The sequence below is a fragment of the Rhabdothermincola salaria genome (assembly GCF_021246445.1).
GTDB classification, from domain to species: domain Bacteria; phylum Actinomycetota; class Acidimicrobiia; order Acidimicrobiales; family Acidimicrobilacustridaceae; genus Rhabdothermincola_A; species Rhabdothermincola_A salaria.
Genome location: NZ_JAJQXW010000004.1, coordinates 1 through 230,686 on the forward strand (window position 1 = coordinate 1; position 230,686 = coordinate 230,686).

Consider the following 230,686-nt stretch of genomic DNA (forward strand, 5'->3'; position numbering starts at 1 on the left):
GCACAGGGTCTCGAGCACGGTCACCTCGACCCGCTCGCGCAGGCTGAACAGGTCGACCACGTCGGCCGACACCGGGGCCACGGTCAACTCGCCGACCGCCTCCTCCAGTTCCCCCAGCGTCGTGGTGACCATGCCCGCCATGTTATCGAACGTGCGTGCGGCTGACAACCCCAAGAGGCATATTCTTTCTGCCTATCCATGGGTGCTCAGCGGCCGCTGCGCTCGCCGGATCTCCGGGGATGGTCTCCCCCGCGACCTGTCGCCCTCGAGCGCTCAGAGGAACGTGTCGTGTCGCAGGGCGTCCCTCGCCGCGAGCACCTCGGCCATCGCGAGCCCCGCCCGAGAACTGCTCGGGAGCGGGCCATGCCGCGACCCACCTCGAGCCGCCGGGGCCACCGCACCCACCGGCCCCGCGCTATCGAGCTATCGGGCTGCCGACGGTCTGGTTCTGCGGCCCCGCGGGTGCCCGGCTGCCCGGCCCGGGATCATCTGGCGCGCTGCGCCACGACCGCACACGCGCCTTGGCGCGCACCGGTAGCCTCCGGCGGGCTCCCAGCAGTCCATCGCACCCGGAGGGCGACGTGGCCTGGATCACCGTGAAGGAGCCGTTCGCCACGCCGCCACGGCTCACCGCCATCGGCCCCGGCGACCCTGCCTTCCCCGAGATCGAGGGGACTCGGAACCAACGCTGGGCGGAGGTCGATCGAGACGGCACCGAACCGCTGCCCGACGATCTGGCGACGTTGCGCCTCGAGTCCTGCGCACTCGTCGGTGTGGCGTTCAGCCACCTCGCCGGCGCCGAGATCGAGGGGCACTGGTCGAGCTGGGCGGCGTGCGACCTGAGCGGCGCGAGGGTCGAGAGCCTGCGGGAGTGCACCATCGCCGACACCAAGCTGACCGGGACCGACCTGTCCGAGGCCGACCTCTCCGATGTGGTGTTCGAGCGCTGCGTCCTGCAGCTCACCAGCCTGCGTATGGCCCGTCTGCGCCGGGTGCAGTTCAGCGACTGCACGCTGGTCGAGGTCGACGCCTACCAGTGCCACATGGAGGACGTCTCGTTCGACGGCTCGGAGATCACCGATCTCAACGTCGATCGCGTCACGGCCGAGCGGGTCGACCTCCGGGGGGTGCGCTCACTGGGACTGCAGGCGGTGGGGCGCCTCGACGGGTGCCTCGTGGACGAGGCCCAGCTGGCGGCGCTGGCCCACGACCTGGCTTTCGCCGTGGGCCTCGACCTCGAGCGACCTCACGACGCCGAGCGATAGCCGTCGACCCTGGGGCGAGGCACGCCGCCGTGCCGTGCCCGACCGGCGCGATCGAGCGGCGACGCTCAGAAGCCCTGGACCTCCAACAGCGCCAGGTCCTCGTCGGCCGGCGGCCCGGATGCCGGCACCACGAACGGGCACTGCAGACCGTCGGCGGGGACGACCAGGTCCAGCATGTAGTCGTTGGCGGCGTCGTTGACGCACGTCGACGGGACGAGGTTCCACACACCGTGCTGGGTGCCGCCGTAGGTGATGCGCACGGAGCCGGGCAGGAACTGCTGCATCCGGCCCGACCACTCGTAGGGGGTGGCGGGGTCGTTCACGGAGGACAGCAGCAGCACCGGGGCGATGCCCGAGGGGCTCTGGGCCGGAGCCGGATCCGGCGGCAACGGGAACCCGCTGCACAGGTCGAGGCCGGCGGCCATTTGCCAGCCCATGCGGGGACCGTCGAGCACCATCTGCTGAGCCGCCGCGGTCATGGCGGCCAGCCCGGGCCGGTCGGGGAGGTCGAGGCAGTTCACCTGCTGGAGCACCGTGCCGAAGTTGTCGGTCTGCTCCTCGACGATCACCTGGGCGGTGGGTCCGCCCTCGAGCTGCTCGAGCACCGACACCAGCTGGTTCTCGATGGCCGGCCACAGCGATTCGCTGGCCACGAGCCCGGCCACCAGCTGGCTCAGGGCATCGTCGGCGGTGATGGTGAGCGTCCCGCCGGTCACGGCGTTGGTCACCTCGATGGGCCCGGTGACGGCCAGCTCGGCGGTGATCTGGTCGATGGCGTCCTCGGTGCCGGGCATCTCGGTGAAGAAGAAGTCCAACGCCCGGTCGAAGCTGCCGCCTCGCTCGCTGGTGAAGGTGAGCGCCGTCGAGCGCGGATCGACGTTGCCGTCGAGGATCATGGCCCGGATGTCGTCAGGGAACAGCTGGGCGTACACCTCGCCGATGCGGGTGCCATAGGAGATGCCCCAGTAGGTGAGCTTCTCGTCGCCTACGGCGCGGCGGAGCAGGTCGAGGTCCTGGGCCACCTGGACGGTGCCGTAGCGGGCGCCGGTGCGGGCCCATGCCATCTGGCAGGCCGTGTGGCTCGCGGCCTTCACCGGTGCGTTGGCGGCGAAGTAGGCCCCCCAGTCCGCCGGTGGGGCGGATGCCTCCTGCTCCTGGGGGCACTCGAGGGAGGGGGCGCTGCCGGCCACGCCTCGGGGGTTGAGGGCCACGATGTCGAACGCGGCGGTGACCGCAGGGTCCATGGCCGGCACCACGGCCGCGGCCACCTCGAGAGCGTCGCCGCCGGGGCCGCCGGGGTTGAGGAACAGCGAGCCGATCCGGGCCCCGGGGTCGGTGGCCGGATGGCGCAGCACCGCCACCCCGATGGTGGGCCCATCGGGGTCGGCGTGGTCGACGGGCACCTGGTAGAGCCCGCACTCGAACGGAGCGGGGTAGGCCTCGCACGGCCCCCAGTCGACGGGCGAGACGGTGTCGTCGGCACCGGCCGGGAGGGCCCGAGGGGCGACGACGAGGAGCGACAGGCCGAGGAACGCCACGGTGACGAGGGCCAGGAGCCGTCGGGTAGGGAGGACGTTGGAGAGCGACATCAGCCGGTGAACCTCGGGGTGACGACGGGCCCGCTCGGCCCGGGGGTGGTCGGCTGGGGAGCAGGGGCCGGAGCGGGGACGACGCCCTCGTCGTAGGTGAAGGTCGGTTCGCCGCCGGCGACGGTGCACGCCGCGTCGACGGTCTGCCACCAGACGGCGGCCCCGTCGACCAGGACCTCGGTGTGGATCGTGTAGGTGAAGGGCAGGCTCCCGGTCCAGGTCGGACCGAAGAAGACGTCGTCGAGGTAGGCGATGGTGGTGGCGACCGGGGCGGTGGCCTCGACGAGGCTCTCACCGACGACGACCTGCTGGCCGCCGCTCGTGACCGTCTCGGTGCGGCGCTGGGCCATGCCCGCGTCGACGTCGAGCTGCAACTGGCCGTCGAGGCCGATGGATGCCGATCCGCACACGCCCTGGAGCTCGGCGAGGGCTGCTCGCGGCGTCGTCTCCTGGGCGCCTGCGGGCAACAGCGGGGTCAGCACCATCGCCCCCGCAGCGGCGCCGGCGAGAGCGAGAGCGCCACGACGCGCCCGTGGGACCTTCGTCGAACTGGACAAGAGCGACACCCCCGGGGGTCATCGGGACATGTCGGGGCACGTTAGGCGACGTCATCAGGATGGTTCAGTCCCGTTAGCCGGCACATAGCCTTGGGGCACACGACCCGCGCCGCTCACCGGCTGCCGGTCCACCGGGCGGGGCGATGTCAGGCGGACTCGTCGATGAGGCATGCTGGGTCCGGCGGTGCTCGGCTGGACCCGAGCCGACGGAAGGACCCGATGGGGCGGACGACGACAACAGCGGTGATCCTCGGCACTCTCCTGGCCCTGGCGGCCGGCTGCACACCGGGCGAGGGGGCCACCCCCTCCACCTCGGTCGGAGCACCCACCAGCACCTCGGTGCCCGAGGAGCCCGAACCCCGCTGCCAGACAGCCGGCCCCGGCCTCGCTGGCTTGGTGAGACCGCTCCTGCGTGACGGGGCGGTCGCCCTCGGCGAGGCGTACCGCACCCAGTCCGAAGGCGGCACCGTCGTCGCCGCCAACATCTACGACGACGAAGGCACCCTGCTCGGTGAGGGCGAGGTGTGGTTCGTGACCAACGGCTTCCCCTTCGCCATGACCGAGGACGCCGTCCGGTACAGCTTCACCCCGGCGGCGGAGGGCCTGCCCGCCCCGCCGGAGTGGACGGACGCGATGGCCGACCTCGTGGACGAGTGCGTCCTGGGCGCAACCGACCAGCCCTGACCCTTCTCCGGCACCGGAGACCTGCGTCTCCACCTTCGGGAGTTCGGTGACGAGCACGCCCAGGCGTCTTCGGCGGGAGGTCGATGCCTCAGGCCTGCGTATCTTCATCTCCGGCGTCACGCCCGAGGAGCCCTGTACCGTCGACCCGGATGGGTGTGCTGCGACGGTCACGAACCGACTTCGCCTGGGCGGCGGCGCTGGTGGCGGTGCTTGTGCTGGTGTTGGCCGTGTCGGGGCTCACGGCGTGCGGCGGCTCCGACCGCGTCGGGGACGACGGCGCGTCGGTCCCCCCAGCATCCGAGATCGAGCCACCGGTCGAAGGGCAGCCGACGACGGGGGCATCGGCCTTCTGCGAGCAAGCCCCGGACCCGGCTGCAGAGGTGCCTGCGAGCTACGTCGGTTCGACGGATCACGTCGAGGACCTGCGACGTCTGCGCACCGTGGCTCCCGACGTCCTCGGCGATGACCTCGACATCGTGATCCGCCACTTCGACGAATCGGTCGACCCGTCCGACCCGGACTCGCAGCTGATGGAGAACTTCCCCGACGAGGTCAACGAGGCGAGCGGCCGGCTCGTGGTCTACATCGAAGAGAACTGCAGCACACCCGAACCGGGGTCGGGCCGGTGAGCCGCGACGGGTTCGAGGTCATCGACGTGCACCACCACGTCGGCGGTGTCCCGTCACTCATGGCCGACGTCGCGACCCACGACGCGATGGAGACCCGAGCCGAGCCGACCGACGACGTCGAGAGGTCGACCCGACTGGAGATCATGGACGCCAACGGGGTCGACGCCGCCGTCGTCATGCCCACCCACGAGTACCTCCGCCCGAACGGCCACGTCGACACGATGGCGCTGAACGACGCCATCGCCGCGTACCGCGATCGTCGTCCCGATCGGTTCGTGGCCGCGGTGGGCATCGTCGAGCCCCTCCACGGTGGACGCTCCCACGAGGAGCTGCGGCGAGCTCGGGACGACCTGGGGCTCGTGGGCGTGAGCTTCCACAGCCGCTTCCAGGGCGTGGGCATGGACAGCCCTCTCATGAGCGGCCTGGTGCGAGCCGCGGTCGAGCTGGGCCTGGTTCCGTTCGTCCACGCCTACGCCGACAGCATCGACGAGGCCCCCTGGAAGATCGTCGATGTCGCGCGCGAGCTGGCCGATGCGCCCATCGTGGTCCTCGACGGGTTCTCGGGCTTCGAACGCACCAAGGACATCACCCGGGCCGCGCGCGATGCCCCCAACCTGGTCTTCGACACCAGCCTCGTGTACTCGTTCGACTTCGTCGAGCACTTCATCGAGGCGTTCGGGCCCGATCGGGTGCTCTTCGGGACCGACATGTACTCGGTGCCTCTCGCCTACCGCCGCAGCTACACGCTCGACCAGGTGCTCGACTCCCGCCTCGATGCGCCGACCAAGCAGGCGGTGCTCAGCGGGAACGTGCGTCGGTTGCTCGGTCTCGGCTGATCTCGTCTCCCGAACGGGGACGCGGGACCGCGGTCATCCGAAGGCCGGGCGGATCTCGGCGGCGAACTCGTCCATGAACCCGATCTGGTCGTCGACGAACTGGCTGAGGATGAGGTTGGTGGCGCCGGCGTCGACGCACTCCCGGATGCGCTCGATCCGGCGCTCCACCGGCCCGGCGATGACCGACCGACGGGCCAAGAAGTCGACCAGACCGAGGTCCTCGACCAGTCGGGCGTTGGCCTCGGCCCGGGCTGGCGTGGCGTGGGCCGAGGAGTCGTAGCGGCGCTGGAGCTCGGCGATGGCGTCGCGGTGCTCGTCGGGCAGGCCCTTCCCATCGGTGTGGAACCGGTACACGTGGTTGGCGGTGCCGGCCAGGAGGAAGCGCAACCGGGCGATGCCTTCTGCCTCGCTCGGCGCAGGGCACATGGCGGCCATGCACCAGATCTCGATGTCGTCGATCGAGCGTCCGACCGATGCCGCGCCCGCGGCGATGTTGGCTCGGGCCAGGCTGAGGACCTCGGCGTCGAGTGCGTTGGAGAGGACGACCCCGTCGGCGATCTGTCCGGCCAGGTGCTGGGTGCGTGGCCCCTCGGCTGCCATCCACACCGGCGTCGGGTGGTGCCCCCACCGCAGCACGAGGTCGTGGCCCTTGTACTCCACCGTCTCCCCGGCGCAGAGGCCCTTCACCGTCCGGCCGAACTCGGAGAGGGTGGCCACGTCCGCCGGCGGGACTCCGATGTTGCGCAGGGCGCTGTCGCCGCTGCTGAACCCGTAGACCATCCGACCGCCGGACACTTGCTGGAGGGCCACCAACGAGCTGGCCACCACTGCCGGGTGGCGGGTGCACGGGTTCGACACCGTCAGCCCGAGGCGAGGCCGGGTCGTGTGCTGAGCGGCCACGCCCAGGATCACGAAGGGGTCCGCCCACAGCGACTGTGAGTCGCCGGTGGTGAGCATCTCGAAGCCGGCGCCCTCGGCCGCATCGAGCCAACGGCGATACCAGTCGAAGTCGGTCACCGTGGTGCCGGTGGCGAAACGGACGGACGGGGTCGAATTGGCGGTCATGGCCTCAACGCTCGTAGCGGTTCCAGACGATGGACTCCTCGACCGCAGCCCGCGGTGACGGGACGAAGTCGCCGCCGGTCGTGTGGGCGACCGGCAACAGCGCCGTCTGGTCCCAGGTGTCGGGGATGCCGAGGATCTCGGCCATGGCCGGCTGGTCGGACTGGTGGGCGGTGGTGAGCACCGAACCCAGACCGCGGCTGCGCAACGCCAGCAGGAAGCTCCACACCGCCGGGTAGATCGAGGCGTACATGCCCGGCTCCATCCCGGTGGTCTCGCGGTCGGCGCCGATCAGACGCCCGTAGCGACCGGCGGCCGCCTCGAGGTCGTAGCAGGGGATGACGAGGACGGGGACCTCGCCCATGTGCGCCGCCAGGTAGAGGATCGAGCGCGAGATGCGGGCACCGGCCTCGTCTCCCGCGGCTTCCTTGGCCGCCAACATCGTGGACACCACCGCTTCGGTGGTGCGCCGGTACTGCTCCCCCACGGCCCGGCGTTGATCGGGGTCATCGACCACGACCCAGTGCCACTCCTGGGCGTTCGAGGCGTTCGGCGCGTAGGAGGCCAGTCGGATGCAGTCCACTACGACGTCTCGGTCGACGGGTCGGTCCAAATCGAGGCGCCGCCGCACCGCCTTGGTGGTCATGAGCAGTCGGTCGATCTCGGCGAGATCGAACGGTGGGTTCGCAGCCACGGTCCCCCCGGAACTGATGACATCAGGTCGAGAACCGACCCTATAGCCGGCGTCGCCAGCGCTTGCGGCGAACACGGACTGCCGCGTCGTCCCAGAGGCGTGTGCGAATCGACGGAACCTCCGGCTTCGCGCCATGAACCCGTCCGCCGTGCCAGTGGGTGGAGGACCCGAGGGCATCCGACGCCCATCGCGGCAGGCAGGCGGCCGCCTCAGTCCGGCACGTAGTCGGTGTCGATCACCCGGCGGCAGACGTCGGCGATCTTCACGCTCTGGCGGCGAGCCGATGCCCGGATGCGCTGGAACGCCTCCTCGGTGGTGATCCGGGCTCGCTCGGCGAGGACACCTTTGGCCTGCTCGATGACGACACGGCCGGCCAACGCCCTCTGGAGCTGCTCGGTGGTGCGCTGGCTCTGGAGCAGTTCGCTCGCGTTCACCACGTAGGCGGCCGCTACGTCGGCGAGCACCAGCGCGGCGTTGACCTCGTCGTCGCTCCACGACCGAGGTTCGTCGCTGTAGACGTCGAGGGAGCCGACTCGCCGGTCGTCCAGCACGAGCGGGATCCCGAGCACAGCGTGCAACCCGAGCTGTTCGACCACAGGCGCGTACCCGGGCCAACGTTCATGGCACTCACCGATGTCATGGACGACCACCGGCTGATTCTCTCGAATCGAGTCGAGGCAGGGCCCGTCCTGGAACCGCTCCTGGGCTCGTTCGGCGTCGGTGCCCAGGTCGCTGGTGGCGGTGACGAAGCGCAGTTCCTCTCCGTCGAGGAGGGCGACGCCGGCGGCCGTCGCGTCCAACACGTCGGCCACGCTGCCGGACAGGTCGTAGAGGACCTCGGTGATGTCGTAGCTGCCCGTCATGGTGCGCGCGAACTGGCGCAGCACCCGGGACAGAGCTTGTTGATCGGTCATCGGCTATCGCTTCTCTCGCTGTCGGTGTGCCGCTGGGCGAAGTGCCTCAAGGCGGCCCCACCGACGGGTGGAGAGCGACTTGCGAAGAGCCCCGGGGGGGGTCTGGGGACAACGGTCCGACCACCGGTCGGATCCATCTCGTTCAGCACCCTCACCGTAGTTGGCCCCGACCGCTTCGACTCCCGGACCCACCGTCAGTGGGCCTCGCGCTCCGTGTCACCAGCCCTCTCGACGTCGTCGCGCTGTTGCCACGGGTGATCGGGGGCATGGTTCGGCTGATGCGCCGTGCTCCCCTGGTGGCGGCCCCGGAGCGGCCCGGCTCAGCAGGTGCTGTCACCGGGCCGCTCCCGCGGGGCGATCGGTTCCGAGGCAGGGGATGCCTCGGCGATCCGGGGGGAGAACGTGGGGTCCTGGTCCTCGACGAGGCGGACGATGCGCTCGACGATCGGCGGTGCGCCGTCGAGACGGAGTCGGAGGTCGCCGCCGCGCTCGTGGAGCCGGCGGTCGATGTGGTCCAAGACGTCGAGGCCGTGGGACGTGCAGCACCGGAGATCGCGGAGATCGACCGTGATGGTGACGACGCCGTCACCGATGAGCCGCTCCAGCTCGGACCGCAGTTGCGGGGCGGTGGTGGGGCAGAGCTCGCCGTGGAGGTCGACGCTGGCGACCAGCCGCCCGTCCCGAGCAGTCACGAGGATCCCGGTGCGCAGCCGCGTGCCCAGGTGGAGTGCTGGGGTGGTCACGGGTCTCGGCGCCATCCCAGGCCGTAGCCGTCGTTGGCGAAGGTGCGGGCCTGCAGCGCATCCTCGAGCTGGTGAAAGACGGCGAATCGCAGCATGATGCCGGCGCGGTCGAGCAGGAGCCGGCAGGTGGTGCGGCGGCTGACGAAGCAGGAGTCGACGCGGTCGTCCCTGTCGTTGGCGAGGTCGGCCAGCGCGTGCGGGTCGGTGAGGACGCAGCTGTTCAGGTCGATGAGGATCGGCCGGTCGGTGAGGGCGGCGGCCGCGTCGCGGAGGTGCTCCACGCCGTCACGGTCGAGTTGACCCAAGGGCTCGAGGACGACGACATCGCCGCGTTCTTGGGTGCGAACCGCGGGTTGCGGTCGGTCGTCGTGAGGTGGTCGCCCGCGGGACGGATCGATCGTTCCTCTCAGGTTCTGGCGGGGGACGGGGGCGCTCATGATGGCCTCTCGTCGGACTGCCAGGGGTCTGGGGCTCGACCGATTTCTCGTGTGAACTCTGTCATGAGGCTACGAAGATCCCCTTCGATCGTCCAGGGACCTTCGTCCTCTCGGAGACGGGGGACGGAGCCGCCTCGCCGCGGCGACTGCCCACCCCGCCAGAGGTCGGGTTCTCCCGGGTCCTTGGTCACCAATCTCGCCGGGGAGGCATCAGCCGGCATGGCTCGGGTAGCAGGTGTTCAGCGAGGTTCTCGAACGGGAACCTCACCGAGTCGGGAGGCTTGACATGGCTGAGGCACAGGATCGACGGGATGCACAGCTCGAAGGCCAGTGGGATCAGATGCGTGGGCGGGTGCGCGAGGCGTGGGGCGCCCTCACCGACGACGACGTCGATCGGGCCAAGGGCAACTGGACCCAGCTCATCGGGAACATCCGCGAACGGACGGGCGAGGCCGCCGACACGATCGAGTCCAAGCTGAGCGAGATCCTCGACACGGTCGAGGAGAAGGGCTCACCCCGACAGGAGTCCTAGGAGCGCCTCACCGGGTCGGCACCGCCGCCCGGGAGGCCCGGCCCGGCGCACCGGCGTTCCCGTGCAGGAGTCCACCCACGACGACGCCCGGAAGCACTGCGGGAGCTACGCCTGTTCGGAACCGACGGCGGCGGCAGCGACGGACGCCCGAACCCACTCAGCTGAACGCACTACTCGGGAGATCCGTCGCACCGCTCTCTACGGCATCGCAGATCACCCGAGCCACGGTCGCCGGTTCCAATCCGATCCCCATGGGCGGCGCGGTTCCGGCGATCGCCCGCCCGGCGAGCCCGGTCTCGGTGTGCGGGGGCCGGGCGTCGAGCACCCGCAAGCCACGTCGCCGTGCCTCACGGGCCAGCCCTTGATCGAACGCGCAGACGGCCGACTTCGACGCCCCGTAGGCCGCCATGCCGGGAAGGTTCTGCTCGGCGATGACCCCAGAGATGTTGACGACCACACCACCAGCGGACAGAACGGGCATGGTCTCGCGGGCCACCATGATCGGCAGGAACGTGTTGGTCAGGAACAGCTCCTCCATCACATCGGTCGACAGCGACTCCACGTCGCCGAACGCGACCACCCCGACGGCGTTGATCACGATGTCGAGGTGGCCGGTGTGATCGACGGCGGCTCGCACTGCGGCAGCACACGAGTCGGGTGATCGCAGGTCCAGCGCCACCCGTTCACCAGGAAGATCGAGCCGATCCAGCCGGTCCTGGTCCCGGGCCACGAGCGTCAGCCGGGCGCCCCGTCCTGCGAGCTCGAGTCCGAGCGCTCCGCCGAGACCACCGGTCGCTCCCAGCAGAAGAACGGATGCCCCATCGAGGGATGTGCTGGTCATCACCACGTTCTATTGCATGGGCGCTCACCCGCTCCGACCCGGCGCACCGGCCAAGGGCCCGATTCGTAACGACCGGCACCCTCTGGTGTGGGGTCCGACAGCTGCTCGAGCGGCATGCCGGCCGAGCCGTCGCGGTGGCACCGCCCTGGACCGGCCGGTCCCGCCGCCCCGCCCCGGCTCGGCGGTGTTCCGGCCCCATCGGACCGAGTTGTCCTGCCTCCGCTCATTGCACGAGCCCGACACGGCGCTGGGCGTCGGTTTCTTCGGTAGGTTCCGACGATGACGCCGAGCGAACTGGTGGCTGCCGCCCGAGAGTGTCGATCCAACGCCCACGTGCCCTATTCCAAGTTCCGAGCCGGAGCGGCGGTGCACACCGACTCCGACAGTGTCGTCCCCGGCACGATCGTCGAGAACGTCTCACTCGGGTTGGCCATGTGCGCCGAGCGTGTCGCCCTCTTCTCCACGGTTGCGCTCGGTGCCCGACCGCTTGCGCTGGCCCTCGTCGCACCACGCACCGGCGAGGACCTCACGTGGCCGTGCGGAGCCTGCCTCCAAGTGGCGCTCGAGCTCGGGGGTTCGACGATGCCGATCTACGTCAGTTCGGTTGCCAACGACGCCCCGATCAGCGAATCGACCGTCGGCGAGCTCCTCCCGAACGGGCCATTCGTCCGTCGCTGAATCGACGTGGAGTCCCGCCCTCCACGTCGCCGTCTGCCGGGCCCTCGTCGAGGTGGTGCACGCGCAGGGCCGACCGGTGCGCTCGGGTCCATCGTCGCGTGTGCCCGACTGCGGTGGGCCGACGAGATGCTGGCACAGCCGGGTCCCGATCCACCGGCGGATGGCGACGGGATCAACCGGCTCGCAGAGGAAGGCGCACCGCGACGACCGTGTCGCCGGGGATCGAGGCGATCGAGATGGACCCGTGGTGGCCCTCCACGATCCGGTTGGAGATGTCGAGGCCCAGCCCGGTGCCCTTCCCGACGGGCTTGGTGGTGAAGAAGGGCTCGATCGCCCGGGCCTGGACGTCATCGGACATGCCGGGTCCGTCGTCGCCCACCTCGACCAGCAGGTCCTCGCCGTCGACCCGAACCGAGAGTCGGAGCGTGCCTCGGCCTTCCATGGCATCCACGGCGTTGTCCACGAGGTTGGTCCAGACCTGGTTCAGCTCGCCTGGGCGGGCTTCGATGCGAGGACGGTCGTCGGCGTACTCGCGCACGATCCGGATGCCGTCGACGAGCTTGTGCGAGAGCACCGTCACGGTGCTCTCGAGGCCGTCGGCCACGTCGATGAGCTGGGTGGACGCCCGGTCGAGCTGCGAATAGGACCCGACCTCATCGACGAGAGCAGAAACGCGACCCGTCGACTCAGCGATGTCGTCGATCAGGCTGGCGGTGGCGAGCGTGCTCGCCACCCACTGGAGGCCCGGTCCCAGGGCGTCGTCGCCGAGCACCCCGCGCACGCGCTCGCACCACTCGACGTCCACGGCGGCGGCCGCGAACGCCGGGGCGATGGTCCAGGCGTCGTCGATCCCGCGCCGCTCCAGCCAGCCGAGCAACTCGTCCTCGCGATCGGCGAGTCCGATCGAATCGGTGATCGTGACCGCCGGACCGATCTCGCGTCGGAGCGCGTCGAGTTCGACGAGTCGTGCACTCGGAACGTGCTGGGCGAGCTCGAAGAGCGACGAGTTGATGCCGTCGCAGGCGTGCTGGAGGGACCTCGCGGCGCGAGCGGAGGCGGCCGCCGGGTTGTTGATCTCGTGTGCGAGCCCGGCGGCGAGGGTGCCGAGCGCGATGAGGCCGGCGCGCTGGCGAGCCATGGCGTCCATCTTCCGCACGGTCTGGAAGAAGCCGTCGATCAGGTGCCCGGCGAAGGGGAACCATCGGCAGACCGCCCCACCCAGCGACGGCGCGTCGACCCGCAGCACCCGACCGGCCTCACCGCCCCGGCCCGTCGAGATGTAGCCCGCGGCATCGGTCCACGCCCGGAAACCCCCGGCCCACAAGCCCGGCCGGTCGAGCGCACCCACCACCGACTCGTCGCGACCGGTGCGACGGTAGAGGTCGATGCGGCCGTCGAGCACCACCCACCAGTGGTCGGCCGGCTCGCCCTCGACGAACAGCTCCTCGCCCTGGGTGTAGCCCACCACCGTGCTGAACGACGACAGCTCGGCCAGCCGGGCGTCGCCGAGACCCTCGAACAGGAAGAGGTCGCGGATCTCGTCGAGGGTCATGCGCTCGGCTCTCTCACATCGTGTCCAGGTAGCGGTGGACGAGATGGACCGCCATGGCCCCTTCGCCGACTGCGGACGCGACCCGCTTCATCGAGTCGAGCCGTACATCACCGGCTGCGAACACCCCCGGGACACTCGTCTCCAGGGTCAGCGGAGCTCGTTCGAGCGGCCATCTCAGGCCGTCGACCCTGTCGAGATCGGGGCCGGTGAGGACGAAGCCCTTCGCGTCGCGCATGACCTCCTCGCCGAGCCAGTCGGTGCGCGGCAACGCGCCGATGAAGATGTACAAGCCCTCGGCGGGCACCTCCTCCTCGGTGCCTGCTCGGCGGTCGGAGAGGGTGATCGCCTCGAGGTGCCCGTCGCCGCGACCGCCGATGACCTGGGTCTCGAACCGAACCTCGACGTTCGCGGCGGCCTCGATGCGGTCGGCGAGGTACTTCGACATGGAGGTCTCGAGTGAGTCCGAGCGCACCAGCATCACCACCCGACGGGCGAACCGGGCGAAGTTGAGCACCGCCTGGCCCGCCGAGTTGGCGGCGCCCACGACGTACACGTCATCGCCCTCGCAGCTCCTGGCGTCACCCGCGGTGGCGCCGTAGTACACGCCCCGCCCGACGAAGTCGTTCACCCCGGGGGCATCGATGATGCGGTACGACACGCCGCTCGCCACGAGGACGGCGCGGGCCTCGATGCTGGAACCATCGGCGAAGCACACCCCGTGCACCGGTCCTCGGACCTCGAAGGTCGTCACGTCGCGCGCCACGATCATCTCCGCCCCGAACCGTCGCGCCTGGGCCACGGCGCGGTTGGCGAGCTCCTGGCCCGTCAACCCACGAGGGAACCCCAGGTAGTTCTCGATGGCGGCGCTCTGCCCGGCCTGGCCACCTGGCGCCTCGCGCTCGACGATGACGGTCCGGAGTCCCTCGGACGCGCCGTAGACCGCCGCGGCGAGTCCGGCAGGACCCGCACCCACGATGCACAGGTCGTACAACGGCTGCTCGGCGGCGGTTCGCAGACCCAGTGCGTTCGCCAGCTCCAGGATCGAGGGGGACCGGAGCGTGTCGCCGTCGGGAACGAGCACGAGGGGAAGCTGGTCCGGCCCAACCTCGGCGAGGTCGACCAGCCGGCGCGCCTCGTCGTCGCGCTCGACATCGAGCCACCGGTAGGGGACGTGGTTGCGAGAGAGGAACGTCTTCACCTCGTGTCCGCCCTCGGACCACCGATGACCGACCACCCGCAACTCTCCGGACGTGTCGGGATGCGCAGCCTGCCAGTCGGCCAGCAACTCGTCGGCGACCGGGTAGAGACGCTCCTCGGGCGGGTCCCAGGGCTTCATCAGGTAGTGGTCGAGGCCGATCTCGTTGATGGCACGGATCGCCGCTTCGGTGTCGGCATAGGCGGTCAGCAACACCAGCTTCGCCTCGGGTGCAAGCTCCTGGGCCCGCTCGAGGAACTCCACCCCCGTCATCTCGGGCATCCGCTGGTCCGACGCGATCAGGGCCACCTGGCGGTCACGCAACCGGTACTCGGCCAGCAGCTCGAGGGCATCGGCGCCCGACAGCGTCCGAACGATCTGGAACTCTGCGCCGTACTTCCGACGCAGATCTCTCGCGATGGCCTGCGAGACCCCCGGATCGTCGTCCACCGTCAAGATCGCCGGCTTCGCCACCTCTCCCCCCCGGGGTCACGACAGCACTGCCGACCCTACAGCGCGGCCCGACGACGAGGAGCCCAGATGGGCTCCTCGTCGTCGCGTCCGAGCTCGCCCGACCGGCGGTGCGGAGCGGCTACCCGGTGAACGCGGGGACTGCCTCCACCGGCATCGCCCGCACCTCAGGAGCGGCGATCGGGGCAGGAGCCAGGACCGTGTCGAAGGCCACCGACGGCGAGTAACCCGTCCTGGCGGTGTCGTTGATGTAGGGGCACTCGGCCCAGAACCAGTAGCGGAGTTCGGTCGGTGCCCGATCGAGCCAGGCCTGGAGGGTTCGGGTCGATGACACCGGCCCGGCCGGGGCCTCGACGGCGGTCCGGTGCACGACGCGGCCGATGTCGCGCCGGTCGCTCGACGTGGACACCACCACGGACGCCTGACGAGCGGAGTCGCACGGCACCGCACCCGACGGGAACGGCGGCTCGACGGTGACCCGAACCTCGGAGACCGCGCCGCCCGAGGCCGGGTGGAGGTCCAGCTTCAGGGCCACCGGGATCTGCGACTCCGTCACCGTGAACGGCACTGCGTCGGTGTAGCGGCCCCCCTCCGGGCCCGTGCAGAAGCCCTGGAACCAGTAGGTGCCGGCCTCGTAGGCCGTGTTGAAGAACCACTCGTCCACCGACTGGGTCATCGACGGCTCACTCGTCGCTACGAGGGCGCTGCTGACGATCCCGGTACCGGGCGCCGGGTCCGACTGGAAGTTGATGCCGACCGGGTCGTCGAAGTCGACCTCGCACCCCGACACCCATCCGTCGTCCAGGGTGGCGCTCACCGGCTCCGCGCCGCTACCTCCGCTCGGGTCGACCGTGAGAGGCACCGCAGCCGGCATCGAGTGATCACCGGGGAGCCGAGCGGCGTCTGACGGTGCAGCGGGGAGGGCCACCAAGACGGTCGCGCTCGCCAGTACGGGCAACAGCTTCAGGACCATGCGTCGCTCCCCCACAGGTAGACACTCAGCCACTTGTCTACTTGTGATGGGGCAACCCCCGCACGATGCGCTGGGGGACCTGCGCCTGTCCGGCACTGGCGGCGGGCTGTGGCACCTGGTCCCGGCCGGGCACACCCAGATGGCGGGAGGCGTCGGCTCCTGAGCCCGTCGCGCAACGGCTCTGGATCCTGTTCTCCGCCGACTGCGACCGATGCCGCCGCCGGGTCCGCTGCGACCCGACTGGCCGGCCACGACGGCACGACGCGCCCCGGCGCCGGAGCCCGTCGGACCGGCATGTCAGTGGCCCCTCAGCGGTAGGCGCCGCCCCAGGCGGGTCCGCCGGCGACGTATTCCACGACCTCGATGCCCTGGCCGTCGGGGTCGACGATGAAGAACATGCGGGTGCCGTGCAGGTCCACCGGTGCGGTCACGCAGGTCACTCCGAGGTCGCGCATGGCGGTGTGCGCCTCGTCGGCGTCGGATACCTCGAGGGAGAGGACGCGTAGACCGAGGCCGTTCCCGGGAAGGACGGCAGGCGTGTAGTTGAACGACATCAACTCGACGCGCAGGTCACCGATGCGTCCGCCGCTCGCTCGCCCTTCAGCGCCGGGCGTGCCGGTGATGGTCTCGAAGTCCTCGCCGGCGAGGTGCTCGTCGAAGAGCTCCTCCCAGCCCAGCACGTCGCGGTACCAGTCCTTCGACCGGTCCATGTCGGAGACGTTGATCGACACGTGCGACACGCCCTTCAGACCCGGTATCGCCACGATGCCCTCCCCGACGCCCGACCCCGGGCCCCGCATGCTCGGATGCTAGGCCGGTCCCTGGCGCGAGCCAATGCAGTGCGCGCCTCGTCGGGGCCGAGGGCGGGTTCGTCGAAGGTGACAGGCGCGTGGAAGCAGCCTGCGGTCAGCGCCGGGTGAGATGGCCGGCCGTCCAGCCGGCGTCGCATCGGGCACCTCGGGGTCTCATGGGAGCCCTGGACGACCCGGGGCCAGAGGCCCACAGGCAATCAGCCAGTGAACGCAGGCCGAGCCGCCGTCGCCTGCGCCACGGGCGCAACCGGCGCGGTGGGCGTGGTGGACACAGCGGCGTCGCAGCCCGGATCGACGGTGTAGGAGATCTCGACCATGCCGTCGCCGGAGCTCACACCGGTCTCGAACACGACACCGGGGGGACCGAAGCCAGACCCTCCACCACCTCCACCACCACCGTCGGTGGGCGGGTCGGCGTTGTCGTCCTCGCCGGCACCGCCGCCGCCGCCGTAGTAGCCACCGCCGCCACCACCGCCGGCGTCGTCAGGGCTGACCTCGACGGAGGGGTTGCCCTCCCCGCCTTGACCGCCCTGGCCGAACGTGCCCGGAGTGGCCGTCGGGTCGGTCAGTGTGGGTGCAGTGCCACCTGCGGTCTGGGTGCCGCCGCCTCCGGGAAGACTCGGATCCTCGGAGTCGCTGGGTGCTCCATCTCCGCCGACGCTGCCACCGCCTGCGCCACCACCGCCGAAGCCTGTTGCGCTGTCGCCACCGCCACCACCACCGCCGCCCGCAACCACGAGGCGCTCGGACAGCCCGTGTGGCGCTCGGCGCACGTCGGAGGCACCGCCACCGCCACCGCCGTCCTCCTCGTCGGCCACGCCGCCGGACCCCCCACCGTTGAAGCCCCCGGTCGACCCGACGCCTCCACCGCCCACCACGACGTGGAGGACCTCACCAGGAGTGACGGAGATCGTTGCAGTTGCACGGCCACCGAGCCCACCAGGGGGTGGCGTGCCGTCCGGGTTCTCTCCGGCTGCGCCTTCGGCCCCAAGGGCATCGACCGTCACCGCACAGACGTCGGCCGGCACTGTGAACGGCGTCGCAGACCCCGTGTAGTCGAACTCCACGACCGTCTCGGCGCTCTGGGCGCCGGCTGCCGCCGAGAACCCGACACAAGCCAAGGCGAGACCGCCCACGGACAGCGCTGCTCGTCCTGCCGTTCGTGCACCATGCATCGTCGACCTCCACGCTCGAATCGCCAAACGATAGCCAACGAAGGTTGTTCGTTCACGGAGATCGACCCGGGGCCGTTTCGCGACCGACTGGCCTTCGCTACGGCCCCTCTGCCTGCGACGAGCCCACCGCCTCGGCGCCGCCCGCCAGCACCTCGACCTGCTCGGCTACTCCCTCGTCGTGAACGCCGTCGCCGTCCGCCGCCATACCCGGCGACGAGCCCCCGACACCCGAGCGGCCTGAACCGCTTTCTGTTCGGGGGAGCCGCTCAGACCGCGCTGGCGCAGTCGGATAGCGTCCGGCTCGTTCGACGTACCGAGAGGCCGGTGATGAGGCTTCGCCGTCGACCGAAAGGGACACAACGCCCATGAACCTGATCGGCAAGATCGCCCAGACCGCCGCCGCTCTTTGGATCTTGAACGTCTGGTTCAACCGGTTCAACAAGGACACCGGCTACCGGGGCGGCAACGCGACGAACATGAAGGAGGAGTTCGAGGAGTACGGGCTCTCCGAGCCAACGATGTATGCGGTGGGCGCGGCAAAGGTGAGCCTGGCGGGCCTGATGCTCGTGGGACACGGCGTCCCGCGAGTCACCCGACCGGCCTCGATCGGTCTTGCGATGTTCATGCTCGGCGCCATTGGGATGCACATCAAGGTCGGAGACCCGGTGAAGCGATACCTGCCCGCGCTCTCGGTCTTCTCGCTGGCCACGATCTCAGCGGTACTCAACGGCAACGACCGCCGCCCGGCGCATCACTGACACATCACTGGGGCCGGTCCCGCCGACCCACCGCCACTCCCCGGCTCGGCGGTGTTCCGGCCCCATCGGACCGAGTTGTCCTGCCTCCGCTCATTGCACGAGCCCGACACGGCGCTGGGCGTTGGTTTCTTCGGTAGGTTCCGACGATGACGCCGAGCGAACTGGTGGCTGCTGCCCGAGAGTGTCGATCCAACGCCCACGTGCCCTATTCCAAGTTCCGAGCCGGAGCGGCGGTGCACACCGACTCCGACAGTGTCGTCCCCGGCACGATCGTCGAGAACGTCTCACTCGGGTTGGCCATGTGCGCCGAGCGTGTCGCCCTCTTCTCCACGGTTGCGCTCGGTGCCCGACCGCTTGCGCTGGCCCTCGTCGCACCACGCACCGGCGAGGACCTCACCTGGCCGTGCGGAGCCTGCCTCCAAGTGGCGCTCGAGCTCGGGGGTTCGACGATGCCGATCTACGTCAGTTCGGTTGCCAACGACGCCCCGATCAGCGAATCGACCGTCGGCGAGCTCCTCCCGAACGGGCCATTCGTCCGTCGCTGAATCGACGTGGGGGGACTCGACGAGGCCAGCGCAAGACGAAGAGCGTTGTTCTCCGGGGGTGCGCGACCGCTGTCCAGGCGCTGCGAGGGCGAGTGTTCGGTCCGAGCATCTCCGTGGGCGACCGCGGCGCGGTCCGACTCCTCATCGGGTCTCGAAGCGCTTCTGGAAGGCCTGTTCGACGTTGTGGATGTCGACGGGGAGGCTGTCCGCGGCGGCGCATCCTGCGACGACGAGCTCGGCTTGGTGGCGAAGCGACTCGGCCCGGTCCGTCTTGCTGTCGTCGATGGCCTCGGTGAGCAGCTCGAGGGCCTCGAGAAGGTAGATGCACACTTCGGGCATGCTTGCGGCGGTCTGGCGGACCTCGTCGAAGGCGAGGCGGATCAGGTCGTCGTGGGTTGGCTGATGGACCAACACCACTCGAGTGCCGTCGCCGTTCGACCTGACGGACGATGGTGGTTCTCGCCGGAGCAGCTCGGCGAGTACTGCGGCGGAGTGGAAGATCGCGTCCTGGGCAGTGGTGGGGTCGTTGATGCTGGGCGAAAGGGCCTTGAGTGCGATATCGGCGAGTTGGCGCAACCCGAACGAGACGTCCTGTTGCATGGTGCGCGTGTCGCCAATCCTGATCGCAGCAAGGACCTCGCGCTCGAAGGCATCGGCATCGTCGGGCACGCTCGAGAGGTCACCGATGGGTGTTCCCTCGATGGCGTAGCGGCCCGGGTACGTCTCGACCCACATCGTCTGTCCGGTCGGGATGGAACCGATGGCCTTGTCGAGATCGATCTGTTGCACCCAGCCGCTGCGGTCGAAGCGAACGACGTGGACGGGGTCGGACGGGCGCGGCGGCGGGGGCGTCGGGGTGGTTGCGGTGTCGGGCGTCTGCCACTCGCGGCGGATCTGCGTGATGGCTTGGTCCTCGACGTCCTCGAGGATCGTGCTGATGTCCATCGAGTGGGCGCTGTGGTCGATGAAGGCGACGATCGCCAGAATCGTGATGATGCCGAACGTGACCCCGATGGCGACCGAGAGGTTGGGGATGACCGGATCGCCCCCTTGTTCGAGCGAGGACCGGACCGAGCGCAGAATGAGGAGACAGTAGGTGAAGGTGCCCACCACGAGACCCATGACCCGCTTGTTGAACGGGTCACGGAACAGGGTGCGCACGACCCGGGGCGAGTACTGGCTCGACGCCTGTTGGATGATCAGCAACGAGACCGAGAAAGCAATGGCGGCGAAGGTGATGGTGGCGCCGGCCACGGTCCCGAGCAGGGCCCGGGCACTGTCCACCGTCGAGGTGAACCCGAGGGGGAGATCTGAGCCGTCCTGGTCGATCCGGCTGTCGAACGCGATCGCCATCGACGCGACGATCACCGCCACGACCACACCGAGCATGGGGATGAAGAAGAGGCTGGCCCTGATTCGCTCGACAAAGGCGCTCGTCCGCAACGTCACGGACCGACCCTCCCATGGACCGACTGGTACGAAACTGCAACCGCTCCGAGCGAGGGCCCGGTGCGCACTGTTGTCGCGCCGTCGGAGGTGATCTCGGCCTCGACCACCAACTTCGACGGATCCTGGCCGAGCAGCTTGAGCCAGCGGCCGTGCGACCGCAACGCGGCCCAAACGGACCGATGGACGTGATACGGAAGGGCCTGTTCGGCACAAGTGGCTCGGAGCCGGGTCGCCATGGCCGGATACAGGGTGTGCGGCAGCCGGGGGGAGAGGTGGTGCTCGATCTGGTGGTCGAGGCCACCCATGATCCAGCGGACGAACCCGCCGAGCAGCGGCGCCCGACACTCGATGTTGGCGGTCGTGCGCAGTTGACGCATCTCGAACGACTCGTGTCGCTCGGCGTCAGCCCCATCGAGGAACTCGACGGTGTCGGTGCAGTGGGCCAACTGGAACACCATGGCGAGGGAGAAGCCCACCAGCCACGATCCGACCAGGTAGAAGAGCGCGACCCCCCACCACGGGTGGAACAAGAGGGGGATGAAGACCGCCCACCCGAGGTGCACCAGCTTGCCGCCGGCGACGACCGCAACCTCGCGGCGTCGGGGCGGGCGAGGGAACCGGTCGGTGCCGAACCCGCCCTTCAGGAGGGCGGCGACGTCGGACGCGAAGAACCACTTCACGGTGAGGAAGCCGTACAGGACCCACATGTACACATGCTGGTAGCGGTGCCACGAGCGCCACGCCTGTTGGGGGGCCAGACGAGCGAACGGCGACTGCTCGATGTCGCTGTCGCGACCGACGACGTTGGTGTGGGCATGGTGCAACGTGTTGTGCTTGAAGCGCCACACCCACGAGCTCGCGCCGAGCACGTCGGCGCTGTACGCGACCAGGCGGTTCGTGCGCCGCGACGCGCTGAACGCCCCGTGGTTGGCGTCGTGCAGTATGCCGGTGCCGACCGCCACGACACAGACAACGAGCAACCCGGTGAACCCGATCCGACCCAACCAACCGGTCGAGGAGAACACGAGACCCCAGTAGGCGACGATGACGAGCGCAGCGATGCCGACGGCCTTGGCGTGCAGGCGCCGACGTCCGCGCCGGATATCGGCGTCGCCCGGGCGGACGGCGCTAACCAGGGACAACCGGGGCCGACCGAGCGCAGTTGGGTTCTCGGCCGTTGGGTTCTCGGCCGTTGGGTTCTCGGCCGTTGGGTTCTCGGCCGTTGGGTTCTCGGCCGTTGGGTTCTCGACGGTTGGGTTCTCGGTCGCTGAAGACATAGTGATCTCGGTTCTCGCCCGTATCGCTTCGACGCACTGCCAGGGACCAGAGCAGGGAATCATGGGCAGCCAACTCGATGATGGTGAAGAGCAGCTGTACCCCGGTCCTACCCCGCCGCCGCCGACCGCGGAACTGTCGCCGGCGGCGAAGCGATCGAGAGAGGCGGAGCGCGGGGCCGCCGACTTGAATGACCTGGGCGGGACCGCGAGCGGGGTATGTCGCGTTGTGCTCCGGCGCCAGCCTCGGCCACCTTCGCGCCGATCGGGGGTGGGGCCAACCGCGAGGTCAGGCCCGTCTCTGCTGCCGCTGGGAGCGCCAATCTGGCTGGTAGGCGGGGCCAGGCGAGCGACGGAGCCTCACGGGGGTACACCATCCTCGACTGGCCGGAAGGATGCAGGCCGCTCGGGTGTCGGGGGCTCGTCGGCGCTTGTAGCGGTGGGCGGCGACCGCGTTCACGACGAGGGCGTACCCGAGCGGGTTGAGGTGCTGGCGGGCCACACCGAGGCTGTGGGCTCGTCGCAGGTACAGGGTGTCGTCGAGGTCGCGGTTGATGCTCTCGGCGTCGTTGCGACGCGGGTAGGGCCGAACAAAGTCTGGAAGCGAGCCTCCTGCGTAGTATCTCGCCCACGGGGGCGCGACGAGGGGTCGAACAATGACGATTTCGCTGGACGAGGTCAGGTCCTTCGGTGAGCGCTTCCATCACGTCGTCGGCACGGAGAAGGGCGATGGCGAAGCGCAGGGGGCGTTCTTCCTGCACCCCGAGCCGCGCCTGATCGTCGCCCACGGCGAGGACATCTCGATGGACGGCAACTGGCGGATCCATCAGCGCATCGTCGAGGAGCGGATCACCTGGCTCGAACCGTGGGACCTGACCCAGCTCTGTGACGAACCCGAACGGGCCCGCGCCACCGGCGCCGTGCTGTGGGAGGGTCGTTCGCTCGACGACGAGGCCGGTCTGGTGCGTGTGGTGGTCGGCGAGGACTGGATCGTGCAACGCCACGCCGACGGTGGTCTGCGCTTCGCGCTCTACATCAACACCTACCACCGGGCGCTGCCGGGCTCCTCGGCGATGGATATCCGCCCCGGATCCTGACCTCGCTTCTTCGTCGCGCTGACCTGGTCGGGACCGTGGGGCGGGCGCGACGGCCACGTCACTACCCGCCGTTCATGGCCCTCGCGTTCGACGCGTTGTTGTCGGTGTTCGGCTCCGCCCGCCAGGTCGAGGCCGAACTGGCCCACCCCCTGGTGTGGGGCCTGATCCGCGACACCGCCGCCCGACACCGCCCCGAAGTGACGCTGCCGGCGCGGCCGATGCGCAAGCACCACCACCGGTACCTGCGCGACCGCTACCTCACCGACCCCGCCATCTTCGCCTCGACTCCCGAGCGGCCTGAACCGCTCCGGTCATCGAGCGCATCGCTCCGAGGGGAGTGAATCGGCGCGCCTCGATCCGCACCACGGGCCCGATTCGCGCTCCGCGCCGACGACCGAGACCGGCCGGACCTCCCGGTTGGCCCCACTACGCTGACCCCCGATCGGCGAGCAGTGGGTTTCGCGCCACCTTTTCGCCATCCCCCGCCCTCGTAGGGGGTGCGCAAAACCCTGGAAGGCCAGGTCCGCGCAGAGCCCTACCACGAGTGCGTAACGGATCGAGCCGAACCGGGAACGTTCGGTGTCCTCAGTTGTCCAGTTTGTCCACCCAGGACTGGCCGACGATCCGATTGCCGGCCTCGATGACGTGGATCGAAAGGTCGATGGGGATGTCTCCTACATCCAGGACCGACGAGAACGCTCGCACCCGAGCCGCCCTACCGGTGGGCAGTTGGGTTAGCCCGACGGGCAGGAGCGCAGAACTCGGTCGCAGCACGATCGCGTCGAGATCGGAGCGCAGGCCTCTTCCCAGGTCCGCCCCGAGCATGTCCACAACGAGGCGCCATCGCATCCACGTCGCCGTCAAGATTCGTGGCATCGAAGAGTCCTCAAAGATGGCGCTGGAGGTCAACTTCATGCGGTACCCGTACCGCCCGAGTGCACGGACAAAAGCCGAGGGGACCGGTTCGTGCGCTGGAACTGCGAGGACCCGAGCAGCCATCGCGAACGGGAGCACGTCGGGGGGCATCTGCTCTTCGGTCAAGTGGCTGTTGCGCAGCAAGAAGGCGGTGGCCCACAGGCTGGCCAGGGCGTGGTCGGCGACCACTGACTTGACCCATGCCAGGTGCCCTTCGTCGACTCGACCCATCTCGATCGCCTTGAGCACGTCGTTGTCGGAACGGATCAACTGCGGGACGGTGCCCTCGAGGTGTCGAAGGCGGGACTCCAGGGTCATCGGTGATCCTCCTCGTCTGGCATGGCGGCGATGAGTTCCTGGTATTCGGCCATCTGGTCGGCCACGGCCTCGGCCTGCCGGTGGATGCTCTCGAGCTCTCGCAGCCGGCCCCCCACCTCGTGGTCAACCGAAAGACGGGTGTGAGCCCGAAGCGCCAAGGCAATGGCCTGGACAGCTGCCCGGTGCTGGACGCCCTCGTCGTCTGATTGGAGGAGGCCCGCCAAGACGCTCGTGGCGCTGTCGGCCAGCGAGACCAGCCCGATGGTGAGCTCCTCCATCCGGTCGATGCGACGTTGGTGGACCTCTTGCTTCACTGCGGGACGGGCGAGCAGACGCTGAACGGTCTTGCGCGAGACACCGAGCGCCGCAGCGATCTGTAGATGGGTCGCTCCCGCCGCACGGGCCTCGACAACCGCTGCGATCTCATCGGTCGAGCGGCCAGCGGTCATCAACGGTTCGGCGGGATTCTCATGTGGCTTCTGAACCATCTGTGCTCCTCCTGAAGGTTGCTTGGGCACCTTCGGAGGAGAACCCGCCGCTTCGACAGCATCGGTTCGACAGGTTTGTTCGCGCTGCCGGGGCCGGACCCGTCGCCCATGGGCGGCGCGCCGCAGCGTGAATGCGGCATTCATGGCCTTGTCTCGCCGGGCCGGCACAGCGTCGAGACCCCAGACGCTCTGACTCAGCTTCCCGGTCGAGCTTGCAAGCCGAGCCGTGGCCGGGTCACCTCCCTGGACAGCCGCTCGCTGCCAGGACGAGTTGAGCAGTGAACCGGCACGCGGCCCCGGGATCAGCGCACGCAGCCGGCCACCAGGGAGACCGTGGCCTGAGCGGCGGTGGGGAACGACCCGGGTGGGGCATGCACCAGGGTGGCGGCGCCGCCGAGCCGAAACGAGTGCATCTGTACCATCCTCCCTCCCCCACCGCTGAGCTCGCCCCCCGGGTCGGCCAGCGCAGCGAGGACCGCCACGCCCGCGGTGCGCGACAGACGTCCGAGGGCAGCGACCACGTCGGAAGGCGGTCCGTAGCGCTCGGCGTCGACCACGACCACCAGATCGACATCGGCCGACGACACCACCCGGGCCAACGCCGTCAACGACCCGACGTCGCTCACCGACAACGCCGAGGCGCTCATCATGCCCACCGCGGCGGCGACGGTCTCCCACTCCGCCTCGCTCATGGCGCCGTCGGCTACGGCCACCGCCGCCACCTCGGCTTGTGAGGCCAGGAGCCGAGCGGTGAGCACCTCGATCGGCTCCGGGCTGGCCACCAGGCAGGGCGCTTCGGTCGACGTGGCCGCCGACAGCGCCAGCGCCCCCGCCTGGGCCACCAGGTCAGCCAGCACCACCGTCACCTCACCGCGCTGCACGCCCCCGTCCAGCACGGCGTCGAGCGGCACCACCCCGGTGGCCACCGGCTCGGGATCGATCACCCCGGCAAGCGGTGGGGGTGCTGACCAGCGCTGATCGAGTCGGTCCAACCACCGATCCAACGCCAGAGCGGCCGAGACCACTCGCTGCTCCATCGACCACATGCTTCCCACCCTCACTGCCGCTCGACAAACGTCTGTTCTACTCTTGAAGGCCAAGTGATGCGAGACCACCTCTTGGGCCGAGGGCCCGCGGCGTCGTGCGCCGTGGCGTTCGACCGCGGGTTGCGGACCCACACCACTGCCTGCGCGTCCAAAGCCTCCTACGATCTCGGCCATGCGGAGCTTGAAGGTCGTCGTGGTGGACGACGACTACTGGAAGCGCTCGTCGATGGCCCAGAAGCTCAACGAGCACCCGACGATCGCGGTGACCCACGCCCTCAGCCAAGACGAGACGGCCACTTGGCCGCTCGAGAACTGGAGCGGGATCGACCTCGCAGTCGTCGACATCTTCGACGAGCACGCCCCTGGAGAGGTCGGCACGGACGTGTTCTCGGGCATCAAGGCCATCGAGATCTTGAAGCCGCTGCCCGTGCGGACCTTCGCGATCACACCGCACTGCCAGCACCCGCTGGTTCGTCTGCGGCTCCACCACGCCGGCGCCGACTGGCTCTACCACCGCTGGGAGATCAACGACCTCGACCTGCTCGTCGAAGCGCTGCTCGAACCCGACGACGACCACCGTCCACTGACACCCTCGCCCTCCGAACTCGAGGACATCGGGTGCAAGGCATCTCGACCCAACGACGCCATCCGGCTCTATGAAGCCTCGCCGCTCTACGGCCGGTTGCGCACCGAGATCGGCCTGAAGGGTCTCGGCGTCCCCCGCCGGAAGGTCGACCAGCTCCGGGTCGCGGTCATGGAGACCGGCTTCGAGGGCACCGAGGAGCGCAGCGGGGCCGGCGAGCGAAGGATCCGAGCGCCTCGATGGCCGGACATCCGCGATCACCTCCTCGCAGCCCTCGGTCGAAGCGACGTGCCGGCCACCGAGGTCGACCGACTCGACTGGGGCGCCGGCCATCGTTGAGGCGCGGACCGGGCCGGCGGGCTGCAGCCCGCCGGCCCTCGGGTCCGCCGCCCGACCTGTCACGTCCTTCCCGCGGTGCCGGACCACCACACGGGCGTGGACCCTCGGTAGATGACGAGGTTCCCGTCGGACTGCACCGAGAAGCGGCCTGCTCCGCTGCCGCCCGTGTGGGTGTGCCAGATGGCGCGACCGCCGCCGTAGGTCACCAGGTTGCCGTCGCTTTGGAACACGACGTACTCCTGAGCTCGCCAGTTGCTCGTCTTCCACGACGTGGCCCACAGGGCACGGCCGCTGGGCCCGTAGAGCACCAGGTTCCCGTCACCCTGCATGACGAAGCGGTACCGACCGTCCGCCGAGCGAACCGACATGCCCCGACGGAGGGTGCGGTTGTGACCCCACTCCGAGCCGGAGGCGACCCAACGGCCTCGCATGTCGGGCAGCTGGTCGAGGGTCGTGGCGCCGAGGCTGTGGGGGCCGGAGGTGCCCCGTCGCTTGAGCTCGTTGTACGTGCCGCCGTCCGGGACCCAGAGACGGGTGCCGTCGGGCGCCACGTACCAGGTCGTGACGTTGTCGCCGCTCCAGCGGACCAACGAGTTGCGGTACTGGGACACCGATGTCGAGGGTGCTGGCGCAGGGGCGGGTGCGGGTGCCGTCGTCAGGTTCGGCACGTAGATGTAGGCATCAAAGCGGCCGGTGCGAGTACCGAAGCCTCCATCGCTGCGGTGGTTGTACTCCGACACGTTCACCGAGCCGTCGGCGTTGACGCTCTCGACGAAGGCCACGTGGCCGTAGCCGCCGTTGGTGACCGCGATCGAGCGAGCCCGTGGTGTCGCCGACACGGTCCAGCCGAGGGCTCGGGCGTTGTCGTCCCAGTTGGTGGCGTTGCCGAAGCGCTTGCCGCCCATGGTGTTGGCGAACGGCACACCGAGGCTGTTGATCTTCCACGCCACGTAGTCGGTGCAGTTGCGGTACGAGAAGCCCCACTGGGAGTACTGCTCAGCGGAGCTGAACCACCCACTGCGGTCTCGGTCGACGCACCACGAGTAGATGCCGAACTGACCGGCGCAGTTGGTCGCGCTGCTGTGGGGGTAGCCACCGGTCGCTGCGGCCTCTCGGGGCGTCGTCGCCAGCCCGGTGCCGGCCAGCAGCGCCGCCAGCGCAGCGGTCGAGGCCACCCGCTTCAGGGTGCGGTGCACAGGTCGGTCCTTGGTCGTCATGGTGAACCCCTTCTCCGCCTGCGATGAGGCGCTCGTGGTCGGCCACGACAGGAGACCGCGGGCCGGCGCGCACTCATACGGGCCCGTGTGCGCGTCCTCGGTCCTCGTTCGTGGCAGAGGGGAGCCACCTCACTGGGGGGCGTTGCGACCTCGAGGCGACCTCGACGGCGGCGCTGTGCAATCGAGCCCCTCCCACTGCTCGCGGGTCGGTGGTCCTGTGCTGGTGGCACCGATCAGTGCGCCGTCGACGAAAGGTCCACCACGATGCGCTACTCCCCGTCTCACCGGCTTCGCCTGAGCGTCGCTGTCCTGACGGTTCTCGCTGTCGTCGGCATCCTGGCCTCGCCGGCCTCGGCCTCGACCGGGTCATACATGTCGACCCAGGGCGCTCACTACGGCTGCACCAATCGGAGCCTCCCCGGGTGCAATGCCCAGGGCTCCATCGGCGCTGGCACGCGGGTCAAGATGCACTGCTGGATCGACGACTCCTGGGCCGATGGTGCCTACCGGTCCAACCGATGGTTCTTCGTGACCACCTCGAGCGGCATCCGCAACTTCGTCCACTCCAGCCGGGTGAGCAACCAGACCTCGGTGCCGCACTGCGGTAGCCACCGCGGCATCGCCGCCTCGCGGTGGGCCGCCATGCAGATCGGTGAGACACGTCCCTCCAACATCGCCGAGAAGGCCAACAACCCGACCATGGACCGCTGGAGCGGGTGGTGCTACGTGCTGGCCTGGGACTCCCACGCCCTCTCCCACGGAGCCCGACCTCTCAGCGGCTTCGGCAGCGCCAAGTCGACCTTCTACGCCTACCAGTCCCGGGGCAAGGTGAGCGGCAATCTCAACCACTCCGCCATCAGCATCGGCTCGATCGTGTTCTGGACGAACGGCACGTACGGTCACGCCGCCATCTACGCCGGTCAGGGCATGGTCGTCTCCACCCAGGGCAACGGCTCGAGCCTCCCCCCGAACGCCCGCCTGCCGATGAGCCACTTCGGCACCCCCGCCGGCTGGGTGAGCCCTGGCAACATCTGATGCCACCAGCAGCCGCTTGCCCTCTGGGGCCGCTGATCAGGCCGGTGGCGCGCCCGCTACGTTGCTCCCGGAGCAGAACAACCAGCTGGAGCCCGCTCAGTGCCGGGAGGAGCAACGGACACCGTGTACTCGGAAATCTGGTAGACGTGCACCGGCGACGGCCGGGATGGGGAGCGGTGGCGTGAGTGGCGGAGGTATCGAGACGAGCCAGATGCACCCGAGAGCGCGCACCCGTTGGGCCGTCGGCGTAGCACTCGGCGTCGCCGTGGTGGCTGCGGGGGTCGTCGCCGTGGTCGCCTTGGCCGGCGACGCAGGGCACGACGATTCAGCTGCCGGGCAGCCCTCCGCCGCCCCCAGCGATATCGATCCCGCTGTGGCTCGGGCCACGCTCGAGTACCTCGAGGAGCCAGGGCGGACGGTTCTGGTGTTCGACGAGGTGGCGGCGGAGGGCATCGTCGAGATGGGCCCGACCGCCGAGCCGGACGTCTGCGATCGGATCGCCGGCGAGCTGTCGGCCCAGGTCGGCAGCAGTGCCCAGCTCCGAGACCTGACCCTCGCCGTCCCCGACGTGGAGCTCACCAACATCGCCCTCGGAACCCAAGCGGCGGCGCTCGATGCGCTCCTGTTCTGCGACGACGCTGCGGCGTTCACCTCCGAGCACGCCGCGGTGACGTCCGGCCGCGAGGCCATGGACGCCCGCCTGGCCGACCTCGAGGTAGCAGCCCGATGAGTGGCAGCCGCGCCCAGCGCCTCGCGCTCGCGACGCTCACCGTGCTCGTCGTCGCCAGCACCATGTTCGGGGTCTCGCCATCTCCGGTGACAGCCGACGAGCATCCTCAGGACCTTCGATGGCTGGCCATGGGCGACTCCTACTCCTCGGGCGAAGGCACCGTGAACGTGGCCCCCGACGGACCGGACAAGTGCCAACGAGCCGACGGCGTCGGTGGCGAACAGCCCCCGTCGAGGGCGTGGCCGATCGTGGCAAGTGACTCCCTCACCGACGCATCGGTTACCGATCTGGTCCTCCGAGCCTGCACGGGGGCCACGACCGCCAACCTGTTCAACCCGGAGGTGCACTTCGGCCTCTTGAACCTCACGACCACCACTCGAGAGCCGCAGTGGACGCCGGCGGATGGCCGCTTCGACCTCGTGACCCTCACGGCGGGCGGCAACGACATCGGCTTCGCCGACACCCTCGCCAAGTGCCTCGCAGGCGGGTTCACGGTGATCGGCGCCACCAGCGTGCTGCGCCGGGTTGCGCCGGTCGCCGACTTCCTCGCGCCTGGCATCGACAGCTGCCTCCTCCAGCCCGAGGAGACCCAGGCCGAGATCGTGCAGCTGGGCGACGACCTGCGACGCTACTTCGAGCACCTCGCTGACCAGGTAGTGCACCCAGGCGGCCTAGTTGTTGTCGCCGGCTACCCCAACCTGGTGAGCGAACCCGACGCCTGGAACCCACAGAAGGTCTTCGCAGGGCGCTGCGAGACCATCAGCCCGGGCGACGCCCGAACGCTGCGGGGGCTGGCCGGCACACTGAACGCCACGATCGGCCAGGCCGCGGCCGACGTGGACGGACGCAACGGCGTCACGTTCACCTTCATCGACCAGCACGCTGAGCTCTACGAGCACGACGGGGAGCACCACAGCCTTTGCGGCCGCGACGACCCTTGGCTCAACGGGTTGACCGCCGGCATCACCAGCGGAGACCGACCACGCAAGGAACGCTCCTTCCACCCACACGACGTCGGCCACACCAGGCTCGGCGAGCTGGCCGCGACACACATCGACGACCACGACTGGAGCAGCCTCGATCGCCGGAGCCCTGCGGAGCGAGCCGCTGCCGGGCGACCGGAACGAACCCAGGTGCTGTTCAGCGACTACGACCGCGCCACAGGTGGGAGCACGGTGTACGAGTTAGACGGCACGACCGTGGCCCGCATCCCTGATGTGGGTGACGTCACGGCGGGCGCGTGGAGCGACGACCGGCGATGGCTGGCGATGATGGGCCACGACCAGATCACCTTCAGGGACGCTCGAACGACAGACCAGCAGGCGCAGCCATGCCCCGCCTGCGACGGTGTGGCCTTCGCCGCCGACGGAATCGCCTGGACGATCACCACCGACGGTGAGCTGCTCGGATTCGACCCGGCCCTACCGAACGACCCGCGTCGGGTGGCAACCGACCTGGCGACCCTTCGCCAACAGGACGTCTTCGACACGGTGGCGGTCCGCGGAGTTGCCGCCGACGGAGGCATCGTGGTGGTGGCGAACCTCGAGCCTCCGTCGGCCTACGGCGGCCCCCAGAGCATCTTGAAGTACCGCACCGACGGGTCGCTCGCGGCCCGGCACGACTCCCAGGCCAACATCGCCCTCCGACACCCCCGGATGAGCGCCGATCGAGGTCAGATGTTCTTCGCATCCGGTGGACGCTCCGGATGTGCGTACCACTTTGAGGAGATCTACCGGCTCGACCTGGCGACGTGGCAGGTCTCGACCATCGGCATCCCCGAGGAACCAGACAGCGTCCGTGTGGCCAACATCATCCCTGCAGGTTCGGAGCTCTGGGCCGTGGTGAGTCTCAACCGCAGCTCCGATGCGTGCGACGACTCCCTCGCCGACCACGAGCTCTGGCACCATGCGAACGGCACCTGGAGCCTGGTCGACCCTGGACCGATCGCCGACACTTGGCCCATGGCGGCCAACCAGAAGTGGGTGTCGATCCCCGAGGGCTACGAGCGCGCGACCTTCAGCGAGGTCGACGGACAGGGCACCCGGATCGCCGATGACGCTCGATTCATCGCCGCGACGCCGGTGGACGATCCAGCGCAGGTCGCAGAGGCCCTGGGACCATGACGTCTGCTGATCCTGCGGCGCCCGGGCCGCAGTTCGACATCCTCATCTCGGAGCTGGCCGAGGCCCGTGACGACGAGCGCTCGATGGTCACCCAGTACGTGGCTCTGGTGAGCATCGGGCTCGCGTTGGTCCTCGCCCTGGCCGTTCTCTTATTCCGAACCTGCCCGGCCGGGTACTGCGAGGATCCATTGGCCTCTGCGGTGCCGGGGAGTTCGTCGGTGGCGGTGGCCGGAGACGCAGCCGTACAGGCGAGCAACCCTTCCACGGGTTCGGTCACCGCGCGCGGCCTCACCATCGTGCCGTCGTGGGTCTACTTTGCGGCGCCACTTCTGCCTGTGGCCCTTCTGTCCTTCGGAGCGCTGCTGTCGGCGGAGCAGACGCTGCGCTCGTACTACGTCCGTCGACTCGAGACGCAGCTGCACGACCTCTCCGGCCAGGCCGAGGATGAACTGCCGCTTCCTTCGTGGGAGCACCTACAGCTCGAGGTGCACGGCCAACGCGACGGGTCCCGTCTTGCCCTGGCGAACTGGAGCCTGCTGTACGTGGTGTTGGTGGGGCTCTTGTTCGGCATCGTGCTCATGGCCACGATCAAGCTGCCGACATGGAGATTGCGGGGCGCCGGCCTGCTGGTCAACGTGGCGATCACGCTCGTTCCGGTGCTGCTCGCGAATCGAGCCCGCAACGGCTATCGGTTGTGGCACGACGCGGAGGCGAAGCTCGGCGAACGCCTGGAGCGGACCCGAGCCGATTTTCCGGACCCTCGGTCCGCGCCTCCCGCGCGTGCTGATTCGAGCTCGTCCATCACTGGGGTGCCAGCCGAACCCGGCGATCCTGCTCCCGCCGACAAGTCGATGGCCGCTGATCGACCCAAGGAAGTGAAGCAGCGCAGTTTCATCGGTTGGCTTCTCGTACCGAGAGCCGGCGAGGAACTGTTCGTGAAGCCGCTCATCGGTCCGATCCTCGCCGTTCTCACGACTCTGCTCGTCGCCGGGCAGTTCGACGATGAGTGGTTCTTGCGCCTCGCGACCGTGTTCCTCGTCTTCGAGTTCGGCGTGTACCAGGCGCGGTACCTGCTCAACGATGTCCGCGACCGCTACCAGGACCGGGCATTGGGAAAACGGCGGATGCCGCTCACTGGAGACGACCAGATCGACAGAGTGCGGGTCGAGCAGGCCTTCCTCGCCTTCGTGGCCCGGCTCACCGGCGCCCTGGCGCTCGCTGTCCTTCTTCCACCCTCGGGTGGCCTCGGACTGCCGTTTCTGGTCCTCATCTCCGTGGGCGTGTTTGCGATCGCCGCGCCGTACGAGCGCCTGCGGAGCGCGATCGACACACAGCAGCCATCACCGACCCTGGTGTGGCTCCTCACCGCCATGGTCGGCCTGGGCTACGGCCTTCGGACGCTGGCGGGACTCTGGGTCGTCGGCGGGCTCTCCCCTCTCAGCCTGGCGGTAGGGGCCATCACCGGCGCCGCGCTGGGAAGCCTCTTCGTCGCCCTGACCTGGGCCCTCGAGTCGACCGGTCGATCCAGTGCCGCGTGGCAAGAGTCCACCAACCACCGGCACTTCGCCATCTTCCGGACCTGGATCGAGACCCGTTGCACCACAGCGATCAACACCAAGACCGCAGTGCTCAAGTCCCGACAGGGGCTAATGGTGCCGTGGTCGATCTGGCTGCTCGTCGCCACGCCGTTCGCATCGGGATTCGTGCTGATCACCGCGGATGAGACGCCATCACCAGCGATCGTCGGAGCGGTGCTGCTCATCGCGTTCGGCGTCGGATGGGGCGGAGCCCTACCTCGAGTCGAGGTGTCTGGTCTCGTCGCGATCAGCGGATTGGCGCTCACGACCGCGTGCCTCTGGTCGCTCGGACCTCGGACTGCGGTCCTGTCCGGGTTGATCCTGATCGGACCACTTGTGGTCTCTGTTGCGTTCAGGAGTCAGTCGTTCGACCAACTGCGAACGCCGCCCATCAAGCTTTCGTGGTTCGTCGTCGGCTGGAAGGTGATGCAGGCATGGTTCGCAACGACCCGTGACGGAGGGCAGAAGAGCGGGGACGAGGAGCCGTCGAGATCCGAGGGTGAACCGGATGCGGGCGCTCCAGTACCACCACACCACTGATCTCGACACGGCGTTCCGCATGGCACGCGACCTGGGCGCGAGCGTCGTCGTCCTCGATGTCCACGGCACCGTGGCGTCCTTCGACGTCCAAGGGGTGTCTCTGCAGCACGCCGCCGCCGAAGCGATCGAGCTCGCTGGGACCTTGGGGCTCGCCGACATCGTCCTGCTCTCCAACGCTCGGCTCCCTTTCACCAGCCGAGACATCGGAGTGCCGGTCACTGAGCGGGCCAGGAAGCCCTGGAGGCGCCTACCGAGGCTCCGCCACCGTCGCGATGCCGTCGTCATCGGTGACCAGCTCATCACTGACGGGTTCCTCGCCTGGCGACTCGGCGCCCCGTTCGTCCATTGCACTCCGTATTCGAGGCAGGCTCCAGCGCTGCCCCGGGCTCAACACCTCATCGGAAGGTGCCTCAGGCGAACCCTGATGAGCGGCCACCAGAGTGACGGCGTCGAATGATCGGCGTGAACTCGTCTGGGATGGACCCACGGGACGGTGACATCACTCGGACCGATGGCCGTCACAGGGGGTCGAGGAGCTCGTCCTTTCTGAGTGAACACAGAGGTGTTTGACTTCATCCCGAGAGAGCCGAAGGGGCCTGCCGCCGGGCGGTGCGAGCTGCTGCTCGGCCCTCGCCTCGACGGAGACCACCGCCAGCACCTGGTCGAGCGCGACCAGGCCCGTCGAGAGCGGCAGGAGCTCGTCCAGCACCTCGGCACCTGGCTCCGCAGGAGTGTCCAGGCGCTCCTCCAGGAGATCCAGGATGCGATCGAGGCCGTGCTTGATCGGTAGCGCCCGCGCGGCACCGCGCCAGGTCTCGCTGATCAAATGGGGCTGTCTGGTCACACCCCTTTCCTAGGACGAACCCGCGCGCGGCCGAGCCCCTCCAATCGCGCGGACAGATCCAGGGTGCGCGCATGCGATCCGGCAACCGAGCGCCCACTCCGTGTTGGATTTTGAACGGCCGAGATCCAGCTGGAAACAGGCCCTGGAAGCGCCAGACGGTGATCTGCCCGAAAGCCCTTACCAACCCTGAACCGACCTGTCATCGTCAGCGGTGCTGCATCTGAGACGCACGGCGAGACCTTCTCGTCGAGCGTGAGCCCAGGAGGCCCAGGAGGCCCAGGAGGCCCAGGAGGCCCAGGAGGCCCAGATGCACGATCCCCACACCACCCCCACCGACCGGGTGCGCCGCGCGCGGGAGCTCGCCGTCAGCGCGGCCACTCTCGACGTCCAGACCCGGCTGCTGCTCGCAGCTGCCGAGGCAGCCGACGCCACCGTCACGACCGAGTTGCGCGCCCGAGTCGCCTGCGCCATAGCGGACAAGGCCCAGCACGACATCGCCGCCGCGTCTTCGGTGCGCGAGATGCACACCGCCGTTTGCGACGCTCTAGCGTCCGACGACCTCGCGGGTATCGTGCCCGGCGGCGCAGTCGTCCGGTTGGTATGGCGTCTCGTCTTTGACCTCTGGGGAGGACCCGAGCGGTGATCGGGTTCGGGGGGGGTGGCGCCGCCTACTGGCGTCATCCCACTCGACGAGTTCGTGGGCCTCGGTCGCGCGGGGACTCGCCGCCAATGCTGTGGGGCCACGACCGGTTTGAGAACCACGCGGCCGGACGCTCGCCGGACCTCGACGACCTCAATCCCACCGAGGTCGAGGCCGCCTACTACCGCGACCTATCTCAGCCCATCGCGATATGAGACAACCCCCCGACGAGGCTCCGGAGACGTAGACCGAATCACGCGGCCACACCCACCCCAGCATCGGAGCGACTATGAGCCGTCCGTCGAATGCAGCGGGCTGTCGGCGCGACGGCGGTGGCGATGATCGAGATCTCCCACGCCAGGACGCTGGAGGACCTGGATGAGGGCCGAAGCGATGCGATTGACGAGCGCTCACTGGAGATCACGGGCTCAGATCAGGTCGTTGGCGTCGGCCGCCAAGCCAGGGTCTTCAGCATGGACCTCGTCTGGTCGTGGCGCTGGTTGCGGGGCCGCGGCTTCGACTACGCAGCCACCCGTGCGGAACGGTGCCAAGAACCTGATCGGCTCAGCGGCTTCCCAACCGGTGAGCGTCTTATCCACGATCGATAGGGACTTGAACGCTGCGCTATCGCCCCCGTGGTCCCGTGCGATGGTGCCCAGCCCTGCTTCGGCAACCTCGTTCAAGAAGGTTTGCGGGTCCTTCAGCGACAACTCCGACTCCGACCCTGAGCGCAGCCGGAGGGGCGGGGGAGTGGCGCCATCGGTCAGCTCCCCGATCTCGGTGAGCCATCGGCGGAGGGCGTCGACAGGCACGGCAAAGCTCAGATAGTCGGCCGCTCGTTGGTCGTCGTCGGCCTCGGCCCCACCTTGATGAATCCCGATGACTACGCCCGAGGAGTCGAAGACCGGCGAGCCACTCGCCCCACCGGTAGCGGCGTAGGAGGTCTGCACCACCTCCATCTGACCTGCTCCGTAGGTCACGAACCGGCGGGCCGCGGTGACCTCACCCGACGAGAACGTTGGATCTCCATCGAGCAACTTCGGGAACCCGAGGGTGAACACTCGGGTTCCGATCGAGAGATCAGACGACGTCCCCAGGCGAACGACTGGGAGATCGATCGACGAGTCGACCTCGATCAGTGCCAAGTCAGTGTCACTCGCTACCGCATGCACCCGCCCTGGAACCCACTCCCCGCCATCGGTCGCGACTTCGACCTTCGCGGCCTTCTCGACGACGTGAGCGTTGGTGACGACGAGGCCAGTCCCCCGCAGCACGAAGCCAGTCGCGCCGCCACCTCCGCCGTCCTCACTCTCAACCCGGATACGGAGGACGGTTGGACGGAGGGTGTCGGCCACCACCGCGAGGTCTGTCGAATCGGCGAGCCATGCCCCCACTGGTGCCAGCCAGTGCTCGCTTCCTTCTGCCACCAGTGCCACTCCATCGATCACCTTGGTGAGCGGACGATTCGACAGCTGCTCGAGGAGCGCTGGCGACATCGGGTTGTCAGTGAGACGCCGACCAGTTCCCTTCCGCGCCTCGGTGACAAGGTGGCGCCGAAGCGAGGCCGCACCCCGCGTGTTGTCCGCGAAACCGGTCGGCCGGGCCTGTTCGCTATCAAGGCCTCGCTTCTCCTGCCAGTCCTTGACCACAGCCTCTCGGACTGTCTCGTAGTAGGTCTTCAACCAGGAAACAAGGAAGAGCCTGGCCCTCGACGCCTGACAGATCGTGTCGAACGTGGTGAGGCCGACGTCCCCCAAGCCGGCTCCGAATGCGGCAGGAACGGACTCGGGGTCGAGTGCGTCGGCCATGTCAAGGTCTTCGCCTTCGCGTCCGACGAACGGGCGATGGAGGTACCAACCGGTGATCTCGGCCCAATCGAGGTACTCGGCGTAGCGCCATCCGAGGCGCTCGAAGTCCGCTTCTCGGACGAGGGCGAGGAACAGTTGGTGCAGGAGCTGTTCCGATCGCTCAGCGGCACCATCCTCCAGTGACTTGATTCGCCCACTGGTGCGCTGCCAGCCACGTCCCAGCAGGTAGAGCCACACGAGCCACACGACCGGGGGACCGGCGAGCTGCACCCACACCGGGAGGTCGCTGAGAACGAGAGCGAAGCTGCCCACGATGGCCAAGACGGTACGGACGAACAGCCAGGCGAAGTACCGGCGCCGGAGCTTACCGGTCTTCTCCTCGACTTCAGCAGCCAGTTCCTCGAGGTTATCCCAGTCCTCGGTCGACGGCCGGACCTGCTCGAGCTCAGCCTGGTTGAGCGCTTGGGCGATCCCCACCCCGATGCGCCACAGCAGCGAACGCGAGCGCGGCTCGTACCAGGCCGCCATGGCGGGACTCCCCTGCTCGTCGTCGTCCGGGCCTGGCCCGGCGAAGAAGGCAGACGACACGAGCGGATCGAGTCGCTTGGGGTCACAGGAGCGGACCCCGGCGCGGTCCCGCGTACCGGGCGGCCGGTCCTCGGGATCCGGGACGATCAATCTCGGGTCTGTCTCGAGCAACCGCCTCTGACCGGACACGAGAAACGGCAGCTCCAACGACGTTGGGAGCGCGGTGCCATCGACAAGACCGATCGACATGCGCCACATGTCTTCCCAGGTCGGACCGACTGCACCCGGCTCCACCTTGAGCCTGCGAGCAGCTAGCTCATCGAGCAAGGCGCGGGGAGCTTCGCCGGCTTCGCGTTCCCTCCACCGCCTGACCGTGACGTCGGCCCCCATGCCTTCGACACGCTCGGCGACGGTGTTGTAGAGGTTGCCGATGCGATCGTCGAGCCACCGCGCCGGTAGTCGCCGCAACCGGTCCACCATGAATCGGAAGACCGCCTTGATCGCTTCCCAGAGGCTGAGTTTCGATCGTTTGTGAACCAGCGGTTGTACCTCGGTGAGGCCCAGCGTCGGAGCGTGGACCCGCAGGAACTCACTTGCGACGGCTTGGTTCTGGTCGTCCTCGAGGTCGACATCGTCGAACTCGTTGACCTCGGGGTTGGGCCACCGCACCCCGGGACGGAGTACCTGCGCAGCGACGTGATCCGCGAGATAGCCCGCATCGATCAGACGGGTGTAGCAGCGAACGAGGTTGATCGCCCCGGCAGGGGCAGCGCCAGCGGCTCGCGCCTTTGCGACGTAGTTCGCCTCCACGCCAGAGGTGAACGACCAGGCATCGGCGAGCGCGACAACGGCATGTGCGGCATGTTGTGCCAGGTGGGTGTCGGAAGGGTCGATGAGGGTGTTCACTCCTGCCGGGTGAGCACGGTCTTCAGCCGCCACCACGATCCACGGATCGAATGTTGGGAGCAGCAGGTCTGGGCTGCAGGCGCGGCCCGGCTCGTCCGGGATTGCTACGAGCGCAGACGACTCCCACGCGTCGGCTCCGATCGCCCGCTCCAGCAGCGATGAAGCGAGGTCGTATGCCGCGATGACTCGGTCAGGATTCTCGACCTCTGACCCGATCGCAACCGTGACCTGCACGATCGACTCCAGATCCACACCACGGAGGGCGTCGATAGCCGACACCTCAGCGGCGTCGCCGTGCGTGATGGCGCGGGATGTGAGTGCCTCGTCGTCGTTCGGGGTCAGTAGCAGAACAGGGGCAAGGAGCTGCGACGCGCTCCACGCTCGTAGCGGCCCTGCGAGCGCGGCCCCGCTCTGCTCCGTTGCGATGATCACCAACACTCGTCAGCCCGCCCTTGCTCAGATCAGTGGATCGCCATCGTGGTCACCGCCGCTCGGCAGCGACTCGACGGTAACGGAGAGCGCCTCGGCCACGAGTCCGGTGATCTCTCGCAGACCATCGATGTCTCGAGGAGGAGTGCTCGACTTGAGCGGCTTACCCGAGCGGTCGCTGAGCGTGGCCGCAATGCCGTTCAGGCGCTTTGCCAAGGCCTCTCGCCGCTGGTCGGCATCTGATGCCGAGTCCACCTCGAGACCGGTGATGCCGGCCGGATGTGGGGCGGTGCCGGTCTCCCGCTCCCCACTTTTCACCCACTCAGAGACCTCCCCGTGGCATCGACCGTCGTGGGTGCTCCCCAGGTCCATGAGGCGTTCGTAGGCAGGGAGGACCGAGTGATCCGCTGTGACCGCCAGCCACGTCAGCGGGAAGCTTTCGAGCAATGCTGGGAGCACTTCCTTCGCCGATCGCGGTTCACGCCCCTGCGCGCTGAGCAAATAGCGCGGCAGGGCCAGCGGGCCGTCCGGTGACCAGACATGACGCTGCTTCGCCGACCAGAGCTCGTCGGCGGGCAGGTCGACGTAGCCGAGCGTCGCCGCGAGGAAGTAGCCACTGACGAGGCTCATCAGCTGCTCGCGTGGAAGGGGCACGTACGCCTCGAGGGTGCGGGACCGTCGGCAGTTCCAGAAGTCGGCGCGACCGACGTCCTGGCCCTGGCGATTTCCCCAATCCTCGGCGATCGGGCCCGTGAATGACTTCAGAGCAGCAGGGTGGAACTTGATCGTCGGGTAACGGATGACGTCGACGTCGGCTGCCCGGTTCGAGGCGTCGAACACGATGCCGCCGGGATCAATACCTGCCGTCGTGAGCGCTTGGACGAGAGAGTCGTACAGGGCCGTACCCGGTTCAGCTGCGACAGGGATCGTCGAGACCGATGTGTAGGTGTCTTCACCGGTCGCTCCGTGCAGCTCGAGGCTCACGTCGGAGTCAACGAAGACGAACGGCCGCGACTTCGACAGCGCCAGCGTGAAGGCATCGAGGAACGCACTCGTGTTCCTCCCCGCTGCTGCCTGGTCGTTAAGAAACTCGGCGAGTGATTCGGCGAGGAATTCGCTGACAGGGCCCTGCCGCTCGGCCAACCATTGCGCAGCACGCCTCGGTAGCTGATCCGCGGTGAGCCCGATGCGGAACTCAGCCGTCGAGGCTGCGGCATCCGCCCAGCGAGCTGCTCCCGCCTGTGGCTCCCAGCTGGCCATCGAGCTGATCAGGGTCTGCCCATGCGGGGCACCGTCATACGCAGGCCAATCACCGGTGATGATCTCCTCTGCACCCTTCTTGACCGCATCGATTGCTTGGGTGCCCTCGAACAGCTCGCTGAGCAGCCGTTCGAGTGTGGCGGGGAATCCGCTGGCTGGCTCGATGAGGAGCTCGTTGGCTGCCGGTTGCAGATGGGGTGGCACTTCGTTGGAGCTCCACCTCAGCATCAGCGACTTGGTGGGCTCCTGCGTTGCAGAGACCTGCAGCCGGTCCAAGAACCCCTTCAGCGACGTGCGGAGGGGCGGAAGGAGGTTGGCCCGGACGTCGGTCAGGAGTTCGGCGGCGAGCGACGCGGTCTCGGCCTCGAACCGCATGAGGAGCGCAGACCCGCGGAGCTGGCTGCTCTTGTCATGCTCCTCCGCGTTGCCCTTGAACTCGGCCACGAAATTCAGCAGGACGCTCTTGGCGTTGCTCGAGTACTTGCGCTCCTTCTCGCGGTGCTCATCGACCTCTCTACGGAGGTCTGCGATCGAGTTCTCGATGTCCTCGTCGAGCCGCTGCAGGAGCCGCAACGCTACGGGCACGCCGTAGGTAGCGACCTCCTGCACGACGGCGTCGACGAGGCGGACCTGGATGGTGTCGGTCCACTCCTTGGCCCGACGATGTCGCTCGCTCGTCTCGAACTGTTCGAGTTTGAGCGCAGGAGTCTTGAACTCGCCCTCGTGCGCGGTCAGCCAGTCCTTGCCGGTGAACTTGTTGACCCTGCCGCGAATCGATTCGAGCACGTCGTTCTTCATGGCCTGGACGCGGTCCTTCACCTCGTCGAGGTTCCGTAGCGCGTCGATGACCTGGTTGGACTCGGAACCCAGTTCGTTGAGGCCCGTTGCGGCTAGGAATCCGCCGTCCCAACGAGCATCGACCGCCCGGGCAAGTCGGACCTCAGATGGCACATCTGGGTCCCGCTCATCGTGGCCGGCGACGAGTCGGTCGTAGACGCGGCGGGCCATCCGCTCGGCCGCGTACTGCTGGAAGAGGTGGCGGCCGAGGCCCACCACTGCATATCCGACCGAGGTGCAAGCCGCTGCCTCCCCGAGGCTGCGCCGCACCGGCGTCACCGCAGCATTGACGTCGATGTACTGGTCGAGCGGCTGCTGGTGCCGGGGGCTCAGCGCGAGCGCTCCGAGCATTCGACCGACGGCCTCGTACACCTCTCGGACCGAACCGAAGGTCACATCGCCGTTCGATGCGCCGACGACGAAGTTCGAGCGACCCAGGCGGGCGCCCGCGACATCTCGGAGAGGGCCGCTGCGAAGCTCCTGTTCCGGGGAAGGAAGAATCCCTGTGCTCTCGGACGCATTGACCAGCTCGGCGAGCGCCGCAAGGGCGTTCGGGTAGATGCCTGCGTCCGGTCCGAGGTTGGTGAACACGTCGGGAGCCAGGAGGATCGTTTGTGGGTCCGCGTTGCCACCGAAAGCTGTCGTCGCCTTGCTGACCGATTCCACGACGTCCAGGAAGATCCCCGAACCGGATCCACCGGCCAACGACCCCACCACAACAACGTGGCCGGAGCCACCGAACACGTCGCCGTCGGACAGCGTGGTCGCCAGCTGCCGCAGGTCGCTGTGCGCGTCTCCCTCGACCAGGGCGTCCATGGCTTGGGTGACCGCGGCCGAGATCTGCTCGTGCTGTAGCACCGAAACGACGCGCCCGACGGCACGCCGTTGGCCGGCCCCCTTGCCGGGACTAGGGATGCGCTTCGGATCCCAGGGGCGCCACCGAACCAGACCCTCGACGCGGGTTCCCTCGGCCGCTCGTCGGTCCCAGTTCGCGTAGGGCACATCCTTGCTTCCAAGTCCCAGGTAGTGGGTGGTCTCGAGGTCCTTGACGATGGGGATGTCTGTCTCAGCACCCCCGTCGTACTCATAGGGGAGGTCGATGTGCAGGAAGCCGAAGCAGCGCGGCAGGTGTGCCTTGTCCCAGCCGTTGGCCACAAGACGGCGGTCCAGCTCACGCCAGACGTATCGCAGGGTCTTGCCGCCGGAGCCGCCAACACCGATGAAGAGATAGGGCTGCACGAAGTCCTCCAGATTGCCTATGAGATGGGAAGGTCGGGATCGTCGTCACCCAGATCGTCGATGACGGCGTTGTCGGAGTCCGGTGTCGATGACTTCGACAACGTGGGACCCCACCGCCGGCCTGGCCGCTTGACCGCAGGCCGACGCTGGGTGAGCTGGGACGCGGCCTCGGCGATGCGCTCCTCGGCATGAACGGCTAGGCGTTCGGCGTCGGTGTCGAAGTGAGCGCCGTCCGCAACGATGTAGGTCAACGACCCGTGCATCGTTCCCGGGCCTTCGCCGGTGTCGTCCTCATCGCTGGTGATCGAACGCAGGGCGAAGATCCACGTGGACGCCATGGCCAGGGGTATCTGGTGGGATGGCTCGTCGGGGTAGGACCTGAGTGGAAGGCCCGGCGAACCAGCCACGAGCGGGAGACCACTCGGGTGCGACACCGTTGCTTCGCCACCCGCGAAGAGCCCAGCGATCGCACGCCAGATCGTGGTGCCGAACCGCCGCTGAGCCTGAAGCTGTCCAACCGACACAGAGGGCACACCTCGCTTCCGCTCGCTGGTGGCGTCCAGAACGACGAAGTCATCGGGAACCAAGGGCGAGTCACCACTGGGCTCCAGGCCTCGGGCGATACTCCACGTCACGTCCGCCGCCGCCCATCGAAGCAGCTGGGGAGGTCCGAGCAGGGTGCTTCGCCTGGCTGTGAGGACGAGCACCCCGATCGGGATCCCGACGCCCAGCAACATCAGCAGGCTGAAGATCACCCAGCGACGGAGCTCGTTGAGCGGCGGCCGCATGTCGAATTCGACTTCAACTGGCACTCGTCGGATCTCTTCGCTCGCGTCGCTCTTCAGGAAGACGGCAACTTCGCCCGTGGCCACCCCGGCTGCCGACCTCGTCGGCTCGACGGTGATCTCAACCTGGCGACGCTCCCCCGTGGGGATCGGGAGACACGACGACTCGGCCGGCGGAGCTGGTGACAAGAGGATCGGCACCTCCTCAGTCGCGGCGTCGGCGGCCTCGGCCGGGAGCGTGACGGGACCGCCTTCGATCCACACGCATCCGTCGCTGATGTCACTGCCGGCGATGGTGAGAGTTCCCGTCGTCGCGGAACTCCCCCGAACTCCCGGAAGACGCAAGGGGACCGGACTGACAGATGGATAGGTGGCAGGCGGGAGGACATCGACGGTGACGGTTCGTCCAGCCACTGAAACGTCGGTCCCGTCCGGTGGCGCGACCGTGGCTTCGAGCACCACCTCGATCGACGATCCCTCGAAGTCCTCGGGGATCGCGATCGTCGTCTCGAATCGACCGTCGGTTCCAGTCACGGCGAGTGGTTCAGTGTCGCCAGTCTCGGGATTCCGAAGGCTTGCCGTGATCGATGACCCGGCGAGCACAGGCGAGGCATCGATCGGGCTTCCATCGAGCCGTTCGAAGCCGACCTCGACGTTGACTCGCTCACCGGCACGCAGGGTCGGATCGGCGCGAAAGCCGGGGACGATGTCAGCCCGAAGTCGGACGTCGATCCTGCCTGCCGCGCCCGGGTCTGGCGGCCCGTCGGTGACGAAGCGGAGGGACCACTGCCCCACGATGGAAGCCCCAGCCGATTCGTCGGCCGTCACCTCTGCCTGGCGATCCCCGAACCAACGCACTCTGACCTCGGTGTCCGCGAGCTTCGTCTCGCGGTTGTCGCCAGGTTGCACCATGACGGTGGCCCCCGACGGAGAGGTCAGTTCGAAGGCCGTCCCTTGAGTGGGCGTCTGTGCCCGTAGCGCGAAGCCGTTGAAGCCATCAGGAACGGCGAAATCGCACTGCGGCGAGTCGGGTGTCGGGCAGAACAACTCGAAGAGCGCAGGATCGATCGCGCCCAGCTGGAAGAAGAGATCGTCCGCGTTCAACGCGGTGAGGAAGAGACCCGTGGCCTCGGACCCAGTGGTTCCGCATGTCTCGCCACCTGCTTGGCCGACGGTCAGCGCCTCGAGGAAGCGCAACGACCCGTCGTCGAGCCCTGAAGCGAGGCCAACCGAGATGGTCACGACGCCGTCAGACCGAAGACCGTCGGTCACGCCACCGTCGGCGCAGAGCAGCTGGCGACCAGCAGCCTCGTCGGCGTCGAGGGCTAGGTCGTATCGGCCATCGGTGAAGAAGACGAGGAGCTTGCACGGAGGCGGCCCTCCGTCGGCGGTGAGCTCGGACGACTGGATCGCGAGGTCGCGGCGCGCGCCACTCAGTGCCGACAAGTAGTCGGTGAAGGCACCGCCGTCTCGATCGGCCAACTCGCCCGCCTGACCACTCAGTTGGTCGAAGGTCGTCTCGTCGAGAACGTTCCAGGCGGGCTCTGCATCCGCGCTTTCGGGGACCAAGGGCTGGTAGCCCTCGGCGAACGTCACCACGCGGACGAGCACCTCGAGGTCATTTCCGCCGGGCTGTTGAGACGTCAAGCCGGCAAGTCCGCTGAGTAGCGCCCGAACACCCGGAACTCGCTGATCGTCAGGGTCGGTGTCCCTGAGCGATCCCGATTCGTCGACCACCACCAGCGCGAGCAGTCGCGCGGTGCCGTTCGACTGCTCGAGACAGGAACGAAGTGTCGCAAGGGCGGGTGGCACGGCGGGTTGCTGCTGGGCTTGGGCCGGTGCTGTGCCAGTGAGTGCCGCCGTCGCGAGCAACGTCACCACCATGGCCAGAAGCGCGAGTCTGACCCTCATGACAGCTCCCAGGCGACGAAGCTCGCATGGAGGATCGAGATGGCGAAGCCGACTGCGACCAAGGCCACGCTCGCGACCGTCTGCCACTGCGGGGGCACTCGGCCTGTCTGCGCGCTCCACCGCGTCGTCGCACTGCGGTTCATCGCGACGAGGGTCGTGGCGACCGGTCCGGCCAAGAACCATCCGATGGCCCGCACCGCCACGTCATCGCTCACGAACGCGAGCGCTGCGATCATGACGGCCACGACCGCGCCCGCGAGCAGGAGGAGTCGGCTCTCAGTGAATCGGGAGCTCATCATCCCCACTTTCGAGAGACGCGACTGTCGGTCCGATCGCTGCGACATCTGCACCACCGACACCGGGAACTCTCCTCAACCCGCTCCGCACCGCCCCGGGGCGGACCAACACCACCACCCAGCCGATCGGACCCAAGAGCGCTCCCCAGAGGAACCCACTGAGTGCTGTCCTGCCACGCCGACGAGCGAGGATGGCGCCGGTCCCACCGAAGACCACAAGCCACACGGCGACCACGAGCAGCAGGACCACCGCCAGAACGCTGAGCGCAGTGCTCATCGGATCTCACGTTCGGACCAGTAGACGATCGCCATGCCGCAAGCGGCAGCAACGCACCCAGTGGCGAACATGAGCCACGCACCCCAACGGACCTCGACCGACGGCCCGTACCGCTCCACAGTCGATGGCAAGTACTGGTTCACCTTGACGCGAGCCAGCGTCGACGTTGCGAGAAGTGCGAGCGCCGCGAGAAACGACAACGCCCACCCAGACACAACGAGCACGAGCGCCGCGACGAGGTTCCGTTGGACTGTGAGGACGACGGCTGCCGCACCCAAGGCCACAACGGCGATCAGACTCCCCGGACCCACGAAGGGCAGCGACCATCCAGGCACCTCGATGCGCTCGATGCCGGCCGAGCCTGCCGCCCATGGCTGGTAACGCGACCACGCAGCAACACAGACCGAGACCCCGACGAGGATGAACGCTGCCAGCCAGCGAAGCGGAAGGCGTTGGACTCCCATCCACACCTTGTGTGCCACCCCGATAGCGCCGCCATCGATTCGCGAAGTGACGACCAAGGCGAGGCTCGCGAACGCGGCCATCCAGATCCCAAGCCCGCCGTAGACATCCACCGTGAGTCGCCGAACCGACGTCGGCAGGAACGAAGTCGGGATCAGGCTGGCGGCGACCTCCTCGAGTATCAACAACAGCGCGGCGAGCACCAGGACGACGGAGCCGGCGATCGCAGGAACGGCGAGGGGCCAGCGATCCAGAACCAAGCCCTCGATCAGAACCCCGAGCAGAGCGCAGGCCACCAAGGCCAACAGGACGTAACGCAGGATCGGCACCTCGAGGCCCGCGAATCGAGATGTGCTCGAACCGGTTCGGACCGAGAGCCACACCGCCGTCAGGGACCCCGCCAAGAGCGCGACGAGCGGGATCAACGAAGCGCTCGCAAGGCGCGAAGAGACGGCACCAGCCGACGTTCCTGCCGTCTCGCAGGTCGACGGCAGAGCAGCGTCCCGGAGCTGGGGCTCCTTCAGCCTGATGTAGCTGCTCCCGTCCACTTCACATCCCGTCTCGTTGAGCGTCCCGCCTCGCCCCAAGGGACCGAAGGCTGCTTTCTATCGTAGGAAGCCGGTTTGTGCAGTCAGAGGGGCACGAGTGAACACGCCAAGCGAGCTCGGACCGCTCGCCACCACTGCACTTGCAGTTGACGAGGTCGTGCCAACGCATGTCCACCGTGCCACCTGCCCGCCGTTCTGGATCTGACCGGTCACTTGTCGAGTGGGAACCTACAAGGCTGATTGAGCCTCGCTCGGCGTATGGGCCTACCGGCGTGAGACTCCGTGCGAAATGCCACCGTCGTCGCGGTCGACTTCCGTCGAGGGCGTTGAGTGGCGACCGAGGAGCGTCAGCACGAAGTCGCGGACATCAGGCCATCTCGGCGCGCGATGAACGCGCGTCGCCGTCGACAAGTTCTCCGTTCCCTCGAATCCGCTACAAGCCACCTCAACCCGAAAGGCGTCGACGGTACGGCGTGGCAGGTGCAACGACTTGATGCCGATTCCAGGTCGAAGGAGCCCCGAGAGCGCCGAGCGTTGGTACAGCCCGACCGCCTGGTTGGTGTGCGCCCGATGTGATCCGTACTGCCGAAGGACCGCGTCATCGGGACGCTGCGGAACGTGGTCGGGCTGGGGGTCGAGTAGAGCGGCGACCAGCCGATCCGGGTCATTGACCTCCCATCGGTGGTAGAGCCAGTCGGCTTTGGCCTGATGGATCCTCAGCTGGATCAGGGGGTGCTGGCAATGAGGGGTGATGGCAAAGGTCCGCACCGGCAGATCTCCGAGGCGGTCGAGCGCGGAGATGCCGGAGAAGACGTCGGTGCCGATCTCTGCCGGAGCGTTCTCGTCGAAGACGTCAACGATGGCGACGTCGATCCCCTCCCACCGTTCGAGTGGCCACTGGACGGCCTCGTCCTGGTCGATGACGTGGACGACCCCGATCCGTGGGTCGGCATCGAGTTCCTGAGCCATCGCCGTTCTCTTCCAGTGATCGTCATCGATCACGACCACTCTCAATGCCCGCACGGCGGAGATGGTAGGGCGAAGAAGGTTCCCACCGCCGGAACTCGTTGCGAAGCGAGACGGGGCAGGTGGCTTTCTCGGCATGTCTCGACCGGGGGGGTTCAGCCGATGTGGCGGGCGTCGAACGCCTGCCACACGGCGGATCGGACGACGCGATTGTCGCGAAGGAGTTCGAGCCCGAGCGGAATCCGGACAGGGTCAGAGGTGAACAACGCGACGCGCGCTTCGTGAATTGTCAGCAGCCGCTGGCGTTCGCCGTCATCGAGCAGGTGCATCGGAAGTCGGATGACCGCCTCGCCCGCCGTCTCAACGAAGCCAGCAAGGTCGAGCAGCGCGGAGCGAGCGCCGGCGCCTCGTTCGGGATCAGACGCAAGGTGGGCGAGAAGGTTGAGGGCCAGCTCGAAGGCCGCCCGATGATGCTGGCGGCTCGCAACCTGCCCGTCGTGGGCATTGGCCGGCGACGCGGCGTCGCGAAGCGCATCGACGAGACCGAGCCGATACGCGGTCCGGAGGATCTGCTCGGCTGCGCTACTGAGGGACAACAGGAGCCGGTGCGAGCGAACACCGGTGCGGCACAGGTCGGTGAGCTGGCTGGCGGCGTCGGCATCTCCTCGTTGGGCGGCGGACTCCAGTGATTCGAGGAGGACGTCAAGGCGAGCTTGAACGAGATCGATCAGTTGGTCGCCCACCACCCGCTCGTCGAAGTACTCGATGAGCACGGGATCCTTCACTCCGTCAGCACCAGCTATGCCGGCCACCCCTTCGCGGGCGTACTCGATGATCAGGTCGATATCGGCGATGCTCGCCGGGCTGAACCGGACGAAACGAATTGTCGTTTCGCAGATCTTCTCCACGCCCTACAACGGCAGGAGCACGCCGCGCCGAAAGGCCGACTGTGCGTCATCGATGAGCTCGGCTGCCTCGTTGAGGTCCAGCCCCCACGTCTCTTCGCCCGGTGCCATTTGACCGGCCATAGTGCATACCTCTCTGAACGACGGATCAGCGCCCGGGCACGGATGCCGTCCACCCGACTACAACGCTTAACCTCCCACGTCGACGTGCCCACTCAAACCCCGCTGTTCGCGCACGAGCGTCGATACCAACTAGCTGAGGAGACACTCCTCCAGGTGCTCCGGGGAGGTGACCAGGATCGTCTTCCACCCGAGGTCAGCCGGGACCGTGAGGTTGCGTTCCTGGTCGTCGGCGAAGACCTTCCGTGCGTCGGGACCGAAGTGGCGGGCGATCCTCGAGCTGACTTCGTGGTAGAAGGACGCGTCGGGCTTGCAGACTCCGATTGCAGACGAACAGACGATCCGGTCCGGGTCGAGGTTCACCGACGCCGCCGCCAGCGCCGGCATGAGCCACTCAGTCCGGTGGTTGCTGGCGAGCAATAAGCGATCGAGGTGCTGCGCAGCAAAGGCCGCGCCAGGCAGCGGCATGCTCGCTACGACGATCCGGGCGTCCATCTCCGCCGCTGGGGGGAAGCGACGATCGGCATGGGCTGCCAGCGCAGGCCAGAACTCCTTCGTCGAGATCTGACCCCGCCACAAGCTGTCCCGGAGCCCCGAGCCACGGTACGCGGTCTGCAGGGAGTGCTCATTGGACCCACACTCGATAGCCAGCTCGCGCAGTACTTCCCGCATGGCGTCCACGAGGATGACGCCGCCGACGTCCAGGACCAAGACGGGCGTACTCATCGGACGAGCCTTCGGATGCCAATACCGATGAGCGTTGTAACGAACACGAGTCCCAAGGTGGTCAGGAGCACTGCGGTGATCGCCCAACCCGGTCCTCGGGCCGCCTCGGGCAACCCGACACCGACGTTGAACCACAGTTGTGCTGCCAACGCGACCGTGCGTCCCCAGCTGGGGTCGTCGTTGGGGCCAACAACTTCGGGGGCGGCCACGCCGATGACAACGGCGGTTAGTATGATGCCGCCGACAAGGAAAGCAAGCGGCTCGGCAAGTCGCACTCCGTAGCCGAAAGTCCACCGCTGACCGAGCTCGGGAACTCTTCCCCATCCTCGGCGGCCATTGGCGCAGCGTTCAGCGAAATACACCTGGTCCTGCTCTCTTGGTCGATCGTCGAGACTGCGGCGGAGTGTCGCGAGGGCGGTCGGGCCGTCGTGACCGAGCAGCGCTGTTGCGGTGGCCAACGCCTGGCGACGGTTGCGGATCCTGGTCTCGGGCACTTCGACGGTCGCGATCTCGAACGCTGAGTCGGCGACGACAGTGGTGCCTGAATTCCGGACATGGTCGCGTCGAAGTGTCCCATCGACTCGGCCGGTCTCCAGGGCGACGTGCATGGAGCCGGCAACCAGCAGGTCCCCAGAGACACGAAGGCCTCTCATCGTCAGATCCACCGCAGGGCGGTCAGTGCTGGCTGCCTGAATCTCGACCGAAGAGGTCACCGAGCCACCGATCGTGACCGGACAAGTCTTGCCCGCAGCTGCACGCAATCTGGTCACCGAGACCCGAGTTGCGTGCGAGTCAGCGACCACGACCTCCTCGGCGATGACATCGCGAAACAGGATTGCGCCGGCAGTGACGCGGCGTGTGGCGACATTGACGGCCGTAAGATTCTCGAGTCGCAACTCGTCGCGAACCTTCAGGTCAACCAGCGACACGGAAGTCGTGTCAGCGCCGCTGCTCTCGGCAATGCGCAGCGTCTCGCAGGTCAATGCGGACACATCGACGGCGTCCCCGATGTCGGTGACGCGCACATGGGTGGCGATGACGTCAGAAGCAGCGATCTGTGCAGCTCCGTGTACGACCAGCTGTCCGATCTGGCATCGGTTCAGGGCAACCCCTCCCCTCAACTCGCGAATGTCGAGGACGTCGATCGTGCAGTCCTCGATGACGATCACGTCCGCGCTCCTGCAGCGGCGCATCGAGACGGTGTCGAGTCTGGACCGCGCCAGGATGAGCCCGCAGCGCCAGACAGCGTCGGTCACGTCGAGTTCCGCAGCGTAGAGATGCTGGACCCTTGTGAGTCGGTCGTTGCGCCAATTAGATGCTCGCAGGACCTGGGCGCCAGGAGCGCCGAAGTGCACCAGTTCGCCGCGATCCCAGTTGGCGATGAGTTCGTCTGATCCGGTGACCACGACCGGGGTGGTCGCCGTCATCGCTCCAGGGCCTTTCGGACACGTTCGTCGTAGCGGCGTCCCTCACCCGCATCTGCCCGCTCCGACGCAGCGAGCCGCAGGACATCTTCCCAGCGACGGGGGAGCGGCAAAGTCGCCGCTGCCGCTAGTGAGGCGGCAACGATCGCGTCCGCATCGTTCTCGAGCGCAGCTGCTGCGGTCCGCGTGGACGCGTGCCACCAGCGCAGCTGCTCCCGGCACGCCACAGGGCGGTTCCCAGGTCCTGCGAACTTGACGGCGAACGGGATGGCACCAGGCTCTGGAGCGTCGATCGGCAGACTCCAACCGCTTTCGGCTCGGCTGTAGACGACAGCGTCGGGAAGCGCGCGCCCGACCTGGGCGAGTCCGTAGGCGCCCGGCTCTACCGGAACGACGAACGGTCGCGGTCGCCCCGGCACCGGTCCGGGTACTGTGCCATTGAGATGGCCTGCGACAACCCGGGCTGGACCAAGGGCATCGCACCACACGTCGATGAGGCGGGCGCGATCGGGCTCGGCAATTCGTGCACCTTGCCCAGCGGTCCCGGCTACCAGGACTGACACGCCACCGGGCCGTACCGCTGCCGCATAGTCGGCGTTGGCCTCCCAGTCCAGGTCACCGTAGGCGTCTCGCAGCGTTGGGACCGCCACGACCAAGTCCGGGTCACGGACCGCGTCGTCGACACCACGAGCGGCCGAAGTCCGGTCCGGCGCGGCGAGGACACGCTTCGCGACCGCGCTCGCGCTGAGCCTGTCGGTGTCAATGAAGTGGTCGAACTCGGCAGGAGCGGTGGCAAGTTCGCGCAGCATGTTCGAGCGCAGGTCGAGCCGGGCGGGTAGATCGAGATCCTTGCGACCGCGAAGCCGTCTGGCTGTCACCCGCCGACTGGCCCATAGGCCGCACACCCTCCAGCCAGGTCGCGCAGACAGGGCGTTGGCTTCTTCCAAACTGGCAGTGTGTACCACGGGGGTGAGCCCGGCCTCCTCGAGACGCTCGATCTCGGCCCAGTCAATGGCGTAGGCATTTCCGTAGCGAGCGACCACCGAAAGCAGCTTTCCGGAGCGCTCCAGCTCGTCGAGCGCGGCGGCTTCGGTGCGTCGGTACCCTTCCATTCGCCCGGCGCCAGCTTTCAGCTTTCGAAAGTGCACGATCCGAGGATCCTCGGTAAGGATGGCGGTGACCGTGTCCTTCCCAGTGGCGGGCGGCCCATAGAGGATCAAGCCCTTGGGTAGTGCGCTCATCGGACAAGCCCCCACGCCTGCAGAAGGCTGGCCGCATGGTCGACGATCGTCCCTTCGCCGTCGAGGGAGTTGTCGAACACGTCGTGCGGTCCTTCAGGTCGGAAGGAGAGGTCGATGGCGGCACGGTAGGCGTCCCAGTTGGCGAGTTTCCAGCGGTCCCGGCCGGCACCGCGATGGGTGAGCCGTCGGCGCATCGTGTCGAGGTCCGCGTGGACCCATACCAGATGGACACTGATCCCATCGAGCTCTCTGCGATCATCCATCCAGTCGTAGAAATCTGGATCGCGAAGCTCCCTAAGGAACGGTGCGGTGACCACCAAGCTGGCGCCGAGATCGAGGACCTCGTTCACCGTGTCGAGCAGGATCCGATACTCAAGGGGGCGAATCTTCTCCAGGTAGATGTCGGTCTGTCGGTCATCTGGGTCGCCGCAAAGTAGAGCGGCATGCTCCTCGACAAGTGGCCGGGTGAGCGTGTCCTTGTCAATGAGCGCCCATCTGGTGCGCGATGCCAAGACTTTCGCCAGTTCCGTCTTCCCCGACCCCGCGTAGCCTCCGACCAGTATCAGCGTCGTCGTCTCGTTCCTCACTCCGCTCCCTCACCAGCCTGCCAGCAAGTGACGGCACGTCTGCGTCAAACGGAAGCCCCGCATCGCCAGTTCAGTCCTCATGCTAGCCAACTGAATCGGGCAGCCTCTACTCCCCGGGAGGGGCCTCAATACGAAGGGACACTCGCTCACCGACCGACTCGACGTGCGGGGAACCTCCGGCGCTTCGCTGCAGAGATGGTGTGGAGTTGCCCCGCTTTGGTGGACACCTGATTCTGGGGGAGACCCTGGAGGAAGTCTCGGCCACTGGATCGGACACCGTGACGATCAGCCCGGCGGAAAGGTCGATCTCCTCCCCGAACCGTCCAGCGACCGCGTCCTCGACTGCGGCTTCCGCCGCGACCTCAGAATTCGAACGCAGATCACCGTCGGAGATCTCCCGGTCCTCCGAGGACGGGGAGTCACCCGAGAACTCACAGTCAACTGTTCGCCAGGACCCGTCCTCGTAGACGTAGGGTTCGAAACCGCCGCCGTCGTCGAACGGCTCGCCATCGAACAGAAACTCGATGGCGACCTCCCCGGTCGTTTCGGTCACCTCGCGAGTGAGGACCTCGCCGACCTCCGCCTCCGAGAGGTCAATACCGAAGCCCTCGGCCATCGCAAACGCCACCGTCATCTCTGCGTTGAAGTCCGCCCGCGAGAGGGAATCCCGGCACTCCTCGGTCAACCGCCCGTACAACACGCCGAAGTCTTGCGCGACAACTGCCGCGGCGACCTTCTCCCCTGCAGCCTGAAGACCAGCTCCGTCAGCCGACTCACCGCCGCCATCCCCTCCACCGCAGGCAGCCACCACGAGACCACCTGCCAACAGAGCTGCTGTCACCGCACGACGCGCCACCGCCATCACACCTCGCCTGGTGTCTCGACCTCTCGGGTCGCACATTGGTCTATCAGCCAACGTGCCAATTCGGGTCGTTCGTCGTTGGTGGTGCCCCCGTCGTTGGACACCGGATTCTCAAGGAATGGTCAGATGACCCCGGGCTAGGTGTCGAGGGCTTCCAGGACGCCGTCCTCCCAGGCCCACACCTGGCAGGCAGTCGGGAAGGTCTCGACCTCGAGTGGCACCTCACCGGGACGGTAGACCTCGATGAGGGTGCTGAGCAGGGAGTGGGCCGAGCGTGCGATGGCGTCAGCCCCGCCAACGTCTTGCCACCAGTGCCGGGCGATGTCGGGCTTGTCGTCCCAGTCGGGGGGCCGTAGGGAGGGGTCCTCAGCAAGGTTGGGGGCGTCCACCCGAGGCGGGCGAGGTGGTCGTGCTGCGCGTGGGTCAGCGCCCAGGGGGTACCGGTCAGGTAGGTGTTGGAGACCGCTTCGAGGTGCGCGCCGACCTCGGTGACGATGCACTGCACGAACACCTCGGGTCGCCCTACGGGGGCGATGATCACCACCCACGCCCCGTCGGCCTGCAGCTGGCCGAGAAGCGCCTCCAGCCGGTCGAGGAGGTTCTCGCCGGACTCCTGGGCGCTGAGCGGGAACCGCCCTTGAAGTGGGCGCGGGCTGGGTAGCTCTCGGGGGTCGTCGAGCGGGGAAGCTGACGTGGCCATGGTGTCCTCCAAGGATGTTCGTGGGCACCGAGGGCTGTGCCACCTTTGCCGATTACCCGACCAGCTCTTACCTCGGAGCACCGCTGGTGGACGGTTGCTGGGGTGCAGGCCGAGTACCTACAGGCGCACCCACTCGTTGAAGCGCCTGGTGCGAAACAGCCTCCGTAGCAACGCACGAGGCGTCCGAGGAACGCGGGCAAGGCTCCGACCAAGCGACCGGGGGGATGCGCCGCTCACCGTCAGCGAAAGGCCGTCGAATCGAACTCGATGCGGGAGGAGATGCCGCTCGGTTCGATGTCGACCCAGCCCACTCCGTCTACCAGGCGGGGCATGCCGGCCGACGGCGGTTGCTCGATGAGACCGGCGGAGCCGAGGGCGCCGAAGAGCCCGTTGGCGTCCCAGCCGGGGGCGTTGTCGAGCACCCACGCCATGGCGAAGCCTCGGGTGATCGGGATGAAGTGCAGGAAATGCACGACCGTTCTGGCCGTGTCCCCGTCGAAGCGCAGAGGGCGCCGGCCCGACCGGTTGGCCGGGTAGCCCGCCGGGCGGTTCACCAGGTAGCCGTTCTCGTCGGTCTCGTAGTGGCGGCCGCCGTCGGTGACCACGATGCGCTGGTGGGCTGGCGGTAGGTCGCTCTCTTCGACCGGCACCCCAGGGACGAGGGTGATCTCGCACTGGGGTGCGTCGAGGGTGAGGCCCGGCTCGACGTCGGCGCGCTCGGCGACCAGGGAGATGACCCGTGCCTCGGCCCCGGCGAGGGTCTCGAGCAGGCGGACGGCGACCCGGGCCTGCAGGATCGTCGCCGAGGAGCCCTCCAACTCCCCGAGCCAGTCGGCCGCGCTCTGGGGACCAACGACCTCGCACTCCCCGACCTGCAGCTCGATCTCGAAGCTGGAACCGGAGTCGTCGACGACCCAGCCGTCGGCTTCGACGTCGATGCCCTTCGCCCCGAGATGCAGGAGCCCAAGAGCGAACCTGACCATGTCTCTCGGGTCGTCGTCGAGGTGCACAAAGCTGCCTTCGCGGCGCTCCCACCCGTCCCGGTAGGTGCCGTCCTCGATGGGCTCGATCTTGGGGCTGAGCTTCACGAGCCGGTCGATCTGGGTGACGAGAGCATCGAGGTCGGTGACCTTCACCATGGCGCGGGCAGTGACGGAGTACGGGCTGGGGTTCGACATGGTGTCCTCCTCATCGGTCCTGGCGGTGGCACCGTGCGCCGAGGCGTCGGTTGCCCGACCGTCACAGGGCCAGGCCCCTCAGGTCGTCAAGATGAGATGCAAAGCCAGCGCATGACTGCGTCGGATAGGTGCCGCACAGTCGCCGGCGGAGTGTGGGTGGGTGTCACTCGAGGCTGTCGATGTACCCGCCGAAGGGTTCGGTGGGGTCGTCCACCCACTCCCACTCCTGGCAGTCGGCGGGAAAGACGGTCACCGACACCGGTTCGTCGGCCGTGAGCCCGTACACGCCGATCAGCGTCGACAACAGCTGATCGGCGGTGGCATCGAGATGATGCGGGCCCGGCTCCTCGATCCACCAGTTCTCGGGTGCGCCGTCGTGTTCGTCGGGATCCAGGGGCGGCTGCCAGCCCCGCCGGGTGAGCTCGTCGATCTGGTCGCCGCTGAGCTCGAGACCTACGGGTTCGAGGTAGCGGTGGCCGACGGCTTCGACGTGGGCACCTACTGGGGTGAGCAGGGCCTGGGTGTAGTGGCGCTCTAGGAAGGTGCGCTCGAGGATCACGCAGTGCGAGCCGCGTCCCACGAGGTCGGCGAACTTGCGCACCAAGGCGCAACGGAAGGCGTCGACCCCGCCGCCCCCGCTGATGCTGACGAGGAACGATTCGCTGACGGGAGCGCGCTGGTCGGCGTCGGCCTCGCCGAGGAAGCCGTGGGGGTCGGTGTGCATCGAGGGTCCTCTCTGGGACACCTCGGGTGTCCCACCTTTGCCGTGACAGGGGCCGGCTCTTCCCTCGGGGCACCGTTGGTGGACGGTTGCCGGGACGACAGGCCGAGTACCTCTCACGCCGTCCGCTCTTGAGCCACCTCTCACACTACAAAGGGGGTGTGACACTTCCGCCGGACCGTGGCAGGAGGGTTCTGCTAGGCACCCGCGCCGCCGCGCCCCCGGCATCACCCAGGCTTCGCACCACTCCTCGTAGTGCTGCAGGGCCTAGGAAGTCATGGCGACGGGGACTCGGCCACCTTTTCGAGATGCGCGTTCAGGACCCACCACTCGATCGGCCATGGTTGCTCCCGGTCCAGATGCTGGTCTTCTCGGGGGTACCGGCCAGCGGAGACGATGACCCCGCGAAGGGACTTGCCCTGCGCCATGTCGGTCTTGGCGAGGAGGTTGAGGTAGTCGATCACCTGCCCGACCGTGCCCGATGGGCTGCTCAGCTCGAACTCGACGACGACCAGGCCTGTCCACCGGCCAGCGGAGCCCCTCTCCTTGAGGAGCAGATCGATGCGCTGCTTGCGACCAGGAATGCTGAACTCGACCTGGGGACTGTCGCAGTGAACGAATGGCCCGGGTCGGCCTACCCGACTGAGGACCCAGCGCCGAAGGTCGTTCTCGCTGGGCACAAGAAGACCGACGTCGGCGAACGGCACTTTGGCGAACCGGACCCAGCAGTCTGGAGTCAGGGTCGGATCTGACAGCGGCCGATCGGTCTCGAGCCCGGCCGCTGCCGCTGCGCGCGCAAGCTCCTCACGGAGCTTGGGCGACATCACCTTGTTGCCCCCTGCCCGAATGAGGCTCGACACCTTCCGCACGGTGCTGCATGAGCTGTCGGCCACGTCACCCCAGGGTTCTGGGAGCGATACCGCCAGGTCCTGCATGTAATCGACGAGGGACGGCCGAACTGGGGCGTCTTCGTTCATGGGAGGGAGTCTAGGAATGGGCATCTGCAGGGATCAGCGAGGTCACCAGATCGTCACGACGTCGATGCCCGGGACCTGGTGTCCGACCCACTCACCCAGAACCGTCTCCAACAGGTTCACGACTCCCTCCTCGGTGTCGACCCTGAAGACATAGTCAGACGTCGAGAGCACCACATCGACCGTGCTGACCTCGTCGTCCGCGTCGATGCCGAACTCGCGCCGCAGCTCGGGCGGCGGAGACCAGGCCGGCTCAAAGCTGTAGCCGTCCGACAGCCGGCCAACAGCCCACTCACGCAATGCGTCGACATCGTCGATGATGACGCCGATGTCGATTGTCAGCCGGCGTTCCGTGCCTGCCGACGCCTGTTCTTCGGAAATCTCTGTCAACCTGACTCCCAGGTTCCGGGGTTCACCACCACGCCAGCTGCTCGGACGCCAGAGCGGCGTTGCCGCTCGCCCTCGAGAAATCTGACCGTTCGCCCCTTCGTTTGATCCGCTGTACAGCCGCTCGAGCACCTTACGCAGCGAATAGTGAGGCCGCTTCGGAGCTAACCATGATGCCGGTCTGTCCACCCGCTGAGGTCGTGGTCCGTGGCGAGCTCGTCGTCCTCGAGCGGGCGCCACGATTCGTCCTCGATCCGGATGATGGGTGAACGGCCGGCGTTCTCGAAGCCGTTGCCGTGGATGGCAGCCAGTTCGACGAGCCGGACCGGCACGGGTTCGGCCTCGAGGTAGATCGTGCCCTCGAGCTCGGCCCAGGTGGTCCCGTCCGGGTAGAGAAGCTTGCCGACGTCAGGGCGGTCGACGATGCCGCTGGCGAACGAGAAGGCCCACTCCACCGGCACCTCGCCTGCCAGGCGGGCCATCACCTCTTCGGCGACGCCGTGCTCCCGGGTGCCATGCAACCGCAGCGCAGGCCGGGTCCGGCCGGGCGTGCGGACCAGCGCCATCGACCATTCTGCGGTGCCCTCGCCCCGTCGTGTGCTCGGGTCGACGAGCGCTCGGGCGAGCACGACGGCTCGTCCGAGGTGGTCGTCGGCCACGACCACGACGAGACCTCCGTTCACCTGCCCGGTGACGAACATGCCCATCCTCGACAGCCCGGATTGGGAGTGGGCGGCGAAGCCACGCTGTCCGCGCTCGAGCGCCAGCCAGCTCGTCGAGCACCATCGAGCGCCCTGAGTGAGGTCGGGATCCGGTCGGTAGGGCACACGATGTCCGTTAAACCGGACGTCACGTTGGCCGGGAGCGACGTAGCCGAGGACGGTGTTGCAGCCGAACACCCAGTCGACGTCGGGGACGGGCTGGGACTCGTGGGTGCGCATCGGGTGTCCTCCTCCGGGACACCGACGAGGCGTCCCACCTTTGCCGTGTGGAGCTGGCCGGCTCTTCCCTCGGGGCACCGTTGGTGGACGGTTGCCGGGACGACGGGCCGAGTACCCGAGTCGTCGTCCGCTCGTGAGCCACAGACCACGCTACGCAGGGGGTGCGACAACGCCGTCTGTCCCTGGCCTCGTCACAACCGACCGGCCATGATGGGTTCTGCTCCATGAATGAATCGGAGGGTGTCGTGCCCGAATCCCGACCCGACGGCGATCGGCCGCCCCAGATGACGCAGCGCTACACCCGAGCGTTCGACCAGGCGCGGGTGCTCCACGCCGACGACGTCCGCAAAGGCACCCAGCTCCCCTACCTCAGCCACGTGATGGCGGTGGCGGCGCTCGTGCTCGAGTACGGCGGAGATGAGGAGCAGGCGATCGCCGGGCTCCTCCACGACGCGGCCGAGGACAAGGGCGGCTGGATGAGGCTGGATGCCATCGAGGCGGAGTTCGGATGCGGCGTCGCCCGGATCGTCGAGGCGGTCAGCGACTCGTTCACTGACGACAAGGCCACGAAACGCGACTGGGTGACAAGGAAGACGGAGTACATCGAGCACGCGAAGTCGCTCGATGCCCGGGCCGCGCTGGTGTCCGCCGCCGACAAACTCCACAACCTCAACGCCATCCGCTCCGACCATCGCACCCTGGGCCCGGAGCTGTGGAAGCGCTTCAATCAGGCCGCCAAGAGGGACGGCACGCTCTGGTACTACCGGAGCCTGGTCGATGCCCTTGGCCCCACCCTCGAGGCCGAAGGCGGACGTTCCGAGGCGATGGCGAGGGATCTCCGAGCTGCCGTGGTCGGGCTTCTGGCTGAGGTCGTCGCCCAGCCAGAGGAGTCAGTCACCCGAGAGAAGCTGGAAAAGGCGATCGAGAAGCCGCCGTTCACCAACTGATCTCCTGCGGCGGACGGGTCTGCTGCAGGTTCGGTTGACGGTAGTTGAGACTATTCAGGCCGCGTGAGCGACCTCGGTGGGTGTGAAGGCGAGCTCGAACTCGACCGGGGTGAGACGACCGAGGGCTCGTTGGCGGCGCCGGTGGTTGTAGGTGTGCTCGATCCAGGTCACGACGGCGTAGCGCAGCTCGGAGGGGGTGTCCCAGCGCTGGCGGTCCAGGACGTTCTCTTGGAGCAGCGAGAAGAACGATTCAATCGCAGCGTTGTCACCGGCCGAGGCGACGCGGCCCATCGATCCGGTGAGCCCGGCAGCGCCGAGCGCGGTCCGGAAGACTCGGGACCGAAGCGGTGGGGTGCTCGGTGATGTCAGTCAGCCAGATCTGGTAGGGCCGCTCGGCGGTGAACTCGCGCTGGACGAGGTCATCGTGAACGGCCGGGCCGGGTCGGCCCTTGCCCCGCCGGCCTTTGCGGGTGGTGGTCGACCACAGCCGCTGGTCACGACACAGCCGCCACACCCGCCGTTCTCCGAGGTCGTGGCCTGCGGTCTCGAGCTCATCGGCAGAAAACCGGGTCAACTCCACACGGGGTCGTGGCTTGTGGTGTTTGTAGATTCCCCGTGTGGCCAAGAACGTCAGCTACTGGTTAGCCAACTGATCGACCCGTGAGCGGCTGATCGCCAAGGCGTAGGCGATCTCGCCCAGGCTCAAGTTGTTGGCTCGCAGCTCACGCACGGCGGCTCGTCGGTGGACGGCCACCGTGTCCTTCATCTCCTCGAGCTGATCGAGCAGCCAGCCAGCGGCCAGAGCCCGAGCCTCAGGGTCGTCGGCGAGTGAGTTGAGCCAGCCCTCGAGTGGTCCGAGGGCGTTGGCCACCAGCTCATTGTTCGTCACCTCACGAGGTGGGGACTTGCCGTTGTTGTTCCTGCTCATGACGCGTGCTCCTTGTTGAGCGTGTCGCAGCGGGTGATGGAGGCGGCCAGCTTGCCGACGACCTCCACCAACGAGGTGCTGTAGAAGGGTGGCCGAGGGAGCGTAAAGACGGCCCAGCCCTGGTCGGTCAGCGTGGGGACGTAGACCAGCGTGTCCTCGTCCTGTGAGCGGGCCCACTCCAGCAGGGAAGCGGGCATGTCGTCCATGGGGACGGGCTTTGCTCGTGCCATTAGCGCACCTTTCTGATCTGGTCGGTGGCGACGTAGCGGAAGCCCCGCATGCCGCCTGGATCCTTCGTGCCGCCGTACACGGCCACCCAGGGGTCGCCCGTGTCCTTGCGTTCCACGTGGGCCATGAAGTGGTAGTGGCCACCTCGTTCGCCCTTGATCTTCACGTCGTCGCCCCTCGTGTAGATGACTAGGTGAGGCCGACGTCGCTCGTGGCGTGCTGGAGGAGGACTCGGCGCAATTCGAGGCGGACGAGCTCGTCGATCCCGACCTGGTCGAGCTGGGTTCGGCTATGGGAGCGCGAACTCGACTCCGGATGGTTCGGGCACGCCGAGGAGCTTGGCCAGCTTCTCCCGCGCTGAGCTCGACGGCGTGCCCACGGCCGTCTCCCAGATCGACACCGTCGCCTGGTCGACCCCCAGCCCATCGGCGACTGCCTGCTGAGTGAGGCCTCGCTCGAGACGAGCGGACCGGATGGCCGCGGCGTACTCGGGCGATGGTGAGGGCCGCTTCGCTCGGCCGGTGAACTCCTTCTCGTTGGACCGGATCGTCCACTGATCAGGGGCTGTGCGCATCAGGAGCGGCGAGAACTGCGTGAGCTGGGAAGCGGCTGCTTTAGACATCCCGGCGCTGAGGAAGGCCTCGCAGAGATCACGGTAGGTACACCAGCCGCCTCGCAGCCGAATGGTCTCAATGGCGGTTCGCTCAGATTTCGAGAGCAGCTCCATGGGCTCAGCGGTCGCTGAGGTCACGAGGCCATCGGCCAGTTCAAACCGTGGGTGGTCGTCGAAGAATCGCTCGAGGACCGGAGTCGGCGGAAGCGGATCGAGTCGACGTTGGCCCACGACCCTGGTGAGGCCTCGCTCTATGGATTCGACCTTCATGGGTCCGCATGCGCCAAGGAGCTTGCGGGTGAAGTTGACGAGAGTCGACTTCGTATCACTTGCAGTGGGGTCCCAAAACCAGTCCGCGTCGAGCCAGCGTACGGACCCGAGCGAGTCGAGCACCGATCGCAAGTCGTCGACGTCCACAGCGCTGTCCCCGAGGTCAGTCAGCGATGCGAGCGCGAGCGGAGCCGGGGTGCGGCTTCGCCGGCGGACCAGCTCCAAGAGCTCGGCGTGGGCCCTTGCTTCGTCGACGGACGCGCCGACGACCCCATCAACGACCACTGGCAAGTCGACGAACTCGCAGATCTCACACGCGATCAGAAGGCCTTCGATCGACACGTTCGTGAATCCGGCGTGAGCGAGAGTCTGCAGCATGATCGGTTCGGTGCTCGGGCACCGTTCCCAAATCACTTCCAGAGCCTGCTCCAGGAGGGGTACGGGACCGGGACATGCCTTCAGAGCGTCCCGGACCGCGTTCTCCTTGAGCCGCGCGCTCTCCCGGGTCTTCTCCACGAGCCGGCCAGCCTCTTCGAGGGTGAGGCGCGTCGCAGTGTTCCAGCCGAGCCGGCCAAGCACCGGCTCGAGCCATCCTTCCTCGGCCGTGCGCGGTCGGGCAGCAACGATCCACGCCGCCAGCGCTTCGTCGAGAGCTTCTGGCTCAGAGAGCTCACCGGGTGCACCTTCCGCTGGCTCGGTCGTCTCAGACGTCCTCGATGACGGGCGGCGACCGGTCTCCTCGTCGGCGGCGTCGTCGATGACGCCTTGCGGGGCGACACGTGCGGCGCAGGCCACCATGAGTTGGGCAATCGAGGTGGTCTTTGGTAGCTGGCGTCCTTCCTCCCACCCCCGAATCGAGGTGACCGAGACGCCAGCGGCCACTGCGAGGTCATCGCGCGTGTAGCCAACAGCACGGCGGAGGGATCGGATCGCGATCCCGATCCGACGGGCCTGCACGGTGGGGTCGCCCCCGGCAGGGTCGACCGAGAACGGCATGAGGACGGTCGGTCCGGCGGATGGCACAGTTGACTCCACGTTCGTTGGGGACAGGCTTGACAGTGGTGGCAGGACCATAACCTCAGGCTGACTTCCCGAGCCGTCGGCCTGCGCTCGCGAGATGTCGCGGGTTAGACGTGGTTCGTTGGTCCTTCTGAAGCGGCCGGCGCACAGCCTCCTGCATGAGGGGCCCCATGGTGGGTCGAGTCGCACACCATGTCAGACGACCTTCCAGTTCCGGCAGAACCAATCTGCTCCGGTGCCGTCACATCTCGAGCTCCTCCTCGTCATCAGGGCAGCTACCGCCGATCCGGTAGCCGACGCACCGGCGCTTGCGGCCGCGTCTCCGTCGTCGGTGCCCGCCAGGCGGGTACCGCATCCCACGAGAGGTTCCCGATGACCGTTCGCTCCCCCAGCCCCACCCGACCACCACGGACCGTCGATGCGGCCGAATGGCACCGACGCCCGGGCGAGGTGTGTGACTGGCTCGTCGTGTGCGGTGACCTGCACCATGATCCGGACAGCGCCGAGGCACAGCTCACCGCATGGGATCGCCTCGGTGTCACCCGCATCGTCGACGTCCGCAGCGAGTACAGCGACGAAGACCTCGTGGCGAGACTCGCCCCCCACCTCGCCTACCACCACCTCGGGACGCACGACGACGGGACCGGTCAGCCCGACGAATGGTGGCAGGCAGGGCTCGACGTGCTGACCCAACGGACTCACGGCGACCGGCTGCTGGTCCACTGCCACATGGGGGTCAACCGGGGGCCCAGCATGGCCTTCCGCCTGATGCTCGCCGACGGGTGGGGTGTGGCCGCGGCACTCGACGCCATCCGAACGGCGCGACCGATCGCTGCGGTGCTCTACGCCGATTCGGCGTTGGCTCACCACGCCCGGTCGACCGGCATGGCGACCAGCGAGGTCCGCTCGGCCGTCGCGGAGCTCCTCGACTGGCAGGACCGGAACCCGGTGGACGTGGCGGGAGTAATCAGCCGCATTCGTCGGGCCAGCTGACGACCGCACGGGATGGCCCGATCGCCCCACAGGACGCTGGCTTCGGGTCCCTGTCGCCCCTGTGCGCGTCACATCTCACGCCTAGCTCCGTTGCCCTCGGTGTCGGCCCGTCCGCCACCGAAGGGAGCCGCTGATGGGGACAACGCACGAACCCTGCACCACGTCGATCCAGACGACCGTCTCGCAACGGCGCGCGCAGCGGCGCCGTCGAGAAGCCAGCCAGGCACGTGAGCACTACGCCGGTGAGCTGCACGCCATCGCCGTCAGACGCCTCGCAGCCCGCAACGTCAGAGGTGACGACGCCCTCGACGTCGCCCAACGGATCGCTCTCGGATTCGCCGTCGATCCGGCGGGCGTCATGGGCGCCTATCCCCAGCCCGGCGCCTTCGTGGCCGTGTCGCTCGCCCAACGCCTGATCGATCACCGCAAGACCGACAGCCGCCAGCGTGGCCAGGGCTGGTCCCGACGTCGCAGCGACGGCTCCCACAGCTCCAGCCGCCAGGTGGTCGCCATCGTGGTGGCCGATCCGGAGACCGGCGAAGAACGGGAGCGTCTCGAGGGTCGCCAGGTCCACGACGCCGTGGTGGCCGCCGCCCGGGCCGAGGATGCTCTGTTCGATCGTCTGGACCTCGACCCGGTCATGGACGGGATGCCCGCCGAGGACCGATGGGCTCTGTTCCAGGTCGACGTCGTGGGCCGGGCAACCGGGGAGGTGGCCGCCGAGCTCGGTCACCGCCGGGAGTGGCTGAGCCGTCGGCTCACTGCCGTGCGCCGACGGCTCGCCGCAGACCTGACCGCCGCCGGGTACGTCAGCGCCGCCTGACCCTGGAGGCTCGGCGCGCACAGCATCGGCGGCACGTGTCGTTCATCACCCATGAACGAGAACCCGAACCCCAACAGTGCTCCGATCCCCGAGGGAGAGGACACTCCGCACGTCCATCTCTACGTGCTGGTCGATCGGTCCGGATCGATGTCGACCATGGTCCGCGACGTGATCGGCGGGTTCAACCGGCTGCTCGCCGAGCAACAGGCGGAAGGCCCCGACGCCCGCATGACCCTCGTGATGTTCGACAGCCAGGACCCCGAGGAGGTCGTCGCCGACGCCGTGCCGATCAGCGAGGTCGTCCCCCTCGACGAGCGCACCTTCGCCCCCCGGGGCGGGACACCGCTGCTCGACGCCACCGGGCGCATCCTCGTGCGGGCCGCCGTGCACGCCGAGCACCTGCGCGTGACCGGTCAGCCCGCCGAGCGGATCGTGGTGGTGACCATCACCGATGGCGAGGAAAACCAGTCTCGCGAGTACTCACTCGACACCGTGCGCCGTCTCGTCGCCCAGCGCATGGAGGACGGGTGGACCTTCGCCTTCCTCGGTGCCGGCCTGGATGCCTACGGCGAGGCGGGCAGCATCGGCTACGACCCCCGGTCGGTGCAGTCCTTCGCGGCAGACGGGGCCGGTGCGGCCGCCGCCTTCGACTCCATGTCGAAGTCGACCAGCGCCCTGCGACGCAAGAACCGGGCCAAGCAGGCCATCGACAGCGGCGACTTCTTCGACGGCAAGAAGCACGCTGAGCTCGACCGCCTGCAACGCGAGCGCCGTCGCCGTCCCTCGTGACGGCCGGCGGTCGTGGGTGGCGGGTGCGGCGGCCCGCCACCCACTCACTCTCCGAGGACACCGGTTCATGACCAGGCTGAAGACCGCCGGCGTAGACGACGAACGGCAGTCGGCACCTGACCTACTGTGCGTCACGTGGCGGCAGGACTCCTCGGGTGGTGATCGGTGGATGACAGGCGTCAGACGCTGACGGAAGCGACGGACGAACCCTTCAGCATCCAGCTCGAGCGTTGGTTCGCGTCCCCCGAGGCACTGGCCACGGCGAAGCGTCTCCTGCGGGGAGCGCAGGGCCCCATCCGTGCCGAGGATGTCGTCCAGGATGCCTTTCTGAAGGTCGCCATACTGCGCAGGGAGGGCCGTATCGACGACGAGGCCCTGGCCGGCCGCCGCGTTGCCAGCTACGGCTGCACGGTGATGAAGCGCCTGATCGCCGACGTGTTCCGGGGGCGCCGCAAGCCGGACGTGGAGCTCGACGAGCGAATGGGCCTCGCCCCACCAGACGGCGACGATGAGATCCCGTCGGAAGGGGACACTCCCACGCTGGATGCCCTGCGGACCATCGTGGAGACGAGGGGACACGAGGCATGGGCCACGTCGGGGGCGCTCACGTGCCTGACGCTGGCCGCCTATCCGGCGTGCGACACCGGGGGTGCTCCCCTACCGCAGGGCGGCGCTCGACCGGACCAGGCCCGGCTGTGGCCGTGCCTGTGGTTCGCTGGGCAACGCGACGGGATCTTCCCCGACGCTGATGGTGGATCTGCCGCGCAACGCCAACGGCTGTCGCGCCGAGCACGCCGGATCACCACACTGGTCGACGAGGCGACGGCCCTTCACTTCGCGAGCAGCGGGACATGAGCGACCCCGTCTACCCCCAAGACCTCGTGGTCCACGTCGACCCCGATGGCAGCCGCGAGCTCGTCTCGTTCGTGCCCGGCCCGGCTGGTCACGCCGAGCTCCACGTCGACGACGGCATCGACGTGTACGTCGACTACGCCGACCCGGTGCAGCTGTCGTCGATCGCCGTCGACGGTGACAGCGCTGCTGGGTTGCTGAGCCATCTCATCGGCGACGACCGAGCCGTCGAAGCACTCGAGACGGACGACGACACCCGACCCCGGCGGTTGGTCGGCGAGAGCCCCTCGATGGGCCAGCAATCCGACCCTCGTTTCGGCACGAACCGCGCACGCGATGCGTTTCGCCCAGGAGACGCCCAGATCATGGGCCGCCTCGCGTTCCTCGAGGCGCTCAGCACCGACGAGGACCTTCCACCTCTGGTCCGCGCCACTGCAGCGCTGGAGGCGGCGTACGAGGCCGAGGAGCGCCCAGAGCTCACTCCATCCGTCGTTGCGGGGAGGCGGGCCCGTATCACCGAAGCGGCCGAACTCCTCGACCAGGTGCAAGCGGACATCGCCTGGGTGGCGAACGGGAAGCCGAAGCTTGCCAGTCGGTTGGCCTCACTGTGCTTCGGCGCCCTCAACGATGCGCCCGGACTCCGCGAGGTCGCCGACACCCTCACCGGTGGGAGGACTCGGTCCGCAGACCGCATCGCAGCGCCCGCCGCGGCGCGGGCCATGTCGATGGCGTTCTGGGAACCGGCGGTGCGCGCAGCGACCCTCACCGACGGCGGTCTTCTGCGAGTTCGCACGGTGGGGCCGACCGACGACCTCTGGATGCGTGTGACGGCCCGGGGCTCCCAGGTGCTGATCGCTCTCGTCCCCGTCCTCAAGGCGGACCGCGGCGGCACGGCGGAGGCGGTCGTTCCCCACGACCTTCGCCTCGACGACCTCGAGCTGACGCTCACCGTCGACCCGCTCCCGCTGCCCGCATCGTCGCTCGACCGGGCGATGCGCGCTGTGCGCCTTGGACAGAAGGCGGTCCTCCTGCGTTCCTCGGACCCGGCTGCCGCACGGGAGCTGTGGGAGGACTGTGCGGCGATGTGGGAGGACCTGGGAGACCCGACCCGAGCTGCCCAGGCCCGGCAGTACGCAGAACACGGGATCCCGCAACGCCCTGCCACGCTCGCCGAAGAAATCGCCAGGGCCCTGCGCCGACGCTGAGACGTTCCGACAGGTCCCCGGAGCTTCGAGGTTCGGGGGCCGCTCAGTGGGCGGCGTCGGCGTGCTCGACGAAGCTGCACAGCGTCGACAGCAGGCGCATCTCGTCGACACTGCGGGCGCGGCTGTCGAGCAGTTCCTTCGTGCACACGAGGTAGGCGAGGCACCGGGCCCGGCTCACCGCCACGTTGAGCCGGTTCCGCGAGAACAAGAAGTCCGGTCCGCGTGACGCGTCGTCGGACGATGAGCTCGTCATCGTGAAGAACACCACTGCGGCTTCGCGGCCCTGGAACTTGTCCACCGTTCCGACCGGCACATTCCGGGTGTGCGTGTCACGATCGAGGCGCTGCCTGATCAGGTTCACCTGGTTGTTGTACGGGGCGACCACCATGACGTCCCCGACGCTCAGCGGGGCCTCGGTCCCGTGCTGGTTGACCCACGGCGTGCCGAGGAGACGGCTGATCTCGGAGGCCACGAGCTCGGCTTCTTCGGGTGCTTCGTTGCTGCGGTCGCTGTGGTGGGCTTCCATCCACCGCAGACCCGTGCCGGCGCTCGTCCTCTGACCCCAGCAGCTCGGGTGGCTGGTGAGACGTCCTTCGTAGATCTCGTCGGAGATGAACGAGCACACGTCGGGGTGCATGCGGCGGCTCTCGGCCAGGAAGATGCCCCGATCGGCGGGCACCGTCACGTCCTCACCGAGGACGTGTTCGAGCACGCTGGCTCCTCCGCCGCCGGGATGGGAGGCCTTCTCCACCTGGGCGAGCTGCAACGGGTCACCCAGCAGGACCATGCTCTTCGCGGCTCTGGACGCGGCGAGGGCGTCGGCGAGGGCGAGCTGCCCGGCCTCGTCGACGATCAACACGTCGACCGGGGCGTCACGCATGCAGTCGTTGGCGAAGAGCCAGGTGGTGCCCGCAACGAGGTTGTATCCAGGCTCGGCGCAGGGTGGGTTGAGATCCTCATACGCCACCCCGGACACGTTCTCCGGGCGTTTGGCCGGCTGGCGCTTGATCGCATTCAGCTGGCCCGAGAGTCCATTCTCGGCGAAGAGTGCCACCGAGGCTTCGAGGAGGTTGTCGATGGCGTGGTGGCTCATGGCGGTGATCCCGACCCTCCTGCCGGCCAGGATCAGATCGCGGACGATGTGCGCACCGCGATACGTCTTGCCGGTACCGGGCGGACCCTGGATGGTCAGGTAGCTGTGGTCGAGGTCACGAACCCAGTCGGCCATCTCGTCGAGGTCGTCGCTGAACCGCCCACCCGCGGGGCCACCTCCCGGGACGAACGCCGGTAGGTCTCGACGGAGTAGGGCCATGGACACTTCGTTCGGAGCGCCGCCGGTCGGATCGAGAACCTGCGCCGCCAGCGCGGAGAGCGCCTGAGACTTTGGGGTCTGGCGAGCCGAGTCGTCGATCACCACCAACGATGGGACGACGCCCGCCTCCTGAGACTTCTCGTTCCACACGAGGTCGAGAACGCGATCGCCAAGATCGAACTGCCTGACTCTTGCACCCGCCAATTGCCCATCCCCGACGGCGTAGACGACCCCGTCATCTCTCGACGGGAATCCATCAGTGGACTGGGCTGGGAAGCGGAACCTCATCGCGGGCCACTTCTGCCTGCCCGACGGCGCTTGAAGCCCGACCGGTTCGAGACCGGCAAGAGCGTCGGAGGCGTCGAGCTCGTCCGCTGCCTCGCCAGCACACCGGGCGGCCATCTGGGCACGGTGCGCGAAGAACTCCCGGCGCCAGTAGCCGCGTACGTCTCCGAGCAGGTACTCGGGGGTGCCGGCTCCGAAGGCGTGGAGGCGGCTTACCTGCTCATCGAGCTCGGGCAAGTCGTCGGGCGGCTCGAGATATGCCGAGCGCCACTCCATACCGGGGGGCCGCTGCTCGATCAGCCAGTCGCGCAGCGCTCGGGTGGCGCGGACGTCGTCCTCGTTGTACGCCGCGATGCGTTCCAGGATGCCGGCGTCGAGAGTCTTGGTGTACTCCTCATACTCGACGACAGCGCCCGCTCCCTGGTCGATGTCGTGACCGCGCCGAAACGCGGCCAGCCGCTCGAGATCCTTGAGCCCGTAGGACTCCACGCCGACCTGCACCGCATTGTGCGCGACCGTGAAGAGGTCGACGAAGAGCCCGGTCTCCACGAGCTCGGCCAGCTCGATCTCGGCGACACCGTGGGATGCGGTGAGCCGTTCGAGCTGCGAGCGTTCGGTGTGGTTGTAGTGGTAGACGTGCATCCCGGGGTGTTCGGCTCGCCGCTCGGCCAGGTATCCGACGAGAGCGCGAACCGCCTCCGCCTCCTCGTCCAGGTCGTGTGCCCAGTAGGTGCGGTACTGCCAGCCACCGTCGCCGCCGGCCTCGAGAAATCCGAAAAGGAAGAACAGCCCGCCGTCGGCCCGCCAGAACGGGTGACCCTCGAAGTCGAGGAAGACGTCGCCGTCATCGGGTTCGGGAAGCGACTCGAAGCCACGACCCCAGGCCGGCTCGTCCGAGGCCTCGATCATGCGATACGGCGGCGGCGCGTCGGAACTCAAGCGGGCCTCGACCTGAAGAGCGGCTTGCTGGACGGCTCGTCGGAGGCGTTCCTCTCGCACCCCGTCGACCGGCGCCTCGTTGGCGGCGAGCGCAGCGAGCGTTGCGATCCCGCCCGCCTCCAGAACGCGGCGGTCAGTACTGCGCAGATCGGCCACGTAGATCAGCGAATCGTCGTTCCGCCACTGGGCTTCGCAGCGTTCCGCGAACTCGCAGAACTGGCAGTGGCTGCATCGCTCGGGGACCGTCTCGGCCCCAGTCGGGTCGGCGTCGAGGGCCGCGGCGAGCTGGGCCTTCAGGCGGTTCCAGTAGGGCCGGAAGTCTTTGGCGACGAGTGGCTCGACCTGACCGGAGCCGAGCCAGAGATGCAGATGGCGGGGGGCGTGCCCCGTGATGGCCTCCAGCGCATCGGCGTAGAAGCAGAGCTGCAGCACATGACCGGGCTTGGCCTCCTGACGGGCCAGCTTGGCGTCGACCGGCTCATAGACCACCGTCCCGGTCGTGGCGTCTTCGGTGCGGACGAGGAAGTCGGCCACGCCTCGCACCCCGTCGTGAACCAGCGGCATCTGGTAGATCACGTCGTAGCCCTCGTCGAAGGGGCTGCCCACCCGGGTGACCCATGCAGCAAAGGTCTCCCTGGGCTGTCGAGGCGGAATCTCGAGGATCGACAGACCCTGTCGTCGGTACTCGTCGAGACAGTCCGCTTCGTGTTGCAGACCCTTGTCGGCCAGGAGTCGGGCGAAGGAGCCGAACGGGCGGTGCGCCGGCGCTGCCCCCGACTTCAGATCCTCGTGGGTCAGCGTCAGGTAGTGGGCGCAGTCCAGCCACGCCGTGATCCTCGTCGGGGTGAGCAGCCGGTCAGTCAGCGGGGTCTTCTCCAGTGGTGGGTGTCAGCACTCGACGGGTCGCCGACGGTGGGCAGTGGACGACGGCCATGGCCGAGCTGGCGGTCGGCGACGCAGAAAGCGAAGGCGTCAGGCAGTCGGGGCAGGTCAAGGCGGGCGTTCGCTCAGCGGGTCACGTCGGGAAGACCGAGACGAGGATCATCTCGGCCTCGACCAAGGTCTCTTCGGCCTCTCGCACCCGAGCAATCGCGTCCTCGATCATGCGGCGCTGTATGGGTCGGTCTCCTGGCGCCGTCTCGGCTCGGTCGAAGTCCGCATCGATGGTTCCCAGTCGATCCTCGAGGGCGGCAGCGAAAGCGCCTGTGCATTCCGATGCTCCGGCCATGTGTGCGCCGATCAGCGAGGGGCGGTCGATGTAGTGGTCCTGGATGTACTCCCACGGGCCCCAATCAGGGGTGGGTTGACCCCATTCGACAACTACCGCTGTGGTCATGTCATCGACCACGGTGGCCAATTCGGTGGAGTTGGGTGCCTCGGGGGCCTCGAGCACAGCGACTTCCCATCGAGACGAGCTCACGCGAATCACCTCGAGCCAGGTGCGCCAACCTGATCGGCCAAAGAGGGCGGCGTCGAACCTTGCCCTGTTCTGGGTGAACTCGCCATCCCTCCACAGGGTCGGGTCGGGCGCAATCGATTCCCACGAGGAGATCTCATCCCCGTCGCGCAGCCTCGACACCACTGGGTCGAAGAAGTACTCCCGCAGCACTTCCAGATGTTGGTTGTCGGACGATCCGGTCGTCATAGCCGTCTCCTCGAGCCAGAGCACATGGTTGTCCAGATTCCGGGCCGTGTCGCCGAAGCTGGCGAGGCGGCTAGCAGGTCGTCGGCGGCATCAGCCGGCGGAATTTCGCAAAGGTCTCTCACGCGACGCTCTCGACCGTGTGAACAGGTCATGCGGCAGCCAGCGCGGCGATGGTGTTGCGGTGCAGTCCGACGAGGTCGTCGGTATCGAGACGGGCGCCTTCGTAGCCGCCGGCCAGGACGGCGGCGATGGGCAGTCCGTTGGCGACGGCCCAGTCGGCGACGAGGGCGTCTCGTTCGGCCAGCGTGGCGGTGGTCAGGCCCCGCAGGCCACCGGTCGGGCAGTCCTCGTGGGGGTCGACGCCAGCGTTGTACAACACGATGTCGGGACGGGGACCGTGTTCCAGCCAGGTGAGCCCGAGTCTGACGGTGGCCAGGTACTCCCCCGCGTCGCCCACCAGCATCGGCGTGGCCTGCGACGTCGGCGCATAGGAGTCGAACGCCGAGGTCGACACGTCGAGCTGGCGGACCGAGTCGAGTTCGCCGACGATGGACTGGGTGCCACCCCCGAAGTGGGCGTCGAGGTCGATCACCACAACCTCGAGGCCGCGTTGAGCGGACAGCACTGCGGCCAGCGCCAGACCGTTGACTGTGCAGAATCCGCTGCCCCGTTCGGCCCGAGCGTGGTGGAGCCCGGCTGCCAGCCCGAATCCGCGCCCATCGTCGAGCGCCGTACCGAGGCTGCTCATGACTGCCCCGGTGGAGGCGAGCACAGCCGGGTACAGCTCCTCTGACCAGTCCAGCCCGTTCGACTCCGCGAGATCTGAAGGGTCGCCGGTGCGCACCGCCTCGATGTAGGCGTGGTCGTGCATCTCGGTCACCAGTGACTCCTCAGCGGGTTCAGCGACGCTGACCGTGACGCCCGGGATCGGCTCGTTGGCCAGGGACTGGGCGATGAGCGCCGGCTTGCGAGTCGTTTCGTACTCTGCAGGGGCATTCTCGGCGTGGGCGGGGGCGTGGACGTGGATCGCGGGCTCCTCGGGTCGGCGGACACTGGACCTCCGCACCTGTCGACTCCGGTCGGAGGTCTGACGCGCGGCTGGTCCAGGGGTTCAACGCCGAGGTCTGGGAGATGTGACAGGCCCCTCTGGATCAGGCGCCGGGCCGGTCCGCGGAGCCAGCTAGTTCCTCGTCCAGCCGGATCATGAGTGTCCTGTCCGACCCACCCACCACCCTCTTCCCTCAGCGAGCCGCGGCTTCCTTGGCCGACCCTCAGAGATTGCGTTCGAGGAACGACAGAGTCGTCTCACAGGGCGCGTAGCCGCTCTGAGCGGCGTGGTCGCAGATCTCCGCCGCTTGCGCGACCAGGGCCTCCAACTCGTCGACATCGCCGTCGCCCCTGCGGACCATCCGCCCAGCGACCTGCCCGAACAACGTCAGTGACGAGAGGAGCTTCAGGTCATCAGGAGTCCCCAAGAGACTCCGGAGTTCCTGTCCTTCTCCCACCGTCCTCTTCCACACAGCTCGGGTGATGGTCCGGTAGTTCGGACCGAGTATCGGGTGGAGCAGAAAGGCCTCGGCTTCCGCTGGCGAGCGGATGGCGTAGCTGCGGGCGGTGTGGCTAGAGCCGAGGCCGTCGACCTGGGGGAAGACGAACCACATCCAGTGACCGGTCTTCCTTCCGCCTTCGATCTCTGCCAGTGCACCGGCGAACGTTCTGCGGTGCTCGTCGACGAAACGGCTCAGATCCTTCGAGCTGGTCATCCGTTCAGAATCCTCTCTTCGTCGCAGTGTCTGCCACGCCGATTCTGGACGTCATCATCGGCGCCCCGGTCACCGGCCGACACTCACCGAACCCCGCTCTGATGGTCGGCATCTCGTTGATGTCGGAATCTCGCCGGCTGCGACGTGGAATCAGAACGTGAACCATTCGTAGCGAGGGTCGTCAGGGTCGTCCACCAGCTCGAGGGCATGCCGGCGAGCGCTGTGGGTGTCGTCGCCGTAGCGAGCTCGCCAGAGCCTGGCCTCCTCGATCTCGTCGGCATACGTCGTGCGGGTGCGCAGGTAGACCTGCTCGGGGGCGTCGATCTCGGCCAGCCGAGCATGGTCCCTCTGGATCGAGTCACGAAACTCCCTGTAGAAGGCCCACTCGACGGTGAACGGCGGGTAGGCCAGGAGCTGGCTGAGCTCGGTGTGGTGCTTGACGACGGCCTGCTGGAACTCCGCTGGGTCCGTCATGGTCCCTGTCTCCACTTCTCTGCACCGGCGGCACTGACCAGATTCTTGGGGGTCAGGGTAGGAGATGCCGTTTGATCACTGAAGCCTCGCTCGTCGGGTCATCACGCCCGTCAAGCAGGCACTCTCTCGACCCATCCGCCTCACCTCACTGCGAAGGGCTGCGAGTACGAGGGGACGGGCCGGGGGTGAAGGTGACTTCCTGGGCTGTCAGGTCGACGTGGTGGGCGTGCCACCCGGCATCGAGGATTGCTCGTGCGACTGCACTCCCCTGGTAGCCGTACCAATGAGCGAGGTGGACTCGACACGAGTTCGGGAGCGCGACGCCCGTTGCTCGCTCGACCTCCGCGAACGTCGTTCGGAACTCGACGGGCTCGTGTGCGACCAGCCATTCCCAGACCGGCCTGTAGCGACCTTTGTGGTCAGCCCTTCCAACAGCGGAGTCGTCGGTGAGAGCGGGACCGCCGCTACTCGCTCCGGTCGACCCCCTCGGGCCAGGCGCGTCAGCGTAGAGAAACAGGTCGCTCAGCGGATTGTGCCAATTCTCGTTCAGCAGCGCGCGCCAGCTCGTTCGAGCGTGGGCCTCGATGTGGGCCGCAGCACCTTCGGTCGCCACGACCGCGTCGAACGCGTCATCCAATGGAACACGCACTATCCGAGAGTCTGCGACCGCAGAGAAGCCCGAGTGGACCGAAACGGCGTCGGGCAGGTGTGCGAGTTCCTCCGGCGTGGCGAGGACGGCCACCTCGGCGTCGCCATCGGCCTTCACGTCGAGCAGGGCGCGTATGCCGACGTTGAGCCGGAGAAGGGTGTCGGCGTCGGGGGCCAGCGTGACCCCCCATATCTCGCCGAGGTCATCGAACGACAGGTTTGCGGCATCGGCCACCGCGAGGCACGCATCGATTGCGGCGTCAGCGAGTTCGGAGTCGCAGAACAGCTCGTACTTCTCCCGCTGGGCCTCGGTCGCGCCCGCAGCGTAGATCGCCTCTATTGCTGCGGTGCCCGGATCCTCGGTGAGCACTACCTCGTTGGCCTCGCACCACGCCTCCACGGCAAGGCAAAAGCCGGCGAGGAGATCGTCGATCCACCTCCCCTCTTCGTCGGGTGACTCGTCGCCCGGGTCGACCGCTTCCTGGACGATCAGTGCAGGCCCGGCGCTCGCCGGTTTCGGCGCGCATCTCAGGTAGAACTCGAGGATCTGCTCGTTGTCGGGACGAGTCGGGTCGCGAATGTCCCACACGACTTCGAGTTCGTCGCTGACCTCCTCGTTCATGCTGCCTCCTGTGCTGAGTGCCCGCATCGGTGCGCGATCCAGTCCGCCAATGTGACGACCTCTGCCTCGAGCTCTCGATGTGAGCCGGCCAGCGGAACGCGGTAGGTGTGAAGCAATGTCCCAGCGGTCGTGGTTCTCACCGTGTGCACACGAGGCGCATCGGCGGGGCTGTCCGGGTCCTCGGCATAGATGAGGATTCCTTCGTCGAGGCCCGTCACCGTGGAGTAGGTGAGCAGCTGCTGGTAGTCGCCCATCCGAGCGGCTCCGGTCGAGAGCTTGTACTTCACGTCGCCTACGTAGACGCGAACGCTGTGTCGCTCGAAGGTGAGGTCGGGAAGCAGTGTCAGCTTGCGGGAAGGACCAGCGATGGTCTGACCCAGCGGAACTGACGGCTCGGGGCGCACGGTCAGCCGGCCGCGCAGCGCCGTCGTGAGCCGTTGAGTGACGAACGCTTGGAACAGGGCGGGCATGTCGACGAGGAATGTGGCGCCCCGGGAAGAACCGTGGCGATCAGCTAGCGAGAGGTTCTTCATGATGAGCTGAGCCAGCTGCACTGAGAACCGGTAGTGGCGATCGAGCCGCCCGGGTCGCCACCTGTCCATCGCCGTTGCTTCGACCGGGACACGCGTTACCTCGTCGAACCGGTTCATCAACCGCAGTAGGTCGGCCCGTAGTGGGGCCGGGAGGCCAGGCACACGACGGACCCGTTCGAGCGCCGCCACCAGGAACTGGTTCAGGGGCACGTCGGAGGTGAACTCGTCGAATCGACACGCCATGGGCGACGGCATGGCCGGCCGCCGGAGCTGCGCGGCGATGTCGATCCGGCCTCTTGGTGCAAGGAGACGGTCTTCGGTGTGGCGGTAGCTCCGATAGACGCCCCGGGCGGTGGCATCCTCCACCGCCCGGGCGAACACGGCAGCCATGGCGCCGAGCACGCCCAGGTCCTTGCCGAAGTCGAAATCGAACTGGCCGAAGTCAGGCAGCTTCACCCCCAGCAGGTAGAAGAGATTGCGGAACGGGACTTTGGGCCGAATGAGCACCGCCTGATCGCCCGCGACCACCGTGCCCACCTGGGAGTCCGCCTTGAGGTCATACGCCCCGGGCTCACCACCGATGCTGACCGACAGCGCCTGCCCGCCGGCTCGACGCAGATCGACTGCTTGCTCCTGGGTCAGGGCAACCTGCTTGCTCTCGTACTCCAGGAGTTCGATCAGCTGGGTCACCCCAGGTCCTCGGCCGGAAGCGCTGGCGAGCCAGCAGTGACTGCCCCGCCCTCAGGCTCGACGACCCCAGCGACGGCGGCCTGTGCTCGATACCGGGACAGCACCGACGGCCAACGAAAGTCTCTGATCTGCGTGTCATCGCCGTAGAAGAGGTCCTCGATCCACGGGTCGATGTTGTACTTCCAGATCTTGGCCATCTGCGCTTCGTCGAGGCCGGCTCGCATGAAGTGGCTGTGGCCGATGAGCTGGTCGCCGTTTCCGAGTTCCGTCCTGAGCTCGTCGTTCACCATCGCCACGACGTCAGCCCACGTCGTGTCCCCCTCGACCGCCTCGAGGTAGCGCTCCAGGACGCCCTCCATCGGTCCATCGTCGGGGAAGATCGGAACGAAGTGGAAGCGTCGCCGCAGCGCCGCGTCGAGGCTGGCGATCGAGCGGTCCGCGGTGTTCATGGTGGCGATGATCCAGAGATTGCCCGGGAGAGCGAATCCTTCGGGCCGATAGAGCGGGACCACCGTCTCGTCTCGGTACTCGAGGAGGAACAGCAGCTCGCCGAACACCTTGGGCACGTTCGCCCGGTTGAGTTCGTCGATCACCAGAAGATGCCGTTTCGAGTCCTGCGCTGCATGCTCAGCGATGCCCGCCAACGGGCCGGCCTGGAGCTGGTAGCTGAGGTTCCCACTTGCGTCGGCGACCGGGCGATAGCCCTCGAAGAAGTCCTCGTAGGACGTCGAGGGGTGGAACTGCACGAAGCTCCGCCGCTTGTCATCGGGCGCCAAAGCCTCCGCCAGCTTGCGGGCAAGGTAGGTCTTCCCCGTTCCGGGCGGGCCATAGAGGACGATCTGACGCTTGTCGTCGAGGAGCTCCACCAGCTCCTCCAGCCACGACGTGTTCGGCAGGTGGCACTCCTTGGCCACTCGCTCGAGCGGGTCTTCAACCGTGGCTCCCTCGGCGAGCCGGTCCCGCAGCCAGAACGCGAACACCATCTGACCCCACGGGTCATCTGGCAGGAACGGATCGAAGAGTGCCCGCAAGGCGTCGTTGGCCTGGACCTGTCGCGTACCCCGAGAGAGCCTGGGATCTGGCACGTCGCGGCCCAGCGCGTTGAGTATCGCCGCCTTTCCGTTGTCCCCCCGCAGTGGGTACACGGGGATGAATCGCTCGGGGTGGGTGAGAGCGAGCATCTTCATGATCACGCCCTCGCCGAGGCCCTTGAGCCCGAGGTCGTCCGGGTCGAGGAGACGGTCGATTCGATCCTCGACCGGGGCATCGCCCCACAGCAGGACGTCGAGGGCCTTCATCATGCGGTCGACCATGGCCGGGCTGGCGTTCATGAGGGTCGTGTTGAGGATGGATTGGAACCCTGGAAAGCCGTAGTGACTCGAGTTGTAGATGCGGCGGAAGTCGTCGAGCTCGAGGTCGAGCAGTGCACTCGGCTCGAGAAGAGCGGCCATCGAGTCGCGGTGGAGCTTCTGGTCTTGGTCCTTCGGCGTCGGGTAGCTCGTCTCGACCAGGAACTCCTGGAACAGTGCCGCCAACTTCTCGTCGGGCGGGTTCGTCGGCTTATCCGGCCCGGAGCGCTCACCCGCCGCGAGGTCCATGAGTCGGCCGAGGGCCGGCTGCAGCTGGGCGGCCACCCTCACCACCTCGTCGGCGAACGCAGGGTCGCCCAGTACAGACGAGCCCTGGAAGCCCTTCCCGAGCATGAACTCGCCATCTTCGGTTGGTTCCTGGATCCCACCGCCGCCCCACATCCCGGTCATGTTGATGGGAGCAAGATCGGGGAGATCGAGGTCGGCGAAGGCTTCGCGCACCTTCGGGAACCAGCCCGCACCCTTCCTTCCGGGGTAGAGGCCGACCAGCGCTCCGTCAACTGTGACGAAGACCCGGATTCCGGGGGCCCAGGTGAAACCCTCGACCTGCTTCGGCCGCCAATCGACCCAGGCATTTGCTCGATAGCGGACGGGCGTCCACTTCTCACTGCACACGGCCCGACGCAGCGGCCGCCCTGCCGCGTCGCTGACCGCCGACTCGAGGACGTCGCCGAGGATGCGGACGTCAGCGACCACGGCCGCCGCGTTCGCTCGAGCCAGTTCCTCGAGGCCGTCGGGATACTCGGTTTCGGCATCCTGGTTGAGTTCCATCCCCCATCGGAAGCGGTCTTGGAGCGTCAGGTCCAAGCCGACCCAGGGATTGGCGTTGAACCAGTAGAGGGCGCTCTCGACGGTCCAGCTGTCACCCAATGCCAAGGAGAGCTCCCGAAACGACTGATACAGCTCGGTGAGCTGAAGGCCCATGTCCAGCCAGCCGAGCCGGGTGAAGGACTTCTCCGCACTCGCCCAGAGGCAGGGCCAGGTGTCGGCGTCCTGCAGGAACCAGAAGAAGGAGGCGAAGAACAGCGCCCGCTTGGGGCCCGGGTGTGCGCCCTTCTTGATCGACTCGACGTAGCGGATGAAGCGGTCGAGCTTGGCGATGGCGTCCGCCTCGCTCGAGGGCACCGCCAGCACGTGGATGAGCAGCTCGGTGAGCGCGTCCTCGTCCTGGCTCTGCTTCACCAGCTGGTTGACGAACATTCCGCCGGTGACACCAGCGAGCCCCTCATAGCCCGGCTTCTTGGTCCAGTCTGCGAACGAGCTCTGGAACTCCGTGATCGATCGGTCGGCTCGCAGAGCGTCGACGATCTGGAGCAGCTCCTCGGCGCGCTCGCGCCGATGTTCGGCGCTGATCTCGCGCTCCGCCATGTATGCCGCATCGGCATGCATGGCCTCGACGATCTGGACGAACCGGGTCCTCCGGAAGCCGAGTTCCTCTTCGTCGATCATGTTCGTCTCCTCCCCTTGTCGCTCACGTCGTCGCAGCATCGACTGACCGTTGGCATGGTTCAGATCCCCAAGACGGGGGTGAGAAAGCGACTCGGAGAGCCGGACCACGCCACCCAGAGGTCGTCGCGAGCTCTCGTCGAAGCGACGTAGAGAAGCGAACGCTCTCGGCGAATCTCGGCCTCATGCTGCACTGGGTCCTCGGACTCGGGCGTGAGGAACTTCGGGTTCGGGAGCTCGTCGGAGGACGCGTCGATCACCGCAACGCAGCGGTACTCGAGGCCCTTCATCCGGTGCATCGTGCCGATGGCCACACCATCGGACGCGCTGAGGTCGGGGCCCAACTCGAACGCCAGCACCCCCACGTCCCGGAGGGCTCGCTCAACAGCAGGGAACGTCCCCTTGGTCCGAGCCGCGATCCCGATCGCAGACTCGTCGACACCCTCGGCGATCCATTGCTTCACACGCTCGGCGAGGCCTTCGATCATCTCGCCTCTAGTGGCGAAACCCACGCACGTCGGGACCGCGCCGTCGAGGAAGCTGTGGTAGCCGGCGACGTCCTGGTTGTCCGTCCCTTCGTCGAGGTCGTCGTACTCGCCTTCGCCGAGCACGGCGAGCGACCACCGCAGGATCTGGCGGGTGGTCCGGTAGTTGATCTTGAGCTTCTTGGAGCGGCCGCGAATGTTGATGCCGACCTTGCTGAGCGAGCTGCGCCGGCCGTAGATGCGCTGGTGGGAGTCACCCACGATGAACAGGTCGTTCTCGCCTTCCCCCACCACCGCACGCAACAGCCGCCACTGCGCCTCGTGAAGGTCCTGGGCTTCGTCGACGATCACGTGCTGGTACGGCTTGATCTGCTCCTGCTCCATGTAGCCCGCCGCCTTGGCCGCCACCTGGAGGTGGGTGCGGACGTTGCGTGACTCCATCTCCCGGGTTGCCGCCTCGATCACCTTCCACACCTGGGCCCGCTGCTTGCGGTCCAGCCGGGTGCCTCGGCCGGCTCTGCTCGCCCGGAAGTACTCGTCGCGCGAGTCGAGGCCCTGGGCCAGGACGACCTGCTCCCATTCCTGGAGCACGAACGTCGGGGTGAGGTCATAGCCGAGCTCGAGGATCTTCTCGTCCCAGAGCTCGAGGAGCCGACTGTCCTGGATGATCTGAGGCGCTGACCCCTCGATGTCCTTCACCATTTGGTTGGCCAACCGGTCGACGTTGACGACGTCGGTGACGTCGAGCAGGTCGGAGCCGCCGAGGAGGCGGAGGTCACGCTCGATCGCCTGGGCGAGGTTCCGGGTGAAGGTGGTGAACAAGATCGGCCTCGAAGTGGAGCCCTCGAGGTTCTCGGCCAGGGCCTTGGCCCGGTGCATCGCCACGACCGTCTTGCCCGTGCCGGCGCCGCCCGTGACGCGGGCCGGGCCGTTGTAGGTGGGCCGGTAGGCGATCTCGTGCTGGGACTGGTGCAGATAGGTGCGCCATTGGGCCAACGGACGGGCCAGCATCTCGGCGAGGTCGTCCTCGTCGGTGACGACGTGGAAGTGCGCCCGCGAGGCCGGCGCGACGATGGCGGCAGCGAGGTCGTCGGTGTCGATCTCCTCAGGGTCGATGTTTCCCGCCACCTGGGCGTAGATGACGTCCACCGACTCGTCGCCCGTCAGGAGGATCAACGCCTCAGCCTGCCCCTGAGGCAACACGAGCATCAGGGCTTCGAGCTGCGACTCGTCATCCATCACCCGCAATAGAGGCAGCATCGATTCGTCGATACCGAGCTGAGTGAAGTCCTTGTCTTTGCGATGGTCGTACAACAGGGCCGCCGGCTCGGGAGTGGCAGCCACTCTCTGTCCGACAGCTTCGATCTGCGAAGCGATCGCGCCGGCGTCGAACACCTCCAACGCCCCGGTAGCGGCGTTCACCTTGAACTCGTTGTTGAGCATCCAGCGGTCAGCGTCGTCGTGGGTCATCACGTCGACGAGCACCACCCGGTCGGACCCGTCGGGTACGAGGACGATTCCGCGGTGGTTGTCACCGAGCCGGATCGTCCTCGCCCGCTTGTCCTTCTGGTGCTTGTAGGTCTCGAGGTGGATGCCCTTGGCCTGGTTGAGCTCGGCCATCGACAGGAGCCGGCACTTCCCGGCCAGGTCGTGCACCCGGTTCTGGATGACGCGGTCCAGCTTCGAATAGTCGGAGAGGAACTCGCGTGCCACGGCCAGCGTCGCCATCAGTTCCACCCTCGGAGTGCGTCTTGAAGTTCGTCGATCGTCCAGTCCCGCACCGGTCGAGCATCCCAGCCTTCGGGGACCTCGTCGCCCACAAGCACCACGCCCACCTTGCGGTCGGGGAACGCCGCTTCCACGACAAGCCCGTCGCTGGTCTCGAACCCAGCCACGAAGTTCGGGCTGTCGGCCCCGAGGACCGCTTCGACCAGCACCCGCACGTCGTCGTCGATCAGCTCGAGCTCCTCGCGTTGCTCCTCGGTGAGGGTGGCGACCATCGGCGAAGGAGGCTCGCCCACCCCGTCGGCCACCGATGCCGTCACTCCAGTCAACGCGACGGCTCCAGCTCGGTGGCGGATCCAGAGGTCGTCGTGATCGCCGCTCGTCGCCTGGGTCGACCCCGCGATCACGGCGCCGGTGCTGTCGTCGGGCGTACCCAGGAACTGCAGAACATTGGCCCAGGCCAACCAGTCCGACCACCGGGCCCGGTGCGAGAGATCGGTCACGGCGGCATCGTCGTCGGGCAGCACGGCGAAGGCGGTCCACCGCTCGGCATTGGGATCGGCGAGGTCCAGATAGAGCACCAGGTCAAGACCGTTGACAGTCGACGTCGTCGCCACCATCCCTATGGTCGCCTCGGGATCGGCCGTGCCTGCGACATCGAACGGCTCACTCGCCAACACCGCATCCAACACCGAGCTCATCTGCTCGGCATCGACCCGAGGAGGGCCGGATGCGCCGGCGAGACCCGCGACGGAGGAGAGGGCGAGTCGGCGCCAATCCTCATTACTGGGGCGGATCAGGTACTGCAGCAGCAGGTCCATGGGGTTGCGCTGGATCTCGCCGACATCGATGGTGCCGTGGCGGGCCAGGTGGACTTGCTGCGCCTTCCCCTTGGCGTCGGTGCCGAGCAAGGTGCGGTGTGGGGGGATCTGGGGCGGGTCGGCGGTGACGGCGGTGTGGAAGCGTTCGACGTCGTCCCACGACAGGTTCCACACCAGCCGGCCGGACGCCCGCACGCCGGCGCGTTTGCGAGCGTCGTCGGCGATTCTGTTGTGGTCGGCTGAGGCGTGGAACTGGTAGCCGTCGAGGTAGATGGTGACCTCAGGTGCAGCTGCGTCCATGCGCTTGATCAGAAAGTCGGGCGCCGTGTTCGGCGAGGTCATCAGGCCGGGCTGCTCCTCGATGCGGTACCGGATGACGTCGGCGCCCCGGGTGATGGTGAGCTCGAAGGCTTCGTAGCGACCCTTGCCCGGCACCCTGATGTAGTCGAGCTCGCCGCTGGTGTCGTGCTCCACCCACTCGCGAAGGGCCACCTTGAACCGCCGCTCGAGCTCGGACTCCTCGACCTGGGCGATGCTCACGTCGCCGATGGTGGCCACCTTGATCGGGTCCCAGTCCTCGAGCAAGGCGTCGAGCAGTTCCTTGGCCAGCTCACGCCGGGCCAGGTCGTACTCCCACCGGTCGATGACGCCGAGCAGGCAGCGGTGGCACGCGGGGCGGCCCTCGGAGCGGCACGGGCACCGCACGATGTGCTCGCGTGCGGCGAGGAGGATCTGGTGGACCTCGTCGGGGTCGGCGAGCGGTCCGAGATATCCCGTGCCACCGGGTACCTGGTCATACAGCACAAGAAACCGGCGCCGGCCCTGGCCACTCACGTTGGGGGCGTCTGCGGTGGCAACCGTGAGGTGCTCGGGGTTGCCACCGAGGCGGGCCCGAATGCCGAGCAGTAGCGCTGCCTTGAAGCTCACCAAGCGCTCGTCGACCTCGAACATCGAGACGGGCACCACGAAACGGATGGCCTCGGTGGTGAGCTCGTGCAACAGCACCACCGGGTCCCACTGCTCGCCGACGGAACCTGACCGGACCTTGCACCAGCCCTGGTGCAGGCGCTCGGGGCGCCTGCCACCACCGTCGTTGCGCGCATCCTTCACCGCACCGCAGTGGCGGCACACCGTGAACGACGCGACGTGGCGGTCCTGGCCCGCCACTGGACGTTGCTCCCCGGGCCGTTCGCTCATGCCCAGGTTGAACGTCCGCAGCCGGGTGCGGTGGCACAGCTCGGCGCCGAAGGTCTGCGCCTGGATGAGCCACGCCCCGCTGACCTCGGTCGGCTCAGGGTCGACGAGCGTGACGACCTCGTAGCCCTCTCGGACCCGTTCGTCGGTGTCGTCGTACACCCGGGACTGCTCCTCGGATCCCGAGGCCAGCGTAGTGCGCAGACGTAGCACCCAATGCTGGGAACCGACGTCGGCGATGCCGGCCCGGCCGCACCGGGGGCAGGTCGTGGGCGGTCTTCCCTCCTGCTCGAGGTCGGCGAAGGCGCAGTCGGGGCAGAGGCGCCAGCGCTCGTAGAGCGGCTCGGCGGCTGCGCCGATCTCGAGCGCGTCGACGACGTGGCGGTGGCCGTCGGCGTAGAAGGTGTTGCCGGGGGCGAACTCCCGGATGGCGATGCGGCCGGGTCGGTCGTAAGACACGACCTCGGTGCGGTACTCGTCGTCGACCTTCGACCACATGGTGGCCGACAGCTCAACCGAGTCGTCGACCAGCGTGTAGTTGGGCAGCACGCCGATGCGTTCGAGGGCGCTCAGCGAGTACTCGTCGCGGTGGTCGCGCAGGAGGCGAACCACCGCCGACCGCTGGCCCTTGAGCGACTTCAGCTCCTCCTCGTCGGGCTCGCTGCGGTTGCCGATGGCCTCGAGCTTGTCGATGGCGGTGTTGAGGCGGTTGCGGCGCAGGTCGAGGTCCTTGCGGTGCCCGAACCAGTCGTCGGCCGCCTCCTTCAAGCGCGGCTCGATGCCGCCACCGGCAAAGTCCCGCAGCTTGTCGGCTGCGGGTTTCGTGAGCTGGGTGCCGAACAGGTCGATGAACGCGTCTACGTGGGCCGGTGTCCCGATCGAGGCGTCGACGATCACCCGGAAGAGGCCCTCGGCCTCGAACGCCCGCTTCATGAGATCGCCGACGCGGTTGGCCAGGGGCGGGCCGGCGACAGTGCCCTTGGCGATCAGGTCGATGAGGTAGGCGACGTACTGACGCTCGAGCGTCTCGGTTGCCTCGAGGTAGCAGTTCGGTGGGCGGACGACCCCGGCGAGCATGGCCTCGGGTTCGGCCAGGTAGTACAGCCCGTGGGTGTCGCTGCGAACGAAGGTAGTGACGAGAGCGTTGCCCGTGGCCCGGCCCGCCCGCCCGACTCGTTGGATGTACGACGCCGGGTTGCGGGGCACCGAGGTGAGCATCACGGCGGAGAGGTCGCCGATGTCGATGCCCATCTCGAGCGTGGGTGTGGCTGTGAGCACGTTGGGTGCGTCCGGCGCGGTGCCGACCTTGAACGCGGTCTCGACCGCTTCACGCTCGCGGCGGTTGAGCAGTCCCGTGTGCTCGGCGGTGACGACCCGGCGAGGTCGGCCCTGGCGGTAGAAGCGGCGGTAGTAGCCGCTGTCCACCACCGTTTGGGAACGGAGGTGACCGGGGCAGCGGTAACGACGGCAGGGCACGCCGATCCACCGGTCGTGTATGTCGGGAAGTACCGTGTCGGCCGCGCCGCACAGATCGCACCGCACCACGACCGGGTCCAGCAGCTCGTCGCCGGTGCCGGGGATGTCGACGGCCACGACCGCACGCCGGTCGAGCCCGTAGACCCGCTGACCACCGGCGGCGTCGACGCGCCGGATCACTTCGGTCGCTTGTGCCAGCGTGTCGACGACCCGCTGGTTGACGGCCTGTGCATGCACCGGGTCCAGCCCGAGGGTGCGCGCTGCCCAGTCGATGAACCACGTCGGCGTCATGGCCATCGCGGTCAGCGAGTCGAACTCGCTTCGTCCTGCGGTGGTCGCGAAGATCGGGCGGCCCTGGCCTTGGGCGAACGGGGGCAGCCCGGCGGGTCGGCCGCCCCAGATGAACCACTGCTTGCCGCCGTCCTCGACGTACTTCTGCAGCAATGGGTGGAAGAGGGCGCCGCTGGTGCGCAGCCGCTCGCCCAGCCCGAGCACGTAGCCCTCGAGCCCGCGCTCGACCGTTTCGGCCAGGTCGCCGAGAACGTCCCGGACCGCTTCTGCCGCCAGGTCGACCGCCTCGTCGAGTTCGCCCCACGCCACCCCGCTGGCTGCGGCCACCGATTGCTCGAGGGTGCGGCCGACCCGGGCCCGCAGGCCGAACTCGAGGTCGACCTCGAAGCCGACCCGGCTGTCGAGGACGGCTAGTGCATCGGCTGGTGGGTCCTCGGTCCACACCGGCCGCACCCGGTGATCGCGAAGCAGATCAGGGGGCACGAGCCCGAAGCGGTCGTGAGGCGTATGGGCCTCGGCCATGAGCGCATCGCCCAGGTCGACCAGGTTGATGCCGTCGGGGTGGTCCTGGAGTACACCCGAGATGAGCGCCCGCAGGTTGAAGCGGTGGCTACGGCCTGCGAAGAAGGCCGCTCGGTGCGAGGCGTCCTGCACCGAATCGGTGAAGGCCAGGAGCTTGCGCTCCTCGGCCTCGACATGGGCTGAGCCGAACATGGTGTTGATCGTCACGGAGGCCAACGAGGCAACGGCGAGGCCGACGAAGCGGATGGCGTCGGTCTCACGGCACGCCGGGCAGGTCTGGCGGCGACCGTCGTCGTCTTCGACGCTCACGTGGACGGCGATGGTGTGCTCGTCCGCCGTACCCGTCACCCGCAGAGCGATCGGGTCGAAGGGCACTGCGGCGGGGTCCTCGCCGTGGGCGCGCAGGACCACCCTCACCAGTGGCGACCGGTCGATGGCGGCGCGGTAGATGGCGCCGGGGTTGTCGGAGAACGTGTCCCGTAGTTCGGAGCGCAGGGTCATCCAGCCGGCGTGGCCGCACCGGCGGCAGTAGACGGCCGGCAGATCGACCGCGGCTGCCATGGGGCCTTGGCCCACTACACCCTCGCCGTTCTCGGCGAGGGGGGCCGGAAGGGCCGCGGCCGCCGGCGCGTCGGCCCAACGGAACGACGTAGTGGCATCGACGCCTCGCAGCACGCGTGACACCTCGCGCACCCAGAGCTGCACTTCGACCGGCAGCAGAGGGGTGATCCGGGTGCCGACCCGTCGCCGGGCGATCGACAGCAGGGCGAGGTAGCGCGACACGGCGATGGCGACCCGTTCGGGGTCGTGTTGGGCCACCCGTCCCCAGTCGGGTGCCCGGGCCACGATCTCCACCACTGCGTCGTCGAACGAGCGGGTGCGCTCACCCACCGCGCTGAGCACGGCCCGGGTGAGGGGGTGGGCGAGCAGGCGCACCCCGAGCTCGACTGGGTCGCCCACCGGGGTGTGGGTGGGATCGTCGGGCCGGTGGCAGAAGGCGAAGGCCAACGCCTCGAGGTCGTCCTCGTCGATCTGGAGCACATCGTCGACACTGGGTATCGGGAGCTCGTAGTCGACGCGCCCGCAGGCCTCGTCGACGGTCTGACGGGTCTCGCCGATCACCGCGTCGGCACCGACGTCGACCCCGAACACCTTTGTGGCGAAGTCGCGCAGATCGGCCTCGGCCGACCGCTCGCTACCCATGGTGGCCGACGTCGCCACCGGCGCCGCCGAGCCCAGGGGCCGGTCGGGCGTCGCCATGTCGAGCGTCGCCCCGAGTCGGCGCAGGAGCATGGCCACGTCGGTGCCCTGGGCGCCGTCGTAGGTGTGGAACTCGTCGAGCACCACGTAGCGGAGCGTCTCCGGCTCGTTCGCTGCCCACAGGTCGTGGTCCTCGCGCCGCAGCAACAGGAAGTCGAGCATCTTGTAGTTGGTGAGCAGGATGTCGGGAGGGCTAGTGCGCAGGGCGTAGCGCTCGTCGACCAGGTGGTCGGGTCCCATGGTCGTGTGGCTGCCGTTGTCACCGATGTACAGCCCGGCGGTGAGCCCCGACAGGCGGGGGTCCTCGGCGATGAGCCCCGCGATGCGCGTTGCCTGATCCGATGCCAGGGCGTTCATCGGGTACAGGATCAACGCCTTGATCCCCTTGCCGCCGATGTCGCGCTGACGGGCACAGTGGTCGAGGATCGGCAGAAGGAAACACTCGGTCTTACCGGACCCGGTGCCGGTGGTGACGAGGGTGGCTTCGGGGTCACGCCCGCCGACGCTGGACAACCGCTCGAAAGCGGCAGCCTGGTGCTGGTACGGAACGAGCCCCTCGGGTAGCCAGCCCAGCGGCGACTTCCAGTCCGACCCGACAGGCCGGAACGGCGTGCGCACCCGCAGGTAGGGCCCCCGAAAGATCCCCTGAGCCGGATCGGTCAGGAACGCCTCGAGCGCGTCCCGCACGTCGTCGTCCGCCAGCGAGAAGGTAGTGGCCAGGTAGTCGACCAACGCTCGGCGGACCTCGCCTGCCACCAGCGAAGGGATCATCCGTACTCCCCCGCGTCGAGGCGACGCTGGAACTCGACGTAGGCACGGGTCATCTCCGCCTCACGATCGGGCCGGGTGAAAGGCGGCGTGTACTGGCCCTCCCAGTCCACCGAGTCCGGGTCCTCCTCCCACTGCTCGAACATCTTCCACACGCTCTTCCACTCCGGCCCCCGCCTCTTGTCCTTCGCCTCCTGCTGGAGCTGAGCTTGGCGATAGCCGGCCGACTGGTGGTGAGCGCAGATCTTGCGCCCCTCAGAGTCGAACGCCATGGCGTACTCGTACTTGCGCAAAACCGCGAACTGCGTCCGGTACATCGCACAAAGCTGCTCAGCTGTGAGGCCAAGCATGAGCGCTGCGAGAGCATCGATCTCGACGAGTGCGAGCCGGCGCTCGAAGTCGCCGCGTAACGGCGTGTCCATTGTCCAAGCGGTCTGCCCTACACCAAGCAGGACCCGACGTAGGAGCGGGTCCGTCCAGCGGTCGTTGAGCCAGGTCGGAGAGTGAAGGTCTTCCCAAAGGGGAGCATAGGTAGAGGTCAGGCAGTTCAGTCGAGCAGTTCGAATGAGGATCGGCTCGGCGAATGGCGTGTAGAGAGGAAACACAGAGCGGGTGACGGTTGTGTCCTGGATATTGGACTTTCCTACTTGCTTAACCAGATAGTCGTATGGAATGGACGACCAGAGTCCCGCTAGGAGCACCGTCCTAGATGCATCCTGCATCGCGATTGTGTGACATGCATTGACGTGAGTCGGTCCTGGCATGATCAAGGCCGGATGCAACGACCGCTCCAGCCCAGGCTGAGTCATTGAGCGGTAAATCATTCGGACGTACGACGAAGAAGGACGTCCATCCCAGTGCGTGTAGCGACTCAAGAAGGTATCCCGGTCGGTTCGACGTTGGTAGTTCGTCCGTGGGACCACGTCGGCCAACAAGCCAACGAGATCCCACTCCTCGTAGTCTTGGTTGTGTCGACATCCTTCGTTGGGTTGTTTCGCAAAGGGCGTCGCAACAGTGAAATGAGGTCCCTGGAGAATTACATCATCCCATGTACCCGGCACTTCCGTATCCCACAAGATAGAACCGTCTTCCTTTGCCCCTTTCTCATGCCAGCCGGCACTCCAAAAGTACCCGTGATCGTTGAGCCTTACAGGTTGACTCGCGAGGGCTGATAGAGCTCCAAGGTCTTGGCTGCTGACGGGGCGCATCAGTCGGGCTTGGCTCGGGGCCGTGCCAGGCTCGTCGAAGAGCTGAGCCCAATCCGACAGAACCTCGATGTCAATCCGTACAATTCGACTTCGATGAACTCGAAGATCCCACCCGCCGGCGGGCAGTTGCACCCCAGGGGCGGGGCCCGATCCGTCGTGGTCGAAGGAACCGTCGACCTGGATGGGGTGGACGAGGCCCGCAATCTGTTGGAATGACACTTCGCCAGCCGGCCCATATATGGCGACGGCATACTCTACCCAGAAGTCAACTTCCTCAAAAAGTAGAAGTGCGTTAAGGAACAAAAAGTGCCGACAAAACCGTCTGTAAGCGAGCTCGCGGAGTTGCCCGGCCTTCGGATCGACCAGATGGCGAATTGGCTGGGCCAGACCTATGGCCCCCAGAGCACCCGCATGACGCCAGACGGTGTCCATGAAGACCATGTAGAGGTTGGTTTGGACACCAGCGAGGACTGGGCGGAGCTGAATCGACCCTATCGACTGGACGAGCCCTTCATGTGACGCAACCTCCGCCAGATAGGTCGACTTGCGTTCGAGGGTCTCTAGACCCGCCCGCCGCCGTGCTTTGCGCTCTCGCTCGGGCGCCTTTTCCACTATCCCCCACCATGGTTCCCACTCAGCGAGAACGGTGTCATCTAGCCATCTCGGTCGCACCCATGGTGGGTTTCCCACTTGAAGGCTGAATCCGCCTGCGCGGAACAGGGGCGCGTACTCAAGCTCCCAGTGCCACGCTCCTTCCTTGCGGGCGAGGTCGGTCGACCGACGGAGCCAGGAAAGTTCATCCAAGGCCGCCAAGAGGGATTCGCGACCCGCTGCTCGCAACTTCTCAGCCGCCTGAATCGCCTCCAGGTCGGCAAACAGATCGAGCTGCCCGGTCGGTTCCGTCGGCTTGGGACCGATGATCCGTTCCAGGGTCGTCAGCCACTCGTTCCACGTCGGAAGCTTCACCTCGCCGTCGAGCGTCCAGAACCACAGGCCGACCCATGCGTCCATCACCAGCCGAAGCCGCCCCAGAGCGGACTCGGGGTTGTTCAGGATCTTTTCGGCGGCTCGGCGATCGTCTGCCGGCGCTCCACCATCGCCGTCGGTGCCGTAGAGGCCGAGCGGCCGGCGCATGCGTTGGTTGAGGCGGTCGAGGAGGTCGGTCGCCTCCTCCCACAGGCGCTCTACTCCGGCGGCGAGGGCGGTGAGGCGATCGGCGTCCTTGGCGCTCGGCGCCTTGAGGATCGTCTTGCGCCACTCCGCCAGCGCCTTGGCCTGGTCGGGGGCGAGCTCCTTGGCTTCTTTGCGGCCGGCGACGGCACCCCAGCCGTGGCCCGGAAGGAGGAAGTGATGGATCTCATCGGGCTCGAGCGTCTCGGAGAGCGGCCGATCGGTGGGCGGCACGGCCTCGGCGGCCTTGTCCTTGGCCCAGAGTTTGTCCTTCAGACGACCGGCGTTCCACGTGGCCCGTCGGCAGCCGACGAGGCTGTTGCCGCGGCGGAGGCGGAGACCGAACCAAGGGGCCTTGAGGCCGGGATACATGCAGTTGAGCCAGAGGCTGACCTCGGCCAGCTCCACGGCGGTGGTGTTGAGGTCGACCCCGTAGCTCTGGTGGAGGGCGAAGTGGGCCTTCACCTTCTGAAGCTCGCGCTGGTAGCGCTCGGCGTCGAGGGTCTCGCCGAGCTCGGCCTGGCGGCGTTTGAGGTACTCGGCCGAGAGCTGGTTGATGGCCTCGTTGAGGAACGCTCCCGAGCCGAGCGCCGGCTCGCAGATGGTGAGGTCGAGGATCTGGCGGGCCTCAGTGACGCCGGCCGACCCGCCGGGGACGCGGGCGTGGTCGTCGGTGCCGAGCAGCTCGGCCAGGGCGTGGCGCACCACGCACGAGGTGAGAACCTCGGGCGTGTAGTAGCTGGCCGAGCGTTGCCGGTCGCGGCCGGCCAGGCGGTAGACATAGCTGCCGCCGGGGTGACGCACCCGTTCGGTGCGTCCGCTCAGTGGGTCGGTCTCGCGGACGAACACCTCGTCGGGGAAATCGTCGGCGTCGCTGACCGGCACCATCCAGGTTCCGCCGGAAGGGTCGCCGCCCTTGGCCACCTCGTAAAGGTCCTGGTCGCGCTGGGCGAAGAAGCCCGTGTAGGCCATGAGCCCCTCGTACACCGCGCCGAGCTGGTTGATACCGAGCTGGGCGTAGGAGATGAAGCCGCGTTGGTCGGTCTTCTTCTTGCCCTCCCGGTTGAGCATGAGCAGAGCCAGGACCCGCTGGAGGGCCTCGTTGCGCAGCGGCACCGAGTCGAGCAGCGGCGTGGAGCCGGGGTCGAAGATGGTGGCGTCGAGGCCGGGGAACTGCAAGTAGTCCTCGGCCGAGCGGGTGGCGCCCGGGGCTTCGGGCTCGAACACCAGCATCTGCTCAGCGACCTCGGCGTGGTAGCCGTCGTTCACCAGTCCGAACAGCACCCGCAGCGATTCGTCGAGGTGGGTGCCGGTGCGGGCGTGTTCGTCGTCAAGCTCCACCAAGACCAGCTCGCGCAGCCGGTCGAGGCTGTAGCCGGCCAGGTAGGCGTCGTCGTTGGTGGGCAGCACACCCAGCTCGGGCCGCGATTCGGCGTAGAGCAGCACGATCAGGCGGTAGAGGTAGCGCAGACACTGGCGGGTGAGGGCGGAGGGATCGACCTTGTTCTCGCCCGAGTAAACGGCGAGATTCTTGGCCAGCCGCTGGGCGATGACCTCGTTGGCCAGCACCTCGACCGAGCGGCGCATGCCCTCGCGCAGTTCCTTGGACACGCCGACGGCGTGGCGGTTCTGCTTGTCGTCGACCTCGTCGAAGAATGACGTGGAGCCATCCTCCTCGCCGGCGAGATGATCGGGCACGAGAGCATCTGCGGAGAAGAGGGCGGCGATGGTCTCGAGCTCGCCCTTGGCCTTGGTATCGGATCGCTCCAATGCGGCGTCGAACTGGACTGCGAGGAAGCGACCTTCGGCCCACTTCGACCGCTCGGCCAGCAGCAGCGACGAACCGCCGCACAGGAGCACGAACCGAGGCGGGTCGTCGACCGAGAACAACTCGCCGGGCACGTCGGCCACCGACGTGACCTTCACCTTGTCGCCGTCACGGCGCAGCGGCTCGAGGAGACAGCCAGGGGGCCGCCCCTCCTCGCGGGCGTCCGTGTCGAACAGCTCGTCGACTTCCGATGCGGCACCGGCGTCGACGGCCACCAACAGCGGCCCGGTGGCGGTGTCGACGCGGGCGGCGATAGGCACGACGAGTTCGTCAGTGCCAGTGTTGCGTTCAAAGGTGGCGTCGGCGCGCTCAGGGGAGAACCCGAGAGCGGTGAGCACGACATCGTTGAGCGTGCGCACGGCATTGGGGTACGCAGCCGTGCTGGCCTCGGTCACCGCCGCTCGGGCGTCGAAGAACGCCCGGTGTAACGACCGCAAGCCGGTCCGAGCGGTGGGGCGGCCGCGCCCCTCTGCTACGTCCCACCCCTTCCTTAGGTCCTCGAGGTCGCTGGCCAAGCGCGCATCGAGGTAGTGGTCGGAGAAGAATTCGGCCCGGTTGACGATGCTGTCGAAACTCATACCCGTACGTCCTTCGGCACCAACACTGCGAGGACCCGCACCAACGGTGAGCCGGTGGTGCGCAGTGACTCGATGAGCCGGGCGGTCGAGGCCTCGACGTCGTCGATCTGGCGCTGCTTCTCGGTTCGGCGGCGCTCGATCTCGAGCTCGAGGGCGAGCTGGTGGGAGCGACCCACCCAGGCCTCGAGTCGATCGCGAGGGCCGGTGAGCAGCTCGTCCACCCGATCGTCGTGCTCAGACCGGCGGCGATCCAGCTCGGCGCGGGCGGCCTCGACCACACCGGGGAGGGCATGCTGAAGGAGCAGCGGGTCGGAGGCCAGGCCAGGGTTGGCCATACGGGGGCCGACGCCGGCCGCATCGAGCACGTCAAACAGGTCGTCGATTCGATGGTCGCCACCGGTGCCGAGGCCGATCGCCAGCCAGTCCACGAGCTGGGGTCGCCCCCGGCCGTTCGACCACACGCCCTGGACGCAGAACGTCGGGGTGCCGACGTCGGCGGCGATGATCGGCGCCTGATTGCGACCGATGCCGACCAGCACCTTGTCGACGAGCCAGTCGACTAGCGGGTGCAGCGGCGAGAGGAACCCGACCTCGGGCCACTGCGAGTCCTCGGACTGCCGGGCGCGGTCGAGCTGGGTGTTGGCGGTGTGGTGGTCGGCGGTGACCTTCAGGCGGTCGACGACCTTCTGCTCGGAGAGGTAGGTCTGAGGCAACGCCGAGAGGCGGCGGACGAGGTCCTTCGGTGGGGTGAGGGAGAGGAACGAGGGGTCGGTGCTATCGCCCCGCAGCTCGAGGGTGCCGGGGTCGGCGAAGGCCGATGCCATGGCCTCGGTGACGAACTCGTGGTCGGAGGCGAAGAGCGACGGTGGGTTGCGTTCCGCCACTGGATCAAGGCCGGTGCCGCCACTCATAAGGGTGAGCAGGTCGAACGGCTTCTCTGGCTTGATGGGGATCACGTCGTCTGCGTCGACGCCATCCTTGAGCGCCTGCATGATCGCCTCTTCCTCGGCATCGGGGGCGTGAAGGCCGAGCAGCGACCCGGACTCGCCGAAGGCCCGGTGGGCCTCGTCCTCGCGATGGAGAAGGCGAGAGAGGACCCGGACGTCGCCGACGAGGCGGGGGTGGTCGGGGGTGACCACGAGGGCTCGAATGTCGGGCGGATGCTCCTGGCCATAGCGGTCGATGCGGCCGTTGCGCTGCTCGATGGTGATGAGCGACCACGGCAGGTCGAAGTGGATGAGGTGGTGGCACTGGCGGTGGAGGTTCACGCCCTCCGAAGCCATATCGCCGGTGAGCAGCATGCGGACCTTGGAGTCGCCGAGTCCGAACTCCTCGATGACGTCCATCTGCTTCACGTCGGCGAGCCCGCCGTGCAGGACTCGGACGTGCTTGTCCGCGTCGAGGCCGAGCAGCTCCGGGAGCATGGCGTGGAGCCAGTCGAGGGTGGCGATGCGTTCGGAGAAGATGACCACGCGGATGTCTGAGCGGGGACCGATGTCGATCGCCTTCAGTTGCTCGACGAGCGACTGAAGCTTTGCCGCCCCGGTGTCGTCGACCGCTTCGGCCAGCTCGCCCAGGCGGGTCAGGGCGTCGTCCTCGGCCTTCCTCGCCGGGTCCTTCAGCTCCCCGTTGCTGTTGTGCAGGTTGCGGCGCCGGTTGCGGATGGTCTCGGCCAGTGCCTTGTGCGACGACAGGGCGGCCTTGAAGAGCGTCCAGGGAAAGAGGCTCGAGCCCTTGCCCGTGACCGGCGCCGGGCCGTCGGGATGGATCCAGGTGTCGGACAGCTCGGCGAACATGGCTGACTCGGCCCGGTCGGGCGTAACCGGGATGGGGCGGGGCGGGAGGCGGTCGGCCCACTGGTGGCCGACCTCGGCCGAAACCTCCTCGTGAGCCTTGTGGCGGCGGATGTAGAGGTGCTCGATGTCACCGGGCTGGATGTTCTTGGGATCCACGATCGCGGTGGGGTCGAGAAGACGGATGAGCTCGGCGAAGCTCTCGGGGTCGCCGTTGTGGGGTGTGGCCGACGTGAGGATGAGCGCCTCGGTGCGAGGAGCGAGCACCCGGGCGAGCTGGTTGTTGAGGGTGCCCCGGTTCACGAGGTTGTGGCACTCGTCGATCACGACGGCGTCCCAGTGGATGCCCTCGAGGTGGTGGCGGTAGCGGCCGGCGTTCTTGAGAGTGTCGATCGAGATGATCGCCCGGCGGTAGTGAGCGAATGGGTTCCGGTTGGCGGGGATCTTGCGTCGCACCCGCTGGATGCCCTCGGAGTCGAGGCGCACGAGCGGGATGGCGAAGCGGGTCCACAGCTCGTGCTGGAACTGCTCGAGAATGTGGCGCGGCGTGACCACCAGGATGCGCTCGCCCCTCCCCCGCCGGATGAGCTCGGACAACAGCAGCCCGACCTCGAGCGTCTTGCCCAGACCAACGGCGTCGGCGATGAGCACCCTGGGTTGCAGGTTGTCGAGCGCCTTGTGGACCGCTCGCCGTTGGTACTCGAGGCGGTCAAGGAGCTGGCGGCTGGCGACGGCCAGTTCGGTGTCGCTCGACGGCACCGGGGTCTTGCGCAGGATGGCCTCGAGATAGAGACGACTGCGCCGGAAGTTGGGGGAATCGTCGTCGACCAGACGCGTCTCTTCAGGGCGCAGCGGCTCAACGCTGTCGAGCTTGGTGAAGAACGTCGCCTCGGCGTCGCGCACGAACGACGACGTCCCGATGCACCGGACCATGAGCCCATCCGACGGGGTGTGTTGCACGGCGCGGACCAGCCACTCCTCATCACGTACCAGCACCTGAGCGCCACTGGCGATGTGCGGCAAGAGGTCGTCAGCGGTCCGGGTGGGCATGGCTCAGACCACCACCTGAGCGTTGACAGCGGTCCAGATCTGTCGATCTGACGCGCCGGTCCTCCGAATGACCGGCGGCTCATCGACGAAGCCATCGACCCCGAGGACGTCAGACTCGCTTGCCGCCATTCCCGTCACTTCGCCAAGGTCTCCTTCGCAACTCCGTGCACCGTAGGCCAAGAACCGCAAACGAGCCTGAGACTCTCGCGCCTGTCTGACACCAGGACGTCACCGAGACCCGTTCGTGATATGGCCGAGCGGCTCGAGGTCCCCCGGCGCCGAGCCCGCTGAACCCCTCTTGGTACGTTAGGCACGCCCGTCGACGGTCCGGAAAGACGCCGTCAAGAGGCGAGGCACCGGCGAGTCCAGATCGGGCAGCCGACTGAGGGGCGGGGCGTGGATCACAGCGGACAGTTCGATGGGCAGCCGGCCGAGAGTTCTGGGACTGAACCGGCTGTGGCGCCAGGCCGCTCCGGGGTGAACCTCGATGCCCACCCCGGAGAACCAGAGCTTTCCGTCTCGGGAGAGGCCACGAACACACCGGCCTTCTCGGTGGACGTCGAGGGCCCCGACAAGATCTTCTACGCACTCGCGCACAACCGTGTGCCGGTCATTCGAAAGCTGGGGGTGCGCAACGACCACGCCGACGCCTCCGGCACCGTGGCGATCAAGATCACCAGCTCGTGGTCCCGGTCCGCCGAGCCGCCGGTCCTGCCCTTCCAGGTCACGATGCAGTGCCCGGGGCGTGGCGACGTCGGGATCCTCGAAGGGCTCGACATCCGGATGAACGACGCCCAGATGACGCTCATCGAAGAAGCGTGTCCCGCCACCCTCCGGCTCGAGATCCAACCGGAGCACGGGCCAAGCCAGATGATCGAGCGGCACCTCGAGATCCTCGCTCGCGACGAGTGGGCCTTCGATCCGGAGTTCCCCAGCGCGATCGCCGCGTTCGTGCAGCCGAACCACCCCACGACGAACGACGTGCTGAAGGCGGCATCGGCATTGCTGCAGCGCAACACCGGGGACGGCTCGCTCCAGGGTTACCAGGGCGGCCCGGAGCGGGCGGTAGCCATCGGCGAGGCCATCTACCTCGCCATCCAAGACTTCATCGACACCTACATCAACCCACCCGCATCATTCGAGGAGAACGGACAAAAGGTCCGGGCCCTGGATCGGGTGCTGGAAGAGCGCAACGGCACATGCATCGACCTGGCCTGCGCGTATGCCGCGTGCCTCGAACAAGCCGGTCTCCATCCGCTGATCTGGTTGGTGGACGGCCATGCGTTCGCAGGCTTCTTCGACACGGAGAGCAGCCTTCCCCAGGCGTCGCTCACAGATCCGACCACGATGCTCAACATCATCGAGGGTGGCGGGATCACCGCAGTGGAGACCACCTGCATCCCGAACAAGCAGCCGTTCGCTGAGGCAACGAAGGCCCCTTTGGGCCACTTCACCGAGCTCCGCCTCCGGGCGATGGTAGACGTCCACGCCGCTCATCGGGCCGGGATCCGGCCCCTCCCCGCCCGGGTCCGAACCGGCGACGTGATCACCGTCGTCATCGACCCGGGCCCGGGTACCGCGCCGGTCATCGAGCGACGCGATGCCGCGACCAACAGGATCCTTCCGCAGACCGTGCCGGCACGCATCGAGAGCTGGAAGAGCGCGCTGCTCGACCTCTCCATGCGCAACCCCCTGCTCAACTTCCGGCCGTCACGCGGCGGACTCGAGCTCCTGCCACCCCGCGGCAAGCTCCCGCAGATCGAGGACCACCTCCACAGCGGAGAGGGCTTCATGGTCCATCCTGCTGACCAGGTCGGCGAGCTCGCACGGGCCCGCGGCGTTCGAGAGGCAACGGCCGAGGCTGACGAGCTCCTCCAAGAAGCCTGGGACGCCCTCGGGGCGGTGCTCTCGACGACCCGAACCAAGGAGTTCGCCACCCGTCTACGGAGCCTGATCAGCAAGGCGCGTCTCCAAGAGCAGGAGACCGGCGCCAACAACCTCTACCTGACCCTCGGTTCTCTCACCTGGGAAGATCCCCGCTCGTCCGCCGGGCCGGTGCAGTCTCCGATCTTCTTGGTTCCCGTTCGGCTCGATCGGGCACGAGGCTCGGACATACCCGTCGTTCGGCTGGACGAAGGGGGCATCTCGACGCCCAACTACTGCCTGATCGAAGCACTACGCGCCCGCCACAACCTCACCGTCCCGTTCTTCTCCGAGGACATGGCCGACGACTCGGGGCTCGACATCGAGCGCGGCATGTCCAGCCTGCGAAAGGCCATCACCGACCGCGGCTTGCCGTTCCTCGTCAATGACTCCTCGGCGCTGGCCGTACTGCAGTTCAGCAAGTTCCGCCTCTGGAAGGATCTCGACGACCACTGGGCCGAGCTCATGGCCTCGCCAGTGGTCAAGCACTTCGTCGAAAACCCGAAGACGCCCTACGTCGACCCGGCCAACCCCGCCAAGGACGCCGTCGTGCTCGATGAGACCGAGGTGTTCACACCGGTCCCCGCCGACGGCGCCCAACTGCGAGCGATCACGCGTGCCGTCAACGGCGAATCCTTCGTACTGGAGGGGCCCCCGGGCACCGGCAAGTCGCAGACCATCACCAACCTCCTGGCCAACGCCCTGGCCAAGGGGCGCACGGTGCTGTTCGTGGCCGAGAAGCAGGCTGCTCTGAGCGTCGTCAAGGAACGACTCCACAGCGTGGGACTCGATCCCTACTGTCTCGACCTCCACGACAAGGGCTCCGACCCGGCGAGCATCCGCCGCCAGCTCCTGCATGCCCTCGACCACCATCCCGGTCACGATGCGGCTGCATGGGAACGAACCGAGCGGGATTTCGCGGCTGGAGCGTCGATGCTGCGCACCTACCGCGACCGCCTGCACAGCCCCAACACCAACGGCGTCTCCTACTGGGCCGCGCACGTACGGCTTGGCGAGCTGGGACCGGGACAGCAGGCACCCGTCCCTCGTCGCTTCCTCGAGGTGGACGCTGCGACCGTCACCGCCATTCGCGAGGTCCTCGCCAGTCTGCCAGCCGTGTCGGGCCCCGCCCAGCCCCGACCGGCCCACCCTTGGCATCTCGCCGACGCCACCTCCTTCGAACAGATCGACCGACCGGCTCTGACCACGGCGATCAACAATGTTCGAGCGGCTCTCGACGCACTACCCACCGTTCCGTTGAGCCTGCCGATCGCCGGAGAGGCCACCACCCTCGACGAGCTCTTGGCCACGCAGCAACTGCTGTGGCTCCACACGGTCGGTGCGCTGCCCCCCACGACGATGTGGGAACGCGTCAGCGCAGCAGGATGGCGAGATCGGGCCAACGCCCTCGTCGAGCAGGCTCGCGCCGCCGTCGCGTCGCACGGTGAAGTCGTCGGACAGGTAGGTGTCGATCTCCTGGACGTCGACTTCGGGCCGACACTCGCGGCACTCGAAGCGGCGAAGTCCTCCTTCGCGCTGGGTCGCAAGGGTCGGATCCGAGGCGCCCTGGGTGACCTCGCGACCCGCCCGCCCTTCACCGGAATGGAGCCTCCTGCCGCAGCGGAGCTCGTAGCCCGGTTCGCGGCGGCCGCTACCGCCTTGAGGAGCTGGACCGACGCGATTCGCTCGGTCGACGGCCTCGAGCTTCCCGCGGACTGGCGGGTCGAGGCGCCCGGCGCACTCGACACCGCAGCCACCTACATCGACGTGTTGGACGGCGCGGCCAGACTGCTCTCCGGAACCGGCGACTGCGCCGTCGCAGCCCGACGATTCGTGGACGCACCACCCATGCTCCCGCCGGGCATCCTCACCCATCTAGGCGCCTTCGACTCCGCGCTGCGCGACGTACAACAGAGGCTCGGCGCCACAGAGCACAGCATCGACCGTTGGCGAAATGGTGAGGGGCTCCTCGACGCGGCCCGCCGCAGTGTCGACGACTGGGCCGCCGACGCCGAGGAGAACCGGTTCATCCGGCTGCAGCGTTGGCTCGTCCTGAGCAAGGAACTCGAGCCGTTGACCGACGCCGGCCTCAACGAGTTCGTCGAGGTGCTGCTGACCGGATCCGTGAACGGGATCGATGCCGCGGACGTCTTCGAGCGTGGCTTCATGGCGACCACGCTCCTCGACTGCGCCGAGCGCTCGAACCTCGACGTCTTCGATCGCTACGAGCACGACCGGAGCATCGGCCGCTTCACCGCGTTGCTGGAGGAGCGTCAGGAACGACTTCGTACGGTGATCCCCTCGCTGTTGGCTGATGGCCGCCGGTTCAACGCGCAAGCGGGAGTCGGCGAAGTCGCCAGTCTGCGCAACGAGCTGCAGCGCAAGTCCAGCCGGGGCGGCCGTTCGGTGCGACAGCTGCTCTCCCACTACCCGGAGCTGATCCAGCAGCTCTCCCCTTGCTTCTTGATGAGCCCCGACTCGGTCGCCAAGTTCCTGACGCCTGGGAAGATCACCTTCGACATCGCCGTCTTCGACGAGGCCTCACAGATTCGGGTTGCTGAAGCCGTCGGCGCCATGGGACGCGCCCGATCCGTGGTCGTGGTGGGTGACTCCCGTCAGATGCCGCCGACCACGTTCGGAGCGGCCGGCTCAGCCGAACCCGACGACCTCTACGGCACCACGGACATCGACCCCTTGGTCCCGGAGGAAGCCGACAGCATCCTCGAGGAAGCGATCGACTCCGGACTCGACCAGGAGTGGCTGTCATGGCACTACCGGAGCCAGGACGAAGCGCTCATCAAGTTCAGCAACGACCGCTATTACGAAAGCAAGCTCGCATCGTTCCCTACGCCGGCGCCGAATCGAGGCGGCCGGGGTCTCGACTACCGGCGAGTGGCCGGCCAGTTCGACCATGGCGGGAAGCGCAACAACCCGGTCGAGGCGAAGGCCATCGTCGAAGAGATCCGCCGACGCGCCCACGATCCGGTCGAGTCCACGTGGTCCATCGGCGTGGTCACCCTCAACCGGGAACAACAGCTGGAGATCGAGACGCAGCTCGATGCCTTGGGCGACCCCAGGGTGAACCAGCTACGCGAGACGGGCGAGGACGAAGAGCGGCTCTTCGTCCTCAACTTGGAGAACGTCCAAGGGCGCGAGCGTGACGTCATCCTCTTCTCCACGGCGTTCTCCCGCCGGGCCGACGGCACCGCCATGCCACTCAACTTCGGGCCGCTCAACCGGGTCGGTGGGGAGCGTCGCCTGAACGTGGCCGTCACACGAGCACGGCGACAGGTGGTCGTGTTCTCCTCATTCGACCCGGAGGACATCGACGAGAACCGCACCACATCGGTCGGTTTGCGACACCTGCGGGAGTACCTGCAACTGGCGCGTGATTTCTCCGGCCAAGGCCATGCCGCGACGGACGTCGACACCGAGCCGACGGACCGACACCGCCGAGAGATCACCGAGGCCCTGCGCGAGCGAGGGCTGCGCGTCACCGCCGATCTGGGTCTGTCGAGCTTCAAAGTCGACCTTGCGCTCTCCTTGCCCGAGGTCGGCGACAAGTGGCTCGTCGGGGTGCTTCTCGACGGCCCGGACTGGGCAGACCGTCCCACGGTCATCGACCGCGATGCTCTCCCCGTCTCCGTGTTGGGCGGCATGCTCGGCTGGCCGAGGATCGCTCGTGTGTGGCTGCCTTCGTGGCGCTCGGAGCCCGACCAGGTCATCGCGGATCTGGTCGAAGCCACCCGGACCGCGATGCACACACCGGAGCCTGACCATGCCGCACTGGCGCCTGAAACGACGAACGCCACGACAACGGGCTTCTCCGCAGAGGAACCGGGGGTGCCATCCGAGCCGGTGGTCGTGACAGCACCCCCGCCTGATCGGACGGAGAGCGTGCAGTCAGCGGCGGCGCCAGTGCCCGGGGCGCCCGACGACCCGGGGGCCTACGACGACGAGGAGCTCTTCGAACCCTGGCCCCTCGAGCCGATCCTCGGAAGCCCCGAGGACCTCGACCTCCAGACGCCGGCAGTCCGTGCTGCGGCCATGGATGCGATCTCGTTCGAGGGCCCCATCGAGGTCGAGCGTCTGCTGAAGTCTGTCGCCAATCGATTCGGGCTGGCGCGGGTCAGGGCCTCACGGCTGGCGGCGCTCCGCAGCGCCATCCCTCCGGAGCTCATCGAGACGTCCTCCTTCGGTGAGTGGGCCTGGCCCTCGGCCGACAGGGGCCGGGGGTGGAAGGCGTTCCGCACCTCGGACTCACTGATCCGTCCCATCGACGAGATCGCCCCTGCCGAGATCCTCAACGCCGCCTCGGCCGTCCTCGCCCACGCCTTCTCGGCGGAACGCGAGGAGTTGGTCCGAGAGCTCGCCGGGCTGTTCGGCGCCAAGCGGGTGACCGCAAAGATCGCCGAACGGGTCGGATCGATCATCGACTGGGGACTCGCCGAGGGCCGCCTGGCCGAGGACGACGGTCGGCTGCGGCCGGGCCCGAGCTGACGGAATGACATGAGCCTGTCGCTCTTCGGCGACGGCGCCTACCTTTGCCGCCTGCGCGACCCAGCTGGAGTTCTCGGGTGGCGAGGGTCTCCCTCGACGCTGGGAGCGACAGGTAGCCCTCGGGCCCTTGCGACCGGTCAGGCCCCGGGGCCCCGGGGCCCGAACTGAGCAGCGGCCTTCGGAACATGCGGGTCAGTGTCACATCCAGCCCTTATGTTCTGGATGAACAATGAAGAGGGGATCGAGTGGTGGACGATTCAGAGGAAACCTGGGATCTGAGTGAACTCAGCCCCTACGACCGGCAGGCTTGGCAGGGGATCCAGCGGTGGCAGGACGCTCCGAGTCGTCGAAGCCTCGTACCGGAGAAGGCTCGTCGGAAGGCCGGACAGATCGGTCAGGGTGTCGCGGAAGCCTGGAAGGAGATCCCCGGAAGCGCTCACATCGATGAGGTGGTGCAAATGGCACTGACCGGGGGGAACGAAGCCTTGACCGATGCGGTGGCTGCGTCGCTGAGGCGCGATCGGATCATCCATGCAGCGAATAGCGCCGGCTGCCCGGTCGAGGAAATCGCCGACCTGCGAAGCCTGGACCTCCAGTCCGTCGACACGATCTGTCCGAGCTTGAACATCCGGTATGCGGCCGCGTCGGCGGTCACCGGTGCGGGTTCGGGGTTCGTCGCTGGCGGAGGGACCGCCGCCATCATGGGCACCGGAGGGGTCGCCGCGGCACCCGGCGGGCTGGCCGTCGGCGGAGCACTCGCCGCTGACGTCGTCGCGACGATCGCCCTGGCAGCACGAGTGGTTACCCACTACGCCGGCTACTACGGCTACGACGCTCGCGAGGAAGAAGAGAAGGCCGTGATCCTCGCTGTCATCGGGGTCGGCGTCGTAGGGGAGGGAGCAGCCAAGCAGACCGCGATGCTCCACGTTCGACAGATAGCGATGATGGTTGCCCGACGAGCGGCGTGGAGGGAGCTTGGTGAAGAAGTGATCGTCAAGCTGATCCAAGGCTTGTTCGCGAAGCTCAGCGTGACGTTGACCAAGAGGAAGCTTGCGCAGGCACTGCCGGTCGCCGGGATAGCAATCGGCGCTGGCTTCAACTACGCGCTCATGCGGAAGGTTGGCACCGCCGCATCTTTCGCCTACCGCGAGCGCTTCCTCATCGAGAAGTACGGGCTCGACTCCGGCGGGCCCACCCCGGACCTCGCTGACGTGATCGACATCGAGGACTTCGAGGACATGCCTGCGATAGAGGACCACACGGACGAATCAGACATGAACTGAGACCCGTGAACGGGTCCACCTGTTCTGCGAGTCCATGACCTTCAACTCCCAGCGCCGTGAGACCCGAGCGGCCACCGTACCGCTGCTCGCCTTGCACCCCGATTGTTCGTTGCCAGCCACACCGCGTCGCGACCGGACGCAGTTACTCGAGCACGTCCGACACCACTACTGATGGTGCACCGGATGGATCGGCGCATGAACATCGATCCGAAGCACGCCGCCGATCACCGAGAAATTCTTCCCCGTAGGGGAACGGCGCCGAGGGCGTTGACAACAAGGCGGACGGTGGCGCACTCCTGGAAAGGCAGCCCGTCGACACCCGGTCGTCGGCCCCCGAGGAGAGTCATCGTGAGCACCGCAACCACCAACTTCACCACGTCGAACTCCGCCCCTGCGCCTTCCGGCCGACCGGAGCCCACACCGGTGGAGGTGTTTCGGGCGATCCACCTCGACTTCGAAGGCACCGCCACCGAGGAGCCCTCACTGCTCGGCATTGCTTGCGAGGGTGAGTGGCACGCCGTCGTGCTCGAACCGGCACTGCGCACCCTCGCCGGGTGCGGCGTGCTGGGCCAACACGTCAGTGCCGCCGACCTCCCCAAGGTGTTGGCCGCCGTTCGCCGTCGGGCCGAGACCGAGGACCGGCGGCTGTTCGCCTGGTCCACTCGGGAGCTCGATGCCATAACTGCTGCGCTCGAGGACCCTGACGAGATTGCCTGGTGGACCGAGCACCTCGAGAACGCCATCCCCTTCGCCCGGCGTTGGGCTCGACGACATGGCGTGGAGCTCCCTCGGGTCCGCCTCCCCAGGGGACACCGCCATACCCGCAACCACCTCGGGCGCTACCTCGCCGCAGTCGGCTACGACGTGCCCGGCGGCGCAGGGCCCGGCCACACCGCCGCCCGCATCCGCACCCTCCGAGATCAGCTGGCCCGTCGGGGCGACTGGTCCGGTCTGACTGCCACCGCCAAAGGCAAGTGGACCAAGCTCTGCGCCCACAACCGAAGCGACTGCCTGGGCATGGCGGCCGTCCTCGGGCAGGTCGCCACGGACCTTGAGGGCGAGGGGCGATGACATCCACCGGAGAGATCGCGCCGCCCGAGAGGACCTGGGCCTCCGCCGCGGCACGACGGGACTGGGAGGCGCGCACAGCGCCGCCTGCGACTCCCTCCCCCACGCCGCTCGCACCCGCGCCACGAACCCGCCCAGGTGGTCGGACGGCAGCTGCTCGTCGTCGAGTGGAGGGCGCGTCACTGGAGTTGTTCGACGAGCCCCCACCGACAGAGGTCGAGTCGTTCGAACGACGATGGGCCGATGAAGTGGACTTTGCGACCGTGCGTCGATCCAACCGCGGCTGGACCGTCGTCCACCTCTACGGACCGAACGCCCCGATGGGACCGCTCACCGCCTCCGATAGCCACCACCACGACTTCACCACCGCCCTCGAGGCCGCCGAGCGCCGCAACCAGTGGCGTGACGAACGCAGAGCCGCCGACGCGGCTCGCCGCCAGCGGAAGCCCTGGCGACGACCCTCCTCCTCCCTTGATGAGTTATCGATCAGCAAAGCCGCCCCGACCGAGTCGCCCACGCCTCCACTTCGGGGCGCATCCAAATCTTCCCTGCGCTGAGCTCAGCAACCGGGTTAGGAAAGCCTGGGTCCTCGTGGACGATCTGGTGCACGCGTTGTCGGGAGATGCCGAGCATCTCGGCGATCTCCGCCACACCAACTAGATCGAGGTCCACCCCTCGATTCTGCTGTTGACGTGTGACACTGCACCGGTATGCTTGACGACCGTCAAGCACCACACTCGAAGTGGCCCCGGCGCAGCGGCAACTGCCCGGGGCCTGGCCGGCACCTGTTTGGAGGTACCGACATGGCCGATGGTAGGTCTGCGCGCTCACCTGGGGGGCTGGTCGATGAGCTCGCCGTGGTGCTCACCGAACTCACCGAATTGGAGGTGTTGTCGAGCCAGAGCCTTCCGAGGGTGACCGAACTGGTCGGTCGGTTCGGCCGGTTCCTCGAGGCGGGTGTGGGTCGAGCGTCACTGCGGGAGGTCGTGGCCGAAGACGCACGGCTGTTCGTGGTGGCGGACGCGGCGTCGGGCCCGGTCGGGGTGTCAACGATGCATCTGCGCCGGTCGGCGCTGCGGTTGGTGTTTCGCACGGCACGCCGAGTTGGGTTCGCTGATGGGGATCCAACCGTGGATCTGGTCTTGCCTCCCAAGTCAGGGGTGCGGACCCGGCCGTTGCACGACGAGGAGGTGGCACTCGCCCGCAGCGGCGCGTTGCACACGTTGACGAGCACCCGCCTGGCTGCGGCCTGGGCGTTGGCGGAAGCGACGGCGCGCACCGCCGAGATCCCGAGGCTGACGGTCGGCGATGTGGATCTCGAGACGGGGCGGGTGTGGATCCACGGTGGCGGCCGAACCGTGCCCCGCTGGGGATCCCTCTCTTCGTGGGGAGCGACCCAGCTCGAACGACACCTGCGGACCCTCACGGCGGGCTCCGAGCAGCTGATCATCTATCGGGGCTGCGGATCGGATCAGAGTCGTCAGGCGTCGGCGTGTGTGGTCATCGGCGACGTGCTCGCCCGGGCGGGGCTCGGAGCCGAGCCCGACGTGCGGCCGCTGTCGGTCGTGGCCTGGGCAGGCCGTCAGGTCCTCGATGAGACCGGGCGGATCGAGGAGGTGGCCCGGCGGCTGGGGATGCGCAGCCTCGACCGGGCGGCTCAGCTGATCGGGTTCGATTGGCAGCAGTCCTAGCCCATGGCATCTGGTCGGCCCGTCGGCGCGCTCGAGAAGGTGGAGGCGCTGTTCGCCAACCCCGCGCTCTACGAGTTGGCGGAGTTGGTGCCCGAACCGGACCGCTCCTGCGGTGGGCGCCCGCGTCACTACCCGAAGTTCATGGTCCTCGCCTTCGACGCGTTGTTGTCGGTGTTCGGCTCCGCCCGCCAGGTCGAAGCCGAACTGGCCCACCCTCTGGTGTGGGGTCTGATCCGCGACACCGCCGCCCGACACCGCCCCGAGGAGAGGCTTCCGGACCGGCCGATGCGCAAGCACCACCACCGGTACCTGCGCGACCGGTACCTCACCGACCCCGCCATCTTCGCGTCGCTCGCGGATCGTCACCGCCAACTGGCCATCGACCAGGCCCGCTCGCTGGGGCTGCTCGACCCGCACGGTGGCGGCTCCTACACCCACCCCGAGCCGTCGCGGATGCTCTATGCCGACGGCAAGGTGATCACCCCGCTGTTCAAGGCCCAGGGCGACGAACCCAAGCTCGACAAGGCCACCGGTGAGTTGCGCATCCCGCGCCACGAATCCGACGGGCACCTGCACTTCCAAGGCGACGGAGAGACCGCGTTCGGGGTCAAGTTCGTGCTCGTCGCCGTGCGCAGCCCGCATCACCGCGGTCGCATCATCGTGGATGCCGAATGGGTGCCCACCGCCGGCGGTGAAGCCGCCACCGCCATGGACTGCTTCACCCGCCTGGCTCCGCTCGCCCCCGGAGCCCAAGGGGTCATCTACGACACCGCCCTGCGCGGCACCCACCACCAGCGCCTCATGCGCGACCTCGGTCTTCTGCCCGTCAATCGGGTCACCGCCGCCAAAGCCGGCGCCAAGCGGCCGCGCCGCAAGGACGGCCAGCGCGAGAAGAAGAGCGTGCACCTCGAGGACAAGACCATCACTGCCCCCGACGGCACCCGCCATCACCTGCGCCTCTACGCCCGCGGCGGCGACCTCGGCATCGGAGACCTCACCGACACCGGCGACATCACCTTCACCGAACTGCGCCGGATGCGCACCCACCGCAACGCCGACAAGAACGGCCGCTACCGCTGGTACAACGACTACCGGCTCCCCGACCGTCACGGCGGCGGCACCCTCACCGTGCGCCTTCACGGCAACGACCAGGATCGGGCCCGCAAGCTGAACCGCACCGAGAACCTGCGACCCATTCCCCCTGGGGATCCGGACTTCGCGCGGCTCTACCCGCGTCGCAACGACGCCGAGTCCATCAACCGCGACCTCGACGACACCCTCTATCTGCGACGAGCCCACAGCCTCGGTGCGGCCCGCCAGCACCTCAACCTGCTCGGCTACGCCCTCGTCATCAACGCCATCGCCGTCCACCGCTACACGCGGCGACGAGCCCCCGACGCCCGAGCGGCCTGAACCGCTAGCTCGTCGAGCGCATCGCACCGAGAGAGGCGACGCAGCGCGCCTCGATCCGCCCCACAGCCCCGATTCGCGCTCCCAACGGCGGCCGAGGCCGACCGAACCTCACTGGCAGCCCCACTACGCTGACCCCCGATCGGCGAGCAGTGGGTTTCGCGCCACCTTTTCGCCATCCCCCGCCCTCGTAGCTCAGTCGGATAGAGCGACCGCCTCCTAAGCGGTAGGCCACAGGTTCGATTCCTGTCGGGGGCGCTCGAAGCACCACCGCCGGCCTCTGGTCATCGCCACGGACCGGTGCGAGGCTCGCGACGGTTCGGTCCTCGACACCTCGGAGGTGACCCGTGCGCCCACCCGGCGACATCGACATCGGCTCGGTCCTGCAGGGAGCCCAGCGGTCCACCGACGTGCGCCGGGTGTTCGGCGACGCCATCGAGCGCGACGGCGTGACGGTCATCCCGGTCGCCCAACTGCGCGGCGCCGGGGGTGGTGGTGGCGGCACGGATGCCGACACCGACGCAGCCGGTTCCGGCGGGGGCTACGCCATCACCGCTCGCCCGGTGGGCGTGCTGGTGATCCGCGACGGCCAGGTGGAATGGCAGCCCACTCGTGACCCCGATCGGCTCGCCCTCGCCGGACTCGCCACGTTCGCCCTGGTGCTCCTGGTCGTACGGGGTGCGCTGCGGCGGGGCCGCAGCTGAACGGGCGGCATCGATCCCATGAGGTCAGCACTCTAGGAAAGTGGGGCGCGGCGGTGCCGACCGTGGGGTGGAGTGTCCAGGCCGACACCACCGCGCTACGTGTCTAGCGCATCACGCAGCGCGCGTGGGACACCCCCGGTCGTGGGCCTCACGAGACCGCCCCTCCGCCGGACGCCACCGGGAGATCAGTGCGTGCTCCGACGCCAGTCGAACGGGATCATGGCCAGCCAGAACACCGCCACGACCCCCCACAGCACGGCGCCGAGCGTGTGCTGGTGGTCGATGTCGGCGATCACGTACGACAACGTGAGCACGAGGAACAGCACGTCGATGACGATGCGGGTGGAACGGGCGGTGAACCAAGAGGTGGCAGCATCCATGCCCTACGACATCGGACGGCGGCCGGTGGCCCTGTAGGTGCCGGCCGGTGCTCGGGACTACGGGCAAGGGGCAAGCGTGCGAGCGGCTCTGACGTGCGGCGGTTGCCCTTCCCCGGGGGCTCGCGAGCAGTAGGATCGCGACCAGCGCAGAGGCCCACCGCTCCGGCGCTTGCCCACAGGTGACCCCCCGGGGTCGATCAGCCCTCACGGCCCGCCATGAGGACGAACCACACGCCGTCGATGCTGGCGGCGACCACGCAGCGACGATCGCTCCTCACCAATCCGGAGGGCTTCGATGGCGACCACCCGTGACGGGTTCCCTGCGGGGTTCCTGGACTCCGATCAGATCCACGTCGCGGACTCGTCTCTGGCCGGTCATCCTGCGGAAACAATGGCTGCGGATACTGCAGCCACGGACACGACACTTCTCCCCCGCAGCCGCCCCGACGGCCCGACCGGCGCTCCTCGCAGCGCGGTCCGCTACCGCCAGCCGATCCAGTTCGACACCCCGGCGGATCAGCGGCGAGTCGGTGTGGTGGTGCCCTTCGACTTCTCCCTCGACTGGGAGTACTGGCGCTACCTCCCCGAGGGCGTCGAGCTGCACTTCACTCGCACCCCCCACCTCCAGCGCGACCAGGGCATGTACCTCGCCCGTTCCTGCGGCAAGCCGAGCGTGGTGGCCCGCTCGGCCCGGTCGCTGCTGAGCGTCGCCCCGCACTCCACCCTCTACGCCTGCACCTCCGGCAGCTTCGTGCACGGGGTGGAAGGCGAGGCCGCGCTGCGCCAAGCCATGCAGGACGCCGGCTGCGCCAACCCCATCACCAGCTCCGGCGCCGCCATGCAGGCCCTCGCCCTGGCCGGCGCCGAGCGGGTGGCGGTCACCGCGCCGTACTCCGGAGCACTCACCCGAGGCCTCGTGCAGTTCGTGGAGGACTCCGGCTTCGAAGTCGTCTCGGCGCACTACCTGGGCCTGCACCGCGGCATCGCCCAGGTCAGCCTGGCCACGGTGGTCGACCTGGTGCGCCAGACCGCTCGATCGGGGGCCGATGCCGTGTTCGTGAGCTGCACGTCGCTGCGCACCTTCGGCGTCGTCGCCCAGCTCGAGGCCGAGCTCGGCATCCCGGTGTTCACGTCCAACCAGGTGTCGCTGTGGGCGGCCCTCGACGCCGCCGGTGCCCTGGCCGGACGCCGGGCCAGCGACGGTGGCCGCTGGCTCCTCGGCGACGGCGACCCGGTGGCGCTCTCCACGCAGATCCTGCTGGCCGCGTCCGGCGCCCTCACCACCGCCGCCTGACACTGCCGGCGCCACGCCGGCGGCACACCGCGCTGGCTCCCCGTGGCGATCAGCCGACCCGCGGGAGCGTGCCCAGGCCGGCTCCGTCGAGCGACGACAACGTCACCGAGGTGGCCCGGCCATCGGCAACGTCGAAGGTGGCCGACTCGAGGTAGTCGGGGAGCTCCTCGAAGGCCTGGTAGGTGAACTCGTCGCCGTCGAAGTGCTCGAGGGGGTACACGGTCACGCCCTCGGGTCCGACCAGCACCTCGAGCCCCCCGTCCGCCCCGACGCGCACCTCGGCGGTGCCGACGTAGTCGTTGGCGTAGGTGCCCACGTAGGCGTCGTCGGGCGCGGCCGGCGCCGGGTCGGCGGGCGTGGGGAACTCGTTGGGCTCGCCGAGGATGCCGGCGAAGCGCTGGCCCCACAGCTCGAGCCACTCGTCGGTGTCGGCCTCACCGGTGAGGGCGGCGTCGAGCACGGCGTCGGCGATCGCCTCGGGGATGCCCTTGGGCTCGCCGTTGGTGAGCACCACCACTCCCAGGTCCTGGCCGGGCAGGAGCTTGGCCACGGTGGCGGCACCCGTCGAGAACGCCCCCGAGTGGGCCCAGGCCACGGTGCCGTCGGCCTCGGTCTCCACGCCCCAGCCCAGCCCGTAGAAGCTGGCCGGGGCACTCGGGTCAGCGACGGGCCGGTTGCGGATGAACGGGGTGTGGGCCTCCAAGAGCGCGTCGGCGTCGATGAGCTGCTCGCCGTCGAGCGAGCCCTCCGCCAGCTGGAGGCGCAGCCACTGGGCCAGGTCCTCGACGTTGGAGCTGACCCCACCGGCCGGCGCCTGGGGATCCGGGTAGCGCTGGACGCCGGCCTCCCAGGAACCGTCGCGGAACACGTGCGGTTCGGCGCGGTTCGCCTCGGCCTCGAAGTCCGATCGGCGCATGCTCGTCGACGTCATCCCCGCCGGATCGAACAGCACCTCGTCGGCCACGTCGTCCCAGGTCTCCCCGGCGGCGACGGCGGCGGCCTGTCCGCCCATCGTCATGCCGAAGTTGGAGTAGCTGTAGTTCTCCCGGAACCCGGACTCGAGCGGCACGTAGCGCAGGCGTTCGAGGATGGTGTCGCGGTCGAAGCCGATGCCCTCGAGGTCGTTGCCGGCCACTGCCCCGGGCAGACCGGTGCGGTGGGAGAAGGTGTCGGCGAAGGTGACGTGCTCGGACACCCACGGCTCGCTGAGCTGGAGGTCGGGGTCGTACTCGGCGATGGGGTCGTCCCAGGCGAACAGGCCCTGGCCGACCAGGCCGGCCATGATCGTCGAGGACACCGGCTTGGACAGCGACGCGATCTGGAAGACGGTGTCGGCCCCCACGGGCTCGTCCGTGTCCACGTCTCGCACCCCGAACCCCTCGGCGGCCACGACCTCGTCGTCGTGGACGATGGCCACGGCCACACCCGGGATGCCGGTCTCGGCCATCGCCTCCTCGACGATGTCGGGGAGCTGCTCCACGGCCCGGTCGACATCGGCACGGGTCAGCGCGCCGGCCTCGCTCGCGTCACCGGACCCACCCGACCCCGCAGCGGTGGACGACGTCGCGGCCGACGCGCCGGCGTCGTCCTCGCCGTCGTCGGTGCAGCCCGCCATGGCCAACGACGCGGCCAGCACGACCGCCACGAGCGAGCGCAGGCGCACCACGCGTCGTCGTCCCATCAGCTGACCTCCCGGGGGTGTCGCCCTCCGCCCGTTCGGTGACGCAAGAGGCAGCGAGAGCTGGATCATCGGCCGTCAACGATTAGCACACCGCGAGCGCGAGGCGTACGAGGCCAGCCGGCTTCCCACACGGCGGTGCACGCCCGGCGCCGACCGCACGCCACGCGCCGAGCTCGACGAGACCAGCCGGCTTCAGGTGGGGCCGGCGCCCACCTGCGACGCCAGGTGGGCGCTCACGCTGGCCACCGCGGCCACGCGGTCGCCGGTGGCCAGCGCGTCGAGGAGGGCCCGATGCTCGCCGACCACGTCGGAGGGGTCGGGGTGCTCGACGGGCAGCGACCGCAGGCACAGGCGGGTCTCGGCCAGCAAGGTGGCGTACATGCGGGTGAGGCGGGCGCTGCCGGCCCCGGCGACCAGTAGCTCGTGGAACCGCAGGTCGGCTTCGGCCACGTCGGCCCACCGCCCCTCGGCGGCGGCCACCGCCATCTCCTCCACCAGCTGGCGCAGCCCGTCGAGCACCGGCCCCGGGCCCAGGTCGGCGACGTGCTCCGCCGCGGCGCGCTCGATGGCCAGACGGGCCACGGCCACGTCGGCGGCGTCGTCGGGGCCGAGCTCGGCCACGAACACCCCTCGGTGCGGTTCGGCCCGCAGCAGGCCCTCCTGGGCCAGACGCTGGAACGCCTCGCGCACCGGGCCACGCGACACGCCGAGCGCCTCGGCCAGCTGGGACTCCGTGAGCTGCATGCCGGGCTCGAAGCTGCCGTCCATGATCCGCTCGCGGATGCTCTCGGCGATGATCGTCGCCGTCGGGCGGCGGGCGACGGGTTCGAGGTCGGTGAAGGGCATGCTCGCTCCGAGATGTCGATTGTCGACAATCCTACCACCGGCTAGGGTCGGGGGCGTGAGCCGGAGCCGACCCGTCATCGCCGTGGTGGTGGACCCCCGCGATGGCGACCCGCCCGGGCTCGAGCGCCTCCGCGAGATCGCCACCGTCGAGGTCGTCCGCCGAGCGCCCGAGCTCGTCGCCGCCGTGGAGCGCGCCGACGTGCTCGCCGTCTACGACTTCCGCACCACCCTCGTCGCCGACCTCGGCGAGCGGGCCGGCGAGCTGGCCTGGATCCACGCCGCCAGCGCCGGCGTCGACGCGGTGCTCACCCCCTCGGTGGTGCGTAGCGACACCGTCGTCACCAACGCCCAGGGCGTGTTCGACGAACCCATCGCCGAATGGGTGCTCGCCGTGCTGTTGCTGTTCGCCAAGGACCTGCGCCGCAGCCTCGACCTGCAGGCCCATCGCACCTGGCGCCACCGCGAGAGCGACCGCCTCGCCGGCCGGCACGTGCTGGTCGTCGGCGCCGGCTCCATCGGCGGGGCCATCGCCCGCCTCCTCGGCGCCGCCGGCATGCAGGTCCGCGGCGTCGCCCGCACGGCCCGACCCGACGATCCCGACTTCGACGCCGTGGTGGCCACCGCCGACCTCCACGCCGAGCTGGCCCGGGCCGACGACGTCGTGGTCGCGGCTCCTCTCACCCCCGCCACCCACCACCTCCTCGACGCCGAGGCCTTCCAGGCCATGAGGCCGGGCGCCCGACTCGTCAACGTCGGCCGGGGACCGGTCGTCGACGAGGCCGCCCTGCTCGACGCCCTGCGCGCCGGTCGGGTCGGCGCCGCCGCCCTCGACGTCTTCGAGACCGAACCGCTCGACCCCGACCACCCCTTCTGGACCATGGAGCAGGTGCTGGTGTCACCCCACATGTCTGGCGACGTCGACGGCTGGGTGGCCGCCCTCGGAACCCAGTTCACCGACAACGTCCAGCGCTGGATCGCCGACGAGCCCCTCCGCCACGTCGTCGACAAGCAGGCCCTGACCGGAGGTGGCGCGTGAGCAACATCGAGTGGATGAGCGCCACCGAGCTGCTCGACGGCTATCGCCGGGGCGACCTCTCCCCCGTCGAGGTGGTCGACCACCTCCTCGATCGCATCGATCGCCACGACCCGGCGGTGAACGCCTGGTGCTTCCTCGACCCCGAGCGCACCCGCGCCGACGCCGCCGCCTCCGCCGAACGCTGGGCAGCCGGCGAACCGATCGGACGCCTCGACGGCGTGCCCGTCGGCATCAAGGACGTCTTCCTCACCGAGGGCTGGCCCACCCGCAAGGGGTCGGCCACCGTCGACCCCGCCGGACCGTGGCCCGACGACTCCCCCTGCGTCAGCGCCCTGCGCCGCAACGGGGCGGTGCTGCTGGGCAAGACCACCACCCCGGAGCTGGGCTGGAAGGGCGTCACCGACGCCCCCGCCACCGGCACCACCCGCAACCCCTGGGCCGTCGAGCTCACGCCCGGCGGGTCGAGCGGCGGCAGCTCCGCCGCCCTCGCCGCCGGCATGGTGCCCCTCGCGCTCGGCACCGACGGCGGCGGCTCCATCCGGATCCCCGCCGCCTTCGCCGGGGTGGCCGGCATCAAGCCCACGTGGGGCCGGGTGCCGCACTGGCCGGTGAGCCCCTACGGCGGGCTGGCCCACGCCGGGCCGATGGCGCGCACCATCGCCGACACCGCCCTGCTGCTCGACGTGCTGGCCGAACCCGACCACCGCGACCCCGCCGCTCTGCTGCCCGACGGCATCGGCCACCTCGCCGCATGCGGCGGGGGGATCGCCGGGGTGCGGGTGGCCTTCAGCGCGGATCTCGGGTTCGTGGACGTCGACCCCGAGGTGGCCGCCCTCGTCACCGACGCGGCCGCCACCTTCACCGACCTCGGCGCCCACGTCGACGCCGCCGACCCCGGCTTCGACGACCCGGTCGACACCTTCTCGGTGCTGTGGAACAGCGGGGCGGCCCAGGCCACGAGCGCCGACACCCCGGACCAGCACCGCCTCCGCGACCCCGGCCTGCGCGAAATCTGCGCCGACGGCAGGCGGTACTCCGCCGTCGACTACATCGACGCCCTCAACCGCCGGGGCGCGCTGGCGGTCTCGATGGGCGAGTTCCACCAGCGCCACGACCTGCTCGTCACGCCGGCGGTCCCCATCGCCGCCTTCCGGGCCGGCGTGGAGGTGCCCGACGGCTGGCCGCACCCACGCTGGATGTCGTGGACGCCGTTCTCGTACCCGTTCAACCTCACCCAGCAGCCCGCCGTCTCGGTGCCCTGCGGCTTCACCTCAGCCGGCCTGCCCGTCGGCCTGCAGATCATCGGTCCCCGTGGCGCCGACGCGCTGGTGCTGCGGGCGGCCCACGCCTACGAGACGGCCCGGCCGTTCCACCTCCGCCATCCCGACCTGGGCTGAGGCCCGAGCCGGGCCGCTCGGCCGACCACCCCCGCCCCACCGACCGCCAGGAGCCCCCACCGTGGACCAGACGCCCGTCACCATCGCCGGCACCCCCACCACCACCCAGGAGTCGGTGGAGGTCCTCAACCCCTACACCGGGGCCGTCGTCGCCGAGGTCCCCCTCTGCGGGCCCGACGAGGTCGACCGGGCCTGCACCCACGCCAAGGAGGTCCTGCGCGCCGACGACCTCGCCCTGCACCAGCGGGTGGCCGTGCTGGAGACCGCCTCCCGGTTGATCGCCGAGCGGGCCGAGGACCTGGCCCGCACGTTGGCCGTCGAGGCCGGCAAGCCCATCCGCACCGCCCGGGGCGAGGTGGCCCGTGCCGTCGACACCTTCGCCTTCGCCGGCGCCGAGGCCCGCCACCTCGGAGGCGAGGTGCTGCCCATGGCCGCCTCGGCCAGCGGTGCCGGCAAGTTGGGCTTCGCCCTGCGCGTCCCCGCCGGCGTGGTGGCCGCCATCTCGCCGTTCAACTTCCCGCTCAACCTGGTGGCCCACAAGCTGGCCCCGGCCATCGCCGCCGGGTGCCCGGTGGTGCTCAAGCCCGCCCCGCAGACCCCGCTCACCGCCCTGGCCCTCGTCGACCTGCTCGTCGACGCCGGCCTCCCGGCCGACTGGATCTCGGTGGTGACCGACCGCCGGGCCGAGGCCGGCGGCCCCCTCGTGGAGCATCCGGTCCCCGCCGTGGTCACCTTCACCGGCTCGGTGCCGGTCGGCTGGGGCATCGCCGCCGCCGCCCCCCGCAAGCGGGTGCTGCTCGAGCTCGGATCGAACTCCCCCCTCCTCGTCGAGCCCGACGCCGACCTCGACGGGCTGGCCGCCCGCTGCGGGCCGGCCGCCTTCGGCTTCGCCGGCCAGAGCTGCATCTCCGTGCAGCGCCTGCTGGTGCACCGCTCCGTGCACGACCAGTTGGTGGACGCCCTGGCCCGCACCGCCGACGGGCTGGTGGTGGGCGACCCCCTTGACGAGGCCACCGACGTCGGACCGCTCATCGCCCCCGACGAAGCCGATCGGGTGCAGTCCTGGATCGCCGAGGCCGTGGCCGCCGGCGCCCGGGTGGTGGCCGGAGGCGATCGCGAGGGCGGCGTGCTACGCCCGACCGTGGTGACGGGCGTCGACACCGACAGCGACCTGTGGCGTCGCGAGGTGTTCGGCCCGGTGGTGGCGGTGCGGGCCTACGACAGCTTCGACGAGGCGATCGCCCTGGCCAACGACAGCGACTTCGGGCTCCACGCCGGGGTGTTCACCAACGACCTGCGCACCGCCCTGCGAGCCGTGCGCGAGCTCGACTTCGGTGGCGTGCTCGTCAACGAGGTGCCCACCTTCCGTGCCGACCAGCAGCCCTACGGCGGCGTGCGCGATGCCGGCAACACCCGCGAGGGGCCCGCCTACGCCATCGAGGAGATGACCACGCTGCGCTTCGTGAGCCTCCAGGCCTGAGCGCCCCACCCGGGGGCCACGCCGGGGCCGGGGCTCAGGTCCCGGCGAGGGCCTTGTCGAAGGCCTCGGCCAGGCGGGCCAGCCCGTCGTCGACCTCCTCGGCGCTGACCACCAGCGGCGGGATGAGGCGCAGCACCTGGCCGCTGGCCCCGCACGCCAGGGTCAACAGCCCGGCCTCGGTGGCCGCCACCCGCACCGCCTGCACCAGCTCGCCGGCGCTGTGCCCGGGACCGTCGGCCAGCTCGACGCCGATCATGAGGCCACGACCGCGCACGTCGGCGATCTCGGGGTGGGCGGCAGCGAGGGCCCGCACCCCGGCGACGAGTCGCTCGCCCTGGGTGGCGGAGTTGGCGACCAGGTCCTCGTCGGCCACCACGTCGAGGGTGGCGACCGCGGCCGCGCAGGCCACCGGGTTGCCGCCGTAGGTGCCACCCTGGGAGCCGGGTGCGCCGGCGGCCATGAGCTCGGGGGAGGCCACGATGGCCGACAACGGCATGCCGCTGGCCAGGCCCTTGGCCACCACCACCACGTCGGGGTGCACGCCCGAGTGGTCCATGCCCCACATGCGCCCGGTGCGGCCCACGCCGGTCTGCACCTCGTCGGCGACCAGCAAGATGCCGTGGCGGTCGCAGCGCTCGCGCAGCCCTCGGAGGAAGGCGTCCGGGGCCGGCACGTAGCCACCCTCGCCCAGCACGGGCTCGATGATGATCGCCGCGGTCTCGGAGGGGGCCGTGGTGGTGGCGAAGAGGTGGTCGAGCTCACGCAGGCAGAAGGCCACCGCCTCGTCCTCGGACCATCCGTAGCGGTGGGCGTAGGGGAACGGCGCCAGCACCACCCCGCCCATGAGCGGCTGCAGCCCGGCGCGCACGGCCAGCTTGGAGGTGGTGAGCGATGCCGCACCCATGGTGCGACCGTGGAAGCCCCCCTGGAAGGCCACCAGGTTGGGGCGCCCGGTGGCGTGGCGGGCAAGGCGCAGGGCCGCTTCGACCGCCTCGGACCCGGAGTTGGCCACGAACACCGAGCCGAAGCCGGGCAGCGCCGCGCAGAGGGCATCGCTGAGCTCGTCGAGGCGAGGGTGCATCACCGTGGTGACCTGCCCGTGGATGAGCTCCCCCGCCTGGTGGCGGATGGCCTCCACCACCCGGGGATGGCAGTGCCCGGTGCTGGTGACCCCGATGCCGGCGGTGAAGTCGAGGTGGCGGTGACCGTCGGCGTCGACGAGCCAGCACCCCTCGCCACGCACCGCCTCGACGGTGGTGGCCTGGAGCAGCAGCGGGGAGCGTGTGGCCATCGGTGCGGACCCTTCTGGTAGGATTGTCGACAATCTACCGATTGGTTCGGTCGCTGTCGAGAGCCCCACGACCCACCCCGCGAGGACCGGGACCGATCGATCACCCGACCACCCGCCCCACCCCCAGGAGTCCCCATGCCCCGCGAGATCGAGGTGGTCCTGCCCACCCGTGGAGTGGTGGCGATCGCCCACCTGCTCGACGACGACGCCCCCCGGACCTGCGCCGCGGTGTGGGACGCCCTCCCCCTGGGCGGCGACATCTTCCACGCCAAGTACGCCCGCAACGAGCTCTACACGTTCGTGCCCCCCTTCGCGCCGGCCGCCATCGGCCTCGAGAACCCGACCATCACGCCCATCCCGGGCGACCTCGTGTACTTCGAGTTCGGGGCCGGGATGCTGCCGGCGGGCAGCTACGGCTACGCCGACGACGAGGGCGTCGCCGGGGCCGACTCGGTCATCGACCTGGCCCTCTTCTACGGTCGAAACAACCTGCTGGTGAACGGCGACGTGGGCTGGGTGCCAGGCAATGTCTTCGGCACCGTGGTCGAAGGTCTCGACGAGCTGGCCGCCGCCGGCAACGACGTGTGGCGCCGGGGCGCCGTCGGCGAGTCCCTCCAGTTCCGCCGCCGCTCCTGACCGACCACCGGGACCGGGTCAGGTGGCGAAGAGCCGCCCGAGCCCCTCGGCCCGGATCCGCCCCAGCGCACCGGCGAGGCGCAGTGCCTCCCACATGGTGACCAGGTTGGCGGTCAGCACCGGCTTGGCCAGACGCTGCTCGAGGTCGACCACCACGCCGGCGGAGTGCAGGGCGGTGTCGGGGACGAGCACGGCCTCGGCGTCGGGATGGTCGCCGGAGGTCACGAACCCCAGCACCCGCTCGGGCCCGAACGTGCCCACCTCGGTGGCGGTGATGATGTCCTCCGCCCCGGTGGCCACCACCGTGATGCCCGCCTCGGCCAGGAACGACGCGAACGCCTCGGTGACGTCCGGGGGATAGGTGGCGGCCACCGCCACCCGCTCCACCCCCAGGGTGCGGATGGCGTTCACGAACGCGAACGACGTCGAGGAGGCGGGCACGCCCAGCTGCTCGGAGAGCGGTTCGACCTGGCGACGGGCCCCGTCGAGGCCGAACACGAAGCTGCCCGACGTGCACGCCCACAGCACCGCGTCGGGCCGGTCGAGCTCGGCGGCGCCCTGGGCCAGCCGGTCCGGGCCTCCCAGATCGAGCAGGGCGTCCACGCGGTGGGCGTCCTCCCCCACCGAGGTGTGGACCACCTGCACGACGGGTGACGGCTCGAGCCGAGAGGCCATCAGCGGGTAGTCGTCCTCGGCGGCGTACCCCGGATAGAGGAACCCCAGGCGCACCGGTCGCGTCGCGTCGCTCACCTCGGCGACCCTACCGGTGCGCCGCCACCGGAGCTCTCGCGGGCCGCGCCCGGTCCGGCCCTACGCCGTCTGGTCGGTCCAGCCGGTGCCGTTCCACCAGCGCAGACCGCCACCCCCCGACGGGTCCGGGTACCACCCCTCCGACACTGCGTCGGGCTCGACGGTCCGCTCGGGACCCGTGGCGGCGCCCACTGCGGCGGGCGTCCCCACGATGGTCGGCACGACCGTGGTGGCCTGTGCGGAGACCGGCAGCACGTACCCGCGACGAGCGGCGTCGATCCGGGCCACCAGCTCGCCCCGACGTTCTGGCGCATCGGGCAGGAAGCACTCGGCCGCCGAGATCGGCGACACGGTCAACTTGCCGCCGGGGTGGACGAGCAGCACGCCGCGGAGCGACTTGCGGGCGCTGACCGACTCGGCCGGGGCGCGGAACACGACGGTGCCGTCGGTCCTGGTCAACGTGGCGGATCCCTGCCACACCACCAGCTGCGCCGTCGGCCACACCGTCAGGGTCGTGGCCCCGGTCAGGTAGAGGTCGATGGCGATGGGCTCGTCGGGGCTGTACCGAGCGCCCGCCCAGAGGTCCGCCGCCGGCTCGGGCCGGATGAGCAGTGCCCCCAGGGCGAAGGGCGCGGCAAGCATCAGCGCGAGCAGCACACCCAAGAGCCATCCCGGGTCGACGGTGATCGCCATGTAGACGGCCACGACGAAGAAGCTCCCAAACATGGCGGCGGCCGCGACCACGAGCAGTCGACGGATACCTCGCTTGGTCATGACGGCTCACCTCACGGGGCGACCCTCGTTCCGGGAGAGGTCCGACGGGCCTCGTCGCGTCCGAGCGAGCGCTCGCCCGAGACCATCCTCACCCCGTCCGCCCGAGGCGGCCACGGCCCTGCGACGGGCGCCGACCGGGCCCTTGGTCATGGCGACGTGAGCTTCACCGCCGTCAGCGCGCCCAGCAACGCCATCAGGGCCAGCATCCTCGGGATGGTGGCCGGGTCCTGGTGCACGACCATCCCGGCGACCACCGTCCCGGCGACGGCCGCTCCCGTCCAGACCGCGTAGGCGGTCCCGATGGGGATGGTGCGAGATGCGTACTCCAGGCCGGCCAGGCTCACCACCATGCACAACAGCACCACCGCCGTGGGTACCGGGCGCCGGAACCCACCGGTCGCAGGCAACACCGAGGCCCACCCCACCTCGAACAGACCGGCGATCACCAACACGATCCACGCCACGACGAAGCCTCCTGCGTGCCCGTCGTGCCGGCCGGTACGGGACGCCCCTCGTCGGGGACCGCCACCTCGGCGGTCCGTCCTCCAGTCAACCTCGACCCGTCGTCGACGACAACCCCTGCGGCACCCACCCGGGCCCGCTCCGGTAGCGTCCCGCGCCGTGGCCACCCTGGACCAGCCCCGATGATCTTCGAGACCCGCCGGCACCGGATGCGCCGCGAACGCTACGAAGCCGGCTTCCTGCCCGAGTGGCGCGAGCTGCTCGGCCGCAAGGTCGGCCACTGGAACCACCTCGACGACGACGAGCGGGCCCGCCTCGAGGCGCTGGCCCTGTCGATCATCGCCGAGAAGGACTGGGAGGCGGCCAACGGCTTCGCCCTCACCGACGAGATCATGGTGGTGATCGCCAGCCAAGCCGCCCTCTTGGTCCTGGGGCTGCCCGACGACCCCTACCGGGACGTCCACTCGATCCTCGTGCACCCCACGACCATGGTCCGCGAAGGCCCCCACTCCCAGGTCGGTGGGCTGATGTCCGACGCCCCCATGGCCATCCTCGGCCAAGCCGTCTACCAGGGCCCGGTGGTGATCGCGTGGGACACCGCCCTCGCCGAGGCCCGGCACCCGGGACGGGGCCACAACGTGGTGTTCCACGAGTTCGCCCACAAGCTCGACATGCTCGACGGCACGGTGGACGGCACCCCGCCCTTGGCCACCCAGGAGCAGCACGACGAGTGGGTGCGGGTGTGCACCGACGTCTATCACCAGGTCGAGGAGGGCCGCGGCGGACGGGCCTTGCGCTCCTACGCCGGTGTGAACCCCGGGGAGTTCTTCGCGGTGGCCACCGAGGTGTTCTTCGACGCGCCGGCGGCGCTGGCCGAGGAGCACCCCGACCTCTACGACGTACTGCGCGGCTTCTACCGCCAGGACCCCCTCACCCGCCTCTCGCCCGCCCGCCCCTGAGGGGCCGGAACGGTCCGAGCGGCAACGGGTCTCAGGTGCCCACGATCGTCGGGGCCTCACCGAAGGGGGAGCCGAAGCGCTCGCACCAGATCACGACCGACCGCATGCTGGACAGGTCGAGGTCGGCGGGGATCTCGTAGTTCTGGTTGCCGATGTTGCCCTTGAGGTGGCCGAGCTCGACGAGGTCGTCGTAGGACCCCGAGCCGACCTCGGCGGTGGACAGCACGACCCGCAGATCGGGACCGTTGTCGGTGTCGAGGTCCTCGATGCGCAGCAGCCGCGAGCCGTCGGGCTGCACCACCAGGTAGGCCTGGCCCGAGGCGGGGTGGTCGAGGCTGGTGAACTCACCGAACGACACCGCCACCGGGGCGCCGGTGCGCTCGGCCTCGGCCAGCCCCGCCTCGAGCGGGTCGGCCGGCATCGCCGGCTCATCCGCCATCGGCTCATCCGCCATCGGCTCATCCGCCATCGGCTCATCCGCCATCGGCTCGTCGGCCATCGGTTCGTCGGCCATCGGTTCCCCGGCGGCACCGGCCACGACCAGGCCGGGCAGCGCCTCGTCGACCTTGTCGTCGATGAACAGCTTCTGGGGCTGGAACACGATCAGCACGTAGGCGACGACGGCCACCAGCACGGCACCGCCGACCGCACCGCCGATCCAGAGACCCCGACGCCGTCGGCGGGGCCGCTCGTCGGCCGGGTACGAGGCACCGGGCTCGGGGGCGCCGGCATCAGTGGGGGAGGACGGGTTCTCGCTCATGACCGAGAGCATCCACCAGAGGTGTCGCCACGTGCTCACCAACCTCTCAACGTTCACGAAACTCGCGGCGTCGCCCCTCGACAGCCCACCGGCGAGTCGTACGCTTCGGTCGTGGACAGCCCCGAGACCGCCGGCACGGTGCTCGTCGTCGACGACGAGCCCACCGTGCGCGAGGTCGTCGCCCAGTACCTGCGGCGCGATGGCTACGCCGTCCACGAGTCCGGCGACGGCTCCGACGCGACCCAGTGGCTCGCCGACAACGACCCCGACCTGGTGGTGCTCGACGTGATGTTGCCCGGCGTCGACGGCCTCACCATCTTGAAGGACCTGCGTCGCCACAGCGACGTGCCGGTGATCCTGCTCACCGCCCGGGTCGAGGAGGTCGACCGCATCGTCGGCCTCGAGCTCGGCGCCGACGACTACGTGGTGAAGCCCTTCTCCCCCCGTGAGCTGGCCGTGCGGGTCCGCAACGTCCTGCGGCGCACGTCGTCGGGCAACAGCGACGGCAACGGTGGGGCTGCACCCGGCTCCGACCCCGAGCGGGTGCTGTGCTTCGGCGAGCTGCACATCGATCGCCGCGCCCGGGAGGTGACCGTGGCCGGGCGACCGGTCGCCCTCACCCCCAAGGAGTTCGACCTGCTCGACCACCTGGCAGCCTCGCCCCGCCAGGTCTTCTCCCGCCATCAACTGCTCACCCAGGTCTGGGACTCCTCGGCCGACTACCAGGACCCGGCCACCGTCACCGTCCACGTGGGGCGCCTGCGCCAGAAGCTCGAGGCCGACCCGAACGAACCCCGTTGGATCGCCACCGTGTGGGGCGTCGGCTACCGGTTCGAACCATGAGCGCTCCCTTCGTGACCGCCGCCGCCACCTGGTCCGAGGAGATCGCCGCCCACCCCGGGCGGGCCGCGCTCGCCTCGATCGTCCTGCTCGCCGCCGTGCTGGGTGCCGGCTGGCTGGTGCGGGCCATGAACCGGCGCACCCGGTCGCTGCGGGCCCAGGTCCTCACCATCACCCTCACCGGGTTGGCCCTGGGCACCGCCGCCGCCCTGGCCCTGGCCTGGCTCATGGTGCTCGACGGCGGCGACCTGGCCACCGTGATCTCGGTGCTGGCCCTCACCTCGGTGTTCGCCGCCGGGCTGGTCATCGTGGCCACCGCCCCGCTCGGTCGCGACGTCCGCCACCTCGAGGCCACGGTCGGACGCATCGAACACGGGGACCGCACGGCCCGGGCCCGCATCGACCGGGCCGACGAGCTGGGCCACGTCGGCCGGGCCCTCGATCAGCTCAACGCCCGCCTCGACGACCTCGAACGAGAGCGCACGGCCCTCGAGGCCGAGCGCACCGAGGTGCTGGCCAGCATCAGCCACGACCTGCGCACCCCGCTCGCCGCGCTGCGCGCCGCGGTGGAGGCGCTGGCCGACGGCGTCGTCGACGACGCCCCCCGCTGGTACCGGTCGATGCAGCGAGACGTCGAGGCCCTCGGCGCCCTCGTCGACGACCTGTTCCTGCTGGTGCGGGTCGAGAGCGGCCGCCTCGACCTCGCCGTCACCTCCATCGACCTGGCCGAGGTGGCCGACACCGCCCTCGACGCCCTCGCCCCCACCGCCGGGGCCGCGGGGGTGGGCCTCACCCTCGACACGGCCGGGCGGGTCGGCACCCAGGGCGACGCCGCCGCCCTCGGGCGCGTGGTGCGCAACCTGGTCGACAACGCCATCCGCCACACCCCGGCGGGCTCCACCGTGCACGTGTCGGTGGGGGTCGACCCGAGCGGGCCCTGGATCCGCGTCGTCGACGAAGGACCCGGCTTCGACCCCGAGTTCGCCACCCGGGCCTTCGACCGCTTCACCCGAGCCGATGCCAGCCGCACCCGCGACACCGGCGGCGCCGGGCTGGGCCTGGCCATCGCCCGCGGCCTGGTGGAGGCCCACGGCGGTGAGGTCTGGGTCGAACCGCCCCCCGGCGGCCGGGTGGCCTTCAGCCTTCCCGCCGAACCCACGAGCGCCACCCCCGGATGAGGGCCGCCCGCGGCTCGGCGGCCACCCGTCGATCCTCAGTCCGTGGGTGAGCGGAGCCGGCGGCGCAAGGTGACCACCGACAGCGCCAGGATCACCGGGTAGATCTCCAGGCGGCCCAGCAGCATCTGGACCATGGTCACCAGGCGGGCCGTCCACGGCAGGGTGAGGTAGTCGCTGGCCGGGCCCACGTCGCCGAGACCCGGGCCCACGTTGCCGAAGCTCGACGCCGCCGCCGAGACCGACGTGACGATGTCAGGGCCGGTGAGGGCGATGAGCAGCGCGCCGCCACCGAACACGACCAGGGCCATGAGCACGAAGCCGACGATGTGGCCGGCCACCCGTTCGTCGACGCTGCTCCCGCCGATGCGCACCGGGCGCACCAGTCGGGGGTGCAGCTGGCGCAGGGCGGCCCGATGGGCGTAGCTGGCCGCGGCCAGCACCCGGACGAGCTTGACGCCACCGGCCGTGGACCCGGCCATGGCTCCGATGGGCAACAGCAACAGGATGACCATCTGGGCGGCCTGGCTCCAGAGACCGAAGTCGGCGGTGGCGTACCCGGTGGTGGAGGTGACCGAGGTGATGGTGAAGAACGAGTCGCGGAGGTGGCGTTCGACCGAGGTGTCGGTGTCGGCGACGACGAGCACGACCAGGGTGGCGACGAGGACCACCGCGGCGTAGGTGCGGAACTCCGCCGATCGCAGCAACGGACCGGGCCGGCCTCGCAGGGCGCGGTAGTAGAGAGCGAAGCTGCCCCCGGCGAGGAACATGGCGACGATGGCGATCCACTCGACGAGCGCCGAGTCGAAGTGGGCCAACGACGCGTTGTGGGGCGAGAAGCCCCCGGTGGACACGGTCGTGAACGAGTGGGCGAAGCCGTCGTAGAGGCTGGTGCCGGCCAACACGTAGGCCGCGACCACCACCAGGGTGAAGCCCACGTAGACCAACCAGAGGTTGCGGGCGGTGTGGCGCACGCGGGGGGTGAGCCGCTCCCCCGCCGGCCCCGGCGCCTCGGCCTGCATGAGGCTCATGGCCCCGGCCCCCACGGTGGGCAGCACCGCGATCACCAACACGATGACCCCCATGCCGCCGATCCACTGGGTGATGGCCCGGTACATCAACAGGCCCTGGGAGGTGTCGGCCACCGGCCGCAGCACCGTCGCCCCCGTGGTGGTGAAACCGGAGATGGACTCGAACAGGGCCTGGTCGGGGGCGGTGAGCCGTCCGGTGGCCAGGTACGGCAGCGCGCCCACCACGGCGAGGGCCACCCACGCCAGGGTGACGGTGACGAACACGTCGAGGATGCGGACCTCGTGCGGAGGCTCGGTGGCGCGCCACACGACGAGACCCACGACGAGGGTGGGAACGCCGCAGGCGAGCAGCGCCACCGCGTCCGGCCCGCTGTCGGCGATCTCGACGACGGCCCCGATGAGCATGCCCACCCCCGCCACCGCGCCGGAGAGGGCGGCCACGTAGAGCGGGAGGGAGCGTCGACGGCGCGACGGTGTGAGCCAGCGCTCGACGAACACCTCGGTCATCGCACGAAGAGCTGGCGGGCCTTGCCCACGTCGCCGGCGCGGGCGAACACGGCCACGGTGTCGCCGGCTGCCAGCTCGGTGGGGCCGTGGACGATCTCGACGCGGCCGTCCGGTCGCACCACGGCGCCGAGGAGCACGCCGCGAGGCGTGCGCAGGTCGGCCACCACCCCGCCGTCGGCCGTGCTCCCCGGCTCGACCACGAACTCGTTGACCTCCACGTCGCTCTCGAGGAAGGTCGTGACCGAACCGGTGCCGCCGCGCATCTCCCGCAGCACGGTGTTGGCCGACGCCGTGCGGGGGCTCAGCGTGGCGTCGATGCCGAAGCGGGTGACGAGCGGCAGCAGGGCCAGGCGATGCAGCACCGCGATGGTGAACCCCGACCCCTCGGCCCCGGCGAAGGCGCAGGCCAAGACGTTGGCGGTGTCCTCGCCGGTGGTGGCGACCACGGCGTCCATGGTGGCCACCGACTCCTCCACCAACAGCTCGATGTCGGTGATGTCGCCCTGGATCACCCTCATCTTCGGTGCCGCCGCCGCCAGGTCCTCGGCCAGGGCGCCGTCACGCTCGACGAGCACGACCTCGGCCCCCTCGGCCGACATCGTGTTGGCCACCCTCGCCCCCACCGCCCCTCCGCCCAGCACCATCAGACGTCGCACCCGGCGCCCCATCGCCCCCAGCAGGCCCAGCGTCCGGCGCCGGGCGGCCCGGGTGGTCAGCACCCGCACGTGGTCGCCGGCCTCGAGCACCTCGTCGCCGTGGGGGATGATCGTGTGCCCGCCGCGGGTGATGGCCCCGAAGAGGAACTGCCAGTCGGCGTCGCTCGCCGCCCGCACGGACCGCAGGCGCTGGCCGACCAGCACCGAGTCGGCCTTGAGCACCGCACCCAGCACGACCAGCTCGCCACCGACCATCGGGTACACCTCGTCGGCCCCCGAGAGGTGGAGCAGCTCGAGGATCTCCTCGGCGGTGTCGGCGTCGGGGTCGATGACCACGTCGGCGCCCACCCGCTCGAGCAGGGCCCGGCCCTCGGGGCCCCGCAGCTCGTCGGTCTGCACCCGGACCACCGTGCGAGGCACGCCGTGCTCCTTGGCCAGCAACGAGGTGATCAGGTTGACCTCGTCGTCCTGGGTGACCCCGGCGACCAGCGAGGCCCGGTCCACCCCCGCCTCGGCGAGCACCGTGGGGTGGGTGCCGCTGCCGACCAGCACCTGCACGTCGAGGTCCTGGCCCAACGCCTCGGCCGTGGCTTCGTCCTGCTCGACCACGACGACGTCGTGGCCCTCGGCGCCGAGGCGCTCGGCCAGGTACCACCCGACCTCACCGGCACCAACGATGATCACGTGCACAAGAGCCGAGTCTGGCCCATCGTCGGAGGGGCGGGCGACTCCCGATCCGAGCGCGTGGTGTGCCCGGCGTGAAAAGGTGGGGTCCATGACCGAGCCACAGGATCAGCCAGAGGGGCCCGGCTCCACGCCTGCCGGACCCTCCGACGACAACGGGATGTTGGGTGGGCTCTTCCGCGATCCCGCCACCCTGGCCGCCACCGGCCTGTTGGTCGCCTCGGCGTTCAACGTGATCGCGGGGTTCATCAACGTCCTCACCGACCCCGAGGGCGAGGGCCTCCGAGGCCGGTTGCTGTCGCTCACCGACGTCGTCGAGATCGGCGACGTGGCGCTGCTGGGGCTCGCGGTGGCCCTCCTGGTGCTCACCGTCGACCCGCCGGGGGGCCTCAGCCGCCCGCTGCTGTTGAACCTCAACTCGGCGCTGGCCAGCATCATCGCCGTCTTCGGCGTGGTGCGGGCCGTGGTGTTCCTGTCGCTCAGCGGCCCCATCCCGTACCGGTTGGCCGGGTTCATCGTCACCATCGGCATCTCCGTCGCCGCGGCCACCGTGGCCTACTGGGCCGCTCGCGAGTCGTTCCTGAAGGAACAGCTCCACGGCCGCCACTGAGCGCCGCTCGCCGACGGCGCCGAGGCCCTAGGGCTGCGACCCCTCACCGCGGTCCGGGGCGAGGGCCGGCGACAGCACCTCCTTGAGTCCCTCGCGCCCGTCCACGCCGAGCTTGCGGTAGACGGACCGGAGGTGGTTCTCGACCGTCCGGACCGAGATGAACTTCTCCTCGGCGACGGCGGCACTGGTCTTGCCGGCGACCGCCTCGCAGGCGACCTCGATCTCGCGAGAGCTGGCACACGGCCGGCGCGCGGCCAGCGCCGGCGTCACCGGATCCTGGCACTGCGCCTCCCAGAGCTCCGACAGGCACGCCGCTCGGGCCGCCTCGACGCCGCTCAGGGCCAGCGACGCCTGGGCGGCCGCTTCGGCGGCCAACAGGTTGGCGCCCATGGCACCGAAGCGCACCGCCACGGCGAGGAGGCCGCGCCCGTCCTGCGCCGACAGGGCATCGGCGTGGTCGGCGACGACCTCGACGAGCGCCGCTCCCGGCGAGCCCCGCAGCGAGGCCAGGTCGGCGTGGACCAGATCGGGGCGTCCCAGCCGGACCGCGTCGTGCAAGGCCATCGCCCCCCAGGCCACGTGCTGGCCGGCGACCGCCTCCTGGCCACCACGAGCGGCGATCAGCGCGCCGTCCGGAGCCGAGCCGCCGGCGGCTCGACTCCAGGCCCGACCGCGGTCGACCCACACCGCCAGCCGTGGGTCCCGTGCGTCGAGCACGAGAGCCTCGACCGTCTCACCAGCCCGAGTGTCACCTCGCTGGCCCCGCTCCAACGCCACGATCCCGCGGACCTGGCGCTCGAGGCCGAACGGGTCGAACCGACCCATGAGCCCGAGGGCCTCTTCCGCCGAGCGGAGGGCATCGGCCAGGTGACCGGCGAGGTCGCAGGTGGCGGCGAAGGTGCCCAGCCAGGTCGAGTGCGTCCCGGTGCCCTCCGAGCGGACGACGTTGTCGGACGCCGCCGCCACCGATTCCTCCACGCGCCCGGCGATCCAGCACCCGAACACGTGCATCAGCTCCACCTGGTCGAGGGCGAACGGCATGTCGCTCGCGGCGGTGGCCGCCGCCTCACGGGCCTCGGCGATGACGGCCCCGAGCCCCTCGCAGTCGGCGGTCATCGTCAGGGCCAACGTGAGGCTCACGTAGCCGGCGGCGCGGGCCCCAGGTGAAGCGGCGGGGTTGGTCACCAAGGACCGACCCGCCGAGCGGGCCTCGACGAGGTCGCCCCGCACGGCGGCCACCACGCTGCGGTCCACATCGAGCCGAGCACCCAACCGGGCGTCGCCCACGTCGTCGATGGCGTCGCGGAGCACGGCGAGCGCATCCTCGGCCCGATCGAGGCCGAGGGCCAGGTTGTGGGCCCGGATGGACGCGACCTCGGCCCGCGCCTCGGGGTCGGTCGGTTCGACGTCGCGCAGCAGCGCCTCGGCCTCGTCGAAGCGGCCCTGGTGGGTCAACGCCTTGGCCAGGGGCAGCGCTCCCAGGTCGGGGGCCGTCGCGTGGACAGGGCGCGCCAGCCGTTCGGCGAGGAGCGGATCGTGGCGGGCCAGGGCGAGGGTGGCGCCTTCGATGGCCAACCGTGGACGGACCACCATCCCGGCCTCGTGGCGCCACACTGCGGCGCGCACCGGATCGATGCGATCGTCGTCGTCACCGACGGCCTCGACCAACTCGGTGAGCAGCTCACAGCGGCGCGCCCCGCTCAGCGTCGCCCGCAGGACCTCGCCGTGCAGCGGGTGGGCCGGCACCACCACCGGCCCGCCGCTCGAGGACACCACGTCGACCAAGCGGCGTTGCTCGAGGTCCGCCACCTCGGTGTCGACCACCGCCTTCAGGATGGGGAGCGGCAGGGGGGCGGCCAGCGCCACCATCTCGACGGCGTGGCGCTCGTCGATGGACAGCACGTCGAGGCGAGCCCGGACCAGATCGGTCAGACGGGAGGACTCGGCCAGCGGGCCGTGCTGCTGCCAGGTCCCGTCGGCATCCTGACGAAGGGCGCCCCCGACGGCGCCTTCGACCAGCTCGTGGACCACCAGGGGGTTCCCCTCACCGATCCGCCAGAGCTCGGCCAACAGCTCGGGAGCCACCCGACCCAGACGGGCCACGACGAGGGCGTCGGCATCGCTGCGCTCGAGGGGGAGGACCTCGATCCGTTCGACCAGGCCCCCGGTCCACAGGTCGACCACCTCAGCGGCCAACGGTTCACCAGCGCGCCCGGTGAGCACCAGCGAGGCGAGGCCGCGGTGGGCGGCCCCGGTGACCAGGGACAGCGAACCGGGATCGAGCAGGTGCACGTCATCGACGCCGAGGATCAGCCCGTTGGGCCCCCTACGGTCGCCGAGCGCCTCGAGTGCCGCGCCCACCACCTCGGTGGGGGGCCCGGCGGTCGGGAGGTCGAGGAGCTCCACGAAGGCGGCGAAGGGGATCCCGGCCATCGACGGGGTGGCCGTCGCCCTCACGACCCCCCAGCCGGACTGCTCGCTGCGATCGAGCACCTCGCGCAGGAGTCGGCTCTTGCCGGTCCCGGGCGGCCCCACGAACGCCGTGCCCGTCCCCGACGCGAGCCGATCGATGGAGGAGACGAGATGGTCCGCCCGCCCCACCAACGACCACCCCATGCGCCGATGGTAGGGAGGTCCGACCGGCAGTGGGGCCGAGAACGGTGAGCCGACTAGTGGTCGCCGGCGGCGGAGGCCCGGCGCCGGGCGGCGAGCAGACCCAGCCACCCGGCGCTCAGCAGCGCCACGGCGATGGCCAACAGCGAGGAGACGGGCCCTCCGGTGAAGGGCAGGAACCCCGTGCCCGGCCCGCTTCGAGCCGACGCCACGTCGGTCTCGGAGTCCGCTGAGGGCCCGACGGCGCCCGGCCCCTCGGTGCTGGTCGAGTCCCGGGAGGCCGAGCCGCCTTCCACCTCGGTCGGATCGGGAACGGTGGTCGACGGGCCCGGTCGGTCGAGCTGGGTGGTGGTCGTCGACTCGGACACCGTGGTGGTGGTCGTCGAGCCCGGCTCGGTCGTCGTCGTCGAACCCGGGGCGGTGGTCGTCGTGGTCGTCGTGGTCGGCAGGGTCGTCGTCGTCGTGGTCGGCAGGGTCGTGGTGGTCGTCGTGGTCGTGGTGGTCGTCGTGGTCGTGGTCGTCGTGGTCGTGGTCGTCGTCGTGGTGGTCGTGGTGGTCGTGGTGGTCGTCGTCGCGGGGGCGAAGGCGAAGTCCTGCCGCACATCGGCGTCGGGCTGCACCGTGACGTCGGCGGACACCTGGCGACCATCGGGATGGACGGCGGTGACCTCCCAGACGCGAGGACCGCCGTCGGGGGCCAAAGGGGCCTCCTCGAGGCGGTAGCTGCCGCTGTCGTCGGTGGTGGCCGACCCCCCGAAGGACGAACCGATGAACGCCCCCGACAACGCGGCGCCACTCCCGGTCTCGGTCACCGTGCCGACCACCGCACCGAACCCCCCGGCCGGCTGGCCGAAGTCCACGGTGATGGTGGCGCCGCAGTAGATGGTGACGAACTTGGTCTGGGAGACGAAGCCGTCGGCCGAGGCGGTGATGCTGAGCAGGCCCGGCTGGTTCAGGTAGCCGGGCACCAGATCGGTGAACTCGAACACCCCGTTGGCCCCCGTGATCGCCGTCACCGAGCCCGAGTACGCGAAGTCGGCCGTGACGGTCGCCCCCTCGATCGGTTCGAGGTCCACCGCGCTGACCACCACGCCGCGCACCGTGGCCCCTCCGCAGACGGGCACCACGGTCAGGTCCGCGGTCGTCGTCTGGTCCGGGTAGACGAGCGCGGTGGTCTCGGCCGAGAACCACCGATGGGTCTCCGGGGCACCGAACACCGGCACGTAGGCGACCTCCACCAACGCCTCGTCCCGCCCTTGGCGCAACGGGATGCCGTCGACGCGGTAGAAGCCGTCTTCGTCGGTCTGGACGTTCGGCAGGCCCTGGGAGGTGCACCCATCTCGACACGTGAGCCACACGGTCTCGTCCACCAACGGGGCGCCGGTCCCCTCCTCGATCAGCCGTCCCTGCAGCGACCCGAACCGGATGGGCTCGAGCGCCAGATCGACGGTCGCGTCATCTCCCGGGGAGAGCACGAAGGGCTCGGACACCGACTGGTGGTGGGTACCCGCTCGCGCCGCCCGCACCAGCACGTTCTCGGCCACCTCGTCACCGAGGCCGACCGGGAGCTCGTCGAACCGGTAGCGGCCATCCTCGTCGGTGCGCTGCCACTGCAGACCACCGGGCAGGTTGACGACCTCCACCCGGGCGTCGGCGACGGGCTCTCCGGTCACCTCGTCGGTGATCACACCGCCGACAGCCGCCACGCCCGGCTCGTCACCCCGGACGACCGTCAGCTCGACCTCCGGCACCACGACCTCGTCGCAGCCCTCGGCCACGAAGCGAAGCGATTCGGAGTTCTGACTGCTCGCCGGCCAGTCCTCCGGCGGCGCCGCGAACACCGTGATCCAGATGGGTTGGTTGTTGTAGGCCAGCAGCCTCGGCTTCTGCTGCGTGGCGAACGTGCCGTCGCTGGCGGTCGTCGGCAACGGGACATCACCCCAGACGATCTCGGCGCCAGCCACCGGGTCACCGTTCTGGTCGACCACCCGCCCGGTGAACCCGACGACCACGTCGCACTGCGGCACCATGACCAGGTCGACCTCGTCCACGGGCTCGTCCACGGTGAGCGACATCACCTCCGCGGCGGAGCGCCAGTAGCCGTCCTTGGTGGCCCGCAGGGCGCTGTTGGTCCCGTCGGCGTCTCGCTCGATCTCCACTGCGTCGTCGTCGTAGTAGCCGTCGGCGTCGCTGACGGCGATGAGGTTCCCGTCGCGGATCTGCGCGCCCGCCACTCCGATGTCGGTGGGGACGACCTCACCGTCGGCGTCGACGGTCCCCTCGACCACCCGTCCCGACACCGACCCGTAGAGGCGCGGAAGGAGCTCGAGGTGGACCGGGGTGGCCGTTCCACAGACGGCGGGGAAGGCGGCGAGGAACTGGTCGTGGTAGCCCGGGGCCGAGGCCCTCACCGAGAAGTTGTTGGTGGGCGTCGTCGGGATCTCCTCGCCCAGGAAGCGCCCGTCGGCGTCGGTCGTGCCCTCGTCGATGATCGTCCCCAGCGAGCCGAGGATGAGGACCTGGGCCCCGGCCAGCGGGAGTCCGGTGTCGGCGTCGAGCACGGTGACGTCGGCCGCTCCGAAGCACTCCGGGGTCAGCGCGAAGGTCACCGAGGCCTCACCGCCCGCCTCGCGCACCCGACCACCGGACTCGCCGCGGACGACGACGGCGACGGGCTCCTCGGCGGCGTCGTCCGGCGCGGAGACGGTGAGCTCGGCCACCTCCCCCGGCGCCACGGACGCCGGGGAGACGCTGGCGCTCCAGCCGTCGGGCAACGGGCCGGCGCTCAGCGCCACCTGGTCGTCGAACGCTCCGATGGCGAGGACCTCGACGAGGAAGCTGGTGCGGCCACCGGGGTTGACGGGTTGCGATGCGGGGGTCACCGTCAGGGCGAAGTCGTCACCGTCACCCACCACCACGGTGGTGGCCGACACCGAGGCGAGGCCGCCGGCATCGGTGACGCGCAGGCCGATGGGGTACAGCACCGCCGCGACGCAGGTGCCGCCGCAGACCAGCGCCTGCACCTCCGACCACTCGAGCTCGACGATCGCCCCGGTGGCATCGTCGTAGGCGCCGTCACCGTCGAGGTCCCACTCGAACTCGAGGGCATCGTCCGGGTCCGGATCGGTCGATCCGGTCCCGTCGAACACCAGGGTGGCGTCGGCCTGGGTGACGTAGGGGCCGCCGGCATCGGCGGTGGGTTCGCGGTTGGGCCGCTGCTCGACCTCGAGCGAGATCGACGCCGGCGCCCCGCCCTCGGTCGTCATCGTGACCACCACCGGGCCGCCCTCGGACCAGATGGCGGGCGCCGAGCCGTCGGCGTCGACGGCGACCGGCTCGCTCCCGTCTCCCTGGTCGAGGAGAGCGGCCAGGGGGGTGCCCTCGGCGTCACGGGACCGGTTGGCCACCGCGACCTCCTCCCCCACCAGGGGTGTCGTGTCGCTGACGGTGAAGGCCGACACGACCGGCGCGGTCGAGGCCACCTCGAAGGCGGTCGTGGACACGAACGACGAGACCGTCGCGACCATCGCCGAGAGGCTCGATGTCGAGGATGCGGTGGCGGACTCGGCCGGTGTCGCCGTCGGTTCGAACGAGGTGGTCGCGGAGGTGGGGTCGTCGTGGCCCAACCAGGTGGCCCGCTCGATGCGGGCCAGGTTCGCCGACCGGAGCCGATAGGCGAGCTGGTGATCCTCGAGGCGCTCGGCCGCGCCACCGCCCAGGGGATCGTGGACGGTGATCTCGGTGACGGTCTCTGCTCCGAGGGGGTCACCGAGCTGGGCCACGGCGACAGGGATCTCGGCCCGGGCCTCGAGGGGTCGGTCCGGGTCGCCGGTGCCGGCGAAGCGAACCACCACCGACCACAACCCTTCGGTGTCGGAGAAGCGGCTGCTCGAGGCGTTGGGCGTGCCCTGGAAGACCACGACGGCCACGTCGTCGACCAGGCCCGGCTCGCCGCCCTCACGATGGAGCACCTCGATCGGCTCGCCGATGTCGAGGTCGACGAAGAAGAGCGGCTGACCGGCCTCGTCGAGGCCCAGCTCGGCATCCGCGCCGGCCAGGTTCTCGCCGATCACCGCGACGGGCTCGGTGTAGCCGGTGGGGCCCCGCCACGACAGGAAGAGGCCGTCGCCGTCGCCGCGGTCGGCGCCGAAGGCCACCACCTCGGCGTCGTCGCTGATGGCCGACACGCCGAGAGGCCACCACCCCTGCGATGCCGTCACCAGGAGCTGGGCCTGCTCGAGCACGCCGGGGCCCACGAAGACCGCGGTGTCGAAGATGGGCACGCCCCGGGGGTCGACCTCGCCGGTGGGGTACGAGCCGGTCACGACGGTGGTGCCGTCGTCGGCGTGGTCGGCGAGGCTCGAGCTCGACGCGTCGGACGCTCCGGGCAGGACGATGCCCGGTCCGGTGGTGAAGGTGCCCTCGGCACCAGGGCTGGCCAGCACGCCGATCCCCGAGCTCTGGTCGAGCGGTCGGACCGGCACCACCACCCCGCCGACGTCGTTGGGGGCGGGCAGGCCGATGACCGAGAAGTCGGCGTCGTCGTCGACGCCGAACAGGCTGCTGTGGCTGCGAGCCAGGACCTCGACGCCGGGTGCGGGGTACGCGTAGCGCGTCAGGCGGCGCCGCAGGTCTCCGGCGAAGGTCTCCACCAGGGCGTACACGTTGCCGTCGTCGGTGATCTCGACCTGGTCGTAGACGGTCTCGTCGGGGCCGATCGAGTCGCCGTCGATCCGCAGCGGGGGGTCGTCGCCCTGGACCACGTGCACGCCGATGTCGAGCACGGGACCCAGGTCGACGGCACCGGCGAAGGCCACGTCGCCGAGGTCGTTGATGGAGGGGCCCGAGCCCAGCGCGTACCAGTCCGGGCCGGTCTCGGCGATGACGTCGCGGCGATAGGACTGGGTGACGGCGATCTGCGCGTCGCCCGTGAGGGTCGTGACCCCCTCGTTCCCGTCGGAGACCTGGGCGGCGGCGCGGACGGTGGAGATCCCCGTGTCCTGGCCGACCTGGAACGTGGCGGTGGCCGTGCCGGTGGCGTCGGTCAGCGGCTCGTCGTCGTCGAACCACGCGGCCGGGTCCGCAGGGTCGACGGAGAGGGCCACGGCGTAGCCCTCGAGGTCGATGTCGGCACAGGGATCGAGGCGGGCCGTCACCGTCGTGGTGCCCCCCGGCTCGACCGACACCGGGTCCACGCTCACCCGGATGGTGCCGCAGGCGTCGAGGCGGTGGTCCTCGCCGGCGCGCAGGAGGGGGACGTCGTCGACCTCGAGGGTCTGGGGCCCGGCCGGCAACGTGTAGTCGATGCGCAGCCGGATGTCGGTGGCGGCGGGCACGGTCACCAGCTGGTGGCCGAGGTCGGGGTCGACCAGCTCGGTGGTCAGGTCGGTGTCGGTGAACGGGTCGACCGCGGTGATGGTGAGGTCCTCGGCTCCCAGGGCCAGGAGGCCGTCGACGTGGACTTCCAGATCCCCTGACGACATCAGGAACGGGAGGTCCGCCGCGGACCACTGCCCGGGGCCACGAGGATCGAACTGGGTCTGGAGCACCTGGAGGTCGGTCAGGTAGGGAGCAGTGACCGGGTTGCTCGCCGGGTTCGCCAGAGTGTCGAAGGGCATCGGAGCGGACAGCTCGAGGCTGATCTGTCCGTCGCCGTTGAAGTCGAAGCGCGAGTAGGTCGTTTCCGCCGGGGGGCACCCCGTCACCCCGGGGGCGAGGCGCTCGGCCACGCAACCGTTGTGGTTGAGGTCCTTCTTGGGGTGGTCGGCGGCGCCGTCGAGCACGATGTCGGCCGCATCGGGGCAGCCGGCGCTCGGCGCCTCCAGGCACCCCTGGAGCCAGGCGTCACGGAAGCGCCGGAAGTCGCGCAGGTCCACCTTGCCGTCCGGCGCGGTGAAGCGGTTCGGGTCGTCGGGGTCGATGACGGTGTCCTGGGCCACGACGGCACCGGACGCATCCCGCACGACCCGGCGGTTGCCGTCGAGGGAGGCGTCGTTGACGTCGACCAGGTCGCGGGCCGCTCCGTCCAGCGTCATCAGCGGCCAGAAGGCGTCGACGGCGGGGGCCGCGGTGCACGCCGGCCAGGTGCCGCAGTCGCCGGCATCGGTGATCGGGAAGTTCCACGTGGTCAGCGCAGAGCGGCGCTCGGCGATGCCCGGCCGCGACCCGTGGGAGGCCAGGAGACCCGCGATGCCGGCCACCATCGGGGCGGCCATGGAGGTCCCCCGGCGCACACAGATCCGCTCGAACTCACAGGCCGACCACGCATAGCCGGGTGCGGCGACGTCGCCACCGGAGTTGGAGAAGTAGCTCCGGGTGAAGTTGGCCACGAGGTCACCCGGGTCGGGGAACCCCTGCGGGTCGGCGGCGAGGCCGAGCGCCTCCACCACCACGACGGGGTTGGGTCCGTCGTCGCCGTCCCAGGTGAGGGCAGCCTCGGGCGGTCCTGCGGTGGCCCGCATGGGGATCCACGGGCAGCTCGGGTCCTGTGGCAGTCGGAGCTGCTCCTCGGTGCTGGCGGCCAGCGTCCCGCCGGCGTCGCAGAACTGCGTGGAGTAGTTCCCCGCGGCGGCGATGGTCAGGACGTCGAGCGACGCCCCCCGCTTCAGCACCTGCCGCCACTTGCCGGCGTCGTGGGCGATCTCGGTGAGGGTCTCGTCGCGCGTCGAGGGCAGGCACGGTCCGGTGCCGGTGGCGTCGTCGTTCGGGCCCGGACCGCAGGTGAACGCCGGGTAGTTCGCCGCCCAGCTCGACGGGTACCAGGAGACGGCGATCGAGTAGTTCACCGTGCGCACGCCGGGGTAGCGCCCGTCCTCGATGGCGTCGAACAACGCCGAGAACAGGGCCATGGAGTCGTGACCCCTGCCGGTCGAGATGCCCACCACGGAACCGAGGGGGTGCATGCCCCGTGGACCTCCGGTGGCGTTGGCCCAGCCGGCAGCGATGATGCCGGACACGTGGTTGCCGTGCTCGGCGCCGGCCGGGGACTCGTTCACCGCGCAGCTCTCGCCGTAGGCGTGGGGGAAGCAGGGCTCGAAGACCTCGAGGCTGCCTTCCAGGTCTGGATGGTCGGGTTGGAAGGCCGAGTCGATGACGGCGATCTGCGCGCCGACATCGTCGTCGGCGAGGGCCTCGGTGAGGTTCCAGGCATGCGGCGCCCGGGTGGCTTCGAGGCTCCAGTTCGCACCGGCGCCGGGATCCGGGAAGATGCCGACCGGCTCGTCCCAGCGGTAGTCGCCGGGCAGCAACGAGGCGTCCTGGCCCTGGGGCAGGACGACCGGCTCCTCGACGAAGTCCATGGCCGCGAACTCGACGGCCGGCTCGGCCCGCAGCGCGTCGAGGGCGGCGTCGAGACCCGAGAAGTCGTCGGTGTCCTCGGCCAGCACCAACATGATGCCGTCCGAGGGAAGGGTGCCGACCAGGGGGCGGCCGACCCGGGTGAGGACGCCGTTCGCCTCGGCCACGGTGGTCTCCGGGACGAAGCCGAGCAGGATGCGGGTCCGCGACGCGCCGACGAAGTGCTCGGGGTGGACGCCCAGCTCGTCGGGGTCGCGGGTGGGCCAGCCCAGCTCGGGGAGGACGTCGACGACGAAGTCGTCGGCTGCGCCGGTGAGGGTGGCGCCCACGACGACCGTGCCGCCCGCAACCGCCGTCCCCCCGACGTCGACCCCGTAGTCGATGCTGATCGCCCCCGGGAAGGCCGCCGCGTAGGCCCCTCCCGGCGCGATGGGACCCGAGTCGATGAGCCCGTCCTCGCTGGTGAGCGTCGCCGCCTCCGAGGCCTGGTTGCGCCACACCACGCTCTGGTCGACGGTGGCCACCACCTCGGTCGCCGTGGGGCCGGCGTCGGTGAGGACGACCTCGACCGGGACCGGCGTCGGGGCCTCCTGGCCCACGGCCGGGTCGGGGACGTGCACCACGAGGCCCGTGAGGACGGCGATCGCGAGGGCCACTCGCACCACCACCCACGCGCGCTGCATGGCCCGAACGTAGAGGGCGCCCTCACCGGAGGTCCACGGTCGGGGCTACCTATTGGTGCCGCTCGACCTACTCATCGCGATCGAGATCCCCACTCCTGGTGCTGGCCCGAGGGTCGCCGCCTTCCCGACGGCCCGGGAGCGCCGACCCGACTGGGTCCGAGCCTCCCGGCGACATGGTGGTACCTGCGGGTCTGAGTACTCTCGGACGACCAGGACCGAGGAGGAACCGTGGGATCCATATGGCCGCAGCTGGTGCTCGTCGCCGGGCTGGTGGTGCTCAACGCCGTGTTCGCCGGCTCCGAGCTGGCCCTGGTGTCGTTGAGGGAGGGCCAGCTCCGGCGCCTCGAGGAGTCCTCCCGCAACGGCGCGGTGCTGGCGGCCCTGGCCCGGGACCCCAACCGCTTCCTGGCCACCATCCAGATCGGCATCACCCTCGCCGGCTTCCTGGCCTCGGCATCGGCGGCCGTCACCCTCGCCGAGCCGCTGGAGGAGCCCCTGGGGTTCCTCGGCGGGGCGGCCGGTCCGGCTTCCATCGTGGTGGTCACGCTGGTGCTCTCCTACGCCACCTTGGTGTTCGGTGAGCTGGCCCCCAAGCGCATCGCCATGCAGCGCGCCGAGCGTTGGGGCCTCGTCGTGGCCCGTCCGTTGGCCTGGCTGGCGTCGGCCACCCGGCCCGTGGTGTGGCTGCTGTCGCGCTCCACCGACATCGCGGTGAAGGTGCTGGGCGGCGACCCGGGCCGCGAGCGCGAGGACGTCACCGAGGAGGAGATCAGGGACATGATCGCCACCCAGGTGTCCTACACACCGACCCAGCGAGCGATCATCGACGGCGCGCTCGAGATCGGTGAGCGGCGCCTGCAGGAGGTGCTCTGCCCTCGGCCCGACGTGGTGTCGGTCCCGCACACGGCGACCCGGGCCGAGGCTCGCGACCGGCTGCGGTCGTCGGGCCACTCGCGGGCCCCGGTGGTCACGGGCGACATCGACCACGTGATCGGGATGATCCACCTGCGCGACGTCATCGACGATGATGGACCCCCCGTGACCGAGGCGTCGAAGCCCGTGCCGTTCTTCCCCGAGTCGGCCGGCGTGCTGGAGACGCTGCGCGACATGCAGACCCGGCGGGCCCAGCTCGCCGTCGTGGTCAACGAGCACGGCGGCGGTGAGGGCATCGTGACGATGGAGGACCTCGTGGAGGAGCTCGTCGGCGAGATCTACGACGAGACCGACCGCGACATCCTCAGTGTGATCCACGAGGCCGACGGGGCCATGGTGCTGCCGGGGCGGTTCCCCTTCCACGATCTGGGCGACGTGGGCATCGACGCCCCCGACGGGGACTACACGACCGTGGCCGGGTTGGTCCTCGACCGCCTCCAACGGCTGCCGGAGGGCCCGGGCGACACCGTGGAGGCCGGAGCGTGGAGCCTCACGGTGCTCGAGGTCTCCGGACGCACCATCACCTCGGTGCGGGCCCGGCGGCGCCCCGACGAGGCCGACGGGGACGGCGATCCGACGGAGGGCTGAGAAGGCCCCTCATCGGCGCGACCGGTACGGTCGCCCGGGTGGTGCACCTCTCGCTCGGCTGGACGATCGCCCTGGACGTGGCGGCGTGGGCCGTCATCGGCGTGACGGTCGGCTACGCCATGCACCGCATGCCGCGGCGGCGCCTCGACCACGACACGTGGCTCACCCGCATCCGGCCCTTCGAGGACGACGGCGGCCTCTACGTGCGCCTCGGCATCAAGCGGTGGAAGGACCGCACCCCCGAGCTCGGCGGGCTCTTCGCCGGAGGGGTGTCGAAGCGCTCCTCGGGCGGTCGCCCCCAGCTCGCGCGCTTCGCCGCCGAGACCCGCCGGGCCGAGTACACCCACTGGCTGGTGATGGCCGCCGGACCGTTCTTCGCCCTGTGGAACCCGTGGTACCTGGCACTCGTGATGGTCGCCTACGGGGTGGTGGCCAACCTCCCCTGCCTGGTGATCCAGCGCTACAACCGGGCCCGCATCACCAGGATGGCCGTGCGGCTCACCGACCGCAGGGCCCGACCCGACCCCGAGGGGCCTCCCGCCACGGGGACCTGACGACCCCGCCAGGTGACGCTGCGCGTCCACCAGCGGGCCCGCGCCGAGCGGGCGAACAGCGCCGCGAAGCCTCCGAGGAGAGCGGGGTGGGCCGGCGCCACCCACCACCGGAACCGGCCGACCCGCCGGGCGAGCACCCCGAACTGCACGCTGTAGGCCAGCCACGCCAGCACGGCGACCGCCAGGGCGCGAGGCGTGCGGCGGCGCAACACCGCCAGCGGGCCGGCCAGCCCCGCGGTGACCCACAGCGCCACCAGCACCGAGCGCCACCACGGCACCGAGGTGGCCCCTGCCGCCATGTTCTTGGTCCACCCCTCGATGAGCTGACGCGGACCCTCCGGGTACATGCGGAAGCCGACCAGATCGCCCCCGGCGAGCGCGGCCACGGGCAGGTCGGCGGCACGGAAGCGGTGGGCGAGCGCCAGGTCCTCGACCACCTCGTCGGCCACCGCCGCCCAGCCCCCGACGGCGGCCAGGTCGTCGCGTCGCACCACCAGGCAGGGGCCGAACGCACCGTCGGCCGTGCCGGTGGATCCCGGGGCGGCCGCCCCGGTGCCCATCACCGAGACGAGGTTGCACGGTGCCGACCACTGCTCGTAGGCCGCGTGCGGTCGGTGCTCGGGGAGCACCGACACCAACCCCCCGCGGTGCGCGTGCTCGCCGACGAGCGCGTCGAGGGCCCCGGGGGCGAGCGTGACGTCGGCATCGAGGAACACCAGCAGCGGGGCGGAGGTGGCCGCCACCCCGGCCCGCAGGGCCCAGGGCTTGCCCGCCCAACCGTCGGCGACGGGCCCGGCGGAGACCACCCGGGCACCGGCGGCCGCGGCCAACTCGGCCGTGGCGTCGGTGGAGCCGTCGTCGACGACGACGAGCTCGTGCGGGGTGAGCGTCTGGGTGGCCACCGACGCCAGCAGTGCGCCGATCGAGGCCTCCTCGTCACGCGCCGGCACGATCACCGCGACCTGGGGCGCTCTGGGCTCCGCCAGGGCGACGACCCGGGCGCCCTCTCCCAGCGGAGGGAGGCGCCAGCCCAGGAACCACCCCGCCGCCCACCCGGCCGACCAACCGGCCACCGCCAGGGCACTCACGCCCGGACGCCTCCGGGATCGATGCTCATGCCGGCTGCTGCTCGGCGAGCATGGCGGGTGCGGGTGCGCTCTCGCGCCAGGCCGTGCCCAGCGGCACGAGCATGCCGAAGGGTTCTCCGGCGGCCACGTGGTGGCGGCGGTGCGCCCGGGCCAGACGACGGGCCAGCGCCGAACGGCGGGCCACCGCCGCGCCACCCGGCATGCGGCGGTGCACGATGCCGTCGTGGACGAACGCGTACGCCGCGCCGTACGCCGTGACCCCTGCGCCCACCGCCAGCAAGGCCCGGGCTCGCGGCCAGCGGGCCCCGACGGCCATGGCGGTGACGGTGCCGGCGGCGAAGACCACCGGGTAGAGGTCGTTCTTCTCGACCAGCCCCGGTCGGGGCCGATGGTGGCTCTCGTGCCACGCCTCGCCGGGACCGTGCATCACCCAACGGTGGGCGGCGTAGGCCACCGGTTCCATGACGGCGAACGCGGCAGCAGCCTGCACCCCGCGGCGCACCCAGGGCCTCATCGGATCGCCCCGGGAGGGGTGGGCCCGGACGGAGCGTCCGTCGCGACGGCATCGTCGTCGCGATCGAGCGCCTTCCAACGGGCGGCCACGGCGGTGAGGAGCGAGAAGCCGAACACGTAGTCCTCCACGGGGATGTCCCACGGGAACCGCCAGCCGATGTGGTGGTCCGGGTCGTACAACACGATGGGCGCCGACAGCTTGGTGAACCAGCCGTTGACGAGCAGCATGAAGGCGTAGCAGATCGCCATGGCGATCCAGAAGCGCGAGTCCGAGAAGATGCCGCTGCGCAGCCAGAGCCGCTCGTAGAGCACCACCAGCAGCACCGACACGAGCGCGAGGAGCGTGTACTCGCCCATCACCGGCTCCGTTGCGATGCGGCGGGGCGCGATCGGGAGCCGGGGCCGAAGGGCAGCCAGGTGACGCGCCCGTCGAGGATGTTGCGCACGCTCTCGTAGGACAGCAGCAGGCAGAGCGGCACGACCACGAAGAACACGAACTCGTCGAAGGGCACGTCGAGGGGCATCCGCCATCCCGTCACGTACTGCTCGGCGAAGAACCAGTGGCCGCGGGCGATCGCCACGGCGTCCCACAGGTAGAAGACCACCACCACGGGGGCCAGCGTCTTGAGGGTGCGGACCGGTCGGCGGTACACGCGCGCCGAGAAAATCCACTCCAAAGGCAGGGTCACGATCAGACAGCCCAACATGACCAACAGGTACTGTCCTCGATCCAAGACCTCTCTCACCTTCTCGGGCGCCGACACGGTGCCCACCGCTATGCGGGACCGAGCGTCCTCGCGCAGGAGCGAACCATGGCTTCCGTGCCTTCCACCGTACGCCCCGCGGGGGGTGGAGCACCCAGCGAGCTGCGAGAAATCGCGGCGGCCACCGACGCCCACCTCGACGTGTTCCTGACCGAGGAGCTCCGGCGCTGGGAGGCGGTCGACCCGGGGCTGGCCGACCCCCTCGAGGCCCTCCGCAAGCTCGTGCTCCGAGGCGGCAAGCGGCTCCGTCCCGCGTTCTGCCAGTGGGGCTTCCTCGCCGCTGGTGGCGACGTCGGTGACGACGCGGCCACGGCCGCGCTGAGCGACACCCGTTCGGCCTTCGAGCTGTTGCACGCCTTCGCCCTGGCCCACGACGACGTCATGGACGGCTCGGCCAGCCGACGCGGGCTGCCCACCACCCACATCGAGTGGGGCGAACGCCACCGCGAAGGGGGGTGGCGGGGCGAGAGCCGACGCTTCGGCGAGAGCGTCGCCATCCTGGTCGGCGACCTGGGCCACACCTACGCCGCCCGACTCATGGCCGGGAAGCCAGCGCCCGTTCTCGCCGCCTGGGGTCAGCTCGAGACCGAGCTCATGTTGGGGCAGTTCCTCGACGTGGTCGGCACCGCCACCGGCGAGGTGCCCGAGGGCACGGCCCGCCACATCGCCCAGCTCAAGTCCGGGCGCTACACCGTGGCCCGACCCCTCGAGGTGGGTGCCGCGCTCGCCGGCCGGACCTCCGTGCCTCCCGCCCTCACCGCCTACGGCGACGCGGTGGGCCTGGCCTTCCAGCTGCGCGACGACCTCCTCGGCGTGTTCGGGGCCGAGGCCGACACCGGCAAGCCGGTGGGCGACGACCTGTCCGAGGGCAAGCCCACCACCCTCTTGGCCATCGCCCGACGCCGGGCCGACGCGGCGCAACGCACCGTGCTCGACCAGGTCGGCCACGAGTGCACCCCCGCCCAGATCGCCGACATCCAGGCGGTACTCGAGGACACCGGCGCCCGTTCCGAGGTCGAGCACCTCACCGTCGAGCTCACCCACACCGGCGTCGATGCGATCACCCGGGCCGACGCCGGGCTCGAGCGCAGAACGGTCGAGGTGCTCGCCGAGTTCGCCGTCATCCTCTGCGATCGGAGCTCGTGATGCGAGTCGTCGTCGTCGGCGCCGGCCTCGCCGGGCTGTCCGCCGCCTGCCACCTACGAGGTGCCGGCCACGACGTCCTGGTCGTCGAACGCGATGCCGGACCAGGCGGACGGGCGCACGACCTGCGCCTCGAGGGCTACCGCTTCGACGCCGGCCCGACCGTGTTCACCATGCCCGAGCTGGTCGACGACTGCTTCCGGGCCCTGGGCGCCGAGCCCCGCGCCTACCTCGAGGTGCGCCCGGTCGATCCGCTCTACCGGACGACGTTCGACGACGGCAGCGTGCTGCACGTCCGGGCCGGCCGAGAGGCCATGGCCGCCGAGATCGCCTCGGTGTGCGGCCCGGCCGAAGCCGCCGCCTTCCACCGCTTCGCCGATTGGCTGGGCGAGCTCTACGCGCTCGAGATGCCCAACTTCATCGACCGCAACTTCGACTCGCCGCTCGACCTGGCCTGGCCGCTCGGACCGGCCCTGCACCTGCTGCGCCTCGGCGGACTGCGCAAGCTCTCCACCAAGGTGGCGAGCTACTTCGCCGACGAACGGCTCCACAAGGTCTTCGGCTTCCAGAGCCTCTACGCGGGGCTGGCGCCCTACGAGGCCCTGGCCGTCTACTGCATCATCACCTACATGGACTCCATCGCCGGGGTGTACCACCCGGTGGGCGGGATGCAGGCCGTGCCGGCGTCCATGGCCCGAGCCCTCACCGACCACGGCGTCGAGTTCCGCTACGACACACCGATCGACCGCATCCTGCTGGCCGAGGGGACGTCGGGACGCGTCCTCGGCGTCCGCACGGACGACGGCGAGGTCATCGGCGCCGACGCGGTCGTGTGCAACCCCGACCTCCCCGTCGCCTACCGCACCCTGCTGCCCGGCACCCCGATGCCCCGCGTGGCCCGTCGCGGCTCGTACTCGCCCTCGTGCCTCCTGTGGCACGTGGGCGTGAAGGGCCGCCCGGCCCCCGAGGTCGCCCACCACAACATCCACTTCGGCGGCGACTGGCACGGCGCCTTCCGGGCCCTGCTCCACGACGGCGTGCGCATGCCGGACCCGTCGTTGCTGGTCAGCGTGCCCACGGTCGACGAGCCGGGCATGGCCCCCGACGGCGACAGCGTCCTCTACGTCCTCGAGCCCTGCCCCAACCTCGACGGCCGCGTCGACTGGACCCGCGAGCGGGGACGGGCCCGCGACAGCCTGGCCCGGCGCATCGAGGAGCTGGGCTACCCCACCGACATCGTGGTGGAGCACTTCGTCGACCCCCTCGACTGGGAACGCCAGGGCATGGAGCGCGGCACGCCGTTCGCGCTGGCCCACGACTTCTTCCAGAGCGGTCCGTTCCGGCCCAACAACGTGACCCGCCACGCACCGGGGTTGGTGTTCGCCGGTTCGGGTACCGTTCCGGGCGTGGGGGTCCCGATGGTGCTGGTGAGCGGCCGACTGGCGGCCGAGCGCGTGTCCCGCCTCTCGTGAGCGGCCCGTCCGCACCGGTCACCCTCGAGCAGTCCTACGAGGAGTGCCGGCGGCTGAACCGGGCCTACGGCACCACCTACTACTGGGCCACCTACGCCCTGCCCCGAGTGAAGCGCCACCACGTGCACGCCCTGTACGGGTTCTGCCGCTTCGCCGACGAGATCGTCGACGATCCCGGCTTCGGCACCGTCGCCCAGCGCGAGGCGGCGCTGGGCGACTTCTCGCGACGCTTCTTCGCCGACCTCGACGCCGGCCGCTCCGACGACCTGGTCCTCAAGGCCGTCATCCACACGATCCGCGCCTTCGACCTCGACATCGACCTGTTCGAGCGGTTCCTGCGGTCCATGACGATGGACCTCACCGTCGAGACCTACGAGACCTGGGCCGACCTCGAGCTCTACGTCGACGGTTCGGCGGCCGTCATCGGCGAGATGATGATGCCGATCCTCGAACCGGTCGACGCCGAGCGGGCCCGAGCCGGCGCCCGTGCGCTCGGCATCGCCTTCCAGCTCACCAACTTCCTGCGCGACGTGGGCGAGGACCTCGACCGGGGACGCGTCTACATCCCCCAGGAGGACCTGCGACGCTTCGGGGCCGACCCCCACCGGCGCACGGTCGATGCCGCCTGGATCCACCTGATGCACTTCGAGATCGAGCGGTGCCACCAGCTCTACGCCGAGGCGGACCGCGGCATCCGGGACCTGCCCGCGTCATCGGCCCGCGGCATCTGGGCGGCCCGCCGCCTCTATGCCGGCATCCTCGACGAGATCGCCGGCAACGCCTACGACGTGTTCACCCAACGGGCCCGGGTGCCCGCGTGGGAGAAGGCCCGCGTCGTGGCCCTCAGCGCGCTCGGCCGCCCACCGAGCTGACGCGGCCGGCGGCGGCGCCCACGGCCCTCGGCCCCGCTACCGTCGCCGCCATGGCCAGCATCGCGACCAACCGCTCCGTCGACCGGGACGGGCTCGACGAGTTCGTCCGCCCCCGGCACAAGGGCGTGCTGCTGACCCGACGACACGACGGCTGGCCGCAGGCCTCACTGGTGACGGTGGGCCTGGCGGCCGACGGCGACCTGGTGGTGTCGAGCTACCCGGAGCGGGCCAAGGTGCACAACGTCGAGCGCGACGCCCGGGCCTCGATGGTGGTCATGTCCGACGACTTCGGCGGCGAGTGGGTGCAGGTCGACGCGTCGGCCCGGGTGGTCCACCTGCCCGAGGCGGTCGACGACCTCGTCGAGTACTACCGGTGCATCAGTGGCGAGCACCCCGACTGGGACGAGTACCGCGAGGCCATGGTGCGCCAGGGCAAGTGCCTCATCCGCCTCACGCCCGAGCGCTGGGGCCCCATCGCCAAGGGCGGCTTCCCTGCCCGCCTCGTCGCCGACGACTGACGATGGCGGACGGACCAGCCGCCACGCCTCGCCAGCGGTGGTTCGGCCATGCTGGGGGCGTCGGGACGTGTGAGAGGGGAAGCAACGTGACACCGACCCGTTGGCGATCAGCCCGGTGGGACCGGATGCCCGTGGGCCGCAAGATCCTGCTCATGGCCTTCGTGGCCGTGCGGATCTCACTCACGGTCAGCGCCCTCGTCGATCTGGCGGATCGTCCCGCCGAGTCGGTGCGGGGCAAGAAGCGCACCTGGGCCCTCGCCATCGTGGGCGTCGACATCATCGGCCCCCTCGCCTACTACTGGCGGGGCCGATCGGCGGATCCGACGACGGGACCGCCCGCCCCCGACCCGGTCGATCCCACGGCTACAGCAGGGCGCGCTGGCGAGCCCATTCGAGGGTGAAGCCCGACAGCACCGGCGATCCGAGCTGGCCGGCAGCGGACGCACCAGCCAGCACCAGGGCGGCTCGCAGCTCGTCGAGGAACCCCTCGAGGTAGCGCACCAGGGCGGCCGTGCCCCGCTGGGCGGCTTCCACGGCGGGACGTCCCACGCCCACCAGGGTGGCGCCGAGCGCCAGGGCGCGGGCGGCGTCGAGACCGCTGCGCACCCCTCCGGTGGCGATGACGGGCACCCCGAGCGTCCGGGTCTCGAGCACCGAGGCCGCGGTAGGGATGCCCCAGTCGGCGAACACCTCCCCGAGACGGGCGGCGTGCTCGTCGCCGAGGGCGGCGGCCCGATCCCGCTCGATCCGGGCGAAGCTGGTCCCGCCCAGGCCACCGACGTCGAGGGCGGCCACTCCCGAGGCCACCAGCGCCGTGGCGCCTTGGCGGTCCATGCCGGCACCGGTCTCCTTGGCCACGACCGGGACCGGGCTGGCGGCCACGGCTCCGGCCACCCCTTCGAGCAGACCGGTGAAGGATCGGTCGCCCTCGGGCTGGACCAGCTCTTGCACCACGTTGAGGTGCACGGCGAGCGCATCGGCTCCCACCATCTCCACGGCCCGGGCCAGGTCGGCGGGCGTGAGGCCGGGCGTGCCGTCCTGGTCGATGAGCTGGCAGGCCCCCACGTTGCCGAGCACGAACGCGTCGGGGGCATGGCGCCGGACAGCGGCGAAGGAGTCGCGGACCGAGGCGTCGATGAGGGCCACCCGCTGCGACCCCACGCCCACGGCCAGCCCCAGCTCGGCGGCCGCCTCCCCGAGGGTGGCGTTGAGGTGGCCGGCATCGGGGAAGCCACCGGTCATCCCGGCGATCATCACCGGGGCCCGGAGGGTGGCCCCGAGGAAGGACGTGCGGAGGTCGACCTCGGCGACCGAACAGCCCGGGAGCACCCGGGGAACCAGGTGGACGTCGCCCCACCCGGCGTCGCGGGCGTGCTGGGAGGCGCCGTCCAGCACCAGCTCGAGGTGCTGGCGCTTGCGATCCTTGGCCGTCGCCGCACCCTGGGCACCGACCCGCGTGCCCGCTCGCGCGACGCCGTCCCCGTCGGTCACGAGGGACCCCTCGGCGGCCTCATGGCTCCAGACCTTCGCGGATGCCCCGCGCCGATGTCGGGTCGGGGGCCCGATCGGGCCGCGACAATGGCGAGGTGGACTACCTGCGGATCTGGGCCGACGAGGACGGCGAGTCGCACCTCGAGGAGGTGACGCTCGAACGCCGGGTGCACCCGGCCGAGCCGGGGGTGGCCGAGCTCTGGCAGTCGGCGGCACTGCCCGTGTCGGCCCTCCACGTGGTGACGGTGAAGGCCGCCGAGCAGCGTCCCGACTGGCACTGCGGGCCCCGGCGACAGTTCGTGGTCTTCCGCGACGGCTCGACCCGCATCGCCACCAGCGACGGCGACGAGCGCCGGTTGGCGGCGGGCAGCCTGGTGCTGGTGGAGGACCTCCACGGGCGGGGGCACCTCACCGAGCACGAGTCCGGCGATCGCCGGGTGCTCGTCATCCCCACCGCGTGAGGGGCAGGACGGGGACCGGCGCAGCTCCGCCGACCGACTAGAAGCCCAGGCCGGACTTGGTGCCCGCGCCCCGCTCCACGCCCTCGGAGGGCTGCACCATCACCCAGCCCTCGCCGCTGAACGCCATCTGGAACGTCTCACCGGAGGACTTGCCGATGAGGGTCTTGAGGTTCACGTCGCTCTTGAGGCTCATCTGCACGCCGTTGGTCCACATCACCACCGCCTGGGGGTCGACGAAGGTGGGGGCGCTGGCCACGTCGAGCACCACCGGGGGCCCGTCGGAGGTGATGGCCACGTAGCCGGTGCCGGTGAGCACCACGTTGTAGCGACCGCCGGCCATGGCGCCCGTGCCGCCGATGGCCTTGATGTCGTAGCCGATGGAGCCGCTGAAGGCGAGGACGCTGGAGCCGTTGCACCAGATGCTGTCGTTCTCGAGGTAGATGATCTGGATCTCGGCCGCCTGGTCGGCCAGGAACACCTCGCCGGAACCGGTGACGTCCATGATGGGGACGCCTTCCCTGGTGACCTTCTGCTTGAGGTAGCCGCTCATCCCCCCGGAGCCGGCGTGCCCGAAGGAGGCATCGCCCTGGTAGGCGACCATGGAGCCGATGCGGGCCTTCACCGGTCCGTACTGCAGGAACACCTTGAGCAGCTTCTTGTTCTGCAGGGTGAAGGGGTCGGCCCCCGTCGTCTCCTTGAACTCGGTGAAGTCGGCATGGATCGCCACGGTGCATCCTCACTTGTGGTGTTCGGAGGCGGTGGAGCCCACCACCTCGGCCAACACTAGGTCGCGCCGGCCACCGCATCTCCGTGCCGAGCACCGGGCCGGCGTCCACCAACATGGCGGGCCATGGCCCGCACCCCTCTCGTCCTGCTCCCCCCGTCCGAAGGCAAGGCGGCCGGAGGTTCCGGCCGCCCCTGGGCCCCCGGCTCGACGTCCTTCCCCGAGCTCGACGACGCCCGTCGCCAGCTGATCGCGGCCCTCGCCACCGCCATGGATCGACCCGAGCCGGCGCGCCGCAAGCTCCTCGGGGTGAAGGGCGCGGCGCTGGAGGCAGCCACGGGAGCGAACCGCGCCGTGGCCGCCGCCCCCACCCGCCCCGCCATCGAGCGCTACACCGGGGTGCTCTACGACGCCCTCGACGCCGGGTCGCTGCCCGCCCGCGAACGGCGCCGCCTCCGAGAGCAGGTGGTGGTCTTCTCGGGGCTGTGGGGCCTGGTGCAGCCGGGCGACGCCATCGCCGACTACAAGCTCAAGATGGGCGCCGTGCTGCCCCCGTTCGGGCGCCTGTCGACGTGGTGGCGGCCGGCCGTCACCGAGGCGCTGGCGCCCCGGGTCGACGGCCGGGTGGTCTGGGACCTGCTCCCCCAGGAGCATCGGGCCGCCTGGGCACCCACGACGGCGCAGTCGGATGGTGCCCCCCGTACGGTCATCACCGTGCGGTTCCTCGACGAGACGTCCCCACCAGGGGCCGAGGGCGCCGACCGCGCCTTCACCACCGTCAACCACTGGAACAAGCTGCTCAAAGGGGCGCTCGTCCGCCACGTGCTCACCCACCAGCTGCGCGATCCCGACGGCCTGGCCCGGTTCACCCACCCGGAGGGCTACGTCTACGACCCGTCGCTCACCGAGGACGCCGCCGGGCACCTGGCCGTGGCCCTGGTCCGTCCGGCTCGCTGACCCCCGCCGGACCGGACGGTCGGAAACGACCCCTGGGGCACGCCGACGCCGGTGGCACACTCGAGGCATGGCCCGCCTCCACGATGCGATCGACCAGACCCTGCGCGACTGGATCGCCGCCCAACACGTCTTCTTCGTCGCCACCGCGCCGAGCGGGCCCGACGGGCACGTGAACCTGAGCCCCAAGGGCTACGACACCTTCCGGGTGCTCGACGACCACACCGTGGCCTACCTCGACCTCACCGGGAGCGGCGTGGAGACCATCGCCCACCTGCGCGACAACGCCCGCATCACGTTCATGTTCTGCGCCTTCGAGGGCAAGCCCCAGATCCTGCGCCTGTTCGGACGGGGCGAGGCGGTGCTCCCCGAGGACGGCCGCTTCGCGGACCTGGCCGCCGCGTTCCCCGCCGTCCCCGGAGTGCGGGCCGTCGTGCGCTGCGAGGTGGACCGGGTGCAGACCTCCTGCGGCTTCGCCGTGCCGTTCATGGCCTACGAATCCGAGCGGGAGACCCTGAGCGACTGGGCGGCGCGCAAGGGCCCGGACGGCATCGACACCTACCAGGCCGACAAGAACGCCCGGAGCATCGACGGCCTGCCCGGCATGGTGCCCTGAGCCACCCTCAGGTGCGCAGCATGCGCTCGATGGCCTGCATGGCCTCGTCGAGCTTGGCGTCGCCCTCGTCGGGCCCCTCGGCGGCGGCGGCCATCACGCAGTGACGGAGGTGCTCGTCGAGCAGACCGAGCCCCACCCCTTGGAGGGCTTTGGTGACCGACGCGATCTGGGTGAGCACGTCGATGCAGTACTTGTCGTCCTCGATCATGCTCTGCAGGCCCCGGACCTGGCCCTCGATGCGGCGCAGGCGCGCCAGGTGCTGGTCCTTGGTGAGCGTGTAGCCGCGGGTCGCCATGGCCACCATCGTAGCGCCTTGTAGGGTGGGGGGGTATGGTTTCGGTGAGGGCCGCCGGCCGACGGCGACCCCACCCCACCCCTCGGGAGGTACCCCATGACGACCCGAACCTACGACGTGCCCGGGATCTCGTGCGGCCACTGCAAGACGGCGATCGAGACCGAAGTGGGCCAGCTCACCACCGTCACCACCGTCGACGTCGACATCGACGCCAAGTCCGTGCGGGTCGAAGGTGAGGCCACCGAGGCCGAGGTGACCGCCGCCATCGACGAGGCCGGCTACGACGTCGCCGCGGTGAGCTGAGCCTCGACCCCGGGTCGAGCTGCCTCGGCGGCGCCGTCGCCGTCGGCCGGCCAGCGCCGGTACGACCATCCCGGGCCCCGCAGCACCGTGGAGAGGCGGTCCCGCCACGTCGTCGATCGAGCGACGTCGCCCAGCAACGCGGCGTGCTCGTGGGTGGCGATGCGCAGTGGGTCGAAGGTGGTGATGTTGCGGGTGAGGCCGTAGACGACTGGCTCGTCCTCGCGCTGGAAGGTACCGAAGAGGCGGTCCCAGACGATCAGGATGCTGCCGTGGTTGCGGTCGAGGTAGCGGGCGTTGCTGCCGTGGTGCACCCGGTGGTGTGACGGGGTGTTGAGCACCTCCTCGGCCCCGCCGAGGCGGTCGATGACCTCGGTGTGGATCCAGTACTGGTAGAGCAGGTTGACCTGTCGGGCCAGCTCGACCAGGCCGGGCCGGAAGCCGGCCATGGAGAGCAGGCCGTAGGGGACGAAGCTGCCGAAGTTCTCGGCCACGGGTTGGCGCAGCGCGGTGGAGAGGTTGTAGCGCTCGCTCGAGTGGTGCACGACGTGGATGGCCCACAGCCACCGGCTCTCGTGCATGAGCCGGTGGTTCCAGTAGTAGACGAAGTCCCAGGCCAGCACGGCGCCGAGCGTCGCCGCCACGCCGGTGCCGAGGTCGCGGCGGTGCCCCGAGCGGGCCCAGAGCCGGCGGGCCCCCGTCTGGGTCGCCCACGCCGTGCTGCCGGCCACGATGCCACCGGCCACCGCCACCACCCCCGACGAGGAGGCGACCCGTCGGGCCGCCCGCCGCCACCAGCGCCCGCCGGGCGGAGCGCCTTCGCCCGCGCCGAACGGGGCCGGGGCACCGCTCCCGGTCGCCGGCCCGCTGGCCGCGGGCGAGCGACGGTCGGCCCGGGCCACGGCGTCGGCGAGGGTGGTCACCGCGGCCGCACCCACCGTGAGGCCCACCAGGACCCTGGCGTGGCGACCTCGGCCCGGGGTCACGGGGGCCAGCAGGCGGGACATGGCGAGCGGGACGACCAGGCTGCCCACCCCCATCGACAGGCTGGCGAGGGTGTCGCGGGCCTCGTAGCCGAGGAGCCGGTCGTCACCTCGTGCCGCCCGCCGCCGCACCGCGGCGTGCTCGAGGCCCATGGTGGCGAAGAAGCCGGGGATGGCGGCGACGGTGAGGTCCACGGCAGCCCTTTCTCGACGAACCGACCGGCGGGGAGCACCCGAGGGCGGTGACGACCCTCCCGGTCCGTGACGGCGTCACCGTACCGCCGCCGATGGCCCCCGCACCGGCCACCCCCCCCCCGCCGACGAGAGCGTCGGCGGCGGGGCCAGCCGTAGTGTGCTGCTCCAGTGCCCGCGCCGGGAGGGGGAGCCGTCCGGGATGACCGACCGCACCGAGACACCGTCGGCCACCCGCCCGCCCGCGCCCCGCGATCCCCTGGTCCTGGCCATCGACCTGGGCACCGGAGGGCCCAAGGTGGCGCTCGTGGGGGTACGGGGCGCCATCGTGGGCCACGCCAAGGTGCCCGTGGGTCTCGTCCTGGTCGACGGCGGCGGAGCCGAGCAGGACCCGGCCGAGTGGTGGAGTGCCGTGGTGGCGGCCGCCCGCCAGGTGCTCGGCGCCCACCCCGAGCGGGTGGACGACGTGGTCGCCGTGGGGGTCACCAGCCAGTGGTTCGGCACGGTGGCCGTCGACGACGCCGGCGACCACCTCGGCCCGGCGGTCATCTGGATGGACGGCCGCGGGGCCCGGTACGTGCGACGAGCCGTCCGCGGCCCGGTGCGCATCGCCGGCTACGACGTGCGTCGGCTGCGAGCCTGGCTGCGGCGCACCGGCGGGATCCCGTCGCTCACCGGCAAGGACCCCGTGGGCCACATCCAGTTCCTCCGCCACGAGCGTCCCGACGTCTACCGGGACGCCGCCACGTTCCTCGAACCCGTCGACTACCTCGGGCTCCGCCTCACGGGACGGGCCGCGGCCAGCGGCGCCAGCATCACCGGCCACTGGGTCACCGACAACCGCGACCTGGCGCGCATCACCTACGACGACGAGCTGGTGGCCTGGACCGGCATCGATCGCCACAAGCTGCCGGAGCTCGTCACCACCAACAGCGTGCTCGGTCCCCTCGCCCCGACCGCGGCCGACGCGCTCGGCCTGCGCTCGGGGGTCCCCGTGGTCGCCGGCAGCAGCGACACCGCCTCGGCCGGCATCGGCTCGGGCGCCGTGGACGACCGCCAGGCCCACCTCTACGTCGGCACCTCCTCGTGGCTGTCGTGCCACCTGCCCGACAAGCACACCGATCTGCGCACCAACGTCACCGCCCTCCCCTCGGGGATGCCGCACCGCTACTGGATGGCGACCGAGCAGGAGTCCGCGGGGATCTGCCTCACGTGGTTGGCGGACCAGGTCCTCTTCCCCTCCGACGAACTGGCGGGCGCCGAGCCCCCCGACGACCTCTTCGACCGGCTCAACCAGGTGGCCGCGGGCGTGGCGCCGGGCGCCCGGGGGGTGGTGTTCACCCCGTGGCTCAACGGTGAGCGCACCCCGGTCGACGACGCCACGATCCGCGGCGGCTTCCACCACCTGTCGCTGACCACCCGCCGGGCCGACCTGGTGCGGGCCGTCTTCGAGGGGGTGGCCCACAACTCCCGGTGGATGCTGGCCGCCGCCGAGCGGTTCGTCGGCAGCCCCTTCGAGAGCCTGCGCTTCGTGGGCGGTGGCGCCCAGAGCGAGCTGTGGGGCCAGATCATGGCCGACGTGCTCGACCGCCCCGTCCACCAGGTCGCCGAACCCGTCCTGGCCAACGCCCGGGGGGCGGCCTTCGCCGCCGCCGTGGCCACCGGGCACCTGCGTTGGGACGAGATCCCCGCCCTGGTCCCGGTCACCGCCATCCACCACCCCGACCCCTCCACCCGGGCCGTGCACGACCGGACCCACGCCGCCTTCCTCGACATCTACCGTCGCACCAAGGGCATCCACCGCCGCCTCGGCCGCCACCCCCAGGAGCACCCATGACCAGCGACGCCGACCGCACCGCCCCGGTCCCCGAGCCGTCCCTCGCCCAGTACCGGTCCGACTTCGAGACCTACCACCGCCTGCCCGCCCAGGGCCGGTCACGCGCCCGCATCCTCGCCGAGCTGCAGGAGATGCACGACCTCGAGCAGGCCCGGTGGGAGGAGGGGTTCGTCTCGGGCGCCGTCTACAACGGCGACGCCGACCACGTGGACTTCGTGAACCAGGCCTACGCCATCCACTCCCAGTCCAACCCGCTGCACACCGACCTGTGGCCGAGCGCGGTGAAGTTCGAGAGCGAGATCGTGGCCATGACCGCCTCGATGCTCGGCGGTGACGGCATCGGCGGAGGGCCCGGCTCGCCCGACGGTGTGTGCGGTGTGGTCACGTCGGGAGGCAGCGAGAGCATCCAGCTGGCGATGAAGACCTACCGCGACCGGGGCCGGTCCGAGCAGGGCGTCGAGCGCCCCAACATGGTGCTGCCCACCACCGCCCACGCCGCGTTCGCCAAGGCGGCCCACAACTTCGGCATCGAGGCCCGGTGGATCGCCCCCACCGACGGGTGGGTGGCCGACGTCGACGCCATGGCCGACGCCGTCGACGACCACACCGTGGTGGTGGTCAGTTCCGCGCCGCCGTTCCCGCACGGCCTCATCGATCCCATCCCCGAGCTGGCGGCGATGGCGCTCGAGCGGGGCGTGGGCTTCCACACCGACGCCTGCCTCGGCGGTTTCGTCGTGCCGTGGGCCGAGCGACTCGGCCACGACGTGCCCGTGTGCGACTTCCGGCTCCCCGGCGTCACGTCCATCTCGGCGGACACCCACAAGTTCGGTTACGCGGCCAAGGGCACCTCCGTCGTGCTGTACCGCGACCAGGCGCTGCGCCACCACCAGTACTTCACCATCACCGACTGGCCCGGTGGCCTGTACTGCTCTCCTGGGTTCGCCGGCTCACGACCCGGAGGCCTGTCGGCCGCGTGCTGGGCGGCCATGGTGTCGATGGGCGAGGCCGGCTACCTCGAAGCCACCCGTCGCATCCTCGCCACGGCCGCGACCGTCACCGCCGGCATCCGGGCCCGGCCCGAGCTGCGTGTGTTCGGCGACCCCCTCTTCGTCATCGCCTTCACCGCCGCCGAGGGCGCCACCTGCGCCGATGGCCGCCCCCTCGACATCTACGAGGTGTACGACGCCATGACCCGTCGGGGCTGGGCCCTCAACGGCCTGCACCGACCCGCGGCGGTGCACCTGTGCGTGACCCTCCGCCACACCGAGCCGGGGGTGGCCACCCGCTTCCTCGCCGACCTCGCCGACGCCGTGGACGAGGTGCTGGCCGGCCCGCCCACCGGCACCGGCATGGCCCCCATCTACGGCATGGCCGACACCGTCCCCGACCGCACCCTCGTCGCCGACGCCCTGGTCGACCACATGGACGCCTGGTTCAGACTCTGACACTTTGCTCCGGTCGGCAAGCCTCCCTGCGCCGGCTCTGACATCTTGCTCCGGTCGGCAAGCCTCCCTCCGCCGCCTTCGCCGAAACGCGAGGGCTGACTGAGCCTCCTTGCTGCGCGGCGTCGGCTGTTGCATGCCGGCTGAGGGTCTGGGTCTGGTGGCGGCGGGCAAGCGCAGCGTCGCCGCCACACCGCGTCCCGACGAGCTCGCGAGGAGGGCGCCATGGATTCGGGGCCGAGTGGGTTCCGGGGGGTGGCCCGCACCACCGGTTCTGACGCGCGCACGGGAGCGAGTGCGGCTCGGCGAGCGCCGCCTGAGATCGACGAAGGATTCGTCGACCCACGCCCGAGCTCGACGAAGCCGCCGCTCCGAGCGACCGAGCACGTCAGGTTCTGGTGCGGGACAGGACCCGCCGGAGCCCCGAGGACCCGAACATCGGGAGCGACCCGCCCATGGAGAGTGGGCGAATCTGCACTGATGGTGAAAGAATCCGGCCATCGACCCCCTGCCGTCACCCTCTTCCGACGAGTTGCCCCGGCCCCGGCTGTTGCACCTGGGTCCACCGCTGGCCGTCATCGTGGTGCTGCTGGGCCTGCTCGTGTGGGCCGTCGCCACCGACCACCTGGTGACGGCGGTCTGGGCCACGTTCGGCGTGTCGGCCGCCCTCGTCTGGTTCGTGCTCGGCGGCCTCCGCGACCGCCGGCACATGACCGCCGAGCTCCAGGGCCGGGACACGCAGCTGCTCACCGTGCTCGACGGACTGCCCATCGCCGTCATGCTGCGTGACGAGAAGGGCCACTTGCTCCACGCCAACCCCGGGACCGAACGGTTCCTCGAACGCCTGGGGCTGACCGTCGACCACATCGCCGAGAGCCCGGTGGCCATGCTCGACCACATCGACGTGATCCGCGAGGACGGCCGCCCGTGGCGGCCCGCCGATCTCCCGGTCGTCTCGGCGATCCGCGACGGCGTGAGCACCGACGCCGTGCTCGGCTACGCCCTGCCCGAGGGGGGCTGGGCGTGGTACTCGGCGCGCGCCGAACCCCTCCCGCTCGGCGACGGCACCCTCGGCACGGTGCTCACCCTCGACGACGTCACCGAGCGCCGCGCTCTCGAGCAGGAGCTGCGCGATGCCGCCCTCACCGACCCCCTCACCGGGCTGGCCAACCGTCGGGCGCTGTCCGAACGCCTCGCCGAGGCCCAGAAGCGCCAGGCCCGCCACGGCGGCGTGATCGGGCTCATCTACCTCGACCTCGACGGCTTCAAGGCGGTCAACGACACCTGGGGCCACGACGTCGGCGACCGGGTCCTGATCTCGGTGGGCGAGCGCCTGCGTCGCGGCACCCGGGCCATCGACCTCCCCTGCCGCATCGGCGGCGACGAGTTCGTCGTGCTCTGCGACCCGCTGGAGGACCCGGCGGACCTCGCCGACCTGGTGAGGCGGTTGCGCGAGCTCCCACCCCTCATGGTGCCCGGCAGCCGCGCCGACGCGTTGACGGTGAGCATCGGGTCGGTGGTCGTGGAGCGGGGCGAGGGCCTCGACACCGCCCTGCGGCGCGCCGACCGCTCCATGTTCCAGGCCAAGCGGGGCACCCCGCCCGGGCCGGCCGCCGAGGCCGGCTGAACACCTCTGGGGCGCGCTCAGCCGCTGATCAGAGCGTCCCGTCGTCGAGCATGGCGAGCACCTCGGTGGCCCGCTCCCGCACGGCCGGCAGGTCCCGGAGGCGGCGCATGCTGCCCAGCGGGTTCCCCATGCGGTGGTTGCCTCGCAAGCCATCCTCGTGGCGGGCGAGGAAGTCCCAGTACAGCGTCGTGAACGGGCACGCATCGGCACCCACCCGTCGCCTGGGGTCGTAGCGACAGGTGCCGCAGTGGTCGCTCATGCGGTTCAGGTAGGCGCCGCCCGCGGCGTAGGGCTTGGTGGCCATGCGCCCACCATCGGCGTGCAGGGCCATCCCCACCACGTTGGGCAGCATCACCCACTCGGCTCCGTCGACGAACGAGGACCACATCCACTCGACCATCTCGTCGGGCGCGACCCCGGCCAGCAGGCCCAGGTTGCCGAGCACCATGAGCCGCTCGATGTGGTGCAGCCACCCGTGCCGGTCGAGCGCCGCCAACGTCCGCCCGACGCACGCCATGTCGGTCGGCCCGCCCCGCAGCACCGGTGGCAGGGGCCGGCGGGCGTCCAGGGCGTTCAGGCTCCGGTACCCGGGCATCCACAGCCAGTAGACCCCCCACACGTACTCGCGCCACCCGATCACCTGGCGCACGAACCCCTCGGCCGAGGCGATGGGGACCGAGCCGCGCCGGTGGGCCTCGGCGGCGGCATCGGCCACCTCGCCCGGGTGGAGCAGTCCGAGGTTGAGGTAGGGGCTGAGCGTCGAGTGGGCCAGCTTCCACTCGTCGCGCAACATGGCGTCCTCGTGGGGACCGAAGAGGGGAAGGACCTCGTCGACGAAGTGGTCCAGACGGGCGAGTGCACCGGACCTCGACGTCGCCCAGGTGCCGTCCGGCGGGCCTCCCCAGAGCTCGGGGACGGCCCGCTCGATGTCGGCCAGCACCTCGTCGTCGAGCTCGTCGAGGTCGTCGACGAGTGGGGCCGGCCAGGGCCGTCCGTCGGTCGGTGGCGGTTCCCGGTTGGCGGCGTCGTGGTTCCATCGGCCGCCCGTGGGCTCGTCGCCGTCCATCAGGTAGCCGAGCCGGGTGCGTTGCCAGCGGTAGAAGTCCTCCATGCGCAGCCGGGACCGGTCCCCGGCCCACTCGGCGAACTGCTCGGCCGAGCAGAGGAACTGGTCGTTGGCGACGGTCGCCACGTCGCAACGGGCGAGGAGCTCGGCACCGTCCCAGGACATGGGCGACATCGCCACCACCCGCTCGGGCCGGTACCGGCGACGGTGGGCGGCCAAGCCGTCGGCGAGGCTGTCCGCGGTGCGCAGGTCCACCTCGAAGCCTTCCTCGGTGAGCTCGCGGGCCAGGCGGCGCATGGACGCCACCACCAGGTGGAGCCGCTGGCGGTGCCAGCGGCGCGACGCCCACTTGCCCCGGCTCTCGACCAGCAGCACCCGCACCTCGCCCGGGCGGCGGCCGGCCAGCGCCCCGCCCTGGCGGCTCAGCTGATCGCCCAGCACCCAGACCGTCTCCACCCGCCGCACGCTACGTCGCGTCGGCTCGGGAGCGAGGGTCGAAGCCCGACCCACCGATGGCCCGAGCCGATCCGGTCCACGAGCGGTCTGGGATCGTCCCGGCCTGATCGCGTCCACCCGGATCGAGTCCACCCGGATCGAGTCCACCCGGACCGGGGCCGCGAGACGTTTGGTGGCACACTCGTCGGTGGATGACCCTGGCCAGCCCCACCCCTGAGGACGTCGCGGGTGCACCCGCGACCGACGACGACACGACCCCGCGCGTCGACGGTCGCCGGGCCCGGGCCGAGCGGTCCCGTCAGGCCATCGCCGATGCCCTGTTGTCGCTCGTCGAGGGGGGCGACCTGCGTCCGACCGCCGGTCGCATCGCCCAGCGGGCCGGCATCTCCGAGCGGCTCATCTACCACCACTTCGCCGACCTCGACGAGCTGCTCCGGGTCGTGGCCGAGCGGCAGCTGGCCCGGGCTCGGGCCCGGATGGCGCCGCTCGATCCCGTCGGCACTCGCGCCGAGCGGATCGCCGCCATCGTCGACCAACGGGCTGAGCTGTTCGAGTGGATCACCCCCATCCGGCGGGCCTCCAACCTCCAGGAACCCTTCTCGGCCGACCTGCGGGAGGTCCGGGCCCGCAGCAACGCCGAGCTGCGGGCCCACACGGCGGCCCTCTTCTCCGCCGAGCTGGACGAGACCGACCGAGCCGAGCACGACGAGCTCCTGGCGGCCCTCGACGTCACCCTCTCGTGGCCCACGTGGAACACCCTGCGCGAGAGCGGCCTCGACCCCACGGCGACCCGCCAGACCCTCGCCCGCATGGTGCACGCCCTGCTCGACGGCTGAAGCGTCGTCAGGGGCCGTCGCGAGGGATCGTGGCGTGGCGACGGATCCAGGCGTGCATGGCGATACCCGCGGCCACCCCGGCGTTGATCGAACGGGTCGAACCGAACTGGGCGATGGAGCACACCACCGTCGACGCCGCCTGGGCCTCGGGCGAGAGGCCCGGGCCCTCCTGGCCGAAGAGCAGGAGGCACCGCTCGGGCAGCTCGGTGGTCTCGAGCGGCACCGAGCCCGGGAGGATGTCGACGCCGATGATCGCCAGGTCCTGCGCCGCGGCCCAGCCGACCAGGTCGTCGATCGTCGGGTGGTGGCGGACGTGGAGGTACCGATCGGTCACCATGGCGCCGCGCCGGTTCCACCGCCGCCGACCGACGATGTGGACGCCCTCGGCGTTGAAGGCGTTGGCGGTGCGCACCACCGTGCCGATGTTCAGGTCGTGCTGCCAGTTCTCGATGGCCACGTGGAAAGGGTGCCGGGTGGTGTCGAGGTCGGCGACGATCGCCTCGTTGGACCAGTAGCGGTAGCGGTCGGTGACGTTGCGCCGATCGCCGGCGGCGAGCAGCTCGCGGTCGAGGCGCGGGTCGTCGGGCCAGGGGCTGGGGTGCGGCCCCACCCCGACCTCGACGTCCGGTGCGCCGGGGGCGGCCCGATCCGCCGCTTCTGATGGCTCGCCCGTAGCCTCGACGCCGATGGCCCTCGCCTCTCCCTCGTGCCGGCGACGACGCCGACGGTCCATGCTCGCACTGCTCGCCGCGGTGGTCGCACTGCTCGTGCTGGCCAGCGCCTGCACCACTGGTCGCGGCGACGGCGAGGCGGAGGGTGCTGGTGGCGACGGCGACCGCGAGCCCGAGCTCACCACCGGCCCCGGGCCCACCTACCCGACGATCCCCTTCGCCGACCTCGATGCCCGCCTGACCCGTCGGGTGAGCACCGCCGAGCTCCCCGGCGCCGCCCTGCTGGTGGAGCAGGACGGTGCCCGCCTGCACACCTTCGCCACCGGCTCGGTCGACGAGGACAGCCCTCTGCCCCTCGGCGAGACCGGGGGTTGGCTCACTGCGGCCGTGCTCATGAGCCTGGTGGACGACGGCCTGGTGGGCCTCGACGAGCCCGTCGCCAACCATCTCTCCTCGATGGCCGGCGACGACCTGGGGCGCGTCACCCTGCGCCACCTGCTGTCGCACACCTCGGGCCTCCCGTTCGGCATCGACTGCGCCGATGCGGACGGGTGCGACGCCGGGGTCGCCCGCGCCACCCTGCTCGGCGCCCCCGGCGACGTGTTCGCCGTCAGCCCGGTGGGCACCCACGTGGCCGCCCGCCTGGCCGAGGCCGTCACCGGCCGGACGTGGGCCACGATCGCCGCCGAGCGCCTCCTGGGCCCCCTGGCCATGAACGCCACCTCCTTCCCCGAGCCCGAACGAACCGTCCCCGTCGACGTCCCGGATCCCCCGACCGACGGAGGCGACGGTGAACCGGACGAACCGGTGCTCCCCCCGGCCCCGCGGAGCCTGCTCGCCGTCGACGGCACCACCACCGCCGCCGACCTCGGTCGGTTCCTCGCCATGGTCCTGGCCAAGGGCCAGGGCCCCACGGAGCGGCTGCTCGAGGCGGCCTCGGTCGAGGAGATCGAACGCGACCAGACGAGCACCCTCGACACCAGCCGAGAGCCGTGGGTGGCCGCCACCGGCATCCCCACCCACGGCCTCGGCGTGTGGCGTGACCGCCCCCGGGGCGACGGCACCGGGCTGGCGTCGGTGGTCAGCGCCCCCAACCAGATCGGCGTGTACCCCCTCGTCGACCGGCCCCGCAACGCCTGGGCCGTCGTCGCCGTCCTCGACGACCCCCTCGTCCCCCTGGAGGCGGTGCGCGACTCGGCTGCCGTCGCCCAGCTCGTCGGGGTGGCCATCGACACCGACGGCCGGGCCATCAGGGAGCCGGGCACCCCCCTGGGCGGCTGACCAGGACGGTCAGCGCACCAGCAGCGACGCCCCGCCGGCGTCGTCGAGCAGGTGGCGGGCCAGCTCCCGCCCCAGGCGGGGCCCATCGGCGACGGCACCCCGACGCTGGTGGCGCAGCAGCACGTGGCCGTCCATCGACGCGAGGAGGGCCTCGACCATGATCCGGTCGGCGGCGGTGTCGACCACGGCGTGGGCCCCGGCGGGCAGGTCGCAGTCGCCGCCGAGCTCGGCCAGGAAGCCCCGCTCGGCATCGACCGCGGCCCGACTGGGGCCGTGCTCCACCGCGGCCAGCAGCTCGCGGGAACGGGCGTCGTCGGCCCGGCATTCGACGGCCAGGGCGCCCTGGGCCACCTGCGGGAGCATGACCGACGGGTCGAGCACCTCGACGACCCGGTCGGCCAGGTCGAGCTCGAGGCGCTCGACCGCGGCGGCGGCCATGACGATGGCGTCGAACGAGCCCGACTGGGCCAGACGGGTGGCGATGTTGCCGCGCAGGCCCCGGAAGGTGAGGTCGGGGCGCAGCCAGGCCAGCTGCGCCCGCCGGCGCACCGACCCGGTGGCCACCACCGCGCCGGGCGGCAGGTCGGCCAGGCAGGTGCCGACCAGCACGTCGCGGGCGTCGGCCCGCTCGGGGACGGCACCGACCACCAACGCATCGGGGGTGAGGGCCGGGAGGTCCTTGCCCGAGTGCACGGCCAGGTCGGCTCGTCCGTCGAGCACCGCCGCCTGCACCTCCTTGACGAACACCCCCTTGCCGCCCATCTCCCAGATGGGGATGTCGAGGCGGGCATCGGCCACCGTCTGGACCACGACCGCCTCGACGGTGACCTCGACGCCGCGAGCGGCACCGGCCGCGGCCAGCAGGGCGGCGATGTGGTCGGTCTGCCATCGGGCCAGGGCGCTGCCCCTGGTGGCGGCGCGCAGGTGCACGGAGATCACGGCGAGGGGCTCAGATGTCGAACAGGTCGCGCAGGGCCTCGGAGAGGCGTTCGCCCCTCGGCGAGCCTGCCGCGTCCTTGAGGTTGACCGTGGGCTCGTGGAGCAGCTTGGCCACGATGCCGCGGGTCAGGGCCTCGACGGCCTCGACCTGACGTTGGTCGAGGTCGCCCAGCCGGCCCCGGAAGCGATCGATCTCGGCCTGGCGGACGGCTTCGGCCTGGGCGCGCAGCGTGCCCACCAGCGGGGCCACCTCGCGGGCCGAGCTGAGGGCCACGTAGCGGTCGAGCTCGGCGGCCACCACGGCCTCGACGGCTTCGACCTCGCGTCGCCGCTCGGCCTGGCCGGCCTCGGCGAAGGCCCGCAGGTCGTCCATGTCGAGCAGGGTCACGCCGGGGAGGTCGGCGGCGCTGGGATCGACGTCGCGGGGCACGGCCACGTCGACCACGAGCAGGGGCCGGCCGGCCCGGGCATCCATCACCCGGGCGATGTCGGCGTGCTCGAGCAGCATCGAGGTGGCCCCGGTGCCGGTGAGCAACAGATCGACCTCGGCGAGGGAGGCGTCGAGGTCGGCGAGGCGGATGGCCCGCCCGTCGACGCGCTCGGCGATCTCCTGGGCCCGGTCCCAGGTGCGGTTGGCGATGCGGATGTCGTCGACGCCCTTGGTGCCGAGGGCTCGCACCATGCCCTCGCCCATCTCGCCGGCCCCGAGCACGAGGATGGCCCGGCCCTCGAGGGGCCCGAGGTGCTGGGCGGCCATGGCGACCGCCGCGGTGGACACGCTGGCCACGTGACGACCGATGCCGGTGTCGGTGCGCACCCGCTTGCCGACCTCGAGCGCATGGCGGAACAGCAGGTTGAGGCGAGCCCCGCAGGCACCCTCCTCCTGGGCCCGCTCCCACGCGACGCGCACCTGGCCGAGGATCTCGGCCTCGCCGACGACGGCGGAGTCGAGCCCGGCGGCCACGGTGAACAGGTGGGCGGCGGCGTCGGCGCCGTCGTGCACGTAGAGGTGCTCGGCGAACTCGTCGGGAGGAAGGAAGGCCAGCTCCGAGAGGAAGTTGCGCAGGTCGGCGTAGGCCGGGTGGAACTTCTCGGCGACGACGTAGACCTCGGTGCGGTTGCAGGTGGACAGCACCACCGCTTCGCTGAGGTGGTCGCGCGAGGTGACGTCGTGCAGGGCCTTGGGGAGACGGGCGTCGTCGATGGTGAGCCGCTCGAGGAGATCGAGCGGCACCGTGCGGTGGTTCAAGCCGATGACGACGACAGACACGCCTTCAGGCGCTCCTTGGCTTCGGCGAGGCGGCCCTCGCGGATCAGTTCCAGCATCCCTGAATCGAGCGCTCCCTGCCAGTCGAGGCCCTCGGTGGGACGCCCGTCACGCTGCAGACGGGCCCGCTCCTCGGAGAGCACGTCGATCAGGTCCAGGTACTCCGGACCGAACTCCGAGCTGAATCGCCGGCGCAACCAGGTGGCCAACGCCGGTGAACGGCCCCCCGTCGCGAAGGTGACCAGGAGGGGCCCCTGACGCACCCGGCTGGGCAGGGTGAAGGCGCAGTTGGCCGGATCGTCGGCCGAGTTCACCCACACGCCGTGCTCCTCGCCCTCGAGGAAGACCTGCCGGTTGACGGCGGGATCGTCGGTGGCGGTGATGGCCAGGCGGTACCCGGCCACCTCGCCCGACTCGTAGCGCCGGCGGTAGACGGTGAGGGGCAGCGCGGCCAGGTCGTCGACGACCTCGGGAGCCACGACGTCGACGACCGCCTCGCAGGCCACCAGCTCGGCCGCCTTCTGCCGGGCGACCGGGCCACCCCCGACGACGAGGCACCGCCGGCCCGCGACCACCAGGTTCACCGGGTAGAGCGGCGCCTCGACCGGCATCAGCTCACCGTCTCGCGGGCGGCGCCGTTGTCGGACCGCTCGTCGGTGGCGCGAGCCTCGCGCTGGCGGTAGAAGCTCAGGATCTGCAGCTCGAGGGCCAGGTCGACCTTGCGCAGCGAGGCCCCGGTGGGGACGGTGACCACGGCCGGGGCGAAGTTGAGGATCGACGTGACCCCGGCCTCGACGAGGCGGTCGGCGACGTCCTGGGCCACCGAAGCGGGCGTGGCCACGATGCCGATGGCGATCTTGCGGTCGGCGACGAGATCGGGGAGCTCGTCGATGTGGTGGATGCGGTGCTCGCCGAGCACGGTGCCCACCTTGGTGGGGTCGGCGTCGATGAGGGCGGCGACGGGGAAGCCGCGGTCGCCGAAGCCGGCGTAGTTGGCCAGGGCGGCACCGAGGTTGCCCATGCCGACGATGGCGACGGGTGAGTCCTCGGTGAGGCCCAGCTCTCGGCTCATCTGGAACAGCAGGTACTCGACGTCGTAGCCCACCCCTCGGGTGCCGTAGGTCCCCAGGTAGGAGAGGTCCTTGCGCACCTTGGCGGCGTTGACGCCGGCGAGCTCGGCCAGGCGCTCCGACGAGATGGTGGCGGTCTGGGCGTCGCGGAGCTCGACCAGGGTGCGCAGGTAGACCGGCAGGCGGGCGACGGTGGCTTCGGGGATGCGTCGTCGGGAGCGGTCCACGGGGGCTGACGCTAGTGACCTCGTGCCCGCGTTCACAAAGTCACACGCTCGCGGGTCGGCGGCCACGGCCCGATCGGACGCTCAGTGCAGGGCCCGCCGCAGGACCTTGCCGGTGAGCCCCACCGGGAGGGCGTCCACCACGTGGACCGCCGAGGGGCACTTGTACCGGGGCAGCGAGCGGCGGCAGAACTCGCGCAGCTCGTCGGGGTCGAGGACCGTGCCGGGCGCGGGCACCACCCAGGCCTTGACCGCCTCGCCGGTGGCGGAATCGGGCACACCGGTCACGGCCACGGCCTCGATGTCGGGGTGCTCGCCGAGGACGTCCTCGACCTCGGCGGGGAAGACGTTGAACCCCGACACGAGGATCAGCTCCTTGGCCCGGTCGACGAGGAAGAGGTGGCCCTCGCCGTCGACGACCGCCAGGTCGCCGGTGCGCAGCCACCCGTCGGGGGTGAGCGCCCGAGCGGTGGCCTCGGGGTCGTTCCAGTACCCCGGGAAGACGTTGTCGCCGCGGACCCACAGCTCGCCGGGGTCGTCCTGCAGGGACGGTTCGCCGTCGGCGTCGACCAGGCGCACCTCGATGCCGGGCAGCGGGACCCCGATCGACCCGTACGGCGAGTCGGTGCCGGTGGAGGCGGTGACGACGGGCGATGTCTCGGTGAGCCCGTAGCCCTCGTCGAGGTGGACGCCGAAGCGGGACTCGAAGCGCTCGGCCACCTCGACGGGCAGCTTGGCGGCGCCGGACGTGGCCACCCGCACCGAGGCGAGCGCGTCGTCGGGCGCCGACTCGAGCTCGAGCCAGGCCTTCCACATGGCGGGCGCCCCGGCGATGTGGGTGACGTGGTGGCGGCGCACCAGCTCGAGCGTGCCCACGGGGTCGAACCGGGGAGCCAGCACCACCGTCGACCCGGTGCGCAACCCGAGGTGCAGGACCACGTTGAGACCGAACACGTGGAACAAGGGGAGCACCCCGAGCGCCACGTCGCCGGGCTGGGGCAGCCGCTCGGGGACCTCCGCCACCTGGTCGAGGTTGGTGATGAGGTTGCCGTGGGTGAGCATGGCCGGCCTCGGCACCCCGACCGTGCCGCTGGTGAACAACAGCACCGCCAGGTCGGACGGGGACCGGTCGACCACGTCCACGGGGTCGGCGGCGGCCAGCTCCTCCCACCGCTGCTCGTCGGCGGAGATGACGTGCTCGAGCTCGGGCAGCGATTCCCGGTCGAGGCCGGCCACCGCCGCCGAGGCCCGCCCGGCCACCAGCACCGATGCCCCGGTGAGGCGCAGCTCGTGGGCCAGTGCCGCGGCGGGCGACGCCGCGTTGAGCGGCACGCTGATGGCACCCAGGCCCATGACCGCCAGATGGGTGACGACGAAGAGCAGGTCGGTGCCCGAGACGATGGCGACCCGGTCGCCGGGCTCGACGCCGAGGGCGCGCAGCCCTCCACGGGCGCGACCGGTCAGGTCGCGCAGCTCGCCGAAGGTCACATGACGGTCGCCCACCACCAGGGCGACGGCGTCGGCGGGGTGGGGGTCGACGATGGAGGCCAGGTTCACGTCCGGGGCCTCCCCCCTCGCGTCCGACGACGCCCGATGGGCGCAGCTCCCTGGGCGTTCCCGCCCGGGGTGACCACAGTAGCCACCCGACGCGAGGCCGGATCGTTCCAGTCCCGGGTCCCATCGGCCGATGGGGAGGAGGAGGATCCATGCGGGCAGCAGCGACACCACGACAGCGATCGGTACCGGGCCGCCTCGTCGCGCTCGCCCTGCTCGTCGTCCTCCTGGTCCTGGCCACGACGTTCGCCCCGTCCGGCACCCCTGGTCCCGCACCCGCCCACGCCGGCAGCGGCGACGTCGGCCAGTACCTCGGCCTGCTCAACCAGGCCCGGGCCCGGGCCGGCGTGGCGCCGCTGACCCTCGACGGCGAGCTCTCGGGCACGGCCCAGGGCTGGGCCGGACAGCTCGCCTCGTGGGGGCGACTCCAGCACGCCTCGGACCTGTCGATCGGGGTCAGCCAGCCCTGGGTGAAGCTGGGCGAGAACGTGGGTCGCGGCCCCAGCACCGGCGTGATCTTCGACGCCTTCCTGGCCAGCCCCACCCACTACCGCAACATCGTCGACGGCTCCTTCACCCGGGTGGGCATCGGGGTGGTGTGGTCGGGCGACACCCAGTACGTCACCCACCGCTTCCTGGCCCCGGGCGGCGGCCGACCTCCTGCACCTCCACCGCCACCTCCGCCGCCGTCACCACCGCCGTCGCCCTCGCCGGCCACGGGAGGCGAGTCGAACGGCGGCAGCGGCGCGGGGACGACCGCCTCAGCCGGAGCCCCGGCGACCGCCGAGGAACCACCACCGCCGCCGCCACCCGGTCCCGGCGACCCCGTCCGCGCCGCCTCCGTCCTCGACGCGCTGCGCGCCCTCGACGGCTCCGCCGCCAGACTGGGCCGGTGAGCGCCGCCATCGAGACCGAGGGGTTGACCCGTGGGTTCGCCCACGGCCTCGCCGTCGACGGTGTCACCTTCTCGCTCGAGCCGGGGCAGGTCCTCGCCCTGCTCGGCCCCAACGGCGCCGGCAAGACCACCACCGTGCGGCTCCTCGACGGCGTGCTGCAGCCCCACGGCGGATGGTCACGGGTGCTGGGGCTCGATCCCTCCGTCGACGGTGATGCCGTGCGTCGTCGCACCGGCGTGCTCACCGAGAACGCCGGCCTCGACGACCGTCTGACCTCTCGTGAGAACCTCCTCTACGTGGCCCGCCTGCGCGGGTTCGCCGTCGGCGACGCCCGGCGACGGGTCGACGACCTGCTCGAACGGTTCGGGATGATCGAGCGGGCCGACGACCTCACCCAGGGCTTCTCCACCGGGCAACGCAAGCGGGTGGCCCTGGCCCGAGCCCTGCTGCACGACCCCGAGGTCCTGTTCCTCGACGAGCCCACCTCGGGCCTCGACCCCGCCGGCACGCGCGACGTCATCGACCTCATCGACGGCCTGGCCGCCGAGGGCCGCACGATCGTGATGGCCACCCACTTCCTGGGCGAAGCCGGGCGCCTGGCCGATCGCATGGCCGTGCTGCACCGCGGCCGACTGCGCGCCTACGGCGCCCCCGAGGACCTGGCGGCCGGCCTGTGGTCCGGCGTCGGCGCCGAGCTCGATCTCGGCGCCCCGGCCGACGACGCCACCGTGGCTCGCCTCGCCGGCGTGCCCGGCGTCCAGCAGGCGTTCTCCCACGACCACGGCGCCCGCTTGGTCGTCGACGACCGCGAGGCCCTCCCCCACGTCGTGGCCCGGGCGGTCGAAGGGGGACTGCCCGTGTACGGCGCCGCCCTGCACCGACCCACCCTCGAGGACGTCTACTTCGCCATCGAACGGCGCATCGCCGACGAAGAGGGGGCCCTGGCCACCGACGGCTTCGCCGCCCCCGACGGGGTGAGCTCGTGATCGGCGTCGACTGGCGGGCGGTCTGGACGATCGTCGGTCGCGACATCCGCGCCGTCCGGCGCTCCAAGGCCATCGTGTTGCCCATGGTGCTGGTGCCCACCGTGTTGCTGGTGGCGATGCCGCTCAGCATCGGGCTCCTGGCCCGCTCCGCCCCCACCACCCGGGTCGAGAGCGCGCTGCGCTCCCCCCTCATCGAGCGCCTGGCCGAGCCCATCCTCGCCCTGCCCCAGGACGAGCAGCTGCTCGTGCTGGTGCTGGGCTACCTGCTCGCCCCCCTGCTGTTGGTCATCCCCCTCATGGTCTCCGCGGTGCTGGCCGCCGACGCCTTCGCCGGTGAGAAGGAACGGCGCACCCTCGAGGTGGTCCTGCACCTGCCCATCTCGGATCGCGACCTGTTCATCGCCAAGGTGCTCACCGCCTTCCTCCCGGCCGTGGCCATCACCTGGATCGGCGCCCTGCTCTACTCGGTGATCGGCGACCTCGTCGCCTGGCCCCTGCTCGAACGCGTCTTCCTGCCCTACGGGCAGTTCGCAGTGATGGTGCTGTGGGTGGCCCCGGCCATGGCCCTGCTGGCCCTCGGGCTGTTGGTCGTGGTGTCCTCCCGGGCCCGCACCACCCAGGAGGCCAACCAGCTCGGTGGCGCGGTGATCCTGCCGCTGATCTTCCTGGCCGCGGCGCAGGCGTCGACGCTGTTGTTGATGCCGGTGCTCGGCGTGGTGGCCGCCGGCGCCGCCCTGTGGGCGTTGGCGGCGCTGCTGTTGGTGGTGAACGGCCGACGCTTCACCCGGGATCGCCTGGCGGCCCGCGTCTGACGACACGCGTCACCCGACCGCTCAGCGGGCGAACACGAACAGCTGCAGGGTGGCGGCGATCAAGATGGCGAGCAGGAGCACGCCGAGGGTGATGACGGTGCCGGGCCTCATGGCTGGGCCTCCTCGCCGCTGACGCGGCGCATGGTGAGGGTGACCGAGGTGGACGTGCCTCGGGCGGTGGTGTCGTCGTCGAGGGCGCGGATGACGACCTGGGAACCGGCGACGAGGTCGAGCCGGCCGGCGGCGGAGTCGCGGTCGAGGGCGAGGGCCATCAGCCCGTAGCTGTCGACGATCAGGCCGATCTCGCCGGCCCCGACCTCGGCGAAGGTGCGAGCCCGCCGGGCGGTGCGCAGGGTGCCGTCGAGCTCGACGGCCACCTGGTCGTCGTGGCCCTCGAGCTCTTCGGGCTCGACGTTGAGCTGGGCGTTGCCGTAGCGGTCGACCCACAGGACCTCGGCGATGATCTCGCTGCCCTCCTCGCGAGAGAGGGGCACCAGGCCGGGCATCAGCGACGCCGGCTCGAGCAGGGGGCCCAGCTCGGTGAGCTCGACGCCGTTGCACAGGTGGGCGGCCGCGGGGGCGAAGACATCGCGACCGTCGAAGGTCGCCGCCCCCGTGTCGAGGCGGTGCTCGGGCGACACGAGCTCCACCGCCCGGGTGGCGCCCCCGCACATGGCCACCGCGGGGGCGAGCAGGCCGTTGTCGGGGCCGACCAGCACCGAGGCACCGTCGCCCACCTCGACGGCGATGGGGCGGCGGGTGGTGCCGACCGCGGGGTCGACCACCGCGACCACCACCCCCGGGGCCAGGAAGGGGACGCTGCGGGCGAGGGCCAGGGCCCCGGCGCGCACGTCGTAGGGGGCGATGTCGTGGGTGAGGTCGATCACCCGCACGTCGGGGGCGATGGATCGGATGACCGAGTGCACGACCCCGACGAACTCGTCGGTGCGGCCGTAGTCGGAGAGGAAGGTGACGGTGTCGAAGGGGGGCGCCATGGCGGGGTCGAGGCTACCGGCGGGCCCGTCGAGGTCCCCAACGGGGGCGGCCCGACGCCCTGGCCGGTCGGGCCCGGCCGGTGCTATCGGCCGAGCTCTCTGGAGCGCTCGGTCGCGGCCTTCACTGCGTCGAGGATGGCCGCCCGCAAGCCGCCGGACTCGAGGGCGTGCAAGCCGGCCGCGGTGGTTCCTCCGGGCGAGGTGACGCCCGCCCGCAGGGCGGCGGCGTGCTCGTCGCTCGACTCGAGCAACCGGCCCGAGCCCAACAGGGTCTGCACCGCCAGCACCTCGGCCACCTCGCGCGACAGCCCCACCAGGACCCCGGCCTCGATGAGGCTCTCGGCCACGAGGAAGACGTAGGCCGGGCCCGAACCGGACAGGCCGGTGACGGCGTCGAGCTGCCCCTCCGACACCCGTACGACGACACCGACCGCGTCGAGCACCGAGGCCGCCCAGTCCAGGTCGTCGTCGCCCGCACTGATGCCGCCGGCGATGGCCGACGCCCCGGCGCCGACCACCGCGGGCGTGTTGGGCATGGCCCGCACCACGGCGATGCCCGCACCGAGGGCCGCCTCGAGGGCCCCGGTGGTGACCCCGGCGGCGATGGACAGCACTCGTCGGGCACCGGCCAGGGCGATCTCCTGCGCGGTCTCGGCTGCGTCGGTGGGCTTCACGGCCAGCACCGCGCCCTCGCAGGCCGTGGGCCGTTCGAGCACGGCCACCCCCGGGAACCCCTCGGCCAGGTCGCGCCGTCGGGCGTCGAGACGTTCGACCACGGCCAGCTCGGAGGCCTCGGCCCACCCGGCACCGAGCAAGCCGGCCAGGAGGGCCTCGCCCATGCGGCCGCCACCGACGATCTGCAGTCTCACCATGGTCGCCGACGCTACCGTCCGGACCGGGGAGGCCCGGGGCCTTTCCGGTCAGCGCGGCCGTGCCCGGGACCCGGACCCGTCTTCCCCGATCAGGTCCCGCTCCCGGGCACGCCGCTCACCGTAGGACAGCGCCGGTCCGAGAACAAGGAAAAACATCGAAACAGCACGAGATGTCCTCAGGCAGCGGCGCCGAGGCCGGTCAGCCCTCGGGGGCGTCCCCGAAGCGGGAGGCGTACCCGATGCGCAGCGCCGGCAGGAAGCACTGCTCCACGTAGGCGTAGAGCGAGCCCAGGATCCGATCGAGCTCACCGTCGTCGACGGCGTGCACGCCCAGGCTGCCCTCGAGGAACACCGCGTCCTCGGCGCCGATGGTGAACGCCGCGCCGGTGAGCTTGTGGTTGCGGCGCAGCAGGTGCTCGTAGAAGGCGGCGTGGTTCTCCTCGGGGGCCGGCATCACGTAGGTCTCGTAGTGCAGGGTCCGCTGGCGCAGGGTGAACCAGATCGAGAACACGTCCTTGGACTCGCCGAGGACCCGCACGTACCACCGGCGCTCGCCCGGCTCGCCCCGTTCGACGGCGGCCACCACCGGGTTCTCGTCCAACTGCGCCGCCAGCCACCCGTCGATCAGATCCTCGAGCGCATCGAGGGTGGCGGGGTCGGCGATCTCGTCGGCCATGGGAGCTCCCTGGGCGGTGGGCGCTGGCGTCAGGTGCAGCTGACGGGAGCGCGGGCGGTGAGGTCGGTGTAGAGGCGCCGCAGGCGAGCCGCGGTGGTGGACCACGTGTAGTGCCGGGCCCGCTCGGTGGCCGCCCGGCTCATGGCCGCGGCCCGGGCGGGATCGCCGAGGATGGCCGCGGCGGCCCGGGCGTAGTCGTGAGGGGACCGGGTCTCGACCAGCGAGCCGGTGACTCCGTCGTCGACGAGGGTCAGCAGCCCCCCGACCGCGGCGGCCACCACCGGGGTGCCGCACGCCGCCGCCTCCAGGGCCACGAGGCCGAAGGACTCCGAGCGGCTGGGCACGATGCACAGGTCGGCCGCCCGGTAGTAGGTGGAGAGCAGGTGGTGGGGCTGGGGCTCGACGAAGCGCACCCGCTCGCCGAGGTGGTGCTCGTCGACGAGGGCGAGGGCCTGGGCCATCTCCCGCTCGCCCTCGGCGCCGCTCGGACCTCCGACCACGACCAGCACCGCATCGGGATGGGCGGCCGAGAGCTCGGCCAACGCCGAGATGGCGACCCCCAGGCCCTTGAGCGGCTGGATGCGACCGACGAAGAGCAGCACCGGGTGCTCGCCGAGACCGAGCGCGGCGCGCGCCCCCCGACGGTCGCCGGGCGAGAAGAAGGCGTGGTCGACACCGGGGGGGACGATCTCGACCCGGCTCGGGTCGGCCCCGTAGAGCTCGACGAGCTGGGCGGCCTCGGCCGTGCCGTTGGCCAAGATGGCATCCGAGCACCCGATGACGTCGGTCTCGGCCACCACCCGCCGGTCCGGTTCGAGGTCTCCGGTGTCGGCCTTGACCCGCGCCAGGGTGTGGAACGTGGAGACCAAGGGCAGCGAGAGCTCGTGCTTGAGTCGGTGCCCGGCCAGGCCCGAGAGCCAGTAGTTGGCGTGGAGGGCATCCGCGCCGTCGCGGCGTTGCAGGTGGTCCCGCACGCCGTCGGCGTAGGCGTCGACCACGTCGGGCAGCTGCTCCTTGGCCAGGTCGTACGGACCGGCGTCGACGTGCACCACCCGGAAACCGGGCTCGACGTCGACGACCTCGGGCAGATCGGGCGACCACCTCCGCACGTAGACCTCGGCGCCCACGCCGGCCTGGGCCAGCGAGGCCACCAGCTCGCGCACGTAGACGTTCATGCCGCCGGAGTCACCCGATCCGGGCTGGGCCAGCGGCGACGTGTGCAGCGAGAGGACGGCCAGGGAACGCACGGAGATCACGTTACGAGCGCCGAGAGCCGGAGCCACACTCCAGGCGGCAGGGGCTCACTCCGCCGGGGAGGACAGGGCGCTCTCGACGGTGGCCTCGCCGGAGCGGTAGCGGCGGGCCAACTCGCCGTTGAGCACGTCGATGGTGCGGTGCAGACGACGCCGGCGGGCCGAGACCTGCCGCTCGAGGGTGTCGAGCTCGGCGGCGAAGGCCACGAGCTCGTCGTCGGCGGCGGCGGCCACCTCGGCGGTGCGAGTCCCCCCGCGGGTGACCCGCTGCAGCTCGGCGGCCAGCTCGGGATCGATCTCGCTCGGTTCGAGGGCCATGGGGATGCGGCCGCCGGCCGTGCCGCGGCCACTCTCCGACAGCACCTCACCGAGCCCTTCCACCAGCCCGGCGAGGTCGCGCCGCTCGCCCCCGGCCCGGCTCTCGAGCTCACCCCGGACGAGGTCGAGGGGGCCTTGCACCAGGCGACGCAGGTAGGACAGCCCGGTCTCGGTGCCCACGGCCGCGTCGCGACGCTGGCGCAGCTCGACCAGGCTCAGCGCCGGCAGGTCCTCGGCACCGATCCCGTCGAGCTCGAGCGCGCTGTCGCCGTCGGGCGTCGGGGTGTCGTCGGTTCCTGACATCGACCTTCTCCTGGCCTCGGGTGACGCGGCGCGGGGCGCCCGACGGCGTCACTGTAGGGCACCCTGCCGCCGCGATCAGCCCCCTCGCGACATCTTGCTCCCGAACGCGTAGCTGTCGGGAAAGGGCGTCACCTGTGAGCGCTCAAACCCGACAGGTTGGTCAGAGGGGGCGTGCATCGGCACCAGCTCACCGGCAGGTGGGCGACGGGAGCGCCAGCGACCCGCCCACACCGCGTCCCGACGAGCGCAGCGAGGAGGGCGCCATGGACAGGGTCAGCCCAGGTAGCCCCACAGCATCCACGCCCACGCCGGCCCGGCGACGAGCCACGCGTCGAGGCGCCGCAGACCGGGACCACCCGCCGCCGCCGACGGCACCAGGGCCGAACCGAGGAAGGTCCCCAGAGGAGCCGCGGCGGCCACCATGCCGCCGAACACCCACGCCGCCTGGCTGTCGAAGGGGCCGAGCTGGAACACCGAGAGGGCGAAGGTGAGCACCGCGACGGCCGCCATCCCGGAGAGCGGCCCCTCGATGGGGGTGCTGGCCCCGGTGCCCACCAGGTAGTCGCCCGCCTCGTAGGCGCTGACGAGGACCAACAGCACCACGAAGCTGACCGTGTCGGTGCGGGCCACCAGCACCGCCGCCGCGGCCCCCACCCCGGTGAAGAAGCCGCTGCGCAGGGTCACCCCGGCCACGGCCAGGACGACGGGACGGCCACGACGGGGGCGACCACGGGTGAAGAGCACGGCGGTGACCAGGCAGGCCACCACCGAGAGCAGCGCGACGAGCCCCACGAAGGCGATGCCGAAGCCGGCGGCCAGGGGCAGCGCCGCACCGACGAGGCCCGACGCCAGTTGCACCGGCCGACGGTGGACCCGCCGCCACGCGGCTGCGGTCTGCAACCCGGCCGCCCCCGCCACCAGGGCGAAGAGCACGGCGAGAGGCACCAGGCCGCCGATAGTGGCCACGAGGGCGACCAGGAACCACACGACCCCGAGACGACCTCGCGGCCCGCCGATGGGCTCGCCCGACACCAGCCGATCGGCCCACGAGCCGGGTGATCGATCGCTGGCGGGCGGCGCCTTGGCCGATGCGGGGGTCGCAGCCCGCCGGCGCGGGGCCGTGGTCACCGCGCTCCCGCAGTCGGCCCGCAACCACCCGACACCGGTGGCAGCACGGCCACCTCGTCGGCCGGTCCGACGGGGTGATCGACCTCGGCGGGCTCGCCGTTGCACCAGACCCGGCTGTTCTCGACCACGGCGGCGAAGTCCGGGCCGTAGGCGGCTACGGCGGCGGCCAGCACGTCGCCCACGGTGTCGCCCGCCATCTCGGCGCGAGCGGCTCCGGCCGCGTCGCGGGCAGCGGCGAAGAGACGAAGGTGGGCCACGCCGAGATGCTAGGCGTGGCTTGCGGTCGACCCGAAGCCCCGGGGGCGCACCAGGGCTGTCGCGAGCGGCGAGTACCGTCGGACCCGATGACCCAGATGCTCCTCGTCCGTCACGGCCAATCGGAGTGGAACGCCCTCGGCCGCTGGCAGGGGCGGGCCGATCCGCCCCTCACCGACCTCGGCCGGCAGCAGGCCTTCCACGCCAGCGCCCGCATCGGCTCGGTCGACGTCGTGTGCGCCTCGCCGCTGCAACGCGCCCTCGACACCGCCCGCATCATCTCCGAGCAGATCGGGGTCGGGCCGGTGGTGGTCGAGGCCGACCTGGCCGAGCGCGATGCCGGCCAGTGGCAGGGCCTCACCCGCGCCGAGATCGAGGACGGCTGGCCCGGCTTCCTCGACACCGGTCGGCGTCCGGAGGGCTACGAGGACCAGGACACCCTCGTCGTGCGGGTGCACGGCGCCCTGGGCCGCATCGCCGCCGAGTACGAGGGCGCCGAGGTCCTGGTGCTCACCCACGGCGGCGTCATCAACGCGGTGGAGCACGACTCCGGGCTCCCGTGGGAGCGCATGCCCAACCTCGGTGGCCGCTGGGTCACCCACCACGGCGACCGGCTGACGGTCGGCGATCGACTGGTCCTCGTCGACGACGACGAGCTCACCGTCCCCAGCCAGATCTGATCCTGGGAGGTGGCCGAGGTGGCCGTCCCGTTCCACGAGTACCCCGTCGAGGTCGTCCGCAGCGCCCGACGTCGCAAGACCGTCGGCGCCGAGATCGTCGAAGGACGGATCCGCTTGCGGGTGCCCGCCGACAGCACCGACGACGAGGTCGCCGCGTGGGCGGCCCACTTCGCCCAGCGCTTCCAGCGCCGCTACGGCCGCGGCGGCCGATCCGGGCACACCGGCGACGCCGACCTCCAGGCCCGCGCCGACACGCTGGCCCGCCGCTACGACCTGCCGCGAGCCACCTCGGTGCGTTGGGTGACCAACCAGCGGCGTCGGTGGGGATCGTGCACCCCGGCCACCGGCGAGATCCGTCTGTCCCACCGGCTCCAGCCGTGGCCGACGTTCGTCGCCGACAGCGTGCTCGTGCACGAGCTGGCCCACCTGGTCGAGCCCAACCACTCCAAGGCGTTCCGGGCCCTCGAGGCCCGCTACCCGCTGCTCGAACGCGCCAACGGGTTCCTGCTGGCCCAGGCCTACGGCGCCCCGACGATCACCGACGGTCCGGCGCCGCAGTGGTGCGACGCCGACGAACCCGATGCCGTCGACGCCCCGGACGACGGCGAGTGCCACGGTCCGGGCGCCACCACCCTCTTCGGGTGAGGCGGCCGCTCGCCTAGCGGCGACCCGCCCGCCAATGGGCTTCGTCGCGACCCATGGCGGTGGAGGGAGCATCGCCGTGGCGGTACTCCTGGAGGATGGAGCGCCAGTGGTTGCGGGCCTCCATGCGCCCCAGCATGGCGCTCATCCCCCACACCACCCGGTCGAGCAGCACGAAGCTGGCCGGCATGTCGAGCGCGGCGATGACATCCGCGTTGGGTCCCCGCACGTCGAGCAACGTCGACAGGGCGTCCACGACGTAGGTGGTGGTGAACGTGTACTCCTCGCTCAGGTAGGCGCGGTACGGCGCGCTCACCACGTCGAAGACGCGGTCGGGATCGAGGCCGTGTCCCGGGTGCAGGAAGCCGGCCGCCTCCATCGCCGCGGTGACGCCCGCCGCGTCGACGGCCAGCACGTGGTCGATGGCGGGGGCCAGCGCCTCCCATTCGCCGGGGGCGAAGGCCTTCACCAGGCCGAAGTCGAGGAAGGTGACGGTGCCGTCGGGATGGAAGCGGTAGTTGCCCGGGTGAGGGTCGGCGTTGAAGACGCGGTGCTCGTGCAAGGAGCCCTGCACGAACCGGAACAGCACCTCGGCGGCCCGCTGGCGCAGCTCGGCCGACGCCGTGGCCCGGAACTCGTCGAAGGTGAGGCCATCGACCCACTCCGAGGTCAGCACCCGGGTCGCCGACCGCTCGGGCACCACCTCGGGGATGCGCACGAAGGGGTGTCCGGCGTAGCGGCGGGCGAATCCGGTCTGGGCGTCCGCTTCGCGTCGGTAGTCGAGCTCGTCGGCCATTCGGGCCCGTAGCTCGTCGACCAGCGCGTGGGTGTCGAGGCCGGGCAGGGCCACGGCCGCCGCCAACGAGTAGAGGCGGTCGGCCTGATCGAGGTCGTGGGCGATGGCCCGGTCGACGCCCGGGTACTGCACCTTGACCGCCACCCGCCGGCCGTCGGGCATCACGGCGCGATGGACCTGTCCGATCGATGCGGCGGCCACGGGAACCGGGTCCCAGTCGAGGAACAGCTCCTCCGGGCGGGCCCCGAGCTCGTCGACCACGACCTGCTCGGCGAGGCTGGGCGCCATGGGCGGGACGTCCTGTTGAAGCTGGGCGAAGGCGGCCTGGGCCTCGGGAGGCAGGCCGTCGACGGCGAAGCCCACCATCTGGCCCAGCTTCATCAGCGCCCCCTTCATCTCACCCAGCTCGCGGGCCACGTCGGCGGCGCTGCGGACGACGAAGCGCTCCTCGAGCTCGGCTCGGCGGCGCTCGTCGAGGCGCGCCCCGCGCACCTTCATCGCCGCCAGGTGCGCACCACGGCGGGCGGTGAGGCGGGCCACCCGGAGCCGGCGGTCCCACCGCTCCCGGCGTGGCGAACGCGTCACGGCCCCCCATACCGACCGGTCGCGACGGCGTCCCCGAATCGACCAGGGGCGGGGGCGGTCGCTGGGATCCGGGCGGCGGCCGGGATCGCTCATGTGGGGGCGGTGGCCAGGATCAGGCAGTGGGGGTGCGGGTAGCCGTGGTCGAGGCGCTTCACCATCGTCGTGCAGCCCTGACCCTCGAGATGGGCGGCGAGGGCCCGGGGCTCGGCGGAGTCCACGCCGGTGCCGTCGGTGGTGCGCGACAACCGGGTGGCCGCCACCTCCTGCACGGCGGCCAGACGGGCCTTCCAGCGAGGTCGGGTGTCGACCTCCTTGATCACCAACAGCCCACCAGGGGCGAGCGCCTCGACGCAGTCGTCGAGCAGGGCTCGGCGGGCGTCGTCGCCGAGGAGGTGGAGCACGTCGGCCACGACGATCGAGCGCCAGCCGCCGTCGAGGCGCGGCACGCGGCCGTCGCCCGCCTCGAAGTGCAGCTCGGCCTCGCCGGGGCGAAGGCGCCGGGCCGCCTGTCGGGCCACGGCGACCTTGTCGCGATCGATGTCGGTGCCCACGACCTGACGGGCCCGTCCGGCGACGGCCAGGTAGGCGGCGAACAGCCCGTCGCCGCAGCCGAGGTCGAGCACCGGGCCGGCCAGGGGCACCTCGAGCTCGAGGGCGGCGAAGGGTGCCGTCCACCACCGCACGGCGGTGCGCACGCGCGCCCCCATGGGTGCCTCGGCGTAGAGCCCCAGCGCCCGCTGGGCGGCCGGGGAGCGGGGTCCCTGCATCGAGTCTCCTTCCGTGTCGAGGACGCGGTGCCGCCGAGCGGAGGTGTCCATCTGGCACCGCAACGTAGTGGCCACGCCCTTACCGGTCCCTTCGTGGGCCACCGCCCGCCGCCGCGCCACCGAGGCCGCCGCACCCCCACCGGTAGGCTCGTCGTGCCCCTGTAGCCAAGCGGTCAAGGCAGCGGACTTTTAATCCGAAGAGCGTGGGTTCGATCCCCACCAGGGGCACCGCCGGAGACCGGAGCGCAGCCTCACTCGTCCCGGGCGAGGAACGACGCCACCTTGGCGGTGACCACGGCGAAGGCGCTGATCCCCACCAGCATCGTCAAGCCGGCCACGATCCGGCCGGCGGAGGTGACCGGGTAGATGTCGCCGTACCCGACCGTGGTGATGGTTACGGTCGACCACCAGAGGGCATCGAAGAACGATCCGAGCCGTTGGCCCTCCCCGACCTCCTCCACCATCGTGAAGGCCACGGCCGCCGAGATCCAGGTCAGCCCGGCCGCGCTGAGGGCCACGGTCGCGGCGTGCTTGCGCAGGACCTGTCGACCGTCTCTCGCGGCGAGGCCGCTGATGGGGCGTGATGTACTCGGCCGTCAGGGTTGGGTCGTCGATGCCCGCCACCGTCGACACACTAGGAGCCGACCCGAGCGCGGTCCGTCGAGGCGGCGCCCGCTGGCCATCCGGCCGGTGCCTGACGGGAGGCGGGTGGGCGGCCGTTGGCTTCGATCGCTCCACGCTGGGGGCGAACGGGCCCGACAACCCCCCGAACGGAGGGTCTCGTCGGGCCATCCGCCCGTCGACCAGGGATTTCGCCGTGCTCTACGATCAGCCCCGCTGGAGCCGCTGGAGCCGCGACGTCGTCGCTCCTCGATGCTTCGGTCCCACCCGGGCGCGCCGAGCGTGACCGGCCCCACACCAGCGACGAGAACCATGTTGTTGCACAAGCAGTTCCGCTTCGAGTCAGCCCACCTGCTGCCCAACGTCCCGGAGGGGCACAAGTGCCGTCGTCTGCACGGCCACTCGTTCCGGGTCACGGTGTGGGTGCGAGGCGACGTCGGCGAGGAGTCCGGTTGGGTCATGGACTTCGCCGACCTCACGGCCGCCTTCGCCCCCCTGCACGACCAGCTCGACCATCGCTACCTCAACGAGATCGAGGGCCTCGAGAACCCCACCAGCGAGCGGTTGGCGATCTGGATCTGGGACCGTCTCGAGCTCCCCGGCCTGGCCCGGGTCGACGTGCACGAGACGTGCACGTCGGGCTGCCGCTACGAGGGCCCGACCAGCTGAACCCGGCGACAGGTCGACAGAGACCCGGGCGGGCCGGAACCCGGGAGGCCCAGGGTCAGACTGCGGTGGCGACGCCGGTGCGGGCCGCCTCGAGGACCAGTTCCCACTGCTCGACGCTGAGCTCGCCGCTGACCCGCTGGACGACGTTGCCCTCGCTGTCGACGACCACGAAGGCGGGGAAGCCCTGGATGCCGTAGGCGGCACCGCCGGTACTGGCCTCGTCGTCGACGAGGGTGGGCACGCTCCACCCCTCCCGCACCAGCCACTCACCGGGCGGGAAGTTCAGTTGGCTCGAACTCGAACCGGTGGCCATGGCCACCACGTCGACGTCGTCGGGCATGCCGTTGGCGTCGAACCACTCCTGCAGGCGGGGCACCTCGGCCTGGCAGTTGCCGCACCAGTGGGCCAGTCCCAGCACGATCATGGGCTTGCCGGCGGGAGTGATGGTGATGGGCGAGCCGTCGAACATCTCTCCCTCGACCGTCGGCAGAGGCATGCCGGCCGCGGCATCGGCACCTCCTCGTGCCGCCGGGGGCAGCGCGGTGCCCTGCACCTCCACGGTGCCGAACTCCACGTCGCCCTCGGGCACCACGGTTCCGCCGCTCGGAGACGCCGAGCCGCCCTCGGGTCCCCCGGTGCTGGATCGCGACACGGCCACGGCGACCACACCGGCGATGACGACGATGACGGCCAAGGCGATCCAGAGCGCAGGACTGCGGTTCTGTCCGGACTGCGACGCCTGGTGCACCTTGGCGGAGTGCGAGGTGGATCGAGAGGGACGGTTGCTCACGGAGCACCTCCGGGGTCTGGGCTCGCCGGTGAGGTCGGGCGGGCCACGAAGAGCAGGGCGATCATGACGAGGGAGGCCGAAAGGGCCATGAAAGGCAACGAGACGAAGCCGAACTCCCACACGTAGCGGGCGGTGCAGGGGGCGTCGGCGGTGCAGAAGGCCGTGTCGGAGGCGGGCGGGTAGGCCTGGATCCAGGTGTGGTACGCCGAGATGACCGCTCCGATGACGAGCACCGGCACCGCGTAGACGCGGACGGCGGCGTCGCGGCGGACGGCGGCGATGGCCAGGATGACCGCGAAGGGGTAGATGGCGATGCGCTGGTACCAGCACAGCTCGCACGGCAGGTAGTTCTCGACCTTGGAGTAGTACAGCGACCCCAGGGTGGTGACGGTCGCCACGATCCAGGCCAACCACAGCGCGGCACGGCCGATCTCGTCGCGGATGCTCACCAGCCACGCGGGGCGACGGGTCCGCCACACCAGCGCCCCCACGGCGATGGCGACGGCTCCCGCCATCGACAGCAGGGCCAGCAGGGCGAAGAAGGTCGAGAAGGTGTCGACGGTCATGTCCCGGCCATCCTCGCACGGCGCGCCGGCCGCCACCCAGCGCCGCGCAGCCGTCGAGGACGGGACCAAAGACCCCTCACGACCCAGTCTCCGGGCCCTGCCTGGGGCCCGGTACCCCGACGACGATGCGCAACGACCGTGCCGGCCCTCGGCGGCACGGCGACCCCCTCAGCGCTAGGAGTCCCATGGCCCCCAACGAAGACCGGAGCATGTTCACGGTGTTCGCGTCATTGACCGCCGTGATGGCGTTCCTGATCGCAGCAGTGGGCATCGTCGTCGTCGTCAACGACGACCCCAGCACCAGCACGGTCGCCACCGCCGCCCCGGTGACGGTGACCCTCACCGAGTTCGCCGTCGCCCCCGCCATCATCACCGCCCCCGCCGGCGGGAGCCTCAACGTCGTCAACGGCGGCTCGATGGCCCACAACCTGGTCGTGGTCGACCAGGGCCTCGGCACGAGCGACCTGGTGGGCGGGCAGTCCGAGCTGCTCTCCCTGGGGAACCTGTCCCCGGGCGAGTACACGGTGATCTGCGACATCCCCGGCCACGAGGCCGCCGGCATGGTCGCCACCCTCGTGGTGACCGAGGCCGGCGCGGACGCCGGCGAGCTGGCGGTGGGAGCCGACGCCGGGGGCACGGCCGACGCCGCCCACGGAGGCAGCGCCGAGATCGACTTCGCGGCCATGGACAAGGCCATGATCGACGGGGCCAACGAGTACCTCGACGCCTTCGCCGAGTTCGGCACCGGTGTGCCCACCGAGGGCCGCGGCAACGAGCTGCTGCGCCCCGAGGCCGGCCCCGACGGGGTCAAGGAGATCACCCTCGAAGCGTCGCTCATCGACTGGGAGGTCGAGCCCGGCAAGTGGGTCAAGGGCTGGGCCTACAACGGCATGATCCCCGGGCCGTCGATCCGCATCGAGCCCAACGACACCGTGCGGGTCACCCTCATCAACAACACGCCGCTCGGTCAGGACATCCACTGGCACGGCATCACCGCACCGTTCCCCATGGACGGCGTGGCTCCCATCACCCAGCCCATGGTCGAGCCCGGGGAGACCTTCACCTACGAGTTCACAACCCCCGACCACCACGAACTGGGCATGTACCACCCCCACAACGGCGGCGCCCACACCATCGTCAACGGCATGTACGGCCAGTTCCAGATCGGCGACGTGCCCCTGCCGGCCGGGCGCACCATCTCGGGGCGCACCATCCCCGCCGACCTCCAGGTCGACCGCCACATCCCGATGGTCCTCAACGACGCCGGCACCATCGGCCTGAGCCTGAACGGCAAGAGCTTCCCGGCGACCGACCCGATCGCCATGGCGGCCGGCGAGACCCTCATGGTCACGTACCACAACGAGGGGCTGAGCTGTCACCCGATGCACCTGCACCGCGTGCCCCAACTGGTGATCGAGAAGGACAGCTGGCCGCTCGACCAGCCCTACTGGGCCGACACCGTCAACATCTGCCCGGGCGAGCGCTACACCGTGCTGATCATGCCGGAGGCCGAGGACGCCGGCATCTGGGCGTACCACTGCCACATCCTCACCCACGCCGAGACCGAGGAAGGCCTCAAGTACATGGTCACGGTCCTGGTGGTCACCGACCCGAACGCCACCGAGGCCTGACGCCCGGGGGCGGACTCCCCCGAAGACGACGAGGCCCCCGGCTCCGAGCCGGGGGTCTCGTCGCGTCCTCCCCTCGGGAGCCGACGGGAGCCCTGCCGAGGACGCGCCGGGACGTGCGGCCGCGAGACGGGCCGGGCGGGTCAGCCGGACGCGGCGTCGGCCGGCACGATACGCCGACCGCTCACCCGCTCGGGGTGCACGGCCACGAAGTGGGGCTTGTCGTGCTCGGACCAGGGCTGCAGCTCGAGGGCTTCGGCCCGAGCCAGCTCCTCGGGCGTCTCCACCACCCGGGCCCACCCGGTGACCACCACGCTCCAGGCCGCACGGCTCCCGGGATCGGTCCAGTCGATCTCGAACGCGACCGGCGTCCCCCGCACCGTGGCGTCGAACTTCGTGCCCGGGGCGGTGCGGAACACGATGTGCTCGCCGTCCATGGCGTAGTTCACCGGGAAGATCACCGGGTGCCCGGCGTCGACCACCGCGATGCGCCCGATGTCGGTGGTGCCCAGCAACTCGAGGCACTCGGCACGGTCCATGACCTCGATCCCGGTGCGGGCATCGATGAGTCGCATGGCTTCACCTCCGTCGGGGCGGGCCAGTCCCCGCCGTCTCGTGTGGCCATCGTGGCAGACCGATCCCGTCGGCCGACAGGGACCAACGTCCAGAGTCGGCCCGACGCTCGAACCCGGCCCCATAGGGTGGGGTCGTGGCCGACAACCCCAGTCCTGCCGTCGTCGTGGCCGTCGACTTCGCCGACCCCACCGACCGCCTGGTGCGCGAGGGCCTCACCATCGCGGCGGCGACCGGCGGCGATCTCGTGCTCGTGCACGCCGCGGCCGAAGAGCCGGCGTTCGTCGGCTACGACACCGAGGACTTCGAGCGCCACACCCGCGACGCTCGAGCCGACGAACTCACCGACGAGCACCGGGCTCTCCGCGAGCTGGCCGAGCGCACCGACGCCCTGGCCCCCACGATCTCGGTGCGCTCCCTCCTCGCCATGGGCCCCACGGCCGAGACGCTGCTCCGCGTCGCCGACGACGTGGGCGCCGGCCACCTGGTGATCGGCAGCCACGGTCGGGGGCGCCTGCACCACCTGCTGGTGGGTAGCGTGGCCGAGGAGCTGCTGCGCCGCACCACCGTCACGCTGGTCGTGGTGCCCGTCCGCTCGACCTGAGCAGTCGGGACCTTCCGCCCTTCCCGCCGGTGCACGCGGTGACGCACGCTCGCAGCACAAGGGGAGGACGCCTTCCCCCTGTGATCCCGGGGCCGGACCCGCCGGCCCACCGAGGAAGGACCATCATGGACGTTCGAGAGCTCGAGGTCAGCGTGGCCACCAGGGGTGAGATCCCCCAGGCGGCACGAGAGTACGCCGTGGAGAAGATCACCCAACTCGGGCGCTTCACCCGCAAGCCGATCCTCTTCGCCCAGCTGAAGCTCTCCCTCGAAGCCAACCCCGCCCAGGCCCGCCCGGCCGTCGCCGAGGCCACCCTCGACGTGAACGGGCAGCCGGTGCGGGCCCACGTGGCCGGCGCCGACCTCATGGAGGCCGCCGACCTGCTCGAGAACCGGCTCCGCCGCAACCTGGTGCGCCACACCGAACGCCAGGAGCCGGGCGCGGAGCGGCCGGTGTCCGCCGAAGGCGAGTGGCGCCACGGCAGCGAACCCACCCGCCGACCCGACTACTTCGACCGGCCGGTCGAGGACCGTGAGGTCGTCCGCCACAAGACCTTCGCGCTCGATCCCATGACGACCGACGAGGCCGGCCTCGATCTCGAGCTGCTGGGCCACGACTTCTACCTGTTCACCGAAGTCCACACCGGCGCCGAGGCCGTCCTGCACGTCCTCGACGACGGTGGCCTCGAGCTGCAGCAGGTGGGCGGTCGCACCGATCGGCCCGCGGACTGCCACGAGTCGATCGCCATCGGCCCCCCGGCGCCGGAGCTCACCCTGCCCGAGGCCGAGGAACGCCTCGATGTGGGCCACGAGCGCATGGTGTTCTTCGTCGACGCTGAGACCGGTTCGGGCCAGGTGGTCTACCGCCGCTACGACGGTCACTACGGTCTGATCACGCCGGCCTGACCGGTATCGACGACACGGAGTCGTCCCAGCGCCCGAACTCGGGCCTGGGACGACGAGCCGGGAGGAGCGCGACGATGAGCAAGATCGTGGTCGGGGTGGACGCCTCGGAGGGGTCACGTGCCGCGTTGCGGTGGGCCCACCAGGAAGCCGGGTTGCGCCGTTGTCCCCTCGTGGTGGTGACCGTGTGGCAGTACCCGGTGCTCACCACCCTGCCGGCGTTCGGGGCCCTGCCCCCCATCGAGGACCTGAGCCAGGAGGCCGAGGCCGCCCTGCGCCAGGTGCTCGACGAGGAGGGCGTGGCCGCGACCGACGACGTCGAGATCGAGACCGTGGTCGCCGAAGGGGCGGCGGCCGCCGCGCTGCTCGAGGCGGCCGACGGTGCCGACCTGCTCGTCGTGGGCAGCCGGGGTCACGGCGGCTTCACCGGCATGCTCCTCGGCTCGGTCAGCCAGCACGTCGTGAGCCACGCGCCCTGCCCGGTCGTCGTCGTCCGCCACTGACCACCGACGGACGACCCGTCACCCTGGCCCGGGTCGGCCCGGGGTGGACCACCGTGCACTAGACACAAGGCATGACTGCGGTGGCAGGGGATCCGACGCGCCTGGAGGGACTCACCGCGGCGGAGGTGGCCGAGCGGCGGGCCGCCGGACTGACCAACGACGTCCCGGATCCGACCAGCCGGACAGTGGCCCAGATCGTCCGGGCCAACGTCTTCACCCCCTTCAACTTCCTGCTGGGCTCGCTCCTCGTCGTGATCCTGGCCGTCGGGCAGTTCCGTGACGGCCTGTTCGGCATCGTCCTGGTGCTCAACGCCCTCATCGGCATCGTGCAGGAAGTCAGGGCCAAGCGATCACTGGATCGGCTGGCCGTCCTCAACGCCCCCCGGTCCCGGGTGCGGCGCGACGGCGAGGTCATCGAGATCCCCTCCAAGGACCTGGTGGCCGACGACCTCATCGTGCTCCAGCTCGGTGACCAGATCGCCGTCGACGGGGAGGTGCTCCTCGAGACCGGCCTGGAGATCGACGAATCGCTGCTCACGGGAGAGGCCGACCCCGTCGACAAGGGGATCGGTGACGGTGTGATGTCGGGCAGCTTCGTCGTGGCCGGGAGTGGGAGCATCCGAGCGACGAACGTCGGCAGCGAGGCCTACGCGTTCAAGCTCTCCAGCGAGGCCCGTCGCTTCTCGCTGGTCAAGAGCGAGCTGCGATCCGGCATCGACCGGATCATCAAGATGCTCAGCTGGCTGATGGCACCGACGGCCGTGCTGCTGGTGACGGCCCAGATCGCCGCCGACGTCGGTGTCGTGGCCGCGGTGCAGGGGTCGGTCGCCGGTCTCGGCGCCATGGTCCCCGAGGGGCTGATCCTGCTCACCAGCATCGCCTTCGCCGTGGGTGCCACCCGGCTGGCCGGCAAGAAGGTGCTCACGCAGGAGCTGGCGGCCATCGAAGGGCTGGCCCGGGTCGACGTGATCTGCCTCGACAAGACCGGCACCCTCACCGAGGGTGCCCTCACCCTCGCCACGGTCGAGCACCTGAGCGGCGACTCGGGTTCGACCCAGCCCGACACGGGCGCCGTGCTCGCGGCCATGGGCGCGGCCGACGACCATCCGAACCCCAGCCTGGCCGCCATCGTGGCGGCCTACGACCGGCCGCCCGGGTGGACCATCGACGATCTGGTGCCGTTCTCGTCGGCCCGCAAGTGGAGCGCGGCGGCCTTCACCGACCACGGCGCGTGGTTCCTCGGCGCTCCCGACATCCTCCTGACGCGGGCCCCCGACGGCCACGCCGCGAACGAGGCGAGCGAGCGCCTCGAGCACTATGCGAGCCGTGGCCGACGGGTCCTCCTCCTCACCCAGGCACCGGGAGGGCTCACGGGGGAGCAGCTGCCGGCGGTGCTCGAACCCACCGCGCTCGTCGTCCTCGACGAGCAGCTCCGCGAGTCCGCTCCCGCCACCATCGCCTACTTCGGCGAGCAGGGCGTGGCCGTCAAGGTGATCTCCGGCGACAGCCCGATCACGGTGGGCGCAGTGGCCGAGCGGGTGGGCGTGCCCGGGGCCCACGAGCCCGTCGACGCCCGCGACCTACCCGACGACGACCAGGAAGCGCTGGCCGAGATCCTCGAGTCCCACTCGGTGTTCGGGCGGGTCACCCCTCAGCAGAAGCGAGCGATGGTGCACGCCCTGCAGAGCAGGGGCCACACCGTGGCCATGACCGGCGACGGGGTGAACGACACCCTCGCCCTCAAGGACGCGGACATCGGCGTGGCCATGGGCTCGGGTTCCGCGGCCGCTCGGGCCGTGGCCCGCTTCGTCCTGTTGGCCAACGACTTCTCCGTCTTCCCGTCGGTCGTGGCCGAGGGTCGACGCGTCATCGCCAACGTCGAGCGGGTGGCCAACCTCTTCCTCACCAAGAGCTTCTACGCCATGAGCCTGGCTCTGGCCACCGGCGTGGGGCAGCTCCCCTTCCCGTTCCTCCCACGCCACTTCACCATCATCTCGACGCTCACGATCGGGATCCCCGGCTTCTTCCTCGCGCTGGCGCCGAACAGCCGGCTGGCCCGACCGGGGTTCCTGGGCCGGGTGCTGCGCTTCGCCATCCCCGCCGGCGTGGTCGCCGCCATCGCCACCTTCGCCGCCTACCTCGTGGCGCGAGACGGCTCCGACGACGACCTGGCCGAGGCCCGCACGGTGGCCGTGATCGTGCTGTTCGTCGTCGCCCTCTGGGTGCTGGGGTTCCTCAGCCGCCCCCTCACCAGTTGGCGCGGAGGGCTGGTGGTCGCCATGGGGCTGCTCTTCGTCGTCGCGCTCGCGGTGCCGTTCTCGCAGGACTTCTTCGCCCTCGTCCTCCCGGATGCCATGACCATCGCCGCCGCGGTGGGGATCGGCGCCATCGCCGGGGGGCTCCTCCAAATCGGCTGGCACCTGAGCGGCTGGGCTCCGCCACCGGCCAACGCCCCCCACGACGTCTGACCCTGCACCGAGCGCGCCTACTCGACGCTGCGCCGATGCCGTTCGTTGAGCCGTGCCGCGTAGACGGCCGCCTCCGTGCGACGCTGCATGCCCATCTTGGCCAGGAGGTTCGACACGTAGTTCTTCACCGTCTTCTCGGCGAGGAACATGCGGTCGGCGATCTCGCGGTTGGTGAGGCCCTCGGCCAACAGATCCAGGATGCGTCGTTCCTGGTCGGTGAGGTGCTCGAGCTTCTCGTCCTCGCCGGACCCGGTGCGCAGGCGCTCGAGCACCTTGGCGGTGACCCCGGGGTCGAGCAACGACTGCCCTGCCGCCACCTTGCGGATGGCCTCCACCAGCTCCGTGCCCCGGATCTGCTTGAGGAGGTAGCCGGCGGCCCCGGCCATGATGGCGTCGAACAGGGCCTCGTCGTCGGCGTAGGAGGTCAGCATCAGGCACTGCACCTCCGGCATCTTGGAGCGGATGTCGCGGCAGACCTGCACACCGTCGCCGTCGGGGAGCCGCACGTCGAGCACGGCCACCTCGGGCGCCGCGGCCGGCACCCGGCGCAGCGCTTCCTCGGCCGTGCCGGCCTCGCCCACGACCTCGATGTCGCCCGCAGCTTCGAGCAGCTCGCGCAGCCCACGGCGGACGATCTCGTGGTCGTCGAGGAGGAACACCTTGATGGTCACGAGGCCATTCTGCCTGCTGGCGGGCCGCCGACCGGCATGCGGTGCCGACCGGGAGCGGCCTGGGAGCGTCCGGTGACCCACCGGTAGCATCCCCGCATGCCCACGCCGAGCGTCGACCACAAGGAGCTGCAGCACCTCCTCGACGCCATCAACAGCGTCGGCTCCGAGCTCAGCCTCCCGGTCGTGCTGCGGCGCATCGTCGACGCCGCCACCGTGCTGGTGGGGGCCCGGTACGGCGCCCTGGGAGTCCTCGACGAGACCGGCACGGGCCTCTCGGAGTTCCTCACCACCGGTCTCGACGAGGAGGCCGAGGCCGCCATCGGGCCCCTCCCCCAGGGCCACGGGATCCTCGGGCTGTTGATCGTCGACCCCCGCCCCATCCGGCTCCCCGACCTCACCGCCCACCCCGACAGCTACGGCTTCCCGCCCAACCACCCGCCGATGACGACGTTCCTCGGCGTCCCCATCCGCGTGCGCGGCGCGGTGTTCGGAAACCTGTACCTCACCGAGAAGGCCGACGGCGCCGCGTTCACCGACGTCGACGAGGAGCTGGCCGTCGGCCTGGCGGCCGCGGCCGGGGTCGCGGTCGAGACCGCCCGGCTCCACGACCAGGTGGGGCGGCTGCGGGTGGTCGAGGATCGCGAGCGCATCGCCCGCGAGCTCCACGACACCGTCATCCAACGGCTCTTCGCCACCGGCCTGGCGCTGCAGAGCGCCGCGGCCCGCACCTCCGACTCCGCCATGGCCGAACGGCTGGCCCATGCCGTCGACGACCTCGACGACACGGTGCGCCACATCCGCACCACCATCTTCGAGCTGCAGCGCGACCGCATCCCCGGACGCAGCATCCGCCGAGAGGTCCTCGACCTGGTCACCGAGACCACCGAGTCCACGTCCCTCGAAGCCGTGGTGCGCTTCGAGGGACCGGTCGACCTCACCGTGCCCGAAGGAGTGGCCGACCAGCTCGTGGCCGTGGTCCGCGAAGCCGCGACCAACGTCGTGAAGCACGCCGAGGCCTCGGCGGTCGACATCCGGGTGCGCGTCGGCGACGACACCCTCACCCTCACCGTGATCGACGACGGGGTCGGCGTGCCCCTCGAGCGCCGAGCCGACGGCAACGGGCTGGGCAACCTCCGCCACCGGGCCGAGCGCCTCGGCGGCTCCATGGCCGTCGACCACGGAGTCGACGGTGGCACCACCCTCGAGTGGCGCGTCCCGCTCAGCCCCTGAGTTCCGGGCTCCCCCCGACCTCGGCGCCCCGCTGCACCAGGGTCACCGCCCGGGCCACGACATGGTCGATCGGCGCATCGGTGTCGAGCACCAGGGCCTCGGGCCAGTCGTCGGTGTCGGCCGCCATGGCAGAGGCCACCGCCTCGTCGGCGTCGGACGCCCCGCCGCCCGCGGCCCGGCGGGACCGGATGCGCGTGGCCGCCACCTCCGCCGGGCAGACGCAGCGCACCTCGACCAGGTCGACCTCGGCCTCCGCGGCGAGACGACGAGCGGCCCGGCGGTGGGCCTCGTCGCTCCAGGATGCGTCGAGGACGACCGTGGTGCCCCGTCCGAGAGCCACCCGAGCGCGGTCGAGCATGGCGTCGTAGGTCGCCGAGGTGGTGGCGGGGTCGTAGAGGCCCTCTCGGTACCCGGCCGGGGCCGGCCGGTCCCCGGGGATCCCGGCGCGTTCCTTGCGGGTGAGATCGGAACCCAACACGATCGCGTCGGTCTCGGTGCTGAGGACCTCGGCCACGGTCGACTTGCCGGTGCCGGGCAGACCCCCCACCAGCACCAGGCGCACCTCGGCGGCGGCCAGGTCCCGGCGGGCCAGGTCGACCAGGGCGCGGGCCTGCTCGGTGGCCGCCGCCTGCGCCGTCCCGGCGTCGAGCTGACGGGCGCGCAGAGCCAGCACCTTGGCGCGGATCAGCGCCCGCCGGGCGGCGAAGAACGCCACCAGCGAGGCCGGGGCCCGGTCGCCGGAGTAGCGGCGGTAGGCATCAGCGAAGGCCTCGCCGAGGTCGGCTCGACCCAGCCGCTGCAGGTCCATCACCAGGAAGGCCACGTCGTCCCAGACGTCGACGTGGCGGAGGCGATCGGAGAACTCGATGCTGTCGAGCACCCGGGGGCCGTCGTCGAGGCAGAAGACGTCCTCGGCCTGGAGGTCACCGTGACCGTCCACGACGTGCCCCCCGGAGGCCCTCTCGGCGAACAGCGGGGCCCGGCCCGCCAACCAGCGCCGAGCCGCCCCGGCCACCTCGGCCAGCACCGCCGGGTCGAGGACGGGCGCGTCGCCCTCGGCCCCGGCCCGCAGCTCTTCCAGCTCGCGCTCGAGGGCGGTGGTGGCCGCCGCGTGGCCGGCGTCGACCTGGAGGGTCGGACCCCGGCGGGCGTCGGCATGGAAGTCGGCGATCGTGCGTGCCAGCGCGTCGAGCCCCTCGGCCAGGCCCGGGTCGTCGTCGGTCACCAGCGTGGCGAGGCGGCGATCGGGAGGCAGGCGGACCATCTCGACGAGGTGGTCGCGTAGGCGGCCCTCGGCGTCGACCACGTCGAGGACCCCCAGGTACACGTCGGGGCTCAGACGGCGGTTGACCTGGACCTCCCGGTGGCACGCCTCACGGCGCTGCTCGCGACGGCGGAAGTCCAAGAAGTCGAAGTGGACCGGCTTCTTGAGCTTGTAGACGCGATCACCGACGAACGTGAGCACGGAGATGTGGGTCTCGACCACGGCCGCCGGGCCCACCCAGCCGGCCGCCGGACGCGGGGCCACCGCGGCGGCTCAGGTCGGGCCGGTCGCGGTGACGGCCGGCATGCTCTGGTGGGCGCCGCGACCGTCGCCGTGACCGGGCTGACGCCAGAAGCGCCGGCCGCTCACCAGCTCGGTGCTGATGGTCACCCACTGGTCGGCGGTGTCGCCGACCCAGAGGGCTCGGTCCCCCACCGGTGGCGGCTGCTCGGGCGGTTCGCCCAACACGGCCGTCGAACCCCGTACCAGCACGCTCCAGGCATCGCCGGTGCGGGCGTCGTAGTCGTCGGCCTCGAACGCCACCACGGCCCCGGCCAACGCGGCGTCCAGCTTGGTGCCTCGCGCCGTGCGCACGACCAGACGCTCCCGGTCGACGACGAAGCTCACCGGCAACACGACGGGCAGGGCATTCATCGACAGGCCGAGGCGCCCCACCGGGACGGTGCGCAGCAGGGCGAGGCAGTCCTCTCGTCCCAGCACCTCGAGGCCGTTGCGGTCCAGCTCCATGGGGTCAATGCTGGCGGCGTCCCCACGAAGCCCACTAGGGCCGAACGACCCCGGTACTGTCATCGCCATGCCCGCTCCGGTGGTGCCGATGAAAGCGGTCGCCACCGACCAACTGCCCCCCGACGACGACCGCTGGGCGTTCGAGGTCAAGTGGGACGGCATGCGCGTCGTCGCCGAGGTCCGAGCGGCCACGCCCGGTGGCGACGAAGGGGCGCTGCGGCTGTGGTCGGCCAGCGGGTCCGACGCGACCGACCGCTTCCCGGAGCTGGCCGGCCTCCCCGGCGCGGTGCACGAGGCCGGGTCCGTCGTGCTCGACGGCGAGGTGGTGGCCCTCGATCCCACCTCTGGCCGGCCCGAGTTCGGCCTGCTCCAGCCCCGCATCCAGGCCACCACCCCCGGTGCGGTCCAGCGGGCGGCGGCGCGCCAGAGCGTGCAGTACATCGTCTTCGACGTGGTGTCGGTGGACGATCAGCCCCTCCTCGACCACCCCTACCGAGACCGCCGGAGCCGGCTCGAGGAGCTCCTCGAGGCCGGCCCCAACTGGCGGGTCGGCCCCAGCCAGCGCGGCGACGGCGAGCTCCTCCTCGACGCGGTGCGCCGCCAGGGCCTCGAGGGCGTGGTGGCCAAGCGGATCGACAGCCCCTACGTGGCCGGCAGCCGTTCGTCGGCCTGGCGCAAGATCAAGGTGCGCCTCCACCAGGAGCTGGTGGTCGGGGGTTGGCTCCCCGGCGAAGGAGGTCGGGTCTCGACCTTCGGCGCCGTGCTGGTCGGCTACCGGGATCCACCGGCGCACGGTGCAGAGCCGGCCGGTCCCCTGCGCTACGCCGGACGGGTGGGCACAGGCTTTCGCCAGCGCGACCTGATCACCACCCTGACCGAGCTCGAGCGCCGGCAGCGACCCAACTGCCCCTTCGATCCGCCTCCCCCCGCTCCGGTGGCCCGCCTCGCCCGCTGGGTGGATCCGACGCTCGTGGCCGAGGTGGCCCATGCCGAATGGACCCGCGACGGAGTCCTGCGCCACCCCTCGTTCCTCGGCTGGCGCACCGACAAGGACCCCTCCACGATCGGACGTACCCCGTGAGCACCGACCGCCACCACACCGCCGGGCCAGGAGGCGACGAGGCGGCCGAGTCCGATCCCGGCTCCTCCGCCCTCACCGACGGCGCGCCGACCGCACCGACCGACCCCGCCGTGCGGCGGGCCCGATCCACCTCCCTGCCCCTGCTGTTCCTCGTCACCGGCGCCATGTCGCTCGGCTACGGCAGCATCCTCACGCTGCTCGCCGACATCCGCGACCAGTTCGGGTTCGACGACGCCGCCGTCGGGCTCATCGCCTTCGCCGGCTTCCTCACCGGCTTCGCCAGCCAGGTGGGGCTCTCCCGCTTCGCCGACCGCGGCCACACCGCCACCATGGTGCGCACCGGCATCACCATCGCTGCGCTGGCCTCGGGGTGGATGCTGGTCGCCGACCAGCTCTGGCAGTGGGTCGGCGCCCGTCTCCTGCTCGGGCTCGGGGCGGGCATGGTCGGTCCGGCCGTCCGCCGCCTGGTGATCACCCGGGATCCGGCCAACGTCGGCGCCAACCTCGGGCGCCAGGCCGCCTTCGACGTCGGCGGCTTCGTGGTCGGGCCCCTCCTGGCCGCCGCGGCCGCCGAGCTGCTGGGGCTACGAGCGCCCTTCGGTGTCCTCATCGTGCTGTACGGGGCCGTGCTGGTGCTCCTCGCCCGCATCGACCTGACCTCCGCCGAGACAGAACGCTCGCACCGGGCCATGCGCAGCCTCCTGGCCCGACCCGCCGTCCAGGCCGCCCTGGCCGGCGCCATCGCGTTCTACCTCACCATCGGGATGTTCGAGGCCCTCTGGTCGTTGCTGCTACGCGACCTCGGTGCCGCCACCTGGCTCATCGGGGCGACCCTCAGCTTGTTCACCATCCCGATGGTGCTCTTCGCCCCCCGAGGAGGTCGCGCCGCCCAGGAACGAGGACCCATCACGGTGCTCTCGGTCTCCATCACGGTGGCAGCCGCCTGCACCCTCGTCTACGGCTTCGGACCGTTGTGGTTGCTCATCGTCATCTCGGGGGTCCACGCCCTCGCCGACGCCTACACCCTTCCGTCGAACCAGGTCGGCGTGGCCCTCGCCAGCCCGCCCGACCAGCTGGCCAGCGGCCAGGGGCTGCTCGGCGCCACCGGCCTGGCGGTGGCCGGGCTGGCGGCCCTCGGGGGGGCGGCGGTGTACGAGGCGTTCGGGCGGGCGACCGTGTTCAGCGGCACCGCGGCGCTGATGATGGTGTTCCTGCTCCTCGCCCGCTGGCGCTTCGCCGTCCACGTCCGCGACCAGGCCGTCGCCGACCCGGCCTGAACGACGATGCCGATGGCCGGGGCCGACCGTCGACGGCGTGGAAGAGTGGGCCGATGAGCCTCGGGGACCACGGCCAGCCGGACACCGCGGCGGACCCCCGTGCCCTCGGTGACGACCAGATCCGCCTCGAGATGCCCGCCGACTCCCGCTTCGCCCGGGTGGCCCGGGTCGCGGTCTCGTCGTTGGCCGTCCGCCTCGGGTTCGACGTGGGCGTGGTCGAGGACCTGCGCATCGCGGTCGACGAGGCCCTCGTGCTGTTGCTACGCGACCTCCCGGGGCCGGCGACGGCACCGACCGACGGTCCGCCCGTCACGGTGGTCATGACCCTCACCGCACGCGTCCCCGACCTCCAGGTCGAGCTGCGGCTCGACCCGCCCCCGACGGGCGCACCGAGCAGCGACGACGTCACGGACGACGACGACCCGCTGTCCCGGTTCGCCGAGCTGGTGCCGCCCCGCGTCACCTCGTCGGTGACCCGCCACGACGGCATCGTGCGCCTGGGCCTCGACGACTGAGGTCCCCGACCGGTCAGCGGCCGGTGTGGCCGAAGCCGCCCTCGCCCCGAGCCGAGGCTCCGAGCTGGTCGAGGTCGGCCACCTCCACGAGGGCCACGTGCTCCACCCGCTGGACGACCAGTTGGGCGATGCGCTCGCCCCGCCGGACGGTGAACGCCTCGTCGGGGTCGGTGTTCACCAACAGCACCTTCAGCTCGCCTCGGTAGCCGCTGTCGATCAGGCCCGGGGTGTTGAGGCAGGTGACGCCGTGGCGCAGCGCCAGGCCGCTGCGGGGCTGCACGAACCCGGCGTGGCCCTCGGGGATGGCCACGCTGACGCCGGTGGGCACGAGGGCCCGGCCTCCCCCGGCGGCCAGCACGGCGTCGTGGCGAGCGCAGAGGTCGAGGCCGGCGTCGCCGGGCGTGGCGTAGGCCGGCAGCGGCAGGTCCGGGTCGAGGCGGACGACGGGGAGCTCGAGCACGGCGCCGATGCTACGGGCCCGCGTGCCTCGGGTCAGGCGGAGCCGTCCAGGCGGAAGAAGTGGTCGCGGTAGTAGGCCAGCTCGGCCACGCTCTCGCGGATGTCGTCGAGGGCGCGGTGGCCCTCGGCCTTGCGGGGTGCGCCCTCGAGCAGCACCGGGTTCCAGCGCTTCAACAGCTCCTTCACGCTGGAGACGTCGACCGACCGGTAGTGCAGGAACTCCTCGACCTCGGGCAGGTAGGTGGCCAGGAACCGACGGTCGGTGCCGATGCTGTTGCCGCACAAGGGCACGGAGCGGGCGTCGCCGATGTGCTCGCGCAGGAACTCGAGCGTGGCGGCGCCGGCGTCCTCGAGGGTGACGGTGGAGGCCGCGATGGCGGGCAGCAGCCCGCTCTTGGTGTGCATGGCCACGACCACGTCGTCCATCTCGGCCAAGGCGTCCGGCGGCTGGTGGACGACCAGGTCCGGTCCTTCGGCGACGATCGTGAGGTCGTCGTCGGTGAGCAACGTCGCGATCTCGACGATGCGGTGGCGGGCCGGGTCGAGCCCGGTCATCTCGAGGTCCATCCAGGCGAGCACCCGACGAATCTAGTGCCCGGTGCCCGCGGGTACGCCTGCCCCATCCCTCGCGACACCAACCGGTCAGGGAAGGGCGCCAACAGGTGACGCCCTTTCCTGACCGGTTTTGCGAGAACTCTCCTGACGGGTTCGCGAGAGCGTTCCCGACCGGATTGCGAGAAGGCGAGCGGAGCAGGGCCGATAGGGTCGATCGGCGTGACCGATCCGCATGCCCACGATCCCTCGGCCGTCCGAGTTCCCAAGCAGGAGCAGGAAGAGGCCTCCACGGAGATCACCGAGGTCGGGCGGGGCATCCTGCGCCTGCAGCTGCCCACCAACTTCACCGGTCTCGGTCACGTCAACACCTACGCCATCGAGGACGGCCGCGGGGTGACCCTCGTCGATCCCGGCCTGCCCTCCGAGGAGTCGTGGGCGGCCCTGCTCGACCGCCTGGCGGCGGCCGGCATCCCCCTCGCCCGCGTCCACACCGTCTACGTGACCCACTCCCACCCCGACCACTTCGGGGGTGCCCACCGCCTGGTCGAGGAGGCGGGCTCCGATGTGCTCACCTCGACCATGTTCCGGCGCTGGGCCGACCTGCTCGACCTCGACGAGACGCCGCTCGAACCCCGCGACCCGGCCGACGAGGGCGAGGCGATCACCCTGCTGGCCGCCGAGGAGGACCTCGACGAGGAGGCCCGCCGCGAGCTCGAGGCCTCCTTCCCCGGCCTGGCCGGCTTCCGCGACCGGGTCCGCACCGCCATCGCCGAGGGTCGACTGGACGAGGTGGCCTGGATGAAGGTCCCCCGTCCCACGATCGCCGTCGACGACCGAGCGGTCGTGCGCATGGGCGATCGCGACTGGGTGGCGCTCACCACGCCCGGCCACACCCACGACCACCTGTGCATGTGGTCGCCCGAGGACGGCATCGTGCTGTCCGGCGACCACGTGCTGCCCACCATCACCCCTCACATCGGGGGCCTGTTCGGGGGCGATCCGCTGGCGTCGTACCTCGAGAACCTCGACAAGGTCGCCGCCCTCGAGGGCATCACCCAGGTCCTCCCCGCCCACGGGCACCCCTTCTCGGACCTGGCGGGCCGCTGCCAGGCCATCAAGGACCACCACGCCCGGCGCCTCGCCCAGCTGGCCGATGCGGCCGACGAGGTCGGGTTCGCCGGTGTCACCCGCTGGTCCGAGGAGCTGTTCTCCCCGCGGAGCCGGGGCCAGATGGCCGACAGCGAGACCCACGCCCACCTCGAGCACCTCCGCCTGGCCGGCCGCGCCGAGCGTCGCACGGTCGACGACGAGCTGCAGTTCCGCGTCCTGGCCTGAGCCTCGCGGTGCCGAGCACCACCCCGACACCCCAGCGACGATCGACCGGCGTGCGGCCGTCGGCCTGCTGACGTGACCGTCACCGCCCGTGACCTGTTCCGCGACCGTCAGGTGGTCGCCGCGCTCGTCACCACCCTGGGGGCCACCGCGGCGGCGGTCACCCAGGTCACCGCCCTCGGGATCCTCGTCTACGACCTCACCGGACGAGAGCTGGACCTGGGCCTGTTGGGCCTGGCCGAGTTCCTCCCCGCCATCGTCCTCGTCCTCGTCACCGGCGCGGTGGCCGACCGCCTGGACCGCCGCCACGTCATCGTGGGCGGGCTGGTGGGCGAGGTCGCCTGCTCGGCCGCCCTGGTCGCCCTCGTCCAGTCCGGCAACCGCTCGGCGACCCCGATCTTCGCCGTCGTCGTGGTGTTCGGCGTGGCTCGGGCGTTCCTGGCGCCGGCCACCCGCTCGCTCACGGCCGACAACGCACCGCCGGGTGGCCTGCCCCGTCTCGTCGCCTTCAACGCCGCCACCTGGCAGGTGGCGCTCATCGGCGGTCCGGTCATCGCCGGGGTGCTCTACACGGTGGGGCCGTCGTGGCCCTTCGTGGCCTGCATGGTCATGGCCGGGGTGGGGGCCGTCGCCGTGGCCTTCACCCACCCGACCGACCACACCCGCGAGATCGATCACGGCGACGCGGCCGCGAGCCCTTCCATCGAGGACTCGCCCGCCGGCGGACTGGTCGACCTGGCCGACGAGGCCCGCCCGGCCGAGGCGCTCGACGTGCTCGGCGAAGCCTCCGCCGAGGGCGTCATGGCCGGCCACGACGAGGGGACCGCGGGCCCCACGGTGGCCACCGAGCCCCGGGCCCGCCTGCGCCAGGCCGTCGAGGGCCTGGTGGTCATCCGCCGTCATCCGGTGCTGCTCGGCGCCATCTCGCTCGACCTGTTCGCCGTGCTCTTCGGCGGCGCCGTCGCGCTGCTGCCGGCGATCGCCCGCGACCGGCTCGGGGTCGACGCCAGCGGGGTGGGCTGGCTGCGCGCCGCCGGCGGCATCGGGGCGGCGGCCACGACCCTCTGGCTGACGGTCCGCCCGGTGCAGCGTCGGGTCGGCACCACCTTGTTCGCCATGGTGGCGTTGTTCGGGGTGGGCACCATCGTCCTCGGCCTCACCCGCAGCTTCGCCGTGGCCTTCGCCGCCATGCTCGTGCTGAGCGCCGCCGACGCCGTGAGCGTCTACATCCGCTCCACGATCGTGCCGCTGGTGACCCCGGCGGCTGCTCGCGGCCGGGTGCTCGCCGTCGAGGGGGTGTTCGTCGGTGCCTCCAACGAACTCGGCGCGTTCGAGTCCGGCGTCGTGGCCGCCCTGCTCGGCACGACCGTCGCCGTGGTGTCGGGCGGCACCGCCACCCTCGCCGTCGTCGGCATCTGGATGGTGGCCTTCCCCGCCCTGCGCCGGATCGACCGCTTCAGCGACCTGCGCCCCGACGCCACCCGGCGCTGAGTGCACGGACGTCGCTCGGGGCCCGCAGATCGGTCAGGCGATGGACCACTTCCCGGTGAGGGTGCGTCCGGTGACGACGCCCTCGGAAGCCAGCTTCAGCAGGTGAGCGTGCACCGAGTAGCGCGCCACGGCGTACCGCTCGGGGTCCACGTCGGTGTAGATGTCGGGCACCAGCACGTCGATCTTGGCCGTGCCTCGGGCCCGGAGCGCGTCGAGCACCATCTGCTCGCGCTCCACCCGATGGTCGATGTACCACTGCAGCGCGGGCTTCGGATCCTCGATGAGGTGCCCGTGGCCCGGGGCGATGGACTTGAGGCGCAGGGCCTTCACCTTCTCCAGCGACTCGAGGTAGGCGGCCATGTCGCCGTCCGGCGGCTTGATGACGACCGTCGATCCCTCCATCACGTGGTCGCCGGTGAAGAGCATCCGCTCCTCCTCCAGCATGTAGCAGAGGTGGTTGGAGGCGTGACCGGGGGTGTGGTGGGCGGTGAGCCGGAACTCGGTCGCCTCGAGGCGGTACCCGTGAGCGATGCGCCGGTCGACCTTGAGGCCGTCGCGGCTGCCGTAGGCCAGGATCTCGGCACCGGTATGCGCGGCCAACGCCGCCGCACCGGGAGCGTGGTCCGGGTGGGTGTGGGTGCACAGGATCCACCGGATGCGGTCACCGCCGCAGCCGGCGATGGCCTCGAGGTGGTCGGCGTCGTCGGGTCCGGGGTCGATGACCGCGATCTCGTCGATGCCCACCAGATAGGTGTTGGTGCCGGGGCCCGTCATCATCCCGGCGTTGGCGGCCACGATGCGACGGACCAGGGGGGACAGGGCGCGGGCCACGCCCGGCACGATCGGTGGCGGTCCGGGGGCCTCGTCGGCCTCGTCGACGGCATCGGCCATGTCAGCTCGACTCCCTCTCGTCGCTCGCGGAGCGTTGTGCCCGGCGGCGAGCCATCAGCGCCATGTCGTCGACGCCGACCCGCGGCGAGCCCCCGGCCGGTCCCACGTCTTCGTAGCCGTGGTCGCCCGGGACCAGGAGTCGCAGCTCGCCATCGGGCGCGGTGGTGAACCGGGGCAGGATGGCGGAGATCTCGGTGATGGCGTCGGCGGCGGCCAACGCGTCGGCCGCGGTGGGGTGCGCTTCGAGCCACTCCAGGCTGCGCAGGGTGGGGAAGATCATCTCCATCTCACCGGCGCGGTGACGGGCCAGGGCGTCGGCGGGACGCACCCAGACGTTGGCGATGACCTCTCGGTCGTCGTGCAGGGCCACCTGGTGGTCGGGGGCCCGAGCGACGAAGAAGCGGGTGTCGTAGCGGCGAGGAGCCCCTACGGGCGTGATCCACCGGCTCACGTAGCGCAGGTCGTCGACCGCCAGATCGACCCCCTCTTCGTGGCAGATCTCGACGAGACGACGTTCGCCGCGGTCGACGGTGAGGCGGTGGGTGGCGAACCTGGCCTCGACATCGGGCTCGTCGAAGCGCAGCAGCTCACGCTGGCCTCGTCGGCGGGCCAGGAGCACGCCGGCCTCCTCGAAGCTCTCGCGCAGGGCGGCCACCCAGAACGCCAGCCCACCCTGGGCCACGCCGACGCGGGTCGAGGCCGCAGCATCGTCGAGACCGCAGCACACCGCACCCACCTCGGGGCGGCGGTCGTGGTCGTCGACCCCACCGCCGGGGAAGACGTAGGCCCCACCGACGAAGTCGGACCGGAGGTTGCGACGCAGCATGCAGACCTCGAGCCCGGCGTCGGCGTCGCGCACCAGCATGAGGGTGGAGGCGTCGCGCACCGGCACCGAGGCGACGTCGACACGGTTCGCAGTGAGGCTCATCGGCCACCACCGAGCGGCGGCGGGCCGTCGTCGGAGGGACGGTCGGTGGGGGTGACGTCGCCCACGAACTCGACGTCGACGATACGACCCCGCCCGGCCAGGCCGCCGGCGGCGAGGCCCGACCGGCGCTCCCAGCGCCGGATGAGCCGGTTGCGCAGCAACGCTCGCACGGGGGGCACGACGAGCAGCAGCCCGAGCGCGTCGGTCACGAAGCCGGGGACCACCAACATGGATCCGGCGGCGAGGAGCAGGGCGCCGTCGACCATCTCGCGAGCGGGCAGATCGCCGGACTGCAGGGTGGCCTGGGTGCGGCGCAGCACGCCGATCCCCTCGCGCCGCACCAGCCAGGCCCCGGCGAAGCTGATGACCAGCAACAAGGCGATGGTGGGCAGGGCCCCGATCTCGGACGCCACGGCCACGATGACGTACAGCTCGACGAGCGGGACGACCACGAAGAGCACGAAGAGCAGGCCGACCATGGCGTCCCATCCTACCGGCCGACCCCCGTTCTCCCCGGGCGGCGGCCCCTATCCTCGGCGCCGTGGACGATCCCGCCGAACCCCGCGCCGACCGGCACCCGCCCGTCGGCGGCGGTCCCGATGGGACCGGGGGCCGCCCCGCCACGACGGTCGGCGAGCCCGGCCGGCCCCCCTCGATCGACGCCCTGGCCCGCTCGCTGGCCGGCACCGGGTTGCCGCACCCGGTCCTCGTCGAGGTGGCCCGCGAGGCGGTGGCCGCCGGCGACGCGGCGTCGGCCGCCGCCCGGGCCGACGAACGCTCCCGACGTCTCCTGCGACCGGTCGTCAACGCCACCGGCGTGCTGCTGCACACCAACATGGGCCGGGCCCCGCTGGGCCACACCCAGCCGGAGGGCTACACGAACCTCGAGTTGGACCTCACCTCCGGCGAGCGGGGTTCCCGCCACGACCACGTCGGCGCCCTGCTGGCGACCGCCTGCGGGGCGCAGGCCGCCATCGTGGTGAACAACGGGGCGGCCGCGGTCTTGTTGGCGCTGGCCGCCCTCGCCCGCGACCGCGACGTGGTGGTCTCGCGCGGCGAGCTCGTCGAGATCGGCGGCGGGTTCCGCATCCCCGAGGTCATGGCCACGTCCGGCTGCCGACTGGTCGAGGTGGGGACCACCAACCGCACCCGCCTGGCCGACGTGCGAGCGGCGGTCGACGCACCCCAGGCCGACGTGGCCGTCCTGCTCAAGGTGCACCAGAGCAACTACCGCATCACCGGGTTCACCGAGGCGGTCGGGGTGGCCGAGCTGGCCGCGGTCGGGCCGCCCGTGGTGGTCGACCTCGGTTCGGGCCTGCTCGACGCCGCCTGCCCGTGGCTGGCCGACGGCCCACCGGCGTGGCTGCGCTCCGAGCCCGCCGTGCGCCAGACCCTCGCCGCCGGCGCCGACCTCGTCGTGATCTCCGGCGACAAGCTCCTCGGGGGACCTCAGGCCGGCGTCATCGCCGGGTCCCCGGAGCTCGTGGCCCGCTGCGCGGCCCACCCCCTGGCCCGGGCCCTGCGCCCCGGAGGCCTGGTGCTCGGCGCCCTCCAGGAGGTGGCCCTGGCCTACCTGCGCCGCGACGCGGGCGCCCTCCCCTTCTGGCGGATGGCCACCCTGGACACCGACACCCTGCAGCGTCGGGCCCAGACCATCGTCGACTCGCTGGCGACCGCAGCCCCCGCCCCCACGACGGATCGAGCTGCCGAGGTGGTCCGGTGCGCCTCGGTGACCGGTGGGGGCACCCTCCCGGGGATCGAGATCCCGTCGGTCGGGGTGGCCGTGCCCGGCGACCGGCGAACGATCCTCCGATCGGGCCGACCCCCGATCGTGGCGCGGGTGGAGGACGGACGCACGGTGTGCGACCTGCGCACCGTCGACCCGGCCCACGACGAGGCCCTCGTCGACGCGCTGGCTCGCGCCCTGGCCGATCCGGGCGGCTCGTGACCGACGGTGCCGTGGTGCGGGTGGTGGCCACCGCCGGGCACGTCGACCACGGCAAGTCGACGTTGGTGCAGGCCCTCACCGGCACCGACCCCGACCGCTGGGCCGAGGAGAAGGCCCGCGGCCTCACCATCGACCTCGGGTTCGCCTCCGCCCGGCTGCCCTCCGGTGCGACCGTCGCCTTCGTCGACGTCCCCGGGCACACCCGGTTCCTGAAGAACATGCTGGCCGGGGTGGGGGCGGTGCAGGCGTGCGTCTTCGTCGTGGCGGCCACCGAGGGGTGGAAACCCCAGAGCGAGGAGCACCTCCGGATCCTCGACCTCCTCGGCGTGGAGCACGGCCTCGTCGCCCTCACCAAGGTCGGGCTGGTCGACGACGACACCGCCGAGCTGGCGGTCCTCGAGCTGGCCGAGCGGGTGGCCGGGACCTTCCTCGCCGACGCCGAGGTCGTCCCCGTCGATGCCGTCCACGGGACCGGGCTCCCCGCGCTCACCGCCGCGCTCGACCGGCTGGTGAGGGCCACCCCACCGGCCCCCGACCGGGGCCGGCCCCGTCTGTGGGTCGACCGCAGCTTCGCGCCGAAGGGGGCGGGCACGGTGGTCACCGGCACGCTCGGGCACGGCGCCCTGGCGGTCGACGACGAGGTGGTGGTCCTGCCGTCCCGCCGCCCGGCGCGGATCCGCCGCCTGCAGTCCCTCCACGTCGACGTCGACCGCATCGGACCCGGTACCCGGGTGGCGGTCAACCTCAGCGGGATCGACCATGGCGACGTGGGCCGCGGGGATGCCCTGGTGACCCAGGACGGGTGGCACACCACGACCACGGTGGATGCCCTGCTCACCACCCTGCCCACGCTCGGCCATCCCGTCTCCCGGCGAGGGGCCCATCTGCTCCACCTGGGCAGCGGCGAGCTCCCCGTGCGCCTCCGGGTGCTGGGCGACGATGCCATCGAGCCCGGCGCCACCGCCCCCGTCCGCGTCCACCTACCCCGCCCCCTCCCCCTGGTGCCCGGCGATCGGTTCGTGCTGCGCGACGCCGGACGAGGCGAGACCGTGGGCGGCGGGGAGGTGCTCGACGTCGACCCCGTCCGGCCGGCGTCGCACGCCCGCCCCGACCGCAGCATCGATCGGGTCGTCGCCGAACGGGGGTGGGTCGAGGTCGAGCACCTCGAACGGCTCACCGGCGTGCACCGCGCCCCCGACGTGGGACGTTGGACCGTCGACCCCGCCGAGCTGGCCCGCACCCGCGAGGAGCTGCGCGGGGCGGTGGCCGCCGCCGGTCCCCACGGTCTCGACCTGGCCCCGATGGACGAACGGCGCCGGGCGGTGCTCGACACCCTCGACGACGTGGTCCGTGACGCAGGGCGGGCCCGCGTCGCGGCGGAGGATCACGCCGAGCCCTTCGCCGATCACCCGTGGTTGGCCGCCGTCGAGGCCGAACCCTTCGCGCCGCCTCCACCCGACGGCGTCGAGCCCTCTGACCTCCAGGCCCTCACCCGGGCCGGGCTGGTGGTGCGCACCGGTTCCGTGTGGTTCGCGGCGTCGGCGATCGAGACTGCGGCCGCCCGGGTGGCCGACCTGTTGGCCACCCGACCCGAAGGCGTCACCGTGGCCGAGGTGCGCGAGGCCCTGGGAACCTCCCGCAAGTACGTGATCCCGCTGCTCACCCACTTCGACGAGACCGGCCGGACCCGACGGCGGGGCGATCACCGCATCGCCGGACCCCGCTTGGCCGTCGGGCGGTGACGCCTCGACCCCGCGCCACCCGACCACAAAAATGCCCCGACGCCGGGGCGGACGTGAGTCCGCACTCCGGCGTCGGGTACACAGCGATCCACCCGTCCCCCCGAACGGGTGGATCGCAGGGCTCGAGCGTCAGCCTGCTCGTTGAGTGAGCAGCTGCTTGCGCTCCAGTTCGTTGAGGCCGCCCCAGATGCCGTGGGGCTCACGGATCGAGATGGCGTAGTCGAGGCACTCCGACTTCACCGAGCAGGAGGTGCAGATCTCCTTGGCTCGGCTCTCACGGAAGATCTTGTCGTCCTTGCGCTCGAACTGCGGAGGAGGGAAGAAGACCGCCGCCTGCGGTCCTCGACACGCCGCCTTGAGCTGCCAGGAATCGTCGCTGCGCTGCGCACTCACTCGTCCTGACCCCCTTTCCCGGTTGGCGAACTTACCGCCGGTCCTGGGGCAGAACAAGGGATTTTTGCGACGGATGTCACTCGGCCGGAGCGTCACCCGCTTCACCGGAGGCGCCCTTGGGCCGACGTTCGCGGTAGTCGCGGGCCGCGCCCTCTTCGGGTTCGACCTCGAGCACGAGCCCGTCGATCCCCACCACGCGCACCCGATCGAGCTCCTCGATCGGCGTGGCCCGGTTGGTGGACGCCCGCCACAGGGCCTCGCGGATCTGCACCACCCCGTCGGGATCGACGCTCGAGACGGCCCGTCCCATCTCGCCGATCATCCACTCACGGCCGATGGTCGGCGTCGAGAACCGGGTGCGCACCATCGACGGCATGCCGCCGACGAACGCCAGCACGACGCCGACGATGCCCACCACCAGGGTGATCCACGACAGCGACAGGCCGTCGAACAGGAAGATCGACGACACCGCGAACATCACCACGCCGGCGCCGGTCCAGAAGCGGGGGACGCCCGTCTGGACGTCGACCGCGAAGGCCAGCATGGACGCCACCAGCAGCGCCAGGGCCCACCACCGCACGGGCAGGATGGCCAGGCCGTAGCAGGCCAGGACGAAGGACCCCGCCCCGACCACGCCGGCCACACCGACGCCGGCGGTGAAGAGCTCGAAGATCATGAGGGCCAGGCCCACGGTGATCAGCAGGTAGGCGACCGCCGGGCTGGCGACGGTGTGCATCATCTGGTCGACGAGCGAGAGCTGACCGAACTGGACCTGGGTGACGGGCTCGCGTCGGGTCTGGTCGCCCTGGGTGATCTCGCGGGTCTCGACCTCGGGCAGGTTGACGAGGAAGTCGCCGATGGTGGGGGCCTCGACGGTGGTGACCCCGAGCTCGGCCGCCTCCTGGGAGCTGACGGTGCGGTCGGCGATGAGGGCCAGGCGCTGCTCGTCGAGGGTGTCGGTGAGCGGCACCCCCGCGTTGCCGAGACGGGTGCCCGGCGCCATGCCGACCTCGCCGGCGGCGCCGACCAGCTGGGCGGCGGTGCCGGTGAGGTTGGAGCCCGACGGTCCGACCCACACGTCGACGGGCACCGAGGCCGACCCCATGCGTTCGAGCAGCTGCACCATGCGGCTGTCGTCGACGACGACGCCGGTGGAGTTCACCTGCAGCACGAGGGCCACCGCCCCTTCCTCCTCGGCCTCGCCGATGGAGGTGGTCACGAAGTCCACCATCACGGGGTCGAGCAGGCCGCTGACCTTGACGACGGCGACGTAGCCGGCATCGGAGCCGGTGGTGGGTCCCCCGTCGCTGTCCTGGGCCGCGGCCGCACCGACGGGGCCCACCAGGGCGAGCACGACCCCCAGCATGGCCACCACGGCGCCGGTCACCGATAGTCTGCGCACCGAAGGTCCTCCGAGGAGTGTGAGTGGATCCTGCGCAGTTCTTCGCAGCATCGCGCCTGCTCATCGTGGCCGGGAAGGGGGGCGTGGGCAAAAGCACGGTGAGCGCGGCCCTGGCCCGCACCGCGGCCCGCGCCGGTCTGTCGACCCTCGTCGTGGAGGTCGAGGGCAAGAGCGGGTTGTCCAGGCTGTTCGGCCGGCCGAGCTTCGGCTACGACGAGGTGGTGCTGTCCCCCGGTGGCGGACCGGGCGGCGACGCCGATGTCCGGGCCCGCACCCTGACCCCCGACGACGCCCTCCTCGAGTACCTGGCCGACCACGGGATGCACCGGATCAGCCGACGGCTGACCTCCTCGGGTGCCCTCGACGTGGTGGCCACCGCCGCACCCGGCATCAAGGACATCCTCGTGCTGGGCAAGGTCAAGCAGCTCGAACGCGAGGGGGTCGCCGACCTCGTCGTCCTCGACGCCCCCGCGGCCGGCCACGCCATCTCCTTCCTGCGCTCCGCCCGGGGGCTGCTCGACGCCGTGCGGATGGGCCCCATCCGCACCCAGGCCGCCGACGTGCTGGAGATGCTCACCGATCCGCAGCGGTGCCAGGTGGTGCTGGTGACGCTGCCCGAGGAGACGCCGGTGAACGAGCTCGTCGAGACGGCCTTCAGCCTCGAGGACGAGGTCGGCGTGAGCCTCGGGCCGGTGGTGGTCAACGCCCTCTACCCCACCCGTGGCGGCCTCGACGTCGACCCGGTCGAGGCCGCCGCCGCCGCCGGCGCGGCCCTCCACGCCGGTGAGGCCGAGTCCCTCGCGGCGGCGGCGCGCTTCCGGCGAGCCCGCACCGCGCTGCAGGCCGAGCAGATCGAACGGCTCGCCGGCGCGCTCCCCCTGCCCCAGCTCCACCTCCCGTTCCTCTTCTCCACCGACCTGGGCCCGGTCGACGTCGACACCCTCGCCGACGTCCTCTCCACCCAGATCGAGGGCCTGACCCCCCTCCCCGAGCGATGAGCGCCCTGCCGAGCCTCGGGGCCGTGGTCGACCACCACCGCATCGTGGTGTGCACCGGCTCCGGCGGCGTCGGCAAGACCACCACGGCCGCGGTGGTGGCCATGGAGGCGGCCCGGCGAGGACGGCGGGCATGCGTCGTCACCATCGACCCCGCCCGCCGGTTGGCCAACGCCATGGGGCTGGCCGGCCTCACCGACACCGCCACCCGGGTCGACGGCCCCTGGCCGGGCGAGCTGTGGGCCCTGATGCTCGACACCAAGTCCACCTTCGACGCCCTCGTGGCCAAGCACGCCGGCGACCCCGACCAGGCCCAGGCCATCCTCTCCAACCGCTTCTATCGCAACATCTCCGGCGCCCTCTCGGGCACCCAGGAGTACATGGCGATGGAGAAGCTCTACGAGCTGCACCACGAGGGCGGCTACGACGTGGTCGTGGTCGACACGCCGCCCACCCGCAACGCCCTCGACTTCCTCGAGGCCCCCCGTCGCCTCACCCGGTTCCTCGACCACCGCCTCTACAAGCTGCTGATGACCCCGACCAGGGGGCTGGCCCGCGCCGTGAACGTGGCCGCCCAGGCGTTCCTGCGCACCGTGTCCAAGGTGGTGGGCGGCGACGTGGTGGCCGACTCCATCGAGTTCTTCACCGCCTTCGACGGCATGGAGGCCGGCTTCAGCGAGCGCGCCGACGCCGTGGTCGAGCTGCTCACCCACGACGAGACGGCGTTCGTGCTGGTGACCGCCCCCCGCCGCGACGTGGTCGAGGAGGCCACCTTCTTCGCCGAGAAGCTGCACGAGGCCGACATCCCGGTGCGGGCCCTCGTCGTGAACCGGGTCCACCCCCACTTCACCGATGCCCCGGCCGACACCCTCAGGATGCGCGCGGCCACCCACGCCGGCTCCGACCTCGGTGAGCTCTACGCCAACCTGGCCGAGTTCGCCACCGTGGCCGCCAGCGAGGACGGCCACCTCCACGGCCTCTCGACCCGAGTGGCCCCGGCCCCGGTCGTCAAGGTGCCGTTCCTCGACACCGACGTCCACGATCTCGAGGGCCTGGCCCGCATCGCCCGCCACCTCTTCCCCGAGGATCGCTGAGCGGCCTGCGGCTGCAGTTGCGGCGCAGGCGACCCCACCACCGACGACCCTGGTCAGTCGACGGGGTCGAGCAGGGCGGCCTCGGCGGCCTCGACGGTGTCGGCCACCGCCACGATGCGATCGAAGCCGGTCGTGTGCAACAAGCGGGTGAGGGTCGGGCGGCTGCAGGCCACCGTGACCTCGCCGTCGGCCTCGCGAGCCCGGCGGATGCCACCGATCAGCGCACCGAGGCCGGAGGAGTCCATGAACGGCACGTCGGAGAGGTCGATCAGCAGCCGCGGGCTGGAGGCCAGCTCGGCCAGCGCCTCGCGGAAGGCGCCGACGGTGTAGGCGTCGAGCTCCCCCACCGGGCGGCACAGCGTGTACTGCCCGGTGTGCTCCACCGTGATCTCCAGCAACGAACAACCCTCCGCACGACGACGTCCGGCGCCAGGACCGGTGGAGGACCGATGGTAGCGGCGGGCCGGGGGCAGGACCACCGTCGGGCGAGGTGGTCGGTTGGGTGGGCGAGCCGCGCCCGACTACCCTCTCGCAGCGTGCCGACCGTGCTCCTCGCCACCGATGCCGACTGGATCTTCGACGAGGTCGACGCCGCCTTGGGCGACGCCGACACCACCGTCTACCGGGTGCGGGCCGGCATCGATGTCCTGGGCGCCATCGACGAGGTCGCGCCCGATCTCGTCGTGCTCGACCAGCAGATCGGCAACATGGGCGGCATGGCCACCTGCATGGCCATCCGCAACGCCGAGGGCATCGATCGCATCCCGATCACGGCGGTGCTGATGCTGCTCGACCGGGGCCACGACGCCTTCCTGGCCCGGCGCCACGATGCCGACGGCTACCTGGTGAAGCCGGTCGACGCCTTCCGTCTCCGCCGGGCGGCCACCACCCTCCTGGCCGGCGAGAGCTGGTTCGAGGAGATCGACCCGGTCTCCAGCCAGCCGGCCGATCTCACCCTCCGCGGGTGACCGCAGGGCCCTTCCGGGATTCGTGGGCCATCCGCAGCGTCGGGTAGGCTCGTCCCTTCTTCGGGCTGTGGCGCAGCTTGGTAGCGCGCTTCGTTCGGGACGAAGAGGTCGTGGGTTCGAATCCCGCCAGCCCGACCACCCGCCCCGCCTCGTGCGGGGCGGTTCCCTTTCCGACGTCGGACCGCGCGCCGACTTCCGACCGGCGGTGGCACCCGGTCCGATGCGGGATCCCACGCGGTGTCGGACGCGGCGTCGGACGCGACGGGGGGCGGTTCGACCCGGCCCGACGGGGCCGCCATCATGGCCCGGTGACCCTCATCGAGCTGCAGGCCCTGATGGACCGCCTCTACGGCGAGGCCGACCGCGACCGGGGCCTCGCCCCCACGGTGGCCTGGCTGTGCGAGGAGATGGGTGAGCTGGCCCAGGCCGTGCGCAAGGGCAGCACCGAGGAGCAGCTCCACGAGCTGGGCGACGTGCTGGCCTGGCTGGCCTCGTTGGCCAACCAGCTGGGCCTCAGCCTCGACGAGGCGATGGTGCGCTACACCCTCGATCCGCCGCCCTGAGCGCGGGCGGGGCCGGTCAGCGGCGGGCCAGCAGCTCTTCGGCGATCTGCACCGCGTTGAGGGCCGCGCCCTTGCGCAGGTTGTCGCCCGAGAGGAACAGCGACAGACCGTGCTCGACGGTCGGGTCGACCCGGATGCGGCCCACGAAGGTGGGATCCACGCCAGCGGCCTTGAGCGGGGTGGGGATGTCGGCCAGCTCCACGCCCGGGGCCTTGAACAGCAGACGGCGGGCGTCCTCGGGGGTGATCGGTCGGGCGAACGAGGCGCTGATCGACAGCGAGTGCCCCGTGAACACCGGGACCCGCACGCAGGTGGCGGCCACGGCGAGATCGGGCAGCCCGAGGATCTTGCGGGTCTCGTTGCGGAGCTTCTGCTCCTCGTCGGTCTCGCCGAGGCCGTCGTCGACCAGACCGCCGGCGAAGGGGACCACGTTGTAGGCGATGGGCTCGGGGAACTTGTCGGTGGCGGGGTAGTCGACCGCGGTGCCCGACATGGCCAGCGCGGTGGCACCGTCGCCGACCTTGCGGATCTGCTCGTCGAGCTCGGCGGTGCCGGCCAGGCCCGCCCCCGAGACGGCCTGGTAGGTGCTCACCACCAGCGTGCGGAGGCCGGCCTCGGTGTCGAGGGGCTTGAGCACCGGCATGGCCACCATGGTCGTGCAGTTGGGGTTGGCCACGATGTTCTTGGGGATGACGTCGAGCGCGGAGGCGTTCACCTCGGGCACCACCAGGGGCACCTCGGGGTCCATGCGCCAGGCCGACGAGTTGTCGATCACCACGGCGCCGGCGGCGGCGACCCGTGGGGCCATCTCCTTCGACGTGGAACCGCCGGCCGAGAAGAGCACGATGTCGAGCCCGGAGTAGTCGGCGGCGGCCGCGTCCTCGACCTCGATCTCGCCGTCACCCCATGGGATGCGGCGGCCCGCCGAGCGGGCGGAGGCGAACAAACGAAGCTGTGTGACAGGGAACTGCCGTTCGGCGAGGATCGACCGCATGACACGGCCGACCTGCCCGGTGGCTCCCACGATCCCGATGCGCATAGGGCTCCCACCTTACCGGGAGCGCCCACGAGGTCCCTCCCCGGTTCCGGCCAGGGGCATCGTCCGGCCGCCGGGCGGGGCTCAATCGATGTAGGCGGGGCCCTCGTCGAGGCGGAAGCCGTCGTGGAGGACCTGGATGGCCTGCTCGGCCTGCTCGACGGCCACGACGACCGAGATGCGGATGGCCGAGCTGGCGATCATCAAGATGTTGATGTCGTGGGCGGCGAGGGTCTCGAACACGGTGGCCGCCACCCCGGGGTGGGTCTTCATGCCGGCCCCGATGACGCTGATCCGGGCGATGTCGGGATCGCCGGTGACCTCGTCGGCGCCCACGGCAGCCGCCTCGCGCTCGCACACGGCCATGGCCGTGGCCAGCTCGTCGTCGGGCACCGTGAAGGAGATGTCGGTCCGGCCCGCCTCGGAGGTGTTCTGGACGATGAGGTCGACGCTCACCTGCTCGCCGGCCAACGCCCGGAAGACGCGGGCGGCGATGCCGGGGCGGTCCTCCACACCACCGATGGTGACCTTGGCGTCCGAGGCGTCGTGCACGACCGCCGAGACGATGGCCTGCTCCATGTCGTCGTCCTCCTTGGTGACACGCGTGCCGGGCTCCCACGTGAACGCGGAGCGCACGTGGAGGTCGACACCGTGGGTGCGGGCGTACTCGACGGACCGCATGGCCGGCTTGGGACAGCCGTTGGCCGTCATCTCCATCAGCTCGTCGAAGCTGATGGTGGTGAGCTTGCGGGCGTCGTCGACGACCCGGGGATCGGTGGTGAACACGCCGGACACGTCGGTGTAGAGCTCGCAGACGTCGGCGCCGAGGGCGTGGGCCAGCGCCACCGCGGTGGTGTCGGAGCCGCCGCGGCCGAGGAAGGTGATGTTGCGCTCGGGCGAGATGCCCTGCGCCCCACCGACGACGGCGACCGACCCCCGATCGAGCGCCTCTCGCACCCGTTCGGGCCGGACGTCGACGATCTTGGCGTCCATGTGGGTGGAGTCGGTGAGGAACCCCGCCTGGGAGCCGGTGAAGGACTCCGCCGGTACGCCGCGGTCGGCGATGGCCATGCACAGCAGCGACATGGCCTTGCGCTCGCCGGCGGTGATCAACATGTCCATCTCCCGCCCCGGGCGGGTTTCGGACACCTCACGGGCCAGGCGCAGGAGCTCGTCGGTCTCCTTGCCCATGGCGGAGATGACGACCACGACCTGGTTGCCCCTGCGGACCGTGCGAGCAACGTGGTCGGCCACGGCGCGCATGCGCTCGGGATCGGCCACCGACGTGCCACCGAACTTCTGAACCAGGAGAGCCACGGCGCTCCACGCTACCGGTCTCGGCAGGGCGCTCCCGAATCCCCACGTCACGGGCGGTACCGTCGGAGGCGCCATGGCCCCGACCTCCCGACGCACCCACGACCCCTCCCGCCGACCCGCCGCCGAGGCGACCGCTCAGCGCCGGCGGGCCTCGCTGCGCAAGAAGCGCATCGTCGCCATCATCATCGCCGGCGCCCTCGTGCTGTCCACCGTCGCCGGGGTGATCGCCGCCTCCACGTCCACCACCACGGACTCGACGGCCCCGACCTCCACCACCCTCCCCACCACCACGGAGGTGCCGGCCACGGGCATCGAGCCGACGGGCGCGCCGAGGGGAGAGGCCCTCACCGGGGCCACGCCGTGCCCCCCGGTCGACGGCTCCGCGGTGCGCACCACCTCGTTCGCCGAGCCCCCGCCGATGTGCATCGACCCGACCCGCTTCCACACCGCGGTGGTGACCACCGATGCCGGGGCCCTCACCTTCCAGCTCAACCCGCAGCGGGCGCCGGAGTCGGTGAACGCCTTCGTGGTCCTGGCCCGCTACGGCTTCTACGACGATGCCCCGATCACCGCTATCGCCCCGCGCGGCTGGTTCGAGGCCGGCGGGCTGCTCGCCGGCGACGGACCCCCGGCCGGCTTCACCATCCCCGACGAGGCACCCCCGCAGGGCCAGATCTTCACGCCCGGCACCATCGCCATGGTCGGCGACGCCGGCACCGCCGGACCCAACAGGGGGGCGTTCCTGGTGGCCACCTTCGAGAACGCCCCCGCCATCGACCAGGGCGTCTCGTCGTTCGGCATCCTCCTCGACGGCACCGCCACCCTGGCAGCCATCGACGCCGCGGCAACGGCCGACGGGCGGCCGGCGCGGCCGATCACCATCGAGTCGGTCACCGTCACCGAGAGCGACCCCATCCCGTGAGGCGCCTGGGCCCAGGTTCCCCGGGCCGGAGCTCGCGGGGCGAGGCACCCGCGGCCGATCTGCCGGGTGCGCCGCGGTAGCGTCCCGGCCCGATGGGAACCTCCAAGCGTGAACGTCAAAAGGCCGGCCACCAGGCTCGCCAGTCGGCCATCGCCCGGGCCGAGGCGGCGGCGGCGCGTCGGCGGCGCTACGTCCAGGCCGGGGTGCTCGCCCTGTTCGTCCTCGTGGTGATCGGCGGCGCCGTGGTGCTGTCGAACCGCGACGACGGCTCCGACACCGCCGCCCCGACGACCACCGTCGACCCGCAGGCCGGCACGCCCGTCGAGCTGCCGACGCCGCCGGGACCCGGTGCCACGATCGAAGGCGAGACCCCGTGCCCCGAGGCCGACGGCTCGTCGGAGCGCACCACGTCGTTCAGCGCCGCCCCGCCGATGTGCATCGACCCGGCCAGCAGCTACACCGCTCGCTTCGACACCAGCGCCGGGCCGATCAGCGTGGAGCTCGATGCCGCCTCGAACCCCGAGACGGTCAACAACTTCGTGGTGCTGGCCCGCTACCACTACTACGACGACACGGCCATCTTCCGGGCCGACCGGAGCATCGAGATCATCCAGGGTGGGGCGCCCACCACCAACAGCGCCAGCGACCCCGGCCCGGGCTACACGATCGCCGACGAGGGGGGGCCCTACACCTACGAGCCCGGTCAGCTGGTCATGGCCCGCACCGCGGCGGAGGACTCCGCCGGCGCCCAGTTCTTCTTCACCGCCGGCCCCGCCTCCTCGGCGCTCGACAGCCAGGGCACGTACGTCGTCTTCGGCACCACCGACGAGGCGGGCCTGGCCGTCGTCCAGCAGATCCTGGCTTCGGCGGTCGACGACCCCACCAGCGGCCTGGGCGGCACCCCGGACCCGCCCGTGGTGATCGAGGGCATCGAGATCACCGAGTCCTGACGGAGGTGCGCCCCGGCCCGGCGGCGACGCCCGGGCGCCCCGTCAGAGGGTGTCGGCGGGGAGGTCGGCGAGGGTGGCCTGGTGGCCGCCGTGGTGCACGGTGACGAGCCCGTCGCCGATGCTGCGCCACGTGCCGTCGGGGTCGCGCACGATCCCGGAGCGCTCCGGGAGGCTCACCAGGTGCAACGACGGGGGGGCCAGCTCGACGGTGCGGCGGACCTTGTCCGGTGACCAGGTGTCGGCGCGGGGGATGACGGCCACGCCGGGCACGACGCCGAGGCCCACGGTGAAGGCCCCGCCCCGGGTGTCGACCATGGGATCGCAGAGCACGTCGGCCCCGGCCCCGCTGCCGGCCAGCACGGCGCCGTCGTGCCAGGCGTCGACCAGCGCGGTGAACAGCGGCGTGTCCTTGAGCACCGAGCGCAGGTGCATGGGAGAGGTGCCCACCATGTACACGAAGCGGGCTCGACGGATGACCTCGACGTGCTCGGCGACGAGAGCGTCGGCCCGGCTGTAGACGGGCACCTCGCGCACTTCGGCCCCGAGGTCGCCGAACCAGCTGGTGGCCGCCTCCACCGCCCGCTGGGGCCCCTCGTAGGCGAGGCCGGTGGGGAGCAGGGCGACCTCGGCGCCGCCCGAGGCCTCGAGCAGCTCGGTGTCGAACTCGCAACCGGCGGTGAACTCGCCGCCACCGACGAGGGCCAGCAGGCCGGTCATCGCGACCCCTCCCACCCTCGGTTCGGGGTTCCCGGTCGAACCCCGCCGCTCTCGCTCACACCGATCGACATCACGGCCCTTTCCGACTCGCTCGTACCGACAGTCTGGCCCGTCGGGCGGCTCCCGCCCGCCGGCCGTCACCTCGCCGGGCCCGATGGCCCTGGACCCTCGAACCTACCGACCGGTAACATGCGGGAGCACGCAGGCGACGGAACCTGCGCGGGGAAGGGAACTCGTCATGGCGATCGCACGCATCGGCATCATCGGATCCGGGATCATGGGCTCGGGCATCGCCGAGGTGGCCGCCACCTCGGGCATCGAGGTCGTCCTGCGGAGTCGCCAGCGGGCCTCCGCCGACGCCATGGTGGCCGCCCTCGAGAAGTCCCTGAACCGGCAGGTGGAGAAGGGGCGCCGCCAGGCCGACGATGCCGCGGCCGCCTTGGCCCGGGTCACCGCCACCGATTCGCTGGCCGCGCTGGCCGACTGCGACCTGGTGATCGAGTCGGTGGTCGAGGACCTCGACGTGAAGAAGGCCCTCTTCGCCGAGCTCGACGGCATCTGCGCCCCCGGCACCATCCTCGCCACCAACACCTCGACCCTCCCGGTGGTCGAGATGGCGATGACCACCGAACGCCCCGACCGGGTGTGCGGAGTCCACTTCTTCAACCCGGCACCGGCCATGAGCCTGGTCGAGATCGTCCGTCCCCTCACCGCCAGCGACGACACCATCGCCCAGGCCCGGGCCTTCGCCGAGGCGTGCGGCAAGGACGCCGTGGAGGTGAAGGACCGGGCCGGCTTCATCGTGAACGCCCTGCTGTTCCCGTACCTCAACAACGCGGTGCGCATGCTCGAGAGCGGCACGGCCAGCCGTGACGACATCGACACCGCCATGAAGGGCGGCTGCAACTTCCCGATGGGGCCCCTCGCCCTGCTCGACCTGGTCGGGTTGGACACGTCGCTGGCCATCCTCGACGCCCTCTACGACGAGTTCCGCGACCCCAACTACGCGGCCATGCCCCTGCTGCGGCGCATGGTCACCGCCGGCCACCTCGGCCGGAAGTCCGGTCGGGGCTTCTACGACTACGCCACGCGCTGACCCGATCCCCGCGCCGAGCCCACCCGACTCGGGAGCGAGCCTCGCCCGCCCGGCTCGACCACCCCGGCCGGGCGGGTAGAACGAGGGGCGTGCCCGTCGAGCCGCCCCGCACCCCGTGGGAGTTCCCCGATCTGGCCGACGTGCCCGGGGGCGACGACCTGGTGGCCGTCGGTGCCGACCTCGAGCCGGGCACCCTCGTGGCCGCCTACCGCCACGGGTTGTTCCCCATGCCGCTGTCCGGACACCGGGCCATGGCCTGGTGGTCGCCGGACCCACGGGGCGTGCTGCCCCTCGACGGCCTCCGGGTCACCCGGTCGCTGCGACGTTCGCAGCGGCGCTACGAGGTCCGCGTCGACACCGCCTTCGACGACGTCGTCGAGGCCTGCGCCGACCCGGCCCGCGACGGAGGATGGATCTCCGACGAGATCCGCCGGGCCTACGCACGCCTGCACGAGCTGGGCTGGGCCCACTCGGTGGAGACGTGGGACCCGGCCACCGGCACCCTCGTCGGCGGCCTCTACGGCGTGCACGTCGACGGCCTCTTCGCCGGGGAGTCGATGTTCCACCGTGCCCCCGACGCGTCCAAGGTGGCCCTCGTCGCCCTCGTCGAGCACCTCCGATCCATCGGCGTCGTGCTCCTCGACGTGCAGTGGCTCACCGACCACCTCACCAGCCTCGGCGCCGTCGAGATCCCCCGCGTCGACTACCTCGCCCGCCTCCGACAGGCACTCGACACCACCACCGCGCCCTTCGCCTGAGCGGGCCTTCCCCGAGATGTCCCGCGGCCTTCGACGTGGACGCCCGGCCCTGTCGGCTCCTGTGTCGACGTCGCCGGGCGAGGTCGACGGGACCACAGGGTCCCCCATGCGAGTTACCGGACGGTCATCGTTGTGACAGCGGGGCCGATCTTGGGGAACGATTGGGAGATGGACGCCGCCGAGTCGCCCACCCCGGCCCACCACGAGCGCGACCGCCCCTGGGTCATGCGCACCTACTCCGGGCACTCCACCGCCAAGGCGTCCAACGAGCTGTACCGCACCAACCTGGCCAAGGGCCAGACCGGCCTGTCCATCGCCTTCGACCTGCCCACCCAGACCGGCTACGACCCCGACGACCCCAAGGCCCGGGGCGAGGTCGGCAAGGTCGGCGTGCCGGTCGCCCACCTCGGGCACATGCGAGAGCTGCTCGACGGCATCCCGCCCGGCGAGATGAACACCTCGATGACGATCAACGCCCCGGCGGCCTGGCTGCTCGCCCTCTACGTGGCCAACGCCACCGAGCAGGGCGTGGCCACCGATTCGCTGCGGGGCACCACCCAGAACGACATCGTCAAGGAGTACCTCTCCCGGGGCACCTACATCTTCCCGCCGGAGCCCTCCAAGCGGCTCATCGTCGACATGGTCGCCTACTGCGCCCACCACGTCCCCAAGTGGAACCCGATGAACGTCTGCAGCTACCACCTGCAGGAAGCGGGCGCCACGCCGGTGCAGGAGATCGCCTACTCCCTGGCCACGGCGATCGACGTGCTCGACGCCGTACGGGACTCCGGCCAGGTCGAGCCGGAGCAGTTCCCCCAGGTCGTCGCCTCCATCTCCTTCTTCGTGAACGCCGGCATCCGCTTCGTCGAGGAGGTGTGCAAGATGCGGGCCTTCACCGAGCTCTGGGACCGCATCACCCTCGAGCGCTACGGCGTGACCGACCCCAAGGCCCGCCGCTTCCGCTACGGCGTGCAGGTCAACTCCCTCGGCCTCACCGAGGCCCAGCCCGAGAACAACGTGCAGCGCATCGTGCTCGAGATGCTCGCCGTCACGCTCTCCAAGGACGCTCGGGCCCGCTCGGTGCAGCTCCCGGCCTGGAACGAGGCGCTCGGACTCCCCCGACCGTGGGACCAGCAGTGGTCGTTGCGCATGCAACAGGTCCTGGCCTTCGAGACCGACCTGCTGGAGTACGACGACCTCTTCGCCGGGTCCCACGTCGTCGAGGCCCGCACGGCCGAGCTGGTCGAGGCCGCCACCACCGAGCTCGACGAGGTCCTGGGCATGGGCGGCGCCTTCGCGGCCATCGACGAGCTCAAGGGCCGTCTGGTGGCGTCGAACACCGAGCGGGTCCGCCGCATCGAGTCCGGCGAGCTGGTGGTGGTCGGCGTGAACCGCTTCACCGAGACGGCCGAGTCCCCCCTCGGCGGCGAGGAGAACATCCTCAAGGTCGACCCCGCCCTCGAGGCCCGCACCATCGCCGAGGTGCAGGCCTGGCGAGCCGACCGTGACGCCGACGCGGTCGCCGGGGCCCTCGACGAGCTGCGCCGGGTCGCCGGCACCGACGAGAACATCATGGACGCCACCATCGCCGTGGCGGCCGCCGGGGGCACCACGGGCGAGTGGGCCGGCGCTCTGCGCGAGGTCTTCGGCGAGTACCGGGCCCCCACGGGTGTCGCCGCGGCCGCCGGGACGGGCGCGCTCTCCACCGGCCTGCAGGCCGTCGCCGACCGGGTGAAGGCCGATCCCGGCGGACCTCCTCGCCTCCTGGTCGCCAAGCCCGGCCTCGACGGGCACTCCAACGGCGCCGAGCAGATCGCGGTGGCCGCCCGCGACGCGGGCATGGAGGTCATCTACCAGGGCATCCGGCTCACCCCCGAGCAGATCGCGGCCGTCGCCCGCGACGAGGACGTCGAGGTGGTCGGCCTGTCGATCCTCTCGGGCAGCCACCTGGACCTGGTGCCCGACGTGGTCGACCGCCTCCGGGCCGCCGGGGTCGACGCACCCGTCGTCGTCGGCGGCATCATCCCCGAGGACGACCGGCCCCGCCTGCTCGCCGCCGGCGTCGCCCGGGTGTACACACCCAAGGACTTCGAGCTCGCCCGCATCATGGGCGACATCGCCGATCTCGCCCTCGAGGCCCGCTGACCGGCCCGCCGGGGTGCGACGACGGTCGACATGGGGTGCCCGCCACGAGGCACGATGGTGGGCAGGGCGCCGACGAGCATGAGGACGCGACCGGCGGGGAAGGTACGGGCCCGGCAGGGGCGTGCTCCGGGGGGAGACCACGAGTGATCGACGAACCAGCCACGGACACCTCCGCCGCTCCCGCCCGCCGGCGTGGTCCGACCGCCGCCCGGGTGGTGCTCGCCCTGGGGCTCGTCCTGGTGGCGGTGGCGCTGGTCGTCACCGCACTGGAGACCACCAGCACTCCGATGCCCGGCCCCGTCGAGGTGGCGGCCGGCGTCGATCCGGGTGAACCCGGTTCCGGGGGCCCCGAACGGGTCGAGCCGCTCGGTCCCCGGGTCCTCGCCCCCGACCGGGCCGACCCGACGGCCTCCACCGCGACCGCCCCGACGACGTCTGCTCCGGCGATCACCGCGGCCCCGGCCCCACCGCCGCCACCGACGGGTGGCTCGGCGACCCGGGCCCCCACGTCCTCGGTCGCGCCCGACCCGGTCGCGATCCCGGCCCCCGGGTCCCTCCTCGAGGACCCGACCGCTCCACTCGACCCGATCACCTCACCCACCTCCACGCTGCTGCCACCGCTGCTCGACCCCGACGAGCCGCTCGTGGTCCCCTTGCCGGGGCCCGACCTCACCGTCCCCCTCCTGCCCGGGATCGATCCCGAGCTCGGCGGCCTGGACGACCTGCTCCGCCCCCGGTGAACCGGCCCCGAGGCTGGGCCCGCATCGGTGTCCGGGGACGGGTCGTCGCCGCCTTCCTGGTCATGCTGGTGCTGGCCGAAGGGGTGTCGCTCGTCGTGTTGCGCCAGGTCGGCGAGGCCCGCATCGACGAGCAGGCCACCGACGAGCTCCTGGCCGCCGCCGAGCCGTTCCGGACCAGCGTGGCCGACACCCTGGAGCCCGGCTCGGGCGCGCTCACCGAGGTGTTCGACGACTACCTGAGGACCCGACCGGCGCGCACCGACCAGGCCTACCTGGCCCTGCGGCGAGGTGAGCCCTACGCCGTCTCCGCCGGGGCACCCGTCGAGCTCGACCGGCTGCCGGAGGTCGAACGCTGGGCCGACCTCTCCACCACGACCGAAGGAACCACGACCACGGCGGCCGGAGCGACGCGCTGGTTGGCCGTCCCGGTCGTCGCCGGGTCCGACGTGCTCGGCACGCTGGTGGTCGCCCAGTTCACCGATGCCCAGAGCCAGGCGCTCGAGTCGACCGTGGTGACGGTCAGCCTGGTCACGTTGCTGTTGCTCGCCGGCGCCGCGCTCCTCGCCTGGGTGGCGGCGGGGCGGGCGCTGGTGCCCCTGCGGCGCCTGGCCCGCACCGCCGAGTCCGTCAGCGGCGGCGGCGACCTCGACGCCCGGATCGAGGTGGTCACCGATGACGAGACGGGACACCTGGCGCGGTCCTTCAACGCCATGCTCGACCGCCTCAGGGGGGCCTTCGACAGCCAACGGCAGTTCCTCGACGACGCCGGCCACGAGCTGCGGGCGCCCATCACCATCGTGCGGGGGCACGTCGAGCTCCTCGACGACGACCCTGCGGTGCGCCAGCAGGAGGTGGCCCTGGTGCTCGACGAGCTCGACCGGATGGACCGTCTCGTCACCGACCTGCGCCTCCTCGCCCGATCCCAGCGACCCGACTTCCTCAGCACCGCACCGGTGGACGTCGACGCCTTCGTCACCGCCGTGGCCGCCAAGGCCGGGGCGCTGGGCGAACGCACCTGGGTGGTGTCCGCCGACAGCGAGGCCACGGTGCGGGTCGACGCCCAGCGCCTCACCCAGGCCGTGCTCAACCTCGCCGACAACGCCGTGCGGGTCACCGACGCAGACGCCACCATCGAGATCGGGGCCCGTCGCGACGGGGACGCGACGGTCACCTTCTGGGTGGCCGACGACGGGCCCGGCATCGATCCCGCCGACGTGCCCCACCTCTTCGACCGCACCCAGCACACCGTCCCCACCCGGCCCGGGGGCACCGGGCTGGGCCTGCCGATCGTGGAGGCCATCGTGCGCGCCCACGGCGGTAGGGTCGCCGTGCACAGCGATGTCGGCGTGGGGACCCGCATCGAGCTCACCCTTCCGGAGGCGCCCGCGTGAACCGTGTGCTCGTCGTCGACGACGAGGAACGCATCACCGCGTTCGTCGAGAAGGGGCTGCGCAAGCACGGGTTCACCACCATGGCGGTGCACGACGGCGACAGCGCCGTCGATCTGGCCCGCGACGGCGACTTCGACCTGGTGGTCCTCGACGTCGGCCTGCCCCGCCGAGACGGCTTCGAGGTGCTGCGCTGCCTGCGCGAACGCGGCGAGCGCCTCCCGGTGATCCTGCTGACCTCACGCGACGGCATCGACGACACCGTGCGGGGCTTCGACGTCGGCGCCGACGACTACCTCACCAAGCCGTTCCGCTTCGACGAGCTGCTGGCCCGGGCCCGGGCCCGGCTGCGGGAGCCGGGCCGGGCCGAACCCACCACGGTGTCCGCGGCCGGGGTCACCCTGGACCTGCGCACCCGCCAGGCCACGGTCGACGGCGACGAGGTCGACCTCTCGACCCGCGAGTTCACCCTGGCCGAAGCGCTCATGACCAACGCCGGCGCCGTGCTGACCCGAGAGCAGCTCCTGAGCCGCGTCTGGGGCTACGACTTCGAGGGGAGCTCGAACGTGGTCGAGGTGTACGTGGGCTACCTGCGCCGCAAGCTGGGCTCGTCCTGCATCGAGACGGTCCGGGGGACCGGCTACCGGTTCCGGCGCTGAGCCTCAGGTCGGGCAGCCGCGGCCTGTGAAGAACGCGGCAGTGGCTGCCCCCGACGGGGCAGCCACTGCGCTCGGACCACCCGGGAGGGGAGGCCTCGTCGCCTCCCGCCAGGGGGTCGCCGTCAGAGCCCGAGGTCGGCGGTGACGTCGGTCTCGACGCCGACGTCGGCCGAGAGCCCACCGTCACCGGGGGCGGGGAGAGGGAGCGGCAGGCCGTCACCGGGCAGGGGGAGCCCGCCACCCGGGAGGGGCAGTGCGCCACCGTCGGGCAGCGGCAGGGGCAGCCCGCCCACGTCGGGGAGGGGCAGGGGCGGCACCGGCACGGGCAGAGGCGGCAGCGGCAGGGGCAGCCCGCCCGGCGCCGGCGGAGCCGGGGTGTCGCCCTCGCCGCCCTCGCCGCCACCGTCGGTCTCCGGGGGCACGCTCACGCACCCGGGGGCGGGGACCGGCGCACCGCTGACCGACACGCAGACCTCGGCCTGGGCGGGGGCCGGCGCTCCCGGCTGAGCGGGCGGATCGGCGGGGGGATCGACCGGCGCGTCAGTCAGGGGGGCCGTCGTGGGCGGGGCGGTGGTGGGCATGGGCTGCTCACCGGCACCTTCGTCGATGGCGGTCGTGTTGAGGTTGAGCGCCGGGTCGTTCGGCGTGCAGGTGGCCACGCCGAAGTTGGTGTCGGCCACCACCTCGGACCACACCTTCCACTCGATGAGGTCGTCGGCCGGGGCGTCGGTGATCGTCTGGTCCACCACCACGGTGGGGATCTCCACGGCGCTGGAGCTCACCGGGCCGGTGAAGGTCACGACCAGGTCGGTTCCGACGATCTCGTGGCTGCCGGCCATGTTCCCGCCCTCGAAAGCGACCGCATCGGTGGACACCACCTCCTCGGGGATGGGGGTGGTGACCTTGAGGCTGTTGATGGTCACCTCGACGGGCATGGCGCCGAACCCCTGGTCGATGCGCAGGGTCTGGGCGCCGCCGGGGGCGATGGGGTCCACGGCATCGTCGACGCCCATGGGCACCACCATGTCGACGGCGGAGCCCCCGAGCGAACAGGTCGCGGCCACGTCCGTCTGGACCGGGTCGGCCGACGCACCGCCGTGGAGCCACACGGCCCCGCCGGCGGCGACGAGCAACGTCGCCCCTGCCCCGGCGGCCAACGCTCGGCGGCCCCTCGTGCGGGGAACCATGGTCTCTCCGGTCGTGGTCATGCATCCTCCTCGTGTCGTCGCCCTGGGCGATCCGTGGGGGTGAGGATGGACGGGAACCCTGTGGCCGGCCTGTGGGGGCGATGAGAACCTTCTCAGGATCCTCGGCGCGCCGATCGCGGGCGGGACGGTCCGCCACGCGCGATCCTCTCGGGGTGCAGAAGCCCGCCCCGACCGGCCCGCCACCGGGCGCCCCTCGTCGCCGGCACGCCGACCGCGCTCACGAGACGCCGCCAGGAGCCGACAGGCAGCAGATGGATCGACGCACACCGCTCGCGGCCGGAAGCGGCCTGCTCGCCGTGGTGGCCGGCGTGTCCGCCGCTCTCGGCGCGCCCGCGGCGGTGGGCCTGGTGGCGGCCCTGGCTGGGGCGATGGCGGCGGTCCTGGCCGTGGGCGCACTGACCCAGGCCCGGGCCAGCGAACGGAGGGCGGTGGCGGCCGAGACCCAGATCGACGGCCTGCGCGGTGAGCTCCACGTGGCCGATCAGGGGCGACGAGACGCCGAGGCCCGCCTCGAGTGGCGCACCCAGCTGACGGCGGTCCGACGGGCCACCGAGGACGACCACCTCACCGACGCCACCACCGGGCTGCTGGCTGAGGGCTGGTTCGTGGTCGCGCTCGAGTCCCGGCTGGCCGGCGCCCGCCGCAACCTCCGTCCGGTCGCCGTCGTGGTGCTCGACGTCGTCGTCGGCCTCAGCGGCGGACGACCCGCCCCGGCCGACCCCCGCCGGGTGGCCGCCGCCGTCACCGCCACGATCCGCGAAGCCGACGACGCGTTCCGTCTGCGCGACGGTGTCTTCGCCCTGCTGTTGGACGACACCACCGACACCGGCGCCATGTGGACCGCCGAGCGGGTTCGCGATGCCATCGCCGGCGTCGAGCCCGATGCCGTGCTCTGGGCCGGAGTCGCCTGCTACCCGGCCCACGGCCTCACGACCGACGAGGTCCTCGACCGAGCCGACACCGCGCTCGATGCGGCCCGAGAGTGGCGCCAGCACCGCATCGAGGTGGCGACGAGCGTCGAGAGCTGAGCCGCGGCGGCCCCACGGGACCGCCGCTCCGGCACCAAGACCTCAGGCCGGACCCTTGACGATGCGTCGGACGTGGCCGCCCCCGGAGCGCCACATCACGGCGTCCACCGCGTAGTGGTGCAGGTTGAAGTAGGCGAACAACAACACCGCCACCAGCGGCCCGGCGGCCGTGGAGGCCATGGCCCCACCCAGCCACATGGGCAACCAGTACGACAGCAACATGCCCGTGGCCAGCGCCGTCCCGAACACCGTGGCCCACCACACGACCGGACGCGGCTCGCGGCGCTCGGCCCCCCAGCTCACTTCGGCCCGATGCGCGCACACCAGGTACTGCAGACCGTGGAGGGCACCGAGCACCAGGAAGGTGCTCACATGGCCAGGGGTCCACACGAAGAAGAGGTAGGCGACCAGGTAGGGGGTCCACATGGTGGCGGGCGGCAACGTCCGGGCGTGGACGGCGAGGCGCACGAAGGCGCCCCCCACCACCACCAGCGAGACGACGGCCACGACCTCGAGGGCTCGTTCCGTGATCGGGGGGAACACCTCGAAGCCGCCGGCGAAGCCGTAGCTGGCCGGCCGGTAGCCCCGGGTCCACACGATGGAGGCATTGAGGAACCACAGCGGGTACAGCCCGTAGCGCAGCACCCGGGTGGACGCCCGATCCAGGGGCAGCCCCCCGAGCGAGGCCCCGACCCGCGCCACGCCGTAGGCCTGCTTGACGTAGTGCCAGCCGGTGAGGGTGAAGACGGAGACGAGCAGGAGGCGCACGCCGAGCACGGCCAGGCCGCCGGCACCGAGCACGGCTGCCACCACCACCGCGAACGACACCACCCCCAGCGCCGCCGGCACCCCGACGAGGGCCGGCCAGTTGCGGCGCACCTCGGCCCGTCCCTGCCCGTAGGCCAGGTGGTAGCTGATCCCGAAGTGGGTGCCGGTGATCGCGAGCAGCAGCCACATGAAGGGGCCGGTGATGGTCGGGATGCCGTCGCCGCCCAGGCCGAAGGGGCGGGCCAGCACCACCCAGGCCACGATGCCGACGCCGCCCACCAGCCACCCGTCGAGCCGGGGGCTGACGAGGCGTCGTCGGCCGGCCCCGGCTCCGGGGTCTGCCGGTGCGGCCTGTGGACCGGGGCTCGATCCGCCGGCCGAGGAGGTGTCCCCCTCGAGGGGGACGACCGTCGCCACGGTCAGGTACGACGGCGGGACGCGACGAGGAGGAAGGATCCGCCGACGACCAGCGTGAGGCCGATCGCGCCGCTCAGCCAGGTGGCGGCGTCGACGCCCGTGTAGGGCAGGGTCTCGGCGGGCGCCGCCGAGGCCGTGGCCGGGCGGACCTCCTCCGCCCCGACGACCTCGACCCCGTCGCCGTCGACGACGACCTCCTCGACGATCACCACGTCGTCCTCGACGATCACCACGTCCTCCTCGACGGGCCCCGCCCCTTCGTCACCGACCTCGTCGGGGCACTCGTCGGGAGCGACGAACGCGACACCGCCCACGCTGTCGGTGGGGCACTCCTCTTCGGGGACGACCTCGTCCTCCGGGCAGTCTCCGGGGGCGCGGATGGAGCCCGGGGCGCACGCGTCGTCGCCACCGCCCTGGTCCTCGCACTCGTCGGGGCTGGCGTCCGGCGGGCACTTGGCGAAGACGGCGCCGGCGTTGCCGACCGACCCGGAGGCGCCCACCGAGGCCAACGGCGTGAACAACAGCACGAGCCCGAACACGATCACGAGGATCGGCCCGATGGTCCGGATGTCGGTCCAGCCGGGACGCGACGGGTCGGTGGATGAGCTCTGGGTCACGAGACGTCCTTCAGGTTGGTCCAAGGATGTGGGTGCGCCGCCCGCAGGCGGCGACCCGAGCAGCATGACCAGCGGGCGCGAACGGAGCGCGAACGGCCCTCCCGACGGCCCGGCGCCATCGCTCCGGAGCCGCCCGGAGCTCGGCCTCAGACCTGCTCGTCGAGCTCGGCCAGGACCTCGTCGGTGTCGGCCCCGAGGTCCCGGGCCGGGAAGCGCACGCGGCCCGGCGTGGCGGACAGCCGGGCGATCACGTTCTGCATGCGCACGCCCCCCACGTCGACGAGCACGTCGCGGGCCAGCACGTGCGGATCGGCGGCCACCTCGGCCTGGCCGTACACCGGGGCGGCCGCGGCATGGGCGGCCTCGGCCTCGGCCAGGACCTCGTCGAGGGACCGACCGGCCACCCAGGCCGCGACGAGGGCCTCGACCTCGTCGCGGTGCTCGACCCGCCCCTCGAAGCTCCAGAAGCGCTCGTCGTCGCCGGCCCCGACGAGCGCCATCATGCGCCGGGCCACGGGTTCGGCGGTGGCCGAGATCGCCACCCACCTCCCGTCGGCACATCGGTAGGTGCCCCGCGGGACGCTGTAGGGGATGCCCGACCCGAGTCGGGGTTGCTCGTAGCCGGTGGCCGCGTAGGCCGACGGCAGGGCCCCCATGAGCTGCAGCATCGTCTCCAGCAGGTTGACGTCGACCACCTGGCCCACACCGCTGTGGACCGCGACCATGGTGGCAAAGGCAGCGGCGAGGGCCGTGACCTCGTCGGTGAGGGCGATGGGCGGCAACAGGGGTCCGCCGTCGGGCTCGCCGTTGACCGAGGCGAAGCCGCTCATGGCCTCGGCCAACGTGGCGAACCCCGGCCGCCCGGCGTAGGGCCCCGTCTGACCGAAACCGGTCACCCGGGTGATCACCAACGTCGGGTGCTGCTCCAGCAGCTCCTCCGGTACCAGGCCCAGGGCCTCCAGCTTGCCGGGCCGGAGGTTCTCGACGAGCACGTCGGCGGTGGCGACCAGTTGGCGCAGGCGGGCGATGCCCTCGTCGGTCTTGAGGTCGAGGACGACGCTGCGCTTGCCCCGGCCCGCCAGCTTCCAGAAGAGGGTCACGTCGTCGACCGGATCGCGCCAGCCCATGGCCCGGACGGTGTCGCCCGACCCCGGCCGCTCGATCTTGATGACGTCGGCCCCGAAGTCGGCCAGGTGGCGAGCGCACCCGGGGCCGGCCAGGACGGTGGACAGGTCGATGACCCGCAGATCGGCCAGGGGCAGCGGGCCGGGCGCCGGGGCGGAGCGACCCGCGGACGAGGGAGGGGGCACCGGGCGCTCAGGCGGGAGCGAGGTCATGTGGGGGCGACGGCGGGGATGGCGAAGCAGCGGTCGCCGAGCTCGCCGAAGGCGTAGCCGAAGTACATCCCACCGAACATGTGGCGCGTCTTCTCGGTCCACAGCAGCGCCTCGGGGGTGGAGATGCGGTGGAAGACCTGGAGGATGCCACCCTCGAACACCCGGTACTCGGCCCACGCCCCGGGGAAGTCCTTCACGCAGGCCACCTCGACCCAGGGGATGTCGCGGCTGACGCTGATGTGGCGCACCCGGTTGCGGTGGCTGTGACCGGCGAAGTAGCCGCGGATGTTGCGATGGGCGGCGACCACCTCGATGAGGCGCTCCGAGGAGTCGGGGTCGATGCCGAAGTAGTCGTCGGCCCGGGTCGAGGAGTCGGGACTCCAGACGTGGTGGTGGCCCATCAACAGGATCGGTCGATCGGCCTCGACGGCGAGGTCGTGCAACCAGGTCAGCTGGTCGCCGGTGACCCGTCCGCCGGCCCGACCCTCGGTGGAGGTGTCGAGGAGGGCGACCGTGACGCCGGGGAGGTCGAGCCGCTGGGTGGGGACGGCCGCCAGATCGGTCCCGTGGTAGCTCTCGTGGTTGCCTCGGACGTGCACGAGCGCCTCGCCGAACGCCTCCTCGTAGAACTCGAGGAACTGGTGGTACTCCTCCTCGGTCCCCTGCGAGGTGAGATCCCCCTTGACGACCACCGCGTGGGGGGCGAGCTGTTCGATCTCGTGGATCGCCCCGCGGTTCATCGTCTCCGGATAGGGCTCCTCGCCGTCGGCCACCCGGAACGTGGGCCCCATCTCCAGGCCTTCCATCACCCCGCACTCGGTCTCACCGAAGTGCACGTCGTTCACGGTGGCGAAGGTGGACAGGCGCTCGCCCGCCGGGCGGGCCAGGGTGCGGAACACGAAGCCGTCGTACTCGTACACCGTGTCGGGCAGCAGGTCGTCGTACACCCGCACCTCGAGGCCGTCGTGCACGACAGCATGGTCGTCGGCGACGGTGGTGAGCTCCATGTCCCCATTGTGGCCGCGGTCGCCGGGGGTCCAGAGATCGGTGTCGCGGAGCCGGTCGCAGCTGGTGCCGCCGGCAGGACCCGAGGCTCAGCGGCGAACCGCCGCCCCCTGGGCCAGGCGGGCGGCGAAGAGCCGGTCACCGACATCGCCGCACATGGCTTCGGCCTCGCCGAGCCAGTTGGCGGCGGTGTTGTGGTCGCCCACCAACGCCGCCAGCCCGGCCAGCTGGGCCGACACGGGCCCCCACACCGACCCGCCGCCGCCATAGCAGTTGAGCACGACGTACAGGTCCCGGTACGGGAGGAGCAGCTCGGACAGCGGCCCGGCCAGCGACCGCTCGCCGAGGCCTACCGTGGTCTCCGCCAACATGGCCAGGGTGAGCAGGCGGTTCGAGTCGTGCGGCACGGACGCGAAGCCGTCGGCGGCGAAGCGGCCGAGCTCGGCGGCCGCGGTCGTCGCCTCTCCCGCCTGGAGGGCGGCGAAGGCCTTCACCGCCCGATAGCAGGGCACCCGAGGGTTCTCGAGGGCGGCCCGGTCGAGGAGGGGGATGACCTCGCCGGCGCGGCCCTGCAGCGTGCACAACAGGACCCGGTGCACCCCGAAGCAGGCCATCGCCCACGAGCTGTCACCTTCGTCCGTCGCCCGCTGCAGCGACTCCACGCTGGCGGCTTCGGCCGCCTCCAGGTCGCCTTCGAGCACCAGATCGAGCACCTTCCAGGTGGACAGCGCCCACGACCAATAGGGGTCGGGGAAGCGTTCGAGGTGCCGGGTGGCCCGGAGCATGGCCTCGCGGGCGGCGGCTCGGTCGCCGAGCACCAGCGCGTCCTCGTGGCGGTAGACGAGCGCGGCCGCGGTGACCTCGGGCAGGTGGCAGCGCTCCGACAAGGCCAACGCCTCTTCGCCTTCGCGGAACCGTTCGGCGGTGCGGTCCTGGGCCACCCGGTAGCGCTGGTCGAGCAGGGCGCGCGCCATCACCGCCGGGTCGCCGTGGCGACGAGCACGGTCCAGGGCCTCCTCGGCCGCCCGCTCGCGCTCGTCGTCGCGATCGGTCAGCAGCAGCGCCAGCGCCAACGAGCCGAGGAGCGGGATGCGCAGGTCGTCGTCGCCGGCGCTCAGGCCAACCAGGGCTTCCTCGACCAGCGCCACGTGGCGGTAGCGCGCCGGGTCGGGTGCACCCACGCCGCCCCCGCCCACGATGGCATGGACGGCCTCGGCCAAGCGGCGCGGCAGGGCGTAGAGGCGAGCGAGCTCCACGGCCTCGCCCAGGGCGTCGTCGGCGCCGGTCAGATCGCCGAGGCCGCGCCGGGCGCGACCGCGCACCACCAGCGCCCCCACCCGGTCGGCCGGCGCGGAGACGCGCGCCGAGAGCACGCCGCCCGCCAGGTGCTCGGCCATCTCCCAACCGCTGCGGTCGAGGGCGTCCTCGGCCGCGGCGAGCGCCCAGGTGCGGGCGGCGTCACCGTGGCCCTCCCCCGATCCGGCGTAGTGCCGGGCCAGCTCGATGGGGACGCCCGGGCGACCGGCCCACGGCAGGAGGGCCTCGGCCAGGCGGAGGTGGAACCAGGCCCGGCGGGCGGGTCCCAGCCCGGCGTCGACTGCGTCGCGCACCAGGGCGTGGCCGAACCGGACCCCGTCGCCGACCTCCACCAGCAGGCGGGCCCGCACCGTGGCGTCGACGGCCTCGTACAGGGCGCGATCGTCGAGCCCGGTGGCTTCCGAGAGCACGGTCAGATCGACCGACGAGCCCGCCAACGCCGCCACCGACACCACCAGCTCGGCCTCGGGGGCCAGGGTGGCCACGCGCTGGCCCACGAGCTCGGTGAGACCGGGAGGCAGCGCCGCCGGGTCGAGGTGGCCCTCGGCGCTGGCGGCCGTCTTCACCAGCTCGGCGAGGAACAGCGGGTTGCCACCCGTGCGCTCGTGGACGACGGTGGCGACCTCGTCGGGTCGGACCACGCCGGCGTCGGCCAGCCAGCGGGCCACCGCGTCGCGGTCGAGCCCGTCGAGCTCCACGACGGCGCTCGGCACCTTCCACGCCAGATCGGCGAGGGCGGCGGCCAGGGCCGGATGGCGCTCCCGGCAGGTGGCCACGAGCGTCACGTCCCGATCGCCGAGCTGGACCAGCACGTGGGCGAGCATCGCCAACGACTCGGCGCCGGCCCACTGCAGGTCGTCGACGACCCACACCAGCGGGCGGTCGGCCAGGCGGTCGACGACCGCCGTGACGGCACCGAACAGGCGCGAGCGGGTGATGCCCGGGGCCGCATCCTTGTCGCGGTGACCGAGGCGGACGGTCCCGAGGCCCAGCAGCGCCAGGTCGTCGCCCGACCGGGCGATCTCGGCGGTCACCCCCTCGTCGTCGGACAGGGCGTGGCGCAGCGCCGCGGCGACCGGCTCGTAGGGCAGTTCCGGAAAGGGGTCGCAGGCGCCCCACAGCACCCTGACGCCGTCGTCGCGAAGGCGTCCGCTGATCTCGGCGACCAGTCGGGTCTTGCCGACACCCGGCTCGCCCTCGATGACCAGGACCTGGGCTCGCCGATCGTCACGGTGGAAGGTGGCCAGAAGGTTCTCGAGGAGGGCGTCGCGCCCCACGAAGGGCCCGACCTGGCGATCGTTCGCGCCGCCCACGGCCCGCCTCGTCTCGGAGGACCGCTCATCGGACCGCCGGCTCACGTCCGAGCCGTCGAGGAGCTGCTCGCGAACGGCGACGAGGCGGGGGGACGGGCCCACCCCCAACTCCCGGCGCAGGGCCTCGACGTGGGCGTCGTGGGCCTTGCGGGCCTCGTAGTGGTCTCCGCTGCCGACCAGCGCCCGGAGCAGCAGGATGAACGCGTCCTCGTCGTAGGGGTCGGTGGCGAGGAGCTGGCGCAGGGGGGTCAGGGCCTCGAGGGGGGAACCGGCCTCGACCTGGGCCCGAGCGTGGAGCCGGGAGGCTCGGCGGCACATCTCCTCGATCTCCCGACGACGCTCGTCGGCCCACACCAGGTCGACACCGGGGAGGAACCCGCCGACGAGCGCCTCGGCCGCGCCGGCCGCCAGGTCCACCGCACGCGAGGCCATGCCGTCTCGCAGGGCCACCTCGGCCCGCTGGGTGTCGAGGCGGGCGGCGTCGACGTCGATGCGGGCGTGGGTCGGGATGTCGAGGGTGATCACCCCGCCGTTGGTGACGAGCACCTCTCGACCCGCACCGCTGGCCTCGAACGCCGCCCGCAGCTTGGCCAGCACCCCCCGCAACGCCCCCTGCCAGTGCGGCGAGAGCTCATCACCCCAGAGCAGGTGGGCCAACTCGTCGCGGGCGATCGGCCGGTGCCGCTCGAGGGCCAGCACGGCCAGCGCCACCTGCACCTGGGGACGGCTCACCACCACGGCGCCGGTCGGGCCGGCGATCGTCACCCCACCACAGAGCTGCAGCCGCACCTGCTCGAAGCTACCGGCCAGCCCCGCGGCAGGCAGACCGGGCTGTGGTCAGGGGCGGGTGCCGGTCAGGGGCGGGCGCGGCGGGCCGGGACGGGCTTGGCCCACCAGCGACCCGAGAAGCGCCAGCGCGACGGCTGGTTGCTCGGAACGGAGTCGGCCACGACGAGGCGGGGCCAGCCCGCCTCGAGCGCGGCGGCGACGGCCACCGCCTCTTCCACCGTGGGGACCGGCGTGATGCCGGCCACCTGAGGGGTGCTCGTCTCGGGGATCTCTGCGTCGGTCATCGACAGGTCCTCACAACGGCACGTTGCCGTGCTTGCGGTGCGGGAGCTCCTCGCGCTTGGACTTGAGCATCTCGAACCCGGCAATGACCTTGCGTCGGGTCTCGGCGGGATCGATGACGTCGTCGACGAACCCTCGCTCGGCGGCCACGTA

The 230,686-nt window shown here is 70.7% G+C and carries 202 protein-coding genes, 3 tRNA genes, 2 pseudogenes and 4 riboswitches (1 of these 211 cut by a window edge); of the genes and pseudogenes, 89 read left to right on the forward strand and 118 right to left on the reverse strand.

Annotated elements, in window-relative coordinates; all coding sequences use genetic code 11:
- Positions 1 to 581 precede the first annotated feature (581 nt).
- Entirely contained in the window at positions 582 to 1,265 is a 684-nt protein-coding gene (locus LUW87_RS15300) for a pentapeptide repeat-containing protein (protein ID WP_232672074.1), read from the forward strand.
- Positions 1,266 to 1,330: 65 nt separating this feature from the next.
- Here the strand turns inward: LUW87_RS15300 and LUW87_RS15305 are convergent, their stop codons facing one another.
- Together LUW87_RS15305 and LUW87_RS15310 are read right to left on the reverse strand one after the other, a co-directional pair.
- Positions 1,331 to 2,854, reverse strand: coding sequence for an alpha/beta hydrolase (locus tag LUW87_RS15305; protein ID WP_232672075.1), 1,524 nt, complete (start codon positions 2,852 to 2,854; stop codon positions 1,331 to 1,333).
- On the reverse strand, positions 2,854 to 3,339 hold the full coding sequence (locus tag LUW87_RS15310; RefSeq protein ID WP_232672076.1) for a hypothetical protein: 486 nt from the start codon (positions 3,337 to 3,339) through the stop codon (positions 2,854 to 2,856). The genes LUW87_RS15305 and LUW87_RS15310 overlap by 1 nt, the downstream gene beginning before the upstream one ends.
- 315 nt (positions 3,340 to 3,654) lie before the next feature.
- On the opposite strand from LUW87_RS15310, the gene LUW87_RS15315 reads away from it, so the two are divergent.
- From LUW87_RS15315 to LUW87_RS15325, 3 genes are all read left to right on the forward strand, one after another.
- Positions 3,655 to 4,095, forward strand: coding sequence for a hypothetical protein (locus LUW87_RS15315; RefSeq protein ID WP_232672077.1), 441 nt, complete (start codon positions 3,655 to 3,657; stop codon positions 4,093 to 4,095).
- Between the two features lie 149 nt (positions 4,096 to 4,244).
- Complete coding sequence (locus LUW87_RS15320; RefSeq protein WP_232672078.1) at positions 4,245 to 4,724, forward strand: hypothetical protein; 480 nt, start codon at positions 4,245 to 4,247, stop codon at positions 4,722 to 4,724.
- The gene (locus LUW87_RS15325; protein WP_232672079.1) at positions 4,721 to 5,560 is read left to right on the forward strand and encodes an amidohydrolase family protein; all 840 of its coding nucleotides are present in this window, start codon (positions 4,721 to 4,723) and stop codon (positions 5,558 to 5,560) included. Before LUW87_RS15320 ends, LUW87_RS15325 begins: the two co-directional genes overlap by 4 nt.
- 33 nt (positions 5,561 to 5,593) lie before the next feature.
- On the opposite strand, the gene LUW87_RS15330 is transcribed toward LUW87_RS15325, so the two are convergent.
- From LUW87_RS15330 to LUW87_RS15350, 5 genes are all read right to left on the reverse strand, one after another.
- Entirely contained in the window at positions 5,594 to 6,625 is a 1,032-nt protein-coding gene (locus LUW87_RS15330) for an LLM class flavin-dependent oxidoreductase (protein ID WP_232672080.1), read from the reverse strand.
- A gap of 4 nt (positions 6,626 to 6,629) precedes the next feature.
- Complete coding sequence (locus LUW87_RS15335; RefSeq protein ID WP_232672081.1) at positions 6,630 to 7,316, reverse strand: nitroreductase family protein; 687 nt, start codon at positions 7,314 to 7,316, stop codon at positions 6,630 to 6,632.
- A 209-nt stretch (positions 7,317 to 7,525) separates the two neighbouring features.
- On the reverse strand, positions 7,526 to 8,230 hold the full coding sequence (locus tag LUW87_RS15340) for a GAF and ANTAR domain-containing protein (protein ID WP_232672082.1): 705 nt from the start codon (positions 8,228 to 8,230) through the stop codon (positions 7,526 to 7,528).
- Between the two features lie 320 nt (positions 8,231 to 8,550).
- Positions 8,551 to 8,973 carry an STAS domain-containing protein gene (locus LUW87_RS15345; RefSeq protein ID WP_232672083.1) on the reverse strand — a complete coding sequence of 141 codons (423 nt, stop codon included), beginning with the start codon at positions 8,971 to 8,973 and terminating at the stop codon, positions 8,551 to 8,553.
- Entirely contained in the window at positions 8,970 to 9,254 is a 285-nt protein-coding gene (locus LUW87_RS15350; RefSeq protein ID WP_232672084.1) for a hypothetical protein, read from the reverse strand. The genes LUW87_RS15345 and LUW87_RS15350 overlap by 4 nt, the downstream gene beginning before the upstream one ends.
- Positions 9,255 to 9,696: 442 nt before the next feature.
- Here LUW87_RS15350 and LUW87_RS15355 point away from each other — a divergent pair, with 442 nt between their 5' ends.
- Entirely contained in the window at positions 9,697 to 9,942 is a 246-nt protein-coding gene (locus LUW87_RS15355) for a CsbD family protein (protein WP_232672085.1), read from the forward strand.
- Between the two features lie 157 nt (positions 9,943 to 10,099).
- Here the strand turns inward: LUW87_RS15355 and LUW87_RS15360 are convergent, their stop codons facing one another.
- A complete protein-coding gene (locus tag LUW87_RS15360) occupies positions 10,100 to 10,783 on the reverse strand; it encodes an SDR family NAD(P)-dependent oxidoreductase (RefSeq protein ID WP_232672086.1) in 684 nt (227 codons plus the stop codon).
- 279 nt (positions 10,784 to 11,062) lie between these two features.
- Between LUW87_RS15360 and LUW87_RS15365 the strand changes: the two genes are divergently transcribed.
- A complete protein-coding gene (locus LUW87_RS15365) occupies positions 11,063 to 11,461 on the forward strand; it encodes a cytidine deaminase (protein WP_232672087.1) in 399 nt (132 codons plus the stop codon).
- Between the two features lie 172 nt (positions 11,462 to 11,633).
- Here the strand turns inward: LUW87_RS15365 and LUW87_RS15370 are convergent, their stop codons facing one another.
- From LUW87_RS15370 to LUW87_RS15390, 5 genes are all read right to left on the reverse strand, one after another.
- Positions 11,634 to 13,013, reverse strand: a complete 1,380-nt coding sequence (locus LUW87_RS15370) for an ATP-binding protein (protein ID WP_232672088.1) — start codon at positions 13,011 to 13,013, stop codon at positions 11,634 to 11,636.
- Between the two features lie 13 nt (positions 13,014 to 13,026).
- Positions 13,027 to 14,658, reverse strand: coding sequence for an FAD-dependent oxidoreductase (locus tag LUW87_RS15375; RefSeq protein WP_232672089.1), 1,632 nt, complete (start codon positions 14,656 to 14,658; stop codon positions 13,027 to 13,029).
- Positions 14,659 to 14,800: 142 nt separating this feature from the next.
- Positions 14,801 to 15,496, reverse strand: a complete 696-nt coding sequence (locus LUW87_RS15380; protein ID WP_232672090.1) for a hypothetical protein — start codon at positions 15,494 to 15,496, stop codon at positions 14,801 to 14,803.
- A 464-nt stretch (positions 15,497 to 15,960) separates the two neighbouring features.
- On the reverse strand, positions 15,961 to 16,452 hold the full coding sequence (locus tag LUW87_RS15385) for a VOC family protein (RefSeq protein WP_232672091.1): 492 nt from the start codon (positions 16,450 to 16,452) through the stop codon (positions 15,961 to 15,963).
- A gap of 209 nt (positions 16,453 to 16,661) precedes the next feature.
- Positions 16,662 to 17,600, reverse strand: coding sequence for a glycine-rich protein (locus LUW87_RS15390; RefSeq protein ID WP_232672092.1), 939 nt, complete (start codon positions 17,598 to 17,600; stop codon positions 16,662 to 16,664).
- A 404-nt stretch (positions 17,601 to 18,004) separates the two neighbouring features.
- Between LUW87_RS15390 and LUW87_RS15395 the strand changes: the two genes are divergently transcribed.
- Positions 18,005 to 18,397 carry a DoxX family protein gene (locus LUW87_RS15395; protein ID WP_232672093.1) on the forward strand — a complete coding sequence of 131 codons (393 nt, stop codon included), beginning with the start codon at positions 18,005 to 18,007 and terminating at the stop codon, positions 18,395 to 18,397.
- Positions 18,398 to 18,543: 146 nt separating this feature from the next.
- Entirely contained in the window at positions 18,544 to 18,942 is a 399-nt protein-coding gene (locus LUW87_RS15400) for a cytidine deaminase (protein ID WP_232672087.1), read from the forward strand.
- A 141-nt stretch (positions 18,943 to 19,083) separates the two neighbouring features.
- On the opposite strand, the gene LUW87_RS15405 is transcribed toward LUW87_RS15400, so the two are convergent.
- The gene (locus LUW87_RS15405; protein ID WP_232672094.1) at positions 19,084 to 20,391 is read right to left on the reverse strand and encodes a DUF2254 domain-containing protein; all 1,308 of its coding nucleotides are present in this window, start codon (positions 20,389 to 20,391) and stop codon (positions 19,084 to 19,086) included.
- Positions 20,388 to 21,668 carry a fatty acid desaturase family protein gene (locus LUW87_RS15410; RefSeq protein ID WP_232672095.1) on the reverse strand — a complete coding sequence of 427 codons (1,281 nt, stop codon included), beginning with the start codon at positions 21,666 to 21,668 and terminating at the stop codon, positions 20,388 to 20,390. The genes LUW87_RS15405 and LUW87_RS15410 overlap by 4 nt, the downstream gene beginning before the upstream one ends.
- Positions 21,669 to 22,321: 653 nt before the next feature.
- Between LUW87_RS15410 and LUW87_RS15415 the strand changes: the two genes are divergently transcribed.
- Positions 22,322 to 22,762, forward strand: a complete 441-nt coding sequence (locus LUW87_RS15415; protein WP_232672096.1) for a hypothetical protein — start codon at positions 22,322 to 22,324, stop codon at positions 22,760 to 22,762.
- A gap of 74 nt (positions 22,763 to 22,836) precedes the next feature.
- Complete coding sequence (locus LUW87_RS15420; RefSeq protein WP_232672097.1) at positions 22,837 to 23,103, forward strand: hypothetical protein; 267 nt, start codon at positions 22,837 to 22,839, stop codon at positions 23,101 to 23,103.
- Between the two features lie 244 nt (positions 23,104 to 23,347).
- Here LUW87_RS15420 and LUW87_RS15425 read toward each other — a convergent pair whose 3' ends face one another.
- From LUW87_RS15425 to LUW87_RS15435, 3 genes are all read right to left on the reverse strand, one after another.
- The gene (locus LUW87_RS15425; RefSeq protein WP_232672098.1) at positions 23,348 to 23,995 is read right to left on the reverse strand and encodes a hypothetical protein; all 648 of its coding nucleotides are present in this window, start codon (positions 23,993 to 23,995) and stop codon (positions 23,348 to 23,350) included.
- Positions 23,992 to 24,483, reverse strand: a complete 492-nt coding sequence (locus LUW87_RS15430; RefSeq protein ID WP_232672099.1) for a helix-turn-helix domain-containing protein — start codon at positions 24,481 to 24,483, stop codon at positions 23,992 to 23,994. The genes LUW87_RS15425 and LUW87_RS15430 overlap by 4 nt, the downstream gene beginning before the upstream one ends.
- A 302-nt stretch (positions 24,484 to 24,785) precedes the next feature.
- Complete coding sequence (locus LUW87_RS15435; RefSeq protein WP_232672100.1) at positions 24,786 to 25,520, reverse strand: DnaB-like helicase C-terminal domain-containing protein; 735 nt, start codon at positions 25,518 to 25,520, stop codon at positions 24,786 to 24,788.
- 181 nt (positions 25,521 to 25,701) lie between these two features.
- Here LUW87_RS15435 and LUW87_RS15440 point away from each other — a divergent pair, with 181 nt between their 5' ends.
- Positions 25,702 to 26,451: a hypothetical protein gene (locus tag LUW87_RS15440; RefSeq protein ID WP_232672101.1), complete on the forward strand. Its 750-nt coding sequence runs from the start codon at positions 25,702 to 25,704 to the stop codon at positions 26,449 to 26,451.
- Positions 26,452 to 26,510: 59 nt separating this feature from the next.
- On the opposite strand, the gene LUW87_RS15445 is transcribed toward LUW87_RS15440, so the two are convergent.
- Positions 26,511 to 27,668, reverse strand: a complete 1,158-nt coding sequence (locus tag LUW87_RS15445) for a CHAP domain-containing protein (RefSeq protein WP_232672102.1) — start codon at positions 27,666 to 27,668, stop codon at positions 26,511 to 26,513.
- Positions 27,669 to 28,040: 372 nt separating this feature from the next.
- Here LUW87_RS15445 and LUW87_RS15450 point away from each other — a divergent pair, with 372 nt between their 5' ends.
- The 5 genes from LUW87_RS15450 to LUW87_RS15470 all read left to right on the forward strand — a co-directional run bounded on the left by LUW87_RS15450 (position 28,041) and on the right by LUW87_RS15470 (position 34,130).
- On the forward strand, positions 28,041 to 28,703 hold the full coding sequence (locus tag LUW87_RS15450; RefSeq protein WP_232672103.1) for a hypothetical protein: 663 nt from the start codon (positions 28,041 to 28,043) through the stop codon (positions 28,701 to 28,703).
- Positions 28,704 to 28,884: 181 nt separating this feature from the next.
- On the forward strand, positions 28,885 to 29,433 hold the full coding sequence (locus LUW87_RS15455) for a hypothetical protein (RefSeq protein WP_232672104.1): 549 nt from the start codon (positions 28,885 to 28,887) through the stop codon (positions 29,431 to 29,433).
- Positions 29,430 to 31,556 carry an SGNH/GDSL hydrolase family protein gene (locus LUW87_RS15460; RefSeq protein ID WP_232672105.1) on the forward strand — a complete coding sequence of 709 codons (2,127 nt, stop codon included), beginning with the start codon at positions 29,430 to 29,432 and terminating at the stop codon, positions 31,554 to 31,556. The genes LUW87_RS15455 and LUW87_RS15460 overlap by 4 nt, the downstream gene beginning before the upstream one ends.
- The gene (locus tag LUW87_RS15465; RefSeq protein ID WP_232672106.1) at positions 31,553 to 33,673 is read left to right on the forward strand and encodes a hypothetical protein; all 2,121 of its coding nucleotides are present in this window, start codon (positions 31,553 to 31,555) and stop codon (positions 33,671 to 33,673) included. Before LUW87_RS15460 ends, LUW87_RS15465 begins: the two co-directional genes overlap by 4 nt.
- On the forward strand, positions 33,642 to 34,130 hold the full coding sequence (locus tag LUW87_RS15470) for a hypothetical protein (protein WP_232672107.1): 489 nt from the start codon (positions 33,642 to 33,644) through the stop codon (positions 34,128 to 34,130). Before LUW87_RS15465 ends, LUW87_RS15470 begins: the two co-directional genes overlap by 32 nt.
- A gap of 42 nt (positions 34,131 to 34,172) precedes the next feature.
- Here LUW87_RS15470 and LUW87_RS15475 read toward each other — a convergent pair whose 3' ends face one another.
- Positions 34,173 to 34,517, reverse strand: a complete 345-nt coding sequence (locus tag LUW87_RS15475) for a hypothetical protein (protein ID WP_232672108.1) — start codon at positions 34,515 to 34,517, stop codon at positions 34,173 to 34,175.
- 307 nt (positions 34,518 to 34,824) lie between these two features.
- Here LUW87_RS15475 and LUW87_RS15480 point away from each other — a divergent pair, with 307 nt between their 5' ends.
- The gene (locus LUW87_RS15480) at positions 34,825 to 35,160 is read left to right on the forward strand and encodes a hypothetical protein (protein ID WP_232672109.1); all 336 of its coding nucleotides are present in this window, start codon (positions 34,825 to 34,827) and stop codon (positions 35,158 to 35,160) included.
- A gap of 425 nt (positions 35,161 to 35,585) precedes the next feature.
- Here LUW87_RS15480 and LUW87_RS19360 read toward each other — a convergent pair whose 3' ends face one another.
- The 19 genes and pseudogenes from LUW87_RS19360 to LUW87_RS15570 all read right to left on the reverse strand — a co-directional run bounded on the left by LUW87_RS19360 (position 35,586) and on the right by LUW87_RS15570 (position 58,175).
- Positions 35,586 to 38,831 carry a S1C family serine protease gene (locus LUW87_RS19360; RefSeq protein WP_232672110.1) on the reverse strand — a complete coding sequence of 1,082 codons (3,246 nt, stop codon included), beginning with the start codon at positions 38,829 to 38,831 and terminating at the stop codon, positions 35,586 to 35,588.
- Positions 38,832 to 38,855: 24 nt separating this feature from the next.
- Positions 38,856 to 42,164: a tubulin-like doman-containing protein gene (locus LUW87_RS15490; protein ID WP_232672111.1), complete on the reverse strand. Its 3,309-nt coding sequence runs from the start codon at positions 42,162 to 42,164 to the stop codon at positions 38,856 to 38,858.
- A gap of 17 nt (positions 42,165 to 42,181) precedes the next feature.
- Complete coding sequence (locus tag LUW87_RS15495; RefSeq protein WP_232672112.1) at positions 42,182 to 44,860, reverse strand: vWA domain-containing protein; 2,679 nt, start codon at positions 44,858 to 44,860, stop codon at positions 42,182 to 42,184.
- Positions 44,857 to 45,219 (reverse strand): hypothetical protein, encoded by a 363-nt coding sequence (locus tag LUW87_RS15500; RefSeq protein ID WP_232672113.1) that lies wholly within the window; start codon positions 45,217 to 45,219, stop codon positions 44,857 to 44,859. The genes LUW87_RS15495 and LUW87_RS15500 overlap by 4 nt, the downstream gene beginning before the upstream one ends.
- Before the next feature lie 210 nt (positions 45,220 to 45,429).
- Positions 45,430 to 46,443, reverse strand: a complete 1,014-nt coding sequence (locus LUW87_RS15505; protein WP_232672114.1) for a hypothetical protein — start codon at positions 46,441 to 46,443, stop codon at positions 45,430 to 45,432.
- Between the two features lie 264 nt (positions 46,444 to 46,707).
- Positions 46,708 to 47,445, reverse strand: coding sequence for a hypothetical protein (locus LUW87_RS15510; protein WP_232672115.1), 738 nt, complete (start codon positions 47,443 to 47,445; stop codon positions 46,708 to 46,710).
- 119 nt (positions 47,446 to 47,564) lie between these two features.
- On the reverse strand, positions 47,565 to 48,317 hold the full coding sequence (locus tag LUW87_RS15515) for a hypothetical protein (protein WP_232672116.1): 753 nt from the start codon (positions 48,315 to 48,317) through the stop codon (positions 47,565 to 47,567).
- Between the two features lie 249 nt (positions 48,318 to 48,566).
- Entirely contained in the window at positions 48,567 to 49,160 is a 594-nt protein-coding gene (locus LUW87_RS15520; RefSeq protein WP_232672117.1) for an HAD family hydrolase, read from the reverse strand.
- Complete coding sequence (locus LUW87_RS15525; RefSeq protein ID WP_232672118.1) at positions 49,157 to 50,587, reverse strand: hypothetical protein; 1,431 nt, start codon at positions 50,585 to 50,587, stop codon at positions 49,157 to 49,159. The genes LUW87_RS15520 and LUW87_RS15525 overlap by 4 nt, the downstream gene beginning before the upstream one ends.
- Positions 50,584 to 51,825: a hypothetical protein gene (locus LUW87_RS15530; protein WP_232672119.1), complete on the reverse strand. Its 1,242-nt coding sequence runs from the start codon at positions 51,823 to 51,825 to the stop codon at positions 50,584 to 50,586. Before LUW87_RS15530 ends, LUW87_RS15525 begins: the two co-directional genes overlap by 4 nt.
- Complete coding sequence (locus LUW87_RS15535) at positions 51,822 to 52,412, reverse strand: P-loop nucleotide/nucleoside kinase family protein (protein WP_232672120.1); 591 nt, start codon at positions 52,410 to 52,412, stop codon at positions 51,822 to 51,824. The genes LUW87_RS15530 and LUW87_RS15535 overlap by 4 nt, the downstream gene beginning before the upstream one ends.
- Positions 52,413 to 52,518: 106 nt before the next feature.
- Positions 52,519 to 53,274, reverse strand: coding sequence for a hypothetical protein (locus tag LUW87_RS15540; protein ID WP_232672121.1), 756 nt, complete (start codon positions 53,272 to 53,274; stop codon positions 52,519 to 52,521).
- Positions 53,275 to 53,411: 137 nt separating this feature from the next.
- A complete protein-coding gene (locus LUW87_RS15545; RefSeq protein WP_232672122.1) occupies positions 53,412 to 53,663 on the reverse strand; it encodes a hypothetical protein in 252 nt (83 codons plus the stop codon).
- Positions 53,664 to 53,698: 35 nt separating this feature from the next.
- Positions 53,699 to 53,974 (reverse strand): annotated as a pseudogene (locus LUW87_RS19450) (hypothetical protein); the annotation flags it as partial.
- A gap of 36 nt (positions 53,975 to 54,010) precedes the next feature.
- Positions 54,011 to 54,117, reverse strand: a riboswitch (SAM riboswitch).
- A gap of 96 nt (positions 54,118 to 54,213) precedes the next feature.
- Positions 54,214 to 55,152, reverse strand: coding sequence for a hypothetical protein (locus tag LUW87_RS15550; RefSeq protein WP_232672123.1), 939 nt, complete (start codon positions 55,150 to 55,152; stop codon positions 54,214 to 54,216).
- 7 nt (positions 55,153 to 55,159) lie between these two features.
- Positions 55,160 to 55,250: riboswitch (SAM riboswitch) on the reverse strand.
- Positions 55,251 to 55,315: 65 nt separating this feature from the next.
- Entirely contained in the window at positions 55,316 to 55,876 is a 561-nt protein-coding gene (locus LUW87_RS15555) for a TY-Chap domain-containing protein (RefSeq protein ID WP_232672124.1), read from the reverse strand.
- Positions 55,877 to 55,904: 28 nt separating this feature from the next.
- Positions 55,905 to 56,010, reverse strand: a riboswitch (SAM riboswitch).
- A 138-nt stretch (positions 56,011 to 56,148) separates the two neighbouring features.
- Positions 56,149 to 56,850 carry a hypothetical protein gene (locus LUW87_RS15560; RefSeq protein ID WP_232672125.1) on the reverse strand — a complete coding sequence of 234 codons (702 nt, stop codon included), beginning with the start codon at positions 56,848 to 56,850 and terminating at the stop codon, positions 56,149 to 56,151.
- Positions 56,851 to 56,892: 42 nt separating this feature from the next.
- Positions 56,893 to 57,237, reverse strand: a complete 345-nt coding sequence (locus LUW87_RS15565; RefSeq protein ID WP_232672126.1) for a hypothetical protein — start codon at positions 57,235 to 57,237, stop codon at positions 56,893 to 56,895.
- Between the two features lie 161 nt (positions 57,238 to 57,398).
- Entirely contained in the window at positions 57,399 to 58,175 is a 777-nt protein-coding gene (locus LUW87_RS15570) for a hypothetical protein (protein ID WP_232672127.1), read from the reverse strand.
- A 31-nt stretch (positions 58,176 to 58,206) separates the two neighbouring features.
- A riboswitch (SAM riboswitch) is annotated at positions 58,207 to 58,314 on the reverse strand.
- A gap of 145 nt (positions 58,315 to 58,459) precedes the next feature.
- Between LUW87_RS15570 and LUW87_RS15575 the strand changes: the two genes are divergently transcribed.
- The gene (locus LUW87_RS15575; RefSeq protein WP_232672128.1) at positions 58,460 to 59,122 is read left to right on the forward strand and encodes an HD domain-containing protein; all 663 of its coding nucleotides are present in this window, start codon (positions 58,460 to 58,462) and stop codon (positions 59,120 to 59,122) included.
- A 54-nt stretch (positions 59,123 to 59,176) separates the two neighbouring features.
- Here LUW87_RS15575 and LUW87_RS15580 read toward each other — a convergent pair.
- The 5 genes and pseudogenes from LUW87_RS15580 to LUW87_RS15600 form a co-directional block, all read right to left on the reverse strand.
- Positions 59,177 to 59,690: pseudogene (locus LUW87_RS15580) on the reverse strand (integrase core domain-containing protein); the annotation flags it as partial.
- A 66-nt stretch (positions 59,691 to 59,756) separates the two neighbouring features.
- Entirely contained in the window at positions 59,757 to 60,050 is a 294-nt protein-coding gene (locus LUW87_RS15585; protein ID WP_232672129.1) for a hypothetical protein, read from the reverse strand.
- Positions 60,047 to 60,256, reverse strand: coding sequence for a hypothetical protein (locus tag LUW87_RS15590; protein ID WP_232672130.1), 210 nt, complete (start codon positions 60,254 to 60,256; stop codon positions 60,047 to 60,049). Before LUW87_RS15590 ends, LUW87_RS15585 begins: the two co-directional genes overlap by 4 nt.
- Before the next feature lie 23 nt (positions 60,257 to 60,279).
- Entirely contained in the window at positions 60,280 to 60,444 is a 165-nt protein-coding gene (locus tag LUW87_RS15595) for a DUF7246 family protein (protein ID WP_232672131.1), read from the reverse strand.
- A 123-nt stretch (positions 60,445 to 60,567) separates the two neighbouring features.
- Complete coding sequence (locus LUW87_RS15600) at positions 60,568 to 62,157, reverse strand: helix-turn-helix transcriptional regulator (protein ID WP_232672132.1); 1,590 nt, start codon at positions 62,155 to 62,157, stop codon at positions 60,568 to 60,570.
- A 396-nt stretch (positions 62,158 to 62,553) separates the two neighbouring features.
- Here LUW87_RS15600 and LUW87_RS15605 point away from each other — a divergent pair, with 396 nt between their 5' ends.
- From LUW87_RS15605 to LUW87_RS15625, 5 genes are all read left to right on the forward strand, one after another.
- Positions 62,554 to 63,174: a protein-tyrosine phosphatase family protein gene (locus tag LUW87_RS15605; RefSeq protein ID WP_232672133.1), complete on the forward strand. Its 621-nt coding sequence runs from the start codon at positions 62,554 to 62,556 to the stop codon at positions 63,172 to 63,174.
- Positions 63,175 to 63,307: 133 nt separating this feature from the next.
- Positions 63,308 to 63,997, forward strand: coding sequence for a hypothetical protein (locus LUW87_RS15610; RefSeq protein WP_232672134.1), 690 nt, complete (start codon positions 63,308 to 63,310; stop codon positions 63,995 to 63,997).
- 51 nt (positions 63,998 to 64,048) lie between these two features.
- On the forward strand, positions 64,049 to 64,786 hold the full coding sequence (locus LUW87_RS15615; protein ID WP_232672135.1) for a vWA domain-containing protein: 738 nt from the start codon (positions 64,049 to 64,051) through the stop codon (positions 64,784 to 64,786).
- A 165-nt stretch (positions 64,787 to 64,951) separates the two neighbouring features.
- Positions 64,952 to 65,641: an RNA polymerase sigma factor gene (locus LUW87_RS15620; RefSeq protein WP_232672136.1), complete on the forward strand. Its 690-nt coding sequence runs from the start codon at positions 64,952 to 64,954 to the stop codon at positions 65,639 to 65,641.
- 122 nt (positions 65,642 to 65,763) lie between these two features.
- Positions 65,764 to 66,843, forward strand: a complete 1,080-nt coding sequence (locus tag LUW87_RS15625; protein WP_232672137.1) for a hypothetical protein — start codon at positions 65,764 to 65,766, stop codon at positions 66,841 to 66,843.
- A 43-nt stretch (positions 66,844 to 66,886) separates the two neighbouring features.
- Here the strand turns inward: LUW87_RS15625 and LUW87_RS15630 are convergent, their stop codons facing one another.
- From LUW87_RS15630 to LUW87_RS15685, 12 genes are all read right to left on the reverse strand, one after another.
- Positions 66,887 to 70,258, reverse strand: a complete 3,372-nt coding sequence (locus LUW87_RS15630; protein WP_346742581.1) for a TM0106 family RecB-like putative nuclease — start codon at positions 70,256 to 70,258, stop codon at positions 66,887 to 66,889.
- A gap of 136 nt (positions 70,259 to 70,394) precedes the next feature.
- Complete coding sequence (locus LUW87_RS15635) at positions 70,395 to 71,024, reverse strand: hypothetical protein (RefSeq protein ID WP_232672138.1); 630 nt, start codon at positions 71,022 to 71,024, stop codon at positions 70,395 to 70,397.
- A gap of 148 nt (positions 71,025 to 71,172) precedes the next feature.
- A complete protein-coding gene (locus LUW87_RS15640) occupies positions 71,173 to 72,090 on the reverse strand; it encodes an arginase family protein (protein ID WP_346742578.1) in 918 nt (305 codons plus the stop codon).
- A 205-nt stretch (positions 72,091 to 72,295) separates the two neighbouring features.
- Positions 72,296 to 72,787 carry a DUF1810 domain-containing protein gene (locus LUW87_RS15645; RefSeq protein ID WP_232672139.1) on the reverse strand — a complete coding sequence of 164 codons (492 nt, stop codon included), beginning with the start codon at positions 72,785 to 72,787 and terminating at the stop codon, positions 72,296 to 72,298.
- Between the two features lie 150 nt (positions 72,788 to 72,937).
- Positions 72,938 to 73,261, reverse strand: coding sequence for a hypothetical protein (locus LUW87_RS15650; RefSeq protein WP_232672140.1), 324 nt, complete (start codon positions 73,259 to 73,261; stop codon positions 72,938 to 72,940).
- Positions 73,262 to 73,406: 145 nt separating this feature from the next.
- On the reverse strand, positions 73,407 to 74,531 hold the full coding sequence (locus LUW87_RS15655; RefSeq protein WP_232672141.1) for a hypothetical protein: 1,125 nt from the start codon (positions 74,529 to 74,531) through the stop codon (positions 73,407 to 73,409).
- Positions 74,528 to 75,754 carry an McrC family protein gene (locus tag LUW87_RS15660; RefSeq protein ID WP_232672142.1) on the reverse strand — a complete coding sequence of 409 codons (1,227 nt, stop codon included), beginning with the start codon at positions 75,752 to 75,754 and terminating at the stop codon, positions 74,528 to 74,530. The genes LUW87_RS15655 and LUW87_RS15660 overlap by 4 nt, the downstream gene beginning before the upstream one ends.
- A complete protein-coding gene (locus LUW87_RS15665; RefSeq protein ID WP_232672143.1) occupies positions 75,751 to 78,573 on the reverse strand; it encodes an McrB family protein in 2,823 nt (940 codons plus the stop codon). Before LUW87_RS15665 ends, LUW87_RS15660 begins: the two co-directional genes overlap by 4 nt.
- A gap of 59 nt (positions 78,574 to 78,632) precedes the next feature.
- Positions 78,633 to 80,783 carry a UvrD-helicase domain-containing protein gene (locus LUW87_RS15670; RefSeq protein ID WP_232672144.1) on the reverse strand — a complete coding sequence of 717 codons (2,151 nt, stop codon included), beginning with the start codon at positions 80,781 to 80,783 and terminating at the stop codon, positions 78,633 to 78,635.
- Entirely contained in the window at positions 80,783 to 87,115 is a 6,333-nt protein-coding gene (locus LUW87_RS15675) for a DEAD/DEAH box helicase (RefSeq protein ID WP_232672145.1), read from the reverse strand. The genes LUW87_RS15670 and LUW87_RS15675 overlap by 1 nt, the downstream gene beginning before the upstream one ends.
- Positions 87,112 to 91,896 carry an Eco57I restriction-modification methylase domain-containing protein gene (locus LUW87_RS15680; protein WP_232672146.1) on the reverse strand — a complete coding sequence of 1,595 codons (4,785 nt, stop codon included), beginning with the start codon at positions 91,894 to 91,896 and terminating at the stop codon, positions 87,112 to 87,114. The genes LUW87_RS15675 and LUW87_RS15680 overlap by 4 nt, the downstream gene beginning before the upstream one ends.
- Entirely contained in the window at positions 91,893 to 94,739 is a 2,847-nt protein-coding gene (locus tag LUW87_RS15685; RefSeq protein WP_232672147.1) for a DEAD/DEAH box helicase, read from the reverse strand. The genes LUW87_RS15680 and LUW87_RS15685 overlap by 4 nt, the downstream gene beginning before the upstream one ends.
- Positions 94,740 to 95,216: 477 nt before the next feature.
- Between LUW87_RS15685 and proA the strand changes: the two genes are divergently transcribed.
- The 7 genes from proA (at position 95,217) to LUW87_RS18520 (ending at position 107,318) form a co-directional block, all read left to right on the forward strand.
- Positions 95,217 to 101,162 carry an anti-phage protein ProA gene (gene proA / locus LUW87_RS15690; RefSeq protein WP_232672148.1) on the forward strand — a complete coding sequence of 1,982 codons (5,946 nt, stop codon included), beginning with the start codon at positions 95,217 to 95,219 and terminating at the stop codon, positions 101,160 to 101,162.
- A gap of 248 nt (positions 101,163 to 101,410) precedes the next feature.
- Complete coding sequence (locus tag LUW87_RS19365) at positions 101,411 to 102,445, forward strand: EcsC family protein (protein ID WP_232672149.1); 1,035 nt, start codon at positions 101,411 to 101,413, stop codon at positions 102,443 to 102,445.
- A 348-nt stretch (positions 102,446 to 102,793) separates the two neighbouring features.
- Positions 102,794 to 103,516, forward strand: coding sequence for a hypothetical protein (locus tag LUW87_RS15700; protein ID WP_232672150.1), 723 nt, complete (start codon positions 102,794 to 102,796; stop codon positions 103,514 to 103,516).
- Positions 103,517 to 104,643: 1,127 nt separating this feature from the next.
- Positions 104,644 to 105,204 (forward strand): site-specific integrase, encoded by a 561-nt coding sequence (locus LUW87_RS15705; RefSeq protein ID WP_232672151.1) that lies wholly within the window; start codon positions 104,644 to 104,646, stop codon positions 105,202 to 105,204.
- A gap of 3 nt (positions 105,205 to 105,207) precedes the next feature.
- Positions 105,208 to 106,617 (forward strand): hypothetical protein, encoded by a 1,410-nt coding sequence (locus LUW87_RS15710; protein ID WP_232672152.1) that lies wholly within the window; start codon positions 105,208 to 105,210, stop codon positions 106,615 to 106,617.
- Positions 106,618 to 106,798: 181 nt separating this feature from the next.
- A tRNA-Arg gene (locus LUW87_RS15715) sits at positions 106,799 to 106,872 on the forward strand.
- Between the two features lie 89 nt (positions 106,873 to 106,961).
- Positions 106,962 to 107,318: a spore germination protein GerW family protein gene (locus LUW87_RS18520; protein WP_232672153.1), complete on the forward strand. Its 357-nt coding sequence runs from the start codon at positions 106,962 to 106,964 to the stop codon at positions 107,316 to 107,318.
- Between the two features lie 185 nt (positions 107,319 to 107,503).
- Here the strand turns inward: LUW87_RS18520 and LUW87_RS15725 are convergent, their stop codons facing one another.
- Positions 107,504 to 107,698 (reverse strand): hypothetical protein, encoded by a 195-nt coding sequence (locus LUW87_RS15725; protein WP_232672154.1) that lies wholly within the window; start codon positions 107,696 to 107,698, stop codon positions 107,504 to 107,506.
- A 295-nt stretch (positions 107,699 to 107,993) separates the two neighbouring features.
- On the opposite strand from LUW87_RS15725, the gene LUW87_RS15730 reads away from it, so the two are divergent.
- Positions 107,994 to 108,992, forward strand: coding sequence for a maleate cis-trans isomerase family protein (locus tag LUW87_RS15730; RefSeq protein ID WP_232672155.1), 999 nt, complete (start codon positions 107,994 to 107,996; stop codon positions 108,990 to 108,992).
- A gap of 49 nt (positions 108,993 to 109,041) precedes the next feature.
- Here LUW87_RS15730 and LUW87_RS15735 read toward each other — a convergent pair whose 3' ends face one another.
- Together LUW87_RS15735 and LUW87_RS15740 are read right to left on the reverse strand one after the other, a co-directional pair.
- Complete coding sequence (locus LUW87_RS15735; RefSeq protein ID WP_232672156.1) at positions 109,042 to 110,673, reverse strand: serine hydrolase; 1,632 nt, start codon at positions 110,671 to 110,673, stop codon at positions 109,042 to 109,044.
- A gap of 192 nt (positions 110,674 to 110,865) precedes the next feature.
- Entirely contained in the window at positions 110,866 to 111,519 is a 654-nt protein-coding gene (locus tag LUW87_RS15740; RefSeq protein WP_232672157.1) for a GntR family transcriptional regulator, read from the reverse strand.
- A 55-nt stretch (positions 111,520 to 111,574) separates the two neighbouring features.
- Here LUW87_RS15740 and LUW87_RS15745 point away from each other — a divergent pair, with 55 nt between their 5' ends.
- The 3 genes from LUW87_RS15745 (at position 111,575) to LUW87_RS15755 (ending at position 115,432) form a co-directional block, all read left to right on the forward strand.
- A complete protein-coding gene (locus LUW87_RS15745) occupies positions 111,575 to 112,555 on the forward strand; it encodes a D-2-hydroxyacid dehydrogenase (RefSeq protein WP_232672158.1) in 981 nt (326 codons plus the stop codon).
- Positions 112,552 to 113,952, forward strand: a complete 1,401-nt coding sequence (locus LUW87_RS15750; protein ID WP_232672159.1) for an amidase — start codon at positions 112,552 to 112,554, stop codon at positions 113,950 to 113,952. The genes LUW87_RS15745 and LUW87_RS15750 overlap by 4 nt, the downstream gene beginning before the upstream one ends.
- Positions 113,953 to 114,013: 61 nt before the next feature.
- A complete protein-coding gene (locus tag LUW87_RS15755) occupies positions 114,014 to 115,432 on the forward strand; it encodes an aldehyde dehydrogenase family protein (protein ID WP_232672160.1) in 1,419 nt (472 codons plus the stop codon).
- Positions 115,433 to 115,466: 34 nt separating this feature from the next.
- Here LUW87_RS15755 and LUW87_RS15760 read toward each other — a convergent pair whose 3' ends face one another.
- On the reverse strand, positions 115,467 to 116,723 hold the full coding sequence (locus LUW87_RS15760) for an aspartate aminotransferase family protein (protein ID WP_232672161.1): 1,257 nt from the start codon (positions 116,721 to 116,723) through the stop codon (positions 115,467 to 115,469).
- Between the two features lie 135 nt (positions 116,724 to 116,858).
- On the opposite strand from LUW87_RS15760, the gene LUW87_RS15765 reads away from it, so the two are divergent.
- On the forward strand, positions 116,859 to 117,359 hold the full coding sequence (locus LUW87_RS15765; RefSeq protein WP_232672162.1) for a DUF3830 family protein: 501 nt from the start codon (positions 116,859 to 116,861) through the stop codon (positions 117,357 to 117,359).
- An 18-nt stretch (positions 117,360 to 117,377) separates the two neighbouring features.
- On the opposite strand, the gene LUW87_RS15770 is transcribed toward LUW87_RS15765, so the two are convergent.
- The 3 genes from LUW87_RS15770 to LUW87_RS15780 form a co-directional block, all read right to left on the reverse strand.
- Positions 117,378 to 118,034: a maleate cis-trans isomerase family protein gene (locus tag LUW87_RS15770; protein ID WP_249420524.1), complete on the reverse strand. Its 657-nt coding sequence runs from the start codon at positions 118,032 to 118,034 to the stop codon at positions 117,378 to 117,380.
- A gap of 135 nt (positions 118,035 to 118,169) precedes the next feature.
- Positions 118,170 to 118,883, reverse strand: a complete 714-nt coding sequence (locus tag LUW87_RS15775; RefSeq protein ID WP_232672164.1) for a DUF2510 domain-containing protein — start codon at positions 118,881 to 118,883, stop codon at positions 118,170 to 118,172.
- Between the two features lie 146 nt (positions 118,884 to 119,029).
- Positions 119,030 to 119,347 (reverse strand): DMT family transporter, encoded by a 318-nt coding sequence (locus tag LUW87_RS15780; RefSeq protein ID WP_232672165.1) that lies wholly within the window; start codon positions 119,345 to 119,347, stop codon positions 119,030 to 119,032.
- A 180-nt stretch (positions 119,348 to 119,527) separates the two neighbouring features.
- On the opposite strand from LUW87_RS15780, the gene LUW87_RS15785 reads away from it, so the two are divergent.
- The gene (locus LUW87_RS15785) at positions 119,528 to 120,304 is read left to right on the forward strand and encodes a M90 family metallopeptidase (protein ID WP_232672166.1); all 777 of its coding nucleotides are present in this window, start codon (positions 119,528 to 119,530) and stop codon (positions 120,302 to 120,304) included.
- 31 nt (positions 120,305 to 120,335) lie between these two features.
- Here the strand turns inward: LUW87_RS15785 and LUW87_RS19370 are convergent, their stop codons facing one another.
- On the reverse strand, positions 120,336 to 121,103 hold the full coding sequence (locus LUW87_RS19370) for a DM13 domain-containing protein (protein ID WP_232672167.1): 768 nt from the start codon (positions 121,101 to 121,103) through the stop codon (positions 120,336 to 120,338).
- 72 nt (positions 121,104 to 121,175) lie between these two features.
- Between LUW87_RS19370 and LUW87_RS18910 the strand changes: the two genes are divergently transcribed.
- Positions 121,176 to 121,907, forward strand: a complete 732-nt coding sequence (locus tag LUW87_RS18910) for a response regulator transcription factor (RefSeq protein WP_232672168.1) — start codon at positions 121,176 to 121,178, stop codon at positions 121,905 to 121,907.
- On the forward strand, positions 121,904 to 123,082 hold the full coding sequence (locus tag LUW87_RS15800) for a sensor histidine kinase (RefSeq protein WP_232672169.1): 1,179 nt from the start codon (positions 121,904 to 121,906) through the stop codon (positions 123,080 to 123,082). The genes LUW87_RS18910 and LUW87_RS15800 overlap by 4 nt, the downstream gene beginning before the upstream one ends.
- 35 nt (positions 123,083 to 123,117) lie before the next feature.
- Here the strand turns inward: LUW87_RS15800 and LUW87_RS15805 are convergent, their stop codons facing one another.
- A complete protein-coding gene (locus tag LUW87_RS15805; RefSeq protein ID WP_232672170.1) occupies positions 123,118 to 124,617 on the reverse strand; it encodes a TrkH family potassium uptake protein in 1,500 nt (499 codons plus the stop codon).
- On the reverse strand, positions 124,614 to 125,957 hold the full coding sequence (gene trkA, locus LUW87_RS15810) for a Trk system potassium transporter TrkA (protein ID WP_232672171.1): 1,344 nt from the start codon (positions 125,955 to 125,957) through the stop codon (positions 124,614 to 124,616). The genes LUW87_RS15805 and trkA overlap by 4 nt, the downstream gene beginning before the upstream one ends.
- A 91-nt stretch (positions 125,958 to 126,048) precedes the next feature.
- On the opposite strand from trkA, the gene LUW87_RS15815 reads away from it, so the two are divergent.
- Positions 126,049 to 126,567 carry a hypothetical protein gene (locus LUW87_RS15815; protein ID WP_232672172.1) on the forward strand — a complete coding sequence of 173 codons (519 nt, stop codon included), beginning with the start codon at positions 126,049 to 126,051 and terminating at the stop codon, positions 126,565 to 126,567.
- A 27-nt stretch (positions 126,568 to 126,594) separates the two neighbouring features.
- On the opposite strand, the gene LUW87_RS15820 is transcribed toward LUW87_RS15815, so the two are convergent.
- Positions 126,595 to 129,183, reverse strand: coding sequence for a helix-turn-helix transcriptional regulator (locus LUW87_RS15820; RefSeq protein WP_232672173.1), 2,589 nt, complete (start codon positions 129,181 to 129,183; stop codon positions 126,595 to 126,597).
- Between the two features lie 53 nt (positions 129,184 to 129,236).
- A complete protein-coding gene (locus LUW87_RS15825; protein WP_232672174.1) occupies positions 129,237 to 137,159 on the reverse strand; it encodes a carboxypeptidase regulatory-like domain-containing protein in 7,923 nt (2,640 codons plus the stop codon).
- Positions 137,160 to 137,387: 228 nt separating this feature from the next.
- Between LUW87_RS15825 and LUW87_RS15830 the strand changes: the two genes are divergently transcribed.
- Entirely contained in the window at positions 137,388 to 138,680 is a 1,293-nt protein-coding gene (locus LUW87_RS15830; RefSeq protein ID WP_232672175.1) for a hemolysin family protein, read from the forward strand.
- A 38-nt stretch (positions 138,681 to 138,718) separates the two neighbouring features.
- Positions 138,719 to 139,234, forward strand: a complete 516-nt coding sequence (locus LUW87_RS15835) for a glycosyl-4,4'-diaponeurosporenoate acyltransferase CrtO family protein (RefSeq protein ID WP_232672176.1) — start codon at positions 138,719 to 138,721, stop codon at positions 139,232 to 139,234.
- Here the strand turns inward: LUW87_RS15835 and LUW87_RS15840 are convergent.
- Genes LUW87_RS15840 through LUW87_RS15855 form a run of 4 tightly spaced genes read right to left on the reverse strand, consistent with a single transcriptional unit; the run spans position 139,141 to position 141,569 of the window.
- Positions 139,141 to 140,322: a glycosyltransferase family 2 protein gene (locus LUW87_RS15840; RefSeq protein WP_232672177.1), complete on the reverse strand. Its 1,182-nt coding sequence runs from the start codon at positions 140,320 to 140,322 to the stop codon at positions 139,141 to 139,143. The two genes, LUW87_RS15835 and LUW87_RS15840, sit on opposite strands and share 94 nt — an antisense overlap.
- A gap of 25 nt (positions 140,323 to 140,347) precedes the next feature.
- Entirely contained in the window at positions 140,348 to 140,812 is a 465-nt protein-coding gene (locus tag LUW87_RS15845) for a sterol desaturase family protein (RefSeq protein ID WP_232672178.1), read from the reverse strand.
- Positions 140,813 to 140,832: 20 nt separating this feature from the next.
- Positions 140,833 to 141,192: a lycopene cyclase domain-containing protein gene (locus tag LUW87_RS15850; protein WP_232672179.1), complete on the reverse strand. Its 360-nt coding sequence runs from the start codon at positions 141,190 to 141,192 to the stop codon at positions 140,833 to 140,835.
- On the reverse strand, positions 141,192 to 141,569 hold the full coding sequence (locus LUW87_RS15855; protein ID WP_232672180.1) for a lycopene cyclase domain-containing protein: 378 nt from the start codon (positions 141,567 to 141,569) through the stop codon (positions 141,192 to 141,194). Before LUW87_RS15855 ends, LUW87_RS15850 begins: the two co-directional genes overlap by 1 nt.
- Before the next feature lie 78 nt (positions 141,570 to 141,647).
- Between LUW87_RS15855 and LUW87_RS15860 the strand changes: the two genes are divergently transcribed.
- The 5 genes from LUW87_RS15860 (at position 141,648) to LUW87_RS15880 (ending at position 146,005) form a co-directional block, all read left to right on the forward strand.
- Positions 141,648 to 142,745: a polyprenyl synthetase family protein gene (locus LUW87_RS15860; RefSeq protein WP_232672181.1), complete on the forward strand. Its 1,098-nt coding sequence runs from the start codon at positions 141,648 to 141,650 to the stop codon at positions 142,743 to 142,745.
- Positions 142,745 to 144,214 carry a phytoene desaturase family protein gene (locus tag LUW87_RS15865; protein ID WP_232672182.1) on the forward strand — a complete coding sequence of 490 codons (1,470 nt, stop codon included), beginning with the start codon at positions 142,745 to 142,747 and terminating at the stop codon, positions 144,212 to 144,214. The genes LUW87_RS15860 and LUW87_RS15865 overlap by 1 nt, the downstream gene beginning before the upstream one ends.
- Positions 144,211 to 145,086 carry a phytoene/squalene synthase family protein gene (locus LUW87_RS15870; protein WP_232672183.1) on the forward strand — a complete coding sequence of 292 codons (876 nt, stop codon included), beginning with the start codon at positions 144,211 to 144,213 and terminating at the stop codon, positions 145,084 to 145,086. The genes LUW87_RS15865 and LUW87_RS15870 overlap by 4 nt, the downstream gene beginning before the upstream one ends.
- Before the next feature lie 50 nt (positions 145,087 to 145,136).
- Positions 145,137 to 145,604 (forward strand): PPOX class F420-dependent oxidoreductase, encoded by a 468-nt coding sequence (locus LUW87_RS15875; RefSeq protein ID WP_232672184.1) that lies wholly within the window; start codon positions 145,137 to 145,139, stop codon positions 145,602 to 145,604.
- 86 nt (positions 145,605 to 145,690) lie between these two features.
- A complete protein-coding gene (locus LUW87_RS15880) occupies positions 145,691 to 146,005 on the forward strand; it encodes a hypothetical protein (protein WP_232672185.1) in 315 nt (104 codons plus the stop codon).
- On the opposite strand, the gene fni is transcribed toward LUW87_RS15880, so the two are convergent.
- Positions 145,968 to 147,095, reverse strand: a complete 1,128-nt coding sequence (fni, locus tag LUW87_RS15885) for a type 2 isopentenyl-diphosphate Delta-isomerase (RefSeq protein WP_232672186.1) — start codon at positions 147,093 to 147,095, stop codon at positions 145,968 to 145,970. The two genes, LUW87_RS15880 and fni, sit on opposite strands and share 38 nt — an antisense overlap.
- A gap of 95 nt (positions 147,096 to 147,190) precedes the next feature.
- On the opposite strand from fni, the gene LUW87_RS15890 reads away from it, so the two are divergent.
- Positions 147,191 to 147,556 carry a cupin domain-containing protein gene (locus tag LUW87_RS15890; protein ID WP_232672187.1) on the forward strand — a complete coding sequence of 122 codons (366 nt, stop codon included), beginning with the start codon at positions 147,191 to 147,193 and terminating at the stop codon, positions 147,554 to 147,556.
- Between the two features lie 37 nt (positions 147,557 to 147,593).
- On the opposite strand, the gene LUW87_RS15895 is transcribed toward LUW87_RS15890, so the two are convergent.
- The gene (locus LUW87_RS15895) at positions 147,594 to 148,283 is read right to left on the reverse strand and encodes an AIM24 family protein (protein ID WP_232672188.1); all 690 of its coding nucleotides are present in this window, start codon (positions 148,281 to 148,283) and stop codon (positions 147,594 to 147,596) included.
- A 123-nt stretch (positions 148,284 to 148,406) separates the two neighbouring features.
- Here LUW87_RS15895 and LUW87_RS15900 point away from each other — a divergent pair, with 123 nt between their 5' ends.
- Together LUW87_RS15900 and LUW87_RS15905 are read left to right on the forward strand one after the other, a co-directional pair.
- A complete protein-coding gene (locus tag LUW87_RS15900) occupies positions 148,407 to 149,237 on the forward strand; it encodes a YaaA family protein (RefSeq protein WP_232672189.1) in 831 nt (276 codons plus the stop codon).
- A gap of 67 nt (positions 149,238 to 149,304) precedes the next feature.
- Complete coding sequence (locus LUW87_RS15905) at positions 149,305 to 149,850, forward strand: pyridoxamine 5'-phosphate oxidase family protein (RefSeq protein WP_232672190.1); 546 nt, start codon at positions 149,305 to 149,307, stop codon at positions 149,848 to 149,850.
- Positions 149,851 to 149,857: 7 nt separating this feature from the next.
- On the opposite strand, the gene LUW87_RS15910 is transcribed toward LUW87_RS15905, so the two are convergent.
- Positions 149,858 to 150,145, reverse strand: coding sequence for a metal-sensitive transcriptional regulator (locus LUW87_RS15910; RefSeq protein ID WP_232672191.1), 288 nt, complete (start codon positions 150,143 to 150,145; stop codon positions 149,858 to 149,860).
- Positions 150,146 to 150,241: 96 nt separating this feature from the next.
- Between LUW87_RS15910 and LUW87_RS15915 the strand changes: the two genes are divergently transcribed.
- On the forward strand, positions 150,242 to 150,448 hold the full coding sequence (locus LUW87_RS15915; RefSeq protein WP_232672192.1) for a cation transporter: 207 nt from the start codon (positions 150,242 to 150,244) through the stop codon (positions 150,446 to 150,448).
- Here LUW87_RS15915 and LUW87_RS15920 read toward each other — a convergent pair.
- Positions 150,424 to 151,623 carry a sterol desaturase family protein gene (locus LUW87_RS15920; protein ID WP_232672193.1) on the reverse strand — a complete coding sequence of 400 codons (1,200 nt, stop codon included), beginning with the start codon at positions 151,621 to 151,623 and terminating at the stop codon, positions 150,424 to 150,426. The two genes, LUW87_RS15915 and LUW87_RS15920, sit on opposite strands and share 25 nt — an antisense overlap.
- Before the next feature lie 199 nt (positions 151,624 to 151,822).
- Here LUW87_RS15920 and LUW87_RS15925 point away from each other — a divergent pair, with 199 nt between their 5' ends.
- From LUW87_RS15925 to LUW87_RS15935, 3 genes are all read left to right on the forward strand, one after another.
- A complete protein-coding gene (locus LUW87_RS15925; RefSeq protein ID WP_232672194.1) occupies positions 151,823 to 153,457 on the forward strand; it encodes a xylulokinase in 1,635 nt (544 codons plus the stop codon).
- Positions 153,454 to 154,902 carry a pyridoxal phosphate-dependent decarboxylase family protein gene (locus LUW87_RS15930; protein ID WP_232672195.1) on the forward strand — a complete coding sequence of 483 codons (1,449 nt, stop codon included), beginning with the start codon at positions 153,454 to 153,456 and terminating at the stop codon, positions 154,900 to 154,902. The genes LUW87_RS15925 and LUW87_RS15930 overlap by 4 nt, the downstream gene beginning before the upstream one ends.
- A gap of 529 nt (positions 154,903 to 155,431) precedes the next feature.
- Positions 155,432 to 156,526: a GGDEF domain-containing protein gene (locus LUW87_RS15935; protein WP_232672196.1), complete on the forward strand. Its 1,095-nt coding sequence runs from the start codon at positions 155,432 to 155,434 to the stop codon at positions 156,524 to 156,526.
- Positions 156,527 to 156,554: 28 nt separating this feature from the next.
- Here LUW87_RS15935 and LUW87_RS15940 read toward each other — a convergent pair whose 3' ends face one another.
- Positions 156,555 to 158,048, reverse strand: coding sequence for a cryptochrome/photolyase family protein (locus tag LUW87_RS15940; protein ID WP_232672197.1), 1,494 nt, complete (start codon positions 158,046 to 158,048; stop codon positions 156,555 to 156,557).
- A gap of 191 nt (positions 158,049 to 158,239) precedes the next feature.
- Between LUW87_RS15940 and LUW87_RS15945 the strand changes: the two genes are divergently transcribed.
- Positions 158,240 to 158,884 carry a TetR/AcrR family transcriptional regulator gene (locus tag LUW87_RS15945; RefSeq protein WP_232672198.1) on the forward strand — a complete coding sequence of 215 codons (645 nt, stop codon included), beginning with the start codon at positions 158,240 to 158,242 and terminating at the stop codon, positions 158,882 to 158,884.
- Positions 158,885 to 158,891: 7 nt separating this feature from the next.
- Here the strand turns inward: LUW87_RS15945 and LUW87_RS15950 are convergent, their stop codons facing one another.
- Positions 158,892 to 159,617: a TrmH family RNA methyltransferase gene (locus LUW87_RS15950; RefSeq protein WP_430300541.1), complete on the reverse strand. Its 726-nt coding sequence runs from the start codon at positions 159,615 to 159,617 to the stop codon at positions 158,892 to 158,894.
- Between LUW87_RS15950 and LUW87_RS15955 the strand changes: the two genes are divergently transcribed.
- Entirely contained in the window at positions 159,616 to 160,836 is a 1,221-nt protein-coding gene (locus tag LUW87_RS15955; RefSeq protein WP_232672200.1) for a serine hydrolase domain-containing protein, read from the forward strand. The genes LUW87_RS15950 and LUW87_RS15955 overlap by 2 nt on opposite strands.
- A gap of 9 nt (positions 160,837 to 160,845) precedes the next feature.
- On the opposite strand, the gene hemC is transcribed toward LUW87_RS15955, so the two are convergent.
- The 5 genes from hemC to LUW87_RS15980 are packed head-to-tail and all read right to left on the reverse strand — an operon-like array spanning position 160,846 to position 165,893.
- Complete coding sequence (gene hemC / locus LUW87_RS15960) at positions 160,846 to 161,775, reverse strand: hydroxymethylbilane synthase (RefSeq protein ID WP_232672201.1); 930 nt, start codon at positions 161,773 to 161,775, stop codon at positions 160,846 to 160,848.
- 10 nt (positions 161,776 to 161,785) lie between these two features.
- On the reverse strand, positions 161,786 to 163,045 hold the full coding sequence (locus LUW87_RS15965; RefSeq protein WP_232672202.1) for a glutamyl-tRNA reductase: 1,260 nt from the start codon (positions 163,043 to 163,045) through the stop codon (positions 161,786 to 161,788).
- Positions 163,021 to 163,653: a precorrin-2 dehydrogenase/sirohydrochlorin ferrochelatase family protein gene (locus tag LUW87_RS15970; RefSeq protein WP_232672203.1), complete on the reverse strand. Its 633-nt coding sequence runs from the start codon at positions 163,651 to 163,653 to the stop codon at positions 163,021 to 163,023. Before LUW87_RS15970 ends, LUW87_RS15965 begins: the two co-directional genes overlap by 25 nt.
- On the reverse strand, positions 163,653 to 164,375 hold the full coding sequence (locus LUW87_RS15975) for a redox-sensing transcriptional repressor Rex (RefSeq protein WP_430300542.1): 723 nt from the start codon (positions 164,373 to 164,375) through the stop codon (positions 163,653 to 163,655). The genes LUW87_RS15970 and LUW87_RS15975 overlap by 1 nt, the downstream gene beginning before the upstream one ends.
- A gap of 45 nt (positions 164,376 to 164,420) precedes the next feature.
- Positions 164,421 to 165,893, reverse strand: a complete 1,473-nt coding sequence (locus LUW87_RS15980; protein ID WP_232672205.1) for an AMP-binding protein — start codon at positions 165,891 to 165,893, stop codon at positions 164,421 to 164,423.
- 149 nt (positions 165,894 to 166,042) lie between these two features.
- Here LUW87_RS15980 and LUW87_RS18915 point away from each other — a divergent pair, with 149 nt between their 5' ends.
- The 3 genes from LUW87_RS18915 to LUW87_RS16000 are packed head-to-tail and all read left to right on the forward strand — an operon-like array spanning position 166,043 to position 168,584.
- Positions 166,043 to 166,786, forward strand: a complete 744-nt coding sequence (locus tag LUW87_RS18915) for a CAP domain-containing protein (protein WP_283251194.1) — start codon at positions 166,043 to 166,045, stop codon at positions 166,784 to 166,786.
- Positions 166,783 to 167,772: an ABC transporter ATP-binding protein gene (locus tag LUW87_RS15995; RefSeq protein WP_232672206.1), complete on the forward strand. Its 990-nt coding sequence runs from the start codon at positions 166,783 to 166,785 to the stop codon at positions 167,770 to 167,772. The genes LUW87_RS18915 and LUW87_RS15995 overlap by 4 nt, the downstream gene beginning before the upstream one ends.
- On the forward strand, positions 167,769 to 168,584 hold the full coding sequence (locus LUW87_RS16000; RefSeq protein ID WP_232672207.1) for an ABC transporter permease subunit: 816 nt from the start codon (positions 167,769 to 167,771) through the stop codon (positions 168,582 to 168,584). Before LUW87_RS15995 ends, LUW87_RS16000 begins: the two co-directional genes overlap by 4 nt.
- Positions 168,585 to 168,691: 107 nt before the next feature.
- Here LUW87_RS16000 and LUW87_RS16005 read toward each other — a convergent pair whose 3' ends face one another.
- The 7 genes from LUW87_RS16005 to LUW87_RS16035 all read right to left on the reverse strand — a co-directional run bounded on the left by LUW87_RS16005 (position 168,692) and on the right by LUW87_RS16035 (position 174,386).
- Positions 168,692 to 169,579 (reverse strand): SAM hydrolase/SAM-dependent halogenase family protein, encoded by an 888-nt coding sequence (locus LUW87_RS16005; RefSeq protein ID WP_232672208.1) that lies wholly within the window; start codon positions 169,577 to 169,579, stop codon positions 168,692 to 168,694.
- Between the two features lie 83 nt (positions 169,580 to 169,662).
- Complete coding sequence (gene proC / locus LUW87_RS16010; protein WP_232672209.1) at positions 169,663 to 170,451, reverse strand: pyrroline-5-carboxylate reductase; 789 nt, start codon at positions 170,449 to 170,451, stop codon at positions 169,663 to 169,665.
- 199 nt (positions 170,452 to 170,650) lie between these two features.
- Positions 170,651 to 171,127, reverse strand: coding sequence for a YbjN domain-containing protein (locus LUW87_RS16015; RefSeq protein ID WP_232672210.1), 477 nt, complete (start codon positions 171,125 to 171,127; stop codon positions 170,651 to 170,653).
- A gap of 29 nt (positions 171,128 to 171,156) precedes the next feature.
- Positions 171,157 to 172,374, reverse strand: coding sequence for a glycosyltransferase (locus tag LUW87_RS16020; RefSeq protein WP_232672211.1), 1,218 nt, complete (start codon positions 172,372 to 172,374; stop codon positions 171,157 to 171,159).
- Positions 172,375 to 172,428: 54 nt separating this feature from the next.
- Positions 172,429 to 173,001: an RsiG family protein gene (locus tag LUW87_RS16025; RefSeq protein ID WP_232672212.1), complete on the reverse strand. Its 573-nt coding sequence runs from the start codon at positions 172,999 to 173,001 to the stop codon at positions 172,429 to 172,431.
- A gap of 273 nt (positions 173,002 to 173,274) precedes the next feature.
- Positions 173,275 to 174,129: a hypothetical protein gene (locus LUW87_RS16030; protein WP_232672213.1), complete on the reverse strand. Its 855-nt coding sequence runs from the start codon at positions 174,127 to 174,129 to the stop codon at positions 173,275 to 173,277.
- On the reverse strand, positions 174,126 to 174,386 hold the full coding sequence (locus LUW87_RS16035; RefSeq protein WP_232672214.1) for a MoaD/ThiS family protein: 261 nt from the start codon (positions 174,384 to 174,386) through the stop codon (positions 174,126 to 174,128). Before LUW87_RS16035 ends, LUW87_RS16030 begins: the two co-directional genes overlap by 4 nt.
- 87 nt (positions 174,387 to 174,473) lie before the next feature.
- On the opposite strand from LUW87_RS16035, the gene LUW87_RS16040 reads away from it, so the two are divergent.
- Positions 174,474 to 175,064 (forward strand): histidine phosphatase family protein, encoded by a 591-nt coding sequence (locus tag LUW87_RS16040; protein ID WP_232672215.1) that lies wholly within the window; start codon positions 174,474 to 174,476, stop codon positions 175,062 to 175,064.
- Positions 175,065 to 175,082: 18 nt separating this feature from the next.
- Complete coding sequence (locus LUW87_RS16045) at positions 175,083 to 175,709, forward strand: M48 metallopeptidase family protein (protein ID WP_232672216.1); 627 nt, start codon at positions 175,083 to 175,085, stop codon at positions 175,707 to 175,709.
- A 13-nt stretch (positions 175,710 to 175,722) separates the two neighbouring features.
- Here LUW87_RS16045 and LUW87_RS16050 read toward each other — a convergent pair whose 3' ends face one another.
- Both LUW87_RS16050 and LUW87_RS16055 read right to left on the reverse strand, forming a co-directional pair.
- Positions 175,723 to 177,087: an ABC1 kinase family protein gene (locus tag LUW87_RS16050; protein ID WP_232672217.1), complete on the reverse strand. Its 1,365-nt coding sequence runs from the start codon at positions 177,085 to 177,087 to the stop codon at positions 175,723 to 175,725.
- 89 nt (positions 177,088 to 177,176) lie between these two features.
- A complete protein-coding gene (locus LUW87_RS16055) occupies positions 177,177 to 177,854 on the reverse strand; it encodes a class I SAM-dependent methyltransferase (RefSeq protein ID WP_232672218.1) in 678 nt (225 codons plus the stop codon).
- 155 nt (positions 177,855 to 178,009) lie between these two features.
- Here LUW87_RS16055 and LUW87_RS16060 point away from each other — a divergent pair.
- Positions 178,010 to 178,082: transfer RNA gene (locus LUW87_RS16060), tRNA-Lys, on the forward strand.
- A gap of 23 nt (positions 178,083 to 178,105) precedes the next feature.
- On the opposite strand, the gene LUW87_RS16065 is transcribed toward LUW87_RS16060, so the two are convergent.
- Complete coding sequence (locus LUW87_RS16065) at positions 178,106 to 178,372, reverse strand: potassium channel family protein (RefSeq protein ID WP_232672219.1); 267 nt, start codon at positions 178,370 to 178,372, stop codon at positions 178,106 to 178,108.
- A gap of 415 nt (positions 178,373 to 178,787) precedes the next feature.
- On the opposite strand from LUW87_RS16065, the gene queD reads away from it, so the two are divergent.
- The gene (gene queD, locus LUW87_RS16070) at positions 178,788 to 179,144 is read left to right on the forward strand and encodes a 6-carboxytetrahydropterin synthase QueD (protein WP_232672220.1); all 357 of its coding nucleotides are present in this window, start codon (positions 178,788 to 178,790) and stop codon (positions 179,142 to 179,144) included.
- A 55-nt stretch (positions 179,145 to 179,199) separates the two neighbouring features.
- On the opposite strand, the gene LUW87_RS19375 is transcribed toward queD, so the two are convergent.
- Together LUW87_RS19375 and LUW87_RS16080 are read right to left on the reverse strand one after the other, a co-directional pair.
- A complete protein-coding gene (locus LUW87_RS19375) occupies positions 179,200 to 179,934 on the reverse strand; it encodes a TlpA family protein disulfide reductase (protein ID WP_232672221.1) in 735 nt (244 codons plus the stop codon).
- The gene (locus LUW87_RS16080; protein WP_232672222.1) at positions 179,931 to 180,500 is read right to left on the reverse strand and encodes a disulfide oxidoreductase; all 570 of its coding nucleotides are present in this window, start codon (positions 180,498 to 180,500) and stop codon (positions 179,931 to 179,933) included. The genes LUW87_RS19375 and LUW87_RS16080 overlap by 4 nt, the downstream gene beginning before the upstream one ends.
- Positions 180,501 to 180,685: 185 nt before the next feature.
- Here LUW87_RS16080 and LUW87_RS16085 point away from each other — a divergent pair, with 185 nt between their 5' ends.
- The gene (locus LUW87_RS16085; RefSeq protein ID WP_232672223.1) at positions 180,686 to 182,131 is read left to right on the forward strand and encodes a multicopper oxidase domain-containing protein; all 1,446 of its coding nucleotides are present in this window, start codon (positions 180,686 to 180,688) and stop codon (positions 182,129 to 182,131) included.
- 140 nt (positions 182,132 to 182,271) lie between these two features.
- Here the strand turns inward: LUW87_RS16085 and LUW87_RS16090 are convergent, their stop codons facing one another.
- Entirely contained in the window at positions 182,272 to 182,703 is a 432-nt protein-coding gene (locus LUW87_RS16090) for a pyridoxamine 5'-phosphate oxidase family protein (protein WP_232672224.1), read from the reverse strand.
- Positions 182,704 to 182,837: 134 nt separating this feature from the next.
- Here LUW87_RS16090 and LUW87_RS16095 point away from each other — a divergent pair, with 134 nt between their 5' ends.
- From LUW87_RS16095 to LUW87_RS16110, 4 genes are all read left to right on the forward strand, one after another.
- The gene (locus LUW87_RS16095; protein ID WP_232672225.1) at positions 182,838 to 183,305 is read left to right on the forward strand and encodes a universal stress protein; all 468 of its coding nucleotides are present in this window, start codon (positions 182,838 to 182,840) and stop codon (positions 183,303 to 183,305) included.
- A 125-nt stretch (positions 183,306 to 183,430) separates the two neighbouring features.
- Complete coding sequence (locus tag LUW87_RS16100) at positions 183,431 to 184,210, forward strand: ribosome hibernation promotion factor (protein ID WP_232672226.1); 780 nt, start codon at positions 183,431 to 183,433, stop codon at positions 184,208 to 184,210.
- A 74-nt stretch (positions 184,211 to 184,284) separates the two neighbouring features.
- The gene (locus LUW87_RS16105) at positions 184,285 to 184,710 is read left to right on the forward strand and encodes a universal stress protein (RefSeq protein ID WP_232672227.1); all 426 of its coding nucleotides are present in this window, start codon (positions 184,285 to 184,287) and stop codon (positions 184,708 to 184,710) included.
- 71 nt (positions 184,711 to 184,781) lie between these two features.
- Positions 184,782 to 187,178 carry an HAD-IC family P-type ATPase gene (locus LUW87_RS16110; protein ID WP_232672228.1) on the forward strand — a complete coding sequence of 799 codons (2,397 nt, stop codon included), beginning with the start codon at positions 184,782 to 184,784 and terminating at the stop codon, positions 187,176 to 187,178.
- Positions 187,179 to 187,195: 17 nt separating this feature from the next.
- Here LUW87_RS16110 and LUW87_RS16115 read toward each other — a convergent pair whose 3' ends face one another.
- Positions 187,196 to 187,849, reverse strand: a complete 654-nt coding sequence (locus LUW87_RS16115) for a response regulator (RefSeq protein WP_346742579.1) — start codon at positions 187,847 to 187,849, stop codon at positions 187,196 to 187,198.
- 96 nt (positions 187,850 to 187,945) lie between these two features.
- Here LUW87_RS16115 and LUW87_RS16120 point away from each other — a divergent pair, with 96 nt between their 5' ends.
- Positions 187,946 to 189,079, forward strand: coding sequence for a GAF domain-containing sensor histidine kinase (locus LUW87_RS16120; protein WP_232672229.1), 1,134 nt, complete (start codon positions 187,946 to 187,948; stop codon positions 189,077 to 189,079).
- Here the strand turns inward: LUW87_RS16120 and LUW87_RS19380 are convergent.
- Positions 189,069 to 190,607 (reverse strand): bifunctional aminoglycoside phosphotransferase/ATP-binding protein, encoded by a 1,539-nt coding sequence (locus LUW87_RS19380; protein ID WP_232672230.1) that lies wholly within the window; start codon positions 190,605 to 190,607, stop codon positions 189,069 to 189,071. The genes LUW87_RS16120 and LUW87_RS19380 overlap by 11 nt on opposite strands.
- Before the next feature lie 9 nt (positions 190,608 to 190,616).
- Positions 190,617 to 191,090 carry a pyridoxamine 5'-phosphate oxidase family protein gene (locus LUW87_RS16130; protein ID WP_232672231.1) on the reverse strand — a complete coding sequence of 158 codons (474 nt, stop codon included), beginning with the start codon at positions 191,088 to 191,090 and terminating at the stop codon, positions 190,617 to 190,619.
- A gap of 67 nt (positions 191,091 to 191,157) precedes the next feature.
- Between LUW87_RS16130 and ligD the strand changes: the two genes are divergently transcribed.
- From ligD to LUW87_RS16145, 3 genes are read left to right on the forward strand one after another with little or no spacing between them, the layout of a single operon-like run.
- Entirely contained in the window at positions 191,158 to 192,171 is a 1,014-nt protein-coding gene (ligD, locus tag LUW87_RS16135; protein WP_232672232.1) for a non-homologous end-joining DNA ligase, read from the forward strand.
- On the forward strand, positions 192,168 to 193,448 hold the full coding sequence (locus LUW87_RS16140) for an MFS transporter (protein ID WP_232672233.1): 1,281 nt from the start codon (positions 192,168 to 192,170) through the stop codon (positions 193,446 to 193,448). Before ligD ends, LUW87_RS16140 begins: the two co-directional genes overlap by 4 nt.
- Positions 193,449 to 193,501: 53 nt before the next feature.
- On the forward strand, positions 193,502 to 193,963 hold the full coding sequence (locus LUW87_RS16145; protein ID WP_232672234.1) for an ATP-binding protein: 462 nt from the start codon (positions 193,502 to 193,504) through the stop codon (positions 193,961 to 193,963).
- A gap of 13 nt (positions 193,964 to 193,976) precedes the next feature.
- Here LUW87_RS16145 and dut read toward each other — a convergent pair whose 3' ends face one another.
- Both dut and orn read right to left on the reverse strand, forming a co-directional pair.
- A complete protein-coding gene (gene dut / locus LUW87_RS16150; RefSeq protein ID WP_232672235.1) occupies positions 193,977 to 194,423 on the reverse strand; it encodes a dUTP diphosphatase in 447 nt (148 codons plus the stop codon).
- A gap of 32 nt (positions 194,424 to 194,455) precedes the next feature.
- Positions 194,456 to 195,001 carry an oligoribonuclease gene (orn, locus tag LUW87_RS16155; protein ID WP_232672236.1) on the reverse strand — a complete coding sequence of 182 codons (546 nt, stop codon included), beginning with the start codon at positions 194,999 to 195,001 and terminating at the stop codon, positions 194,456 to 194,458.
- A 195-nt stretch (positions 195,002 to 195,196) separates the two neighbouring features.
- On the opposite strand from orn, the gene LUW87_RS16160 reads away from it, so the two are divergent.
- Positions 195,197 to 196,312: an MBL fold metallo-hydrolase gene (locus LUW87_RS16160; RefSeq protein ID WP_232672237.1), complete on the forward strand. Its 1,116-nt coding sequence runs from the start codon at positions 195,197 to 195,199 to the stop codon at positions 196,310 to 196,312.
- A gap of 72 nt (positions 196,313 to 196,384) precedes the next feature.
- Complete coding sequence (locus LUW87_RS16165; RefSeq protein ID WP_232672238.1) at positions 196,385 to 197,800, forward strand: MFS transporter; 1,416 nt, start codon at positions 196,385 to 196,387, stop codon at positions 197,798 to 197,800.
- Positions 197,801 to 197,833: 33 nt separating this feature from the next.
- Here LUW87_RS16165 and LUW87_RS16170 read toward each other — a convergent pair whose 3' ends face one another.
- The 3 genes from LUW87_RS16170 to LUW87_RS16180 are packed head-to-tail and all read right to left on the reverse strand — an operon-like array spanning position 197,834 to position 200,098.
- On the reverse strand, positions 197,834 to 198,691 hold the full coding sequence (locus tag LUW87_RS16170; RefSeq protein ID WP_232672239.1) for an MBL fold metallo-hydrolase: 858 nt from the start codon (positions 198,689 to 198,691) through the stop codon (positions 197,834 to 197,836).
- 1 nt (position 198,692) lies between these two features.
- Positions 198,693 to 199,619 carry an NUDIX hydrolase gene (locus LUW87_RS16175; protein ID WP_232672240.1) on the reverse strand — a complete coding sequence of 309 codons (927 nt, stop codon included), beginning with the start codon at positions 199,617 to 199,619 and terminating at the stop codon, positions 198,693 to 198,695.
- On the reverse strand, positions 199,616 to 200,098 hold the full coding sequence (locus tag LUW87_RS16180) for an FxsA family protein (protein WP_232672241.1): 483 nt from the start codon (positions 200,096 to 200,098) through the stop codon (positions 199,616 to 199,618). Before LUW87_RS16180 ends, LUW87_RS16175 begins: the two co-directional genes overlap by 4 nt.
- Positions 200,099 to 200,160: 62 nt before the next feature.
- Between LUW87_RS16180 and selA the strand changes: the two genes are divergently transcribed.
- Together selA and selB are read left to right on the forward strand one after the other, a co-directional pair.
- Complete coding sequence (selA, locus tag LUW87_RS16185; protein WP_232672242.1) at positions 200,161 to 201,567, forward strand: L-seryl-tRNA(Sec) selenium transferase; 1,407 nt, start codon at positions 200,161 to 200,163, stop codon at positions 201,565 to 201,567.
- Entirely contained in the window at positions 201,564 to 203,309 is a 1,746-nt protein-coding gene (gene selB / locus LUW87_RS19385) for a selenocysteine-specific translation elongation factor (protein ID WP_232672243.1), read from the forward strand. The genes selA and selB overlap by 4 nt, the downstream gene beginning before the upstream one ends.
- Before the next feature lie 129 nt (positions 203,310 to 203,438).
- Here selB and LUW87_RS16195 read toward each other — a convergent pair whose 3' ends face one another.
- Both LUW87_RS16195 and LUW87_RS19390 read right to left on the reverse strand, forming a co-directional pair.
- Complete coding sequence (locus LUW87_RS16195) at positions 203,439 to 203,702, reverse strand: WhiB family transcriptional regulator (RefSeq protein ID WP_232672244.1); 264 nt, start codon at positions 203,700 to 203,702, stop codon at positions 203,439 to 203,441.
- Between the two features lie 76 nt (positions 203,703 to 203,778).
- Entirely contained in the window at positions 203,779 to 205,104 is a 1,326-nt protein-coding gene (locus tag LUW87_RS19390) for an NfeD family protein (RefSeq protein WP_232672245.1), read from the reverse strand.
- 23 nt (positions 205,105 to 205,127) lie between these two features.
- Here LUW87_RS19390 and LUW87_RS16205 point away from each other — a divergent pair, with 23 nt between their 5' ends.
- Both LUW87_RS16205 and LUW87_RS16210 read left to right on the forward strand, forming a co-directional pair.
- Positions 205,128 to 206,102: an ArsA family ATPase gene (locus LUW87_RS16205; RefSeq protein ID WP_232672246.1), complete on the forward strand. Its 975-nt coding sequence runs from the start codon at positions 205,128 to 205,130 to the stop codon at positions 206,100 to 206,102.
- On the forward strand, positions 206,099 to 207,193 hold the full coding sequence (locus LUW87_RS16210; protein ID WP_232672247.1) for an ArsA family ATPase: 1,095 nt from the start codon (positions 206,099 to 206,101) through the stop codon (positions 207,191 to 207,193). Before LUW87_RS16205 ends, LUW87_RS16210 begins: the two co-directional genes overlap by 4 nt.
- Positions 207,194 to 207,246: 53 nt before the next feature.
- Here the strand turns inward: LUW87_RS16210 and LUW87_RS16215 are convergent, their stop codons facing one another.
- Positions 207,247 to 207,591, reverse strand: a complete 345-nt coding sequence (locus LUW87_RS16215; RefSeq protein WP_232672248.1) for an STAS domain-containing protein — start codon at positions 207,589 to 207,591, stop codon at positions 207,247 to 207,249.
- Positions 207,592 to 207,729: 138 nt separating this feature from the next.
- Between LUW87_RS16215 and LUW87_RS16220 the strand changes: the two genes are divergently transcribed.
- The 3 genes from LUW87_RS16220 (at position 207,730) to LUW87_RS18545 (ending at position 208,724) form a co-directional block, all read left to right on the forward strand.
- Entirely contained in the window at positions 207,730 to 208,161 is a 432-nt protein-coding gene (locus tag LUW87_RS16220; RefSeq protein WP_232672249.1) for a response regulator, read from the forward strand.
- 61 nt (positions 208,162 to 208,222) lie between these two features.
- A tRNA-Pro gene (locus tag LUW87_RS16225) sits at positions 208,223 to 208,299 on the forward strand.
- 170 nt (positions 208,300 to 208,469) lie between these two features.
- Positions 208,470 to 208,724 (forward strand): MazG nucleotide pyrophosphohydrolase domain-containing protein, encoded by a 255-nt coding sequence (locus LUW87_RS18545; RefSeq protein ID WP_232672250.1) that lies wholly within the window; start codon positions 208,470 to 208,472, stop codon positions 208,722 to 208,724.
- Positions 208,725 to 208,740: 16 nt separating this feature from the next.
- Here the strand turns inward: LUW87_RS18545 and LUW87_RS16235 are convergent, their stop codons facing one another.
- Both LUW87_RS16235 and LUW87_RS16240 read right to left on the reverse strand, forming a co-directional pair.
- On the reverse strand, positions 208,741 to 209,763 hold the full coding sequence (locus LUW87_RS16235) for an aspartate-semialdehyde dehydrogenase (RefSeq protein ID WP_232672251.1): 1,023 nt from the start codon (positions 209,761 to 209,763) through the stop codon (positions 208,741 to 208,743).
- Positions 209,764 to 209,844: 81 nt separating this feature from the next.
- Complete coding sequence (locus LUW87_RS16240; protein WP_232672252.1) at positions 209,845 to 211,077, reverse strand: aspartate kinase; 1,233 nt, start codon at positions 211,075 to 211,077, stop codon at positions 209,845 to 209,847.
- A 73-nt stretch (positions 211,078 to 211,150) separates the two neighbouring features.
- Here LUW87_RS16240 and LUW87_RS16245 point away from each other — a divergent pair, with 73 nt between their 5' ends.
- Together LUW87_RS16245 and LUW87_RS16250 are read left to right on the forward strand one after the other, a co-directional pair.
- Positions 211,151 to 211,999 carry a peptidylprolyl isomerase gene (locus tag LUW87_RS16245; protein ID WP_232672253.1) on the forward strand — a complete coding sequence of 283 codons (849 nt, stop codon included), beginning with the start codon at positions 211,151 to 211,153 and terminating at the stop codon, positions 211,997 to 211,999.
- 92 nt (positions 212,000 to 212,091) lie between these two features.
- Entirely contained in the window at positions 212,092 to 212,949 is an 858-nt protein-coding gene (locus LUW87_RS16250; protein WP_232672254.1) for a peptidylprolyl isomerase, read from the forward strand.
- A 42-nt stretch (positions 212,950 to 212,991) separates the two neighbouring features.
- Here LUW87_RS16250 and LUW87_RS16255 read toward each other — a convergent pair whose 3' ends face one another.
- Positions 212,992 to 213,666 carry a Type 1 glutamine amidotransferase-like domain-containing protein gene (locus LUW87_RS16255; RefSeq protein WP_232672255.1) on the reverse strand — a complete coding sequence of 225 codons (675 nt, stop codon included), beginning with the start codon at positions 213,664 to 213,666 and terminating at the stop codon, positions 212,992 to 212,994.
- A 238-nt stretch (positions 213,667 to 213,904) separates the two neighbouring features.
- On the opposite strand from LUW87_RS16255, the gene LUW87_RS16260 reads away from it, so the two are divergent.
- The 6 genes from LUW87_RS16260 to LUW87_RS19395 all read left to right on the forward strand — a co-directional run bounded on the left by LUW87_RS16260 (position 213,905) and on the right by LUW87_RS19395 (position 220,452).
- Positions 213,905 to 214,762, forward strand: a complete 858-nt coding sequence (locus LUW87_RS16260) for a 3-hydroxyacyl-CoA dehydrogenase family protein (protein WP_232672256.1) — start codon at positions 213,905 to 213,907, stop codon at positions 214,760 to 214,762.
- 89 nt (positions 214,763 to 214,851) lie between these two features.
- Complete coding sequence (gene aat, locus LUW87_RS16265) at positions 214,852 to 215,520, forward strand: leucyl/phenylalanyl-tRNA--protein transferase (protein ID WP_232672257.1); 669 nt, start codon at positions 214,852 to 214,854, stop codon at positions 215,518 to 215,520.
- 168 nt (positions 215,521 to 215,688) lie between these two features.
- Positions 215,689 to 217,665, forward strand: coding sequence for a protein meaA (locus LUW87_RS16270; RefSeq protein WP_232672258.1), 1,977 nt, complete (start codon positions 215,689 to 215,691; stop codon positions 217,663 to 217,665).
- A gap of 143 nt (positions 217,666 to 217,808) precedes the next feature.
- Entirely contained in the window at positions 217,809 to 218,405 is a 597-nt protein-coding gene (locus LUW87_RS16275) for a hypothetical protein (protein ID WP_232672259.1), read from the forward strand.
- The gene (locus LUW87_RS16280; protein WP_232672260.1) at positions 218,402 to 219,796 is read left to right on the forward strand and encodes a sensor histidine kinase; all 1,395 of its coding nucleotides are present in this window, start codon (positions 218,402 to 218,404) and stop codon (positions 219,794 to 219,796) included. The genes LUW87_RS16275 and LUW87_RS16280 overlap by 4 nt, the downstream gene beginning before the upstream one ends.
- Positions 219,793 to 220,452 carry a response regulator transcription factor gene (locus LUW87_RS19395; RefSeq protein ID WP_232672261.1) on the forward strand — a complete coding sequence of 220 codons (660 nt, stop codon included), beginning with the start codon at positions 219,793 to 219,795 and terminating at the stop codon, positions 220,450 to 220,452. The genes LUW87_RS16280 and LUW87_RS19395 overlap by 4 nt, the downstream gene beginning before the upstream one ends.
- 122 nt (positions 220,453 to 220,574) lie before the next feature.
- On the opposite strand, the gene LUW87_RS16290 is transcribed toward LUW87_RS19395, so the two are convergent.
- Positions 220,575 to 221,660: a hypothetical protein gene (locus LUW87_RS16290; RefSeq protein ID WP_232672262.1), complete on the reverse strand. Its 1,086-nt coding sequence runs from the start codon at positions 221,658 to 221,660 to the stop codon at positions 220,575 to 220,577.
- Positions 221,661 to 221,911: 251 nt separating this feature from the next.
- On the opposite strand from LUW87_RS16290, the gene LUW87_RS16295 reads away from it, so the two are divergent.
- Positions 221,912 to 222,688, forward strand: coding sequence for a GGDEF domain-containing protein (locus LUW87_RS16295; RefSeq protein ID WP_232672263.1), 777 nt, complete (start codon positions 221,912 to 221,914; stop codon positions 222,686 to 222,688).
- 42 nt (positions 222,689 to 222,730) lie between these two features.
- Here the strand turns inward: LUW87_RS16295 and LUW87_RS16300 are convergent, their stop codons facing one another.
- From LUW87_RS16300 to LUW87_RS16330, 7 genes are all read right to left on the reverse strand, one after another.
- Positions 222,731 to 223,735, reverse strand: a complete 1,005-nt coding sequence (locus LUW87_RS16300) for a hypothetical protein (protein ID WP_232672264.1) — start codon at positions 223,733 to 223,735, stop codon at positions 222,731 to 222,733.
- A 140-nt stretch (positions 223,736 to 223,875) separates the two neighbouring features.
- A complete protein-coding gene (locus tag LUW87_RS16305; RefSeq protein ID WP_232672265.1) occupies positions 223,876 to 224,490 on the reverse strand; it encodes an LPXTG cell wall anchor domain-containing protein in 615 nt (204 codons plus the stop codon).
- A 146-nt stretch (positions 224,491 to 224,636) separates the two neighbouring features.
- Entirely contained in the window at positions 224,637 to 225,800 is a 1,164-nt protein-coding gene (locus LUW87_RS16310; RefSeq protein ID WP_232672266.1) for a CaiB/BaiF CoA transferase family protein, read from the reverse strand.
- A 23-nt stretch (positions 225,801 to 225,823) separates the two neighbouring features.
- On the reverse strand, positions 225,824 to 226,834 hold the full coding sequence (locus tag LUW87_RS16315) for a metallophosphoesterase family protein (protein ID WP_232672267.1): 1,011 nt from the start codon (positions 226,832 to 226,834) through the stop codon (positions 225,824 to 225,826).
- A gap of 87 nt (positions 226,835 to 226,921) precedes the next feature.
- Positions 226,922 to 230,251: an ATP-binding protein gene (locus LUW87_RS16320; RefSeq protein WP_232672268.1), complete on the reverse strand. Its 3,330-nt coding sequence runs from the start codon at positions 230,249 to 230,251 to the stop codon at positions 226,922 to 226,924.
- A gap of 65 nt (positions 230,252 to 230,316) precedes the next feature.
- Positions 230,317 to 230,535, reverse strand: coding sequence for a hypothetical protein (locus LUW87_RS16325; RefSeq protein ID WP_232672269.1), 219 nt, complete (start codon positions 230,533 to 230,535; stop codon positions 230,317 to 230,319).
- A gap of 10 nt (positions 230,536 to 230,545) precedes the next feature.
- A protein-coding gene (locus tag LUW87_RS16330; RefSeq protein WP_232672270.1) for an acyl-CoA carboxylase subunit beta crosses the window boundary here: on the reverse strand, positions 230,546 to 230,686 show its 3' end. 1,416 nt of this gene lie beyond the right edge of the window; only the last 141 of its 1,557 coding nucleotides appear in the window; its start codon lies beyond the right edge, outside the window — the gene reads right to left on this strand; its stop codon occupies positions 230,546 to 230,548.

Bases quoted from the DNA above. Each gene is read 5' to 3' on its own strand.
- LUW87_RS15305 (WP_232672075.1), bottom strand. From the start codon at position 2,854: ATGTCGCTCTCCAACGTCCTCCCTACCCGACGGCTCCTGGCCCTCGTC.
- LUW87_RS15310 (WP_232672076.1), bottom strand. From the start codon at position 3,339: ATGGTGCTGACCCCGCTGTTGCCCGCAGGCGCCCAGGAGACGACGCCG.
- LUW87_RS15320 (WP_232672078.1), top strand. From the start codon at position 4,245: ATGGGTGTGCTGCGACGGTCACGAACCGACTTCGCCTGGGCGGCGGCG.
- LUW87_RS15330 (WP_232672080.1), bottom strand. From the start codon at position 6,625: ATGACCGCCAATTCGACCCCGTCCGTCCGTTTCGCCACCGGCACCACG.
- LUW87_RS15340 (WP_232672082.1), bottom strand. From the start codon at position 8,230: ATGACCGATCAACAAGCTCTGTCCCGGGTGCTGCGCCAGTTCGCGCGC.
- LUW87_RS15355 (WP_232672085.1), top strand. From the start codon at position 9,697: ATGGCTGAGGCACAGGATCGACGGGATGCACAGCTCGAAGGCCAGTGG.
- LUW87_RS15360 (WP_232672086.1), bottom strand. From the start codon at position 10,783: ATGACCAGCACATCCCTCGATGGGGCATCCGTTCTTCTGCTGGGAGCG.
- LUW87_RS15365 (WP_232672087.1), top strand. From the start codon at position 11,063: ATGACGCCGAGCGAACTGGTGGCTGCCGCCCGAGAGTGTCGATCCAAC.
- LUW87_RS15370 (WP_232672088.1), bottom strand. From the start codon at position 13,013: ATGACCCTCGACGAGATCCGCGACCTCTTCCTGTTCGAGGGTCTCGGC.
- LUW87_RS15385 (WP_232672091.1), bottom strand. From the start codon at position 16,452: ATGCGGGGCCCGGGGTCGGGCGTCGGGGAGGGCATCGTGGCGATACCG.
- LUW87_RS15395 (WP_232672093.1), top strand. From the start codon at position 18,005: ATGAACCTGATCGGCAAGATCGCCCAGACCGCCGCCGCTCTTTGGATC.
- LUW87_RS15400 (WP_232672087.1), top strand. From the start codon at position 18,544: ATGACGCCGAGCGAACTGGTGGCTGCTGCCCGAGAGTGTCGATCCAAC.
- LUW87_RS15410 (WP_232672095.1), bottom strand. From the start codon at position 21,668: ATGTCTTCAGCGACCGAGAACCCAACCGTCGAGAACCCAACGGCCGAG.
- LUW87_RS15415 (WP_232672096.1), top strand. From the start codon at position 22,322: ATGACGATTTCGCTGGACGAGGTCAGGTCCTTCGGTGAGCGCTTCCAT.
- LUW87_RS15420 (WP_232672097.1), top strand. From the start codon at position 22,837: ATGGCCCTCGCGTTCGACGCGTTGTTGTCGGTGTTCGGCTCCGCCCGC.
- LUW87_RS15425 (WP_232672098.1), bottom strand. From the start codon at position 23,995: ATGACCCTGGAGTCCCGCCTTCGACACCTCGAGGGCACCGTCCCGCAG.
- LUW87_RS15430 (WP_232672099.1), bottom strand. From the start codon at position 24,483: ATGGTTCAGAAGCCACATGAGAATCCCGCCGAACCGTTGATGACCGCT.
- LUW87_RS15435 (WP_232672100.1), bottom strand. From the start codon at position 25,520: ATGGAGCAGCGAGTGGTCTCGGCCGCTCTGGCGTTGGATCGGTGGTTG.
- LUW87_RS15440 (WP_232672101.1), top strand. From the start codon at position 25,702: ATGCGGAGCTTGAAGGTCGTCGTGGTGGACGACGACTACTGGAAGCGC.
- LUW87_RS15445 (WP_232672102.1), bottom strand. From the start codon at position 27,668: ATGACGACCAAGGACCGACCTGTGCACCGCACCCTGAAGCGGGTGGCC.
- LUW87_RS15450 (WP_232672103.1), top strand. From the start codon at position 28,041: ATGTCGACCCAGGGCGCTCACTACGGCTGCACCAATCGGAGCCTCCCC.
- LUW87_RS15460 (WP_232672105.1), top strand. From the start codon at position 29,430: ATGAGTGGCAGCCGCGCCCAGCGCCTCGCGCTCGCGACGCTCACCGTG.
- LUW87_RS15465 (WP_232672106.1), top strand. From the start codon at position 31,553: ATGACGTCTGCTGATCCTGCGGCGCCCGGGCCGCAGTTCGACATCCTC.
- LUW87_RS15470 (WP_232672107.1), top strand. From the start codon at position 33,642: ATGCGGGCGCTCCAGTACCACCACACCACTGATCTCGACACGGCGTTC.
- LUW87_RS15480 (WP_232672109.1), top strand. From the start codon at position 34,825: ATGCACGATCCCCACACCACCCCCACCGACCGGGTGCGCCGCGCGCGG.
- LUW87_RS15495 (WP_232672112.1), bottom strand. From the start codon at position 44,860: ATGAGGGTCAGACTCGCGCTTCTGGCCATGGTGGTGACGTTGCTCGCG.
- LUW87_RS15520 (WP_232672117.1), bottom strand. From the start codon at position 49,160: ATGAGTACGCCCGTCTTGGTCCTGGACGTCGGCGGCGTCATCCTCGTG.
- LUW87_RS15525 (WP_232672118.1), bottom strand. From the start codon at position 50,587: ATGACGGCGACCACCCCGGTCGTGGTCACCGGATCAGACGAACTCATC.
- LUW87_RS15530 (WP_232672119.1), bottom strand. From the start codon at position 51,825: ATGAGCGCACTACCCAAGGGCTTGATCCTCTATGGGCCGCCCGCCACT.
- LUW87_RS15540 (WP_232672121.1), bottom strand. From the start codon at position 53,274: ATGGCGGTGGCGCGTCGTGCGGTGACAGCAGCTCTGTTGGCAGGTGGT.
- LUW87_RS15550 (WP_232672123.1), bottom strand. From the start codon at position 55,152: ATGTCGAACCCCAGCCCGTACTCCGTCACTGCCCGCGCCATGGTGAAG.
- LUW87_RS15555 (WP_232672124.1), bottom strand. From the start codon at position 55,876: ATGCACACCGACCCCCACGGCTTCCTCGGCGAGGCCGACGCCGACCAG.
- LUW87_RS15560 (WP_232672125.1), bottom strand. From the start codon at position 56,850: ATGAACGAAGACGCCCCAGTTCGGCCGTCCCTCGTCGATTACATGCAG.
- LUW87_RS15570 (WP_232672127.1), bottom strand. From the start codon at position 58,175: ATGCGCACCCACGAGTCCCAGCCCGTCCCCGACGTCGACTGGGTGTTC.
- LUW87_RS15575 (WP_232672128.1), top strand. From the start codon at position 58,460: ATGACGCAGCGCTACACCCGAGCGTTCGACCAGGCGCGGGTGCTCCAC.
- LUW87_RS15585 (WP_232672129.1), bottom strand. From the start codon at position 60,050: ATGAGCAGGAACAACAACGGCAAGTCCCCACCTCGTGAGGTGACGAAC.
- LUW87_RS15590 (WP_232672130.1), bottom strand. From the start codon at position 60,256: ATGGACGACATGCCCGCTTCCCTGCTGGAGTGGGCCCGCTCACAGGAC.
- LUW87_RS15600 (WP_232672132.1), bottom strand. From the start codon at position 62,157: ATGCCGTTCTCGGTCGACCCTGCCGGGGGCGACCCCACCGTGCAGGCC.
- LUW87_RS15605 (WP_232672133.1), top strand. From the start codon at position 62,554: ATGACCGTTCGCTCCCCCAGCCCCACCCGACCACCACGGACCGTCGAT.
- LUW87_RS15610 (WP_232672134.1), top strand. From the start codon at position 63,308: ATGGGGACAACGCACGAACCCTGCACCACGTCGATCCAGACGACCGTC.
- LUW87_RS15615 (WP_232672135.1), top strand. From the start codon at position 64,049: ATGAACGAGAACCCGAACCCCAACAGTGCTCCGATCCCCGAGGGAGAG.
- LUW87_RS15635 (WP_232672138.1), bottom strand. From the start codon at position 71,024: ATGACGACCGGATCGTCCGACAACCAACATCTGGAAGTGCTGCGGGAG.
- LUW87_RS15645 (WP_232672139.1), bottom strand. From the start codon at position 72,787: ATGACCAGCTCGAAGGATCTGAGCCGTTTCGTCGACGAGCACCGCAGA.
- LUW87_RS15650 (WP_232672140.1), bottom strand. From the start codon at position 73,261: ATGACGGACCCAGCGGAGTTCCAGCAGGCCGTCGTCAAGCACCACACC.
- LUW87_RS15655 (WP_232672141.1), bottom strand. From the start codon at position 74,531: ATGAACGAGGAGGTCAGCGACGAACTCGAAGTCGTGTGGGACATTCGC.
- LUW87_RS15665 (WP_232672143.1), bottom strand. From the start codon at position 78,573: ATGATCGACGAAGAGGAACTCGGCTTCCGGAGGACCCGGTTCGTCCAG.
- LUW87_RS15670 (WP_232672144.1), bottom strand. From the start codon at position 80,783: ATGGCGACGCTGGCCGTGGCACGCGAGTTCCTCTCCGACTATTCGAAG.
- LUW87_RS15675 (WP_232672145.1), bottom strand. From the start codon at position 87,115: ATGATCCCTTCGCTGGTGGCAGGCGAGGTCCGCCGAGCGTTGGTCGAC.
- LUW87_RS15680 (WP_232672146.1), bottom strand. From the start codon at position 91,896: ATGAGTTTCGACAGCATCGTCAACCGGGCCGAATTCTTCTCCGACCAC.
- LUW87_RS15685 (WP_232672147.1), bottom strand. From the start codon at position 94,739: ATGCCCACCCGGACCGCTGACGACCTCTTGCCGCACATCGCCAGTGGC.
- LUW87_RS15710 (WP_232672152.1), top strand. From the start codon at position 105,208: ATGGCATCTGGTCGGCCCGTCGGCGCGCTCGAGAAGGTGGAGGCGCTG.
- LUW87_RS15725 (WP_232672154.1), bottom strand. From the start codon at position 107,698: ATGGATGCTGCCACCTCTTGGTTCACCGCCCGTTCCACCCGCATCGTC.
- LUW87_RS15730 (WP_232672155.1), top strand. From the start codon at position 107,994: ATGGCGACCACCCGTGACGGGTTCCCTGCGGGGTTCCTGGACTCCGAT.
- LUW87_RS15735 (WP_232672156.1), bottom strand. From the start codon at position 110,673: ATGGGACGACGACGCGTGGTGCGCCTGCGCTCGCTCGTGGCGGTCGTG.
- LUW87_RS15740 (WP_232672157.1), bottom strand. From the start codon at position 111,519: ATGCCCTTCACCGACCTCGAACCCGTCGCCCGCCGCCCGACGGCGACG.
- LUW87_RS15760 (WP_232672161.1), bottom strand. From the start codon at position 116,723: ATGGCCACACGCTCCCCGCTGCTGCTCCAGGCCACCACCGTCGAGGCG.
- LUW87_RS15765 (WP_232672162.1), top strand. From the start codon at position 116,859: ATGCCCCGCGAGATCGAGGTGGTCCTGCCCACCCGTGGAGTGGTGGCG.
- LUW87_RS15770 (WP_249420524.1), bottom strand. From the start codon at position 118,034: ATGGCCTCTCGGCTCGAGCCGTCACCCGTCGTGCAGGTGGTCCACACC.
- LUW87_RS15775 (WP_232672164.1), bottom strand. From the start codon at position 118,883: ATGACCAAGCGAGGTATCCGTCGACTGCTCGTGGTCGCGGCCGCCGCC.
- LUW87_RS15785 (WP_232672166.1), top strand. From the start codon at position 119,528: ATGATCTTCGAGACCCGCCGGCACCGGATGCGCCGCGAACGCTACGAA.
- LUW87_RS15800 (WP_232672169.1), top strand. From the start codon at position 121,904: ATGAGCGCTCCCTTCGTGACCGCCGCCGCCACCTGGTCCGAGGAGATC.
- LUW87_RS15805 (WP_232672170.1), bottom strand. From the start codon at position 124,617: ATGACCGAGGTGTTCGTCGAGCGCTGGCTCACACCGTCGCGCCGTCGA.
- LUW87_RS15815 (WP_232672172.1), top strand. From the start codon at position 126,049: ATGACCGAGCCACAGGATCAGCCAGAGGGGCCCGGCTCCACGCCTGCC.
- LUW87_RS15820 (WP_232672173.1), bottom strand. From the start codon at position 129,183: ATGGGGTGGTCGTTGGTGGGGCGGGCGGACCATCTCGTCTCCTCCATC.
- LUW87_RS15825 (WP_232672174.1), bottom strand. From the start codon at position 137,159: ATGCAGCGCGCGTGGGTGGTGGTGCGAGTGGCCCTCGCGATCGCCGTC.
- LUW87_RS15850 (WP_232672179.1), bottom strand. From the start codon at position 141,192: ATGGGCGAGTACACGCTCCTCGCGCTCGTGTCGGTGCTGCTGGTGGTG.
- LUW87_RS15860 (WP_232672181.1), top strand. From the start codon at position 141,648: ATGGCTTCCGTGCCTTCCACCGTACGCCCCGCGGGGGGTGGAGCACCC.
- LUW87_RS15865 (WP_232672182.1), top strand. From the start codon at position 142,745: ATGCGAGTCGTCGTCGTCGGCGCCGGCCTCGCCGGGCTGTCCGCCGCC.
- LUW87_RS15875 (WP_232672184.1), top strand. From the start codon at position 145,137: ATGGCCAGCATCGCGACCAACCGCTCCGTCGACCGGGACGGGCTCGAC.
- LUW87_RS15900 (WP_232672189.1), top strand. From the start codon at position 148,407: ATGGCCCGCACCCCTCTCGTCCTGCTCCCCCCGTCCGAAGGCAAGGCG.
- LUW87_RS15905 (WP_232672190.1), top strand. From the start codon at position 149,305: ATGGCCCGCCTCCACGATGCGATCGACCAGACCCTGCGCGACTGGATC.
- LUW87_RS15910 (WP_232672191.1), bottom strand. From the start codon at position 150,145: ATGGCGACCCGCGGCTACACGCTCACCAAGGACCAGCACCTGGCGCGC.
- LUW87_RS15915 (WP_232672192.1), top strand. From the start codon at position 150,242: ATGACGACCCGAACCTACGACGTGCCCGGGATCTCGTGCGGCCACTGC.
- LUW87_RS15925 (WP_232672194.1), top strand. From the start codon at position 151,823: ATGACCGACCGCACCGAGACACCGTCGGCCACCCGCCCGCCCGCGCCC.
- LUW87_RS15930 (WP_232672195.1), top strand. From the start codon at position 153,454: ATGACCAGCGACGCCGACCGCACCGCCCCGGTCCCCGAGCCGTCCCTC.
- LUW87_RS15945 (WP_232672198.1), top strand. From the start codon at position 158,240: ATGACCCTGGCCAGCCCCACCCCTGAGGACGTCGCGGGTGCACCCGCG.
- LUW87_RS15955 (WP_232672200.1), top strand. From the start codon at position 159,616: ATGCTCGCACTGCTCGCCGCGGTGGTCGCACTGCTCGTGCTGGCCAGC.
- LUW87_RS15950 (WP_430300541.1), bottom strand. From the start codon at position 159,617: ATGGACCGTCGGCGTCGTCGCCGGCACGAGGGAGAGGCGAGGGCCATC.
- LUW87_RS15970 (WP_232672203.1), bottom strand. From the start codon at position 163,653: ATGCCGGTCGAGGCGCCGCTCTACCCGGTGAACCTGGTGGTCGCGGGC.
- LUW87_RS18915 (WP_283251194.1), top strand. From the start codon at position 166,043: ATGCGGGCAGCAGCGACACCACGACAGCGATCGGTACCGGGCCGCCTC.
- LUW87_RS16005 (WP_232672208.1), bottom strand. From the start codon at position 169,579: ATGGCGCCCCCCTTCGACACCGTCACCTTCCTCTCCGACTACGGCCGC.
- proC (WP_232672209.1), bottom strand. From the start codon at position 170,451: ATGGTGAGACTGCAGATCGTCGGTGGCGGCCGCATGGGCGAGGCCCTC.
- LUW87_RS16015 (WP_232672210.1), bottom strand. From the start codon at position 171,127: ATGGCCGACGAGATCGCCGACCCCGCCACCCTCGATGCGCTCGAGGAT.
- LUW87_RS16025 (WP_232672212.1), bottom strand. From the start codon at position 173,001: ATGTCAGGAACCGACGACACCCCGACGCCCGACGGCGACAGCGCGCTC.
- LUW87_RS16040 (WP_232672215.1), top strand. From the start codon at position 174,474: ATGACCCAGATGCTCCTCGTCCGTCACGGCCAATCGGAGTGGAACGCC.
- LUW87_RS16055 (WP_232672218.1), bottom strand. From the start codon at position 177,854: ATGCAGGGACCCCGCTCCCCGGCCGCCCAGCGGGCGCTGGGGCTCTAC.
- queD (WP_232672220.1), top strand. From the start codon at position 178,788: ATGTTGTTGCACAAGCAGTTCCGCTTCGAGTCAGCCCACCTGCTGCCC.
- LUW87_RS16080 (WP_232672222.1), bottom strand. From the start codon at position 180,500: ATGACCGTCGACACCTTCTCGACCTTCTTCGCCCTGCTGGCCCTGCTG.
- LUW87_RS16085 (WP_232672223.1), top strand. From the start codon at position 180,686: ATGGCCCCCAACGAAGACCGGAGCATGTTCACGGTGTTCGCGTCATTG.
- LUW87_RS16090 (WP_232672224.1), bottom strand. From the start codon at position 182,703: ATGCGACTCATCGATGCCCGCACCGGGATCGAGGTCATGGACCGTGCC.
- LUW87_RS16100 (WP_232672226.1), top strand. From the start codon at position 183,431: ATGGACGTTCGAGAGCTCGAGGTCAGCGTGGCCACCAGGGGTGAGATC.
- LUW87_RS16105 (WP_232672227.1), top strand. From the start codon at position 184,285: ATGAGCAAGATCGTGGTCGGGGTGGACGCCTCGGAGGGGTCACGTGCC.
- LUW87_RS16110 (WP_232672228.1), top strand. From the start codon at position 184,782: ATGACTGCGGTGGCAGGGGATCCGACGCGCCTGGAGGGACTCACCGCG.
- LUW87_RS16120 (WP_232672229.1), top strand. From the start codon at position 187,946: ATGCCCACGCCGAGCGTCGACCACAAGGAGCTGCAGCACCTCCTCGAC.
- LUW87_RS16130 (WP_232672231.1), bottom strand. From the start codon at position 191,090: ATGGAGCTGGACCGCAACGGCCTCGAGGTGCTGGGACGAGAGGACTGC.
- ligD (WP_232672232.1), top strand. From the start codon at position 191,158: ATGCCCGCTCCGGTGGTGCCGATGAAAGCGGTCGCCACCGACCAACTG.
- LUW87_RS16145 (WP_232672234.1), top strand. From the start codon at position 193,502: ATGAGCCTCGGGGACCACGGCCAGCCGGACACCGCGGCGGACCCCCGT.
- LUW87_RS16170 (WP_232672239.1), bottom strand. From the start codon at position 198,691: ATGGCCGATGCCGTCGACGAGGCCGACGAGGCCCCCGGACCGCCACCG.
- LUW87_RS16175 (WP_232672240.1), bottom strand. From the start codon at position 199,619: ATGAGCCTCACTGCGAACCGTGTCGACGTCGCCTCGGTGCCGGTGCGC.
- LUW87_RS16180 (WP_232672241.1), bottom strand. From the start codon at position 200,098: ATGGTCGGCCTGCTCTTCGTGCTCTTCGTGGTCGTCCCGCTCGTCGAG.
- LUW87_RS16210 (WP_232672247.1), top strand. From the start codon at position 206,099: ATGAGCGCCCTGCCGAGCCTCGGGGCCGTGGTCGACCACCACCGCATC.
- LUW87_RS16235 (WP_232672251.1), bottom strand. From the start codon at position 209,763: ATGCGCATCGGGATCGTGGGAGCCACCGGGCAGGTCGGCCGTGTCATG.
- LUW87_RS16245 (WP_232672253.1), top strand. From the start codon at position 211,151: ATGGCCCCGACCTCCCGACGCACCCACGACCCCTCCCGCCGACCCGCC.
- LUW87_RS16250 (WP_232672254.1), top strand. From the start codon at position 212,092: ATGGGAACCTCCAAGCGTGAACGTCAAAAGGCCGGCCACCAGGCTCGC.
- LUW87_RS16255 (WP_232672255.1), bottom strand. From the start codon at position 213,666: ATGACCGGCCTGCTGGCCCTCGTCGGTGGCGGCGAGTTCACCGCCGGT.
- LUW87_RS16260 (WP_232672256.1), top strand. From the start codon at position 213,905: ATGGCGATCGCACGCATCGGCATCATCGGATCCGGGATCATGGGCTCG.
- LUW87_RS16270 (WP_232672258.1), top strand. From the start codon at position 215,689: ATGGACGCCGCCGAGTCGCCCACCCCGGCCCACCACGAGCGCGACCGC.
- LUW87_RS16290 (WP_232672262.1), bottom strand. From the start codon at position 221,660: ATGACCACGACCGGAGAGACCATGGTTCCCCGCACGAGGGGCCGCCGA.
- LUW87_RS16295 (WP_232672263.1), top strand. From the start codon at position 221,912: ATGGATCGACGCACACCGCTCGCGGCCGGAAGCGGCCTGCTCGCCGTG.
- LUW87_RS16315 (WP_232672267.1), bottom strand. From the start codon at position 226,834: ATGGAGCTCACCACCGTCGCCGACGACCATGCTGTCGTGCACGACGGC.
- LUW87_RS16325 (WP_232672269.1), bottom strand. From the start codon at position 230,535: ATGACCGACGCAGAGATCCCCGAGACGAGCACCCCTCAGGTGGCCGGC.